This is a genomic window from Vibrio profundum, assembly GCF_050337555.1.
GTDB lineage: Bacteria > Pseudomonadota > Gammaproteobacteria > Enterobacterales > Vibrionaceae > Vibrio > Vibrio profundum.
This window is the reverse complement of sequence record NZ_JAKJTA010000004.1, coordinates 173,015-397,775: the sequence shown is the minus strand read 5'-3', so window position 1 is coordinate 397,775 and position 224,761 is coordinate 173,015. Positions and strand designations below refer to the sequence as shown.

195 protein-coding genes and 6 pseudogenes are annotated in these 224,761 nt (G+C 43.8%); 107 read left to right on the top strand and 94 right to left on the bottom strand.

Translation table 11 applies throughout. From position 1 onward, the window contains the following. The 7 genes from L4C34_RS04385 to L4C34_RS04355 form a co-directional block, all read left to right on the top strand. Nucleotides 1-242 (top strand): integrase core domain-containing protein (locus L4C34_RS04385; protein ID WP_428788126.1); only part of this gene is annotated, 242 nt, incomplete at its 5' end. A gap of 254 nt (nt 243-496) precedes the next feature. Next, nucleotides 497-1,276, top strand: a complete 780-nt coding sequence (locus tag L4C34_RS04380) for a sulfite exporter TauE/SafE family protein (RefSeq protein ID WP_428788125.1) — start codon at nt 497-499, stop codon at nt 1,274-1,276. Between the two features lie 204 nt (nt 1,277-1,480). Next, on the top strand, nt 1,481-2,833 hold the full coding sequence (gene xylA / locus L4C34_RS04375) for a xylose isomerase (protein ID WP_428788124.1): 1,353 nt from the start codon (nt 1,481-1,483) through the stop codon (nt 2,831-2,833). Nucleotides 2,834-3,124: 291 nt separating this feature from the next. Beyond that, on the top strand, nt 3,125-4,531 hold the full coding sequence (locus tag L4C34_RS04370) for a sugar porter family MFS transporter (RefSeq protein WP_428788123.1): 1,407 nt from the start codon (nt 3,125-3,127) through the stop codon (nt 4,529-4,531). Nucleotides 4,532-5,202: 671 nt separating this feature from the next. Continuing rightward, entirely contained in the window at nt 5,203-6,303 is a 1,101-nt protein-coding gene (locus tag L4C34_RS04365; protein ID WP_428788122.1) for a glycosyltransferase, read from the top strand. Beyond that, nucleotides 6,300-7,487 carry a glycosyltransferase family 2 protein gene (locus L4C34_RS04360; RefSeq protein WP_428788121.1) on the top strand — a complete coding sequence of 396 codons (1,188 nt, stop codon included), beginning with the start codon at nt 6,300-6,302 and terminating at the stop codon, nt 7,485-7,487. Before L4C34_RS04365 ends, L4C34_RS04360 begins: the two co-directional genes overlap by 4 nt. 7 nt (nt 7,488-7,494) lie before the next feature. Further along, nucleotides 7,495-8,139 (top strand): sugar transferase, encoded by a 645-nt coding sequence (locus L4C34_RS04355; RefSeq protein ID WP_428788120.1) that lies wholly within the window; start codon nt 7,495-7,497, stop codon nt 8,137-8,139. A 558-nt stretch (nt 8,140-8,697) separates the two neighbouring features. Here the strand turns inward: L4C34_RS04355 and L4C34_RS04350 are convergent. The 4 genes and pseudogenes from L4C34_RS04350 to L4C34_RS04335 form a co-directional block, all read right to left on the bottom strand. Further along, on the bottom strand, nt 8,698-9,438 hold the full coding sequence (locus L4C34_RS04350) for a type 2 periplasmic-binding domain-containing protein (RefSeq protein ID WP_428788119.1): 741 nt from the start codon (nt 9,436-9,438) through the stop codon (nt 8,698-8,700). Nucleotides 9,439-9,521: 83 nt separating this feature from the next. Then, the gene (locus L4C34_RS04345) at nt 9,522-9,830 is read right to left on the bottom strand and encodes a hypothetical protein (RefSeq protein ID WP_428788118.1); all 309 of its coding nucleotides are present in this window, start codon (nt 9,828-9,830) and stop codon (nt 9,522-9,524) included. 435 nt (nt 9,831-10,265) lie between these two features. Further along, complete coding sequence (locus L4C34_RS04340) at nt 10,266-11,024, bottom strand: helix-turn-helix domain-containing protein (RefSeq protein WP_428788117.1); 759 nt, start codon at nt 11,022-11,024, stop codon at nt 10,266-10,268. A gap of 564 nt (nt 11,025-11,588) precedes the next feature. After that, nucleotides 11,589-12,236: pseudogene (locus L4C34_RS04335) on the bottom strand (glutathione S-transferase family protein). A 209-nt stretch (nt 12,237-12,445) separates the two neighbouring features. On the opposite strand from L4C34_RS04335, the gene L4C34_RS04330 reads away from it, so the two are divergent. From L4C34_RS04330 to L4C34_RS04300, 7 genes are all read left to right on the top strand, one after another. Continuing rightward, complete coding sequence (locus L4C34_RS04330; protein WP_428788116.1) at nt 12,446-12,835, top strand: hypothetical protein; 390 nt, start codon at nt 12,446-12,448, stop codon at nt 12,833-12,835. Between the two features lie 324 nt (nt 12,836-13,159). Then, nucleotides 13,160-13,366: a thiamine pyrophosphate-binding protein gene (locus L4C34_RS04325; RefSeq protein WP_428788115.1), complete on the top strand. Its 207-nt coding sequence runs from the start codon at nt 13,160-13,162 to the stop codon at nt 13,364-13,366. Nucleotides 13,367-13,375: 9 nt separating this feature from the next. Continuing rightward, nucleotides 13,376-14,041: an acetolactate synthase large subunit family protein gene (locus L4C34_RS04320; protein ID WP_428788114.1), complete on the top strand. Its 666-nt coding sequence runs from the start codon at nt 13,376-13,378 to the stop codon at nt 14,039-14,041. Beyond that, the gene (locus L4C34_RS04315) at nt 13,956-14,639 is read left to right on the top strand and encodes a thiamine pyrophosphate-dependent enzyme (protein WP_428788139.1); all 684 of its coding nucleotides are present in this window, start codon (nt 13,956-13,958) and stop codon (nt 14,637-14,639) included. The genes L4C34_RS04320 and L4C34_RS04315 overlap by 86 nt, the downstream gene beginning before the upstream one ends. Nucleotides 14,640-14,709: 70 nt before the next feature. Beyond that, a complete protein-coding gene (locus L4C34_RS04310) occupies nt 14,710-16,047 on the top strand; it encodes an NAD-dependent succinate-semialdehyde dehydrogenase (protein ID WP_428788113.1) in 1,338 nt (445 codons plus the stop codon). 519 nt (nt 16,048-16,566) lie between these two features. Then, the gene (locus L4C34_RS04305) at nt 16,567-17,478 is read left to right on the top strand and encodes a CgnE/CgnB domain-containing protein (RefSeq protein WP_428788112.1); all 912 of its coding nucleotides are present in this window, start codon (nt 16,567-16,569) and stop codon (nt 17,476-17,478) included. Between the two features lie 15 nt (nt 17,479-17,493). After that, complete coding sequence (locus L4C34_RS04300; RefSeq protein ID WP_428788111.1) at nt 17,494-18,303, top strand: class I SAM-dependent methyltransferase; 810 nt, start codon at nt 17,494-17,496, stop codon at nt 18,301-18,303. 222 nt (nt 18,304-18,525) lie between these two features. Here the strand turns inward: L4C34_RS04300 and L4C34_RS04295 are convergent, their stop codons facing one another. Next, complete coding sequence (locus tag L4C34_RS04295) at nt 18,526-18,675, bottom strand: hypothetical protein (protein ID WP_428788110.1); 150 nt, start codon at nt 18,673-18,675, stop codon at nt 18,526-18,528. Nucleotides 18,676-19,398: 723 nt separating this feature from the next. Here L4C34_RS04295 and L4C34_RS04290 point away from each other — a divergent pair. The 3 genes from L4C34_RS04290 to L4C34_RS04280 all read left to right on the top strand — a co-directional run bounded on the left by L4C34_RS04290 (nt 19,399) and on the right by L4C34_RS04280 (nt 22,323). Further along, entirely contained in the window at nt 19,399-20,169 is a 771-nt protein-coding gene (locus L4C34_RS04290; protein WP_428788109.1) for a class I SAM-dependent methyltransferase, read from the top strand. 65 nt (nt 20,170-20,234) lie between these two features. After that, a complete protein-coding gene (locus L4C34_RS04285) occupies nt 20,235-21,482 on the top strand; it encodes an ATP-grasp domain-containing protein (RefSeq protein WP_428788108.1) in 1,248 nt (415 codons plus the stop codon). Then, nucleotides 21,475-22,323 (top strand): hypothetical protein, encoded by an 849-nt coding sequence (locus L4C34_RS04280; protein ID WP_428788107.1) that lies wholly within the window; start codon nt 21,475-21,477, stop codon nt 22,321-22,323. Before L4C34_RS04285 ends, L4C34_RS04280 begins: the two co-directional genes overlap by 8 nt. Nucleotides 22,324-22,569: 246 nt before the next feature. On the opposite strand, the gene L4C34_RS04275 is transcribed toward L4C34_RS04280, so the two are convergent. Further along, nucleotides 22,570-23,484, bottom strand: coding sequence for an omptin family outer membrane protease (locus L4C34_RS04275; protein ID WP_428788106.1), 915 nt, complete (start codon nt 23,482-23,484; stop codon nt 22,570-22,572). A gap of 532 nt (nt 23,485-24,016) precedes the next feature. Here L4C34_RS04275 and L4C34_RS04270 point away from each other — a divergent pair. After that, nucleotides 24,017-24,382 (top strand): annotated as a pseudogene (locus L4C34_RS04270) (IS3 family transposase); the annotation flags it as partial. Nucleotides 24,383-24,538: 156 nt separating this feature from the next. Beyond that, a complete protein-coding gene (locus L4C34_RS04265) occupies nt 24,539-25,384 on the top strand; it encodes a substrate-binding periplasmic protein (RefSeq protein WP_428788105.1) in 846 nt (281 codons plus the stop codon). 58 nt (nt 25,385-25,442) lie between these two features. Here the strand turns inward: L4C34_RS04265 and L4C34_RS04260 are convergent. Further along, nucleotides 25,443-26,273: pseudogene (locus L4C34_RS04260) on the bottom strand (IS5 family transposase). A 176-nt stretch (nt 26,274-26,449) separates the two neighbouring features. Then, nucleotides 26,450-26,860, bottom strand: a complete 411-nt coding sequence (locus L4C34_RS04255; RefSeq protein WP_428788104.1) for a hypothetical protein — start codon at nt 26,858-26,860, stop codon at nt 26,450-26,452. Between the two features lie 920 nt (nt 26,861-27,780). Here L4C34_RS04255 and L4C34_RS04250 point away from each other — a divergent pair. Next, nucleotides 27,781-29,751 carry an SEL1-like repeat protein gene (locus tag L4C34_RS04250; protein WP_428788103.1) on the top strand — a complete coding sequence of 657 codons (1,971 nt, stop codon included), beginning with the start codon at nt 27,781-27,783 and terminating at the stop codon, nt 29,749-29,751. 144 nt (nt 29,752-29,895) lie between these two features. Here the strand turns inward: L4C34_RS04250 and L4C34_RS04245 are convergent, their stop codons facing one another. Next, the gene (locus L4C34_RS04245) at nt 29,896-30,459 is read right to left on the bottom strand and encodes a helix-turn-helix domain-containing protein (protein ID WP_428788102.1); all 564 of its coding nucleotides are present in this window, start codon (nt 30,457-30,459) and stop codon (nt 29,896-29,898) included. Nucleotides 30,460-30,623: 164 nt separating this feature from the next. Here L4C34_RS04245 and L4C34_RS04240 point away from each other — a divergent pair, with 164 nt between their 5' ends. Continuing rightward, on the top strand, nt 30,624-31,238 hold the full coding sequence (locus tag L4C34_RS04240; protein ID WP_428788101.1) for a LysE family translocator: 615 nt from the start codon (nt 30,624-30,626) through the stop codon (nt 31,236-31,238). Nucleotides 31,239-31,490: 252 nt separating this feature from the next. On the opposite strand, the gene L4C34_RS04235 is transcribed toward L4C34_RS04240, so the two are convergent. From L4C34_RS04235 to L4C34_RS04200, 8 genes are all read right to left on the bottom strand, one after another. Next, the gene (locus L4C34_RS04235) at nt 31,491-32,918 is read right to left on the bottom strand and encodes a GumC family protein (RefSeq protein ID WP_428788100.1); all 1,428 of its coding nucleotides are present in this window, start codon (nt 32,916-32,918) and stop codon (nt 31,491-31,493) included. Beyond that, nucleotides 32,915-34,024 (bottom strand): glycosyltransferase family protein, encoded by a 1,110-nt coding sequence (locus L4C34_RS04230; protein ID WP_428788099.1) that lies wholly within the window; start codon nt 34,022-34,024, stop codon nt 32,915-32,917. Before L4C34_RS04230 ends, L4C34_RS04235 begins: the two co-directional genes overlap by 4 nt. Beyond that, on the bottom strand, nt 34,017-34,766 hold the full coding sequence (locus L4C34_RS04225; RefSeq protein WP_428788098.1) for an acyltransferase: 750 nt from the start codon (nt 34,764-34,766) through the stop codon (nt 34,017-34,019). Before L4C34_RS04225 ends, L4C34_RS04230 begins: the two co-directional genes overlap by 8 nt. Nucleotides 34,767-34,839: 73 nt before the next feature. Beyond that, nucleotides 34,840-36,237 (bottom strand): O-antigen ligase family protein, encoded by a 1,398-nt coding sequence (locus L4C34_RS04220; RefSeq protein WP_428788097.1) that lies wholly within the window; start codon nt 36,235-36,237, stop codon nt 34,840-34,842. A gap of 4 nt (nt 36,238-36,241) precedes the next feature. Next, nucleotides 36,242-37,663, bottom strand: coding sequence for a lipopolysaccharide biosynthesis protein (locus tag L4C34_RS04215; RefSeq protein ID WP_428788096.1), 1,422 nt, complete (start codon nt 37,661-37,663; stop codon nt 36,242-36,244). Nucleotides 37,664-37,672: 9 nt separating this feature from the next. Beyond that, nucleotides 37,673-38,875, bottom strand: coding sequence for a glycosyltransferase family 4 protein (locus L4C34_RS04210; RefSeq protein ID WP_428788095.1), 1,203 nt, complete (start codon nt 38,873-38,875; stop codon nt 37,673-37,675). An 85-nt stretch (nt 38,876-38,960) separates the two neighbouring features. Further along, nucleotides 38,961-40,166, bottom strand: coding sequence for a glycosyltransferase (locus L4C34_RS04205; RefSeq protein ID WP_428788094.1), 1,206 nt, complete (start codon nt 40,164-40,166; stop codon nt 38,961-38,963). Between the two features lie 217 nt (nt 40,167-40,383). Continuing rightward, nucleotides 40,384-42,000, bottom strand: a complete 1,617-nt coding sequence (locus L4C34_RS04200; protein WP_428788093.1) for a phosphoethanolamine transferase — start codon at nt 41,998-42,000, stop codon at nt 40,384-40,386. Between the two features lie 211 nt (nt 42,001-42,211). On the opposite strand from L4C34_RS04200, the gene L4C34_RS04195 reads away from it, so the two are divergent. Further along, nucleotides 42,212-43,060: a substrate-binding periplasmic protein gene (locus tag L4C34_RS04195; protein WP_428788092.1), complete on the top strand. Its 849-nt coding sequence runs from the start codon at nt 42,212-42,214 to the stop codon at nt 43,058-43,060. Nucleotides 43,061-43,157: 97 nt separating this feature from the next. Here the strand turns inward: L4C34_RS04195 and L4C34_RS04190 are convergent, their stop codons facing one another. The 7 genes from L4C34_RS04190 to L4C34_RS04160 form a co-directional block, all read right to left on the bottom strand. Next, nucleotides 43,158-44,279 carry a glycosyltransferase family 4 protein gene (locus L4C34_RS04190; protein WP_428788091.1) on the bottom strand — a complete coding sequence of 374 codons (1,122 nt, stop codon included), beginning with the start codon at nt 44,277-44,279 and terminating at the stop codon, nt 43,158-43,160. After that, nucleotides 44,260-45,738 carry a sigma-54-dependent transcriptional regulator gene (locus L4C34_RS04185; RefSeq protein WP_428788090.1) on the bottom strand — a complete coding sequence of 493 codons (1,479 nt, stop codon included), beginning with the start codon at nt 45,736-45,738 and terminating at the stop codon, nt 44,260-44,262. The genes L4C34_RS04190 and L4C34_RS04185 overlap by 20 nt, the downstream gene beginning before the upstream one ends. A 109-nt stretch (nt 45,739-45,847) precedes the next feature. Further along, nucleotides 45,848-48,163, bottom strand: coding sequence for a response regulator (locus L4C34_RS04180; RefSeq protein WP_428788089.1), 2,316 nt, complete (start codon nt 48,161-48,163; stop codon nt 45,848-45,850). A 41-nt stretch (nt 48,164-48,204) separates the two neighbouring features. Then, the gene (locus L4C34_RS04175; protein WP_428788088.1) at nt 48,205-48,894 is read right to left on the bottom strand and encodes a CpsD/CapB family tyrosine-protein kinase; all 690 of its coding nucleotides are present in this window, start codon (nt 48,892-48,894) and stop codon (nt 48,205-48,207) included. Beyond that, nucleotides 48,894-50,972 carry an SLBB domain-containing protein gene (locus L4C34_RS04170; RefSeq protein ID WP_428788138.1) on the bottom strand — a complete coding sequence of 693 codons (2,079 nt, stop codon included), beginning with the start codon at nt 50,970-50,972 and terminating at the stop codon, nt 48,894-48,896. Before L4C34_RS04170 ends, L4C34_RS04175 begins: the two co-directional genes overlap by 1 nt. Before the next feature lies 1 nt (nt 50,973). Further along, the gene (locus L4C34_RS04165) at nt 50,974-51,813 is read right to left on the bottom strand and encodes an OmpA family protein (protein ID WP_428788087.1); all 840 of its coding nucleotides are present in this window, start codon (nt 51,811-51,813) and stop codon (nt 50,974-50,976) included. A 27-nt stretch (nt 51,814-51,840) separates the two neighbouring features. Next, the gene (locus L4C34_RS04160) at nt 51,841-52,161 is read right to left on the bottom strand and encodes an STAS domain-containing protein (protein WP_428788086.1); all 321 of its coding nucleotides are present in this window, start codon (nt 52,159-52,161) and stop codon (nt 51,841-51,843) included. Between the two features lie 472 nt (nt 52,162-52,633). Here L4C34_RS04160 and L4C34_RS04155 point away from each other — a divergent pair, with 472 nt between their 5' ends. Continuing rightward, on the top strand, nt 52,634-53,125 hold the full coding sequence (locus L4C34_RS04155) for a hypothetical protein (protein ID WP_428788085.1): 492 nt from the start codon (nt 52,634-52,636) through the stop codon (nt 53,123-53,125). A 157-nt stretch (nt 53,126-53,282) separates the two neighbouring features. On the opposite strand, the gene L4C34_RS04150 is transcribed toward L4C34_RS04155, so the two are convergent. After that, the gene (locus L4C34_RS04150; protein ID WP_428788084.1) at nt 53,283-53,822 is read right to left on the bottom strand and encodes a hypothetical protein; all 540 of its coding nucleotides are present in this window, start codon (nt 53,820-53,822) and stop codon (nt 53,283-53,285) included. A gap of 3 nt (nt 53,823-53,825) precedes the next feature. Then, on the bottom strand, nt 53,826-55,949 hold the full coding sequence (locus L4C34_RS04145; protein WP_428788083.1) for an LruC domain-containing protein: 2,124 nt from the start codon (nt 55,947-55,949) through the stop codon (nt 53,826-53,828). 609 nt (nt 55,950-56,558) lie between these two features. Between L4C34_RS04145 and L4C34_RS04140 the strand changes: the two genes are divergently transcribed. Further along, nucleotides 56,559-58,277, top strand: coding sequence for an NAD-dependent malic enzyme (locus L4C34_RS04140; protein ID WP_428788082.1), 1,719 nt, complete (start codon nt 56,559-56,561; stop codon nt 58,275-58,277). A gap of 91 nt (nt 58,278-58,368) precedes the next feature. On the opposite strand, the gene L4C34_RS04135 is transcribed toward L4C34_RS04140, so the two are convergent. The 4 genes from L4C34_RS04135 to L4C34_RS04120 all read right to left on the bottom strand — a co-directional run bounded on the left by L4C34_RS04135 (nt 58,369) and on the right by L4C34_RS04120 (nt 60,749). After that, complete coding sequence (locus tag L4C34_RS04135) at nt 58,369-58,938, bottom strand: cytochrome b/b6 domain-containing protein (protein ID WP_428788081.1); 570 nt, start codon at nt 58,936-58,938, stop codon at nt 58,369-58,371. Between the two features lie 114 nt (nt 58,939-59,052). After that, a complete protein-coding gene (locus tag L4C34_RS04130) occupies nt 59,053-59,970 on the bottom strand; it encodes a LysR family transcriptional regulator (protein ID WP_428788080.1) in 918 nt (305 codons plus the stop codon). An 84-nt stretch (nt 59,971-60,054) separates the two neighbouring features. Beyond that, nucleotides 60,055-60,312 (bottom strand): hypothetical protein, encoded by a 258-nt coding sequence (locus tag L4C34_RS04125; protein ID WP_428788079.1) that lies wholly within the window; start codon nt 60,310-60,312, stop codon nt 60,055-60,057. Between the two features lie 20 nt (nt 60,313-60,332). Beyond that, nucleotides 60,333-60,749, bottom strand: a complete 417-nt coding sequence (locus L4C34_RS04120; protein WP_428788078.1) for a 2-oxoglutarate and iron-dependent oxygenase domain-containing protein — start codon at nt 60,747-60,749, stop codon at nt 60,333-60,335. A gap of 160 nt (nt 60,750-60,909) precedes the next feature. Here L4C34_RS04120 and L4C34_RS04115 point away from each other — a divergent pair, with 160 nt between their 5' ends. From L4C34_RS04115 to tdh, 3 genes are all read left to right on the top strand, one after another. Beyond that, nucleotides 60,910-61,116: a cold-shock protein gene (locus L4C34_RS04115; protein WP_428788077.1), complete on the top strand. Its 207-nt coding sequence runs from the start codon at nt 60,910-60,912 to the stop codon at nt 61,114-61,116. Nucleotides 61,117-61,954: 838 nt separating this feature from the next. Next, nucleotides 61,955-63,151 carry a glycine C-acetyltransferase gene (locus L4C34_RS04110; protein ID WP_428788076.1) on the top strand — a complete coding sequence of 399 codons (1,197 nt, stop codon included), beginning with the start codon at nt 61,955-61,957 and terminating at the stop codon, nt 63,149-63,151. After that, a complete protein-coding gene (gene tdh, locus L4C34_RS04105; protein ID WP_428788075.1) occupies nt 63,151-64,182 on the top strand; it encodes an L-threonine 3-dehydrogenase in 1,032 nt (343 codons plus the stop codon). Before L4C34_RS04110 ends, tdh begins: the two co-directional genes overlap by 1 nt. A gap of 129 nt (nt 64,183-64,311) precedes the next feature. On the opposite strand, the gene L4C34_RS04100 is transcribed toward tdh, so the two are convergent. From L4C34_RS04100 to L4C34_RS04090, 3 genes are all read right to left on the bottom strand, one after another. Next, complete coding sequence (locus L4C34_RS04100; RefSeq protein ID WP_428788074.1) at nt 64,312-65,100, bottom strand: DUF2189 domain-containing protein; 789 nt, start codon at nt 65,098-65,100, stop codon at nt 64,312-64,314. A gap of 202 nt (nt 65,101-65,302) precedes the next feature. After that, entirely contained in the window at nt 65,303-67,744 is a 2,442-nt protein-coding gene (locus tag L4C34_RS04095; RefSeq protein WP_428788073.1) for a PKD domain-containing protein, read from the bottom strand. A 357-nt stretch (nt 67,745-68,101) separates the two neighbouring features. Then, nucleotides 68,102-69,274, bottom strand: coding sequence for a hypothetical protein (locus L4C34_RS04090; protein ID WP_428788072.1), 1,173 nt, complete (start codon nt 69,272-69,274; stop codon nt 68,102-68,104). Between the two features lie 688 nt (nt 69,275-69,962). Here L4C34_RS04090 and L4C34_RS04085 point away from each other — a divergent pair. The 4 genes from L4C34_RS04085 (at nt 69,963) to rarD (ending at nt 73,162) form a co-directional block, all read left to right on the top strand. Next, nucleotides 69,963-70,697 (top strand): hypothetical protein, encoded by a 735-nt coding sequence (locus L4C34_RS04085; protein WP_428788071.1) that lies wholly within the window; start codon nt 69,963-69,965, stop codon nt 70,695-70,697. A 90-nt stretch (nt 70,698-70,787) separates the two neighbouring features. After that, nucleotides 70,788-71,267 carry a GNAT family N-acetyltransferase gene (locus L4C34_RS04080; RefSeq protein ID WP_428788070.1) on the top strand — a complete coding sequence of 160 codons (480 nt, stop codon included), beginning with the start codon at nt 70,788-70,790 and terminating at the stop codon, nt 71,265-71,267. 106 nt (nt 71,268-71,373) lie between these two features. Beyond that, on the top strand, nt 71,374-71,916 hold the full coding sequence (locus L4C34_RS04075) for a GNAT family N-acetyltransferase (RefSeq protein ID WP_428788069.1): 543 nt from the start codon (nt 71,374-71,376) through the stop codon (nt 71,914-71,916). A gap of 346 nt (nt 71,917-72,262) precedes the next feature. Next, a complete protein-coding gene (rarD, locus tag L4C34_RS04070; protein ID WP_428788068.1) occupies nt 72,263-73,162 on the top strand; it encodes an EamA family transporter RarD in 900 nt (299 codons plus the stop codon). A gap of 73 nt (nt 73,163-73,235) precedes the next feature. On the opposite strand, the gene L4C34_RS04065 is transcribed toward rarD, so the two are convergent. Next, on the bottom strand, nt 73,236-74,162 hold the full coding sequence (locus L4C34_RS04065) for a LysR family transcriptional regulator (RefSeq protein WP_428788067.1): 927 nt from the start codon (nt 74,160-74,162) through the stop codon (nt 73,236-73,238). Between the two features lie 93 nt (nt 74,163-74,255). Between L4C34_RS04065 and yjjG the strand changes: the two genes are divergently transcribed. After that, entirely contained in the window at nt 74,256-74,927 is a 672-nt protein-coding gene (gene yjjG, locus L4C34_RS04060) for a pyrimidine 5'-nucleotidase (protein ID WP_428788066.1), read from the top strand. Here yjjG and L4C34_RS04055 read toward each other — a convergent pair. Genes L4C34_RS04055 through L4C34_RS04045 form a run of 3 tightly spaced genes read right to left on the bottom strand, consistent with a single transcriptional unit; the run spans nt 74,924 to nt 76,626 of the window. Then, the gene (locus tag L4C34_RS04055) at nt 74,924-75,694 is read right to left on the bottom strand and encodes a methyltransferase domain-containing protein (protein WP_428788065.1); all 771 of its coding nucleotides are present in this window, start codon (nt 75,692-75,694) and stop codon (nt 74,924-74,926) included. The two genes, yjjG and L4C34_RS04055, sit on opposite strands and share 4 nt — an antisense overlap. Nucleotides 75,695-75,749: 55 nt before the next feature. Further along, a complete protein-coding gene (locus L4C34_RS04050; protein WP_428788064.1) occupies nt 75,750-76,397 on the bottom strand; it encodes an ankyrin repeat domain-containing protein in 648 nt (215 codons plus the stop codon). Next, nucleotides 76,390-76,626 (bottom strand): hypothetical protein, encoded by a 237-nt coding sequence (locus L4C34_RS04045; protein ID WP_428788063.1) that lies wholly within the window; start codon nt 76,624-76,626, stop codon nt 76,390-76,392. The genes L4C34_RS04050 and L4C34_RS04045 overlap by 8 nt, the downstream gene beginning before the upstream one ends. A gap of 879 nt (nt 76,627-77,505) precedes the next feature. On the opposite strand from L4C34_RS04045, the gene L4C34_RS04040 reads away from it, so the two are divergent. From L4C34_RS04040 to L4C34_RS04030, 3 genes are all read left to right on the top strand, one after another. Continuing rightward, nucleotides 77,506-78,096: a DUF1294 domain-containing protein gene (locus tag L4C34_RS04040; protein ID WP_428788062.1), complete on the top strand. Its 591-nt coding sequence runs from the start codon at nt 77,506-77,508 to the stop codon at nt 78,094-78,096. 249 nt (nt 78,097-78,345) lie between these two features. Next, complete coding sequence (locus L4C34_RS04035; RefSeq protein WP_428788061.1) at nt 78,346-78,831, top strand: DUF1097 domain-containing protein; 486 nt, start codon at nt 78,346-78,348, stop codon at nt 78,829-78,831. Nucleotides 78,832-79,075: 244 nt separating this feature from the next. After that, nucleotides 79,076-79,291, top strand: coding sequence for a DUF1289 domain-containing protein (locus L4C34_RS04030; RefSeq protein WP_428788060.1), 216 nt, complete (start codon nt 79,076-79,078; stop codon nt 79,289-79,291). Nucleotides 79,292-79,296: 5 nt separating this feature from the next. On the opposite strand, the gene L4C34_RS04025 is transcribed toward L4C34_RS04030, so the two are convergent. After that, nucleotides 79,297-80,778, bottom strand: coding sequence for a peptide MFS transporter (locus L4C34_RS04025; protein WP_428788059.1), 1,482 nt, complete (start codon nt 80,776-80,778; stop codon nt 79,297-79,299). 206 nt (nt 80,779-80,984) lie between these two features. Continuing rightward, nucleotides 80,985-82,361: an L-serine ammonia-lyase gene (locus L4C34_RS04020; protein ID WP_428788058.1), complete on the bottom strand. Its 1,377-nt coding sequence runs from the start codon at nt 82,359-82,361 to the stop codon at nt 80,985-80,987. 428 nt (nt 82,362-82,789) lie between these two features. On the opposite strand from L4C34_RS04020, the gene L4C34_RS04015 reads away from it, so the two are divergent. Continuing rightward, nucleotides 82,790-83,722 (top strand): exopolyphosphatase, encoded by a 933-nt coding sequence (locus L4C34_RS04015; protein ID WP_428788057.1) that lies wholly within the window; start codon nt 82,790-82,792, stop codon nt 83,720-83,722. A 315-nt stretch (nt 83,723-84,037) separates the two neighbouring features. On the opposite strand, the gene L4C34_RS04010 is transcribed toward L4C34_RS04015, so the two are convergent. Together L4C34_RS04010 and L4C34_RS04005 are read right to left on the bottom strand one after the other, a co-directional pair. Beyond that, nucleotides 84,038-85,051, bottom strand: a complete 1,014-nt coding sequence (locus L4C34_RS04010; RefSeq protein WP_428788056.1) for a GGDEF domain-containing protein — start codon at nt 85,049-85,051, stop codon at nt 84,038-84,040. Nucleotides 85,052-85,216: 165 nt separating this feature from the next. Beyond that, nucleotides 85,217-86,134, bottom strand: a complete 918-nt coding sequence (locus L4C34_RS04005) for a chemotaxis protein (protein WP_428788055.1) — start codon at nt 86,132-86,134, stop codon at nt 85,217-85,219. Between the two features lie 178 nt (nt 86,135-86,312). Here L4C34_RS04005 and ppiC point away from each other — a divergent pair, with 178 nt between their 5' ends. From ppiC to L4C34_RS03980, 5 genes are all read left to right on the top strand, one after another. Then, nucleotides 86,313-86,591, top strand: coding sequence for a peptidylprolyl isomerase PpiC (gene ppiC / locus L4C34_RS04000; protein WP_428788054.1), 279 nt, complete (start codon nt 86,313-86,315; stop codon nt 86,589-86,591). Nucleotides 86,592-86,905: 314 nt separating this feature from the next. After that, nucleotides 86,906-88,684, top strand: a complete 1,779-nt coding sequence (locus tag L4C34_RS03995) for an extracellular solute-binding protein (protein WP_428788137.1) — start codon at nt 86,906-86,908, stop codon at nt 88,682-88,684. Between the two features lie 7 nt (nt 88,685-88,691). Continuing rightward, the gene (locus tag L4C34_RS03990; protein WP_428788053.1) at nt 88,692-89,777 is read left to right on the top strand and encodes a microcin C ABC transporter permease YejB; all 1,086 of its coding nucleotides are present in this window, start codon (nt 88,692-88,694) and stop codon (nt 89,775-89,777) included. A gap of 2 nt (nt 89,778-89,779) precedes the next feature. Then, complete coding sequence (locus L4C34_RS03985; protein WP_428788052.1) at nt 89,780-90,817, top strand: ABC transporter permease; 1,038 nt, start codon at nt 89,780-89,782, stop codon at nt 90,815-90,817. A 19-nt stretch (nt 90,818-90,836) separates the two neighbouring features. Continuing rightward, nucleotides 90,837-92,474, top strand: a complete 1,638-nt coding sequence (locus tag L4C34_RS03980) for an ABC transporter ATP-binding protein (protein WP_428788051.1) — start codon at nt 90,837-90,839, stop codon at nt 92,472-92,474. Nucleotides 92,475-92,543: 69 nt separating this feature from the next. Here the strand turns inward: L4C34_RS03980 and L4C34_RS03975 are convergent, their stop codons facing one another. Beyond that, the gene (locus L4C34_RS03975) at nt 92,544-92,936 is read right to left on the bottom strand and encodes a PPC domain-containing DNA-binding protein (RefSeq protein WP_428788136.1); all 393 of its coding nucleotides are present in this window, start codon (nt 92,934-92,936) and stop codon (nt 92,544-92,546) included. 238 nt (nt 92,937-93,174) lie between these two features. Between L4C34_RS03975 and L4C34_RS03970 the strand changes: the two genes are divergently transcribed. Then, nucleotides 93,175-94,818, top strand: a complete 1,644-nt coding sequence (locus L4C34_RS03970) for a response regulator (protein ID WP_428788050.1) — start codon at nt 93,175-93,177, stop codon at nt 94,816-94,818. A gap of 65 nt (nt 94,819-94,883) precedes the next feature. On the opposite strand, the gene cueR is transcribed toward L4C34_RS03970, so the two are convergent. Next, complete coding sequence (gene cueR, locus L4C34_RS03965; protein WP_428788049.1) at nt 94,884-95,270, bottom strand: Cu(I)-responsive transcriptional regulator; 387 nt, start codon at nt 95,268-95,270, stop codon at nt 94,884-94,886. A gap of 234 nt (nt 95,271-95,504) precedes the next feature. Here cueR and L4C34_RS03960 point away from each other — a divergent pair, with 234 nt between their 5' ends. Next, nucleotides 95,505-96,389 carry a DUF2167 domain-containing protein gene (locus L4C34_RS03960; RefSeq protein ID WP_428788048.1) on the top strand — a complete coding sequence of 295 codons (885 nt, stop codon included), beginning with the start codon at nt 95,505-95,507 and terminating at the stop codon, nt 96,387-96,389. A 90-nt stretch (nt 96,390-96,479) separates the two neighbouring features. Here L4C34_RS03960 and L4C34_RS03955 read toward each other — a convergent pair whose 3' ends face one another. Together L4C34_RS03955 and L4C34_RS03950 are read right to left on the bottom strand one after the other, a co-directional pair. Further along, entirely contained in the window at nt 96,480-98,030 is a 1,551-nt protein-coding gene (locus L4C34_RS03955) for a DHA2 family efflux MFS transporter permease subunit (RefSeq protein ID WP_428788047.1), read from the bottom strand. Between the two features lie 3 nt (nt 98,031-98,033). After that, nucleotides 98,034-99,128, bottom strand: coding sequence for an HlyD family secretion protein (locus tag L4C34_RS03950; RefSeq protein ID WP_428788046.1), 1,095 nt, complete (start codon nt 99,126-99,128; stop codon nt 98,034-98,036). 125 nt (nt 99,129-99,253) lie between these two features. On the opposite strand from L4C34_RS03950, the gene L4C34_RS03945 reads away from it, so the two are divergent. Then, nucleotides 99,254-100,153 (top strand): LysR family transcriptional regulator, encoded by a 900-nt coding sequence (locus L4C34_RS03945; protein ID WP_428788135.1) that lies wholly within the window; start codon nt 99,254-99,256, stop codon nt 100,151-100,153. 79 nt (nt 100,154-100,232) lie between these two features. Here L4C34_RS03945 and gad read toward each other — a convergent pair whose 3' ends face one another. Then, on the bottom strand, nt 100,233-101,627 hold the full coding sequence (gene gad, locus L4C34_RS03940) for a glutamate decarboxylase (RefSeq protein WP_428788045.1): 1,395 nt from the start codon (nt 101,625-101,627) through the stop codon (nt 100,233-100,235). Nucleotides 101,628-102,037: 410 nt separating this feature from the next. On the opposite strand from gad, the gene L4C34_RS03935 reads away from it, so the two are divergent. Then, complete coding sequence (locus L4C34_RS03935) at nt 102,038-103,579, top strand: DUF3369 domain-containing protein (protein WP_428788044.1); 1,542 nt, start codon at nt 102,038-102,040, stop codon at nt 103,577-103,579. Nucleotides 103,580-103,834: 255 nt separating this feature from the next. On the opposite strand, the gene L4C34_RS03930 is transcribed toward L4C34_RS03935, so the two are convergent. Together L4C34_RS03930 and L4C34_RS03925 are read right to left on the bottom strand one after the other, a co-directional pair. Continuing rightward, complete coding sequence (locus L4C34_RS03930) at nt 103,835-105,724, bottom strand: sensor histidine kinase (protein ID WP_428788134.1); 1,890 nt, start codon at nt 105,722-105,724, stop codon at nt 103,835-103,837. 409 nt (nt 105,725-106,133) lie between these two features. After that, nucleotides 106,134-107,339, bottom strand: coding sequence for an aromatic amino acid transport family protein (locus tag L4C34_RS03925; protein WP_428788043.1), 1,206 nt, complete (start codon nt 107,337-107,339; stop codon nt 106,134-106,136). Nucleotides 107,340-107,942: 603 nt separating this feature from the next. On the opposite strand from L4C34_RS03925, the gene L4C34_RS03920 reads away from it, so the two are divergent. The 6 genes from L4C34_RS03920 to phaC all read left to right on the top strand — a co-directional run bounded on the left by L4C34_RS03920 (nt 107,943) and on the right by phaC (nt 115,051). Then, nucleotides 107,943-108,527, top strand: coding sequence for an acyl carrier protein phosphodiesterase (locus tag L4C34_RS03920; RefSeq protein WP_428788042.1), 585 nt, complete (start codon nt 107,943-107,945; stop codon nt 108,525-108,527). 37 nt (nt 108,528-108,564) lie between these two features. Continuing rightward, nucleotides 108,565-109,830 carry a DEAD/DEAH box helicase gene (locus L4C34_RS03915; RefSeq protein WP_428788041.1) on the top strand — a complete coding sequence of 422 codons (1,266 nt, stop codon included), beginning with the start codon at nt 108,565-108,567 and terminating at the stop codon, nt 109,828-109,830. A 1,024-nt stretch (nt 109,831-110,854) separates the two neighbouring features. Continuing rightward, on the top strand, nt 110,855-111,595 hold the full coding sequence (locus L4C34_RS03910) for an SDR family oxidoreductase (protein WP_428788040.1): 741 nt from the start codon (nt 110,855-110,857) through the stop codon (nt 111,593-111,595). 13 nt (nt 111,596-111,608) lie between these two features. Beyond that, nucleotides 111,609-112,817: an acetyl-CoA C-acetyltransferase gene (locus tag L4C34_RS03905; protein ID WP_428788133.1), complete on the top strand. Its 1,209-nt coding sequence runs from the start codon at nt 111,609-111,611 to the stop codon at nt 112,815-112,817. Nucleotides 112,818-112,861: 44 nt separating this feature from the next. Beyond that, nucleotides 112,862-113,209: a phasin family protein gene (locus tag L4C34_RS03900; protein WP_428788039.1), complete on the top strand. Its 348-nt coding sequence runs from the start codon at nt 112,862-112,864 to the stop codon at nt 113,207-113,209. A gap of 69 nt (nt 113,210-113,278) precedes the next feature. Further along, nucleotides 113,279-115,051, top strand: coding sequence for a class I poly(R)-hydroxyalkanoic acid synthase (phaC, locus tag L4C34_RS03895; RefSeq protein ID WP_428788038.1), 1,773 nt, complete (start codon nt 113,279-113,281; stop codon nt 115,049-115,051). A 76-nt stretch (nt 115,052-115,127) separates the two neighbouring features. On the opposite strand, the gene L4C34_RS03890 is transcribed toward phaC, so the two are convergent. Next, the gene (locus L4C34_RS03890; RefSeq protein ID WP_428788037.1) at nt 115,128-116,024 is read right to left on the bottom strand and encodes an endonuclease/exonuclease/phosphatase family protein; all 897 of its coding nucleotides are present in this window, start codon (nt 116,022-116,024) and stop codon (nt 115,128-115,130) included. A gap of 166 nt (nt 116,025-116,190) precedes the next feature. On the opposite strand from L4C34_RS03890, the gene L4C34_RS03885 reads away from it, so the two are divergent. The 3 genes from L4C34_RS03885 to L4C34_RS03875 all read left to right on the top strand — a co-directional run bounded on the left by L4C34_RS03885 (nt 116,191) and on the right by L4C34_RS03875 (nt 119,586). Further along, nucleotides 116,191-117,492, top strand: a complete 1,302-nt coding sequence (locus L4C34_RS03885; RefSeq protein ID WP_428788036.1) for a beta-ketoacyl-[acyl-carrier-protein] synthase family protein — start codon at nt 116,191-116,193, stop codon at nt 117,490-117,492. Between the two features lie 225 nt (nt 117,493-117,717). Then, entirely contained in the window at nt 117,718-118,905 is a 1,188-nt protein-coding gene (locus tag L4C34_RS03880) for an amino acid aminotransferase (RefSeq protein ID WP_428788035.1), read from the top strand. Nucleotides 118,906-118,923: 18 nt separating this feature from the next. Further along, nucleotides 118,924-119,586 (top strand): ATP-dependent zinc protease family protein, encoded by a 663-nt coding sequence (locus L4C34_RS03875; protein WP_428788034.1) that lies wholly within the window; start codon nt 118,924-118,926, stop codon nt 119,584-119,586. A gap of 164 nt (nt 119,587-119,750) precedes the next feature. On the opposite strand, the gene L4C34_RS03870 is transcribed toward L4C34_RS03875, so the two are convergent. Then, on the bottom strand, nt 119,751-120,227 hold the full coding sequence (locus L4C34_RS03870; RefSeq protein WP_428788033.1) for a CreA family protein: 477 nt from the start codon (nt 120,225-120,227) through the stop codon (nt 119,751-119,753). 345 nt (nt 120,228-120,572) lie between these two features. Here L4C34_RS03870 and L4C34_RS03865 point away from each other — a divergent pair, with 345 nt between their 5' ends. From L4C34_RS03865 to L4C34_RS03850, 4 genes are all read left to right on the top strand, one after another. Then, on the top strand, nt 120,573-121,412 hold the full coding sequence (locus L4C34_RS03865; protein ID WP_428788032.1) for an isopenicillin N synthase family dioxygenase: 840 nt from the start codon (nt 120,573-120,575) through the stop codon (nt 121,410-121,412). Between the two features lie 173 nt (nt 121,413-121,585). Beyond that, nucleotides 121,586-122,227 carry a DNA-J related domain-containing protein gene (locus L4C34_RS03860; RefSeq protein WP_428788031.1) on the top strand — a complete coding sequence of 214 codons (642 nt, stop codon included), beginning with the start codon at nt 121,586-121,588 and terminating at the stop codon, nt 122,225-122,227. A gap of 47 nt (nt 122,228-122,274) precedes the next feature. Further along, the gene (locus L4C34_RS03855) at nt 122,275-123,054 is read left to right on the top strand and encodes a GNAT family N-acetyltransferase (protein WP_428788030.1); all 780 of its coding nucleotides are present in this window, start codon (nt 122,275-122,277) and stop codon (nt 123,052-123,054) included. Nucleotides 123,055-123,151: 97 nt separating this feature from the next. Next, nucleotides 123,152-123,700, top strand: coding sequence for a sugar O-acetyltransferase (locus L4C34_RS03850; protein ID WP_428788029.1), 549 nt, complete (start codon nt 123,152-123,154; stop codon nt 123,698-123,700). A gap of 132 nt (nt 123,701-123,832) precedes the next feature. On the opposite strand, the gene fruA is transcribed toward L4C34_RS03850, so the two are convergent. The 3 genes from fruA to fruB are packed head-to-tail and all read right to left on the bottom strand — an operon-like array spanning nt 123,833 to nt 127,680. Continuing rightward, nucleotides 123,833-125,569 carry a PTS fructose transporter subunit IIBC gene (fruA, locus tag L4C34_RS03845; RefSeq protein WP_428788028.1) on the bottom strand — a complete coding sequence of 579 codons (1,737 nt, stop codon included), beginning with the start codon at nt 125,567-125,569 and terminating at the stop codon, nt 123,833-123,835. Between the two features lie 4 nt (nt 125,570-125,573). Continuing rightward, the gene (gene pfkB, locus L4C34_RS03840) at nt 125,574-126,539 is read right to left on the bottom strand and encodes a 1-phosphofructokinase (RefSeq protein ID WP_428788027.1); all 966 of its coding nucleotides are present in this window, start codon (nt 126,537-126,539) and stop codon (nt 125,574-125,576) included. Between the two features lie 10 nt (nt 126,540-126,549). After that, nucleotides 126,550-127,680 (bottom strand): fused PTS fructose transporter subunit IIA/HPr protein, encoded by a 1,131-nt coding sequence (fruB, locus tag L4C34_RS03835; RefSeq protein ID WP_428788026.1) that lies wholly within the window; start codon nt 127,678-127,680, stop codon nt 126,550-126,552. 308 nt (nt 127,681-127,988) lie between these two features. Here fruB and cra point away from each other — a divergent pair, with 308 nt between their 5' ends. From cra to L4C34_RS03815, 4 genes and pseudogenes are all read left to right on the top strand, one after another. Then, nucleotides 127,989-128,981 carry a catabolite repressor/activator gene (cra, locus tag L4C34_RS03830; RefSeq protein WP_428788025.1) on the top strand — a complete coding sequence of 331 codons (993 nt, stop codon included), beginning with the start codon at nt 127,989-127,991 and terminating at the stop codon, nt 128,979-128,981. Between the two features lie 292 nt (nt 128,982-129,273). After that, entirely contained in the window at nt 129,274-129,690 is a 417-nt protein-coding gene (locus L4C34_RS03825; RefSeq protein ID WP_428788024.1) for a hypothetical protein, read from the top strand. Between the two features lie 484 nt (nt 129,691-130,174). Further along, a complete protein-coding gene (locus L4C34_RS03820; RefSeq protein WP_428788023.1) occupies nt 130,175-130,576 on the top strand; it encodes a hypothetical protein in 402 nt (133 codons plus the stop codon). Nucleotides 130,577-130,750: 174 nt separating this feature from the next. Further along, nucleotides 130,751-130,837, top strand: a pseudogene (locus L4C34_RS03815) (IS1 family transposase); the annotation flags it as partial. Nucleotides 130,838-131,020: 183 nt separating this feature from the next. Here L4C34_RS03815 and L4C34_RS03810 read toward each other — a convergent pair. From L4C34_RS03810 to L4C34_RS03795, 4 genes and pseudogenes are all read right to left on the bottom strand, one after another. Beyond that, on the bottom strand, nt 131,021-131,764 hold the full coding sequence (locus L4C34_RS03810; protein WP_428788022.1) for a substrate-binding periplasmic protein: 744 nt from the start codon (nt 131,762-131,764) through the stop codon (nt 131,021-131,023). An 88-nt stretch (nt 131,765-131,852) separates the two neighbouring features. After that, nucleotides 131,853-132,042 (bottom strand): annotated as a pseudogene (locus L4C34_RS03805) (IS3-like element ISVpa4 family transposase); the annotation flags it as partial. Nucleotides 132,043-132,379: 337 nt separating this feature from the next. Next, nucleotides 132,380-132,754, bottom strand: coding sequence for a hypothetical protein (locus L4C34_RS03800; RefSeq protein ID WP_428788021.1), 375 nt, complete (start codon nt 132,752-132,754; stop codon nt 132,380-132,382). 215 nt (nt 132,755-132,969) lie between these two features. After that, complete coding sequence (locus tag L4C34_RS03795; protein ID WP_428788020.1) at nt 132,970-135,282, bottom strand: methyl-accepting chemotaxis protein; 2,313 nt, start codon at nt 135,280-135,282, stop codon at nt 132,970-132,972. 562 nt (nt 135,283-135,844) lie between these two features. On the opposite strand from L4C34_RS03795, the gene recQ reads away from it, so the two are divergent. Next, the gene (gene recQ / locus L4C34_RS03790; protein WP_428788019.1) at nt 135,845-137,995 is read left to right on the top strand and encodes a DNA helicase RecQ; all 2,151 of its coding nucleotides are present in this window, start codon (nt 135,845-135,847) and stop codon (nt 137,993-137,995) included. A gap of 526 nt (nt 137,996-138,521) precedes the next feature. After that, the gene (locus tag L4C34_RS03785) at nt 138,522-138,854 is read left to right on the top strand and encodes a PBPRA1643 family SWIM/SEC-C metal-binding motif protein (protein ID WP_428788018.1); all 333 of its coding nucleotides are present in this window, start codon (nt 138,522-138,524) and stop codon (nt 138,852-138,854) included. Between the two features lie 268 nt (nt 138,855-139,122). Here the strand turns inward: L4C34_RS03785 and L4C34_RS03780 are convergent, their stop codons facing one another. Both L4C34_RS03780 and tesA read right to left on the bottom strand, forming a co-directional pair. Further along, nucleotides 139,123-140,778: a P-loop domain-containing protein gene (locus L4C34_RS03780; RefSeq protein ID WP_428788017.1), complete on the bottom strand. Its 1,656-nt coding sequence runs from the start codon at nt 140,776-140,778 to the stop codon at nt 139,123-139,125. 152 nt (nt 140,779-140,930) lie between these two features. Beyond that, nucleotides 140,931-141,533, bottom strand: a complete 603-nt coding sequence (gene tesA, locus L4C34_RS03775) for a multifunctional acyl-CoA thioesterase I/protease I/lysophospholipase L1 (RefSeq protein ID WP_428788016.1) — start codon at nt 141,531-141,533, stop codon at nt 140,931-140,933. Between tesA and L4C34_RS03770 the strand changes: the two genes are divergently transcribed. From L4C34_RS03770 to L4C34_RS03755, 4 genes are all read left to right on the top strand, one after another. Continuing rightward, the gene (locus tag L4C34_RS03770; RefSeq protein ID WP_428788015.1) at nt 141,532-142,206 is read left to right on the top strand and encodes an ABC transporter ATP-binding protein; all 675 of its coding nucleotides are present in this window, start codon (nt 141,532-141,534) and stop codon (nt 142,204-142,206) included. The genes tesA and L4C34_RS03770 overlap by 2 nt on opposite strands. After that, nucleotides 142,203-144,641, top strand: a complete 2,439-nt coding sequence (locus tag L4C34_RS03765; protein ID WP_428788014.1) for an ABC transporter permease — start codon at nt 142,203-142,205, stop codon at nt 144,639-144,641. Before L4C34_RS03770 ends, L4C34_RS03765 begins: the two co-directional genes overlap by 4 nt. Before the next feature lie 184 nt (nt 144,642-144,825). Beyond that, nucleotides 144,826-145,215 carry a response regulator gene (locus tag L4C34_RS03760; protein WP_428788013.1) on the top strand — a complete coding sequence of 130 codons (390 nt, stop codon included), beginning with the start codon at nt 144,826-144,828 and terminating at the stop codon, nt 145,213-145,215. 736 nt (nt 145,216-145,951) lie between these two features. Then, nucleotides 145,952-147,382 (top strand): FAD-dependent oxidoreductase, encoded by a 1,431-nt coding sequence (locus tag L4C34_RS03755; RefSeq protein ID WP_428788012.1) that lies wholly within the window; start codon nt 145,952-145,954, stop codon nt 147,380-147,382. A gap of 108 nt (nt 147,383-147,490) precedes the next feature. Here L4C34_RS03755 and L4C34_RS03750 read toward each other — a convergent pair whose 3' ends face one another. Beyond that, on the bottom strand, nt 147,491-148,387 hold the full coding sequence (locus L4C34_RS03750) for a LysR family transcriptional regulator ArgP (protein ID WP_428788011.1): 897 nt from the start codon (nt 148,385-148,387) through the stop codon (nt 147,491-147,493). A 130-nt stretch (nt 148,388-148,517) separates the two neighbouring features. Between L4C34_RS03750 and L4C34_RS03745 the strand changes: the two genes are divergently transcribed. Next, nucleotides 148,518-149,147 (top strand): LysE/ArgO family amino acid transporter, encoded by a 630-nt coding sequence (locus tag L4C34_RS03745; RefSeq protein ID WP_428788010.1) that lies wholly within the window; start codon nt 148,518-148,520, stop codon nt 149,145-149,147. Between the two features lie 8 nt (nt 149,148-149,155). Here the strand turns inward: L4C34_RS03745 and L4C34_RS03740 are convergent, their stop codons facing one another. Together L4C34_RS03740 and L4C34_RS03735 are read right to left on the bottom strand one after the other, a co-directional pair. After that, nucleotides 149,156-149,890, bottom strand: coding sequence for a 5-oxoprolinase subunit PxpA (locus tag L4C34_RS03740; protein WP_428788009.1), 735 nt, complete (start codon nt 149,888-149,890; stop codon nt 149,156-149,158). A 40-nt stretch (nt 149,891-149,930) separates the two neighbouring features. Beyond that, complete coding sequence (locus L4C34_RS03735; RefSeq protein ID WP_428788008.1) at nt 149,931-150,575, bottom strand: hypothetical protein; 645 nt, start codon at nt 150,573-150,575, stop codon at nt 149,931-149,933. Between the two features lie 382 nt (nt 150,576-150,957). Between L4C34_RS03735 and L4C34_RS03730 the strand changes: the two genes are divergently transcribed. From L4C34_RS03730 to L4C34_RS03720, 3 genes are read left to right on the top strand one after another with little or no spacing between them, the layout of a single operon-like run. Next, the gene (locus L4C34_RS03730; RefSeq protein ID WP_428788007.1) at nt 150,958-151,161 is read left to right on the top strand and encodes a hypothetical protein; all 204 of its coding nucleotides are present in this window, start codon (nt 150,958-150,960) and stop codon (nt 151,159-151,161) included. Nucleotides 151,162-151,211: 50 nt separating this feature from the next. Then, a complete protein-coding gene (locus L4C34_RS03725; protein WP_428788006.1) occupies nt 151,212-151,751 on the top strand; it encodes a cytochrome b in 540 nt (179 codons plus the stop codon). Then, a complete protein-coding gene (locus tag L4C34_RS03720) occupies nt 151,748-152,317 on the top strand; it encodes a YceI family protein (protein WP_428788005.1) in 570 nt (189 codons plus the stop codon). The genes L4C34_RS03725 and L4C34_RS03720 overlap by 4 nt, the downstream gene beginning before the upstream one ends. A 115-nt stretch (nt 152,318-152,432) precedes the next feature. Here L4C34_RS03720 and L4C34_RS03715 read toward each other — a convergent pair whose 3' ends face one another. Further along, entirely contained in the window at nt 152,433-154,061 is a 1,629-nt protein-coding gene (locus tag L4C34_RS03715; RefSeq protein ID WP_428788004.1) for a DUF2813 domain-containing protein, read from the bottom strand. Nucleotides 154,062-154,327: 266 nt separating this feature from the next. Here L4C34_RS03715 and L4C34_RS03710 point away from each other — a divergent pair, with 266 nt between their 5' ends. The 3 genes from L4C34_RS03710 (at nt 154,328) to L4C34_RS03700 (ending at nt 158,076) form a co-directional block, all read left to right on the top strand. After that, nucleotides 154,328-156,106 carry a bifunctional metallophosphatase/5'-nucleotidase gene (locus L4C34_RS03710; protein ID WP_428788003.1) on the top strand — a complete coding sequence of 593 codons (1,779 nt, stop codon included), beginning with the start codon at nt 154,328-154,330 and terminating at the stop codon, nt 156,104-156,106. Between the two features lie 554 nt (nt 156,107-156,660). Continuing rightward, nucleotides 156,661-157,626 (top strand): TerC/Alx family metal homeostasis membrane protein, encoded by a 966-nt coding sequence (locus tag L4C34_RS03705; RefSeq protein WP_428788002.1) that lies wholly within the window; start codon nt 156,661-156,663, stop codon nt 157,624-157,626. A gap of 261 nt (nt 157,627-157,887) precedes the next feature. Continuing rightward, nucleotides 157,888-158,076 (top strand): DUF1127 domain-containing protein, encoded by a 189-nt coding sequence (locus tag L4C34_RS03700; protein ID WP_428788001.1) that lies wholly within the window; start codon nt 157,888-157,890, stop codon nt 158,074-158,076. Nucleotides 158,077-158,171: 95 nt separating this feature from the next. Here the strand turns inward: L4C34_RS03700 and L4C34_RS03695 are convergent, their stop codons facing one another. After that, the gene (locus tag L4C34_RS03695) at nt 158,172-162,209 is read right to left on the bottom strand and encodes a hypothetical protein (protein WP_428788000.1); all 4,038 of its coding nucleotides are present in this window, start codon (nt 162,207-162,209) and stop codon (nt 158,172-158,174) included. 59 nt (nt 162,210-162,268) lie between these two features. Then, nucleotides 162,269-162,835 carry a 2-oxoacid:acceptor oxidoreductase family protein gene (locus L4C34_RS03690; protein WP_428787999.1) on the bottom strand — a complete coding sequence of 189 codons (567 nt, stop codon included), beginning with the start codon at nt 162,833-162,835 and terminating at the stop codon, nt 162,269-162,271. Between the two features lie 316 nt (nt 162,836-163,151). Between L4C34_RS03690 and L4C34_RS03685 the strand changes: the two genes are divergently transcribed. After that, nucleotides 163,152-163,631, top strand: coding sequence for an aminoacyl-tRNA deacylase (locus L4C34_RS03685; RefSeq protein ID WP_428787998.1), 480 nt, complete (start codon nt 163,152-163,154; stop codon nt 163,629-163,631). 116 nt (nt 163,632-163,747) lie between these two features. On the opposite strand, the gene L4C34_RS03680 is transcribed toward L4C34_RS03685, so the two are convergent. After that, nucleotides 163,748-164,305, bottom strand: coding sequence for a PhnA domain-containing protein (locus L4C34_RS03680; protein WP_428787997.1), 558 nt, complete (start codon nt 164,303-164,305; stop codon nt 163,748-163,750). A gap of 206 nt (nt 164,306-164,511) precedes the next feature. Between L4C34_RS03680 and L4C34_RS03675 the strand changes: the two genes are divergently transcribed. The 3 genes from L4C34_RS03675 (at nt 164,512) to L4C34_RS03665 (ending at nt 167,967) form a co-directional block, all read left to right on the top strand. Then, complete coding sequence (locus L4C34_RS03675) at nt 164,512-164,745, top strand: DUF3389 domain-containing protein (protein ID WP_428787996.1); 234 nt, start codon at nt 164,512-164,514, stop codon at nt 164,743-164,745. A 207-nt stretch (nt 164,746-164,952) separates the two neighbouring features. After that, nucleotides 164,953-166,662: an SgrR family transcriptional regulator gene (locus L4C34_RS03670; protein ID WP_428787995.1), complete on the top strand. Its 1,710-nt coding sequence runs from the start codon at nt 164,953-164,955 to the stop codon at nt 166,660-166,662. A gap of 417 nt (nt 166,663-167,079) precedes the next feature. Next, a complete protein-coding gene (locus tag L4C34_RS03665; protein ID WP_428787994.1) occupies nt 167,080-167,967 on the top strand; it encodes a LysR substrate-binding domain-containing protein in 888 nt (295 codons plus the stop codon). Nucleotides 167,968-168,052: 85 nt separating this feature from the next. Here L4C34_RS03665 and L4C34_RS03660 read toward each other — a convergent pair whose 3' ends face one another. Then, nucleotides 168,053-170,755, bottom strand: a complete 2,703-nt coding sequence (locus L4C34_RS03660) for a bifunctional acetate--CoA ligase family protein/GNAT family N-acetyltransferase (RefSeq protein ID WP_428787993.1) — start codon at nt 170,753-170,755, stop codon at nt 168,053-168,055. A 215-nt stretch (nt 170,756-170,970) separates the two neighbouring features. On the opposite strand from L4C34_RS03660, the gene L4C34_RS03655 reads away from it, so the two are divergent. Together L4C34_RS03655 and L4C34_RS03650 are read left to right on the top strand one after the other, a co-directional pair. Further along, complete coding sequence (locus L4C34_RS03655; protein WP_428787992.1) at nt 170,971-171,522, top strand: SPOR domain-containing protein; 552 nt, start codon at nt 170,971-170,973, stop codon at nt 171,520-171,522. A gap of 165 nt (nt 171,523-171,687) precedes the next feature. After that, nucleotides 171,688-172,692, top strand: coding sequence for a D-alanine--D-alanine ligase (locus L4C34_RS03650; protein ID WP_428787991.1), 1,005 nt, complete (start codon nt 171,688-171,690; stop codon nt 172,690-172,692). Here L4C34_RS03650 and L4C34_RS03645 read toward each other — a convergent pair. Next, on the bottom strand, nt 172,676-173,632 hold the full coding sequence (locus L4C34_RS03645; RefSeq protein ID WP_428787990.1) for a tyrosine-type recombinase/integrase: 957 nt from the start codon (nt 173,630-173,632) through the stop codon (nt 172,676-172,678). The genes L4C34_RS03650 and L4C34_RS03645 overlap by 17 nt on opposite strands. A gap of 112 nt (nt 173,633-173,744) precedes the next feature. Here L4C34_RS03645 and L4C34_RS03640 point away from each other — a divergent pair, with 112 nt between their 5' ends. The 4 genes and pseudogenes from L4C34_RS03640 (at nt 173,745) to nrdG (ending at nt 177,152) form a co-directional block, all read left to right on the top strand. Next, nucleotides 173,745-174,125: a DUF3319 domain-containing protein gene (locus L4C34_RS03640; RefSeq protein WP_428787989.1), complete on the top strand. Its 381-nt coding sequence runs from the start codon at nt 173,745-173,747 to the stop codon at nt 174,123-174,125. 3 nt (nt 174,126-174,128) lie between these two features. Further along, complete coding sequence (yciH, locus tag L4C34_RS03635) at nt 174,129-174,440, top strand: stress response translation initiation inhibitor YciH (protein ID WP_428787988.1); 312 nt, start codon at nt 174,129-174,131, stop codon at nt 174,438-174,440. Between the two features lie 412 nt (nt 174,441-174,852). Beyond that, nucleotides 174,853-176,691 (top strand): annotated as a pseudogene (gene nrdD / locus L4C34_RS03630) (anaerobic ribonucleoside-triphosphate reductase); the annotation flags it as partial. Then, nucleotides 176,688-177,152 (top strand): anaerobic ribonucleoside-triphosphate reductase-activating protein, encoded by a 465-nt coding sequence (gene nrdG / locus L4C34_RS03625; RefSeq protein ID WP_428787987.1) that lies wholly within the window; start codon nt 176,688-176,690, stop codon nt 177,150-177,152. The pseudogene nrdD and the gene nrdG, both read left to right, overlap by 4 nt. A gap of 177 nt (nt 177,153-177,329) precedes the next feature. Here nrdG and L4C34_RS03620 read toward each other — a convergent pair whose 3' ends face one another. Then, nucleotides 177,330-177,698: a DUF3693 domain-containing protein gene (locus L4C34_RS03620; RefSeq protein WP_428787986.1), complete on the bottom strand. Its 369-nt coding sequence runs from the start codon at nt 177,696-177,698 to the stop codon at nt 177,330-177,332. Between the two features lie 122 nt (nt 177,699-177,820). On the opposite strand from L4C34_RS03620, the gene L4C34_RS03615 reads away from it, so the two are divergent. The 11 genes from L4C34_RS03615 to L4C34_RS03565 all read left to right on the top strand — a co-directional run bounded on the left by L4C34_RS03615 (nt 177,821) and on the right by L4C34_RS03565 (nt 188,990). Beyond that, nucleotides 177,821-179,815 carry a replication endonuclease gene (locus L4C34_RS03615; RefSeq protein ID WP_428787985.1) on the top strand — a complete coding sequence of 665 codons (1,995 nt, stop codon included), beginning with the start codon at nt 177,821-177,823 and terminating at the stop codon, nt 179,813-179,815. A gap of 78 nt (nt 179,816-179,893) precedes the next feature. After that, on the top strand, nt 179,894-180,208 hold the full coding sequence (locus tag L4C34_RS03610) for a chemotaxis protein (RefSeq protein ID WP_428787984.1): 315 nt from the start codon (nt 179,894-179,896) through the stop codon (nt 180,206-180,208). Nucleotides 180,209-180,483: 275 nt separating this feature from the next. After that, entirely contained in the window at nt 180,484-180,708 is a 225-nt protein-coding gene (locus L4C34_RS03605; protein ID WP_428787983.1) for a major coat protein, read from the top strand. 70 nt (nt 180,709-180,778) lie between these two features. Then, a complete protein-coding gene (locus tag L4C34_RS03600; RefSeq protein ID WP_428787982.1) occupies nt 180,779-182,203 on the top strand; it encodes a hypothetical protein in 1,425 nt (474 codons plus the stop codon). A 20-nt stretch (nt 182,204-182,223) separates the two neighbouring features. Then, nucleotides 182,224-182,592, top strand: a complete 369-nt coding sequence (locus tag L4C34_RS03595) for a DUF5455 family protein (protein ID WP_428787981.1) — start codon at nt 182,224-182,226, stop codon at nt 182,590-182,592. A gap of 2 nt (nt 182,593-182,594) precedes the next feature. Beyond that, the gene (locus L4C34_RS03590) at nt 182,595-183,665 is read left to right on the top strand and encodes a zonular occludens toxin domain-containing protein (protein ID WP_428787980.1); all 1,071 of its coding nucleotides are present in this window, start codon (nt 182,595-182,597) and stop codon (nt 183,663-183,665) included. Between the two features lie 58 nt (nt 183,666-183,723). Continuing rightward, nucleotides 183,724-184,938 carry a secretin N-terminal domain-containing protein gene (locus L4C34_RS03585; protein ID WP_428787979.1) on the top strand — a complete coding sequence of 405 codons (1,215 nt, stop codon included), beginning with the start codon at nt 183,724-183,726 and terminating at the stop codon, nt 184,936-184,938. Between the two features lie 58 nt (nt 184,939-184,996). Further along, nucleotides 184,997-185,914 carry a DUF2971 domain-containing protein gene (locus L4C34_RS03580; protein ID WP_428787978.1) on the top strand — a complete coding sequence of 306 codons (918 nt, stop codon included), beginning with the start codon at nt 184,997-184,999 and terminating at the stop codon, nt 185,912-185,914. 160 nt (nt 185,915-186,074) lie between these two features. Continuing rightward, the gene (locus L4C34_RS03575; RefSeq protein ID WP_428787977.1) at nt 186,075-186,341 is read left to right on the top strand and encodes a hypothetical protein; all 267 of its coding nucleotides are present in this window, start codon (nt 186,075-186,077) and stop codon (nt 186,339-186,341) included. 42 nt (nt 186,342-186,383) lie between these two features. Next, a complete protein-coding gene (locus L4C34_RS03570) occupies nt 186,384-187,574 on the top strand; it encodes a hypothetical protein (RefSeq protein ID WP_428787976.1) in 1,191 nt (396 codons plus the stop codon). A gap of 993 nt (nt 187,575-188,567) precedes the next feature. After that, nucleotides 188,568-188,990 carry a DUF3653 domain-containing protein gene (locus L4C34_RS03565; protein WP_428787975.1) on the top strand — a complete coding sequence of 141 codons (423 nt, stop codon included), beginning with the start codon at nt 188,568-188,570 and terminating at the stop codon, nt 188,988-188,990. An 81-nt stretch (nt 188,991-189,071) separates the two neighbouring features. Here the strand turns inward: L4C34_RS03565 and L4C34_RS03560 are convergent, their stop codons facing one another. From L4C34_RS03560 to L4C34_RS03525, 8 genes are all read right to left on the bottom strand, one after another. Next, the gene (locus L4C34_RS03560) at nt 189,072-189,713 is read right to left on the bottom strand and encodes a hypothetical protein (protein ID WP_428787974.1); all 642 of its coding nucleotides are present in this window, start codon (nt 189,711-189,713) and stop codon (nt 189,072-189,074) included. Nucleotides 189,714-189,871: 158 nt separating this feature from the next. After that, nucleotides 189,872-190,015 (bottom strand): hypothetical protein, encoded by a 144-nt coding sequence (locus tag L4C34_RS03555; RefSeq protein ID WP_428787973.1) that lies wholly within the window; start codon nt 190,013-190,015, stop codon nt 189,872-189,874. Then, on the bottom strand, nt 190,012-190,146 hold the full coding sequence (locus tag L4C34_RS03550; RefSeq protein WP_428787972.1) for a hypothetical protein: 135 nt from the start codon (nt 190,144-190,146) through the stop codon (nt 190,012-190,014). Before L4C34_RS03550 ends, L4C34_RS03555 begins: the two co-directional genes overlap by 4 nt. Further along, on the bottom strand, nt 190,136-190,351 hold the full coding sequence (locus tag L4C34_RS03545) for a hypothetical protein (protein WP_428787971.1): 216 nt from the start codon (nt 190,349-190,351) through the stop codon (nt 190,136-190,138). Before L4C34_RS03545 ends, L4C34_RS03550 begins: the two co-directional genes overlap by 11 nt. Beyond that, nucleotides 190,344-190,721, bottom strand: a complete 378-nt coding sequence (locus L4C34_RS03540) for a hypothetical protein (RefSeq protein WP_428787970.1) — start codon at nt 190,719-190,721, stop codon at nt 190,344-190,346. Before L4C34_RS03540 ends, L4C34_RS03545 begins: the two co-directional genes overlap by 8 nt. A gap of 109 nt (nt 190,722-190,830) precedes the next feature. Next, nucleotides 190,831-191,226, bottom strand: coding sequence for a hypothetical protein (locus L4C34_RS03535; protein WP_428787969.1), 396 nt, complete (start codon nt 191,224-191,226; stop codon nt 190,831-190,833). A 244-nt stretch (nt 191,227-191,470) separates the two neighbouring features. Further along, nucleotides 191,471-192,019 carry a DUF2850 domain-containing protein gene (locus tag L4C34_RS03530; RefSeq protein ID WP_428787968.1) on the bottom strand — a complete coding sequence of 183 codons (549 nt, stop codon included), beginning with the start codon at nt 192,017-192,019 and terminating at the stop codon, nt 191,471-191,473. Nucleotides 192,020-192,116: 97 nt separating this feature from the next. After that, a complete protein-coding gene (locus L4C34_RS03525; RefSeq protein ID WP_428787967.1) occupies nt 192,117-193,232 on the bottom strand; it encodes a tyrosine-type recombinase/integrase in 1,116 nt (371 codons plus the stop codon). Between the two features lie 269 nt (nt 193,233-193,501). On the opposite strand from L4C34_RS03525, the gene L4C34_RS03520 reads away from it, so the two are divergent. After that, nucleotides 193,502-194,227 carry an SDR family NAD(P)-dependent oxidoreductase gene (locus tag L4C34_RS03520; RefSeq protein WP_428787966.1) on the top strand — a complete coding sequence of 242 codons (726 nt, stop codon included), beginning with the start codon at nt 193,502-193,504 and terminating at the stop codon, nt 194,225-194,227. 102 nt (nt 194,228-194,329) lie between these two features. On the opposite strand, the gene lepB is transcribed toward L4C34_RS03520, so the two are convergent. Then, the gene (lepB, locus tag L4C34_RS03515; RefSeq protein WP_428788132.1) at nt 194,330-195,202 is read right to left on the bottom strand and encodes a signal peptidase I; all 873 of its coding nucleotides are present in this window, start codon (nt 195,200-195,202) and stop codon (nt 194,330-194,332) included. 514 nt (nt 195,203-195,716) lie between these two features. On the opposite strand from lepB, the gene L4C34_RS03510 reads away from it, so the two are divergent. From L4C34_RS03510 to L4C34_RS03500, 3 genes are all read left to right on the top strand, one after another. Beyond that, nucleotides 195,717-195,929 carry a hypothetical protein gene (locus tag L4C34_RS03510; protein WP_428787965.1) on the top strand — a complete coding sequence of 71 codons (213 nt, stop codon included), beginning with the start codon at nt 195,717-195,719 and terminating at the stop codon, nt 195,927-195,929. A gap of 373 nt (nt 195,930-196,302) precedes the next feature. Continuing rightward, nucleotides 196,303-198,171 carry a 2-oxoacid:acceptor oxidoreductase subunit alpha gene (locus L4C34_RS03505; protein ID WP_428787964.1) on the top strand — a complete coding sequence of 623 codons (1,869 nt, stop codon included), beginning with the start codon at nt 196,303-196,305 and terminating at the stop codon, nt 198,169-198,171. Beyond that, nucleotides 198,152-199,132, top strand: coding sequence for a 2-oxoacid:ferredoxin oxidoreductase subunit beta (locus L4C34_RS03500; protein ID WP_428787963.1), 981 nt, complete (start codon nt 198,152-198,154; stop codon nt 199,130-199,132). Before L4C34_RS03505 ends, L4C34_RS03500 begins: the two co-directional genes overlap by 20 nt. 178 nt (nt 199,133-199,310) lie before the next feature. Here L4C34_RS03500 and L4C34_RS03495 read toward each other — a convergent pair whose 3' ends face one another. Both L4C34_RS03495 and L4C34_RS03490 read right to left on the bottom strand, forming a co-directional pair. Next, complete coding sequence (locus tag L4C34_RS03495) at nt 199,311-199,847, bottom strand: cytochrome b (protein WP_428787962.1); 537 nt, start codon at nt 199,845-199,847, stop codon at nt 199,311-199,313. A gap of 92 nt (nt 199,848-199,939) precedes the next feature. Continuing rightward, nucleotides 199,940-201,631, bottom strand: a complete 1,692-nt coding sequence (locus tag L4C34_RS03490; protein ID WP_428787961.1) for a methyl-accepting chemotaxis protein — start codon at nt 201,629-201,631, stop codon at nt 199,940-199,942. A gap of 527 nt (nt 201,632-202,158) precedes the next feature. Here L4C34_RS03490 and L4C34_RS03485 point away from each other — a divergent pair. The 4 genes from L4C34_RS03485 to L4C34_RS03470 all read left to right on the top strand — a co-directional run bounded on the left by L4C34_RS03485 (nt 202,159) and on the right by L4C34_RS03470 (nt 207,214). Then, nucleotides 202,159-203,397 (top strand): PqiA/YebS family transporter subunit, encoded by a 1,239-nt coding sequence (locus L4C34_RS03485; RefSeq protein WP_428787960.1) that lies wholly within the window; start codon nt 202,159-202,161, stop codon nt 203,395-203,397. 38 nt (nt 203,398-203,435) lie between these two features. Beyond that, nucleotides 203,436-205,070, top strand: a complete 1,635-nt coding sequence (gene pqiB / locus L4C34_RS03480) for an intermembrane transport protein PqiB (protein ID WP_428787959.1) — start codon at nt 203,436-203,438, stop codon at nt 205,068-205,070. Between the two features lie 23 nt (nt 205,071-205,093). Beyond that, a complete protein-coding gene (locus tag L4C34_RS03475; RefSeq protein WP_428787958.1) occupies nt 205,094-205,702 on the top strand; it encodes a PqiC family protein in 609 nt (202 codons plus the stop codon). A gap of 216 nt (nt 205,703-205,918) precedes the next feature. Further along, complete coding sequence (locus tag L4C34_RS03470; protein ID WP_428788131.1) at nt 205,919-207,214, top strand: methyl-accepting chemotaxis protein; 1,296 nt, start codon at nt 205,919-205,921, stop codon at nt 207,212-207,214. 241 nt (nt 207,215-207,455) lie between these two features. On the opposite strand, the gene L4C34_RS03465 is transcribed toward L4C34_RS03470, so the two are convergent. From L4C34_RS03465 to L4C34_RS03425, 9 genes are all read right to left on the bottom strand, one after another. Continuing rightward, nucleotides 207,456-207,599: a YoaH family protein gene (locus L4C34_RS03465; RefSeq protein ID WP_428787957.1), complete on the bottom strand. Its 144-nt coding sequence runs from the start codon at nt 207,597-207,599 to the stop codon at nt 207,456-207,458. Between the two features lie 347 nt (nt 207,600-207,946). After that, a complete protein-coding gene (locus L4C34_RS03460) occupies nt 207,947-209,146 on the bottom strand; it encodes a conjugal transfer protein TraF (RefSeq protein WP_428787956.1) in 1,200 nt (399 codons plus the stop codon). 58 nt (nt 209,147-209,204) lie between these two features. Further along, nucleotides 209,205-210,086: a DUF2861 family protein gene (locus L4C34_RS03455; protein WP_428787955.1), complete on the bottom strand. Its 882-nt coding sequence runs from the start codon at nt 210,084-210,086 to the stop codon at nt 209,205-209,207. Beyond that, the gene (gene vxrB / locus L4C34_RS03450) at nt 210,086-210,745 is read right to left on the bottom strand and encodes a response regulator transcription factor VxrB (protein ID WP_428787954.1); all 660 of its coding nucleotides are present in this window, start codon (nt 210,743-210,745) and stop codon (nt 210,086-210,088) included. Before vxrB ends, L4C34_RS03455 begins: the two co-directional genes overlap by 1 nt. Continuing rightward, nucleotides 210,720-212,171 carry a sensor histidine kinase VxrA gene (gene vxrA / locus L4C34_RS03445; RefSeq protein WP_428787953.1) on the bottom strand — a complete coding sequence of 484 codons (1,452 nt, stop codon included), beginning with the start codon at nt 212,169-212,171 and terminating at the stop codon, nt 210,720-210,722. Before vxrA ends, vxrB begins: the two co-directional genes overlap by 26 nt. Before the next feature lie 161 nt (nt 212,172-212,332). Beyond that, nucleotides 212,333-213,709 (bottom strand): Re/Si-specific NAD(P)(+) transhydrogenase subunit beta, encoded by a 1,377-nt coding sequence (gene pntB / locus L4C34_RS03440; protein ID WP_428787952.1) that lies wholly within the window; start codon nt 213,707-213,709, stop codon nt 212,333-212,335. A gap of 15 nt (nt 213,710-213,724) precedes the next feature. Continuing rightward, nucleotides 213,725-215,281: a Re/Si-specific NAD(P)(+) transhydrogenase subunit alpha gene (locus L4C34_RS03435; protein WP_428787951.1), complete on the bottom strand. Its 1,557-nt coding sequence runs from the start codon at nt 215,279-215,281 to the stop codon at nt 213,725-213,727. A gap of 401 nt (nt 215,282-215,682) precedes the next feature. Continuing rightward, nucleotides 215,683-215,970, bottom strand: coding sequence for an HlyU family transcriptional regulator (locus L4C34_RS03430; protein WP_428787950.1), 288 nt, complete (start codon nt 215,968-215,970; stop codon nt 215,683-215,685). Between the two features lie 14 nt (nt 215,971-215,984). Continuing rightward, nucleotides 215,985-216,350, bottom strand: a complete 366-nt coding sequence (locus L4C34_RS03425; protein WP_428787949.1) for a late competence development ComFB family protein — start codon at nt 216,348-216,350, stop codon at nt 215,985-215,987. A gap of 274 nt (nt 216,351-216,624) precedes the next feature. On the opposite strand from L4C34_RS03425, the gene L4C34_RS03420 reads away from it, so the two are divergent. Beyond that, nucleotides 216,625-217,890, top strand: coding sequence for a GGDEF domain-containing protein (locus L4C34_RS03420; protein WP_428787948.1), 1,266 nt, complete (start codon nt 216,625-216,627; stop codon nt 217,888-217,890). Nucleotides 217,891-218,082: 192 nt separating this feature from the next. Here L4C34_RS03420 and L4C34_RS03415 read toward each other — a convergent pair whose 3' ends face one another. Continuing rightward, nucleotides 218,083-219,066, bottom strand: coding sequence for a GGDEF domain-containing response regulator (locus tag L4C34_RS03415; protein WP_428787947.1), 984 nt, complete (start codon nt 219,064-219,066; stop codon nt 218,083-218,085). 134 nt (nt 219,067-219,200) lie between these two features. Here L4C34_RS03415 and L4C34_RS03410 point away from each other — a divergent pair, with 134 nt between their 5' ends. After that, nucleotides 219,201-219,641, top strand: coding sequence for a DUF3069 domain-containing protein (locus tag L4C34_RS03410; RefSeq protein WP_428787946.1), 441 nt, complete (start codon nt 219,201-219,203; stop codon nt 219,639-219,641). Nucleotides 219,642-219,721: 80 nt separating this feature from the next. Here L4C34_RS03410 and modC read toward each other — a convergent pair whose 3' ends face one another. The 4 genes from modC to L4C34_RS03390 are packed head-to-tail and all read right to left on the bottom strand — an operon-like array spanning nt 219,722 to nt 223,804. Continuing rightward, complete coding sequence (modC, locus tag L4C34_RS03405; RefSeq protein WP_428787945.1) at nt 219,722-220,813, bottom strand: molybdenum ABC transporter ATP-binding protein ModC; 1,092 nt, start codon at nt 220,811-220,813, stop codon at nt 219,722-219,724. Beyond that, nucleotides 220,810-221,508 (bottom strand): molybdate ABC transporter permease subunit, encoded by a 699-nt coding sequence (modB, locus tag L4C34_RS03400; protein ID WP_428787944.1) that lies wholly within the window; start codon nt 221,506-221,508, stop codon nt 220,810-220,812. The genes modC and modB overlap by 4 nt, the downstream gene beginning before the upstream one ends. Before the next feature lie 32 nt (nt 221,509-221,540). Further along, nucleotides 221,541-222,329: a molybdate ABC transporter substrate-binding protein gene (modA, locus tag L4C34_RS03395; RefSeq protein WP_428787943.1), complete on the bottom strand. Its 789-nt coding sequence runs from the start codon at nt 222,327-222,329 to the stop codon at nt 221,541-221,543. Between the two features lie 8 nt (nt 222,330-222,337). Further along, entirely contained in the window at nt 222,338-223,804 is a 1,467-nt protein-coding gene (locus L4C34_RS03390) for a cobyric acid synthase (protein WP_428787942.1), read from the bottom strand. A 230-nt stretch (nt 223,805-224,034) separates the two neighbouring features. Here L4C34_RS03390 and L4C34_RS03385 point away from each other — a divergent pair, with 230 nt between their 5' ends. After that, the gene (locus L4C34_RS03385) at nt 224,035-224,565 is read left to right on the top strand and encodes a hypothetical protein (protein ID WP_428787941.1); all 531 of its coding nucleotides are present in this window, start codon (nt 224,035-224,037) and stop codon (nt 224,563-224,565) included. The last annotated feature ends 196 nt before the right edge of the window (nt 224,566-224,761 follow it).

Sequence of the window (224,761 nt, the reverse complement as noted above, 5' to 3'; positions counted from 1 at the left end):
CACAAACAAACGGTATCTGTGAACGCTTCCACAAGACCATATTGAATGAGTTCTACCAAGTGACGTTCAGAAAGAAGCTGTACGGTTCGATGGAAGAGTTACAGAAAGATCTGGACGAATGGATGGACTACTACAACAATCATCGTACCCATCAAGGGAAAATGTGCTGTGGCAGAACGCCAGCTGCAACCTTAGAAGATGGGAAATCAATCTGGGCTGAAAAAAATCTAGACCAGATATAACCTGACAGGCACCAAGTCAAAAGTGGGTAACTGTCAGATCAAGTCTGAGTTAGTACAATTGATGCCCCCTAGTTGTCTCTAAAATTCTAGATTTCATCTCACTCTAAAATTTTAACTCTCTTTTCATTCGGTTTCATGATGGGCGAATACTGTTCATCACTATGCATCTCTGAGTTTACTCGGGTATAACGTTTGAAAATTTTACTCTATTTGAGAAGTTTCCCTATGAAACTCCCTCAAAGAGGAGACAATGTATGCTTTTTCTTGATTTAGGCCTTATGGCTCTTGTTGCGGGCCTTTTAGTTGGCTTGATTGGCGGCAGTGCTAGCCTAGTGTTAATTCCAGTTTTGTTGGTGTTTTTTTCCCACATGATGGGAAACAGTGAAGTGGCTTTGCATTACGCGACCACGACTTCTCTGGCCATTTCGTTAGTCAGCAAAGTCTTTTCTCTTTGGCTGCAGCACAAACAAGGACTCCTAAACTGGACGTTGTACAAACAAATTGTGCCCATTTTAAGCCCGGGGCTGCTTGTTGGCGCCGCTTTTTCACACTGGATACCGGAACGATATGTTACTGTCATGCTTGCATCGATGATGGCGCAAGTTGGGTATAGCATGCTGCCCGAGCGAACTCAGCTCTTAGATAACCACAAATCCCTATCTAAACGAATGAGCGCCAAAATTGGAGTGGTGTCTGGCTTGCTGGGTGTCAGCGGTAATGAATTGACGGTTTCTTCATTGGTGAATAGAGGCGTAGATGTGAATTCGGCATGTATGATGGGATCTTTGGTGAGCAGCTCTGTCTCTTTCATATTGGTTGTGGTTGGAATGCTGAGGACCCCTGCTGTTTCTATTCCGAACTCCCAGTACCAGATAGGTTACCTTTACTTACCCGCCATCGTGATTATGGCTCCTATCGCAGTGCTCAGTTCTAAGCTGGCTGCAAAATGGGTGATAAAATTGAGGAAGGAGCAACTCCAGTTTTTATTTTCGGTAGTAATGTTTCTTTGTGCGATTCGTACCTATATATTCTAAGCTATAGCTTCTAACGGATCCGCACTTAAAAAGAAGTTACGTACGTCACCAACGGGTTCAGCCTCACCCATCTTATAAGATCTGAAAACTTTCCAACGTTTGCACACTACTTAGAGCAAATAAAAGAGAGCCGTCGCACATTAAACACAGTGGCGTTCTTGATTGGCAATTATCGTAATTGTTGGAAAATTTGGTTGCGCTAGCATGTCTGCATCCCAACATAAATCGGTGAAAGTCATGACGGAATATTTTAAAGATATTGAGAAAGTTCAGTTTGAAGGCAAAGAGTCACACAATCCATTAGCGTTTAAAGCGTATGATCCAGAGAAAGTGATTTTGGGTAAAACCATGGCCGAGCACCTGCGTTTTTCTGCTTGTTATTGGCACAACTTCTGCGGTTTGGGGACTGACCCATTTGGCAGCGCGACGTATGAAAGGGAGTGGCTAAAAGGTAGCTCTCCAATGGAGATCGCCACTAACAAAGCGGATGCGGCGTTTGAATTTTTCAGCAAACTGAATATACCGTACTACTGTTTTCATGACATCGATGTTGCTCCTGAAGGCGGGCACCTACGTGAGTACATCGAAAACTTCGGATATATGGTCGATTATCTAGAGAAGAAACAGGATGAAACGGGCCTTAAGTTACTTTGGGGTACGGCCAATGCGTTTTCAAACCCTCGTTACATGTCAGGTGCAGCCAGCAACCCGAATCCAGAAATTTTTGCTTATGCCGCGACACAAATTTTCAATGCAATGAGCGCGACTCATCGTCTTGGCGGAGAGAACTATGTGTTGTGGGGTGGGCGTGAAGGCTATGAAACGTTGTTAAACACTGATCTTCGTCAAGAGCGTGAACAGCTTGGTCGAATGATGCAGTTAGTGGTGGAGCACAAGCATAAGATTGGATTCAAAGGGACAATTCTAATTGAGCCAAAACCTCAAGAACCAACCAAGCATCAATACGATTATGATGTGGCGACGGTTTATGGTTTCTTGAAGCAGTATGGTCTTGAGAATGAAATCAAAGTCAATATTGAAGCGAACCATGCGACGCTGGCGGGTCACAGCTTCCAGCATGAAGTCGCGACTGCGATCTCGTTGGGTATTTTTGGCTCTATCGATGCAAACCGCGGCGACGCGCAGCTGGGCTGGGATACCGATCAGTTCCCAAATAGTGTCGAAGAAAACACTTTAGTGATGTACGAAGTTCTAAAAGCGGGCGGATTTAACACTGGCGGTTTGAACTTTGATGCTAAGTTGCGTCGTCAGTCAACAACAGAAGCTGATATGCTGATCGGTCACATCGGTGGCATGGATACGATGGCGTTGGCGTTAGAAAGAGCGGCTAAAATGATCGGTAACGATTATTTGGCAAACAATGTTGCTGATCGCTACAGTGCGTGGAATGGTGAGTTGGGATCTAATATTCTCAATAAAAACTTTTCGCTAGAAGATATTGCCAGCTATGCACTGCAACATGATCTCAACCCTAAAGAAGTCACTGGCAGTCAAGAAGCATTGGAAAACTTTGTCAATCAAATGATTTTCTCGTAACGCTATTTATACGCAGTAAGAATTAAAAAGGGCGACACTAATATGTCGCCCTTTTTGCGTTTTTGTCGTCAATTATCAGATAGTTCATGGCAGAAAGGATGGACAATCTGCGTGAGAGGTGAAGTGTAAGGGGCATGGCTGACAGTTATCGATCGTGTTCACATTGCGATCATTCTAGGGGCGCTGAAAATCACAGATGACAGTTTTAGCAATATCAATGACGGTTTACGTAATACAGCTCTGACTGGCAATTTTCCACAATGGGTTTAAATCATAAACAGGGAACATTGAATGAAAAAGTCGACAAATTTACTTCTTATTACCGCGGTGGCTGCGCTTGGGGGGCTGTTGTTTGGTTATGATACTGCAGTGGTTGCGGGCGCTGCTGAATCATTACAGGTCTATTTTCATTTAACGCCAGCTGAATTAGGTTTTGGTGCGTCTTCGGCCTTGATTGGCTGCGTGATAGGCGCCGTTTTTGCAGGCTGGCTGAGCACCAAGTATGGACGAAAAGGTGCTCTGCTGTTGGCCGCTGTGGCGTTTTTTGTTTCAGCGATTGGTACGGCACTCCCATTTTCGTTCGAATCTTTTGTGTTCTTCCGTATTGTGGGTGGCATTGGGGTGGGGATTGCTTCCATGGTGTCACCGATGTTTATCGCAGAAATTGCACCTCCGAAAAAGCGCGGTGCGTTAGTATCGTGCAACCAATTTGCGATTGTGTTTGGCATGTTGCTTATTTATTTCGTGAACTATGGCATCGCCTTGCTTGGAGACGATGCTTGGCTCAATGCGATTGGCTGGCGCTGGATGTTTGCTAGTGGTGTCGTACCGGCTAGCGTATTTTTCATTTTGTTAATGTTCATTCCTGATACCCCACGCTGGTTGGCAATGAAGGGCCGTAAAGACGAAGCGAAAGATTTGCTATGTCAAATCAACGAAGGCGCTGACATTGAACCGCAGTGGCAAGAAATCGAACAATCGTTGGTGTCGAATACCAAAAAAGTCAGCATTATGAAATCGGGTTTTTCTGGTGTGCTGTTTGTTGGTATCGCGCTTAGCATATTGCAGCAGGTGACAGGCATAAACGTGTTTATGTATTACGCACCTGTGATATTTAAGAGCCTATCCTCATCGGGTACCGATCTGGCGATGCTACAAACCATTATGGTTGGCGCAGTGAACTTAGTGTTTACCGTTATTGCCATTGTTACCGTGGATAAATTTGGTCGCAAACCGTTGATGATGATTGGGGCGGGCATTATGGCTGTCTCGATGTTTGCCATTGGCACCGCTGCTTACATGCATGCCGTGGGCGGTTATCTCATCGTTTTTGTTCTTGGCTATATTGCCGCTTTTGCTTTATCGCTTGGGCCAGTGACTTGGGTGTTGCTGTCGGAAATCTTCCCGAATAATATCCGCTCGAAAGCGTTATCAATTGCTGTATTTGCCCAATGGGTTGCGAACTACCTTGTGTCGCAAACCTTTCCAATGATGAACGCGAAATCATCCTACTTGCATCAAGCGTATCATGGCGGTTTTCCATTCTGGTTGTATGGCGCATTTGGCATTGTCACTATCATTTTTGTCGCCAAATGGGTGCCAGAGACACGCGGAAAATCGTTAGAAGAATTGGAGCAAATCTGGCAGCGTAAAGGAGGCAAGGCGTCTGAATCAGCTCCTTCTGTACAAGTGAGTTAGTTTTATAATATTTGATTCTGAATTATTCTCTAAGCCGGCGTTCGTGAGCGCCGGCTTTCTATAAACTGAATCAAAAATGGCATTTAATAATGATTCGCATGTTATTTGTCCCGCACCAGTTTCGAGTTTAATGCCAAGTTAAGCCGTTTTGGGGTGGCATTGCGCGAGACGTTAGATCAAGACTTTTGGGCTCAAGCACTTTGTTTAAAACAGCAACTAAGGTTGATGGAACAGGGCGCACGGATAGCCAATATACTTCCTTTTATACGCGAGTGGTAGAGTCATTACCGCAAGTAAAAGCGTGGGCAAAGTGTATCCCGAATATTTCATGGCTCAATGACGATTTACTATAAAGGGTGAACGCTATAATACTGAGATCATGGACTCATCTATTAATCTATCCCCTCCAGACTTTAAGATTCAACGGTGTTGACTGTCTGCCTGTCCTACGCCTTTCTATGAATGACGCAGTTATTATCTGAATTCAGGCATTATTGGTCGAATCTACTCGTTATTTTCAATCTGTTATTCAGATAGACTCTCAAAATCGTAAATCTCTGTGTATACGCTACTACCCATGTTAACTAATTGTATTTTATATGGTTATTTTTTGGCACATAACCTGCTCTATCAAGGAAAGATTTCAAAATGTAATGCGATTGAGGTTTTTCATGAAGGACAAGACTAAGCAGGGAATGACGGTGATACATGTTGTACAGCATCTTGCTCCGGGGGGGGTAGAAAGTTTGGCGCTCGACTTACTGAAGTTTTCCCCTCCAAAAGTGAACTCGATGATCATCAGCCTAGAAGGCAGTAAACAAGAGTCCATTTGTCGTTGGCCAAAACTCGAACGCTACAGCGATAACATCATGTTCTTGGAGAAGGGCTCCGGTGTGCGTTTCAGTATCGTATCTTTGTTGGCGAAAATATTTTCTATCGTAAAACCAGACGTGGTGCATACCCATCATATAGGCCCCCTACTATATGCTGGGTGTGCGGCTCGTTTGTCTGGTGTCGCTTGCCGTATTCATACAGAACATGATGCTTGGCACTTAAGCAATACAAAGCACCGTCGATTACAAAAATGGGCATTAAAGGCAATAAAGCCAGTCTTGGTTGCGGATGCTCACCATGTTTACCAAGCACTCAAGACGTATTTTTCATACCCACATATGCTCACTATAAAAAATGGGGTAGATTGCGAAATCTTTCGTCCCGGCAATAAAGTCCTCGCTCGTGATAAGTTTAATTTACCTGAGCATGCCACTATTGTCGGTTGCGCAGGCCGATTGGAAGAGGTGAAAGGTCAAGATGTATTGCTGAAGGCGCTGACACTGCTGCCGAATTCTACGCTACTTGTTTTAGCGGGTGAGGGCAGCCAACACCAAACACTGCGAATACTGGCGCAGCAACTGGGTATCGAATCGCAGGTTCGCTTTCTCGGACTAGTCGAAGACATGCCCAGTTTTTACCAAGCTCTAGATACTTTTTGCATGCCTTCTCGGATGGAAGGTTTTCCCTTATCGCCTTTGGAGGCCCAAGCTTGCAACACCAATGCGGTGGTAACGGATGTGGGCGCTGCGCCGGAGACATTGTGCCCTAAATCGGGTGAATTGGTGAAGTCTGGGCATGTGGTTCAGTTGGCGATGGCTTTATCAAAAGCGCTGAACAACAATCAAGTCGCTTGCCCGCGTGATTTTGTGAGTAGCCAATATGATATTCGCCATATGAGCGATGCGTATCATGCGATTGCGGTGGAGGCATTATCATGAATGAGTTGATCTTGGTTTCATTGTGTATCGGCAGCGGTTTGTTAGTTATCTATCATCACTTTGGATATCCACTGTTTTTGGTTTGGTATTCTCGCCACAACCCCAAACAGGACGTGAAGCGAGTGCATCGGGGTTATCGTCAACGCCGTGAAGATAGGGCGCGCCCAAGCATCACAGTTTTGATTCCAGCACACAATGAAGAACGCTGGATAGCCGATAAAATTCGCAACTTGGCCATGCTCGACTATCCAAGAGATAGGCTGAAGATCATCATCGCCTGCGATGGTTGTACAGACAGTACCGTAGAGGTAGCAGAGTCGACCATTCAAGAAGCGGCATGCAGCGACATACATTTTGAAATCAGAGTTTTTTCATGCAACCGAGGCAAAATTGCGGTATTGAATGAACAAATGCTCACCATCGACACGGACATTACAGCCCTGAGCGATGTGTCGGCGCTTATTTCTATCGACGCTTTGTTAATTGCCGAGCAGCATTTTTTGAACCCAAAAGTCGGTGTGGTGAACAGTAGCTATCGCATACTCAGCACCATGAACGAAGGCGAAGCCAAATATTGGCAGTATCAAAGCAAAATAAAGCAATGTGAAGCTGCACTGGGTTCAACATTAGGTGCCCATGGAGCCTTATATCTGCTGAGAACCCACTTATTTTCCCCTCTAGATCCAAGCACAATTAATGATGATTTTGTTGTGCCAATGGAGATCATCCAGAAAGGGTATGTGGTCCAGCACGAACAGCGCATGATCGCACTGGAAATGGAATCGACTCGCTTGCAAAACGACCTAGCTAGAAGATTGCGAATCTCAGCGGGGAATATGCAGCAAGCCATTCGCTTAGCGGAACTATTTTTACCTAGATATCGAGGCGTGGCGTTTGCATTTGCGTCTGGAAAAGGGCTTAGGTTAATCACGCCATATCTGATGCTGACTTGTTTAGCGTGCTCAATAGCGTTAATGGATTTGCCTATATTCATGGCCGCGCTGGTGCTGCAATGCATTGTTTATGGAACAGCCGTTGTAACGAGTCTGTTCCCCTCTATTTTTGATTTTAATATCTGCCGCTTATTAACCTATTTGGTTGCCGGACATTGCGTCAACTTCATTGGTGGCATCCGCTACCTTCTGGGTTATGAATCTGGACGTTGGACACGAGTAAATCGTTAAGGAACTGATGATGACTAAATATAAATCTACCCGAGTATCAATTGGTATAGCAAAGCGCTCGCTCGACCTCGTCGGATCTATTGTTGGCTTATTTGTTCTGCTCCCTGTGATTCCTTTTATCGCATTGGCAGTCAAATGTACATCTAAAGGCCCGGTCCTCTACCAACAGCTGCGAGTGGGGAAGTCGACGCCCCAGCAAATGACGCTTTTCAAAATCATTAAATTTCGCACTATGTACTCAGATGCCGAAGCGGTGACAGGTGCTGTGTGGGCAACTGAAGATGACCCTCGTATTACGACCGTTGGACGCTTTTTACGCAAAACGAGACTTGATGAAATTCCTCAGCTTATTAACGTCATTAGAGGAGAAATGTCTCTCATTGGCCCTAGGCCAGAGCGCCCCAGTTTTTATAGCAAATTGGAAAATGCTATCCCGTATTTTTCCGACCGTACGTACGGAGTGTTGCCTGGCATCACCGGTTTAGCTCAAGTCCATCAAGGTTATGACAGTTGTATCGACGATGTACGAAAAAAAGTGGGTTTTGACCACAGTTACGCTATGTCTCTTCATTCTCTGAGCAGTTGGTTTAAAACGGATGTGTCCATTATTTCCAAGACGCTTCTGGTGATGGTGGATGGTAGAGGAAGATAGACAAGCACTGACTCCCCTTGGCTGTGCATTGTCTGCCGTATGACGATGCTCAGTCTTTTTTCCATTTATCCTCAAGCTATTTCATGTACTCACGTCAATTCTTAGCGAATAGCTTGTAACGAAGAACTTGTAATGAGAACTCCTATGTAAAAGCAGGCATTGACGCTACCTTGCCCGGTATTTTCTGATGGGAATTAGGTTTGTAGAGCTGAAGTTGGAAAATGCAAAAGAACCACAACAAATTAAAGGCTAATGAAAGATAACCATACTAATATAAAGGGTAATGGGAAATAACAATAATGGATAATCTAGTGTTCGCCGACTTTCTTTTGCAGATTGCCATGATAACGATATTAGCTTTCTTATTGCTGACTCTTGTGGTCAGCGTCATCTTCTTTTGGTCTCCATGCGCGATACACGAAACAATCAAGCGCTATAAGATGATTGGCCAACATGCGAGTTACGTTTGTGTGGGCGTTACTTTACCCGGGTGCTGTCAGATTTGTAGCAGTGCTTGTTTTTGACTCTCGAACCCGTTTCAGGAACGTTGAACACGCCTCATGGTGAAGTGGGAATATTTGAATTCAACCGTCTAATAGTATCCTCAGGAACATTTTTGTTGCATATAATGTGACGCTTTTCGCCATCAGGAATATCGTTAAATGGCACGATTTTAAAATCACTATTCTTGAACTTGGATGAGGCAATCAAATAGTTTATTTCCTCCGGTGCGATGAAGAAGTAATCGTATCTCTGATGGTAAATTAAAGATAACATTTTAAGATTGTCGTATAACACTTTGCTTCGCATCGGCTGATACTGTTCGATAGCTTGGTCTATAAACGTTCCGTATGAATAGCCGTCTTTAACCAATAGGGCAAGCGATTTATTATTGAAAGCAGCCCGTAAAGGTAACCCCGCTTGCAATGATTCGTTTTGGGCTGATGTTATGGCTACTTGAGGCTTATCTTGATATATGGAATCTGTGTACCTTGCAAATTTTTCTCTGTCTGGATTTTTAAACCAACCAATTGAACATAGGCATCCGATGTTGTTCTCTATCAGTAAAAGCTCGCGCTTTACGGGTGTTTTCTGCCAATGGAATTCGACTCCAGCTTGTTGAAATGCATGTTTAGCCGGAGTGGCGGTCAACCCGTCTACTGAGGAGCTGGTGGTTATCGCATATGGGGTTCTTTCATGATAAAGCACGGTTATCTGGTCTTCACAATTAGTGCTTGCATAACTGAGTATCGGAAAACATAGAGAGAGCGTCGATAAAAGGACAGTGTAACTCTTCATCCTAGGCTCCGGTTTGTAAGGGTAGTCCTCCTATTTTTTAGGACAGCAACCCTACGCTTGTGAATGTATGCCTATCAGTATAGTTATTGTGAACTTAGTCTCAATTTTTCTAGGCAGGATAAATGGGCTTTCTCGTAGTCTAAGAAGGTTTGCACTATCAGTTGTTCACCTAATTCAGCATTCACCATAAACTGTTGCAATTGGGTTGATATAACCACGGCAATGAGTAGGCAGTTGTGCTGTTGCTCCCATTCAGTGATCTCATTGATGGGCTCCCATGCATCCAATGCCGCTCCAAGCATCTCCCGACAATCGTTAAGCAATACCCAAGGTTTGCCGTCACCATCAGGCGATGTGAGAATATGGTGTTTCATGTCCTCAAACCAAGCCATACTCATCTCGGTGTTAATGCCCCCGGTCACTTTTGAGTACAGAATCCTTTCCTTAAAGTGCATAGACCACAGGCCGTGAATATTGCGCGAAACCATTGTTGGGACTCGTGTGTTTTAACAGTGCTTTTAGTATAGCAATGAATTTGGGCTTGTAGGCCAGCAACGTGAAGACCTGAATTCAACTCCGAACGTCGACATCTTGATTGTTAAAAGCTGCCGCCACGATATCGGTCATGACACCTGTCGGTAGACAATAAAGTCTGATCGAATGAGCCTAGTTTTGAGCGATTAACAGGCGCAAGGGCATTAAAGTTTGATCGTTTTTCTCGTAGAGCTATACGAATAAGCTTAAACGACGACAATAAAGTATGATCAGATTGAGCTTATTTTTGGACAGCTTTAAGTTAAAGCTGCCAACTCTGTGCTCCACATCATTTACTTAGCCGCATTATGCATTTTTGGCTGCATGAGCTCTGGATGAAATGCACCTTTGGCACCCATGTCTACAATCGTATATTCAGATGTATTGATTGTCGTTTGGTCTCTATCCAGAGTAATTTTGAGATGCTCAAGCATTAGTTCTTCAAGTTTTGTGTTGTACTGCTTGAACTCCTCTTCCGTAAGCCTAAATTTAGCCGTAATAAAATAGGCATCGTCAGACGTAATGTTTTGTACTTGCTCTTTTAAACTATCGATAATTTGGTTTTTAAAATACATTGGAAACTGATTCGAATCTGAAAAGCAAATATGCTTAGAGACCAATAATTTAAACTCACATCCCCTTACTATCTCAATAAGGCCTATTGATTCTAGCTTTCTTAAATAGAGGTATAATGATGCTTCATCCAATTGAAATTTTTTCATCAGAAATTGTGGTCTTACGTCACCGCAAATCTCTGAAAATACGGTATAGAGCTCTGGCTCGTCACAAAATGCCTTGTCTTGGTTAGCTGTAAATGTAGGTATTTGACTCGCTAACTTTTCTGCTTCAACCACGATTTGAGACAGAGATACTTGTGCCAATTCAGCCAACTGAACTAGGCGTTTTGTAGAAAGAGGCTGACTCATGTTTAGCAAACGCTTCACACTCACTTCCGAAATACTCATTTGCTCGGCAACGTCTTTATAAGATAGCCCCACACCTTTCAATCGTTTTTTAATCAAAGAACAAATGATCGTATCTAGTTTCTTCATATTCCCTCAGTATCAATATGATGCCTGTAAAGTATCACATTAAGACCACTTTGATGCATAGGTTGAAGTTAAGGTATCAATATAGGACTCTGGATACAAACATAAGGAGGATAAAATGAACAATTACCACAATTACATACCAGAGTTACTCAAACGAACATATCAAGATAGTAATGAGTGCAAAGTAGGTAAACCAGTCTTCAGCTTCATGAAGCTGTTAGTTGTAGTTTTGGCACTAGTCCTTCTGTCTACACTAGTCTTGGCTAGGTAGTGCAAACTACTCCACAAAGGAACAAGCTCTAAGAATCAACAATCTCCGTTGTCAGGTGAAAATGTCTTGCGAGAATTAGGGTGGCATATAAGTTTCTGCACGACCAATACAAGACACTTTTCGTGAGAAAAGCGTAGTTAATCGCATTAATTTCACTTGGGAATAGCACAAGGTTCATCAGCGATTTTTTGTCTGGGCCTGTGAAGGCTTGGGGCAGATGTGTTTTATCCTAACCCCTTAAGTTTCCAAGCTCTTACTAAGCATAAGGTTGAGCTCTTTTTGACCTTCACTTGTTATGCGTATGATTTCAATGGTGCTAGATCTATACCTTCAATTTCACAAACTGCTTTGATAGTTGGGTTGGAGCAAAGGCGCTTTAGGTATCTAGCTAAAAACTCATACTTAAGTGGTGAGCGTTCTATTGGTAACGACCATTCCGCGAGCATAAACAAGAAGTAGTCACATGCTGTTAGCGTATCACCAAGTAAGTATTCATTGTTCTCTAGTTGGTCGTTGATAATTGATAATGCGTCTGCAATTCTCTCATCTTGCGCTGCGACAACATTTGGAATAGTCGCCTCATCATTGGTGTGTCTATGAGGGTAATAACGAACCATAAGCTCAGCTTGCAGTGTATTATTTAAAAATGCTAACCATTGATAAAATAAAGGTCGAGCAGGATTCCCTAATGATGGCATTAACTCCGACTCCGGATGCATTTCACAGATATGTATGCAGATAGCCGGACTTTAAAAAATTGGCTGGTCATTAACAACTAAGGTCGGAATACGCCCTGCGGGATTCAGCCTAAGGTAATCCGCCGATTTTTGAGAGTTTGACTTTTTATCGACGAACAACAATTCGTAATCTGCTTTTAAGTGATGGAGCAAAAAGTGGGGAGCTAAGCTAGCATTGTTTGGATAATAGTAAAGCTTGAACAAAATTAAACACCTTTAAAATCAATTGTAAACGAGGGCTGACTATTTTGCCCCCAACTTTTTCTGTCACTTTACTAGTATGAGGAAAAGTTAGTCAAATGAAGTACAGCGAGTGAGCCAAATAAATTGCTTCTGACGAACTTTGGGGCAAAAAATGGCCTTTATGCGTGTCCATGTTTTGGTTATGTTGATCTTGGTTACTTGAGGTACTTATGAATTTATATGAAATAGAAAGATACTCTTCGGCCCATCCGGATTGGGAGGGGTCATTCTCTGAAAGGTTATATGAATATTGCGAATGGAATGTCACTGAATTTTGGAAGCTTCATAAATCGTTGGTAGAACTAGCCATTTGGCTTAGAGGTGAGGATAAAATTGATAAACAGTTGGTTGGACGCATCCTTGGCATTCAAAAATCAGTATGGACTATGGTGGCAGCTCACTTCAATGAAAATGACGTTGTGCGGTTAAAAGGAGTAACTGACGAGCAGCTTCATGAGTTTGTTGAACGTTTTGATTTGGCTATTACTGGGATATCCTCTGGTAAGGTTTTACCAGAAAGCCGCTTCGATTTAATTAATCCGTTAATAAAGGGCAAATAACAAGTGTTTTATGGCGGTATCTATGCCCTCACACAGGGCGTGACGCCAATTAGTTGGACATGTGAAGCTTGCATCCTTCACGATAGGATTGGTCTGAGAACGCAAGCGACATTTCACTTCAACAGACGCCATCATTCAATCAATTTAAAAGAGAATGGTCACAAACTAACTAAACCATTTGGCGTCACGGCCCTAAAGTTCGGATTACCTCAAGTTGGCCAAACTTGGCAGAGCTTATTGCTATCAGATCGGCGTGCCAAATAGGAAAGGGGCAATTCCTGCTTACATTTACTCAAAATAACTCCCAAAATCGATCAAACTTATATGCACGGTCAACTGACCGGAAGCCCTGGTATTTGCTTAGCAACCTTAGGTCCTGGAGCGACCAACCTACTGACAGGTGTCGCACAAGCCAACATGGACAACGCCCCTCTCATCGCCATTATAGGCCAAGCTGATACCGCTCGCTTACACAAAGAGTCCCATCAAAATATGGACTCTGTGTCGATGTTTAAATCAGTCACCAAGTGATCCACTACGGTGAGAGACGCAAGTGTGATCCCTGAAGTCGTGGCTAAAGCGTTTAAGATTGCCACGTCGGGCATCCCCGGTGCCGTTTTGATTGAATTGCCTGAAGATATCGCCAAACATGACACAGATGCCCAGCCACTCAAGCCTGCGGATTCTGAGCTGGAAATCTCGGCCTCAGAACATCATATCCAGCAGGCATTAGAATTGCTGGAGAAAAGTGAAAAAACTATCCTACTCGTCGGACATGGTGCCGTCGTCAGCGAAAGTGATCAGGTCCTCAACGCGTTTACGGAAAAATCTTCTATCTATAGTACCTATACCTTTATGGGTAAAGGCGCAATCTCTAACCTATATCCTCGCTCTCTGCATTGTGTAGGTATGGGGATGAAAGACCTCGTGATTGAAGCCTTTGAAGAAGCGGACCTCGTGATCTGTGTGGGATATGATTTGGTCGAGTACCCACCCGCGCGTTGGAACACAGGAACAGAAAATAAAATTATCCATATCAGCCCAGAGAACGGCGGAAGTCGATATGAAATATATGCCAAACTTAGAAATAGTCGGGCATATCCCAACAATCTTGCAGCAAATGAACAACCAGTTAGCCACGCAACACAGCAAGCCATCGCCTTACTTCGAACATATTCAACAAATCATCAAGCAAGATCTCGATAGCGACAAATGTGATGATCATTTTCCAATGAAGCCGAAGCGTATCCTGCAAGATCTGTGCTCCACCTTGGAAGACACCGATATCCTCGTCAGTGATGTTGGCGCTCACAAAATGTGGATTGCACGGCAATATGGCGCACGCTTACCGAAAACTTGCTTTATCAGTAATGGCTTTTGCTCAATGGGCGGCAGTATGCCGGGTGCACTCGAAGCCAAACGCCTACACCCTGAAAAAAATGTCGTCGCAGTATGTGGTGATGGCGGCTTTATGATAAGTATTCAAACTCTCACGACAGGCGTAAATCTGCAAATCCCATTTGTCACTCTTGTTTGGGAGGATCACAACTACGGATTGATAAAATGGAAGCAAGAGATGAACTTTAATGAGTACTCTCCGCATGTTGGCCTGCAAAACCCAGATTTAGCCAATGTTGCCGAATCCTTTGGTTGCCACAGCATACGACTAGAATCGACGGACCAACTCATCCCATCATTACGAGAAGCATTCTCGGTAACGACGAAACCAACCGTGATCGTCATTCCAGTCGATTACAGTGAAAACATGAAGTTATTCCATCACTTAAACGATACAGTGAAATAGCCTAGATAAAGACAGTAAACCAATACGCTCATACAGGGGCGTATTGCTCTAAAAGAAAAAGGTACGAATTATGAAAACATTGGATGTCATCAACCCCTCGACTGGCACGTTATTGAACAGCTACCCAATCATGTCTAAAGACAAGGTAATGTCTATCGTGTCTGAAGTAGGAGAAACACAGAAACAATGGCGTGATAGTGACGGTGAAACACGATGTAAGTTGATGCTAAATGTCGCTGCTCTACTGAGGAAAAACAACCAAAAATACGCGGAAATTATCACTCAAGAAATGGGGAAACCTATCGCTCAAGCGCTACGAGAGATAGAAAAATGTGCCTTTTTGTGTGAATACTATGCTGAAGCAGCCGAAGAACATTTAAAGCCAAGAGTGATTCAAGCCGCTCACAGCAAATCTTATGTGTCGTATCAGCCTCTCGGTATCATCTTCGCCGTCATGCCTTGGAACTTCCCGTTTTGGCAGGTAATGCGATTTGCCGTGCCTAATATTATGGGTGGTAATGCAGCCTTACTGAAACACGCACCGAACTCAACAGGTGCCGCGTTGGCGATGGAAGAGTTATTTCTTGAAGCTGGTTTCCCAGAGCACTTATTTAGAAGTCTAGTTGTGGATGTCGACGTTGTTCAGTCGGTGATTGAACATCCGCTGGTGTGTGGCGTGACACTCACAGGAAGTGGCAAAGCAGGTGCCATTGTTGGCGCTGAAGCTGCCACCGCATTAAAGAAAGTCGTACTAGAGCTAGGCGGAAGCGACCCTTATGTCATCTTGAAAGACGCTGATTTAGATCATGCTGCCTCTCAATGTATTGAGTCTCGTTTGGATAACGCTGGTCAGGTATGCATTTCAGCTAAACGCCTTATCGTTGTCGACGAAATCTACGATACCTTTGTTGAAAAAGTGAAAGCGAAAGTGCAAGAATACCAGTGTAACGATCCGATGAATCCGTCAACGAATATTGGACCGATGGCTCGTGAATACCTAATGCATGAGCTCGATAATCAAGTGCAACGCAGCATCAGCGCTGGCGCAACCTGTTTACTCGGTGGCAAACAGCTTTCAAGAGACGGTTACTTCTATGAGCCAACCTTGCTCGTAGATGTTAAAGAAGGCATCCCTGCGTATCATGAAGAGTTATTTGGTCCAGTCGTCTGCGTTCTCAAAGCAAAAGATGAAGACGATGCAATTCGGATCGCCAACGATTCTGTCTTTGGTTTAGCGGGCGCGGTCTTTACTCAAGATATAGAAAAAGGTGAACGTCTTGCGCGTGAAAAGATTCATGTCGGTGCCTGCGCTGTGAACACCAAAGTGGCCTCTGATCCTCGTCTGCCGGCATTAAAGAGTCAGGATTTGGCCGCGAACTGTCAGCTGAAGGCATTCATGAGTTTATGAACGTGAAAACTATAATGGTATATTAATTTGTACCATGTAACTCTATCAGTTACTTCAAATTAGGTAACAGAAAGTCACGCCTATCATTTCTCTTCTATATAGCCGGCAACACTCTAAACTCATTTAAGGAGGGCAGTGTTGTCGGTCACAATAACAATCAATTCAACCTATTATTCTAAGTTCTACGCAAAATTCACGGATATTCATAAAATCCATGCTTTACTTAACCTGGAATAATCAAAGCAAATGTAATTATATTTATAAGGTCCACTGCAAAATATTTCAAAATGTAACAGAATTATTTTGACATTGATCAAAAACAATTTCTCAATGACAATTTACATACTAAGCCTCCCAATGGTAATGTTTATGGAGATAATTAATCGTTATCTAACCACCTTACTATCAAACAAGGGCAATAAAATGAAAACACAAAAAACAAAAAAATTAAAAACAGTTGATGCAAAGACTAGAAAATCAACTAGAAACAGTTTTTGGTAATCTGAAAGAGTATTGATAATGACAAACTCCCTATCTGTTATTGAGTATTTCACCCTATTTCGTGATAGGGAAGTTACCATCGTAGTTGATGATGTAAGTTATATGAAAACATTGAAATCTTATCGATTCAATGTTGTTCATTATGATAATTATGATTTTAGTTCTTACGAAAATATTTACCTTCTCATTACATCATTTTCATATCTAGAAAAAATAAAGAATCTTTGGGGAAACACAAACAGCATCATCTGTATTCTTTCCATTGTGAAATTTCTACCTAGCATAAAAAACATTGAGTACACATTTAATCATCTACTTAGTGCTAATATCCCTGAAATCCTTAATATCAGAGGCGATGCGTATGAGTTTGTAGAAAACAACAGTAGACTTGATGTGAAAGATTCATTAAACGACTTTAATGTTTCGTTTTATAACGAAATTGATGTTGGTAACCATGACCTAAATATGCATCGTGGTTTTTTATATTCTGTCCCTGAATTTTTTGAGGCTTCATTTGTGAACATGAATGAGAAGTGTTCTGGGTACAATATAAATGGAATATTTTCATTTGATGGCATTATGACTGCAGCAGTAAACAGGGAAGTTAGAGAGAATCTTGACAAAAAAATAACGACAATATGCGAAAAAGTTAATAATTCAACCTCCAAAAAGCTAATTATAGATAACAATAGAATTACGTCACTTGTTCTAAACGGAAAAGAAAGCACTTTATTAGACATGTTCGAATTCGAACTTGGTAGAGAGATTTCTGAATTTGCATTTGGATGTAATAAAAATATCATAAATCCAGATTGGAGTATTAATTCCGTTTCTAATGAAGGCATATATGGAACGCATATTGGTTTAGGGTTAGGTGATATTGCACCTCACATAGATTTTATTTCAAAGGACTTAATGCCAATATATTAATAGAGGTACTTTACAGTGTTAGCTTTAGACCCTATAGTAAGATTCTATGATAGCGACCACCCTGATCCTGAAAACCCTATTTATAAAGAAAACCTTTCCTGTTTCACTGAGTACCCACTATTAGGCTATGACTTCCAACGGTTCATTGAATACGCTCAAAAACATAACGTTCAAAGAGTTTTAGAAGTATGTTGCGGTACTGGAAGGATTGCCATCCCTTTAGCAAAGTCGGGGTTGCATATTACTGGCATTGATAAATCAAGTGAAATGCTGATCCTACTTAAGAATAAGTGCTTAGAGAACAGCCTAAAAGACCAAATAGATATTGCTGAAGCGAATTCTCAAGAGTTTGATTTAGGGCTTACGCGGTTTGATATGTCGATAATTGCGTTCAATAGTTTTCTATGTATCGCAGATGAACAGGCCCAGATCGAGACTCTAGCTAATATCTACCATCATTTACGTCCAAAAGGGGTTCTACTAATAGACTTTCTCAACCCCTGCTATCTAAGTTTGAGTGGTACTAACGAATACAGAGCAGGACCGAATCGCCGCTGCATCTACACCGGTAAAGAATATGTTCGCTTTAGTCGTTCAACCCCCATAGATCACAACCAAAGACAAGTGATCTTCGGATATTATCAGGAAATTGCTTCTGAGAAAAAATATGAGTTTGAGTTTACTTGGAGACCTGTCACTGCCGATCAAATTATCTCGATGCTGGAAGAATCTGGATTCTCTAAAGTAAATTTATATGGTGATAGCTATAGGACCCAGAAGTTCAACGAAGAAAGCCAACATATTTTTGTTGAGGCATTTGTATAGCGACATGACCACGACTATTTTGGAAGGGCTAAAATCCAGACCCTGATACATTTAGTGGTACCCATGTAAGTAAGGCGTTGCCTAATACCTAGGTCACATAAATCTTCCCATGACCTTTTTAATTAGGCACCCTAAGTTTTATTCGAGCTCCTTTTCATGCTTAAGCCTCCCAACGGTACTTTCCGCTATGTAAGGTATTGTTGTACTGCTCCACAGCACCTTTCACTGAATGAGATACGACTTCCCAACCTCAACACAATCAGAAACAACCATATCAAGCTCATTGGACACATCGATAAGGTGAACATATTTCTCATCGCCAGACGCCATTTCTAACGTGGCGAATTGACTGTCTAGTAAAGACAGCGGCAATTCCTGCTTCCATTTACTAAAAATAATTCCCAAAATCGATCAAACTTTATTGTTTTTGATCAGTCTTTATTGGGTTTAGACAAACTTTAATGTAAGCCGACAGCACCTTCACCAGAGTGTCACTCATCAGGCCGTTGTGTTGTATTATGCCAGCATTAATTTTATCTCTCGGCTCAACCGGCTCACTCAGAAAGAAAACCAATAGAAAAACACACCTCCACAATGAACACACTCCTATCTTTACTGGCAACTGATGTATAAGTATAGGTGTTTAATCTTTAGGCATGGTTGAAGCGGAATCGCTGTGATTGTTTACCTAGCCGGCAAAGCTAATAACAGTACAATGTTTAAAGAAAATACCCATCTGAATTTTAATTTTTTAAAAGAAATCAGAGGCTTATTTATTTTGCCGATCAACTCAATACTTGCTGCATCGAACGGGATCCTAGTTACTTTTTTCGGTTGGGATTATTAGAGTGCACAAAACGGCGTCACAGCCCAATTTTAGAACACGCCCCATATTCCGTAGTCACCCATCAACCACCATACTTTCACACCTAGTCTTGTATGATCAATACGACATCTTTACTTATTGGCTGATTTCTAAGCGATTTTGTTTTGGTTCACAATATGACAGTGAAAACTAATATTTAACAATTTCGAAATGTACAACGCAGAAATTTACTTGATAATAACAATCCCATAACATAAATAGGTAATACAATGTCTCATCGTGTTGAGTTTTCTACCGAGCGTTCTCGATCTTACAAGCTAGCTTTATCCCAGTTTCCAAACTGTTGGGAAGAGGACAAAATATTAATGTCGGAGTATTTCTCGCCCGCGATAGGAGAGACAATTTTAGAATTAGGTGCTGGCAGTGGATTTTTCTCATTTGATATTGCCCAAGAAATTGGAGAAAAGGGACATTTATTTGTGGTTGACCCCTCGCCAGAACAAGTTAAGCCAATTTTAGAATCCGATGCAGAAAATATCACGGTTGTTCAAAAACCAGCAGAAGAGCTAAATTTCCCAAGCGACTTACAGCTTGATGGAATTTGGTCTAGGGGCGCTTTTCATCACGTGAAAGACAAGCATCAAGTGCTTAATAAAATAGGGGAATTTTCTAAACCGGGAGCGAGGCTTGTTATCTGTGATATTTTCTCTGGAACTAAGCTTGCTGATTATTTTGATGAGCACGTAGCAGTTACCTGCACAACGGGGCATGAAGTCAACTTTTTAAGTAAGTCATTTGCGAAAAGCTTGTGCAGAAACACGGGCTGGAGTGAACCAGAATTCGACGATATATCTCTACAATGGCAATTCGATACTGAGGCAGACATCGGCTTATTTCTTTCTCTGCTTCACTCCAATAAACCTGAGTTTAGCGCGGAGCATAGCCTTAACGACGCAAAGCGGTTACTGGGTGTTAAAAGAACCGCGTCTGGCTGGGCGCTCAATTGGCCAATGACAGTCATGACTGCTAGTAAATGCTAATTCTTTTTCTATAACCTCAGGGGGCAAATGCCCCTTTTGCTTTCGCTCTCTATAAGGACATGATCATGAGCCGCACGATATTACTTGTTAACCCCGCTCCTTCGAATGAATACCTCAGTACCGAACTACGTAAATTAGGTTGCCGATCTATCGCATTATTAAGCCGTAGTCTTAACCAAAATAAGTCACTACCGATTGGTAAATCTTGTTTCGACAGAGACATTCGTGCTATCGACATGACCCCCGATGAATGCTTGGCCTTAATCGATGAACCTATTGATTATGTGCTAAACGGCACTGAGGACTCGATTCCTCTGAGTGACTATTTAGCTAGCAAACTCACTCCTCAATATCAAAATAATGCAGATACTCAGCATAAACGTGGCACTAAGTATGGACAGCAAAATGCGTTAAAAGAGGCTGGCCTAAAAGCTATTGAGCAAATAAAAATTGCCTGTACGGATATCAATATAGCTTTTGCATCAAACCTAATTTATCCCTTATTCGCAAAACCGGTGTTAGGGGCAGGATCTGAAGGGGCGTTTAAAGCTGAATCTTCTGTAGAGTTGATAAGGAAATTGAAGAATGCCCCTAGTTCTGGCATCTACGGGCTAAACGATATGTATCTGCTACAAGAATACATCACGGGAGAAGAATACTGCATCGATTCGTTTTCTTGTAATGGAGAGGTGTATTTCAGCGGGGTATTTAAGTACAGGAGAGATCGCTCTACAGACGTACCCATTTACGAGTCTGTCGATATGGTAACTGATGCAATATTATGCAAGAAGATTAAAGCCTATATAAGGGACGTGTTGAACGCATGCGATGTTCGAAATGGCTTTGCGCATACAGAAATATTTCAATTAAACGATGGCAGTTTTCGTACCGTTGAAATAAATCCACGTGTTGCCGGTTTTTCAGGTTCAACCAACATCATGTCATCCATCATGGGGATTGCTAGTCAACCCGATCTGTTGGCCAATGAACTGAATGGCACGCTTGATAACTTACCATCAGATACATCACTTGAAGGTTTTGGGTCTATATTAGTTCTTTACCATGAATCAGAATGGATCAAAACTCACCCAAATCTCGTAAAGTACATCGAACTGCACCCAACCCTTCCACAATCTCTAGCAGAGATCAGTCTGATCAGTGCTAAAGCGATGGCGTTAATTAGTGATAAATCAATCGGAGTTCCCGCTAGCGAAATCACGGCCTTTAGTATATGTGACCGCCAAAAGCTGGTGGCAAGATTTCAATCAGAAGGAAAAGTAGCGAGCACTCTAGAAGAAGCGAGCTATGAATAAAGGGATACTTTATTGCCTACTTTATGGGTTGAGCCTTGGGGTGTCTGGTTCTTTAATTCATGAGCAAGGACACGATACTGCAATCGAACTATCACTTTTATATACGGCATTATTTACAACGTTGTTCTTTAATGTGGTCGATTATCGAAACTGCGTTAAAAACCATAAAGTGATCTACAGCCATTTTTGGCCATGGGCAGTGATGTCGTTAACCATAGTCACCGGATGGTTAGCAACCTATTATGCGTTCTTATTCTCCTCTCCACACTTTTTGCTATCGATGCTATTTCTGACTATGGCGCTACTTGGTTGTATCCAAGGGCAGGAATGGAGAAAGTGTATCTTTGTGAGTGGTGCAATCGTTGCTTGTACTGTATTCGAACCTTCAGTCAGTTGGCTTACTGCGAGTATTGCCATTTCATCAGGTGTGAGCGGCTACATTTACATGCTTTATTCAAAAAAATTGGCCAATTCTGCTGGGTTGAATACTCAAGGGTTGCTTTCCATCCGCTTCTATCTATTGATCATTGTATGTTTGCTGGTGTTTAAATTCCACCAGCCTAGTAGTTCGGTACTACTTTCGTTAAAAGATGTGGGTTTTCTCGCTTTAGTGTCCTTGCTGAATATGATTATTCCTCTCTACTTTAGCCAATCGGCAATTCAGCTTTTAGGAGCTAAAATCACCAGTAAATACCTGACTTTCACACCACTGATTGCGTTTGGTGTGGACTCTGTCTTAAATAGAGAATTTAATATAGGTATGTTCGCCTCATGCCTATTGGTTGCAGTGGTGCTTAATAGCAATTTTCAGGTCTCTAGATTACCAGTTGAGAGTAAATAATTTCATACCCGCACCGATCTAAATCGGTTCGGAACAGAATAAAGGGGTAACGCCTGAGAATGGGACTAGCATTTGGTATTCTTTACCCAAAAGTTATTAAGCTTAAATCTAAGTCGATACCTACTTCGATATTGATTAACGAATATCAGACCATAGTTTGGATTGAACAATCAGAAGATTATCGATGACGCGCGAGTCGAGAAAAGGTAATGTCGGCGGTCACTAACGCGTTCAAAAGCTACAAGTCTAAAACAGATATTTCAAACCAATTGATGCTGTTGCGTGGTCATTGTCTAACCCTGCGGCATTGGGTGAAAGGGTCGTGTTTCCTGTAGTGTTATCGACGGTAATAGTATCTGCTCTTGCCTCGGAATATTTGGTGTAAACATATTCGGCGTAGAGTTTCATCCGAGGAGTAAATTGGTAGCCATAGTTGAGGGAGAGTGATACGAAATTGGAGTCTTCATTACTGTTGTCGAAGAAGGTTAGGTCACGTAGATAGTGGTTGTCGACGTCTTTGGCATTGGCCCAAAGGCTCCATTTCAGCAGCACGGTAAAATCGGATCTTTGACCCAGTTGATACTCACTCACTAGCCCTAGATAAAAAACGTTGAATTGTTGTTTATAGTCGATGACAACGACATCCGCAAAAGTCCCAACATTGGCGCCGTTATTGTAGGAATAGGTTCCGCCAATGCCATCCCATTTAAATTCGTTGTATTGGTAGCCACTGAGGGCTCCGACTCTATAGGTGGATTGATAAAGTATCCAAAAGGTGCTGTTGATATCGAATTCATAGGCACCCCTTAATTTTGTGTCAGGATGAATTGAGATGTCAGTCGGGGTCGATTGGTTGGCGTCTTGCCAGTCTCTATCCTCCATATGGGCGTCCCCATCACTCGTGACCACTGACCAAAAGCTTGCTTTAAGCGTCCATGTATAATCGACATCCCAAATTGCGCCTAACTTGATAATCGGGACACCGTCGATTTCCCAGTCGAGTTGGCTAAGTTTTCTCCCCGTATTGTCATACACCAGTTCTGTAGATGATCCATTTAAAACGCCGAGAGAGCCTTCTAGTGTCAGGTTGTTTTTTTTGCTTGCGGCTATGGCTTCAGGCGTTAGAGAAAGGGGGATTATCAGCCAAGTGAACTGTTTCATAAACGTATTGAATGCTCCGTATGACAAAAAGTGAATTCGAATGAATAGTATTCAGTTTTAGCAAGTTATTGATAATTCGCCCAATAATTAGAAAGGTAGAGTACAGGTGGAACATCGTCAAATTTGGCAGGTAGGCTTTATTGGAGCTGATCAAGCTTTCTTACCGTAGTTGGCTTGTTTTCCAACAAATTCTGGTTTTGTGTCGGAAAGAAACTCAGTGTTTATTTAAATACACCACTAAAACAGCGCTCTTTTAACCTTAGCCTTGCTGCGATGATCTGAGTTTCTATTCTACCAATACTAAACACTGTGTTATGAATTTAGATAACGACAAATATGGGGTAACTTAGCTAGATAATTCCATTTAGCTAATACTTTAGGTAGGTTTTGGAGCGAACCTATCTAGAAACTGATGTAGCTGAGAAAGATTCAGATTAGAGAAAGTATCGAGAACGCGAAAAGGCAGTCTTATACTGACCGCCAGAAATTATATTAAAACGGATTTGTCGATTTAGCACACCCACTCTTGTCGTTGATGGCTATTTGGAGGCGGAGACTGAAGAATAATGCTCTCATTCATTCCGAGTAGAGCATCCAATATACCTTGAGCGATTGGCGAAATTTATTAAAAGAGCACAATATGAACATCAGTATGAGTCAAAAAGGTAATTGTCATAATAATGCTATGGCTGAAAACTTCTTCTCGGTACTAAAGAAAGATCGAGTGAAGCGAAAGATCTACAAAACCCGTCACGAAATTAGCTCCGCGATTTTTGATTATATTGAATGCTTCTATAATCCCATATTAAATCATGGTACTAATTGCGGCCTATCAAAAATGAGTGCAAAAGGCATTATTTTTAAAGACTTATGGTTGAATTCGGCTATAAAAATTTGAGGGCTTACCAGTGTGTTGCATTGCGATAGCTACCCTTGCATCTCGAAACGCTGGAATATTACCGAATAAAAATTGGGTAACAACACCAACAAGCCTCATCAAATGACTCAAAGCAGCTACACTATACGGTGCACAATAGACAATTGCGGGGGCTCTATGAGGCGGATATTATCTTCTATATATATGCTTGTAGTTCTTTTCACTGTGCTGATAACAACCCCAAATGCATTTGCGTCAACACCAATCGTGAAAATATGTGATGATGAGGGAGAGTGGCCGCCTTACGTTTTTTTTGATCGCAATGATATTAAAAATCCTAGTCCTACCATTGGTGGAATTACTGTAGAGATTTTTTATACCATATTCTCTGAAGCAAACATACCTATGAAAATTGTGCCATTACCTTGGAAGCGTTGTCTTAAAGAAACAGAAGACTTCCAGAAATACAAGAAGTATGAGGTTTTTAATAACGGTAATATTAATGAATGGCGAGAAAAAAACTTTTTGAGAACTCACGCGCTATATCAAACACGTGTTGGCTATTTCTATGATAGTCGGCGTTTCCCCAACGGCCTGGAAATAAAAACTCTCAAAGAATTAAGTCAATATACGATTTGTGGGGTCGCTGGGTTTAATTATGAACCATATTACCAGTCTGGACTAACGAGGGATATCGATATCGGGGCACACAACAGTTATCAAGCTTTTCGCAAGATGGTTTTAGGACGGTGCGAAGTCTTATTTTCCGCTATAGAGCCAATACTAGGAGCTGGGAATATTGGACGTCTAGTTATACCGAAGAGTGTTCGTTACGGAGCACTAAATACACCTAGGACTACATTTTACTCTTGGGTTTCCAAATCATCACCAAGAGCTGAGCAGATACGAGATGTTATCAATCAGGGCCTGGATAACTTACATAACAGCTGTCGCTACGAACGTTTTTTTCGCAATTACTTGCCCCAAGGTTCAGGGCTACCTTTAGCGAAGGGGTGCAAATAGAAATGGTGTTGTTGATTAAATTAGCCACAAGGTGAAAAGTTGTCTTTTAGCTTTTCTTTCATGCAGTTAGCTTTCTTTCAGGCATGCCGAGTTTTATGACTTTATTGATCGCTTTAACGTTGGCTAAGGCTTCCGCCCACTTGAGCGTTGTAACATCGAAGTGACAATGTTCCACTTGTGAGGCATTTATATCTTTCCATCACTGTTTCTGATAGTGAGTGGGCATGATAGCCAGAATTTTTTTCCCACTCTTTTAGTTCACCTAGTTTCAGTGCCTTTACCGCCTCATTTCTTGGGTGGTTTTCATCCCATAAAGCGGCGTTTGATCTGGGTGGAATCAACGGGGGTAATGTTCTTTTTCTTGAGCACCTCGTTGCCTCCCACATTGACCAAACTCACTTCAGCGCTAATGATTTCATGTGTCTCAATGTCTACGGCAAGGTGGAGTTTACGCCAGGTTCGACGCTTCTCCGTACCATGTTTATTTACTTTCCACTCGCTTTCACCAAACACTTTTAAGCCTGTTGAATCAATCGCAACATGCCGTACTGATCCTCGCGAAGGGGGATGGTATTTCACCTCGACTGTTTTAGCTCGCTTGCTAATCGTTGTGTAGTTTGGGCTGCGTAATGGCGCATTCATCAGGTCAAAGATGGAGTCAATAAAGCCTTGCAGCGCGCGCAACGGTAACTTAAATACCTTTGATCATCAACGCTGTTTCTATGGCAGTATCAGAAAAAAGAAAGCCTCGGCCACGTTTTCCGTTATGGATGGTACAAGTCCAAGCTTCCTTCGCGGAGTCGTCAATCCAAAAAGTAACAGAACCACGCTGTATTAAGGTGTTGTTATAGCTCGTCCAGTTTGAAATTTTGTTCTTTGCCTTACCCATTGAGTGACTTATTTGATCTGGTTTTATAGTCTGATCGCTGATTAGGAAAAGAGTTCAATTATTTACGCAACAACGCCATCAATAGGTCATTAATGAGTTTTTGAGCTAAACGGAAAAGGGGTAGCAACCTTATAGAAATCGCTTGTAAGGGGGGAGTATGGGGGAAATCACCTGTCTTATTGGCTTTGAGCTTCGGTTAACTTGTCTAAGCAGGCTTGGTAAGCTTCGTCAAAGTCGAAGAAGATAACATGGTAAGAGCTATTTTCATCCCCAAGGCCTATTTTTGCGGAATACTCTTGGAGCTTATTGGAATACACGACAGCCAAGAAACAACTACCATGCTCTCTCTGCCATGTCATGATAAAGTTATTCGCGTCCCATTGTTCTGGAGTGCATATATCCCATTCTCGACAATCTATTAATATGGCCCATGGAGCATCCTTATCTGCTCGTTCGGAAACCCTCCTTTTCATCTCCTCAAACCACGCTAATGCCGCTTCGGTGTTTGTCGACCCGCTAGTCCAACAATGGAGCAGGTTGCCTTTGAACTTCATTGTCCAGTTACCATGAGGAGTTCGATGTGCCATTTGTCAAACCTCTGTTCAAAGTGGGTATCTAAGTTAGTATAGTTCTCGTATTTATTGTTCACTGAGGGAGCCCTACGAATTTTGATCTACACCAATTGTTTTGGGCACAGAGTTAAGTAAGTACCGACACGTAAGGCCCGTATATAAGAAGCACTCCTGATCACTTTCATTAGGGCAAGATCGGTTTCCCTCGTTTATCCATGAAAGCATGGCTAAACAAGACTGGGGCAAACTTTCTTACTAAGCGAAGTTGTAGGTTTGAAGACGATTATCCTAGTGAAGAGTCATCTAGTGAACCTAGTTGAGAAACGAAATTGGGTTCAATTTCTCATATGGATTTATCTTCATTTAACTTGGTTTTTAGCCAATGGATCGCGCCTGCGTCATCATTGAAATATTGCATAGTCAACTTGTTCCCACTTGCTTCAATATGCTGTTTAGCAACCATTTTTTTGATGCTGTTATTTGTAATGATAGCATGCCACCGGCATCGCGAATCCATGAAATCAGGTATGCTGTTATTGAAATGTTCAACCACATCGGGCGAGCATAATCCCCAGTTCCTTAAGTCGCTAACTCCTTCTCATATCATGGCCGGGTCAAATAGGAGTGGGGCAAACGTCGCGTTAGCCCTCTAATTCATCTGGGTGCCTTACACTAAAGAACGACACGCTCTGGAGCGTGTAAATGGCCGATTCACCAATCAGATTACTTCCAACCTCAGAACGCTTACGACTTTAAAGCTTACATTTTCATTCACTACCCTAATTTACATTTGCTTACATTTAGGGCTTGTATAATAATCCGCTCACTATTTCCAATTATTGTTAAAACGGTTTGGGCTGTCAGAATTTTCAATTACCCCAGACAATTATAATCACCGAAAAAGTATTACTTTCAGCATTAGTGGCTAAATAAAAATGAATCAATCAGTTAAGAACATAGCTCTGGTACTATCGATGTCATCGTTAGGCGCTTGCTCTACTATACCCCAAACTTCACAAGAAATTTCTGCTCTTATGGCAAAAGCCCAAGCTGGCGACGCTAACAGTCAAGCAAAACTAGGGGATATATATTATTACGGCATGCAAGGCTTCGACACTAACACCCAAAAAGCTAAAGAATGGTATGAAAAATCAGCAGAGCAAGGTAATCCCAATGCCGAAAAAGGTTTAGGCAATATTTACTACTATGGTTACAACGTAAAACAAGACTACAGTCAATCGGCAAAATGGTTCAAAAAAGCAGCAAGCCAAGGAAATCCCAAAGCGCAAGTTTCCCTTGGATACCAATATTATAAAGGCAAGGGGGTAGAGAAAAACTTCAATATAGCTCATTCATGGTATTTAAAAGCTGCTGAGCAAGGTTCTAAATCTGGTGAATACGACGTCGGTGTTGATTATGAGTACGGTTACGGAGTGCAAGTAGATTACCGAAAAGCGATGTCTTGGTATAGCAAGTCAGCCGCACAAGGGTATGCTGATGCTCAAACCAACATTGGCTGGATGTATGAAAATGGTGAAGGTGTTACTTGCAGCTATTCGAAAGCATTTGACTGGTATAACAAGGCCGCTATGCAACACCAAGCTCTAGCACAAAACGACTTAGGGTTGTTGTATGAGAATGGACAAGGGACTAAACGAAACATTCCAGCGGCTTTAAACTTGTACCGTAAGTCTGCAAATCAAGGAAACCACTATGCAGAAGCTAATCTAGCCCGCTTATATCGCGATGGTATTGGCGTCCAACAGAACTACCACGAAGCACTAAAGTGGTATGAAAAAGCCGCCAATCAAGGTGACTCAGATGCCTTATTTCAGTTAGCCTTCTTGTACCAAGAAGGCAATGGTGTTCAGCAAAGTTATGAAAAAGCATTTGGTTATTTTCAGGCTTCTGCTTTGCTTGGAGATTCTGACGCTGAGGACAACTTAGGGTGGTATTATGAACATGGCTGGTTCGTTCCAAAAAATGAAAAACTAGCATTTGCCTGGTATAGCTTATCCGCACAACATGGTGATTTTTACGCTCAAAACAGCCTAGGTAATTTCTATCAAAGTGGTACTACCGTAAACAAAGATTATAAGAAAGCAGTATTTTGGTACAAAAAATCGGCAAAATATGATAATAAATTTGGCCTAAGGAGTTTAGCAACAATGTACCTAAATGGTACTGGAGTCCAAAGGAATTACGGTAAAGCAAACTCTCTCTTCCTTAAAGCTGAAAAACAAAACGATGACTATTCACAGAATCAACTTGGGCTGATTTATCAAAACGGTTGGGGCGTGAAAAAGGATTACCAAGAAGCTAGCCGATGGTACCTAGAGTCCGCAAAACAAAACAACGCGGAAGCACAATATAATATTGCTCGACTCTATTCTCTAGGGTTAGGTGTCCATAAAAATAATTTGACGGCAGTAAACTGGTACCTGAAATCAGCCAAGCAAGGGAATGCAGATGCGCAGTATGCTCTCGGGCAAATGTATGAACATGGAGTTGGAGTAAAGCAAGATTATGCAGAGGCCATAAAGTGGAATAAAAAAGCTTACTTACAAGGTGATACTCTAGCAACGAATGAAATAGGCTATATGCTGCTAAATGGTAAAGGCGTCACTAAACCCTATGCTGCAGTAGGTTTCTTCCAAAGGGCAGCTGTTAAAGGGGATAAATTAGCGGCATACAATTTAGCGACCATGTATGAATATAGTAAGGGAATAATGCGAAGCTATGTAAAAGCCTACGCATGGTTAGAAGTATCGTCTACAGAAGGGTATAAAGAAGCCATAAAAGAGCAGAAAAAAATCAAACCGTTACTTACTAACCAAGAGTTAGTTGAGGCGAAATCTTACGCAAGTTCACTCAACGCAGCAATTTCAAGAACACTTGAAGGTTAGCTTGGACTACTCAGGTAAACATAGACATCCATTCTAGTTAAAAGGATGTCTATGTATCACACACGAAACTCGGATAAGTTCAGGTATTGTAAATCCGCGGAAATGAGAGTCAGTAGTATCTCAACCCTAAATGGTTTAGGGGCATCAACGGTACTCTGAAATCAATATTGCACATGTTCCTTCTTGCAAGGCTTCAAATACGTGCGGCAAATCCCCAGGATACGAAATGTAATCGCCTTCATATAGCTCATAACTATCGGTTACCAATCCCAGCGTTGCTTTACCCTTGGTAATAATGATGTGTTCGACTACTCCAGTATTGTGTGGCTCGGAGTAATGAGGCTTACCAGGGTTAACTTCAATCCAGTACATATCGCGGCTAACATTTGGCGGACACGCTGCAAGCAACGTGGCTTGGTAACCCATATCTTTAGAAAACACCGACAGCCCTTCACCATAACGAATGATTTTCGTCTCTTGTCGGGGCGGTTCGAGCAATCGTGATACAGGGATATCGAGTACAGCACAAATAGCCCATAGGGTTTCAATACTTGGGTTGCCAGCCCCACTTTCAAGCTGAGATAAAGTGGATTTCGCTATTTTTGCACGTCTAGCTACTTCAGCAATACTCATTCCGGAACGTTTCCTTTCAGCATTCAGAGTTGCTGCTATCTGAGCGATAGGTGGTCCATTTTTAGTCATGGTCATACAGTAATCAATTAGTTGCCTTTCGTTCACTATAACAAACGAGTGTATTATTTGACAAACAATCGTCACGCGTTCATTATAAAATGCGTTTGATTGATAAATTGTCCGGCCTGGATTGCTTCAGCTTGTCTGAAATAAAACTTCGCGAACGGGAGACCTAAGAGATGGAATACATGTTGTCTGTAGCACTGTTTGCTATTTCGTCCTCAGTAACGCCTGGTCCTAATAATCTATTGGTTATGACCTCTGGCCTCAACTTTGGCGTGCGCAAAAGCTTACCTTTATTAATAGGGATTTGTGCCGGCTTTACTACCATGCTTTTTTTGGTAGGAGAAGGGTTCAGTGGATTATTTGAGCTGTTCCCTATGCTAAGTTTGGCCATGAAAACAGTAGGTACTGCCTATTTACTCTACTTAGCTTGGCTTATCGCAAGAAACGATGGTATTGGTAACATTAGTCGACAAACTAAACCTATGGGCGTTATAAAAGGTGCACTATTCCAATGGGTAAACGTTAAAGCTTGGGTGGTAGCTATCGGTGCAATCTCCGTTTTTACAACCGTTGGGGAAAATCACGCGTATCAGAACATAGTAATTGCTACTATCTTTTTTATCGTGTCGTTTCCCTGTGTAGGCGTGTGGCTAGTTTTGGGATCACATATGCGGGAACACCTAAAAAGCACTACCTATCTACGCTGGTTTAATATTTCTATGTCATTCTTACTTGTGTTGTCTGTTGCACCAGTATTTAAAGATATTTGGCAACAGTTTCAGTATTAAATTGACGTACGGCATTATGTTAGATTGTGATTATAAAGTGTATTCAATCGTTCAGTTCGACTTATTTACTAACGCTTCAGAAGTAGCGTTTTAGTGCTAATGTTCGCATAACTTCAAATTGGTCAAATCCGACCGCGACCTTTTTCGCCGCCGCGCAAAACCAAACAGGAATGGGGCATTTCCGCGTTCAATTATAAATCAGTAACGGCACATTATTGTCTGCTGGCAATCATGGAGCATTCGTACTTTTCCCTAGTGAGTCATTTTTGGGATGACGCTGATTACTTGTGCTTGAGTGAGTTGCTCAAGCTCATCTTGGCGGCGGATTGATGTATCAAATAATTCTAGGCAAGTGGCGAGCCCGGTACCCATCGCAATACCGGCGAATAGACCAGCGATGATGAATACGATGACAGGTAAATTAGAGGGCATGCTGGGGGTGTAAGGTAAGTCGATTATTTTTACGCGCTTACTTTGCTCAAAGACGCCGAGAGAACCCGTCAATTGGGCCATTTCGTATCGCTCAATCAATTCATCATACAACTTGCGTTTGATGCTGACGTTGCGTTGAAAGCGGTGTAGTTGTTTCGAATTGTCGCCAAAGTTGTCAGCTTGTTTAGCAAGTTCTGTGATCATCAGACGCAGGCTTTTAGTCTCTTCGGTTAAAGCTTCAAATTTACTGCGTACGAGCTGCAAGCTGTGTAATTGTGTAACAAGCAAAGGCTGCACATTATTCAGATCGGATAAAACGCTGCTGCTGGCGATGTCCCAAAGTTTGTCGGTGGTTAGGTTGGGCTGCTCAACGTTCAGCAGTGTCGTTCGTTCACTTTCCAATCGTCGTAATTCTCTTTGTTTGGCTTGCACCGCACTGTGGTTTTCGGTGTATTTCGCTTGTAGCAGAGTAAGCTGGCTTCGGATATCGATGATTTGGTCTTCTAATTTTCCGACAACTGGGTTCGTGCGCGACATCTGTTGATCTAAGCTGCCTAAACTACGTTCAACACCTGCAAGCTCCGCTTCTTTTTCCGCTAAGCTTTGTTTTAAGGCAGCTAGACGAGTTAAGGTTTGGTTTTGCATTTCAGGTGCGACATACGCATGTTGATTTTTATATTGAGCGAGTTCGTCTTCTGCGTCATCTAATTCTGTGCGTCGTTTATCGATATGGAAGGTTAAGAATTCGCTGGAATCTTTAATAGATGAGCGTTCTGGCGCCAGTAGCTGCTCGATAAAGTGGTCGCTAACGGATTGTAGTAATTCCTTCATACCATCTGGCGAATTCGCTCGCAGCTCAATTTTTAGAAAGTCTTTGCCCATTTGAGAAACGTTGATGCTTGCAGATATTTTCCGGATCACCCTCTCTACTTCAATGGGCGACATTTTTTCGTCGATGAGCTCTAACTCAAGCGCAACTGATTTTAAAACATGGCGGCTTTTCAAAAGGGTGCTCAAAGCATTAAGGCGATCCTTTAGCATGGTAGAGACAGCTATGTCTTCTAAAAATGGATTCATTTTGGCCGTTTCTTGAATCAGTAAACTGGTATGAGCGTAGTAGTTTGTGGGGACGAGTTTACCGATCATCAAACCTGCTATAGGTAGCAGTAGCGTTGGGATAACGATTAAATATCGTCTGCGCCAAGCACAACATAGCAAAATGAGTAGGCGAAATTTTAGCTCAGTCATAGCTGCTCCAATAGTGCATTCAGCTGGTGCCCGCGCGCCTGCCAGCTCTCATTTTGAATAAGGCTAAGAGGCAGAGCAGATGGGTGTCTCATCTCAGCGAGTGCGTGCGCCATTGTTTTTGCCGAATGAGTGACCGTTATGTAGTGTTGGTAAGGCTCTAAGGCTGGAAATGGAGTGGCAAGAATTGGTTTTCCAACCGCGAGATATTCGAGCAACTTTAGAGGATTACAGGCTTGAATTTGTTGATTGGATAGAAACGGAATTAGGCTCGCTTCCCAATGCTGGCTATATCTTGGCAATTCGTGGTGTGCTTTTGGGCCAAGGTAATGGATGTTGTTTAAGATGGGCAGAGGACATTGGCTGAATTCATTGGGGCCGATAAAGACAAAGTCCCAATCAGGGCGAAGAAGGCACAGTTGCTCAATAAGTGAATAGTCTAGCCAGCGTGACAAACTGCCATAAAAGCCGGCAATTGGTCGCCCTGAATTGGGTAAATCCAGCGCACGTTCTGCGGGTTGCGTAAATAGTTCTATATCAACTCCATGCGGCAATAAAGTGGTTTTGTGTGACGGAAACTTATCGGCGATACGCTGGCTGGCGGCGAGAATGAGATCAGATTTCTCGACTAACCGTTTTTCGTGGACAGCGATTGATGAGTGATCGACGCCAGCCAGAGAGGAGAAGTCGTCGCCGCAGTAATAAACGACCGCGCTTTCATTCAGGTGACCACATAGATCAGCAATGGTTGGCAGTGATCCCCACAGAATGGGAGAACGAAGTTGTTGTTTGGCCAATATAGGTTTGAGCTGACTGAGCATGAGCCGTTTTGCCAACGAGCGAGCCAAACGCGATTTAGGTGCGGGCAGCGTTCTTAAATTGACGATGGTAATATTTTTTGATGGTGTGTGCACTTGATAGCCGCGCTTCGCTTTACCCCATAACTTATTCAAAGCGCGGACCATATCATATCGATTGAGACTGGGTTGACGAAGGCCAATGGAGTTGACCCAGACGACTTTTCGTGACCCTGATAGCTCATTGACCAGATGCTGCGTGCTGGAAGGGAGGCCGCCAAAGTCTTCACCAAATACAATCAAATCACGCATGGGCAGCCTCTAGCTCAGGAGTTTTTTCATCCACTTTGATGTGTCGGATCACTTTGGCGGGGTTGCCAGCCGCGATAACATGAGCGGGTAAATCATGGGTAACGACGCTACCGGCCGCCACTATGGTGCCCTCACCAATCGTGACATTATGCTTTACGCACACGTTGGTACAGAGCCACACATCTTTCTCAAGAATAATGTTGCCAGTTTGATGTGCGTCATCACCATCACCACGTGCACGTCGCTCTGCGTCGAGTGGATGGCCTGAATAGCCGAATAGAAAGGCGCGCCCAGCGATTCTTGCGTTGTCGCCAATTACGATACGCTGACCGACCGCAATCGTGGTTTGCCAGCCGATATCGACATTATTGCCAACAAGCAGTTGTGGGTCTTGTGAGGCGGTTCTGCCACTAAACGTTGTTTGACCGGAGACTCTGCAATTGTCACCGAGGCAAATGGTTAGTGGGCCAGAGACATAAGGTATACCATCGTACAAATACAATCTTCGGCCACATTGCTTTACTCGTCCTTTGAAGGCTGGTGTATGGTAGAAAACTCTGAATATAGTTTGTGTAAGGGTGGACAGTATCTTGTGTCCTAAATAGATCGTGCGGTTGAGCAGTCGCGGGGTGCAAATATCTGCTCTCATTACGATTTTCAAAATGGAAAAGACACTACGAATTTGAGTATTGGGATGATGCTTCATCCAAGTTTTGAATTGATTAAGTTGCATAACTAACATAGAGCACCTTTTTTGTTTTTTGGGTCTATGGTGTTCAATTCAACGTTTGTGCCACTATTTTAATCCATAAATATCAGTTAGTTACTTTTCTTTGGTCGTTGGAGGTAACTTGATTCTTAATTTGAGAATGATTCTGCTCAAGTTTTGCGACGGCAACCGTGAGAGCGGCGAGGATATAAATGGGCCAATTAAACCCTTGGGTGAGGAAAGTTCCCGATACTATGATGCCAAGCAACCCTGCGTATACCGAGTTTGCACACGCTAGGAGTTGGTGACTGCGGAGATGCTCACTGTTATCAAGTGAACGCAAAGTTCGACGAGCGGTTCGAATGAGTGAGCCGATAAAACATATAAATACCACCAGGCCAAGGATCCCTGTTTCAGCCAGTACGCCAAACCACGTGCTGTGTACGGCGTGGTTAAGCCCATCCCAATGGGGGCTATAAAAATAATAGTTTGAATAAAAATTATCCAATCCAACTCCGGTTAAAGGATTATCGAGAGCCATCCCAACCGCCGCTTCCCAAGCATAGAGTCGCCCCATCGCCGAGGCATCGATCCCTTCTTCGGCAGCGCCTCCCGAAGCTCGATCTGAGATACCGGCTGCGACGAACAGAACACCCGTTGCGACAACACCAATTAAGATCAATAGCGCTTTTGAGCGAATGAGTTTTATGGCAAACACCCCTAGAACGGCGAGTGAGCCTAATAGTCCTCCTCGACTTTGCGTGGCAATGACAGCCGCCATGAGCAATATGATGATGATGAATGAAAGCATACGAACGCTAACTGAGCCACCTTTGGTCGTGGCAAGCCCGATGGCAAAGGCGAGTGGGAACATCAAGACTAATGACAAATCGTTAGGGTCGCCCAACATTGATCCGAGTTGCCGACCTATAGTGACGCGAGTCCCTTCAACTAGCCCAACGCCATTAATTGAATTCGATAAAGCGACGCAGGCAATCAGCAAACCCGCCAGAACAATTAGGAATGAAATAAGACCAAGATTCTTCTCACTATTGGTTAGCCAAGTGATGGCCAAGGTCATGACAATAATTTTCCAATATATCCCTTTGAAACTGGCTAACGCCACGCTAAAGTTAGAAGAAAATACGATCCCAACCACAACCAGTATCCAGAAAGCCGCAAGCCAAGATAAAGAATGATGCCAATAAATGTTGAGACTTTTACTGATTAAGGTATGCCACAACAAAGCAAATAGCGCCCCCATTGAGAGGAGGAGTGGGATTTTCAGTGAATAGAGCGCTGGGATCGCTTCATGTATACGGAAAAATGAAAACAAGACAAATAAAGTGACGAGCCAAAACGTTTGGCTTAGGACAAACAAGGTCGCGATTGGGATCAACGCGATTGCCAACGGAAGAGCGGGGTGGGGGAACACAGACCAAGCCAGCCCTAAAACGATGACCGACATGCTTGCGATGATGATGTTGGGACGTTGCGTCGTCATATCGTTATCGAACTAGTACGCGAGGAAGGAACGCAGGCATTGTCAGCACGGTGATTTTTCCGAGGTGCGCCAATGCGAATAAGGTAAATAGCGCCAATAGTATTAGGCCCATTAGCCCAATGATGTTGGACACCCAATAGCTCGCGACCAGATATATGACCGAAGTCACTATCATCACGATGAGTGGCACACACTGATATGGTAGAGGATAACAATGCTGGCTATACCTAGCGATAAGGAGTGTTCTCCCCAATTGAGCTATGATGAGCGACAACATTACGCCGACAATTTCCCATTGCATGCTGCAAAGAAATAGCAAGCCACCTAACAAAGAGCAAGCGACATTTATTTTGAATAAAATCTTGGTTCTTTTTTTATATAGGATGCCAATATTAATTAACTCAGACGTTTCTTTTAATAGGGCAATAATAACCGTGGCGATGACTAATTGAGCCGCGCCATGATAGCTCTGTGGCAGTGCCAATTGAATGAATATTTGACTACCTATCCCAACGACTACCGACAGTAAACATAGATATGCTATTCCGATTTGAGTTGTATTTGTGGTGTGGCGGGCCCCTTGTTGTTCGATAGACTGAAAGCGTTTTGGCATCCACCACATATGAAAAGGTTGAGCTAGGATGCACATGGCTAGAGCGAACTTAGCGGCAACGGCATAAAGTCCTAATTCTTCGACACTGCTTGTATAAGCAATAACCCAACGCTCAGCACCGCAAAGAGTGAAAGCGACGATAGCTGACATCATGAGTGGTGATGAATAGCGTAGATAACGCGTGAGTTCATTGCGTCTAGGTAATGCAAATTGAAATTGGTTAATGAAGTGCAGTAACGAAAATTGAATAAAGGTAGCGAATACCCCTATCGCGAAAATGAGTGTGACGTTTGGCTGCACGATGAGTGCCCAAACGATTAAGCAGGCCTGCATGATGGTACAAGTGACTGTGACAGAGAAGAAAACCATCACCTTATCCTGCATTCTGAGCCACGCCATACTGATTGCTAATGCGCTTTCAAAACAAACGACAATGGTCATTAAGATCAATTGATATTCAGAAAAAACGCTGATGTGTTGTTTAAAAGCCTGAATAAGTAAAATGAGTAGCAACGCGGCCAACGCAGAAATGATAAGGCAAGTAAAATAGAGAACCCCCGCTTGTCGCTTTTGCTCTGACGAGCAGTTGAGTATCCCAATGAAGCGATAAAGGTTTTCATGCATAGCCACTGCTACCAATAAACTAATAAAGGCTGTGGTAGTCGCAATGAGCTCAAGGCTTCCCAATTGAGCGGGGGACAAATAACGGGCCATTAAAGGCAGCATGAGCAACGATATCCCTTTCATCAAGAAAAGACTGAAGGCATAGAGGAGCATGCTTTTTAATGGAGACAACGTTTTTCTTTCACTCATGGGATGTCCTTACTCACAACACTGCTCATCATTGACGCAATGTGAATCGGTGTGAAACAGAGGCGGCGAGAGTCGTTGAGCGACTTGTTGATAACAGGTTTCTGCACGATAGTGCTTGGCCATGAGTAACGATTGTTTGCTGAGTTGCTCAGTCAAACGTTTGTCGTCGAGTAAGGATACGATAGCTTGGCTCAAAGAATGGACGTCGCTGGGTGTATATTTGAGGCAACTTTGGCAGTGCACTAATCTTTGAGACCAATAAGAGTCATCATCGGGTATAACAACACACATTCCAGCGGCCAAGGCTTCTAAAATCGAGAGACCAAATGGCTCGTTGTGGCTAGTGGAGACAAAAATATTACTTTGGCTACGAATTTCGTCTAAATTGTCAGGATCTTGATACCATTGTACATGCTTTAGATTCACTGGTGCATCGGAAATGGGTAGGTCGAGATCTTTTGGTCGGATAAAACATATGTTGGCCGCGACAGGTTGAACGGGGTTGAGTTGATGCAGCATGTCAATCAGCGTATCTAAACCCTTCCACTTGAGCAGTGATGCGGACCAAAACACGACGGGGAAAGTTTGTTGGCAGCGAGTTGGCCAGCGTGCGGCGCTGATACCGTTGTGAAAAGTAGAAAAGTGCGCTTGTGAAACGATAAGCGTGCTGGCGCTGCGCGTATCTGCAATTTTGAGTATGCGCTGATAATAGCAATCAAGCGCCACGAGCATACTGTTGGTCGCGGAATGAAGATAAAACACTTGAGTTGCTTTGGTTAGGCACCAACCGATAGATGAAGAGCGGCCAATAGGGCCGTGGATGAATTGGATGATGTCGAGAGTGAAGAACCGGCTCACGATATATAACGGCATATCGATACCTGGCCCTGATGCGCCTATCACTCTTTTGATTGATGGAAAACGAATGAGTATTAACAGCAGAAATGCCGAGAAAAAAAGCTGGTTAAGCCAATACCCCCAACCTTGATGACATTTGGCCATAGAGCGAATAAGAGGCAGCGGAATAATCTTAACTGAGAACCTATTGGTGAGCGCAGGTTCTCGCCAGATTTTAGGCGTAGCTGTCACAATGGTAAATTGGCATTGCCCAGCTGATACTGTGCCAAGCGCCTCCAATGTCGCGATTTTCGACCCACCTTTAAAGCTAATAGGGTCAAATACTAAACAATGATTTTTGTGGCGTTTGTCCATATTGCCTCCGGCTATGTCTGATCTTTCGGTTAGTGGTTTAATGTCGACCGCATTTCTCGATTGTGTATCTACGGGTTAGATCTGCTCAACTGGAACTGAAAGCTAACCGATTGGTGACATAAGTTCGTATTGGGCTGGTGGTCCTCCACCAAGAAGCCTTCACGGGTCGAGGATTTTGCAGCACTTGCCAATATATCTGCTCTATCCTTTGTGTGGTTTCCGTTACGGTATGGTGGGAAAGTGCAGTCTCTTTAGCACTGCATGCGATGAAGTCGGCCAAAGATTGGTGTTTGATTACGCGAAGCATAGCGTCGTATAGAGGTTTAATCCCTTTATTTTCATAAAGAATAGCGGTCTCATCATGGGTTAAAATTTCTTTTATCCCACCTTCGAAGGGAGCGACAATCGGAAGCTCTGCCAGTGCGGCTTCCATGAAAACGAGCCCAAAGGCTTCACTCCTCGCTGCGCTAACATAGGCGTCACAACCTTGTAGCCAGCCAAGTACGTTTACTTTTTCTCCGACAAAGTGGACTTGCTCTGTAATGTTGAGTCGATCGGCGGTTTGTTCGAGTGTTTGCCTAAGGTTCCCTTCACCAATCACGAGCAGGTGTACGTTGTTGCTTTGTCTTAAAATATTTTTGAGCGCTGTGAGAATGCGATCGATCCCTTTTCTGTGGATCAATGAGCCGACGGTGACGAATAAGAAGTCATCGTTGGCAATACCCAACTGAGCTTTGGAATCGATCGCCGTTTGTGCGGACAGTCTTTCTATATCGATACCATTGTGAATGACTGATAGCTGCTCGTTTGGATAACCATCTTTACGCAAATGCCCAGTAATGGCATCGCTCACTGCGATAATATGTGGTGAATTGTGGATACCCAGTGTGAGCCTATCCCTTGCTGGGTAATCTGAATGCAACTGCGTTACTAACGCAACGTTTTCTAGCTTGGCAGCATGGCACATCCATTGGCAGGGAGCTGCGCTGTTTACATGAATCAGATCGATGTGTTCGCTTTGGATGATATCGCGCGCTTGATTGACCAGCCGTTTCCAGGCGAATACATTGAAACGAGGCGCTTGCCAGCCTAAGAGCAGTGGGAAAGGAGTAACCTCACAGTGGACGCCGAGTTTAGCGATTTCGGTCTTGAGCGATTCGTTGTTTGTCCATACCTGTGGGGTGAAGGCTCGTCGGTCGATATGGGTGATGAGATCGATTAGGCAGCGTTCGCTTCCTCTAATCCAATCTCCGCCGTAGTGAACAAACAAAACTTTCTTGGCACTATTCATCGCTTATCCTCTGGGTATACATCATTGCAGTTGATAGGGATGTTGCAAGCTGCGCGCCAGAATTGACAATTGATATATTATTGATTTATAAGGTTTTAAAATTTTATGTGAGTGTGTTTGTCTTAATTCTCAAAATAGGAACGAATTTGACAGCAAGTATTCGGGGCAGAATTTACAAGGGTTAGAGAGAGTGACTCCTAGATTTTAATAACAATCATCACGTTTTTTTTCGGCATGGATGAAAAAGGTCGAGTTCCGCTAGATACAATTTGGTTGAGACTCGCATCAAGCCCAGTATCGAGTGGAAAAAATTGTCATGTGAATAGTGGTCACTATTCGCTTTCTGTCGCAAGCATTGAATATCGAGCTGATTGTGTTTTTCAAACTTCTCTGACAGCCAAACGATCATAGGGACAGACTTCTGCTCAATCGGTGCGAAGCGAAAAGGTAAACCATGTAAATAGACGCCATTTTCTCCCAATGATTCGCCGTGATCAGAGACATAAAATAGAGCCACATTATTACCAGAGGCGTTGGCATCTAATGTATCGATCACCTGACTTAAAATGTGGTCGGTATAAACGATGGTGTTGTCATAGGCATTAGTGATCTGTTCACTGGAGCACGCTTGTAAGTCACTCGTGCTGCAAACGGGTTTAAAGGTCTCAAACTCAGCAGGGTAGCGATGTGTATAGGAGGGACCATGGCTACCAATTAAGTGAAGCCCAATAACGGTATCTGTTTGGGCGTGCTGAATTTTGTCTGCCAGCCCTTTTAGCAAAATATCATCGTAACAACTACCGAGTTTGCACAGCTGAGGGGCTATTTTTTTCGTCATTGCAACGGTTGGGATACGGTCGCAGACACCTTTGCATCCCCCATCATTGTCTCTCCACGATACGTTTATTTTGGCGTGATCAAGTATGTCCATTAGGCCATCCTGGTGATAAGCCATAGCTTCACTGTAATTCTCTCTCGTCATGTTGGAAAACATACATGGGACAGATAAAGCTGTGTAGGTTCCGCAGGAGGTTACTTTCTTAAAGCTAATCACATTTCGTGTCGCCAATTGTGGATTGGTGAGCTTGGTGTAACCGTTGAGTGAATAGTTCATTGAGCGTGACGTTTCGCCCAATACCAGCACCAAAATGTTCGCTGGGCCAGAGTTGTTGTTGACCGCATCTAGGCCTTGAGGCGTATAGGGGATGTGGCTGTCGATTAGCTGATCTTTTTCATACCGATAAGTGGCAGTGAGAAAATCGGTTGGGTTTAGCAAGGATTTGAGTTCGCTGTGATTACGAATGAAGGAGACATAATCCTTATATTGAAATACGGCGATCAGTGCGACGATTAGGAGTGCAGAAATCACCTGTAGCCCTTTCACCGCTGTCAGACGTAATACGTTGGCATGAAACTTTGGTGTGAGGCAGTAGCAAAAGAGGATGGAAGGGACCACACCCACAACAATTAGCCAAGTTATCGAGGCAAACGAAAGGTAGCTGAACGCTTCTTCTGTATTGGTTTCCATTACGCTGGCGATCATGCCGTAATCGAACTCGTTGCCATAGTTGAACATGCTAAACGCGGCCATTGATGAGGAGAGTATTAGAACTAAGACGATAATCCGATAGATGTATGGCCAGATAAGCAGAGAAAAAAGCGCAAACATAGTGGAGAAAATGAAGAGAGGCAGAGTGATAAGAAAACTTACTTTTACATCCTCTTTTGTAACCAGTTCGTTCACATGCTGCCAGAGAGCTACGTTTTCAACTAGGGTGAAAAACAGCGCCAATAGGATTATATATGCAGTGCTTGATAGTCGCTTTCGCCACACAATATTGCCCTTAGATCTCAATAGTAATCTACAGTTGATAGTGCTGTAACAAGCATAGCTGTGTATTTTTGGCTGAGCCAATGCCTTTTATTTTGGTCTAGTCAGTAGTGTAATGATGGATTATTTCGTCACCTAGTTATCTTATTACACACTGGATCTTTTCTTAATCTATGTCGAAAATGTAGAGTATGTCGAGCCATGGGCCTTGAGCGTGAATAAAAAGATTGTATTCTTCTTTTCCTTTATCCTTATGTTTTCTAACAGTATTTATGGAGTCCAGAAAGTAGAGGTGTACACTTATGACACTTTACCTCCTCTGGCATTCAGAGATACAACGGGGACTCTTACTGGGATTTATATAGAAATAGTAAAAAAGGCTGTATCTAGAATGCCAGATTACGAAGTGGTATTTAAAGTTGTCCCTTGGGCTAGAGCGAAACAAAAGGTATCTGATGGCTCCGCGTTTGCAATACTCCCTCCTTACTTTCATGCTCACGACTGGTTAACAGCAGGCTCGGAAAAACGCCCTTATATATGGCCTTATTCACTACCATTGTTCACCCAATCAGATGTTGTTATGTGTAACTCAAAAATAAATCCCACTCCAGAATGGAAGTTTCCGGAGAGTTACGAAGGACTAACATTTGCAATGTGGCGTGGCGATGGCCGGGCTGGTGGCAAGTTTATGGATATGGTAAAAAATCAGAAAATAAGAGTCGTTGAAGTCAGCGATATATTAAGGACAGTATTATTTGTTTTAAAAGAAAGAGCAGACTGTACCGTGACATCAAGGATGCCATTCTTTTGGTATTTAAATCGGATAAAAAACTCACCGAAATACAATGTTATTTCAGGAAATGTACAACTAATCGAATCTAGCGTTATATCAAAAAATCAAGGCTACCTAGGGTACTCGGACATCGATTCAGATAAAAATTACCCTTTTAAGAAAGACTTTTCAATTAAATTTGATATAGAAGTTTATAAAATGAAGAAAAACAATGAGATTGATTCTATTGTGGAATCATTCATTGGTATTCAACCTTGGATGTTAGAATAATCGATTGCGGTTCAAATGAGTGGTTACGATTTTAACCAATTGATATTTTGATTACTTTTATTTTTCAAAGTGTTTACTTACTACTTTATGTGAATCGTCATTGTTTAGTGTGATACTCAATGACTCGTCGGCAAGAAGACGAACAGGCTTGTGAGTATAAGATCAACAGCTGAGGGATAATGGCTTTGGTGGAAAAGGACTTGGTTACTTTTTCTATCGCGCAATTACGCATTTGCTGCCGAGCATCCTCTGGCAGTTCCAGCCAGTGTTTAAGGTGCTCTGCCAGCTTTTCATGATTATCGGCTAAGTAGCCATTAACGCCATGTTGAATCAGTTGGTCTAAATCGCCCACATTGGTACTGATGACGGGGATTCCGCGAGCCATGGCTTCAAGGGCAGTCATCGGTAGTCCTTCATAACGTGAGCACAAAACTAACACGCTAATGTTTGGCCAGACAGCGTTCATATCAGTTTGGTGGCCGTGGAAGTGAACGAGTTGCCCGTCATCTTGGCCAGCCATCTTTTCTAAAGATTCACGTAACGCTCCCGCGCCATAACAATGAAATTCAGGTATACACGATTCTAGGCTTGGAAAAGTTTGGTTCGAAAACTGCTGAGCTAACCCCACAAACCTTTCCGGAGCCTTTTCATGTGACAAGCGGCCAACGAACGCTATCTGTTGTCCCCGCATTGGTTTGATGTGATCTGTGGAGATGAAATTATTGATGTGAATGGATGAAAATGGGATCTTTTGGCCGATTTTTTGGCTAACAACCAAGGTTTTATTGGAGAGAAATGCGCTGTAACGATCGAGTAAATCGTATAACCAGACTCGTCCAGTTGGGGCTTCCCCAGCGTGGTAGGTGGAGATTTGGGCAATCGAACCACGCATGAGTTTGCATGCCAATTTACTCAATAAGCTGGCTTTATAGCCGTGGGCGTGAATTAGCTTGGGCTGATGGCACTTAAGTGCGAATCGTAACTGTGACAGCTGTGTTTTTGCCGTAGAGAGCTCACACAGGTAACTGCAGGCTACGTTGTTTTGCACTAGCAGTGGCTTCAATGGTGAAGGTCCCCCGTATTTTTGAGTGAATACGACTCTTACGGGAGTCCCTTGCTGCCGCAGCCCTTGCGCCAATTCGCACACATGCGTTTCTATACCGCCGAAGTGTAGGCTATCTATCAGTAACCAGAGTTCATCACGCCGGATTGTGCTCATCTTCAGATTCCCACGCCAGTTTTTTCCGATATACGGTTGAAGGACTAAGCTCGAGTAACACTGCGGCATTGAGGACATTGCCGTTGCACAGATCGATGGCATTCTGAATAGCTTCGCGTTCGATTTGCCACATAGGTCTGATTAGAGTCGGCTGAGAGCTTGGAGTCCCACTAGGGGTGATTGGTTCGGGGTTGTCAATCGACAGAGTTTGCAATTCGGTGTTATGTGGCGTGGGTTGCAGTGTTTGAGGAACCTCGCGTGGTGGTGTTTTCACTACACTAGGTTTATTCTTTTTGGTAACTTGTTCGGGTAAATGCTCAAGAGTAAGTTTGGTCGCGTCATTGAGCACTACGATATTGCGCATGACGTTTTGCAACTGACGAACATTGCCTGGCCAAGCGTATTGTTTGAGAGCAGTTTCTGCTTCACGAAGTATGCCAGTAAACTTCTTGTTGTCTTGTTTGGCGTAGACTTTTAGGAAGTGTTTAGCTAATAAAGCAATATCGCTACCACGCTCTCGAAGAGGAGGCATATGTATAGGAATGACGTGCACACGATAATATAAATCTTCTCGAAATCTACCTTCTTCTACTTCTTTTAGTGGGTCGCGGTTGGTGGCGCATATAATTCGAAGATCTACTTTGACTTCCCTCGTGGCTCCTAACGGTGTGAACGTACCTGTTTGCAAGAATCTAAGCAGCTTTTTCTGCATATCCAATTCCATCTCACATAACTCGTCGAGGAATAAAGTTCCACCATGTGCAACTGATGCTGCGCCTTTACGGTCAGTTGTTGCTCCGGTGAATGCGCCTTTTATATGACCGAAAATCTCGCTTTCCATAAGGTCTTTGGGGATAGCGCCGCAATTAATCGCGATAAAAGGCTTGTCTTTTCTTTGACTCTCTTTATGAATGGCTTCTGCACAAACTTCTTTACCTGTACCGCTTTCACCGATGATAAATACACTTGCGGTGGTTGGCGCGACCGAATCAATGACTTTGTAAGTGGCTTGCATCGGCAAACTGCCGCCTAAGAACCCATGAAAGCGCTGCCTATCTAACTTGCTTTCTAGATCTTCGACTAGGTGTTCCAGCTGGGCTTGTTTTAAGTGCAATGAAATCGAGGTTTTTAGCCTATCTGCTGTGATTGGTTTTTCGAGGAAGTCTTTGGCGCCTTTTTGCAGCAAACTGACGGCGATATCGACGGATCCATGCGCAGTGGCGACGACAATGGCAGTGGGGATCTGTTGGTTGGCTATCCAGTCGAGAACGTCTTCGCCCGACATATCCGGGAGTTTTAGATCCAATATTACGACTTGGGGTACATTTCGTCCAATGAAGGCCATGGCTTCTCGGCCCGTCTCCACATGGAACATATCGTAGTCTTCATCTTTAACGTATTGTTTATAGAGCACCGCAAGTGAGGTGGAGTCTTCTACTAAGAGTACTTTTGGTCGCATGGAGTGTTGTCCTATCAATCGTATTTAATTTTGTATGCTGTTTTAGCTCTTCGACTTTATTGTTTTATGTTTCTATTTTTATCGTTCTTCACATCGTATTAAAACGTCGCTATTCGACATTATTGCTAGGCCTGGAGTAGCTTTCGAAGCCTTGTTCTTTGCGCTCTATCAGCGCTTGAAGGGAGGCGTTCACCAAACTCGTTAGCTGGTCACAGAAGCTTAATGCTTGCTGCCCTTGTTTATTCAAGCACAATTTCTCGATTTTTCTCGCCAATACTGAAAGCTTTCGGTTTCCTAAAGCTAGGGCTGAGCTGCCAAGTGTGTGGGTTTCAAACTCAAGCGTTTCTATGTTAGCTCCTTGTATGGCATGCTGAATGTTTTCGAGACGTCTTCGAGACTCGATTACATACTGTTCGATGATTTCAGGCATCACTTCAGCACAAGTATCTTCAACGGTTTGCCGTATGATACTTTCGTCGACGAGATCGCTGATCTCGCTAGGTTGAAGGTTGACAGGCTGATTGTCTTTGAGTGTATGTTTTTCCACGACCGGCTCCTTGTGCTGTTCAGCAATACATGGGTTCTGTCTAGATTGGTTTAAGAATAGATCAATTTTTTCAACAAGTTGAGGGAGTCTAACGGGTTTTGCTAGGTAACCACTCATTCCTGCATCTAAAAAATGCTCTTTGTCGCCCGTTAGGGCATGAGCGGTGAGTGCAATGATGGGGGTGGTCGCAGAAGGTTTATGTTTAAGCTGTCGAATATGTTGGCACGCTTGTATACCGTCCATTTTGGGCATGGAAATATCCATAAAAATTAGGTCATATTGATATTGGTTAAGTAAATTGAGTGTTTCGACACCGTTGTCAGCAATATCAATTTCAATTCCTAGATTGAGCAACATATTTTTGATGACTAACTGATTCGCTTTATTGTCTTCGGCAACTAAAATCCGTGCGTGAGAGCGATCTAAGTCTTTCCTAAAATTTGGAATCGGTGAGCGCCTTTCGTGACGATGAGCAATTTCGAGTTCAATATCGAGTGAAAATGTACTGCCTACACCTTCTTCACTGGTTGCATTTATCCCTCCGTTCATCAATTCACACAGACGTTTGCATATCGCTAATCCCAGCCCAGCCCCTTCTTGCGTGCGTGAATAAGATTGGTCCACCATGGTGAACTCTTCAAATATGTATTCCAATTCCGTAGGGAGAATACCGATCCCTGTATCGATGACATCGCAGCGTATCGTTATAGTGCTGTCTTTCTGACTCGTTATGCCGACTTTGATGGTCACGCTACCGCTTGCCGTAAACTTCATCGCGTTGCCTATCAGGTTGTGCAAAATTTGTCGGACGCGATTAGCATCGCCCACAACGTCAGTAGGCACAGAGCTGTCGATGAAGCAGTGCAATACAAGATCTTTTTGTTTAGCGCTTGGCGCAAAGGAGTCGGTGGTGCTTTCGATACATTGGTGAATATTGAATGGCTTGTGCTCAAGCAATAAGGTATTGGATTCCATTCGGGTAAAGTCTAGGATGTCATTGATGACCGATAATAAAAACGATCCCGAGTCTGTTGCCGTCTCAAGCAAATTTTTTTGCTGGCGTGATAGAGGCGTTTCTTCAAGTAGTGACAAGATGCCGAGTACTCCGTTCATCGGCGTACGTATTTCATGTGACATTGAAGCGAGAAAGCGTCCTTTTGACTCGCAGGCAAACTCCGCCTCTTCTCGGGCGTATTTGAGCGCTTTGTAGCTTCTAGCGAGTTGAGATGACATATGATCAAAGGCTCTTGCCAGGTCACCAAATTCATCTTTAGCGTGGCTGTTTATTTGAAATCCAGGTCCATTCTTGCTGAGTGTCTTGGTTGCACTGGTGAGCTTGGTTAGATTTCTTGTTAAGTATGTTCCTAGGATGAAAGAGAAAATGGCAACAAGCATAACTTCGATGCTGGCTAAGGTAATGATGGATTGCTGAGCTTTGCGTAAAGTTGCGCTAATTGAAGCAGTATCTAACCCCATGTCTATGTAACCGAAAGAAGGGTTACGGTCACTGATGTTGACTCGTTGGTCAAAAATACTGTCGTTGACCGCAGCTAAGTCATGATCCGCCTGCATTTTTCGGTGCAAAAGCGACTTTTCTCCGGCGTAGGCTAAGATTTCGCCATCCCGAACTATTTTTACGTATTGAACATCTTGTAACGTTATAAAATTGGAGACGAGGCGATCTAATGCTTGGCTGTCATCTTGTAATATCGCCTCTTTTGCAGAGTCAGCAAGCATGGTTGCCGTGGCGTCGACTCGCTGTAGAAGAAGTGTTTCATTAGAGCTAGAGAGAAAAGACATTGAACTGAAAATGAGCAAGATGAGTAAGACAATCTCAATCGCTGCGATACCGAGGATAGTTTTTATTCTAAAGGTCATAATATGGCTGCCTATTACTGATATGCCTTCCATTTAATGGATTAGGCGGATTGAGACAAAAAACGATTAGAAAGTAATTTATTTTCTAGATGGTCCATCAAGCGCTGTGGAAGGAAACGTGTGCGTTTGAGTTGCCTGACCAACTCTTGGCTGAGCGTTGGCTGATCTTGTAGATTTAAGATGGAGCCCAGAAGAGCAATATTGTTTGATTGAAGTAGTTGCAACGCTTGAGTAACTTGGGTATTGGTGGTAGCTCCCCCTTTGACGACCAACAATACTTTATCGCAAGCGTTCGCCACACTTTGCGCTGGAATATTGTTGCGGTTTCGGTTAAGTAACGGTGAGGTGTCGATGATGATACGGTCGAACTGTGTGGCCCACTTTTCAACGGCGCGAGACATTGTGACAGGGTCTTTATAGGCCAATTGTGTCGTTGGATCTTGTGGAACAGAGATACCGGTAAACAGCCGCTGTGATTGTTTATGTTCGACCAAACCAATATCGTGCTCGGCATCAATAGTTGGTAGCGAGTTTAACGTTGGCTTAAACAGGTTTAAATCTATTAAGAGAGTTTTGTGCCCTGCGAGTAGACACCGTTCCGCTAACGCGGTTGCAATGGAGGTTACCCCATCACCTGATTGACAGGAGGTGATGCAGAGTGAACGACAGTTGGCGAGTTCTGCCGCTAAGTAGATTTGCTCAATTTCGCAATGGGTTGCAGGGATCGTCATTATAGCGCTCCTATTAAAACGATGGTGGTGGTTAAGCGCAGGATATCTTCGAGCCCCACGCGCGCTTTTTCGAGAAAGCTCTGGCTTCTATCTGGAATAAACACCATATCTCCGGCACGCAGGGTGGGTAGCATGTGGATATTGGCGGTTTGGCTGAATTGGAGTAGGTTGAAGGTACGGGCCTGACCTTGGCAGCAAGACATATTAACAACAGAAATCTTCTCCAAATACGCGTTATCACTTGGCCCACCAGCTTGGGCAAGAATATCGAGAATGGTCATGGTGTCGTTGAAGTTATAGCGTCCTGGATTGTTGACCGCGCCTAAGATCCTGACGGTTTTTTCTTTCGGTTTTTCTAACCAGTTTTTGTCTTTTTCGGGGATAAAAATGGTATCGCCTGTGGTGACCTTCGGCAGTAGGCTCTCGTCACCGGTCTCGAAATAAAGCGATAGGTTGAGTTTGCTTATTTTGGCGTACGATTTATCTCGATGTGTAATGCGGATATTGTGAATATCGGCATCTTTTGTTGGCCCATCAGCTGCCGATAAGATATCTAAAAAGTGCATGTCTTTCGTGAATCGATATCGACCGGGGGCGTTGACTTGACCAAATACGTAAATTGATGCATCCGAGCTTTGACGCACCCACTGAGATTTATTGTCTGATGGATCTTGAGGCAAATCGTGTATACGAACAATGGCACCCGCCAGAATATTGGGCAGGTTAGACGCAGGCGCACCTAGGCGGATAAATTCGTCAAGATCGAACACTTGCATCTTACCGTTTCGATTAGAAACCTCGATTTTTGTGGTGTCTGCTCTTAGGGTAGGGCCGCCAACATGCGCGAGTAAGTCCATAAAATCCATTTCCTGAGACCATTCTATTCGCCCCGGACGTACTACTTCTCCGATCACGCTAACGGCTCGATCTGGGGAAACTTTCAGCCAAGACTTTTCATTCATGTCTGTTTTTTCAGGAACGAAAATCGCGTCACCCGAGTTAATCGCAGGGGGCTTGGCACTTTTAATGCCTTCTGTATAGGCGGTAAGGTCAAAGCGAATCACGGTGCCATTGGCTTTCAAGACACGTATTTGTCTTGATTCAGCAAATCGAGTAGGGCCACCCGCATTGGCGAGGATATCCATAAACGTCGCGCCTTTTTTACCTTCGTATGCACCGGGGTGGGCAACCTCTCCCATGATGTAAACAGTGTTGGCACCCGATTTGATTTCTTCTTCTTGTTTTGGAACAAAAATGGTGGTGCCAGGGGCGAGATCTGGCAATAGACTTTCATCACCCGTGTCTAGATATTTTTTCAGGTCGAATAAAATCGGAGCGTTGTTACTAATGACGCGAATTTGCTCAACCCCAGCATACCGAGTCACACCTCCAGCTCTCATGAGAATGTCGACTAAGTCGGTGCCTTTCTGGAAAGTGAATGAACCCGGAGCGTTGACCTCACCAAAAACTTTGATGGCCATTCTGCTGTCTGCGCTGTCACCTGAGTTGGCCATTTTTGCCGCGTCAAATTGTTGTTCAATATTGCTAACCAATGGTGAGGCGGCGACAAATAAGGTGTCGAGAGATTGCAGTTTTGGCAAGATGCTTTCATCACCTGAATCTAAAAATGCTTTGTAATTGAAAAGGATTTTTTTGCCAGCGCGTTTGAGCTGCATTTTATCAAGCTGTGCACCTGAACGTAATCCGCCAGCGGCGTGCAAAACCATTTGAATATCGGCTGTTTTGGCTAAGGTGTATTCTCCGGGAGAGTTGACGTAACCTTGGACAGAGATCAATACCTGTTGTTCGGCGATAAAGACCGACAGGCTCGATAAGTCGCGGAACACGGAGTTGAGAGACTGGCTCACGACGGTTTTTAGTTGCGACTCATTGTATCCTGCGACATATAAAGGGCCGATTTCCGGTAAGTGTACACGGCCTTTTTTATCGACCTGAAAACCTTTGTTGAGCGTTGGCTCACCGGGCAAGTTGACTTGAATTAAGTCACCGATTTGCACTTGTTCTTCACTTGCATGAGCGGTGTGGACGAATAACACAATCGTAACCATCAGTATCATATTAATCCATTTCATGGGGCGCTCCTTGAGTCCGAGTGGTACTGCGATCGAGCTCTGATAAGATTTCTATGCTGACTCTACGGTTAGTGAGTTGGGTCGCTTTCGATTTTCCTTCAAATAAAGGTAAACTTTCACCCACTGAGTGTGTCGCAATTCGGTTTGGCTGGACGCCAAATATCGATAAATAGCGTTTCACTTGTTTGGCTCGATTTAGAGCAAGCTCTTGATTATATTTCTCTTTACCAACGCTATCTGTATGCCCAGTAACCGACAAACGCAGAGTTTGGTTGTCTTTTAGTAGTTGAGCAGCACTGGCAAGGTGGCCCATATATTTAGGGTTTATCTCGGCTGAGTTGAAGGCAAACTGGTTATCGACGTTCAGCAAGTTGAAGAGCTGATTGACGGTCGCTAACTCATTATTGAAATGACGAGAATTGCTTGGCGGAATGCAGCGGGTTTGCGAGGTCACGTAATCGAGCTGCAGTTCAAGTTCAGCAAGACGTTTACGTTGGATAATGAGATCATTAGCAGCATCGAGGAGCAGTCCTGCTTCTAGTTCACGAGCGATTCTATTTTGTTTTTCTGTCGCTTGAACAACCGATGCGGGAAAGCACCACCGTGCTCCTTCTTGGATTAATACATCAAGGTGTAATTTGACCAGTTGCCAGTCAAATCTTAGGCCGTGTTCTGGCCCGAGCGGTTCGTCGGGCATCACAGGGCTGAATGAGTTCTCGATGTAGTTTTCAGCAAGGCCCCCTGTTCCTTGTTTTGGAGTGTTGCTACAGCCTGTTAATACGCTGATACCAATAATTAAGCCAAGATGTGAATAAAATGAGTTCATGCCAACGTCCTCTGTTAGTGCTCGCGCTTATTGCGTTCGTGAGTTGATGGGGATCGCTTGACCGATACGAAGTAAATTGATGATTTCGAGAGGTTGGCCTCGCACGTTTTCAATACGCATATCGCGCTCACGTTCAATGAGGCGTTTGTACATGTAGACAAGCGCGCCCACACCGGATGAATCAAGAAATTGGACGCCACTAAAATCTATTTCCACTTCTTGATAGTCATCTTGTGCGATAACGTCATCGATATGTTGCTGTGCATGACGGCTTCCGTCGGCATCTAAGTTGCCTCGGATAAGAAGGGTAATCACTGTGTCGGTGGCTTGAATTGTGTGCAGTTCCATAATGAACGTCCTTATATTTCTCTAATTGATAGGGTTTCTAAATTGAGCAATTGAGTCTCATGTTAGGTAAGGAAATGCTGGAAATGTGCCAGAAATTAAAACTAATAAAATCATATGTTTAATATGGACTTGAGTGTGTTTCTCAAATTTGAATGAAGTTATTCCTAAAATGAGAAATATTAACGTCAAATTGAGTGCGTTCGTAATATGTTGAAATTTATCGCTTTATTAATTGGTGGTGATCGTGGGAATAAAAAGTGTGGGCGGGGTGAAAAGAGTGGGTGTGGTGAATCTAACCCCTGTCAGAGCATTCAATGAAACACGACTATACTTAAATACCTACGGATGCTAAGTGATAAGTATATGATGAGTAAATACACTCCTTCTGGTGCGAGCGAGTCTGGTATGTCTTATTGTTAGGACAACATCATTATTAGCTTTTAAGTAGAATTTGATTATTGGAGTCTCGGTATTGCGTCACAGTGTACGCTGGGTAGAAAACTGGAGAGATATACTTAATCGCTATGCGACAGCGGTATTGATAGTTTTAGTGCTGATCGTGGCGGCCTATAGTGTATTTCATGAGGAGCTTCGGCTTGTCGTTGTGTTGAACGCATTAAGGTGGTTCTTTTTTTCTTGGTTACTGCTGGTTATTGTGTCCTTTTTTTTGGCGTTACTTTCTATTGTTATGGCTGTGGAGCTAAAAGACGATATTCTTATCGGGCGAAACCTTTGGCTTAAGAAGATAGAGGTTCCCCTTATTGACGTGGTCAAAGCGGAATACCGTTTGTATTGTGGAACAAAAGGGATCGCTGTCATAACAGGGCCAAAGACCCAGGTGTTTATCCCCCTTTATTCAAATAACTTAGACCAACTGAGTGAGCAGATTGATCGGGTAACGATATTATATCGGCCGACACCAAAATCATCGCAAAACGTAAATCAGTCAAAATCCACGCGTTAGTCGGTGTGTCTGAAATCGATTCTGTAACGTATTGAAGTTCATGCTCAGTTTTCAGTGGCCTTATGTTTGTAATGGCCTTGAATTTGTAATGCCGTTAAGTTGGCGTTGTCCCTCAAACGAGGTGAGCCAGTGTCTATTACGAGCTGTTTGTCGTGCGCTACTGCCAAACCCAGTTGTGGCTGTTGGAATCCACGTTGAACTTATGTTGAATCAGCGCCGTTCCATCATAAAATTGCACCTCGAGAAGTAACGTCGTTTGTGCTGAAGACAATGAATACTCTAGGCTACCAGTGCCTGATTCTATCGGCACGGAAGCAACGCGGCTGTTGAAATTAGGATAATAGCTCCCGTCTTGACTCAACACGAAGTCACTATAGAGGGAGAGATAAGCTTTACTCGTTGAGTAGGTGCTAATGTCTATGGTCAAGTAGTGTTGGCTTGCCGGGTTATAGCTAAACCCATCAGGCACATTAAGTTCATCAACTGACGTGGCGGTCGATTCCATACGAACCTGATATTCTGGCTCAGGTTCGCTTTTAACCAATACTTTAGGCTCTGTCGCTGTTTTGTTTGTTTGTTGCGTTGCTTCTGGGCTTGTTGATTTTTCTTGTTCTTGGTTATTATTTTCACTATCACCACCGCTGTTGCAGGCACATAGTAAACTGATGAAGATCAATGAAATATGACGATTTATCATGCCTTACTCCTCTGGTATGAAGATTTTATTTGTGTTCGCATTACTTTCCAAATGCCACTTTTGATTCCATTGGCCACCGGATTCTGCGTAGTCTGCAAATTGTGGATAGGCTTGGATCAAGTCGACCCTTTCACGGGGCCATTTCCACTCACTAGGCACTAACAATGCCCAAGGGTGGTTGTTAGAAGTTTTAAAGTATTTCCCCAGAGCGGGGTCGCTTTGATCAGCTCCTAAGCCGTACAGGCTGAGGCTGTCGAATTTTTCGGTGGGTGCATGATCGGCTAGGTGGATCTCTAGTGAACGGCCTGGATGAAGAGGTAGACCTTCGCCATGGTATTGTCCGGGTGTTGCGAAAACAAAAGGATCGTAAGGCATAGCGATGAGGCTGCTAGTGTTAACACTGTCATTGATCGCGATATCTAGTTGAAAAGAAAATTTGATAGTTTCCTGGCAATCTTGGAGTGAGCGGTAAAAAAAGCACATTTCGGATTTGAATACTGACATATCGTTGGAAATAATAAATACGGCGTTCGATGAATCAAGCTCCAATCCGTTTTCTGCGAGTAGGGCACCGTTGTGAGTTTGTGTCGTGAGTACTTGATCTATGTCATTGGGACTAAGCCCAGAGAGCTGGATAGCAAATGCATTACGATAGCCCGCGCCATACGCAGCGAGATACCCTTGAATGATAATGCGAGCGACGTTGCCATCTTGCACTGTTTCAGTGACGCGGTAACGCATTACGACATCGTTCATGTCATAGTCCGCTTTATAGGGCCAGTTATCTTCGTAGGCAATGGTGGCGTAAGTCGATTCGCTAGGGTAATGGCGGATAGCGACTCCATCTTTAGTGATTAAAACAGGGTGATCTTCGACTTCGCCCGTGGCTGCGCCCCCAAAGTAATCGAGCCCTTGTTGACCACTAAATCTAAAGCGGCTCCACGTTGAACCTGATGTCACATCAGGCGGGACATCTACCGTGAGTGAGTTGCGCCCAGCCGACAGTATTCGGTCGGAAAATACTTTTTCACCTTCGTCGGAAAAATCCCCGTCTTTATTCCAGTCAATCCAAGCGGATAGGTAACCGTCACGAGAGGCTGTGACAGAGATAACGGAATTTAATCCGGCCTCGACTGCTGTGACGAAGCCCACCCCATCTTCATCGGCATTGCCGGCTTTGTTGTCATCTAGGGGAGCGATGAGTCCATCGCCCTCCCCATCGGGGGCAACGTTCCCTAGCCAATATTCGCTATTGATACCATGTCTAGGTCCATTCTCGTCTAAAGTGGTGAGGTAAGTATCTGGTGCGTCTCCAAAATCGATGGTGGAGTCTTCATCAATAATAGGAGCGTTGGCACATCGCGCTCCATCGTTTTGATTCGAATAGGGGCCGTCGGCAAACTTAACGGCGGTCACTTCTCCTGCGGTTATCTTATCGTCGCCGGATAAGTCGATTCGAAATATATCACCATCGGAGTTACGAGAAATATAGTAATAACCGTTAACGTCGAAGTAACCTGCGCCAAATGTTCCGGTTTCTCCAACATCCCCAATGAGGGATTCTTGCCCAGTAGTGGTATCGAAGCGATATAAGTTACCCGTGCTATTGTCCACGCCATAAAGGTGTCCGCTTTGTGGATGAAATGCAAAATCTGTTAGGTTGACGTCTGCTCTGCTACTGATTTTTTCGACATACAAGATAGCTTGTGGATCATCATCTAGTGGGCTGAGGTCGACTTTAAATAGCCCTTTTCCGCGACGATACAGATAGTAGACATGACCATAAACATCACCCACGTAAAAGGTGTGATCGGTAGGTAATCCGGATGTGGTGAGAATCTCGGCTTTCAGATCATTACCCAAGCGGACCAAGCGCCGGTTGCTAGTATCGTAGCCATAGATATAGCGATCTTCGAAATCAAACCCGACGCCATTGATATTGGCGCTAATGCCAGTATCAGCTTGAATTAGCGCGGTGTCGCCAGTGACAAGATTAACGCCGTACACTTGAACTGGGTTGGCTTGAAACAAGTAAGCTTTACTCGGGCAGGTATCGAACGGCGCTGCGTACACACTTTGGATGATGAGTAATGTGATGCTGGTTATGATGAGGGTAACTCTTACCATTTTGATTCCCCTGCGAAACGATTTAGTTAAGGAGAAACAATCTTTGTGCCAACTTTAAGTTGTTGATTTATATCACTTTATTTTTCGATTGTTAAAGTCTGTCAAAATGAGAGTTAAATTGAAGGCAATCACACGATATTTACTGTAGGGAAAGTTTGAATGGGGATAGATGAGAAAAAACAGAGTATAGATAAGAAAAAACCGAGCAACATGCTCGGTCAGCGCCTAGGCAGGCAATAAATATAGGAAATGTATCAAATGTCACGATTTGATGGGGGTATAATACAGTGCTGACGTTATCGTTTTACCAAGATAGTGTGATAAATAAGTCAGCTTTTTCTTACAGTTTTATCATTAGATAATGGTATCTGGGGTTTTCTTTCATTCGTTATGAGTTTGAGTGTAATGGTAAGTTTGCTTGTGTTTTCTCCCATTTTTGATTGAACAAGAGACAAATAGGTTGCAATTAACTCTAAACGGTTGTTTGAAATACTAATTTTTCAAATTGAATGCTTTAGATCACAAAAATTTTTCTTATTACTCCGTAGACTACTCGAAAACTTAGGCTTAGCTCATATCAAGAGCGAATAATTATACGTCAACGGAGGCATGATGACTGTAGGTAAGTATTTAAGATGGAAAGATGAACAAGGAAGTGAATTTCGACCTGTCTCACTTTCTGGAACCGACTTGCTAAATGATCGTAATTTAAACAAAAGTACGGCATTTAGTTACGAAGAAAGGGAACTGTTTAATCTCAATGGTCTTCTGCCACCACGAGTACAAACATTTGAAGATCAGATCAAACGTGTTTACAGCGGATTTAAAAACGCATCGACGGATATTGAGAAGTACTTATTCTTACGTTCGTTACAAGACAGAAATGAGACGTTGTTTTATGCTTTGATTAACCGAAATATTGAAGAAATGACACCGATTATCTACACGCCTACGGTAGGAAAAGCGTGTCAGGAATTCAGCCACCGTTACCAAAAGGCACGTGGTCTATATGTCACGGAAGATAACGTCGACCACATGGGCGAAATGGCGCGTCAATTCTCTAGTCAAGACATCAAAATTATCGTAGTGACGGATAGCCAAGGCATCTTGGGCCTGGGTGACCAAGGCGTTGGTGGTATGGGTATTCCGATTGGTAAGCTGTCTCTTTATACTTTAGGTGCTGGAATTCATCCAACGCATTGCCTACCGATTGCTCTAGACATTGGTACTGACAATCAAGATCTGCTCGCAGACCCAATGTATCTTGGTGTACCGAAGAAACGTATTCGTGGTGAGGAATATAAGGCATTTATTGCCAAATTTGTCGAGCAAGTAAAACGCCATTTCCCGAAAGCCGTGTTGCAGTGGGAAGACTTCAGCAAATCGAATGCGTTTGATAATTTGTCAGAGTATGAAGACGAGTTACCATCGTTCAATGATGATATTCAAGGTACGGGCTCAGTGGTACTGGCAGGTATTATCAACGCGGCTAAGATCAAGCACGAAGTCTTGGGCGATCAGATGTATGCCGTTTATGGTGCGGGTGCTGGTGGCGTTGGTGTGGCAGACCAAATCTTTGCTGGTCTTTTAAAAGAAGGCCTATCACACGAAGAAGCGCGCGAAAGAATCTTTATTCTCGATTCTCGCGGTGTTGTATTTGACAATCGTGAAGGGCTAGATGAATATAAACAGCGCTACGCGAAGTCTTGGGAAATGACAAAAGATTGGCAGATGGAAAGCGACTCTGGCGCGAGTTTACAAGAGTTGTTGAACAACGTTCCAGTGACGGTGCTACTCGGTTGTAGTGGTGTTGGCGGCGCATTCCAACAGTCTCATGTTGAGAAAATGATGAGTCATACCTCTCGTCCAATTATATTCCCGCTCTCTAACCCAACTTCTAACTGTGAAGCTTTGCCTGAAGATATTTATCGTTGGACAGGTGGACGTGCAATCGTTGCAACCGGTAGCCCGTTCGAAGACTTGGAGTTTGAAGGGCAGGCATACCGTATTGGCCAAGGCAATAACGTGTTTGTTTTCCCAGGCGTTGGTCTTGCGGCTATTGTAGGTGGCGTGCAAAAAATCACCATGGATATGTTTACCACAGCTTCTTACGCTTTAGCGGAATGTGTGAGTGAAGAAGATTTGGCACTTGGCTGTGTCTTCCCGAAAATCAGCGAGCTTAAAGCTGTGACAATGGAAGTGGCGACAGAAATCCTATCGCGTTTGAGCGAAACTGATCCGAATAGCGATCTGCGTGACAAAGACATTCAGCACGAACTATCTACCCATATGTGGGAACCAGCTTACTTGCCATATCGCAGAGTGTAGTGCCCTACGAGCTTATACACGTTGTGAACATTAAAAAGGGCGCCGTGAAAGGCGCCCTTTTTGTCTCTTCATTGTTCGTATCCCCATTGTTTTAAGAGACACCAGATATATCGTCACTATTTTGCTTCGGCTTGTTTGTTTTCGAGTTCGCCTTACGTCGCCACAATGCGATACCGGAAAAATATGAATTGCCCGTCAATTTGGTCATTAATATGACTGCGCTGACATGAATAGTGACAGCAGTCATGGTTATGTTGGCCAATATTTCATGGAAATCGCCGATGGAATCTTTTGCTCCCCAAATGTTCTGTTCGGTGGCCCAGCCTGTCAAAGCCGTGGAAAGAAGTAATGTCCACATTGTCCATATCATGATAGCGCCAGCAGGGTTGTGCCCGACGTGGTCGTCGCGTTTGGTGACTAAAGTTTCTTTGATATGCGCTAATGCAGAAGGTATGGAAGGCTTAAAAGTAGTGAGTCGCGCTGGCGAAGAAGCGATTAGCCCCCAAAGTAGTCGAATTGCTATCGCACCCACGACGGCATAGCCGACCCATTGGTGCAAAGTGCTGCCTTTCTCAGTTAGAAAGTAATTGCAAAAAAATAGGGCAGCGACTGTCCAGTGCGTCAGCTTAACTAATATGTCCCATTTGTATGGTTGTGCCATCGTATTCTCCTCGTTGCCGTGGTGCCGGCGAAAGTGTTCTTGCCGTAAGTGCCCAAGTGTTTTGAGGTAACTTGGGAATACTTATCAGGCTAACAAGGAAAACTTAAGGCTTACTTAAGACTTTGCAATTAGTTTAAGATTAATGTAATCAATAAAAACTCTTAGTCGGGCGGGCATATACTTGGTCTGTGGATATTGCATCGCAACGGCTCCGTGGTAGTTACTTTGAATAGTCCAGTCGGGTAGAACGGGTATCACTTCACCTGATTTTAGGGCGCTAGAGACTACAAAATCGTGGAAAATACCGATGCCTAAGCCTTCTTTGACACCATTGAGGCGCATCTGTGAAAGGTTAACGGCATAACGACCAGAGACTTCTACGCTATGAAATTCGTCTTCTTTGAAGAAATCCCAAACATTATCTGAGCTGGTTTCTGCTAGGTATAGGCAGTCGTGGTCTTTCAAATCGGACGGTTGAGATGGGGTGCCACGTGTCTCTATATAGTTTGGGCTGGCACACAATACCAAGTTTGTTTTCCCAATTTCTTTTAGTACCAAGTTTTCGTCTGGTTGGTCGGTGAGCTTGAACGCAACATCGATTCCTTGTCGAAATAAATCCACATCTCCGTCCATGGCTCTTAGCTTAAGTTGGATATGAGGATATTGGTTTAAAAAGGGCAAGACAAGAGGTTGTAGTACCGAGTTTAAAAAGGCTTCGGGGGCGGCAACCGTCAGTGAGCCAGATGGCTCGGTATGCTCTTGAGTCGAGACTTCGACCGCTTGCTGCGCTGCGTTAAGCATGATTAATGCTTGGTCATAAACTTTGGTACCCGCTTGTGTAATGGTGAGTTTGCGCGTGGTGCGCTCAAACAATTTCACTGACAGCGCGTTCTCTAATCGAGTGATGAGTTTACTGAGCGCTGAAGGAGTAACATTGACTTGCTTTGCCGCCGCAGTAAAACTGCCTTCATTGACGACCAAAATGAAAGTGGCGAGATCAGGAAGTAAGGCGATCAGTTTACTGTTGTGCATCAGGGGGAACTTTTAAGAGTGACGAGCAGGTAACGGCATTATCTATTAATCAGGTTGGTCGGTCATCAAAATCCTACGCGAAATTCACTCTTTATCGCTATCAGCAATGAGGTAGCGGTAGTAGTCGCCGAAGTATCTTTGCACAACAGTGCGTAGTGTTCCGTCTTGCTGCATGCTTTTTAGACTGACTCTTAGTCTCTCTATGGTTTGTGCGTCTATTGTTTTACGTGAGACTTGTAAGGTCACAGGGCTGCTTCGCAGAGTGAATGGTAAGCTGAAATCACCTTTGGAGAGATTCATGCGTTTCATTTCGTAGTAGATGCCAAAATCGACACCTGCCAATGCACTAATCCTGCCCGCTCTTAGCAATTGGCGTCATGACCAGGAAATTGGTTGTCACCCGAAAGATAGAGACCTTTTTTATACTCGTTGCTTAACTTGTCAGGCTCAAAAGCCATAACAAAAGCGTCTAATTGATTAGGATTTTTTGCACTTCCCAAGCTAGAAACTTTTAGTTGGGATGCATTGGGTGGTACATAGCCTCTGAAGCAGTTATTTTGCTTAATTTCCAGCTTTTCACTAAGACTCAAATTGTGAAATTCTCTAGCAGCTTCGAAAATCCCCTCTAGAGATTTATCGGAGATGTTATGGTTGGTCAAATAGGCGAACCCATAGTCTCTATATGCATTTCTAATCTGACGTGACACTAGTTCAGCGCCTTCAGGTTCTTTCCCCCATAGAGGAGACAAATCTATTTTTGGAATAGTAGCGTCTATCATGATAGTAACTCTAATGCATTGATTAGTTTGAATTATCACTTTCCGCTATCGTTGTTTCAAGTGAAAGCTGGGTTAGACACCAAAATTAGTCAATTCCCTGTTTAGTCGTTATACTACTTATGCAAAACATTACAAAATTATTAAACTAAAAGAGATTGTTATGAGTAAAGGTATAGTTAAGTGGTTCAATGCGGATAAGGGTTTCGGATTTATTACACCAGAAGACGGCGGTAAAGATCTTTTTGTTCATCACTCAGAAATCCAAAGTGGTGGTGAATACGCAACATTGAATGACGGTCAAGCGGTTGAGTTTGAAGTTGGTCAAGGCCAGAAAGGACCTTGCGCTAATAAAGTTGTACCACTTTAAGTAGTCAGAAAATTATTAGTAATAAGCGGAGCTATTGTACCAGTTCCGCTTCATTTCAAAAAAATCATTATTCCAATGTTGAATCATTAGCACTCTTGGCATACAAATCTTTTATTCAATCAAGTGAATTTGTTGTCCCGTGTCAGAAATACACATAACAAAGCACTCAAACTGACCTCCAACACGTGGCACTTTTGCTTCGAAAAGTATATGCCACGATTTCCCGCAGCTTAGCGCAGCGTTACTTTTCCATACTTAAGCGGAGAAGAGCCCTTAAGCTAATCCGTTGTTTTCTAAATTAGCAAAGTCACTGACTCACTTTTGTCCAAAAATAAGCTCAATCTGATCACACTTTATTGTCGGCGTTTAAGCTTATTCGTATAGCTCTACGAGAAAAAATGATCAAACATTAGCTAAAAGGTGAGATGTACATCATCTGGGATAGCTGCGTTTTTGGTCAAGACCTATTGTCTACCGACAGCTGTAGCCACAATGAGGTTTTAGACGGGCAAGAGATGACACAACTTATACATCAATATAGTTGTTAAGTGATAAGTTTGCTGATATCCGCTAACGTGCAAACACAGAGTTAGCGATCAGGAAGATACTCGTTTAGTCATTTATCCAGTTTATTGTGAACTAGATCTTGGTTTTTGAACTTTATTTGTTCCTGTGGTTCATTAATGTTTTTCCACTTAAAGGACTAATGTGTTAGAAAGAGATGGATTACACTAGAGAGCGCAGGCCGAATGCCATCAGTTTCGAATTCGGCTGCGAAAATACTGTCGTACCTATAGAACCAGCCAGTACCCAAATAATAATTAGTAAGGAATTGAGTATGTCATCTTCATTCTACAATCAAATTCAGCAGCAAATCGAGGACGTAAAAGCAGAAGGCTTATACAAGTCTGAACGCGTGATCACTTCTCAGCAGCAAGCGTCAGTCTCCATTTCGACGGGTCAAGACGTTCTCAACTTCTGTGCGAATAACTACCTTGGTTTAGCCAACCACCCTGAGCTTATTGAAGCTGGCAAACAAGGTATGGATAAGAATGGTTTCGGTATGGCATCTGTGCGCTTTATTTGTGGTACACAAGATATCCATAAAGAGCTAGAGCAGAAGCTTTCTGAGTTTTTGGGTAAAGAAGATACGATTCTATATACCTCTTGCTTTGATGCGAACACAGGTTTGTTTGAAACCATTCTTGGTAAAGAAGATGCCATCATCTCTGACGCTTTGAACCACGCATCGATTATCGATGGCGTACGTTTGTGTAAAGCCATGCGTTTCCGCTACTCGAACAACAATATGGCTGAGCTTGAAGAGCGATTGATTGCCGCTAAAGAAGCGGGCGCTCGCAATACGCTTATTGTTACCGACGGCGTGTTCTCTATGGACGGTGTGGTAGCAAACTTACCAGCAATTTGTGATTTGGCTGATAAATATGGCGCGCTGGTGATGGTTGATGATTCACATGCAGTAGGCTTTATGGGTGAAACAGGCGCAGGTACTCATGAGTTCCATAACGTTGTTGATCGCATCGATATCATTACAGGCACACTAGGTAAAGCAATGGGTGGCGCGTCAGGCGGTTACACTTCTGGTAAAAAAGAAGTGATTGATTGGCTTCGTCAGCGTTCACGTCCTTACTTGTTCTCTAACTCTGTAGCTCCTGCGATTGTTAACGCTTCAATTCGTGTTATCGATTTATTAAAAGAAAGTGCGGGTCTACGTAGCCACTTGTGGGACAACTCTGCACATTTCCGTACTCGTATGACAGATGCTGGCTTTACGATGGCGGGCGCTGATCACGCAATCATCCCAATCATGTTGGGTGATGCGAAAGTAGCGGCTGAATTTGCCGAGCGCGCTCTAGAGAAAGGCATCTATGTCGTTGGGTTCTCGTTCCCTGTTGTGCCTAAAGGCCAAGCACGTATTCGTACGCAAATGTCTGCTGCGCACAGCCGTGAACAACTCGATCGCGCGATTGATGTGTTCATTGAAGTGGGTCGTGATATGGGAATCATCAAATAATGAAAATTAAAGCATTATCAAAATTAAAGCCTGAAGAAGGCATTTGGATGACCGAAGTGGAAAAGCCTGAGCTTGGCCACAACGATCTTCTAATCAAGATTAAGAAAACCGCTATTTGTGGAACTGATGTACACATCTACAACTGGGACGAGTGGTCACAAAATACTATCCCTGTGCCAATGGTTGTTGGCCACGAATACGTGGGTGAAGTGGTTGGTATCGGCCAAGAAGTCCGTGGCTTTGAACTGGGCGATCGCGTTTCTGGTGAAGGTCATATCACATGTGGTCACTGCCGTAACTGCCGTGGCGGGCGTACTCACCTTTGCCGCAACACAACCGGTGTCGGTGTAAACCGTACGGGTGCATTCTCTGAGTTCTTAGTGATTCCAGCGTTTAATGCCTTTAAGATCCCAGCTGAGATCTCTGATGATCTAGCCTCTATCTTTGACCCATTTGGTAACGCGGTTCATACAGCGCTTTCTTTTGATTTAGTCGGTGAAGATGTGTTGATCACCGGTGCTGGCCCAATCGGTATCATGGCCGCTGCTGTTGCGAAGCACGTTGGTGCTCGTCACGTTGTCATCACTGATGTTAACGAATACCGCTTAGATCTTGCTAAGAAGATGGGTGTGACTCGTGCAGTGAATGTGATGGAAGAGAAGCTTGAAGACGTAATGTCTGATCTCGGTATGACAGAAGGCTTTGATGTTGGCCTAGAGATGTCAGGTGTACCGTCAGCGTTCAACAGTATGTTAACGAATATGAACCACGGCGGCAAAGTCGCGCTGTTGGGTATTCCACCATCAGACATGGCAGTAGACTGGACCCAAGTGATTTTTAAAGGCTTGGTGATCAAAGGTATCTACGGTCGTGAAATGTTTGAAACTTGGTACAAGATGGCCTCATTGATTCAATCTGGCTTAGATCTAACACCAATCATTACACACCATTTCAAGGTCGATGATTTCCAAGCAGGCTTCGACGCCATGCGTAGCGGTCAATCGGGTAAAGTTATTCTTGATTGGGAATAAACACTACTAGCCATTAGTTAAAAAACGCCCCTTTGATAGGGGCGTTTTTTATATACATCTGGCGTGTGATAAATAACATGTTGAAAGATAGGAAACCTATATCGCTTTTTATCCCACTTAATAGTTGAGTTACGCTTCAATCATTTCAGGTTGTTCGCTATTAGCTTCAGGAGAAATGTAATCTTCTTTAAAGTTAATTAGGTAATAGGCGGCCACCATGAGTGATGAGAGAGGCCCAGTCCAGATAAGAGCAAGTCCTAGTGTGATTAGCGCGAGACAATTAAGCAGCGATATAGATAAGGTCAGTATTATTCCACTACCAATATTTCGGCGCATTAATCGCCATGATGTCTTTGTTGCTTGCCACGGGCTTAGGCCTTGATCAAGTACTAGCATAATGTTCATAAGCATCAATATCATGTAGAGCGCCCCGATAACGGTATATAGGACTGCAAAGATAACCAAGTTTGTATTGGAGATTATGTTGTAATCCAATTTGTTAACGACAGCTAGGACACCGATTGATCCCCCAATTAGAATAACAGGGATAAGGATTATCAGGTTTTGAATCACCGAAGTTAAAAAGACTTTCTTCCAATATCCTCTGATTCTGAACCCTTCAAATTGAGTAACACTTTCTCCCTTTAGTTTTTTTAGCGCGACTAGTCCAGCTCCTGTTTTTCCAATAGCTAGACAGGCAGGGTATAGGAATAAAGACATCAAGAATGATAGAGTCAAGACGACTCCTGGGTGAGTGGGTTTTAGCGGGAGTGAAGCTGTTCCGAATATAAGTTGCGTTACTGCCATCGCGAATATTGCAACAATCCAAGGGAAAATAATTGCCCTTTTGGTACCTTTAAGGTTTTGGCGTGCGAGTTTAAACGGCCTTATGTTCTTAGGAATATCGTTAGAGTTCATTTGATTTTTCTCTTGAAAATTGGTCTTAGCTGAAATTGCGCACAGCCTAATATGTTTCACCTAAGATTAAAAGCATTCATGAAACCAATTTCTTTCGGCGCTAACGCCACCACACAAATTTGAGAAATCCAGTTATAACCATGCAATAAAAAGGTGAACGTCGTTAAACGCTCACCTTTTTTTACTTTACGCTTCTTGGATGCTAGAAGCTGGCGGAAACCGTCTCATTGCCCGGTTCCGGGGTATAAGTGTATCCAGAGCGAACGACGTTGGTTACTGTGAAGGTGAACGTTCCGTTCTCAGCTGTGGTTGATTGCGATGTGAACTCTACTCTGCCACTTGGGTTTGTTTTTTTAGTGAAGCTCCCAGTTGCATCACCGCTCCATTCTCCGGTTACGTGTGCGTTTTTCATAGTTGTTCCATTTTCATCTACAACGACTATATTAACTTTCGCTTGGGTGCTGCCAGAGTCACCGCCACCGCCACCGCCACCGCCACTGTTTCCTCCACCTCCGTTGCCATTGCCGTTACCTCCCTTACCTTTGGAGCTATTCGCGACAATGGCGATGCTGAAGGTATCAAGGTGGAGCGTGTTGACGCTAGGATCGGCTGAGACGTTAATAGTTATGTTATCAGTGGCCGTGTCTCCATCATTGTCCGTTACGGTGAGGACGACGTTATAATTGCCTGCCTGCGTATATGTATGGCTAGGGTTGGCTTGGGTACTACTGCCATCGCCAAATTGCCAATCATAACTGGCAACGGTGCCATCTACATCCTCTGCGTTACTGAAAAACGACACGTCTAACGGTGCGGGACCATCATATGGAGAAGCTGTTGGAGCTACAGTCGGTGGGTTATTATTGACCGTCACTGTCACAGTATCGGTGTCCATTAATGTATCGCTGTCAGTCACAGTCAGCACCACATCGTAGCTACCGAGATCGGTAAAGTTATGCTGTGGGTTTGTAACTGTCGATGTTACTCCATTGTCTGCAAAGTCCCATAAATAGGTTAATAGGCTATCATCCCCATCAGGATCACTAGAGGTGTCTCCAGTAAACTGTACGCTAAGCGGCCTAAACCCACTAATAGGCGAAGCGGACGCTGCTGCTACAGGTGGTTGTAATCCGCCTGATTCAGGGAAGTTACCATTGATGGTGTATGCCCCTAAACTCCCGTAGTCTGTGTAGCCAGTTGGAGGATCGGCAAACGGGTCGCCAAAATTAGCGCCAGATATGGCTAGGTAGTAGATCCCAGCGGCAACTGGGTAGCTGGAAATTTCCGCAGCTAGAGTAGCTGGGTCGTTAAAGGTCTCGATTATCCCGCCTGATGCGTCATAAAGTTCAATTCGAATATCGAGGTTTGGATAGAGCGGAGCAGGGGTAACGTCAATATTTAGAGCGCCATTGCCCGTCGAGACTTGGAAAAAATCGGCATCAAGCTGCCGCTCAATAATGGCGGATAGTGGAGTTAATGTCACCGTGCCATTGTCGGTTGTGCCGAGTAATGTGGTAGCGTTTGTATAAACGTCACCATGATCATCACTACGAAGAAGGGCGCCATTGCTTTGCATGACTGCGATATCGTCATCGCCACCATTGCCTGGGGTATTGTTGGCATTTAAGTATTCACCTTTACTCCATTGAGTTACTGACTTACCGTAACCAACCCCCATGATTGGTGCCCAGCTTGTTGGAACAGAAAGGTTGCCGCCGTGACCATAGTAATAACTCGAGCCGCCTGAAACGCCATCGTGTTGCAAACCTAGGTTGTGGCCTGCTTCGTGAGTGGCTGCTTCTGCGATGTTTTTCGCGTTAGAGCCTAAATTGTCATAAAAGACAAAGGCAGGTTTATAGTAGTCTGATGCTTGACCATACTCGTTGATACTGTCAAAGATGCTTAGGTAAGCAAAGCCCCCACAGTTACAAGGCGGGGACGTAAAATCTGCAGTGATGACGACACGTGTACCATAGTGTTCGTCGTTATTGCCTCGCGTAATTGCATCTTGCCCAGGATCTTCAGTTGTGACATCAACATCGAATGGAGCAAAATCTTCTGCGACTTGTTGCCACACCGCTTGGATAACGGCTAGTTCATCGTCGTTAAAAATAGGTTCGCCAGTGATTTCATCTACGGGGAACAGCCCGTCTAAATCAAAAGGTTCGGTATCGATAGGTTCGCCATAACTTACATTCCAAGCCCTACCTGTGGTAAAGAACCCGGTGAAATCTAGATAGATGACTTTTGTCGAATCGGGCTTACTGTGTAGTGATAAAGTGCTTGTATGTGAAAGAGGTGCGCTGGTTGGTGCAGGCGGAGAACTTTCATTTTGTACGTTTGGGCGCTTTTCCACAAAGAATATGCGCCCCGATTTATCAAGCCATAAAGTATTGTCACTACGTAATAGGTCCGAAAATTCGGTTGGCGTTTTGCCATACCAAGCGGCGACTTCGGGAAGTTTATCTCCTAAGCCTTGGATGGCTGCTTGTCCTTGAGATTTTTCAGGCAAATTCAGTGCGGGGAATGGTCCTTTCTCCTTTTTAGCTGCATGTGTAGTAAACGACAAAAAAGTTATTAATATAAATATTAATAACTTGGTGGGGGTAAATAGATTAATTCCATTTAAATAGGCTAAATTCATGACGGTGCCTTAGCTTTTTACTTTTTAGAGGTTCATAGGTTGGTGTGCCGAGTCCTTAGGCACTTTACTAATTATAGCCCGTTTTCTGTGTTTATGTTTATTGAATTTCAATTTAATATAATTTGAAAAATATATTTAAAACAATCTGTTACATCGATTTCCGCTGTGGTATTAAGTGGTTGTTCAATAGTTTTAATGACTTGGCTATATTGTTTTTTGTAGGTATGTTTGGCATGCTTTTCTGGGGAGGTTAGTATTGCTGCAGTGTTAAGATTAAATGATAACAAGCAAGTGCTTGCTATCATTTATTTTTTCTACATATGTAAAATATCGAAATACATTTATAGATATATGGTCTTATGGCACGACGCAAATAGAATCTGAGCCAGAAAATTCGCTACCATCATATAGCGTACCGCTGAGAGTAGCTAAATCAGTATTATTAGGCTCCCAGTTATCGGCATCATCTTCAAAATGACAGACTAAATCCATAAACCCATCGTTGTTGGACTCTTCAACGCCACATAGCGGACCTTTTTTACCCCTAACTCGAACTTCAAGTCCGCCGAAGTTGAGGGTGTCTGGGTCTATATTCATGACATCGAATGATTCACTACCAAGAACCGCGACAGGAATTACGCCGTGAGAATTGACGTTAAAGCAATTAGGATCACTACCCGGTTTGATATCAATGTCCACTTGAAGGGTTTGGTTACAAGAAAGCGCTGCAAAATTAAGTGCGTTCTCCCACATTTTGTAGAAATCACCAGATACAGTTATATACCTATCGTGAGTAGGAAAGTGACTTATACCGACAATACAGTTTTCGGCACTAAAGCCGATCAGTGGGATTCCATCACTCCAGCTGGCAACGACCGTGGTTCCAACTTTGGCCGCTACACCACCATGATACAAACCAGTCATGGAATTAAGTCCATCTGTCAACGGGTGGGTGACGATGGAGCCTGCATCCAATGTATCGTTATTGTATTCTGAGCCCGGCCTAGTCGTTGTACTGACGGTAAACGGATCTATGGCTTCTAAATTACCCCACCCATTTCGGTTGTAGATAGTATTGTCACTTCTGTCTTGCCAGTAGAAGGTGCCAATGACTAGGTTACCGCCGCCAAGAACATACTGTGCAAGCACATCACCGGTTAATTGAGGCCTTGGGTCTCCCATCAAACCATTTTCCCACAGTAAAACAACATCATACTGTTGGAGCAGAGTTAAAGTGGGTATCCCATCAATAAGGGTAGAATGGGTATCAAAAGAGAAACCAATCATATTGGCTAAAAACGCGTTTCTCGTATATGTATTGTCAGAGTCCCTATTAGAAAGTAAAAGTACTGGTATGTCGCCTGGTGCCTGCTGAGTTGTATTGGCGACCACTGTTTCACTTAATGCAGGTGTATCAGTACCGCCAGCTTCATTTGCTAAAGCAGTCGAGATGCCACTCAATAGGAGTAAGCCACTCAGTCCCACTAGCGCAGAGCAGCGGGGTAGTATCCGTAATATTATATTTTCCATGATCATTTCCTTTTTAAAATCACAAAAAAGTGCCCGTACCCTGAGTTGGTTGTGTAGCTACTCAGAGCATGTTTTAGTTTATGAATGTAGTTTTTCGTTGCCTATGAACGGTATAAACAGCATGACTTCCGAACTCTAAAAGCATTAATGCCTGTTAAGGTCGTGAGTTATTTGGTTGCTAGGTTACGTACTGCTAATAGGTAAACCACTCAATACTAGTTGTAGTTATGATATGGAATCGTCTCATATATAAGACACGGTGAACTTAGCGTATATGGTGGCTAAGAACGTTACTCTTGGCATGGAAATTGTGGGCCATGAGACCTTAAAATATTTGCGATTCCATAGGGTTAAATTGGCTTCTTCTGTGAGGGGGAAAAAGGGTGTTAGGTAAACCCATAAAAATTATTTTTAGGCGATTTTATTCATTTCAAAGGAGAGATCTTCAGCAGTTTTTTTAAACGGGGAAATGCTTAGAGCGTATATTCACAGCAGAGGTGATTAACTGACAGTACAGCAGATACTTGCAGAAGGATGTGGCCGAGGCTGCCCATTCAAGACTCATAATAATTTGTGATTACATTTATCCAATTAATTAACTTGGCAAATATATTGCATTGTTAATTTGGTCAATAAACTGGCGCTGAACCGTGAAGTAGCGTCTGATCAAGGAAAAGGAAACCATGTAATGATGCTAGAAAAACGTTTATTTATCGCTGGGAAAGAAGTTGAATTATTGAGTAATCACGTGAGATTACAGCTTTGTACCGCTGGAACGGCCACTTTCGTTGTAAGAAGTGAGACTCAGCCAAATCAACTCGATAGAGTCCAATTGAATATCGGCTATCGAGATCAAAGTAAACCTTGGATGGAAGGGTATATTACCCACGTATCTCAGCAAAAAGAGGGGCTTACGCTGATTCGTGTCAAAGAGGCGTGCGCTGTACTTTCACAACAGCTCTCGATGAGCATTGAGCGGCCAACTTTGTCCGATGCTTTGAATAAACTCTCTCTTATCACCAATTTGCACTTTGAAGTGCCTAACCAAGACTATTCTCAGCGCTATATTTCTCATTTCTCCAGTCAAGGAACAGGGTTTGAATGTTTGTCAAAGCTTGAGAGACTATATGGAGTCTACGATTGTGTATGGTATCAGCAGGCGGATAACTCTATTTATTTTGGCGCTCATCCCGATAGCACTTTTTACAACAAGCCATTTGATATCCCGGAAGAATATATAACGAACCAGACATTGGAAATGATTAGGATCGTCCCATTTCCAGTGTTACGGCCAGGACGCATTGTCAATGGGCAGCGCATCAACAAACTTGAGCTCTGCGACGATATGATGGTCGCTTATTGGGAACGTAATACGTTTGAGCCAGCATGGCAGATGAACAACTGTCAACTTATAAACGTGTAATTGTTTGAAAAGAATGAAAATCTTGTCTTCTTGATTAAATTTTCGTATTTTGGATGTTTCAAAATGTGCGAGTAGCTTGTTGAGGTGACGATGGAACTTACAATATTGACTGCAGATAAAGCAGATCAACTAACGGCGATTTTTGTTGAATTGGAAGAGTATTATTTTGCTGAACAAGCTGCCAGCCCAGCGGAAATTCAGCAATATCTTCGCAGCTTTTTGTTTTCACCGGATTCAGGCGTGCGTGTAATCGTGGCTTACCTAGATGGCATTGTCATGGGTTTTGCTACTTATTCCATTATGTACCCAGCTCCGAAGCTCTCTGGGCAAATGTATATGAAAGACTTGTTTGTTTCACAGCGGGCGCGTGGGCACGGAGTTGGACGGCGTATCATGCAATTTCTTGCCGCTTACGCTCTAGAGAAAGGGTGTGCTCGATTAGACTGGACGGCGGAAACCACCAACCCAAAAGCTGGTGAGTTTTATCATTCCATCGGCGCAGATCTTGTGTCAGAGAAACAATACTATCGGTTTTCCGAAGAGAAACTTCGCCACTTTGCCCTCCAATAACCCAGTAAGTATTCGGTCTTAGTTTGACTACATCGCTATCCCATTCTCCCCTCTAACAAAGTCGCCCAATCATGTGCGCGGCATAGACGGCTATAAAGGAAAATACGTGTTCACATTAGATATTGAAGAAGATTTGTCTCTGGCGCTAGTGCAGCCTTCGTTTGCGAGTCAGTATTTTGCTATCGTTAGCGCAGAGCAAGATGCTTTGAGCCAATGGTTAGCTTGGCCACCGCATGCCGATGGCGAAGAATTTTTCTCTCAGTTTATTCAGCAAGCCTTGCACGATTACGCAGATGGCAAGTCGTTAACTTGCGCGATTGTTTACCGCGGCCAAATTGTGGGGAATGTCGGCTTCAATCATATTAATAAAGCACTTAAAAAAGCTGAAATAGGGTATTGGCTGAGTGCTCGTTATCAAGGCCTCGGAATTGTCAGTAAATCGGTGCGGGTGCTGATTGGTTTAGCCTTTGAAGAACTCAATCTGGAAAACGTACTAATATTTGCCGCGGAAGGCAACTGGCCGAGCCGCCGTGTCTGCGAGCGGTTAGGGTTTACACTTGAAGGCATTATAACGGGTGCGGAGAATATTAAGGGTCGGTTATTTGATCATGCTGCCTACACGTTAAATGTGAGTGATTGGCGAAAGTAAACTGACTGTATAGCGAAAATAAACTGACTGTATAGCAGTGAGCGTTATGGTACTCAATTCTGCATTTTTTCATCGTTTAATTTCAGGAGAGATCTGCACCCGCATTTAGCCAAAATTTATCCTCATTCCCCTCGTATTTGTGTTGACTTTTTGTCAGTTAAAATCGACTATAGCCGCTCATATACCCAAACCGCTTTCGCATTTTCTGCGCCTCTCAGGTTGTTTGGGTATAGGACTCTGTTTTTCCTATTCTGGCTCATATACCCAATCTTGCATGAGATACGTATATGCACACTAAATCATCGTTATCTTTTTGTTTTATTTATATTTTGTGGATGGAATGTCTATGACTTCAACTCGCTCCGGTAACCTTTTGGCGGCGTTTTCTTTCCTGTTATGGGGACTTACGCCACTTTATTATCAGCTACTACCTAATTCTTCGACGGATGACTTGTTAGCGATCCGAATCATTGTGTCGGTTCCGTTTACTGCTGTGCTGGTGTATGTATTGCGAAATCAGTGGCCGAAACTGGTCGAGATCTTCAGTGACCGGAAGTCTCTGATGTTTGCCACGCTCGCGAGTGTGGTGTATTGCGTTTCTTGGTATACCTTTACGTGGGCGATGACCAACAATCACGTGATGGATGCGAGCTTAGCCTTTTTTATCAGCCCGCTGATGATGGTCACGTTGGGGTTCTTTATTTTTAGGGAACGGATGTCGATTGGCAAATGGTGTGCTTTGTTGTTCGCCTTGATTGGTGTTATGTATCAAGTCGTTCAATATGGGCAGGTGCCAACGATCGCGCTAACTATGGCACTGGCTTTCACTATTTATGGCTGGTGTAAAAAGAATATTGCTTATAGCTGGGATGTGTCTTTATTTGTTGAAGCGCTAGTGCTTGCACCCGTTGCTTTGTTCTACCTGCTCTCTCACCCATCTGAGCTAGTGGCCGCAAACTTGACATCGAACTTTGCCACGCTAGCTCTGTACTTAGGGTCTGGACCTATCACTTTACTGCCACTTATCTTTTACTCGATGGCGGTGAGAAGAACAGATATGTCTAATATTGGTTTGATGCAATATATTGAGCCGTCGCTGCAGTTTTTTCTGGCGATCACTGTGTTCGGCGAAGCCTTTGACCGAGTTAAGATGGTTGGGTTTAGCTTTATTTGGTTGGGTTTGGTTTTTATTGCCTTCGAAACGCTTATGACCAAATACGTGCGACACAAGCGTTTAAGTCATTGAATGGGTAGGGCAGTTTGAATTGGAAGTAGGCGTTTGGAGGAGTGTAGGCTCCTGCGCCTATTTCCATGTATGGTTATTTTGTTTGGTCTGCGAGCGGAAGATCCCAATAGGGAACGTCGTTACCCAGTTTATCACTTAAGAATTGAATGAACGTGGTGACCTTGAGTGGTAAATATTCGCGCTTAGAAAAAACGGCGTAGACAGCATGCGTCGGAAATTGATACTCGGGGAGTATTACCTGTACATTTTGTTTCACAATATCCTTGCCGATGAGAAACGTCGGCAGTTGTGCTATCCCATCACCCGCTAAAACGGCTCGTCGTATTGCTTCACTATTGTTCACAACCAAGCGCCCAGTCGGGGTCATTTTATATTCTCCGCTGGCATGCCGAAATACCCAAGAGCGGCCGCCTCTAAAGTAGGCATAACGTAAGCAATTGTGCTGGCTTAGGTCACTCGGATGCTCAGGCGCTCCATGCTTGTCTAAATACTTATCAGACGCACACAATACACTACGGCAAGTTGTCAGGCGCTTGGCTACTAAATTTGACGAAGAGAGCTGGCCGATTCTAATGGCTAAGTCATAACCTTCATCGACAATATCGGTGATTTTATCGTCTAGGTTTAAGTCGATGTCCACTTCTTGATATGTCTGCATAAATTCAGAGAGATACGGCGCTATGTGCATCACACCAAATGACATGGGAGCACTAATGCGCAGCTTTCCCCTTGGTTCACCTTGCAGCTCCGAAATCGAGTCTATCCCTTGTTGCACAAGGTTTAGCGAGCGCACTGCGTAATCGTAGTAACGGCGACCTGCTTCTGTGGTACTTAGCTTGCGTGTCGTACGGTTGAAAAGCTTAACCCCCAACTCGCCTTCAAGTGTGGTGATTCTTTTACTTACCGCCGACTTGGTGATTGAAAGCCGCTGCGCAGCGAGAGAAAAACTGCCGCATTCGGCAACCGCGACAAAGGCTGGAATACTAGAAAATGTTTGCATGGTGAGTTTTAGTCAACAATGTGTTTCTTTTAATGTGTATTATCAACTAAAGGAAAACAATTTACACTATGTTTCAAATCTTAAGGAGAGATTATGAACTACGAGTGGGTATTGTTTGATGCAGACGAAACGCTTTTCCATTTTGATGCGTTTCAAGGTATGCAGTTGATGTTTGAACGAAAAGGCGTTGAGTTCCTTCAAGAAGATTACCAAGAATACCAACGGCTCAATAAACCGCTCTGGGATGATTATCAAAATGGCGATATCACGGCCGCACAAATAAAGCATATCCGTTTTCAGTCGTGGGCAGAGAAGTTGGGCACGACCACACAGGAGCTTAACAACGCATTCTTGCAAGCGATGGCAGACATTTGCTCAATGCTACCTGGCGCGAAAGAGCTGCTCGATTCTCTGGTTGGAAAAGTGAAGCTCGGGATCATTACTAATGGATTCACTGAACTGCAAGCGATTCGTTTGGAAAAAATGGGCCTTAGTGAATATTTCGAGCACGTGGTGATTTCTGAGCAAGTCGGTGTAGCCAAGCCTGATGTGAAAATCTTTGACTACGCAATGCAAAAAATGGGTACTGCGGACAAAAGCCGAGTTCTCATGGTTGGAGATAACCTGCTTTCAGATATTAAAGGCGGAATTGGCTTCGGTATTGATACTTGCTGGCTGAATAGCCAAGCGCAAGGCAATCCCACTGAGCTTCAGCCAACATTCACCGTAAACACTTTGTCTGAGTTGCAGCGTTTGCTGGGTTAACGATGGCACGCGAAGGTAATTGAATCATACTCCAATACCTTTGGACCGAAAGGGTTCATCTCGCTAAATAGCAGATGCCAGTCGTGTATAAATTCATTTCGCAGGCTCGGATCTAAATGATTGCAGTGGGGCAACCAGCTTTGGATATAGTGCAAGAACTGGGTGGAGCTGTTGAATTGCTTCTGATAGGTATTTTGTTCAACCTTGATTGACGAAAACCCAGCCTGATGTAGTTGTATCCGGTAGTCATCGGCTGTTAAAAATTGGTATGGATTGGTGAAGTCTGCAAAGTGTTTACACCATTTTGGGTGACTTTCTAGGCTCTCCGCTGGCAGCCAAATGCTTTCACAGCGTGGGTAGACTAATCCAATGAAGGTTCCATTGTTACTCAGAAGTGAGTGGATATTGTTCAACGCTTGCTCAATGGGGGAAACCCAGTGCAAGCAGTTGAAAGACGTGATTAGATCGAATTTAGTGACCGAACGGAAACTTATCGCGTCGCCATGCTGGAAACTGACATCTACATTTTCTTTCCAACGATCAGTGGCAAACTCTAGCATCGGAAGCGAAATATCAATTCCTGATACATGGCCTTGAAAGTGTTCATTGAGATACTGTGTGACAGTGCCGTCTCCACTACCGATATCTAATATCTTTTCAGGGTTATTTATATCTATTGAGTGAATAACTTTGACTGATAGCTCGTGTTGGATAATAGCATTGTTATGGTAGTGTTCGGCATCACGGAATAGATTGTTTTTGTTCATTGATGATTATTCTTTTTTGTATTTTTTTGGCATTTTGGAGGTTTGTTATTGTTTCTTACTTGAGTAAGAAATCAATTTCTTTGCTTGAATATGTTAATTCCATCCAATCATTAGGAGTCATGTCGATCGCATTTTTCTGCGCCATTTGATATTTCGTTGGGCTAGATGAGATGAGCTTCTTTGCCATTAGAACTTTATTACATCGAGTAATGCTATTTTCTTCATGATTCTTCATTACCCAATGCAGAGGCAGCGCATTGTAAATGTTATCGACTTGGGCGAGATGTTCTAATCTAGCAAAATGTTGAATGTTTCCTTTCTCTGCCGCGATATGTAGAGGAGTGAAGTTTTTATCATCAGTTAATGTAATCCCTCTGTCTGGATAAAATATATCGAGAGACAGGTTCTCATGGAATGCAGCAAAGTGAATGGGCAATTGTCCATGACCATTTTTCTGATTTTTAAGCTCCGGATATCGATGAGCAATATATGCTGACATGGGGTGGTTGATCATTAATGCATAATGAAGAATATTATTTCCAAATGGGCACAGGATTGGTTTTATCTTCTTTCTTTGGTCCAAGGCAAGCTGGAAGCCTTCGCAGAACTGCTCATCGAGTTCGGCTATAGGGTTGAAGAATAGCGTGTTTAGGGATGATAATGCTTTGTTATTACGAACTTTTTCAACGATATTGTCATTCACAAATAGCCACCTTGACCTTGCAGCCGGGGAAAAATTTAGTGATAAAATCACGACAGGCGTGAATACTTTTAAAAGTGGCAATAGCGCCCCTGCGTGTTACGAACACTATATCTTCATTGTTCAATTGACCAGAGAAAAAGACGGTGTGTCCGGTGATGTTCATGGTTATTTCAATGCCGTCTTTAGGCAAGTCTTCTGGCATTTTATATGGATTTATCTTGGTAGGCATTTAGATTAATTCTCGCCGAAGTTATTCCTATACTCTTGAGTGCGGATATTGCGGAGTCTGCGCTTCTGAAATGTTTTACATAATTTTTTGAATCAGATATGTGGACAGTGGAGTCCCCGTCGACAACAGCAGAAATGATGTAGCCCAACTCAGATTCAGAAATTGTCACCTCACTCACGTATCCGAGAGAAAACATAACTTGCAGCTTTCTAGTTGTAGCTAAAAGCATAATTATTTGTTGTTGCCGTAGTTCTGGTTCGCATAACGATAAATAAACGTTATTGATTGATAAGTTAATAAACTTATGTGATATGAATTTATGCAAATGATATCACTATATCAGTTTGCATTGCTACCTAAAGTTTTATCAACTATTAATATAATAAGATTGACAATTAATAACCAATTTCTTAATATTGGTTTCTCTTTTTTTAGAGGCTAAATTTGCTATGCGTTTTGGTTGAGAACTCATAGCGAGGCGTTTTTTTTAAGAGCGCCTCACATAGCCAACTAACATTTATTACCCAGAAATATCGGGTAACTCAGCTAAAAGATTGCCCGTCTCTTCAATGGGTATTTGAGCTAGCCCACTTCTCAGTGGGCTTTTTTTTGTCTTGTGCTTCTATTCTCGATGGCATTGAAAATTGCTATGCTCTTCAAGACTCGATGATGTTAGCAGGGAAGAGTCACCTCGATATACTTCAATACTCCATACAGTATAAAACCAGTTACCTATTGAATTGTTAGTATTTGTGACCTGAATCATGATGATTATAGGAATGTTTTCATAGACTTTGGTTATGTGTTCAGGTCAATGTATAAAATATAAATAACATTGAGGCTTAACGTGACTCGGCTTAAGAAAAAGGGGGGGTTAGCATGGCTATCTCCGGGGTGGTATCGGAGTGGAATGATCAACAAGGGTATGGTTTTATTTCTGTGAACGATGAACCTATCAGAATTGTATTCCATATTGGGGACTTGTCTGGACATAGTGTCAGGCCCAAAGTTCAGGAAAAAGTTACATTTACATTGGCGAAGGATGGACGCGGAAATCTGCGTGCTACGGATGTTCATCGACCAATTACATTTGGCTTCTCATTTGCTTTAGTCATCTGGTTTATCACGACGTTTGTAGCGAGTCTATATCTACTTAATTATCCCACGTTTATGATCAGTTATTTATTGTTGATTAGTGGTACAACGTATTCACTGTATGCGTTAGATAAGGTGGTCTCCAACCATAGTCAATGGCAAATACCTGAATCATTATTTCATCTCGCCTCAATATTGGGAGGGTGGCCGGGAGCTGTCTTCGCCCAATCGTTGTTGCGTCATAAGCCAATTTCTCCAAGCTTTAATGCCTGTTTTTGGCTAAGTGTACTCTTGAGCCTCACATTGTATACGTGGTCTCTAACCCCTAATGGGCGAGTCGATCTACAGGCATTACTTACGACTTTGATTGTGTAACTACCCTTAGAAAAAGTTTTGAACGCTTGCATTCGCTCTCCTTCCTCGAGTGTGAGCTTTTTTCTTTCCTCATCTTATTTTTGTGAACCTGATCTCATTGGAATTGTGAGAGTCTGCCCTTCTTCAGGTGGAATAGGTGACCTTTGGTGATAATATTGTCAGCTTTTTCTGCGTGACTAGCTGCGGTTGGTCATGTCTGTCGTTTGAATGCTGCGTATCTATAGAAAGGTAGCGTCTGTCGGAGTTTTCATGAGTACATTGTTTGCAATATCTTTAACCACGGGTTTACTGTCCGGCGTTTGGGGTTGGATTGCCGTTACGCTTGGGTTGTTGTCTTGGGCTGGATTTTTAGGTTGCACGAGTTATTTTGCTGCGCCCAATAATGGAATGAAAGGTTTGCTAGAGAGTCTACTTGCGAACTTATCTGGTGTGTTCTGGGCCTTGGTGATTATAAAAGGTTCAAGCTACGTAAACATGGATATTATAGGCTACGTGATTACTGCATTGGTGTCGTTCATGATGTGTATTCAAGCTAAAAAGTCGTGGCTGGCCTACATACCTGGTACTTTCATTGGTGCATGTGCGACATTCGCCGCAGGAGCGAACTGGCAGCTAGTTATCCCATCGTTATTGTTGGGAGGTGTCTTTGGTTATTTGATGCAAACCAGTGGGCTGTGGCTTAGCAATAGGGTAAACAAGCCGAAGACCCTTGAGCCAGAAAAGGGTTTAGCATAGAGAGTGTCACGCGGTAAAGCGTTGGCGTGGTTTTCATGCGACAGTATATGTTCTGGTTGCTGTGCAGCAGTATATGTTTGGTAGACATACAACAATAGAGAGCTTGGCGGAATATGACATTGTCGCTAAGCCCTTTTACACTTAAATGAGACTAAAGAGGTGGACTCCGATGTTGGTAGCCGCTTCTTGGTTTGTTAGTTGATTGGTTTATTAGTTGATTGGCTTGCTAGTTGAGGCAAATTACATGTCTGATGATGGTGAAAAGGAAGATGATTCAAATGTGGTGTCGCCATGTATTCGTCAGTGCTGCCTGAATGAGCACGATGTGTGCTTGGGCTGTTTTAGAACTTTAGACGAAATATTGAAGTGGTCAGAATCATCGAATGATAAAAGAAAAGATGTCCTTAAATCATGTGCACGCCGAAAAGGCGCGCACTCAGATTTAGGAACAAGTGGGTAGTGGGCTTAGGCTTTGGCCAAACGCTCTTTGTGCTCTTCTTGTTGAGTTTCTTCTGACGCTTGCAGCATCTTCTTGATAATTTTTGAAGCAACGATCGCCACAGCAACCATCACGACAGCCAATACAGTCAATAACTGGAAGTAGTCACCATAAACATTTTGCACGAACGTTTGGGTGACCTGTTGGCCTTTTTCTAGTGCGATGGATGTCGAGAATACCGCACCGACGATGCCACTTAATGCCATAGCGACATAAAACATACTCACCGAGAAGTTTTCGATTTGTTTTGGTGCCACCGACAAGATGAAAGCGACGACTAAACTACCGACCACGACTTCAGCGAATGCTTGGAAAAAGTGAATCGCTAAAAAGATTTCCGGTCTGATCTCAACGCTTGGACCAACATTACTGACTGCGAATGTTAAGATGCCAAAAGCGATCGCTGTGAGGGCAAACGCGATGGCGATTTTAGCCGCTGTTGAAAAGTGAACGTTGCGTTTTTCAAGAGCAGAGAAAATCAGCGTGATTGCCGGGCCTGCTACGATACACCAAAGCGGATTCATTGCCATTGAGGCTTCTGGCGCGATTGGGATGAAGCCGAATAGGTCGCCACGCATTGTGTTGATCGCCACCATAGTCATTGACGTCATCATTTGACCATAATAGACAAAAAAGCAGGTGGTGAGCAGAGTCATGATTAAGATGGTGCCCATTTTTAATGCAGCTGAACGACCAAATTTAAACATCAAGGAGACGAAGTATAGGATTGCCATCGCACCGATTGCGTAAACAATATTCTTGCCGATGCTCATATCTGAGAACATCACAAAAACTAAACCTATCATAGCGATGGAAATTGCTGAAAAGCTTAACCATTTTTTTAGCGATACCGGGGCATTGTCTTTGTCGCTGGCCACCAACATTAATGGTTTGCGCAGCATTAGCAAGGTAACGAATGCGAACCCCGCCATTACACCTGAAAGCAGGAAACTGCCGTGAAAGCCAATAACAAGAACTAACATTGGGAACAAGTATTGGCCCAGCAACGCGCCGACGTTGTTCACCGAGTAATTGACTGGGTAACCGTTTTCAAAGTGTTCATCACTAGCAAAGGTTCGTTTGTAAAGACTCGGGTAAGAGGGCGACATCATGCCGCGAGCGTAGCTGGCGAGTGCGATACCCATGAGACTTAATGGAACGCTTACACTGGATGCGCCAATGACTAAGAGTAAGTAGCCAATTAAGAAAGCGGAATAGGAGATAGCGAGCGATCGGTACGCGCCGAGGAATTTATCAGCGATGAAGCCACCAGCGATGGCAAATAAAGGGCCAATTGCGGAGAAAGCTCCGACAATCATCATAGTATCTGCTTCGTTGTAACTCAGGTCTTCTAGGAAAAAGCGGGTCAAGATGATCATGACACCGTAGAAGGATAAACCAAACATCATTTGGCAAAACATCATTGATTTATTAAGTTTATTCCACATATATATCTACCAATCCACCATTTCATGAGAATGTATGGCTGAGAATCCTACTATAATTGGAATTTAATATCATTGATAAGATCTATATGAAATGTAACATTTGATTGATATTTAGACTAATCAAAAGGCGCAGGTTGGGCCTTGGTAACGTGAAGTGTTTGATTTGTATGCGGTATATGTTGTGCTGAAGGTTGTAACAAAATTGCTTATTCACAGGGAGGGGATAAATGAATCGTCGCTAATCCACCGAGGGAGGTTTCTCGGTATTTCTTATTCATGTCTTTGCCTGTTTGATACATGGTTTCAATCACTTTATCTAACGAGATTAAACACTTACTATTGCGTTTTAATGCCATTCTAGAGGCGTTAATCGCTTTCATTGCGCCCATTGCGTTGCGTTCTATACACGGGACTTGGACTAATCCGCCAATCGGATCGCATGTCATTCCAAGTGAGTGCTCCATGGCTATCTCTGCCGCAATGCACATTTGTTCGTTATTGCCTCCTAACAAGGACGTAAGCCCAGCCGCAGCCATTGATGACGAGACACCGATCTCTCCTTGGCAACCGACTTCAGCGCCACTGATAGAAGCATTCGTTTTATACAAAATGCCGATTGCCCCCGATACCGCAAGAAAGTCTTTAAGCTGTTTGGTATCAAGTTCACGAACGAATTTGTGGTAATACATCAGTACGGCAGGAATAACGCCAGCAGCACCATTGGTCGGTGACGTAACCACTTGACCTCCGGCTGCATTCTCTTCGCTTACAGCAAATGCAAACAAGTTAATCCAATCTAAGATCTCCATGGGGTCACTGCTCGTAGTGGAGCTCGACTCAAGTTTTTTAAGCAGGTTAGGTGCGCGCCGGACGACGTTTAGTCCACCATCCAATACTCCTTCAGTCTCAAAGCCTCGATTCATGCACAGTGTCATGACTTTCCAAATTTGATCGGCTTTATCACTGATGTCTTGTGACGACGCAAAGGTCATTTCGTTCTGGAGTACCATGTTGCCAATACTTAAGCCATTTTTCTCGGTGATTTTCAGCAGTTCGTCTGCGGTTTTAAACGGGTAAGGTACTTGGATATCAGCAGTGGGCGTAGGGTGTGCGAGCTCACTTTCTGTTGAAATGAAGCCGCCCCCAGTGGAGTAATACGTTTCAAACGCTAATTGATGACCGGTTTGGTCATAGGCTGTCACTGTCATACCATTTTCATGGAGCGGTAAATTTGTTTTATGAAATAATAAGTCGCTCTGTTCGTGGAATTCGATAGACGACTGCGCTGCGAGTTGCATTGAGTTTGTGTCTCGAGCCTCTTCTAGTAGGCTTTTAGCACTGGTGACTTTAATGGTATCGGGCTTATTACCCAGTAATCCAAGTATCACCGCTTTATCTGTGTGGTGTCCTCTGCCAGTCAAAGACAGTGAGCCATATAAGTCTATTTGCACTCGTTTGACTTTCTTTAACTGATTATCTTGTTTTAGTTTCTCAGTAAACCGATAGCCAGCAATCATAGGCCCATTGGTATGAGAACTTGAAGGGCCAACCCCTATTTTGTAGATATCAAATATAGACAGCATGACTCCATCCTTAATGACGTAACAGTGGTTAACTGAAGGTAGCATCACTTGATAGCTATAGTTTAGTTCAATTCTTCGTCAGGTAAGTAAGCTGTGAGTGCTGTCGTCTTTTTGTACGCACACCATGATGTTAGAGGGAGGATACGCACGGTGAAATCTCAATGATTTCCATTTATTTCAGTGGATTATAAAAACACAGTAATCCTTTAAGTCATTAAACTAAAAGAGGTTTTTTTTATGCAATCACGTTGTTTAATCATTTTATATGCGTAACGTGGGATAAGATACCCGAAAAAACATCGTCTTAAGTTTGTTAAAAGATCGATGATGGCTAAAATTAATAGGAAAGTTGGTGCCAGTAATTCGGTGTGTCACGCAAGTTTAGGTTGGAATCAAGAAACGTTTGGTTCGCTGAGAAGGAACTTTATATGTCAGATAGTAGATATCGCTTAGTGACTCGTAGTGATTTTGATGGGTTAGTCTGCGCGGTTCTCCTAAAACAGATCGATTTGATTGACGAGATCAAGTTTGTTCACCCTAAAGATATGCAAGATGGGGTGATTGAGATTACAGGGAATGACATCGTTACCAACTTACCTTATGTTCCTGAAGCTTACCTAGTGTTCGATCATCACCTTTCTGAGAAGCTCCGCAATCCAGGTCAACACTCCAATCACATTATTGAGCCAGATACGCCATCGGCAGCTCGAGTGGTATGGAATCACTATGGTGGTCTATCTGCGTTTCCAGCAGACTGGGTAGACATGATGGAAGCGGTCGACAAAGGGGATTCAGCTCAATTTAATCGTGATGAAGTGCTCGACTCAACGGGTTGGAATCTTTTGAATTTCTTGATGGATGCTCGGACGGGGCTTGGGCGCTTTAAAGAATTTAAGATCTCCAATTACAGGCTTATGATGGATCTTATTGATTACTGTAAAAATCATAATATCGATGAAATTCTCGCACTGCCGGATGTGAAAGAGCGAATTGAGCTCTACCGTGAACACGAAAATTTGTTCAAACAACAACTTCAGCGCTGTGCAACCATTCATGAAAATCTAGTGGTCCTTGATCTCACGGATGAAGAGACAATTTATGCTGGGAATAGATTCATAATTTATGCTCTGTTTCCACAATGTAATATCTCTATTCACAAAATGTGGGGATTCCAAAAGCAGAATGTCGTCTATGCCACAGGGAAGTCGATTTTTGATCGGAGCTCGAAGACCAATGTCGGCAAGCTTATGCTGAAATATGGTGGTGGAGGGCACAAAGCCGCAGGCACTTGCCAAGTGAAGTTAGAAGACGCAAATAGAGTGTTGACTGAATTAGTGAGAAGGATAACGCTGGAAGGCTAATTAACTGGAAGGCCCATTAAACTGAAGATGATTCTCATTTAGTGTCCCTATTCAGGTTACTCCAACTAATTCGAGAAAGGGCTGGAGCAAGATAAGTGCTTATTGCCCGCCATTGGCTGGTTTCATTGGCGATGGAAGTATATTTACGGCTGGGCTACTGCTTAGGCGTATTGACTGTTTACTATAATTGATACTTACGTCAATTGATAATGGTGTTATTTTTGTTTATCCGTTTATCCGTTTATCCGTTTATCCGTTTATCCGTTTATCTTTTACTAGCTCCTCCAATTATTCGCTCAGCATCCTACCTATACGCTAAGAACGTACTTGATTCCTGCCTGACTGTTTGGCTCGGTAGAGGAGTCGGTCTGCTTTGTCGATAAGATCTTCCGCGCTTTCTCCTTCTTCGAACTCCGCGACTCCAAATGAAGCTGTGATACGGTTGACCTCATTTCCTGTTTTTTTGTCTTTGATAGAAAGGCTTTCGATAGATTTTCTAAGTGTTTCTGCCAATTGGATTGCCACGCTAATCGGTTTATTGGGAACAATCAAAGTGAATTCCTCACCACCAAATCGATACGACGCTATGCCATCTTTACTGGTCATAAGGAGGCGTTTAGATATGCTTTTGATAACACTATCACCAAACAAGTGACCATAGATATCGTTGAAATCTTTGAAATGATCGATGTCGAGTAGGATTAAGCAGATAGACTGTTTCGCTTGACAAAGAGTTTGCAGGTCTTCGTCGAATGCACGGCGATTATACAGTTCTGATAAGCTATCAAATAATACATCTTTCTGCATTTCAGATAGCTGTGATTTTAGTCTTGTGATTTCAGCTGTTGCATCTTTTAAGTATTGGTCAAGTGATCGCGTTGAATCCTGCATTTCTTTTGATTCGGATAAAATGACCTTGACGACTTCGGTGATTTCTTCGATGGTTTTACTATCTTCACTTGCGGTTTCTAAGTTCTCTAAGTTCTTATCAATGACTTTTGTAAATTGAGAAGTACCGTTTAGCGTATTACTCATTGAACTTGCTGCTTCATTGAGCAATAGCTCCAAGTTGGCTTTGAGCTCTAGATCATCGGCTTCTGCACGCTTGGAAATATAGTTTTTATAAAGTTTGGCGCTAGCCTCTGGTGGGCAAAGGCCATGCTCATCGATCACTGAGTCGAGTTCGATGTTCAGGCTCGGGATAGCCTTATCGACGTACGTATACCAAAGCGCGTAGTTAGCTGGCGTAACAGGCACGTGATTTTTCATCATTAACGGTACGGCTTTTTTTAAGTTCTCTGTCGCTTTTTTATAATCGTTATTCGCCATACATGTCACTCATACTCTGGTTACTCTAAGACTAGTGGAAGTTGACAAGGCTTTCATTGTTAATAACTGAAATTGTGGTTAGTGTAGGTCAGTTTATTATTTGATTGATTTACAAAGTTGTAAACGCAAGTGAATCGATACTACATCGGCAATCTCATTTTCTGACTACGCGGTTTGCTGGTTGTTCTCCAATTGTTCAGCTCCTTTCAACATTGCATTGATCAATTCCGTGGCGTTGAATTTCTCTAGCGCATCGTGGGCCCCAACTTGATGAGCTCTATCGACACTGATTTCACTTGAAAGTGACGTATGTAAAATACAATAGATATGGTTTAATTCACTTGAATTCTGTACTTCAAAAGCGAGTTCGTAGCCATCTAAGCCTGGCATCTCAATATCACTCACTAATAAATGAATCTGCTCTGAGCTCGAAGCAAGGTCCTGCATTAAAGCCAATGCGTCACTGCCATTATTACATACGCGATAAGGGATATTGATACCATCTAGGGCGTCGCCTAATTGTTTCCTTGCGATAGACGAGTCGTCGACAAGTAAGATGTTGAATGCTTTTAGTCGTTCTCTTTCGACATCAGTTAAAATCGGTATTTTTGCACTGTCTGATTGCGGATAGATCTTGGATAGTAATAGTTCGACATCCAACATCTGCACGATTTTATCATCATATCGTGTTAGTCCTGTAACAAAGGTATTGCAGCCTGCTGTCGCGGGTGCTGGTTCTATAGAACGCCAATCACACTCGATGATCTTATCTATTGTTCGTACCATAAATGCCACGATTGTGCGTAAGCAGTCGGTAACAATTAAGTAGCAGTTATCGTATTCTTCAGCTGGGATTGGGCGAAATCCAATCGCTGCGGCCATGTCGATCACGGGAACAGTCGAATTTCGTATGCTGGCGGTGCCAATCACATGTTGGTGTGAATAAGGGAGTTGAGTGGTTGGCAAGTAGGGGACAATCTCCCTCACCTTTAGTGTACCTATGGCGAACGATTGTTTTTGCATGTTCAAGGTAAAAAGTAGCATTCCCTGAGACAAATTAGCTTTACTGATTTTCTTGGTCATCGGCGCATTAAATATTACGATCCCTCTTATTAATATAACGCACTTTTCTTCAGCAGTAACCTATCTCAATGCGACGAAAAGGATCGATTTCTAGGTTATGAGAGCCTCAGCACGCACTTGCTGACGAAGGAGCAGAATTGCGTTAAAATATCGCGCGATTTACCTAGGGGAACTAACAATGGCACAAACTGCAGCGGCTTTACACATACTGGTGAAGCACAAAGAACAAGCTGAAGATATTATAAAACAGCTCAAGAAAGGCGCAAAGTTTCAAACTCTCGCTAAGAAATACTCGACCTGCCCATCAGGGAAAAAAGGCGGCGATTTAGGTGAGTTTCGCAAAGGGCAGATGGTACCGCAATTCGACAAAGTCTGTTTCTCGGGTGAAACATTAGTACCTCACTTGGTGAAAACCAAGTTCGGGTGGCATGTATTGAAGGTACTTTACCGAACATAAGGTTACCGATCATCATTCTGCTTTTTCAAGTAATACTGCCTTTCCAGTAACATTGCCTATGCAACTCACGGTTGCCTGGGCAGTCTTTTGTTTTGAATTAGTGTCCAATTTTATCGTAAATTTTTACTCGCGCCGTTTTACCTTCAGTTAGCAAAATTCACTTGAACCTAGTCGGGAAAAGTGAGCCTCCTCTTATTGCCATAAATTGATCTATACATCTTAGTGTTTGTTGCTTATACCAAAAGTTATTGAGAGCCTGAAATAGAAAGGAGTCTATAATGGGATCGCTCAAACAATGGGTTGTTGCTTTTGGTATGGCTAGCGTTAGCGCTGGCATTCATGCAGAAATTATCGAGACAACCCGTTTGGCTGGTTTTGGACAGCCTAAATACCCCGAAAACTTTCAACACTTTGAATATGTGAACGCGAAGGCTCCCAAATATGGTCAAGTGACTTTCGGCCAGATTGGTACTTACGATAACTTTAATCGTTACGCGTCAAGAGGGGTATCAGCAGCGGCAACTGGCGAGCTGTATGATGCGTTAATGTTCGGCCCAAGTGATGAAATAGATTCTCATTATCCTCTGATTGCAGAGAAAGTCCGCTATTCGGATGACTTTATGTGGATGGAAGTGGATCTTAACGCTAACGCAAAGTTTCACGATGGGAAGCCAATCACAGCGCATGATGTCGCGTTTACTTTTGATAAATTTATGACGGAGGGGGTGCCTCAGTTTCGCGTTTATTATAAGGACATCAAGTCAGTAAAAGCGCTTAATGAGCGTACTGTACGAGTGGAAATGGCGCACGCCAATCGAGAGAAGCTGTTTAGCTTTGTTCAATCCATTCCCATTTTGCCGCAGCACTTTTGGCAAGATAAAAACTTCTCACAGCCACTCGATACACCTCCAGTAGGGAGCTCTGCATACAAAATAATTGATTATAAACCGGGGCAGAGCGTCACTTATGCATTGGCCGACGATTATTGGGCAAAAGAGCTGCCAGTGAATATTGGGCGCAACAATTTTCAGCAAATTCGCTATGATTATTATCGAGATGAAACCGTGCTGCTTGAAGCGTTCAAGGCCGGCGAGTTCGATATCCGGCAAGAAAGTTCTGCTAAATTCTGGGCGAGTTCTTATACAGGTAGCAACTTTGATAGAGGCTACATCGTTAAAGAAGAGATCCCTCATCAGAAGCCTGTTGCCACGCAAGGTTTTGTGTTTAATACGCAGCGGCCTGTATTTCGTGATCCTAAAGTACGAGAAGCATTGAATTATGCGTTCGACTTTGAGTGGATGAACAAAAACATGTTCTATAACTCTTACCTCAGAACGCGCAGTTATTTTGAAAATTCAGCCTACGAGGCTAATGGCTTACCGTCTCAAGGAGAGCTGGATATTTTACTGCCCAATAAAAGCAACATCCCTGAAAGGGTGTTTACTCAGTCTTATCAGCCTCCCCAAACAGATGGTTCAGGGCGTATCCGAAGCCAAATGCGAACGGCATTTAAATTGCTCAAAGATGCAGGCTGGGTGTTAAAAGATGGCGTTATGATGAATGCCCAAAGCGAACCCTTTGAGTTCGAGTTACTTGTTTATAGCCCAACGACAGAGCGATATGCGATTCCCCTGCAAAAGAATTTAAAGCGGTTAGGGGTTCATATGAAGATCAGAACGATTGACACCACCCAGTACACCAAGCGCTTACGAGACCGCGATTTTGATATGGTGTCTTCGTCATATCCTGCGATGAATTATCCGAGTCCGGATTTGATGATTGTGTGGAATTCAGAATATATTGATTCTACCTACAACAAAGCTGGAGTCATGGATCCAGTGGTGGACGAACTGACGTTAGCCATTGCTAGAAATCAACAAGATCCGAATAAACTGAAAATGCTAGGGCGGGCATTAGATCGAGTGCTTCAATGGGGCTTCTATATGATTCCTCAGTGGTATATCAATAACTATCGCGTGGCAAGTTGGGATAAGTTTGAGCGACCTAAAGTCATGCCTATCTACGACCTAGGTTTGGATACTTGGTGGGTGTCAAAGCAAAAGGCGAGTAAGCTCCCTGAGCAACGTCAATAGAGGGTCTATGGCTGCGTATATAGTAAGGCGATTACTGCTGGTGGTGCCGACGCTTTGGGCCATTATCACCATTAACTTCTTTATTATTCAGGTTGCCCCCGGAGGGCCAGTTGAGCAAGCTATTGCACAGCTTGAGGGGCGAAATTCTGGGATTATGGAACGTTTCTCAGGCGGTGGCTCTGAGGTGGATATGCCTGCGGTGAAGGACAAGGCAACGGGTTACCGAGGGTCACGAGGCTTAGATCCCGAAGTCGTTGCTGAAATCAAAAAGCAGTTTGGATTTGATAAACCTATTCTTGAACGTTATTGGGATATGTTGAAGAATTACGCCACTTTTCATTTTGGAGAAAGTTTGTTTAAAGGTGGCAACGTGATTGATCTTATCGTCGATCGTTTGCCTGTTTCGATTTCTCTTGGTTTGTGGAGTACGCTAATCATTTATTTGATTTCTATTCCACTGGGAGTGTTGAAGGCTATTCACCATGGATCTCGGTTTGATATATGGTCCAGCGCCGTGGTGATTGTTGGCTATGCCATTCCTGGTTTCTTATTTGCTATCATACTGATTATTTTCTTTGCCAGCGGGAATTACTTCAACTGGTTCCCTTTACGTGGGCTGGTGTCGAGTAATTTTGACCAGCTCACTTGGTATCAACAGGTAGGCGATTATTTTTGGCACTTGGCGTTACCGACGTTGGCAATGGTGATTGGCGGTTTTGCTACTTTAAGCATGCTGACCAAAAATTCATTTCTTGACGAAATAAACAAACAATATGTAGTGACAGCAAGAGCTAAGGGTTTGGACGAGAACAGTATTTTATATAAGCACGTATTTCGCAATGCGATGCTTATTATCATTGCAGGTTTCCCTAGCGCATTCATTAGTATTTTTTTTACGGGTTCGATGCTGATTGAAGTGATGTTTTCTCTCGAAGGCATTGGTCTGTTGGGCTTTGAATCTACGATTCAAAGGGATTATCCGGTAGTCTTTAGCTCCTTGTATATCATGACTTTACTGGGTTTAGTGCTCAGTATTATTTCAGATCTCGCTTATACGTGGGTTGACCCGCGCATAGATTTTGAGGCGCGCTGACTATGTTATTGGCAAGCAAGAAGTCTAACCCTCTAAATGCTCAACGCTGGCAGCGATTTCGAGCGAACAAGCGAGGCTGGTGGTCTTTATGGTTATTTTCAATCCTGTTTATCGCAAGTTTATTCGCTGAGTTTATCGCCAATGATAAACCACTGTTGGTGGAATATAATCAGCAATGGTATTTTCCAATTTTTCATCATTATCCAGAAACTGAATTTGGCGGTGAGTTTGCGACAGAAGCGGACTATACCGACCCTTATGTGATGGACTTGATTGAAGAGCAAGGGTTTATCATCTGGCCATTAATTCGATTTAGTTACCATACGATAAACTTGAATATCATCGGTGCGGTTCCATCCCCTCCAGATTCAGTTAACTGGCTAGGTACTGATGATAAAGGGCGTGATGTGTTGGCTCGGATTATCTATGGCTTTCGAATATCGGTGTTGTTTGGTTTTGTCCTCACGCTTATTTCCAGTGTGATTGGGGTGGTCGTAGGCTCGACACAAGGCTACTACGGCGGTTGGTTCGATTTGCTTGGCCAGCGTTTTATCGAAGTCTGGTCTGGAATGCCGACCTTATTTCTGCTGATTATCTTATCCAGTTTTGTTGAGCCTAACTTTTGGTGGTTGCTCGGGATAATGGTGCTGTTTAGTTGGATGAGCTTGGTTGGCATTGTGCGAGCTGAATTTTTACGTTGTCGTAATTTCGACTATGTGCGCGCAGCTCAAGCGATGGGGGTTGGCGACCAACGCATAATTTTGCGCCACATGCTGCCCAATGCCATGGTGGCTTCTTTGACTATGATGCCGTTTATTCTTTCTGGATCTGTCACGACGTTAACGTCACTCGATTTTTTAGGTTTTGGATTACCGGCTGGCTCACCTTCTCTCGGGGAGTTACTCGCCCAAGGCAAAGCCAACCTGCAAGCGCCATGGCTTGGACTTTCCGCTTTTATTGTATTGTCACTGATGCTGACACTGTTGGTATTTATCGGCGAGGCAGTTCGCGATGCCTTCGATCCCCATCATAGTAAGTGAACTGGATAGGAAGGGTGTTTTGGAACGAAACGAACTAACTCAACAACGATTACCAGAAAATGAACTTAGCGAAAAAATATTGACGGTAGAGCGGCTTTCTGTTGGTTTTGGCTGCTCCGATGACATTAATCAGGTTGCTGATGAAGTGAGCTTTTCGCTCGGTAAAGGTGAAACATTAGCTCTAGTAGGTGAAAGCGGCTCGGGTAAATCAGTGACGGCAAACTCTATCCTAAAATTGCTGCCTAAGGTTTCGTCCCATTATTTAAACGGGCGTATTCTTTTTGCTGGTGAAGATATGCTGCGCTGCTCAGAAAGGCGACTGCGTGGGATACGGGGTGGGCGTATTGGAATGATTTTCCAAGAGCCAATGGTGTCACTGAACCCGCTGCATCGCATCGGCAGACAAATGGTAGAGACATTAGCCGTTCATCGAGGCATGCGACAAAAGGCGGCGGAAAAATACGCCGCGGGTTGGTTAGAAAAGGTGGGGATTAGGAATCCGGCACAAAAAATATCGGCGTACCCTCATGAGTTGTCGGGTGGTGAGCGGCAAAGAGTAATGATCGCCATGGCTTTGATCAATGACCCTGAGGTTTTGATAGCGGATGAACCAACCACGGCGTTAGATGTGTCGGTGCAAGCTCAAATCCTAGATTTGTTAAAGGATTTACAGCAAGATCTTGGTATGGCCATGTTATTTATAACGCATGATTTGAGCATAGTTAGAAAAATTGCTTCTCGAGTTGCTGTGATGAAAAATGGCCAGCTGGTCGAAACTGGCACATGTAAACAAGTTTTTGAAAGCCCTTCTCATCCGTATACACGCATGCTGATTAATTCAGATCCCAAAGGTTCACCAGTCGAAGTTGAAAGTGACTCAGAATCATTATTAGAGGTCGACGCGTTAAAAGTTTGGTTCCCGATTACTGGAGGCATTTTTAAGCGAACAGTTGAGCATGTGAAAGCGGTAACGGATATGTCTTTTACATTAAAGCGAGGTCATTCGATGGGGTTGGTAGGGGAAAGTGGCTCTGGTAAATCGACGACTGGAATGGCGATCTTAAAACTGATTCATTCTGAGGGGAAAATCCAGTATTGCGGCAATGAACTACAAGGCTTAAGCCGAAAAAGCATGCTACCTTATCGCAGTAAAATGCAGGTTGTTTTTCAAGATCCGTTTTCTGCTTTGAACCCACGGATGTCAGTGGCTCAAGTCATTGGCGAAGGCTTATTGGTTCATTTTGCGCTTGACGAGAAGGGTATTGATCAAAAAATCTGCTTGGTTATGAAAGAAGTAGGTCTGGATCCTGATACAAGGTACCGCTTTCCAAATGAATTTTCTGGTGGACAGAGACAAAGGATTGCGATCGCAAGGGCTTTAGTACTCAAACCAGAGTTTATTTTGCTTGATGAGCCCACTTCTTCGCTAGATCGCACCGTGCAATTGCAGGTGCTTGAACTATTGAAAGAGCTGCAACGTAAATATAGCCTTACCTATTTGTTTATTAGTCATGACTTAAATGTGGTCAAGTCTTTGTGCCATTACACGATTGTAATGAAACAAGGGAAGATAGTTGAACACGGTGAAACCAAGGCGCTATTTTCCGAACCTAAACAAGCTTATACAAAAGAGTTGGTCAGCTTGTCTAGCTTATAGTAGTTTCGAACGTTTATTAATGGTCGACGTGGAAACCTAGACCAATTCAGATTTTACTGGATATCCGTTTTAGCCTACGACCAGCTCGGAGTATCCGGTAGTAGTATCCATTTGTCGTTGAAAAGACAGACTTTCATAGCTGTGAATAATGAGCTCAGCCGTGGTGTCAATAATGGTCCCTTCCAATAAATGTCCGCCAAACACAGCGCCCGTTTCATCGGCCACAGATAAATGGATGTGTTGGTGATTGGGAGTCAGGGTCCCCATAACAGAGACAATTTCCACCGGTGCTTGAATACAGCGCGTTTTTGTTGCGCCGGCTAGCCTTACGTTGGTTTGAGAGAGGCACCCCACACAAGAGGCGATGCTACCGGCTTGTATGTTGTATGCTGTGACTAATTGCTGGATTTGTTGTTTTAAGTCTGCGCCTCGAGTAAGGCGGACAGCGATGGGAGTGATCATGAAGTTATTGTTCATCTTAAATGGTCAGTGCCGCAATAGTACGGTCTCTTTGTACACAATCCAAGCGATATATGTACTTGTTGGAAGAGATTGAATTTATGTGAAAAATATCACTTCTGACCGCGATTGAGGTGGGAAAGTGCGGTAAATAACACGACTTTATGTGTTTTTAGTTTCTAAAGTACGCTCGTTTTTGTACCATAGCGTCCCTTTGACGTCTTAACTCACCGATATTTCCATGCCAGGTTCTCTCTACAATGTCAGTCACGCTCACGTAGTGATCGCAGAAAATTCGCCCGTTGTGGCGGCAAATTTAAAAGTCCTCTTGAGAGAGTTAGGCTTTAGCGATCGGTTGGTTGTGGTGGTTAAAGATTATAAATTACTGCTGGCTGAATTTAGAAAGCGCCCCGTTGACTTATTTGTATGTGATTACCAATTTGGTAAAGGCATCAACGGTGGACATATCTTGGAAGATTTACGATTGCGCAAGCTCTTACCCAAGGCGTGCGCAGTGATGATGCTGACCAACGATATTGATGGCGATATTCTTCGCGTTTTCCATGATACTCAAGTGGATGACTATCTGACGAAACCATATTCATTGTATGGAATGAAGCGAAAAGTGCGACGTCTTTGTTATGCGAAGCTCTTGGTGTCGCAGCTGCATTCTATCGATGAGAGTCTAGGGTCTGAACACATATCCCAAATGTTCGCAAAATTTCACGAAGAGCACCCTAAGCTACGGGTGGAATCAGATAAGCTCGAAGGGCTGGTTTACTTGTCTATGGGCGATGAAAAGCGTGCCTTTACTCATTTCACTAACTGTGCGAAGCAATACAAGGCAACGTGGGCATGGTTAGGCGTCGCTGACTGTTTGATTAAACTTGGCTACTTTGAGCGCGCCGAGCAATATCTGCAAGCTTGGGCTGAGAAGACAGATGCGGCCAAAACTAGAATACTAGATAGGCTTGCCCACTTACACCTGCTGAGAGACAACTATCAAGGAGCTGTACAAGATTTGTCTCATGCTGAGCAACTGGCGCCCGGAAGCCAGCGTCGCTTGTTTGCTATGAGCTTAATTAATGAGGCTTTTGAACAGCCAGAGCGAGCCCTATCTGATTTCCATCAGTTTGCTAAGCATGCTGTGAGAGTGAGATTTGACCGCTTAAACCTTCATATTCAGATTATGCGACTGAAGTTAAAAGTGCTGACTCGCACAGATAGCGACAAATTGGCCAGTATCAGCCGTAATGCGGGCTTGTTGTCTCGAAAAATTTCCCAACAAAGCCAGCGCTTGCCGCTTGCCTTGGTGAGTGCCCATATTGCTCTGATTCAAGATGACCATAAAACAGCATCGTTATATCTTGATTCACTCATGCAAAATCACACTCAGCTGGCAAGCCATTATTTGTACTATTTACTGTATTTGCTGTCACTTGCCAATCTCCATGAAGGCTTTAAGCAAATTATGGCGTATCGTGATGAACTTGAGATTAGTTATGTGTCACCTATAGTGGAACAATCCGAGCGAGTACGACTCCGGTTTTTAAGTAATGTTGAGGTAGATAAGCGAGAGACGTTACATAAAACGTTGGCGGTGATTCAAAAAAGCAAAACTGACAACATGGATAAGGCGCACACTGAAGCGATTAAACTCGTCAATACTCGCCCGCACTGTGGTCCATCTGCGTTGGCACTGCTCGAGTTGTTTAATCATCAGTTGCCTGAACACTTGTCCCGATACGAAATCAAACGGTTGGTCATTCATTGCGAAGAGGCAGTGAGATTTTCGATAAGTTTGGACGAGGGTGATAAATACAGTGCTCGCTCCTATGTGAGAGGTGCGAAGAAGCATTTCAATAGTCTGCTGAAAACCGTGTGATGGCGAGATATATCCAGTACTTTGCGGCGACAGGATAACAAGTATACTGAATTATTTACTGGGGCTTATTTGGTCAAATCATCAATAATAGGGCAGTCACTATTCTCGTCACCTGGGCAGGCATCTACCCAACTACTTAGTTGCTCTCGAATCTCTCGCAGTTGCTGCAGTTTTAAATCGATTTCCGCAAGCTTTACTTGTGCCCGCTGTCTTACTTCACTACTTTGTCTCGTTGGGTTGCTAGCCAGTTGAACAAACTCGCGGCATTCGCCTAGTGAGAAACCCGCAGATTTGGCGCGTGATACAAGGTTCAATTGTTGGATATGATGGTCTGTGTACTCTCTGTAGCCAGCGTCAGAGCGATTTGGTGGGTCGATAATTCCCTTTTCCTCATAAAGACGAATGGATTTACTTGATAACCCTGTTACTTTGGAGACAGAACCTATATTCATTTTTCCCTCCTGATTATCTTCAGAGTTCGTGGGCATTTGTCGATACTTTGCTCACCGACCGCAGGCATCTATCTAGTCGATAATACGCAATCGATTTATTAAACAATATTGATTGCTCAATGGGTTGGCGTAAGTATAATCCACCGCTTCTCGCGGCCCTAGCCATATTTATTATATACACTAATCGGCAGGCCGAAAACGGATAGACCTTTCTCAGTTTGACTAGGACATATAATGTTTAGATATTTATTGGCCATTTGGTTCATTTTTTTACCTTTGGCTAGCTACGCTGCGCCAACCCCTCCTCCTTCTAACCCTCAAGAATATCAAAAGTGGGCGGAGAACATTCTGCATTCTCTGCACCCAAGAACCGGCAAGGTTGAATTAAAAGGGGCTCCAGTTACTCTGGATGTACCGAAAAATTTTATTTATTTAGATCCTAAGGATGCGGAAACCGTTTTGGTTGATGTATGGGGCAACCCGCCGGGATCTCCGACTTTAGGGATGCTGTTCCCAGCGGATATAACACCGTTTGATTCTGATAGCTGGGCTGTGACCATTCGTTATCAAGCTGATGGTCACGTGTCAGATAGTGATGCTAAAGATATCAACTACGATGACATGCTTAAGACAATGAAAGACGATGTGAGCCAAGAAAGTGAACAGCGTAAGAAACAAGGCTATAGCGCAATTGAATTAGTGGGTTGGGCCGAAGCTCCTCACTACGATGAGAAAAAACACAAATTATACTGGGCTAAGGACTTCCACTTTGGCGACGCTCAACAAGATACTTTGAACTACAACATCCGAGTTTTGGGGCGCAAAGGGGTGTTAGTACTCAATTTTATCGCCAGCATGGAACAAACAAAAGATGTTGAAGCACAGTTTAATACCGTATTGGATATGGCGAGCTTTAACTCTGGTTCCCGATACAGCGATTTTAACCCAAGTATGGATAAAGTGGCGGCTTATGGCCTAGGTGCTTTGATTGCTGGCAAAGTTGCGGCGAAAGCAGGGTTTTTCGCCGCAGCCTTGATTCTATTAAAGAAAGTGTGGGTTGTCCTTGCTGTTGTCGTTGGCGGTTTCTTCAGGCGCCTATTAGGCAAAAAGAAAAAGTAATATCTATGAAAAAGGCCTCTATCTGAGGCCTTTATTTTGAATCCCTTCTGCGACATCCGTTCTCGAATGCATCAGTTTTTTATATAAGCATTAGTTTTTCATGCAAAGAGTGACGGCGGCGGCTAGGACGAGTAATCCGGACATAATAACGAAAACATCGTTGTAAGCCATGATAGAGGCATTGAGATGCATGATGTTGAACAGATCTGCTTTGGCCTGCATCATCGCTGTTTCAGCAGAGCTACCCGCTTGCATAAAGAAAGCCTGTAGTTGATGTAATCTATCCCAACCAGAAGTGCTGGTTGAAGAGACTGTCGACTCAATCCGTTGTAAATGTAAGGTGGTTTTGTTCTGCAGCAACGTAGCGATAACCGCTATCCCAATTGCTCCGCCAAGGTTACGAGCGACGTTAGTTAGTGATGAAGCGTCACGGGCTTCATGTGGGCGAATATTACCCATCGCAAGCAATGAAATAGGCACAATGATAAATGGTTGTCCCATCGCACGTAATACCATAGCAACAATTAACTGTTGCCCTGCATAGTCTGCGGTCATGTGGGTATTTACATAACAACTGATGGCAAACAAAGTAAAGCCAAACGCCACTAAATAAGTAGATTTCACATACTTGGTGATCTTCGGAATCAGCGGGAAGATCAAAAGCTGCGGAAAGCCCATCCACATTAGCACTTCACCAATCTGCATTGAGTTATAATGTTGGATTTGGGTTAAATACATAGGGATCATGTAGATAGAACCATACATCGCCATACCCAAGATCAGATAGTTGATGCAAGAGGCGGTAAATTGCGGGTCTTTAAACAGTCGCAGATTGATTAAAGGATTTTTGTTCCGCAGCTCAAAAATGACGAAATAGATCATACTGACAGCAGAAATTACGCTGAGAGTAAGGATAAAGCTAGAGCTAAACCATTGATCGTCATTACCTTGCTCAAGAACGACTTCTAAACACCCAAGACCCACAGCCATAGTTATGATGCCGACCCAATCTGCCGACTTTAGAACATCAAAGTCAATTGGCTTTTTATCCAAGCCGTAGTTGATCATAAAGATAGACGCGATGGCTGGTGGAATATTGATATAGAAGATGTAGTGCCAAGAAAGAACTTGAGTCAACCAACCGCCAAGTGTTGGGCCAATTGATGGAGCAAAAGTAGCCGTTATACCAAACAGCGCCATACCTAACGCACGTTTTTTCAGCGGCAATAGTTGCGTGATCAGGGTGAATGCCAGCGGGATGAGCGCACCACCACTGAATCCTTGCATTGCACGGAAGACAATCATCGAGTTTAGGTTCCAAGATAGCGAACATAAAAACGATGAAATTGAAAAGATAGCTGTTGTCCATGCTAAGTAGCGGCGCTCACCTAGACCTTTTGCTAACCAACCACTGAGTGGGATGGCAATCATCTCGGCAACTAAGTAAGAAGTTGATATCCAAGAACTTTGATCAAGTGTCGCGGCTAACGCGCCTTGGATCTCACTCAATGATGAGTTAGTGATCTGGATATCTAAGATGGCAATAAAAGCACCGATCAAGCCGCCGAACAGCGCGATCCATTGGCGAAGAGTGACGGTGTCACTCGGCGCGGGTGTGGTAGTTGGGGCAACAGCGTCCATCAATTAGCCTCGAGTATTTACGGTAGCGACTACAGATAGACCTGGAATCAGATGGCCTTTTAACTTACCTGGTTGTGGAATCGTGATTTTAACCGGTACGCGTTGCACTATCTTAGTGAAGTTGCCGGTTGCATTGTCTGCTGGCAGCAAGGCAAACTCAGAACCTGTGCCGGGTGCGAAGCTATCGACGACACCTTGCAACGGTTGATCAGGATAAGCGTCTAATACGACTTCTACAGACTGGCCTGCATGCATGTGGTCGAGCTGGGTTTCTTTAAAGTTTGCAACAAGCCAGATATTGTTAGTCGGCACTAGGCTAAGAAGAGGTGTACCAGCTTGAACGAGCATGCCAACTTGTAGGCTTCGATTACCCACGACGCCTGCAACAGGAGCGTAGACCTGAGTATCATTGAGGTTAAGTTGAGCTTGAGTTACTTCGGCTTGCGCTTCTAAGACCGTTGCTTCTGCCTGACTGATTTGGCTGTCTAGAACCGCTAATTCGTCGACTTCAGCTCGGTAGCTCGCTTTGGCTTCATTGACAGCAGCCAACGTCACTTTCTCTTGAGAGATATCAGAATCTAATTCATTTTGCGATGCGTACTTGCGCGTGATCAGGCTGCGTACACGGCGCACTTCTTGAGTGGCAAGATTATATTGAGCTTGCGCGGAATGAATTTGGCTTTCAGCTTGCTTAATTTTGCTGTCTTGTAGATGCTTTTGGGCAACCAGATTATTAACGCTAGATCGGGTTTCAGCTAGGTTGGCTTTCGCCTTGTTTAGCGAGGCAACGTAGTCTTTGTCATCGATTTTAGCGAGAAGTTGACCTGCTTTAACATGCTCATTGTCTTTGACGTAAGACTTGACGATGTAGCCGGATACTTTTGGGCTGATCGTGGTGATGTTGCCATGTAAATACGCGTTGTCAGTAGATTGAAAGTACTGACCATAGCTAAACCAATAGATAGCAGCAGCAATACCTAGTATGGCAATAATCACGGTGGCGATGAGTGGAGCTTTGTTACGACTCGGTTTACTGTCGGATTGCGCTAAATCTTCACTGACTGGGTTCTGATTTGCTTGGGGAGTTGGGTTCGCCATAAGGTCTCTGCATCATTCGTTTCTGGAGTGCACAAATTGTAAATGAATTTGATTAGATGATAAGATAGGAAAAAAAGAAACACTGTTGCAAAAATATGGCTAATAAACAAAGAAAACTGTCCCACATGGATCTGAACGCGGTCGTCATATTCACCTATGTCGTTAATTTTGAAAGCTTTACGCATGCAGCAGAAGCTCTCGACATGACAAAATCAACGGTGAGTCGAAAGATCGATGAGTTAGAGCGCTATCTAGGAGTCAGGTTACTCACTCGCTCAACCCGCAGTCTAATACTTACCCCAGAAGGTCACCAGCTTTATCAGTCGGCTGTTCATATGATGGAGATCATGGAGCAGTCTGAACTGGAAATCTCTGCAAACCAAGATTTGATTCGTGGTCAGCTCAATGTGGTGATGCCTGTTGAGATTGGCCATTTATTTGCGGGGCGGTTTGTTAATGATTTCTTAAAACTGCACCCTCACGTTAATGTTGACTTGGAGCTGACCAATCGAGAAGTCGATATTATCGGTGAAGGTATTGACCTTTATTTTCAAGTTGGGGTGATGGACGATTCCACTCTGATTTCTAGACCGATCACTCAATCGAAGCGGGCATTGGTCGCGAGTCCAAGCTATTTGGAAGAAAATGGCCACATTGGTTGCCTTGACGACCTAGTACCTCCTCACAAAAAGATAAAAACGGTCACTAAGGCTGTGAAACCCATACCTTGGCAATTTTCTATGAATGGTTCTGTCGTGAAGACTGTGGATCTTCCTCATCAATTACAGGCCAATACGATTACTTCAGCGCTGCAAGGGTGCTTAGATGGCCTAGGCATTGCGATGCTCCCAGAGTTTATGTGCTTTGAAAATATAGATTCTGGGCACTTAATCCGCTTGCTGCCAGAGTATCAGATGCCGATTATTCCAGTGAGCTTAGTCTATACGAACCGTAAGTTGATCCCGAAACGTCTAAAAGCTTTGGTCGATTTTTTGTTAGCGAAAGCGCAAGGGTGGGGCATATAAAAACGCCGCCTGATACGGCTTGTTTTTCCGTATCGTGCGGCGATTTTCGTTAATTGACGGGCAGCAGCGCTAAACCTCGTTAACCATGGTTAAACCCAGCAGAGTCACCTTCCCCACTTCCATGAGCAATAGGGTGTCGCTCGAAGAAATCGACGCACCGTTTTAAGTCAGCAATCAATATGTCGCTTTGATCTCGGCTGAACCCATGTCGAACCAAAATTCGCATAATTACTAGGTCTTCGCGATCGGCTGGCATTGAATAAGCGGCGATTTGCCATCCTCGGGAACGTATACGATCCGATAAGTCGTAAAGATTGAACCCTGCATCGACGTCTGGCTTCATGCACCAGCTCAGTCCAGGGATACCGTTGTCTCCATCATAAATGATATCGAACATGCCCATGTTCTCGATTTCTTTAGCTAAGTATCGAGCGATGTCGTAGCAAGCAGAATGAATTTTACGGTAGCCTTCACGTCCTAGGCGTAAGAAGTTGTAATATTGCGCGACAACCTGTCCTCCTGGGCGAGAAAAATTGAGCGCGAAGGTTGGCATATTGCCGCCAAGGTAATTGACGTCAAAAATCAGATCTTTGTGTAGTGACGCTTTGTCTCGCCAAAGTACCCAGCCGACGCCGAGTGGGGCTAGCCCAAACTTATGACCAGATGCGTTGATTGACTTCACTCTCGGCAGACGAAAATCCCACTCTAAATCTGGTTGGCAGAAAGGCGCAATAAAACCACCGCTCGCGGCATCAATGTGCATAGGTATATCTAGACCAGTGCGTTGCTCCAGTTCATCTAAGGCTTGATGGACGGCCTTAACGGGTTCATATTGACAGGTAAAAGTCACACCTAGCGTCGGCACTACGCCAATCGTATTTTCATCGCACCGTTTAATGACTTCTTCTGGCGTCATAATGAGCCTGTCACCTTGCATTGGAATTTCTCTAAGCTCAATATCCCAATAACGAGCAAATTTATGCCAACACACTTGAACTGGACCACAGATTAAATTGGGCTTGTCAGTAGGCTTTCCTGCCCGACGCATTTTTTCACGCCATGCCCATTTTAAAGCCATCCCACCTAACATTGCCGCTTCGCTCGAGCCTGTTGTTGAACAGCCCATAGGGTTGTCTGCTTCGGGGGAATGCCACAAATCCGCTAACATGTGAACACAGCGAGATTCAATTTCAGCCGTCTGGGGATATTCATCTTTGTCCACCATGTTAACGTCGACAGCTTCGTCCATTAGCTTATGTACTTCGTCTTCAAGCCATGTCTGGCAAAAGGTGGCGAGGTTTTGTCGTGAGTTACCATCCATCATAAGTTCATCGTGGATGACTTGATAAGCATGGTTTGCTAGTTGCTCGCTTTCAGGAATTCGGTATTTGGGTAATACAACGGATAAGTCTTTAGATGAATAGACATCATCAAATAGGTTGTCTCGTACTGTTTCTTTGTCATGCAGTGCCATAAGTGGCTCTCCTTAGTAAAGATGGTCAACAGAATAGGGGGGCTCGATTAAACCTTTGAATTAACGAATCTTATACTATTCCTATCTCGGAGGGCGTCAAGTCAGCGATGTGAAATTTTACACTGTAAAATTTGATTTCATTGGTAGACAAACTTTCGAGTACTTAGAGAAAAGGGGGAATTGTGGAATTCACCCTCATATTTTTTTTCGGTGTGATATGCGGTGATATTTACGCGAGGGTGTACGCTACAATTTGAAGAACAATCGGTGGTTGTTAAATCTAACAGAAGTAAAAGGCGATGGAGGGCAACTTTTAACCTAAACGTGCCAGTTTTATTTATCTATGAGTCGTTTAGTGTGCTAAACCTTTTAGTAAGGATCTCATTCTACCAGACCGCCTAGGAGGCCTAATGGACTTATTTGCCGACCACAGAGAGGCAAACCAGAGCCGCAGTGCCAGTCAACCTCATGAGAAGTCAGAACAGCCGTGGAAAGTGCTGATTGTTGACGATGATGAGCAAGTCCATCAAGTTACTCGACTCGCACTGGGTGGATTTCAGTTCCAAGGGCGTAAGTTAAAGTTATTGTGTGCACTATCGGGGCAAGAAGCACGTAAGATTATTTGTGAACACGATGATATCGCGCTGGCTTTAGTTGATGTAGTTATGGAGACGGAGCATGCTGGGCTGGATTTAATTAAGTATATTCGAGAAGAGCTGAACGATCATCGGGTCCGTTTGGTTCTTCGTACCGGCCAAGCAGGACAAGCGCCTGAAGATATGGTCATTCAGAATTATGAAATTGATGACTACAAAGAAAAAACAGAACTGACGGTTCAAAAACTAAAAACTTTGCTTTATTCAATGCTTCGAGCATACAGAGATCTCTGTATGATTGAGGATCAGAAGCAAGGACTTAGTCAGGTTATCAAAGCCTCTGCTTACGTTCAGAATTCTGTTTCCTTACAAAATTATGCCAGCAGTGTATTGAGCCAAGTGAATGCGCTTGGAATCTCTGCATCTGCATTTTACGGAGTCGTTAAGCCACGGCCTGAAGGAGAAGAAAGCCGAGCCCTGACTCTCTCGGCGACCGGTGGTTATGTCAACTTTTATCCCAAATGCTCATATGAAATGTTGCCCGATTTGGTCTCAAAACGATGCCAAGAAGTATTGGCGAGCAAAGAAAATAATAATTACGGCGATGCGTATGTCTTGTTTATGAGTGACGAGTGGGGGCTGGACAATGTTTTGTATTTAAGTATCGAGAAACCAGTGACAGAGTTGCAAACTCAACTACTAGAAATATATATGCACAACATCGCACTAACCTTTGAAAACTTGAATCTCATAATTGATGCTAAGGAAACATCTCGAGAACTGGTCTATAACTTGGCAAATGCGGTTGAAGCTCGTAGCAAAGAGACTGGAGCGCATGTTGAGCGAGTATCTCTTTATAGCGAAAGACTCGCGGAGCTTTATGGTTTACCAGAAGCGGAAGTGAATTTAATTAAATCGGCCTCACCACTACATGATGTTGGGAAGGTAGCAATTCCCGACAGTATATTGCATAAACCTGGCAAGCTAACGGCGGAAGAGTGGACCTTTATGCAAAAGCACGTAGAGTTTGGGGTTGAAATCCTTAGTAAATCTAAGCGTAAACTCATTTTGGTTGGTAAAGAAATCGCGGGCTCACACCACGAGAAGTGGGATGGTACTGGTTATCCAGATAAACTCTCGGGCAAGGATATTCCAATATCAGGTCGGGTTACGGCACTTGCGGATGTGTTTGATGCCCTTGGTTCCATACGCTGCTATAAGGAGGCGTGGCCAGATGATGAGATTATGCAGGAAATCGTGGCACAAAAAGGCAAACATTTCGAACCTGAGTTAGTTGATTTGATAGTGGAACACTGGGATGAGTTTATTGCTATACGTGATTCAATGCCTGACTAGGGATAATCCACTATTTTAAGGTTGCGTATCGCAACCTTGCACCCAAAGTGAGCGTAACAGCGTCGATTTCGTTACGCTGTTTGCTTGCAATCCAAATTGCTCATAATCCAAACTTTCTAAAAGTATAACCTGTGCCTGCCTGCTTCGCTCCAATACCGTTAATGCTCCGATACTGTTAATGAAAGCATCCTTTCTGATTTCGTTGAATGAATTTAAAGGCTCGGCAAAATAATATAGAGAAGTTGTCTTGCAGGACTATTCTTCTGGAATGTTATTCATATCCAGTTCTTTCGGCAGAGTTATCGTAAAGTGAACGCCTTTCCCCGCTTCAGATTCAAACGCAAGTTGGCCACCTAACTTCTGGCTGACTAGGTTGAAGACTAAATTCAGGCCCAACCCCGATCCACCTTTACCTCTTTTACTGGTAAAAAAGGGTTCAAATATTTTTTGATGTAAAGAGGAGTTGATGCCCGCGCCATTGTCTCGGTATTCAAGAATAACGTTATTGTTTTCACAATGAAAATCTATGGCTATTTGGGCAGGTTCTGTTTGCTCTTCGAAAGCATGAATGACGCTGTTGAGAACGAGGTTAGTGATAATTTGTGTGACGACACCCGGTAAGCTATTCATTATTAGCGATTCCTCGCCAGTGATTTCAGGAGTCACGGGTACATGTCTTGTTTCTGGGTGTAAACTGGCGATCAGGGCCTCAAGAACATGCTTAAGGTTGAATTCGCTACGGGCTTCTGAGACTTGGTCTACAGCTGTTTGTTTGAAATCGCGCACCAACTTGGCTGCGCGGCTCAAGTTATGTTCTAGCATGGTGACGCCTTCATTGAGTGTCTCCATCATGTCTTCGAATTGAGCAGTAGTTAATGTTTTGGATTCGAAAGCATTATTGAGATCGTTGACGGCATCTTTTACTACAGAGGTTGCAGTAACCGAGATCCCAAGAGGTGTATTAACTTCATGGGCAACACCTGCTACGAGCCCACCGAGTGCCGCGAGTTTCTCAGATTCGATGAGTTGGTCTTGCGCTGATTGTAGTTGTCCTTTACTTTGCTTGAGATCCAGTGTCCGTACAGCCACGGTGCGTTCTAAGTTTTGGTTGAGCTCTTCTAGTTGGAGCTGAGTCAGCTTCAATTCGGTAATATCTATCGTTGTTCCACGAAATCCAATGAACTTATCGTCGATGTGTTGAGGCTTGCCTTGGAATAAGAAATAGTGACGAACACCATTAATTTCTAAGGTTTCTTCACACATGGAGAAATGGTTGCGTCTTGCGAGTGCTTGCATGAGAGAGTGTGCTTGAGCAAGGATTGGCACCGAGCGAATATGTGGGCTGTGTTCGGGATCGATTTGTAAAGCTCCAGCCATTGATTCGGAGCAATAGATGAAATGGTTTCGTTCATTGGTTTCCCATAACCAGTCAGAAGAGACCTCAGTAAAATCCGATAAGCGGCTTTTTTCGTATTTTATTCCGTCATATAGGTTGGTGACATTCTGAGTGATTTCATTGGTTTTATCAGCGAGCCAGTACAACTCGTCATACTTCTCAGTGATCAGCTTGGGATGGCTAAGCTTGAGAGGAGCTCCCGGTTTTGCAGGATTATAGCGTCCAAGAAATTTGGCGATGGCAGAGATGCGTTGATTTATACTGATATTAAAAATGACTAAAATGAGATAGCAGACGAGCGCCGTTTTTACCGTATTTAGCCCTAAAGTCACCATGAACTGTTGGACTAAATAGGCGTAAATTTCTTGAGTATTGGTTTCAATGTAAAGAGTGCCAATGCTCTCATTGCTTTCATTATCGGCATTGAAATAAATGAGCGGATAGGTATCAGCAACGTAATCAAGCTTGGCGCGTGTACCTGCTTTAAACTCGTAACTGCCCGAGTTAATTTGCAGATAGTCGACGGAAGGCAGATTAACCAGCCCATCTAGTCGCTCTTGCAGTAATACGAGGTCAAAGTTCCAGAGCGAAGACGCTAAAGAAGAAGCATGGATACTTTCTATTTCTTCATGACGTTGACCAACACTATTAAACTTCTGCTCGTAGTCCCAGTAGAGTTGTACCAGTGTTGTTAATAAAGTGATTGCGCCACTCAGTAAGATCATAATTAACACGATCCGACGGCCCATTTTTCCTTCGACCGTACTCTGGGTAGCCGTCGGATTAGGCACTGTGGCATTTTGTCCAAAGTGTTCACCGCTTTCTGACACGGGCTTATTGGCTTTTTCCGGTTCGTGAGCCTGACTCATAGTTTACCGATCACTTTAATCATTTGATTAGTATAGCTGTAAGTCGGGTAGTCGGGGGGAAGTCGTAGGCTAATAACCTGAGGAATAAAAGTTTTAGTGCGGAAAACCTATTCTAACCTCATTTGAGAGTGGAGGTATTGATAGTAATGTATGTAAAGGGCCCAGTCAGCGTCCTAAAATATTGGCTGATTGGCTGATTGGCTGATTGGCTGACTCACCATGCGCTATAGCTTGCCGTTTCTCATGGTGAGTCGAAGGGGCGCTACTCCGCCCCTTACAAAAGAGTCGTTTATCCTAATGAAGGAAGTTCTCCAAAGGCAATCAGTATCTGTACGCCCACAATCAACACACCAAACATCGCCGTAAAACTTAGCATCGCTTTACCACCACGCACTCGGTATTGTCCGACAGCTTGTTTCGATTGACGTACTTTATAGACCATTGCAGTCGGTAAGAAAATCGCCAAAATCGCCAATGCAATCGCCGCGTAACCAAGAGCCATCATGAAGCCTTTAGGGTAGAAAAGAGCGAAACATAGCGGTGGTAAAAATGTGATCACTGAAGCAACCGTTCGGTTGGAGCAGCCTTTTTTATCTTTTAGCGCATCCCCTAAGTATTCAAACAAACCAAGACTTACACCGAGGAAAGAGGTGAGGAGAGCGAGATCGGCAAAGATACTAACCGCTTGCCCAAGGCTCGAATGATGAACCGTTTTCGCAAGTGCAGCAATGAGAGATCCTAGACCTGAATTCGCTGCGAGCTCACTTTGATTGATAACGCCAAGAGTGACAACCTGCCAACAGATATAGACGATAAGCGGGATGGATGACCCAAAAATAATCGCTTTTTTTATCGAACGAGTGTCACCGTCCAAGTAATTCACAATCGCTGGAATACTGCCATGAAAGCCAAATGATGTAAAAATAACTGGAATAGCTGCGACGACTAAACCTTGCTGTAAAGGCATACTCAATAGATAAGGTTCAGATATGTTGGGAGCGAGAAATGTCAGTACGATTGCCATCGTCACCACTTTAATTAGGAACAGGATGCGATTGACCTTATCGACTGTGCTGGTGCCGATAGTCACGACGAGGGCAACGACTAAGGTGAATAAAATGGTTGCGGTAGAATGGCTGATGTCTAGATTCAACCATTGATGTAATCTATCCCCAAACTGCGCTCCGCCCCCGGCGATATACGCTGCGCACAGGGAGTAGAATAAAAATAACACGGAGAAACTTGCGATCCATTTCCCTTTATTACCTAGGATTTGAGTTGCGAGCGTGTGCAGCGTTGCCGAGCTGTCAGCGTATTGATGAAGTTCAAGCATTAATAATGCAGTAAAAGACATCAATGCCCACAAGGATACGATGATCGCAATAGAAGTCGAGAACCCCATTCCAGCCGAGGCAAGGGGTAGTGCGAGCATACCGGCACCAATTGTGGTACCTGCGATAATAAGGGTGCTGCCAAATACTTTTGATTTTTCCATGTGTATAATAACTTTTACATTTGTGGGTGGTAGACAGCTAGTAAAGGTGATCTAGGACACCAAATAGCGTATTAGTCGGAGATTTTGCAGAAAAACGCAGTAAAACACAAGAGGTTCGTACTATTTTTTAAACATGCATGTAAATTTAAGTTTACACTCCGTTTTGAGTTTGGATTTGTCAAGCTCCCGAGCTTGATGTTGCAATATTGTTAACAGCGTTCGGTGTGTTATACCAGTGAATACGAGTCAAATAGCGAATAATGAGAAATGAAGCATAATTATGAGCGAAAGCTGTTGTAGTCGGAGGTAAAAATACGATAAAACGTTAAATTCTGCGCTCTACTGTGTCATATACGATGGACGCAAGTCGTGCGTCACCCCCATGGAGGTAACAATGGGCGAACAAAAACAAAATGAGTTTCATCTAGAATTACTTGATGCAATGGAAATCGGCTTGGATCTGTCTCACTACGAATATCTTATAGAATCTTTTTCAGACGAAGAAGATTAAAAGGCTTTAAGAAGACGAAGACTAAAAGCTAGGGGGAATTGAGTCACAAGGTCTACACTTATCCCTATCTTTACTAACCCTCTGTTTAAAACGTGAACTACCTAGCCCATCTACATATCGCTGATTACTGTGGTTCAAGTTTGCTTGGCAATTTACTTGGCGACTTTATTAAAGGCGATCCGAGTAAACAGTTTGAAGATGAATCACTTATAGAAGGTATTAAATTACATCGATTTGTTGACTCTCATACCGACACCCATCCATACGTAAAGCAAGCTAAGCGTTTTTTCCCTCCAGAACTGACCCGTTTTTCATTGATCGCATTAGATGTTTACTGGGACTACTGCCTAGTCAATAAGTGGCCTGATTATCATAGCGAATCACTGCATGAATTTTGCCAGCGAGCGCAAGTAAAAACGTTGCCAAGCTCCCACGAGAACTTGCCGAGTCGATACCGACAAGTCGTAAGTAAAATGTGGGAAGAACAATGGATTGAAAGTTATCGTCATCTTGAACAGTTAGAGTCTGTTTTATCGCGGATCGCTTCCCGCCGAGAAAAATTGTCACCCTTAAAAGACTGTTATATGTGGCTTGAATCTCATGACAAAAAGCTTCAACAAGTCTTTGATGAATTTTATCCCGATATATTGCAAGCAGCGAAAGCGTCGCTAATTTGATACAATCTGGCACTGATTTTGTTGTTTAGAATGAACTATGTCTCAGTGTTTTAAAAAATTAGGGTTGGTGGACGACCTTACAGATTTACTTAGTGAGCTTGGCTACCGCTCTCCGACGGAGATCCAGAACCAAGCCATTCCCTATGTTTTAAATGGTAATGATGTATTAGCTGGTGCGCAAACGGGTACCGGAAAAACGGCCGCGTATGGTCTGCCGATGATTCAGATGCTGCACAGCCAGCCTAAGGCTTCTGAAATCTCTTCCGCAGCGAGAGGGCTAGTGTTGGTTCCAACGCGAGAGTTAGCGAAGCAAGTATTCGATAATCTAATTCAATACGCGCAATTTTCGTCGCTAAAAATTGTCGCGGTGTATGGTGGTACCAGTATCAGTCAACAAACGAGATTGCTAAAGCAAGGCGTTGATATCGTTGTTGCGACGCCGGGGCGGTTACTGGATCACGTTTTTTGTAAGCATGTCAGGCTTGATTATTTAGAAACACTCGTACTCGACGAAGCCGACCGGATGTTGGATATGGGGTTCAAGCCTGATATTCAACGGATTTTAAAGCGAACTCCCGACAAGAGGCAAACTTTGCTCTTTTCTGCAACGTTTTCGTCAGCAGTGAAAACATTGGCCCATTCTATCACAGTCGAACCTAAAGAGATTCAAGTGACGCCAGAGAATACTGTGGTGCAAACAATTGAAGAAGTGGTTTACCCTGTTGATAGGCATCGCAAAAGGGAGCTGATTTCGTATTTGATTGGCTCGGGAAATTGGCAGCAAGTTTTGATTTTTGTGAAAACTAAACAGGGAGCGGACCTGCTTGCGAAGGAGCTAAAGCTCGACGGAATTAAGTCTAGCTCGATTCATGGAGATAAAAGCCAAGGTGCTAGGCAAAAAGCACTGGATGATTTCAAAGATCGGAGTGTGAGGGCGCTAGTCGCCACCGATGTGGCAGCACGTGGCATCGATATTAATCAACTGGAGTATGTGGTTAATTTTGATATGCCATATCAGGCCGAAGATTACATTCATCGCATCGGTCGTTCTGGGCGAGCAGGACATGCAGGACATGCCGTTTCTTTAATGAGCAAGCATGAGGAGTACATTCTTGCTCAGGTAGAAAAGTTATTAAATCGTCGCTTGCCTCAAGTCTGGTTGCCTGGTTATGAGCCCGGCGAAGAGAGGGTTGATGAAGAGGCCCCAAGTAGCCGAAGAAAGAGTCGTTCTACTGAAAAGAAAATGATGAAAAAGCAATTCAACATCCATGCTGGCCGCGGGAAGAAAAAGCCTACTCGCTAATAACGTTAAAGTGCTGTTTCAGAAACCGAAGCAGCACTCAGTCACTCACTGAGATTTGAAGCCTCGTGACTTTACGTAGGCGTTGATATCAGAAGAGTGACTCTGAACCGGCTGAACTGCCACATACTCCTTTTCCTCTACTGTTCCTTCAAGCACCCACTAATCTTGTTCTTGTATGATAACTCTACTTAACGTTGGCAAGTAAAGATCCTAGAAGTTGAATTATATTATTAGAATACTTAATAATAACTGAGTCGTTTCAAAAAACATTCGATATACATTATCTATTGATAGAAATAACGACTAAATATAGATTAAGTGATAAAAACAATAATAATGTATTCCCCATGGGAAATATTATGTCTGTTTCAATGTTAAGAAAGTATATTATCTAATTTCTGGTTGATTAATCACCTTTTTGGTGATCTAACAACCACAACTCATGTTGGCCGTTCTAGCATCATATAAGTTCACTTTTCACTCTCTTGTAAATAAAACCCTACCCATTACCAGATCAACTGTCACTTTAATGAGCTGGTGCGCTTATAACCTCCTGATTTTGTTGGGTGTTCATGGTAAGGTTGATTTTAGCTGTGTTGCTAGTAACTTCACGGAAATAATACATTACCTTCACTTATAGAAATCTTTTGGAAATCTATTTTATATCTATGTAATTTTATTTCAGTGATATTTAACTGTTAAAAATCAACATGTTATATGATTACGGCTAAACCTTTTATTTTTTAAATTCATAAAAATCAAAGACTTATTGTAGTTAACATTACCATAACATTTCAGCGTTTATGAGATCTTGCTCAATTTTATCGAGGTTTTTTAAAATAACATTTGAAATGTAATAGGGATTGTTTAGTTTATACAACCAGAAAAGAGCTTGGAAATAAAAACCAAGAACAAAGAAATTTATTGTTAGTTGGTGTTCCTGGGAATAGAGAACACCATTCAACAAGGGTGAATAATAAAATTATCGCTTTTGTTTTTTCAGCTGTTATATGGAGTCTCTCAAATGAAAAAAGTCGCTTTGATTACTGGATCGAAAGGTGGAATTGGTTCTGCTATCTCTTCTCAACTCGTTAACGATGGCTTCCGCGTCATCGCAACTTACTCTACGGGCAAGCATGAGTCAGCGGCTGAATGGTTTGCTGAGAAAGGCTTCAAAGAAGACCAAGTACGTCTATTTGAATTGGACGTTACTAACGCAGAAGAATGTGCTGAGCGTCTATGTACTCTCGTTCAAGAAGAAGGAACGATTGACGTACTAGTAAACAACGCAGGTATTACTCGTGACGGTCAATTCAAAAAAATGACAGCACAAGCATGGCGCGATGTAATCGACACGAACCTAAACAGCCTATTCAACGTTACTCAGCCTCTATTTGGTGCAATGTGTGAAAAAGGCAACGGTCGTATCATCAACATTTCTTCAGTGAATGGTCAGAAAGGACAATTTGGTCAAACTAACTACTCAGCTGCAAAAGCGGGCATGATTGGTTTCTCTAAAGCTCTTGCTTTTGAAGGTGCTAAGAGCGGCGTAACAGTTAATGTTGTTGCTCCAGGTTACACAGGCACTCCAATGGTTGAGCAAATGAAACCAGAAGTACTTGAAGCAATTAAGAGCCAAATCCCAATGAAGCGTCTCGCTACACCGCAAGAGATCGCTGAGTCAGTTAGCTTCCTAGCAAGCGATGCTGGTGCTTATATCACAGGTTCTACGCTGTCCGTTAACGGCGGCTTACACATGCACTAATGAGAGAAAAATGATGGAAAAAGTATTTGTTGTAGCTGCAAAACGTACACCACTTGGTTCATTTGGTGGCAGCCTAAAAGGTATCTCTGCGGGTAAACTAGCTTCTGTTGCGATTAAAGGCGCACTGGAATCATCAAATGTTTCACCTGAGTGCATCGACGAAGTTATCGTTGGTAACGTTATCAGTGCTGGTCAAGGCATGGGTGTTGGTCGTCAAGCGTCTATCTTCGCAGGTATTCCTGAATCAGTACCGGCATACAGCCTGAACATGGTTTGTGGCAGTGGCATGAAGTCTGTTATGGACGCTGTATCTCACATCCGTAGCGGTGACGCACAAGTTGTTGTTGCAGCTGGCGTTGAAGTGATGTCTCAAATTCCGTTTACTGCCCCAGCGACGATTCGTGACGGTCATAGAATGGGTAACATGAACCTTGTTGATTTGCTTGTTGCAGACGGTCTAACAGACGTTTACAACGGCTACCACATGGGTGTAACAGCTGAAAACATTGCGAAAGAAGTGTCTCTAACTCGTGCAGAGCAAGATGCATTCGCACTGAGCAGCCAACAAAAAGCGGTTGCAGCAATTGAAGCAGGCAAGTTCAAAGATGAAATTGTTCCTGTTGAAGTTAAGCAGCGTCGTGAGACTGTTATTTTTGATACCGATGAGTATCCAAAAACTAACGCTACATTAGAAGGCCTAGCGAAACTACGCCCTGCATTTGACCGCGAAGGTACAGTAACAGCAGGCAACGCATCTGGCATCAATGATGGCGCAAGTGCACTGATTCTGGCTTCAGAGTCAGCAGTAAAAGAACACAACCTAACACCAGTTGCTGAAATTATCAGCCAAGCACAAACTGGTTTGGATCCAAAAGTAATGGGTCTAGGTCCTGTAGATTCAGTGACAAACGCACTGAAAAAAGCAGAATTGTCTATCGAAGATATGGATCTTTATGAGCTAAACGAAGCATTTGCGGCGCAAGCTCTAGGAGTAGTTCACAAATTGGCTGAAGAGCACAACGTGTCTACTTCTTCTATATTGGACAAGGCAAACGTGAATGGCGGCGCTATCGCTCTAGGTCACCCTCTGGGTGCATCTGGTAACCGTATTTTGGTTACGCTTATTCACGAATTAACTAAGCAAAACGGCAACTATGGCGTCGCTTCACTTTGTGTCGGCGGCGGTATGGGAACAGCTGTTGTTGTTAAAGCTATTAAATAATTTTTCTTAAGTATTTTATCGTCAATCCGTTAGGAGCATTTATTATGTACACTGATTTCTTCAAAACATTCACAGATCAAACTGAAAAAACTCTAGAACCATACTTCAAGTTCAACAAACTTGTAACTAAAAACGTTGAAGTACTAACTGAACTTCAACTAAACGCTATCCGTACATATAGCGAAATGGGTCTTACTCAAATGAAAGCAGCAAGCGAAATCAAAGACGTGACTTCTCTAACTGCATTCAGCGGTCAACAGCTTTCTGCTCTGACTAAACTGTCTCAACAAATGACAACTGATAGCAACAAGATCCAAAACATCGCTAAAGAGTTCAAAGACGATGTTGAACAACTAACTACGGAAAATCTTAAAACAGTGACTCCTGCATAACACTGCACACCACTGTATCTCCTGCCGCCTATCATAGGCGGCATTTTTTCCGAGTATAGGAGTACTAAAATGTTTCAACACTTCTTTTCGGACTACCTTGTTAAGCTACAAGAAACCAATCAGCAATGGTGGCAAGATCTTGAACACAACAAGGGAGCCGTTAACTCACCCCTGAATAAAGCAATGCATGAGCTCAACGTTGAAGACACTGCACAACTCTTAGAGAAAGCAGCGAACCAACCAGCAGCTATGCTACAAATGCAAACCCAATGGTGGGAGCAACAGCTGCAAATTTGGCAGAACATTGCAATTGCTGGCAATAGCAAGAGCTTTGTAGAGCCAGAGAAAGGTGACAAACGATTTTCCGATGAAGCCTGGAAAAACGATGCCTTTTACAGCTTTATTAAGCAGTCATACTTACTTTTCAGTAAATCATACCTTGAAACGATCAATGGTATTGACGGTCTGGACGAAAAAGCGAAAGAGCGTCTTTCGTTTTTTTCACGCCAGACAATCAATGCGATGTCGCCAAGCAACTTTATCGCAACTAACCCCGAGCTACTCAAGTTAACGCTAGAGAAAAACGGCGAAAACTTACTCGAAGGTTTAGATAAGCTAAAAGAAGACTTGGACTCAAGCGCTGATATTCTTAAAGTTCGTATGACCAACAACAACGCGTTCCGTATTGGTGAAAATGTTGCTAATACCGCGGGTGATGTTGTATTCCAAAATGAATTGTTTGAACTGATTCAGTATAAACCACTTACTGAGACAGTGAACGCAACTCCGTTGTTGATCGTGCCGCCATTTATCAACAAGTACTATATTCTTGATCTTCGTGAAAAGAATTCTATGGTACGTTGGTTGGTGGAGCAGGGTCATAGCGTATTCATGATGTCATGGCGTAACCCTGGCGAGCAGCAAGCGAAGACTGAATTCGGTGACTATGTTACTGAAGGTGTGGTGAAAGCGGTCAATGCGATTGAAAATATCACCGGTCAAGAGCAAGTAAATGCTGCTGGCTACTGTATTGGTGGTACGGTTCTCGCTTCAACGGTTGCTTACTACGCAGCTAAGCGCATGAAAAAGCGTATTAAATCAGCGACTTTCTTTACTACGCTACTTGATTTTGCTCAACCAGGTGAAGTTGGTGCTTACATCAATGACACCGTAGTCGACGCAATTGAAGCGCAAAACAACGCGAAAGGCTATATGGATGGCCGCTCACTAAGCGTAACCTTTAGTTTGCTACGTGAGAACAGCTTGTACTGGAACTACTACGTTGATAACTACTTGAAAGGTAACAGTCCTGTAGATTTCGATCTATTGTACTGGAACAGCGATAGCACAAATGTAGCAGCTTCAACGCACAACTTCCTTCTTCGTCAACTTTATCTTGAGAACAAGCTTGTTCAAGATAAAGGTGTCAAGATCGGTGGTGTGTGGATTGATCTGAATAAGATCAAAGTGCCAAGCTACTTTGTATCGACGAAAGAAGATCACATTGCACTATGGCAAGGCACATATCGTGGCGCATTAAAAACTGGCGGCAACAAGACTTTTGTTCTTGGTGAGTCGGGACATATTGCAGGTATCGTTAACCACCCAGCTAAAGGTAAATACGGCTACTGGTTGAATGATAACCTAGACGATTCTGCTGATGAATGGCTCAGCAATGCAGACCACAAAGAAGGATCTTGGTGGACGCATTGGAATGAGTGGCTTGGTGGTTTCAACCCGAAAGCTAAGGTTGAACCATATTCACAAGGTAATGAGCAGCACCCAGTGCTTTGTTCAGCTCCTGGTGAATACGTCAAACAAGTTCTGCCTATTCAAAAATAAGCGAATACACCGTTGATAAAGCCCAATCATCATTGATTGGGCTTTTTTCGTTTTATCTGTTGAAGTGTTAGTGGAGCTATTGGATGTTAGCTGTCAATGGGCAGTGATCGCTGAGTTGATAGCGCAACACATCGGGTTTAAGGAATAGCTGTTGGGAAGCTTCACTGGCTTGTATATCTGGGCTAGCAATAATGTGGTCGATCATTGAGTAATAATGATAAGTTTTGTTTGGGTGCCTTTTAGAGCGAACCAAACAGCGCGACTTGGTATGTAGAGTCAGTCTCTGCGGTTGTGGGGAAATGTTCTTGCTGATTATTTTCCAAAGCCAATCTTTTTTGTGCACTAGCTGATGGTTGAAATCACCTAAGATGATGTAACGATCATGACTACGTTGACGCTTCGCAATCCAGTGGTTCAAATGCTTCGCTTCTTTCTTCAAAACTTTACAACTATGGTTGCTGTGATATTTGCCAGTACAACCCGCTTTTAGGTGCACGGAAAGCAGGTGTATAGGGCGATGGCCTTTCTCATTGAGCAGTAAATAACTTGCTAATCGAAGCTTGCTGCGTTTGTTCCTATCTAATTTGATATCCGGCTTGTCTGTAACCTTAATTCCTTCTCGAATAGCGAAGCCAGTGAACTGGTTGATATCACTAAATTGATGCTTTTTGTTGTCGGGTTTGGCCCGATCAGATAAGAAGATTCGATAGTTTGAGCCGACGATAGATTTAATGGCCTTCAAATCATTAACTTCTTGAAAGGCTAATATATCTGGCTTATTGGCGGCAAAATATCTTGCGAGTATTTGAACATCACTCGCTCTTCGCTCTGATGCGGGAAATTGTGCTACGCCATGGCTGCTGAGCCACTCCAAATTCCATGTCATGATTTTAAGGGTTTTGGCGGAAAGTGGTGTCGAGAGTAAACTGAGTTGCAGGACAATGAGTAAACTCAGTATGATTTTTTTAGGCATTGATAGATAGTCTTAATAGTGACGGAGTTAGGTAAAGAGAGCGTGAGGTCTGTCTCTTTTTATATTCTTTATTGATGGCAATGTTAGTAACTACAAGAATAATAATCAAACAAAACTTTCTAGTTTCAAAGTGTTATATTATGTTACCTTGACGGTTTTGTTGTTAATGGATAATAAAGTAATGAATCGAGTTGTGATTACAGGTTATGGCTGCATTTCGCCCCTTGCGAACTCAGCAGATGAAACGTTTACGGCGTTGTTAGCTGGGAAAACTGGGGAAAGGCCAATCGAACGATTCGACTATTCTCAAAAGGGCTGTAAAACAAGTTTTGCGTCACAAATTCCAGATGATGTAGATTTCTTAAGCCTTTACCCATTTTCGGAAATGGAAAAAAGTGAGGTGGTTAAGCTGTTTAAGAAGCTTGATCGTCACCAACGTTACGCATTTGTCGCGGCAGGTGAAGCCGTGAAGATGGCGAATATTCACGCGATGGACGACGCCGATCTTGAACAAGTTGGGGTCAACTTTGCTACCGGCGTTGGCGGAATTGAGAGCCTTGAGGCCTCAGCAATCGCTGCTGACAATGGTAAAAGACAGAAGCCTTATTCAAATTTGCAGTTCTTGCCTAATATTGCCGCAGGTTATATTGCTAATCACTGGGGCTTTCAAGGGCCAAACAATTCTCATTGCACGGCATGTGCGGCGAGCGCACACTCCATCATAGATGCGTTCAACTCAGTGGCGATCGGTGAATCAAGCATTATGCTTGCAGGCGGCGCAGAAGCATCGGTGACACCTGTTGGTATCGGTAGCTTTAATGCCCAAACTGCGTTATCGACCAAAAACGATTTGGTTGGCGAGGCATCTCGGCCATTTAGCGACGATCGCGCAGGCTTTGTGATGGGAGAAGGCTCCGCATGTATGGTGCTAGAAAGCCTAGACTCAGCGTTGAAACGCGGCGCTACTATCTATGCTGAGGTCGTGGGCTATGGACGTACGGGCGATGGCAAAACTCAAGGCTCGATAACAGCCCCTCACCCAGAAGGTGACGGCGCTAAACGCGCGATGCAAAAAGCGATTGCGATGTCGGGTCGCGAATTGACCGATGTCGGTTACATCAATGCTCATGCAACCGGTACTATTGCAGATAGCATCGAAATTAATGCGGTGAGAAATTTATTCGGTGCTCATGCCAGTAATATTTCAGTATCTTCCACCAAGTCATCGACTGGCCATTTGCTAGGGGCGGCGGGTGCGCTTGAAGGGTTAATTACGGTCTTGAGTTTGAACCACGGCACCTTACCTTACACGCGCAATTTAGAAGCTGACAAACTCGATGATAAGTGTCTTGGCGTTTCTCATGTAATCGGTGAACCAGAGAAGAAGCAAGTGACGCTGGCGCTATCAAACTCTTTTGGTTTTGGTGGCACTAACGCAAGCTTAGCATTCGCGCCGTTTACTAAATAACGCTACGCAGCCAACATTTATTGCGTGGATCCAGCTTTCTTCTTGTGACGCTTTAATCTTTCTATAAAGTCGTTACAGGATGAAGGTTGGTCTAGGCCAAATAAATTCAACTCAAAAAGATAAACATTCTGTAGCAGTCAATAAATCGGAAAATTTATCTTCGCCTTTAAACACACTAGTGTTAATTTGTTGGTCACTCGTTGTTTTAAAAGGGCCTTCTGTTCCATGTTCTCCAAATTATCTGCTCCGACCCTCGATCCTATTTTGTCTTTGTCCGTCGCTTTTCGCAATGATGCTCGTGCGCAAAAAGTCGATCTAGGAATTGGCGTGTATCGCAACAGCGCTGGCGAAACGCCGATTATGGAAGCGGTCCAAATCGCTCAGCAGCGCTTGGTTGAAACGCAAACCACTAAAGCTTATGTCGGCTTAGCAGGTTGTGAAGAATTTAATCAATGTATGACAGGCTTGTTACTTGGCAGTTCAAGTGCAACACAAAGAAGTTCAGCGATTCAAACGCCGGGCGCAAGCGGTGCATTAAGAATGTTGGCTGATCTATTGCGAGTGGCTGAACCGGACACAACGGTATGGATTTCTAACCCAAGCTATGTCAACCATCGCCCTGTGATGGAAGCTGCTGGACTCAAAGTGAGAGAATACAGCTATTTCGATCCTACAACTAAGCAAGTTGATACGAACAAAATGCTCGCAGAACTCGCTCTAGCTGGACCAAAAGATGTCGTGCTACTGCATGGCTGCTGTCATAACCCGACAGGCGCTGATATCGATTTTGCGGCTTGGCAAGAGCTAACGACTTTGGCTCAGAAGCAAGGCTTTATTCCGTTTGTCGATGTGGCTTATCAAGGTTTTGGTGATGGTTTAGATCAAGACGTCGCAGGACTTCGACACATGGCCAATAATGTTGAGGAAATGCTGATCACAGCATCATGCTCTAAAAACTTTGGCCTATATCGCGAGCGCACAGGCGCCGCGATTGTTGTCGGGCGCAATAGCCAAGAGGCCGCAAACGCGAAAGGAAAGCTGCTGAACCTTGCACGCTCAACGTATACTATGCCACCTGATCACGGTGCGGCACTGGTGAAAACTGTATTGACCGACTCTGGGCTAACGCAAACGTGGCGCAATGAACTCACTGAAATGCAGCAACGTTTAGTGCAACTACGCAGTGGCTTGTGTGAGCAATTACGCTTAAGTCATGGTAACAGTGAGTTCGATTTTATCGAGAAGCATAAGGGTATGTTCTCCGTTATCGGCTTTACTGCGCAGCAAATGTCTTACCTAAGAGAGCAGTACGGCGTTTATGGTGTTGGAGACGGCCGAATTAATATCGCGGGTTTATCTGAGCAACATTTACCGCTTGTTGCTAAAGCAATCGCGGATACTGCCAACCATTAAATTTTAAAAGGATTGGGTATGAAAAACACATGGAAAGTGGTCTTGGTTACCTCTCTAGCCAGCGGGCTGTTTGCTTGTTCCACGGTAAATCAGTCCGCCAGTTCAGATACACTCACAACCAAAACGGATACAGCAGCGAAGCCAGCTGAAGCAAGCAATGTGACTGCGGTTAGCAAATCCGCTGAGGTCACTCAGCCAACTAAAGCAACCAAACCTGTCGTAAAAAAACAGAGCAGTGACAAGTTGACTCATACTCCTGATGGGAAAGTGATATTAGGCTCACAGGAGTGGGTCTATATTCCGGGTTTAGAGGGGGCGTATGAAGCGCGCGTGGATTCTGGAGCGACGACGTCATCCATCAGCGCCGTGAACATTGTACCATTTGAACGTGATGGCCACGATTGGGTAAAGTTTAATGTTGAGCATGATGCGGCAACCAGTAAAGAAATTGCTTTACCTGTTGAACGTTGGGTGAAGGTACGTCAGGCGAATTCTGATCAAGAAGAAAAGCGGCCTGTGGTCGTTTCTTGGGTGGAAGTTGGCAAGATAAAAGACAAGACCGAATTTACCCTTACTGACCGTACCCATTTACAATTTCCGATCCTTTTAGGGCGCAGTTTCCTCAAAGATGTTGCTATCGTGGACGTGAGCCGAAAACACGTACAAGGCAAAAAGCCTTAGCCTCCATTTCAATACCGAAAGTTGCTAGGCACATATCCAGAGTTTCTAACCAAATAACGAGCTTTAATTCATGAAAGAGGCACTTAACATTGGTGCTTCTTTCATTTGTGCCTTTATCCCTAATGCTTCTATTTTCGAAACAGCCTAAGCTCTAAAGGTTGCTATCAATCATCTTTGTTTTCTACAGGGGTCACATACGCTTTGGTATCCCACAGTGGCACAGTAGATAAGCTGTGCTTGAAGCTACCTGATGTTTCCTTCGTTGAGTAAGATAAGTACATTAACGTTTGTGACGATGGGTCATAAATTCGACGGATTTTCATACTCTTAAAGAAGATGCTTTTCGATTGTTTGAAGATCACTTCTCCAGATTTAGATTTATCAATTTTGGCGATCATCTTCGGCGTAATATCACCGGTCTGGCGGCATGAGATAGAGCTGTCGCTTGGATCAGAGAAGCTGAGATTGGCTTCAATGGAAGCCACGTGGCAGGTCACACCTGTGACGACAGGATCTTGAAAGTGATTGAGTTTGATATCTTTCATGGTGAATAAGCCAAGACTGACATCTCCAACTTCGTTGTTATCACAACCAAAAAGTGCCAGTGAGCATAGAGCGACAAGCGCGAGTTTCTTCTTCATTGGTTAACCGATGCGTATTTCGTTGAATATTGGTAACAAATTATACACTAAAAAACACGCTAGCCGATAAATGAGCAAAGGTTATCCTCTGAAAACATTGATATATCACCTAGCTTCTAACTCTTTAAAGCACTTGAATTGGCTCGTACGAGGTTCGTGCTATTAGAATATTTGGAGCAGGAACATGGCTCAGGTAGGTAGAGTTCTAAACGACAAAATGTGTTGAAAATACCGTATAGTGCACAATACTGAATTTAGTCGTTCATACTATTACATAAAGATTTGATTTAAGTTGATACGACTTTTAGAATCCACGCTGCACTTAATAACCATAAAAGTAATGTTATGAAACTGGAAACTGTCGACTACCTAGCAGATGATGCTGCTGAGCAATTTGTAAAATCTCTCCATGAAACTGGATTTGGTGTTTTGAAAAACCACCCAATCCCGCATGAGCTGGTTGAGTCAATTTATACAAACTGGCACAAGTTTTTTTGCTCTGAGCGCAAAAAAGAGTTCCAGTTTAATGTTGATACTCAAGATGGTTATTTCCCACCAGATGTTTCTGAAGTAGCAAAAGATCATACTGTTAAGGACATCAAAGAGTATTTCCACATCTATCCTTGGGGCCAAATGCCGCAAGAGCTAAGAGAAGAAATCTTAGACTATTATAGCCGCGCCAATAAGTTTGCCGAAGAGCTATTAGGCTGGGTAGAAGCACACGCACCAAAGGAAGTACAAGACAAGTTTTCAATGGCTTTGTCTCAAATGATTGCAGACAGTGAGCAAACTTTGCTTCGCGTTCTACATTACCCACCAATGACGGGTGAAGAAGAACCGGGTGCTATCCGCGCTGCAGCACACGAAGACATCAACCTGTTGACGGTTCTTCCTGCTTCAAACGAACCAGGGCTGCAAGTAAAGGGCACACAAGACGAATGGATTGATGTTCCATGTGACTTCGGTAACCTGATCATCAATATTGGTGACATGTTACAAGAAGCATCGGGTGGTTACTTCCCAAGCACAACACACCGAGTGATTAACCCAACGGGTGCACGTCAGGAGAAATCTCGCATTTCACTGCCACTGTTCTTACATCCGAAACCGGAAGTCGTGTTGTCTGAGCGCTATACTGCTGATGAATATCTAAAAGAGCGTTTACGTGAGCTTGGGGTGCTGTAAGCCGCTCCTTTAAAGTTTATCGTTTTTTTAGACCTATTGCTTTTTTAACGCCGGTGTTTACATCGGCGTTTTTGTTAGTGAGATCATATCGCGGTGACGACAAATCATGATCCACTCGACAAACGTCTCGGCATCGCTTTGAATAGTGCTTATTCACTATGGAATGTGATGTTATGTCTGGACAGCAAGAACTGCGCACAACCTTTCAGGCCGAAATGGAAAATCCACTTCTCTGGCCTATCCTCGATGTTCTCCACAAGAAACCGCTGGGTTGGAAAGTCCATACATTAGCTGCCCACCTTAACACTGTAGGCTTTATGCCAACGCTCGATATCTCTCCGGAAAAAGATTTATTCAAACGTAATTTTTTGATCATGAATGCTTTGTTTCAATTGCAAGAAACCTTATATCCAGATCAATGGTTGCAAGTGGAAGCGATGGATATTGAGTTGCGTCGCATTGAATGCAACTTTATCGGGAATATCGATCATCATGACCCGTTACGTCAATATTATACACAGTGGCAAAATTACGAAGCTCAAGATGGTGAAGTGCGGCGACTACTGGATGAATTTTGGTCAACATATCGCCAGCATATCGGCGGCGTGAGCAATGGAGATATGTCTCGAACGCAAGCCTTGCGTCTATTTGATCTTCCCCACGATGCTAGCCCAGCTTTGATTAGGAAAACATGGCGAAAGCTAGCCTTAAAGTGGCACCCAGATCGCTCCAGCGGCAACAGCGATCAGTTTAGGGTACTCTGTGAGGCGTGGCACGCCTTACGTGACTCGCACCAGAATAGTTGGGAAAGTTGAGTCAATTCATCATGCTAAATCATGATCCATATCTAAAGGACTAACCATTGAATAAATTAGATGCTGTAGCTGTTAAAAATGCATACGACTCATACTTTTGTTTCAACAATGAACGTACCTTATCGACTGCTGTTCCTAGTCAACTACAGATTGTAGATGAAGACAGTTTTACCGCTTATATTGATCCAACTCGTCGTTATGACAACCAAATAAATATTCGTGCTACTCAGAGAAAACCTCCCTTGATAGGCGAGTTGCTAGAGTATTACTCTGATGATATGCCGCCGGAAATCCGAATTGATTCTGATACGGTTCCATCTTTTTGTCACACACTCCCAAAATACGAATATGAAGTGTCGTACACACAAGAATTCATGTTCATGACTCAAGCAGATTACATGCATCGGCAGTTAGATGGTCAGGTGGTGGTCGAAGTTTGGGGGGAAGATAGAGCCGACGATTTTCTTAATCTATTGAAAACCTCAGGAATGGATTGTGATGAGCAAGTTTGGCAAGCGAAGCGAAAATACTACTGCACGCAAACATTTCGTTGCTACGTTGCATTCATCGACAATGCTCCATGTGCATGGGCGACAACTTTTCTCGATGGAAGTATTGCGACATTGGCGAATGCATATACTCAGGAGCAATATCGAAACCAAGGCTGCCAAACGGCATTATTACAGGCCCGTATTGTCGATGCTTTTGAATCTGGTATTCAATATTTATTGACGGATGTCCTCATTAATACTCCAAGTAGCCGTAATTGCAAATCCGCTGGTTTTTCAACGATTAATCTTTGTGATGTTTGGGAAAAGCAACGTTAACTCGTCACGTTGGGCGTATTTTATTTCGCTCTAAGGTATATTGAGTGCGATTGAATTTCCTCTACAAGATAACCTAATGACAAACAGGTGTTACCCCATGACAGAGTACGAAAAAATGGCGATCGGTGAAGTTTTTGACGGCACTAGTCTCGAGATTGCTAACGCGAGAGAACACGCTTACGAGCTGTTGTACCAGATCCGTCATGCTAGGAAATTCGGTGAGACGCAAGTCTTGTTCAAAGAGCTGTTTGCTGAGTTAGGAGAGGGATCTATAGTTAATGTGCCATTTAACTGTGAGTTCGGTAAACGAATCAAAATAGGTGACAACACCTTTTTGAACATCGGAATCGATATGTTGGATGGCGCCGAGATTACAATAGGTAATAATGTGATGATCGGCCCTAACGCCCAGTTTTATACGGCATCCCATTCTCTCGATTACAGACAACGTCGAAAATGGGAAACACGCTGCTTGCCAATTACGGTAGAAGATGATGTGTGGATTGGTGGCAATGTAGTTATCAATCAAGGAGTGACGATTGGCGCTCGTTCGGTCGTCGCTGCCAACTCAGTGGTTAATCATGATGTACCCGAAGATTGCTTAGTCGGGGGAACTCCAGCCAAAGTGCTGAAACGACTCGATTGACGTTGGCGTCATATTTATCTTCGATTTGATAAAAGGGCGAGCCACTGAGTGACTCGCCCTTTTTGGGGAGGCTGATACCTGGACTAGGCGGCGAGAAGGGGAAGAGTGCTATTAGCCATTAGAGTCGCGATATCAATTGGTGGCAAGCTCGGCTTTAACTTGTGATTCCGCCCGGCCCTTGAACAATGCGTAACTGATACCTGTGATGGCGGTGCCTACTGCGATCGCGACTAGGTATAGAAATACTGGAGAGATAGCGTTTGGTATCAATAGTACGAACAATCCGCCATGTGGAGCCATCAACTTAGCACCAAACAGCATAGATAATGCGCCAGTCACAGCGCCGCCCAGCATAGTACAAGGAATCACTCTCATGGGATCTTTGGCGGCAAATGGGATGGCACCTTCCGATATGAAGCAGAAACCAAGAACGAACGCTGCTTTTCCAGCTTCCCTTTCGCTTTGGTCGAATTTGTTTTTAGCGATCAAAGTAGCAAGCCCCATTGCAAGAGGCGGAACCATCCCTGACGCCATGATAGCGGCCATCGGTGTATAGGTATGCGACGCAAGTAGTCCGACTCCAAATGTGTAGGCGGCTTTGTTGATTGGGCCACCTAAATCAAAGCACATCATGGCACCTAATATGACGCCTAGAAGAACCGCATTTGCCGAACCCATATTATTTAAGAATGTGGTCATTGCGGTCATCAAGTGAGCGACAGGGCCGCCCACTACGTAGATCATGATTAATCCAGTGAATAATGTCGCGACAAAAGGAATAATTAGGATCGGTTTTAGCGACTCCATTGATTGTGGTAGCTGTACTTTGTCGGCGATGAATTTGGCAGCATATCCTGAGATAAAGCCTGCTACGATCCCGCCTAAGAAACCTGCGCCTGTCGAACTTGCAAGCAAGCCGCCAATCAAGCCGGGTGCAAGCCCTGGTCTATCGGCAATCGAGAAGGCAATGTAGCCCGCCAGTACAGGAATCATTAGTTTGAACGCCGAGCCTCCACCAATGGTCATGAGGGCTTCGGCGAGTGTGCCTTTTTGCTCAAATGCTTTAATACCGAACACAAAAGATAAAGCGATGATTAACCCGCCCGCAACCACGACTGGAAGCATATGCGAGACACCTGTCATGAGGTGTGAGTAGACTCCTTTCTTCTCATTATTTGATGTCTGAACTTGGGAGCCTGAGTGATGATATTCTGTGGCCTGACTAAGCGCGCGCTCAATTTCCTGTTGGGTTTGTTTTAGCGCGGGTCCCGTTTTGGTTCGATAGAGCTTTTTACCGTTGAATCGTTCAAGAGGGACTTCGATATCTGCTGCGACAATCACAATATCAGCGTTAGCAATGTCTTCTGATGTTAACTGATTTTTAGCGCCAACTGACCCACGAGTTTCGACTTTGATCGTGTGTCCTTGCCTAATTGCTTCATCTTCTAAAGACTCTGCGGCCATAAAGGTGTGAGCAACGCCAGTTGGGCAAGCCGTTATCGCGACAATGTTTTTGGTGTTTTTGGTGGGTGATGGAGTCGTAAGCTGAGATGCTTGTTGTAAAACCGAAGCTTGCTCCACCGCGTGTTGTAAAAATTTGGTCGGATTGGAGAGGCACTCTGAAATTGAGGCTTGATACACCTTTTTTCCGACAAACCGAGCATCGTCTAATTCTTTATTGGTCGCGATAATAACGGTATCGCATTGCTCTATTTGTTGTTTAGTTAAGTGAGTTTGCTCAGATAAATTGGATTGGCATTCAACGTAAGCCTCCCAGCCCAATTTTTGCGCGGCTTTTTCTAAAACACCGGCAGCAAGAACGCTGGTGGCAATGCCGCTCGGGCACGAGGTAATGATAGCTACATTCATAAAATCAACCTTTATCCTTTTCAATCTCGACGGGCGTTGCTAGAGATATTACCCGTATCTTTTGTTGCAACTGGTGCACGGCTTCGAGGTCGTGAATACCCACGCCTACTTGCTCGACAGCCAGCGCGGAAAGGGCAGTGGCAAGTGACAAGGTGCGTGGCTTACTCATCTCTTGCATTTGTCCCCAACACAATCCAGCGACAAGCGTATCGCCAGCCCCAACCGTGCTCACCACTTGCATAGACGGAGGTGAGGCGTGTAGCCATTGGCCATTGTTATGCCAGAGAACACCTTTTTCACCCAGCGAAACGACGACGTTCTCAATGTGATTGGATGCCTGAAGGGCGGCGACTGTGATCTCATCTATCGATGCCAAAGGCTTGTTGACAAGAAAACTGAGCTCTTCATCGTTGGGTTTAATTAACCAAGGTTGGGCAGCTATTCCAGCCGACAGAGCCTCACGGCTGCTATCGAAAATGACTTTCTTACCCATATCATTGAGTTTTCTAATCCATGAAGCGCAAAGCTCTGCTGAGATACCCTTGGGTAAACTGCCGGCTAATACAAAAAAGTCGTGGCTTTGGGCAAGCTCAAATAGGGTCGTTTCAAAATGGCCGATGTCTTGAGAAGTGACGTTCACACCCGGAAAGTTAATGTCGCTCACAGCTCCAGATTTTTCGACCAGCTTGACGTTTATTCGTGTCGCGCCTTCAACTCGAATAAACTGGTCATGGACGCCAAGCTGATCAAAGAGTTGGCAAAACATTTCTTGGTTATCTTGTCCTAAGAAGCCCGTTACGGTGACATCTGCACCCAGGTCTCGCAATACTCTGGCGACATTGACACCTTTACCGGCTGCATGCAGTGAAGAGCGCTTAGCGAGGCTGACAGAGCCGAGGTTTAAAACGTCTAGGCTTCCGGTTAAATCGAGAGCGGGGTTTAATGTAATGGTGACAACTTTATTTGACATGTTATATCTCTTACTTTTCGCCTAAACCTGCTTCAATCGCAGAGCCAATGGATTGCAATGCTTGAGAGGCATCGGGACCTTGCGCAGTAAACTTAAGTTGGTGACCATGTTTCACGCCGAGTCCAATCACTTTCATTAGACTCTTTGCGTTAACGGTTTTGCTTTTTACATCCAAATTTTCGACTCGTATCTCTGACTCAAATTTTTTGGCGGCGGCGACCAACATAGCGCCGGGTCTAGCATGCAACCCATGAGTGTTATTGATGGTGTACTTGGCAGTTAGCCCAGAGCTAGAAGGCGCTTGCTCATCACTTGAACTAAATAAGGCGACTAGCTCGTCTTTAGTTAGGGCAAAGAGGGTGTCTTGGGCTTCTTCAATCACTCGCTTTTCTAAAACGTTCAGTATTGAATGGTGCGCAGTATTTGCACTGGCAATGGCCATCAGTCCTTTTACTTTTTGGCCTTCTATACTGAATTCATGTGTCGCCGTCACAAATGATAGGCCAGTTTGGTGTGTACCCTCATTCGAGGCGACAAGCCAGAGTCCTTTTCCCAAATGTGTGGGTGACTTAGCGATGATATCGGCGACAAAACGCTTGTCGACGACTTGCTGGTTAGAAAGCAAGCCAGCGGCGACGGCGCTAAGTTGCAACATGTCGCTGGCCGGAAAATCTAATTGAATTAGGCCGGAATGAAACTCACAGCCCAGTTGAATACTGCCGTTTAACAGTGAAAGGATTTCGTCTGCACTAGTGGCGGATTTTAGTGCTTGCTCGACACCATCTTGCGACAAAACTTTGGTGAGCTGCTTGAGAATATCCAAATGTTCATCGGATTTAGCGGCGATACCTATAGCGAGATAAACCGTATTGCCTTGGCCCCAATCGACACCGCTAGGGTAGTGGTGGACCACCAGTCCGGTTTGTTTGACTAAGTGCCTAGTATCCGTAGTGCCATGAGGTATCGCGATTCCATTGCCCAGAAATGTTGTGTTCTGATGCTCCCTCGCGAGCATGCCATCAACATATTGTGCCTCGACAAAATCACGCTCGGCGAGATCAGCGGCAATGGCACGGATTGCCGCCATTTCGTTCTCGCTTTGTTTGCTTAAAAATACATCTTTATCGCTTAGTTGCAGCATAAAAAGCCTCATCGTTGGCACACTGGTTAGGTTAAATGCGGTACCGGTTATTGTTTTTCGGTCATTACAACCCGTTATCTCGAACCATAAAAATATTGGCTGAATCGATTCAGTATTCAGGTGAGCGGAAACTGAAAATCAGCAGCTGTAGGCTCATATCTGTTAAATACATTGAATCAAGATAACAAAAATTAAACGTGCTGAATCCTTTCAGTTGTGAGGCTGAACCGATTCAGTTTACAATGCAATCGTTTCTTAAGATCCTTGTGAAATATTTTTGATCTTCTCCACAGATTACGGGACGTAATATGACACTAGATGAAATAGCCAAGTTGGCGGGGGTTTCGAAAACCACGGCTAGCTATGTGGTGAATGGTAAGGCCCAGAAATACAGGATTAGCGCCAATACACAGAAAAAAGTGATGGACGTTGTGGACGCACATAATTATCGCCCAAACTTGGCTGCCAGCTCATTGCGTGGAGGGACTAGCCGTTCATTTGGCTTAGTTGTCCCAGATTTAGAAAACTTAAGTTATGCCCGATTATCAAAATACCTTGAGCAAAAATCACGCGCGCAAGGTTTTCAAATTTTAATCGGATGTACTGACGATGATGGAGAAACAGAGAAAAAGCTGGTCGAGACTTTGATGCATCGCAGTATTGATGCGCTGTTTGTCGCTAGCTCTCTCTCCAACGCGACGGAGTTCTATCTAAACATTCAATCGTCAGGCACACCAGTCATTGCCATTGATAGGCCGTTAGACGATGAATACTTTTCTTGTGTGATCAGTGAAGATTTCGAGGGAGCGTATCAATTAACAGAATCGTTATGTGGCGACGAAGTCTCGACGATTGGCTTGATTGGCGCTTTACCCGAATTGAACATCTCTAAAGAAAGACACAATGGTTTTTGCTCGGCAGCAAAAAAGGCGGGGATCGAAACGCAAATTGGCTATGGCGAACATTTTCACGATCAGGAAGGTAAAGCAGTATTTCAACGCTGGGTCGATAAAGAGGCCATACCGGATGCCATCGTTACGACCTCCTACACTTTGCTAGAAGGAGTGTTGGATATCTTGGTTAAAGAACCAGAATTAGCCGAGCGCATAAAAGTCGCTACCTTTGGTGACAATCGCTTGTTGGATTTCTTACCTTTTAAAGTTAACTCACTACCCCAGCAGTTTGATTTGATTTCGTCAAAAGCAGTATTAATGGCGATCAGCGCCGCTCGTAACAAACCTCAACGTATACCAGAGATTGAGTTGGTCCCAAGGAAAATCAAAATCAGGCAATCATCATAGGTACTACAGGTGTCGGCTGACAATATCGGTTGATCGATTCCAATGAAGTTTGTCGAGTTACGATAAAGTTTGATCAGTGTTTGGATGAAAAGACATTTATGCCCCTTTCCTATCCTGCTGGTGCGTACGACGAAAAGACGCCAAGCCAAGTTTCCCCCACTTGAAGTAATCCCCCTGTGGCAGGCTAGTTGTCACAGTGAGTCTACAATCTTGGGTGTAGATCGGGTTGTAATGATAAGCTATAGATTGGCTATACTAAATTTTGGAGCATGATACAACTTGGTGACGAACGATGACTCAAAGAAATATCCACGGTGAATGGGAGATCAAGTTTCAAGAGCGTATTTTAATCACAACTGTCTCTGGGGCAACTAACGAAGAAGCCGCTCATGTGTGGTTCAATGAGGTCAAACAATGCATCCTAGAATCAAAACATAAGAAGACGACTCCTTGGTGTTTTATATCAGATCTAAGAAACTGGGAAATGTCTCCAAGTGAGGTATGGGAGCCTACAAATGCAGTCTTCTCTTGGGCTTTTGATAACCAGTGTATTTTTTGGGGGTTTATTTTTTCAAAACAAATTCAGAAGTTTGCTTTAGAAAGAGGCGCATTGAGCTCTGATAAATTTCAATTTTTCTTCGGTTATGACGAAGCTTACCAAGCCTGCTTAGACAAGCTCGCTGAGGCTAAAAACCAGAAAGGCAAATAACCCACCTACCTTTAAGATTTCGAACTGTTATTGCCCCTAACTTGTTTACGATAGGGGCTCGCCTGATTATTTGTTCTAGCAATGTTCGGTACATAAACTTATTCGAACTTGGCTGCCTCTATTTAGCCGCCAAACTGGCGACGGTAACCAGAGCAAATCGGTATTTGATTAATTCTTAGAACCATCCAACTATATAGAGTCACGGATCACCAATTAGCTATACTGAAGGTCAGAATTTTTTAATGTCCGGAAGCTACGTGATGGAACAAGGAATTATTCATAGCGAATGGACAGTGGGCTTCGAAAATCATCCTTTTCTCTGTTATTTTTCCGACAAGACTTATCCTGTCTCAAGTCAGATCACTGCATAAGTGTCTCTAAGTAGAGACATACGAACACTACCATTTCTAGGCCGTATCGGGTATCTTCACCCATCCGAGCTATACTTGAAAAAGTCTTTTATCTGTTTAGTGGATGATTGAAAGTGGTTAAACGTAATCGGCATGGCCTGTACACGATAGAAAATCTCAATCAAATCATCATTACGTCCATGCATGGGTCATGGAATACCGAGACATGTACAGATTTTGGGGAAGACATTCTCTCTCACGCTGATGAAATTGGTAAAGGTGATTGGGGTTTAGCAGTAGAAATGCATGATTGGGAGTTAGGTACGCCGGAAGCGTTCGAGGTATGGAATAAATACTCGGTTAAAATGCAGTCAATCGGTATGGTTGCTCTAGCACTGGTGACCGATGACAACAAAATTAAGGAAGCGCTTGCCTCTAAGTACAATGTTAACGATTCGCCTACCCGATTAACTATTCGATTCTTTGCAGATATCGCCACAGCAATGCAGTGGGCCGAATCCCAAACTATAACGTAGGTTTCTCTTGCGGAACACTATGTCGACGATAATGAGCTCTGATCACTTTCGGGCCATGATTCGCTAATCAGACCAGTACGCTTCTCCCCCGAAATTATTTAGGATTGAGGTACTACTGACTCTCGTTTCAGCTGGTTTACAGTACCTGAATTTATCCGAATCTGGTTACCTTAGCGGACCAATCTCACTTTGCGCATTCGACTAAAAAGATTAGTGAGAAAAACCATAGGCTTCTTTAAGTCAGAAACCATGCACGACTAGGTGATTGGTACTTTCATAGAACAAGAGTATTACTAGTGATTCAACTAATTGGAGTCACGACCACCTAACTCTACTGTAACCTTTGGTTTTTTGTTGTATATGCAGAGTGTTGTGGCCGCTCTTAAGCACTTGCTCTGTGTCTCGCAGTCCCGCGGCATGACCTATGGCAAGTAGTTATTGCCGCTAAAGAGATAGTTTTTTAAAATACTCGTCAATAATTTGGTCATATTCACCAGAGCTTTTCATCTCTTTTACGATCTCATTAAAATTGGAGATATCTTCTTCAGTTACACTACCTTTTTTGGAAAAAGCGATATAGCTAGGCGTGGACTCAATTGGTGGTGTTTCAAAAAATAATTGCTCTGTAGAGTTCAATTTTGCAGAGGTGTAACGAGCCCCAAACTCATTATTAACCCAGAAATCCACTCTATTTGACTGTAACATTTGTAAGCACTGCTCGGGGGTCTTAACACGAGTAACACTTTTAAATCGTTTTTTTTCTACCATATCATCTAGCGAAGAACCGTAACTTACGTTGTTGATTAAACATAATCGTAATTGGCCAAAATTATCTTCATTCCAAGTTGCACTAGAAACCTTAGTTCTAATTGCCACGATATTCTGTTCAAAAAGCACCTGGTTGATATAGACAGCAAATGTCTCTCTCTCTGGGGTTTTAAAAGCTGTGAAAATTCCGTCAGCTTTACCAATGCGAACATATTCTATTGCTCGCCCCCAGGGTAAAACATCTATCTTGATTGGTTTGCCAAGTTTGTTAAACACGCGCTCCACTAACTCGACAGCAACGCCACTAACCTCTTTGCCTTCTTTAGTTATGTAGGGAGGGTATTCAAGGGTAACCAACTTAATTTGTGCGCTTACACAATAAGAAAGCGAACATAGGAAAAGGGCCAATATAGTTTTCATCGTTCCTCCATGTCTCTATCAATGAATCATTACGACAGTTTCTTGTAACTTTATTGATAGAAGTATAGAGCATGCAGTAGGTTATACGCGATGAATCCTTCTTAGCCAATTCATTACGGATGCGTCGGCTGCCCATAAAGAGGTATTGAAGATGGATTTCATCAATCATGCGCCGCAACTCCCACTCTTCCTTATATTTGATAGTAGGCAGTAGAGCGTGAAAGGTTAAGAAATTGACGCTTATCGCTTATCGCCGCAGCAAGGGCCACCTTAGCTTTGAATTTCAGTGAGTGCTTTCTACGTTTTCTAGTCATAATCTGCTCCAGTCTTCTGCTCATTATTACTATAGATTAACTGAATCCTGAGCAGTCCAAACCACTGAGTACCGTGTCCTAAAATTAGGGCCATTTCTGTCTACAGACAACCGGTAGCATTAATACGATTCGGTTATACATGCGCAGTAAACAAAGTAGAAGAGTCGGCCAATACTCACCTTAGTGCTCTGCGCCGACTAATAAAGGTGGAGCATTGTAAGAACTGATAAAGTGGTACTTTCTGTTCTAGGTAGTTACTCAAGAATCGAAAGTACCACTAAGAAATGAAGACACTAACCTATTACCATAGGGACTGGATAATTTCAGAGCCATGTAAAATGGTCAAATTACACTTTTCAATCCAAGCCATCATTTCACCAAATTCAGGCCACTCTCGTTTGCCTATGCGCCAGTGCTCTGCCACGCCAGCTTCACTGTCGTATATTTCAACCATTAAGAAAATTTTCCTGCCAGTTGGCACTAAATCTGGCACAAGAGGGTCTTTGAACTCTGGGCTACAGGCGACGTTATAAGATATCATTTCAAACTCGCCGCTCTGGTGATGGGTGCGTTCCATGAATTTCGCATGTTCCGCAAACAAGCGCTCGCCTTCTTCGACATCTTCAGCGTTGGCGATCACCTGCATTGCAAGCATCACGTTCCCTTTTTGAGGCATATTGGCTCCTTGATATAAACAGTGACTGAACAAGCTATTGAAGCAAACATAACTGACATAGATCACGGTAAGTTGAACACAACATGAATAATGAAATGCTGAGCTCAATACATTGAGTGTCTTTTCATTTACCCATACAAACGTTATTAGTGATCAGGATATTTCAGGCTGAGCGATTTGGCCATGTGCCAAACAATCTTCATCTCGTTGGCCTACTAATACTTAAATCGATTGATTTCTACGGTTAATGTATCAGCTTGTTCAGATAAATTTTTGATCATTTTATCGGCGTCATCTACTTGAGTTTGTACAGAAGATGTGGAATCGGCAATAGAAATAATACTGCTATTGATTTCCTCAGTGACCGATTTTTGTTCGTCTGTTGCGGAAGCGACTTGAGTATTCATATCACTGATTTCGCTTAACATCGCCATGATTTCAGAAAGCATATCGGTGTTTTTTGTACATGTTTCTACGCCTTTCTGAACTGTAGTATTCGCACTCTCAATCCCACTTGAAACGTTATTCGTTTCTGTTTGTAACGCTTCAATTTTTTTGCGAATTTCTTCAGTAGAAGATTGAGTCCTACCAGCCAGCGATCGCACTTCATCGGCAACCACGGCAAACCCTCGACCTTGCTCTCCCGCTCTCGCAGCCTCGATCGCTGCATTTAAAGCAAGTAAATTGGTTTGCTCTGCGATACCTTGAATGACATCCAGAACTTCAGCGATTGAGTGACTTTCTTTATGTAGCCTTTTTATTGCCTCAACGGAGGTCTCCATTTCCTGATCTAATTGGCTGATCTCTTTGCCTAATACTTGTCCGATACGGACGCCTTCCGTTCCAGATTGATTGGCTCGGGACACATGCTCAAAGGCTTTGTTAGCAAATTGAGATACTTCAGTGATAGAAGCCCCCATCTCATTAATTGCAGCGGCCACGGAAGTGGTTCTATTGTTTTGATCTTGCATAGAGATTCGTGTTTCCTCCATGCTGTTTGACATGTTTTTTGTATCATTGCGCAGGGTGTTAGAAGCGGATGAAAATTGTTTGAAGACGTTTTGTAGCTGTGAAAACAAAGTGTTTAGAGATGCAGATAGCTCTGTCATTTCATCTTGACCTACTTCCTCTAATCGTTGTGTTAAGTTGTTGCCTCGACTGATTTCTTTCACTTTTTCAGATGCAGCTGAGATAGGTCTAGATATATTACTGCCGACTAGGTAAGAGAGTGCGATAGAAAGAATAATGACGATAAGGATCACAACCACCACACTAGTCAGCACAGTGCGAATTAGAACTTGGGTATCGGCCATCGCTTCTTCGACATCTACTTCAGTTAGAATTGCCCAAGGTAGCCCAGCCGCATTAATTGGAGCAAAAGCTGAGAAAACATCAACATTTCTATAGTCTTGCGTGATTAATACACCTTTCTCACCCTTCAGCGCTTTTTGAGAAGTGATTGTATCGACAGGCTGTCGACCAATTGCCGAACTTTTGTCCTCAATTTGTTGAACCATGCTGGCACTTATGTTGGTAGCTTTAAGCGCGGCAAAATAATCTTCAGGTGCTTCAATTAAAAATCGAGATTGGCTGCGCAAAAGGCCATCTGGTCCAACCAGGTAAGATTCGCCACTATCGCCAAGTCCTATATCTTTCCAGTTTTCATTAAAAGTCATAATGGTATTTATTTCATCGACTGGCATCTGGAAGATGAGTATGCCAACTTTACTACCCTGATTAAAAATAGGTGTCGCTATGAAAGAAGCTGCGGCCTCGTAGGAAGGATAGTAGGGGGCAAAATCTTCTAGGTGGTACTGACCTTCACCTTTATTTACTGCCGCTAGAAATGCTTTCGATATTCCGCTTCCCTGATAAGGGCCTTTTCGCAAATTAGTCGCGAAATCCAATTCTTTGAAAACCGAATACACAACGTTTCCGTTTAAGTCGATCAAGAAAATGTCGTAATAGCCGAATGCTTCCAGAAAGTGTTTTATTGAAGCATGATAGCGTTTATGGGTATTGTCATAAGGAGTACCCAAAGTATCAGACATCAGCAAATGCTTGTCGCCTAGCGGGTTGGGGTTCAACGCAATATAGCGAGCTTGTAAAGCCTGTGCTTTGTCAGATAGTTGCTGATATTTTTGCATTGCGTCAGACGTTTGTCCGTTATTTGCCGTCTTATAGGTATTACCAAATTGCTTGGTGTAATAACTGGCAAGCTTTGATTTATCGCTGTCAGAAGCGGAATGGGTTGGGTATGAATCGAAGGTTTTCTGGAAAGCGACCATGGCTTCTTGAGTTGCCACATCTTTTGCGAGAGTTTCCAGCTGTAAACGGATTTGATTGAAATACCGCTCAATTTCACTTGATTTTATATCTCTCACTGAGATGAGTTGGTTTTTAGTTCGCTCATATAGCGCCGACTCCGACAATGTCGAGACTTTCCAGCCAATAAATGCTCCAGCAACAACCAGACCAATCAAGCAAAGCAATGTTGTAGATACTATGATTTTGGATGCAATTTTCATAATATTGTCTCTGAGTTTGCTTCTCTGCCTAAGCAGGTTTCAGAGCCAATCGACGCAGTAGATCTTTACTTTATTTTATTTTGATGTGAGGATGACATTACATATGCAATTTCTCTCCTCTTAATCATATAACAATAGTAGATATGCTTAATTATTCCTATAGCCGTCACTATGTACTGGGAATTCACTGAGCTATATTTACGTAGATCTAGGTATGGATGAGGTAAAATATTGTACAAACCTGTTGTTTCAATTGGCGATTTTACTAGTGCCTAAGTGAATTAAAAACGACGTGGTTAGGCGAATGAATGATGCGATCTAGTATCTGTCTGCTTGGCGGCAGGCATATTGAATGTCGTCCTTCTAATTCTTTGAGTTAGAAGGTAAAGTCATCGAGGTTATTGCGTCTATTCTTAACTTTTGGTAACGGTGTGATAAGTCTGTTTGAGCTGCCTAGCGGCGAGTTGCATCGTGAAACTAATAAAAACTAGAATAGGCAAGCTATAGCCGTCAATTTTCGATATCATCGAGCCCACTTATTGATTCACGATCTGACTATATCATGCGCCCAACGCCACTTAGTGTTCTCAAGACCGTTTTCGGTTATGACAATTTCCGTCATCAGCAGCAGGAAATTATCGACAGTCTCGTCGCTGGTGAAGACGTTCTGACTCTTATGCCGACTGGTGGTGGCAAGTCTCTTTGTTATCAGATCCCGGCGATTGTTCGCTCTGGAGTGGGGGTTGTTGTCTCGCCACTGATTGCCTTGATGAAAGACCAAGTCGATGCGTTGCAACAAGTCGGCGTGTCTGCGGCGTATTTGAACTCGACCCAAGATAGGTACGAGCAGATGCAGATTGAAGAAATGGTGGCGCTTGGTGAAGTGCAGCTGTTATATGTTGCTCCTGAACGCTTGATGATGGAACGTACGCTCAATTTGCTGTCGCAGTCCAAAGTTTCTCTGTTCGCTATCGATGAAGCGCACTGTGTCAGCCAGTGGGGTCATGATTTTAGACCTGAATACCAGCAGTTGTCTGTCTTGCAACGACGATTCGCAGATGTACCTAGAATTGCACTTACGGCCACGGCAGACCAACGAACTAAGCAAGAAATAATTGCTCAGCTTGGTCTAGGTGAGGCGCGTGTGTTCGTGCATAGCTTCGATAGACCGAATATACGCTATCACGTTAATGAACCGTCCAATGCGAAAAATGATCTTTGGAGTTTTATCTCTGAGCACCATCCGGAGGATGCGGGCGTTGTTTATTGCTTGTCTCGTAAAAAGGTTGAAGAAACTGCGAAGTGGCTCAGTGATCAAGGGCGTGTCGCGCTTCCATATCATGCGGGTATGCCAACTGATAAGAGAGATGAACATCAACACCGTTTTCTACGTGAAGAAGGGGTCATTATTGTCGCGACCGTGGCGTTTGGTATGGGCATTGACAAACCAGATGTCCGTTTTGTGGCACATTTGAGCTTGCCAAAAAGTATTGAATCCTATTATCAAGAGACGGGACGTGCCGGGCGAGATGGTGCTTCTGCCAACGCTTGGATGGCCTATGGAATGCAGGATATGGTGTTGCAGCGCCAAATGGTCGAAAACTCCGATGGCGGTGAGCAATACAAACAAGTACAAGTTCAGAAATTGAATGCGTTGTTGGGCTATTGCGAACTTGTCACTTGCCGAAGACAGTCGGTTCTGGCTTATTTCGGTGAGCAACAGGAACCCTGTGGTAACTGTGACAATTGCCTTTCCCCACCCAAAACGTGGGACGGAACTGAAGCCGCTCGCAAAGCGTTATCTACCGTTTACCGTTGTGATCAACGTTTTGGAGTTACTTACCTTATCAATGTTTTGCTGGGTAAATCGGATGAGCGCATTATCCGTTTTGGCCACGACAAAGTGTCGACCTTTGGTATCGGCACTGAACTGAATGCTAACCAATGGAAAGGTGTGTTTCGTCAGCTGATTGCGATGAACTATTTGACCGTTGAAGGCGAATTTAACAGTTTAAAACTCACCTCAAGCTGCCGCCCGATTTTAAAAGGTGAGCAAGCAATACAACTTAGAGAACTGCGCAAGTCGACGAGCAAAAGTAAAACTAAAGTGAAAGCTAACAAAATAGACCTCAGTGAGCTCTCTACATCCGATCTATCTTTGCTGGAGTCGCTAAAGCAATTGCGTAGCTCTTTAGCCAAAGAACAAAATGTCCCCGCGTATGTAATTTGTCATGACGCTAGCCTCAGACAGATAACCACGGTTAGGCCATCAAGTTTAAAGCAGTTGGCGGAAATCTCAGGCTTTGGTGAGAAAAAGGTGAACCAGTATGGACAACAGATCATTGAGATAGTGGCGAGCTACCCGCGCGAAGCAAAAGCATTATCATCAACAGAGACGGCCACCTTAGAGCTGTTCAACACGCACGGTTCCGTAAAAGCCGTTGCAAATGAGCGTGGCTTGGCACCCACTACTATTCTGCGCCACCTCAGTTCTGCTATCGAAATAGGTGCGTGCCAACTCGAGCAAGTTATCGCAATACCAGCAGAAGAGGTTGAACGTATAGCCCGAGCCGTGAAAGAGTTGAATGCTTTAGAAGAAAGAAAGCTAAAGCCTTTGTATGAAAGGCTGGAAGAGAGATTTGATTACGTAACGTTAAGCTGTGTGTGTGCTTATTTAACGTATCAAGGTAAGTTATCTGAGGTTGAGCTTTAGAGTGTATGGCGTATGCTCGTTGGTGTTCAGAATGGTAGATAATTTTCAACCATTGGAGCCTACGCCTTCAAGTTGAACTGGGATAATGAAAACGTACGGAAGAGTATATTAGTCATATTTTTGTCGTTGAGCCCCAGAGAGTGCCTTTAAGTATGCTTGATAGGCTTCATCGTAATCGAAATGCCGCGTAATGAGGCTAAGGTTGTCTTTTTTGAAGCCTTGCTCAATCTAATATTGGTGTAACTTTGTTGGCAGGACGCAAGCGAATAAAACACATTTATGATTGAGCATCCATTCGACGTTGCCGTTATATTTCTCCCATGCATCAAGTGCACTTGTGTACCAATCACTGACATCGACTAAAGCTACCCAGCTCGCGTATCACCATATTGCGATGAGTACTGTCACTACAGCTCTACCGCAAGTTCACTACAGCATGGATAGCCAAGTAACGCTTTATCATTTCACAATGACGCGTATAATCCACGCTCACTTTAAACTATACCTACAACCCAAGAGTCCCTGCATGTCAAAAATGTTTTTTAAAGGCCGAATCGAAACAAGGCAGAACCACGTAAAGTCTGGCTATAATGTAAATCGTGATGTGAAAGCTGGGACCGCTGAAGCGCCAATTTCAGTGACCGTGTCTTCGGATAACCGCAAGAAAGAGATTGAGCGCGTAGTAGAAGAGAACAACATCATTGCGAATATTGTCGTAGATACGACTCAAGAAGAGAACATCGTTGAGCTAGATACACTGCTTAACAAACCCACAACGACCATATCTGAGAAAACACCTAACAGAAATGACCCTTGTAGCTGTGGCAGTGGCAAGAAATATAAAAAATGTTGCGGATAAGTATAAATACCAACGCCCAGCAGTAAAGCCTCATTGAGCACTTGGTAATCTGAAGTCTTGCGAATGTTAGGATAAAGCTGGGTAGGCACAGCATTGTGATCATTGATCTAAATGGTGTTGTGTTACAGAGTTAGCTTGTCGGACCGCAGGATTTTTCTGGGGATATCATTATCCACTCCCAACATTATTTTAGGCGCTCTCTTTGAGGCCCTATCGCTAGATCTTAATTTCTAACGTAGGGCCCTTAGTTCAAATCGAATTAATCAAATTAATCCGCGCGGCGAAAACGCGATTTACGCATTCGGTTTAGCGCTGCCATCACATCAAGAGTTCTTGGCTTAGCGGCATCGACGTGTTTTGGTAGCGTGTCGAACCAATCCCCAGATAACACTTTCTCAACGTCTGCGACAGGGTTGCTTGACCAACCCGGTTGCTGGGCGAGCTGGAACCATGTCCAACCGATGGCGTTGGTTTCTGAATAAGATTCTAGTTGCGCGAGCGCAGAAAGATCAGTGGACTCTTTACCAAAGCGCAGTGTATGGCGCTCTCGAGCGGTGATCCTGAACTTACCTTCTGCCAGAAGTGCTTGTAGCGACGAGCAATCAAATTCACGCTGCGGTAGCGCTTTCAGCACAGTTTCATTTTCGCTGGAGCGCTGACTTGGGTGAGTAGCAACCACTTGCTGTGCGTTTTCTGTTACATCTAATGCTTGGTAGTTGTGCATTTGAATGACAGTGTCCGCAACATCAAGGTAATCGCCTGAACCGCCCATAACGATCATGGTCGAAACACCTAGGGTTTCGCTGAGTTCAACGACGCGATCGACCAAAGGAGTGATTGGCTCTTGCTCTTTGCCAACCAGCGCCTGCATGCGCTCGTCGCGAATCATAAAGTTGGTTGCTGAGGTATCTTCATCAATCAATAGGGTAGAAGCGCCGGCTTCTAGAGATTCTTGTAGCCATGCTGCTTGCGACGTTGAACCAGAAGCGTCTTGTGTGGAGAAGTTGTCCGTTTCATTGCCTGATGGCAGGTGATTGATGTAGTTAGATAGGTTTAAATTGTGCACACAGCGGCCATCTTCGGCACGAATTTTCATCGCTTGCTCATCACACACCACATACTCACGGCCATCACCGATAATGTGATTGTAGATGGCACGTTCTATGGCGTGCAATAGTGTCGATTTACCGTGGAAACCACCACCGACGATTAAGGTGATGCCTTTTTTAATGCCCAATCCGCGGATAGCGCCTTTGTGTGGCACGGTCAGCTCAACGGCTAGGTTTTCCGGTGCGGCAAATTCAATCGCTTCTTTCATTGGTTTATCGCTAGCGCCTGAAAGCCGTGGTAAAACACTTCCATCAGCAACAAACGCGACTAAATCGTGTTGTGCGAGTTGGCTGCGTAAACTTTGCTGATCTTCAAATAGTTCACAGTGCTGAATCATGGCGTCTTTATCGAGTTCTCGTTCGATGGTTGCACGGCGAATAAATTTCGGTAGGTGGAAGGTCAACAGGTTAAGGGCGCGTTTAGCAAGAATTTGTCGTCCATCAGCGGGCATATCGACGGTAAAACGCAGTTCGATTCCTTCTTCTGTGAACAGCACAGAAGTAGCATCGAGCACGACTTGGCCAGTCGTCATGATATTGATAGCGTTTTCTTGCTTGGCAAAATGTTCGAAGCTACGAGCGATAAAATCGCGAGCGGCGATTTGGTAATCTTCTGATTGCTCACGTAGCCAGTCTAGGTCAGTTAATGGCCAAGGGCGCAACGCACGAACGCGTGAATCGGGTGCATAGGGATCAGCTTGCATTTGGTCGATAAACAAAGTGAAATCGCCAAAATCGAAGCGACCTTTAATTCGCTGGTAGGCTCGGTAGTTTTGCTTTTCGAGCTTTTTGAGGTTGGCAGTTAACTGATCCATTATGTATTTTTCACTTTTATCGACAATTGAGGCAGGGATTATAGAAATCGACTGAGTGAGAGTAAAGGGAACAGGCACATTAGTTGCGTATTAATCATCTGCAGTTTGAATGGTTTCCCTTTCATCTTCTCTTGCCAAAGTAAAAAACTGCATTATTCCAAATAGTTGACGATATTTTTAGTGACAAAGGTAGCTATCCAAGGCTGCGCGGCTTGTTTGGGGTGCAGGCCATCGGGTTTCATCCATTCTGGCCTCACGATCACTCCTTCGAGAAAAAATGGAATTAATGGCACTTGTTGCTGCTTGGCGAGCTGAGGGTAAAGGTCGGAAAAGCTTTGTGTATAACGCTTTCCGTAATTGGGTAGAATCTGAATTTGCATCAGCAGCGGTTTGGCGCCGGAGAGGCGAATTTGTTCAATGATCTCGGTTAGATTCTTCTCCACTATGTTCACGGGAAAGCCACGTAGGCCATCATTCGCCCCAAGCTCAATGAGCACCCAGTTCGGGTTGTGCTGTTGCAATAAACTGGGTAAGCGCGCGAGCCCGTTCCCTGAGGTGTCCCCTGAAATGCTGGCATTGATGACCTCAACCGCTTTTCCTCGCTGTTTTAACGTATTTGGTAACAAACTTGGCCAAGCTTTCTCTATCGGCATTTGATATCCCGCACTTAAACTGTCTCCTAGAATGAGTAGAGTAGTAGCACTGGCTTGAGCAGAAAAAAGTAAGATCAGGACAAGGGAGAGTCTTCGTATCATGAGAACATCCATTATTAAGGCGATGTCATTAACAAAAATAGTGTCGACTAATCAGGAACAATTAACAATCTTGACTGATGTAAATTTAGACATCAGCGATGGAGAAAGTGTGGCTATCGTTGGTGCATCAGGTGCGGGTAAGTCCACTTTAATGACACTTTTGGCGGGGTTAGACACACCGAGTTCGGGAGAAATCACGTTACTTGGTCAGCCAGTGAGCGAGTTGGATGAAGAAAAACGCGCTGCGATCAGAGCTCAATCGATTGGTTTTGTGTTTCAGAGCTTTATGTTGATCCCCAGTTTAACTGCTCTTGAAAACGTAACTTTGCCTTGTTTGCTAAAAGGAGATAAGGAAGACCGGCAGCGAGCTGAACTTTTATTAGCCTCAGTTGGCCTCTCTCATCGAATGGATCATTTACCCAGCCAACTTTCGGGCGGCGAACAACAAAGAGTCGCTCTGGCGCGCGCGTTCATGATTCAGCCCAAAGTACTTTTTGCCGATGAGCCGACAGGGAACTTGGATCAGCAGACGGCCGCGACAGTCATTGATATCTTGTTTGAGCTCAACCATCATCACAACACCACTTTGGTCATGGTGACTCACGACGTGTCACTGGCTGAACGATGTGATCGCGTGCTGCACATGACGGCTGGTCGAATGGAGGATTCATGATGTCGAGCCGAACAGGGTTTCAGACCATGCTTGCTTGGAGTTGGAAAGAAATCGTGCATGGGCAGCTGTGGCCAGTGACGGTGTCACTGACTCTGATTGTCGCCTCAATATTTGCGTTAACTGCGATGGCAGAGAGACTGGAGCAGGTCGTTGTCAAAAAAGGCAAAGAAGCCCTGTCTGCCGATAGTGTCTTTATTTCGGCTAATCCACCGCCTAAAGCGCTGATGAAACCTTTAATTCAAAACAACCTTGAACGTGCGGTGTTAACTCGCTTTAACACTATGGCGTTTAGTTCAACGGACATGCAGTTGGTGACGGTCAAAGCGGTAGACTCTGCTTACCCCTTGTTAGGACAACTTAAATTGGATCAGGGTGAACGCCAATTGCATCACGTGTCTGCTGGTGAATTATGGCTCGAACCACGAGTGATGGAGAGGCTGAACGTCGCAGCGGGCGATACCTTGTCTATCGGTGATGCGGATTTTACGGTGTCCGGTCAAATTACCGATGAACCCGGGCTGAGTTTTAATCCATTCCAGCAAATGCCAACCGTGATTATTCACCAATCAGACATTACCAAAACGGGTGCTATCCAAACTGGCAGCCGAGTTCGCTATAGTGTCTTCTTTGCAGGAGATAATGCACTGATTGATAAGCTGAAACAAACGATTCCGATTCAGGCGAGCGACCGTTGGCGTGATACTAGCACTCAGAGCAGAACCAACGAAATATTTCAACGAACTGAGCAATATCTATCGTTAACGGTTGCGATTGTCGTGATCATGGCCGCAACTACCCTAGTGTTGACTTGTCAGCACTATGTCGCTTCTCGCAACAAAACGGTTGCGATGCTAAAAAGTCTTGGTGCGAGCAAACGTTGGATAGCGACTTGGCTGAGTATTCAAATTTTGATCCTGTTTATTGGGGCGCTGGTAGCGGGTATTTTTATTGGTATCGTGATCGAATATCTTCTTAGGATCCCAATCAAAGAGATTTTACCTGACGCACTACCAAGCTATGGATGGAAACCTGCAATCTGGGCAAGTGTAAGTAGTTTCTTGATTGCGTTGCCGTCTCTGGGTATTCCACTGCTGAGGTTACTCAATGTAAGTGCAGCCGAAGCGATACAACCACAGGCAACAAAACGTATAACGCCTGCTTCGCTATTGTTGATTGCCTGTCCACTGGTTGCACTGATTGCGGTGTATCATTCCAATCTTCTTGTCTGGGTAGTATTGGCGGGGATCGTCGGGCTGTTTTTTGTTCTTGGTGCAGTGAGTATGTTGCTGAGCGTTTTTCTGGCCAAGTTACCGCTTAGTGTCTCGTTTCGCTTGGCGTTTAATCGTATGAATCGCTCTCGGTTGGTTACATGTATTCAGTTTGCCGCGCTCGCTTTATCGCTGATGATGCTGGGTGTTATTTGGTTGGTGAGGACCGATTTGTTGGCAGACTGGAATCGAGTGTTACCCAAAAATGCGCCCAATGCGTTTGCTTTTAATATTTCTCCATATGAACTCAAACCTTACTTAGAGACTTTAGATGGTGCGGGTCTTGAACGCTCTCCTGCTTACCCAATCATACGTGGACGTTTGGTGGCCATTAATGGCGTGGATGCGAAGAACCTAACCTACGACAAAGACAGCACCGATGCATTGCGCAGAGAACTGAATTTTACGTGGGCGACGCATAATCCTAGTTACAACAAGCTTCTTGTGGGAAAGTGGACTGAAAAGGACGGTGTGTCGGTGGAGTCTGAGGTGGCCAACAGCCTCGGTATTCAAATCGGCGATCAACTTACGTTCTCTATCAACAGTCAAGACTTTAACGCTAAAGTAAACAGTATTCGCCAAGTCGAATGGCGAGATATGAAACCCAACTTTTATTTTATCTTTACGCCCGATGTATTGGAGAATGTGCCTATGTCTTGGTTGGTGAGTTTTCGCATTGGCGCACAGGACGACCCGTTTATTAACCGTTTGTCTAGGCAGCACCCAACGGTGAGCCTGATGGATATTCGAGTCATGGGAGAAAAGATTCGGCAATTACTCAGTCAAATAGTACTGGCGATAACGGGGTTGGCAAGTTTAGGCGTGATTGCGGGGATCTTATTGATTTACACCTTGCTCAAACTTAGCCTTTCAACACGTCACGAAGAGATTCGCTTATATCGAACCTTAGGGGCTAGTCGAAAGCGAGTCCAACGAACATTGTGGGCGGAATTCGGTATCTTAGGGCTTATTTCTGGGCTAGTCGCAACATTGGCCACTGAGTTGGTTGTCTATGGAGTCATGCGTATTGGTTTTGAAATAACCCCTTCACTTCACTACGCTTTTTGGTTGTCTTTACCACTGATGACGATATCCGTATTGTTTTTAGTGATTTATGGTCAGTTAAATAGGCTGCTGGTGCCACACAGTAAGCAATATGGCAGCTGATTTTCGGCGAATTATCGATTGCCTGATATATCGAGGCTTCGTATCAGGGCTTACAATCAAATACTTACAATCAAGAGCTTACTAGCCAGTTGCGTCACAACTTTGAACAGTACACTTGCATAGTCTATATTATTATCAAATAAGCAATCACGCTCATAAGTGATGCACGTTGGCGAGGTAGGGTATGAAAAAGAAAGTATTAGTGATAGATGACTCAGAGTTATGTTTAGCGGTGATAGACGCGCTCATCCGAGAAAGTCATTTGTCTGACTTGGTAGCAATAACTTGTTGCCAAGATCCCATAGCAGCCAAAGATATGTTGGCGAAAAAGCCGTTTGATCTTGTGATCACCGACTTAGTCATGCCGAACATTGACGGCTATGAAATGATAACCAAAGCCAGAGAAGTCGGGGCAATGCCCATCATCGCAGTGTCATCGGGCTATGGGATAGGTGACGAGACATCAGTACTAGATGAGGCGAAAATATTGGGAGCGGACGAAACTTTAATCAAGAACCGCTTGCAGCAGGATCTTATTCATACTATTGATAAATACATTAGGGTCGCAGCCTAAGCGGCGAATGAGCGGCAGTTCGGTGGCGGGGCGAATACTCCCGCTACCCGATTCTTCTTCTTCAACAATAATTCTTTGCTAAGCAACTTTTTCCAATATAGCTAAATTTATGTAACGTAGCGAACAGCGATAGCAATTGGCAAACTCTTGTCTTGCTAGCCACTTCACTGCCTTCTTCACATTCACGAGTGCTGCAGTTAAGTAAAAAGTCTCCCTCTACTTTCTGTGACCCTTTTCGTTACTTTGCTTGGCAAGCTGCACGATAAAATTAAGTTTGGCTGAATCATTGTGTCTCTTAGCCCATAATTGTGTCTCTGAACCCATACACATGGGTAGATTAATGGCCTTACATCGAGTGGTTTACCATGCACGCATAGTGTGGCAGCAGGGTAAAGTGCCAAGATACTCAACAAGTTTATGCGCAACAGTCTAAATGGAATTGGGATAACTTTATCCAGTTATCCACAAAATCGGTGGATAAAGTTTTGGATAACTTGGCCTGTAGATAACTTGGTGTTTCGATAACCCTAGTATTTATGCCGTCTTGGCATTGTTTGGCACTACTGCCATATCGAGATAGATTTACACAAATTATCAGTCAAGTTTTTTTTAAACTTTTTGTTCCATTCGTGAGTGTAAAACGGGTGTTAATCCATGAAAAAAATGTGATTTAAATCATTATGTAGACGGTTTACAATGGGGACGTGTTTAGCGCTTAAGATCGTAATAATTGCTGATGAAAGTTACGGATTCAAAACCGACCTATGCCATTGTCGGAGCTGGTGTTGCTGGAGCCACAGCGGCGCTGCATTTAGCAGAACTTGGTGCAAAGGTATTACTTATTGAAAAAGGACCAAGTCTTGTCAATGGTCCGCCTATCTGCCATTTGCATGCTGGTGGTAATTTATATCGAGAGATTTCCCAAGAGCAGTGTATCGAGTTGCTTGAACAGTCGATCGAGACAGTTCGCTTATTTCCCCATACGTTAAATAAAAGACCGACTGTTATTGCGGTTCCCCATAGTGATCCGGGTCTACCCGAAGATTTAGTGGAACGTTTGCAAGTGATCTCGAATTGCTATCGGCATTTGGTGGAGCAAGATGAACGCAATCGTGTATTAGGCGATCCTGATTGTTACTACAAACTCTATTCTAAGCAGCAGTTGGCCCAACTTTCTATCTGTCAGCAACCGGACAACCCGAGCAGTGTTGACGATTGGGTAATTCCATTTGCTCAGCACAGTGATCTAGACCAGCTTAAATACCCCGTAGCCGTCGTTCAAGAATATGGCTGGAGTGTATTTCGACTTGCTGCGAGTGTTTCTTTAGCGCTAGATGCATTACCCAATTGTCAGGTTTATACACAAACGGCATTACGCAGTGTTGAAGAGTGTGGAAGTGGTTGGGCGCTACAATGCGAGAGTGACCAAGGGAAGCACAATCGGTTTTACGCTGACTTTCTTATTAATGCTTGTGGATATGAGACTGGCAAGCTTGACGATTGGGCGAACAAACCTCGTCAACGTTTGGTTGAATTTAAAGCCGCCTATGTCACGCATTGGCCAGATTGTGATCAGCAATGGCCTGAAGTGGTCTTCCATGGCCCTCGCGGCACTGAAAATGGTATGGCTCAGCTGACTCCGTATCCAAATGGAGTGTTTCAGTTACACGGTATGACAGAAGGGATCACCTTGTTTCCTGATGGATTAGTGGCCTCTAACGAAGTGTCATCACAGCCTGAATTACCTTTGAGGCTGGCGAATAAAATAGAAAAGGGCTGGCAGAACGATCAGATCATCGAGCGTTCAGCTCAAGCCGTGCGTCACCTTAGCCAATATATGCCGAGTTACTCTACTGCGGTCGGGGTAAGCAAGCCGTTGTTTGGTGCTCAGCAAATTCCTGGTGACAATGTCACTTTAAGATCAGCAGATGTCACTTTTGCCGAACAAAACTATGCACGTATAGAAGTGGTGAAAGGCTCTTCGGCATTGCAAGCGGCCAAACATATCGCCAGTCGATGGTTAACTTCTGATCGAGTCACTCCCACTGAGATTGAGTCAATACATCCAGTTACCCTGTCACTAAAGGCGAGTGATGTTGAAAAGAAAGCGCGAGCACTTGCCGTCGAGCGTGGCTATCCCGCCGAGCTCGCGTTAGCTATCGATTAATACATACGTCCAAGACGTTGACGTCTCTCATGTGTAAGACAATATTAAACTTTAAACCAGAATATTAGTGAATTAAAAGCAGATATAGTGAATTAAAACAATAAGTTGTCACTGCGTTAAATGTTCTTGGGTATAGGCTAAAACTTGGCGAGACAGGTGTTTGAGCGTTTCATTTTCGAATTGCCAATGGTGCCAGTACATCTTTTGTGAGACACACAATTCTGGAGTTAAGTTAACGAGTTGGCCGAGTTGTAATTCTCTTTCTATTTGGAGTCTGGGGATTAAGCTATAGGCAATGTCGTGTAGCGCGAGTTTTACAAATGCTTCCGAGCTACGCACAGCATGGGTGACAATGTCACTTATTGGTAGTTTGAAATTCTGCAAAAGAAACTGAGCGTGCATGTCATCGTCTTGGTCAAAGACGACCGCTGGTGCAGTCAATAATGTTTGTTGGCTGATACCGTCTGAAAAATACTGCTGACAAAAAGCAGGGCTAGCCACACATAAGTAATCCATTGTCCCTATATAAGTGGCACTACAGCCTGAGATACTTTTTGGGCGCTTACTGATGGCGGCTATAACTTCTCCCGCGCGAAGCTTGTCGAGTGTTTTACTTTCATCGGCGACAATGAGATTTAGCTCAGCTTGATTGGCTTGTAAAACATTTTTTAGGCTAGGTATTAGCCACGTTGCTAATGAATCTGCATTGGTTGCAATGGCAACAGCCGTGACGCCTTTTTCGTTTTCGCCGTTTATTTCAGGCCAAAAGTCTTGCTCTAGTAGACGCACTTGTCGGTATAAGCCAAGAAGCTTTTCGCCTGCTGGTGTGGCTCTAGGAGGCTGGGTTCGAATTAATACTGGCGCAGATAGATACGCTTCCAACTGTTTGACTCGCTGCGACACTGCAGACTGAGAAAGGCACAGTGTTTGCGCTGCTTTTTCAAAACCTTTTTGTTTTGTCACTTCGTCTAACGCTTCTATCCAACGGTACTCTAGCCCTTTCATCAGTGGTTACTCTCTGTATTTGTGCCAATATCAGTTTTTCTTATATATACCAAATATTATTAATTATATTAACTTTAAGCAATCACTTAGTATGCCCATATAGTTAATTGATTTAGTAGGAAAGCTCAGAATGAATGTTTGGGTTGTATTACAAGGGCTCAGTGTTGGGCTTAGTATGATTGTACCGATTGGTGCGCAAAATGCGTATGTGCTTCGGCAAGGTAGCACGAGAAGCCATCATTTGTTGGTCGCGAGTCTGTGTAGCGTGCTGGATATGCTGTTTATTTTCTTAGGTGTGTTCTGGGGAGGCTCTGCGCTTTCTACCAACGAAACTTTGCTCACCGTCGTGAGCATTGCAGGCATCGTCTTTTTGCTTGTTTACGGTACTCAATCGGCATATAGCGTATGGACTCATCAAATAGATAGTGTGAGTGATGTAGCCCCAGCTAAGAGAAGAAAACGTGCGGTGATAGCGGGTACGTTGGCTGTTAGCTTGCTCAACCCGCATGTGTACTTAGATACGATTGTGGTGTTGGGCTCAATTGGCAGTCACTTCGACAAGGCTAATCGCGTTAGTTTTGCCATTGGCGCTATGCTAGCGTCGCTCGTGTGGTTCTACGGACTCGCCGTGTTCTCTGCTAAGTTTTCACCTATTCTTTCTAGGCCACCAGTTCAGAGAGCCATCAATTTTGTTGTTGCTGTGGTGATGTTTTCTGTGGCAGCAATGCTAATAAAGGGTTTGTATATTCGCATTATATAACTTTCCGGCTATAGGGCTCGTTTGATTTTTTCCACCAATTCGATTGAGTGAGGATTGTCACCATGCACACAGATTGTGTCAGCTTCAATCGGTACGATAAAACCGTCAAGGGTGGTGATCTTCCCGTATTGGGTAATCTGTTTAACTTGTCCTAAAATGTCTTCTTCGTGATGAAGCACTGCGCCGGCTTGGCTGCGCGGCGCAAGGGTACCATTGCCTAAATAGGCGCGGTCTGCGAACGCTTCAAACAGTAGCGGAACTTCATAGCGATCGGCAATATCGAGAAAGGCTTGGTTTTCTATGCTCGCCATGATCATCAGAGGGATGCCAAAACATGATGTCGCATCTGCAACGGCAGTAAATATTTGGTGATCTTTCATCATGTCGTTGTAGAGTGCGCCGTGGGGTTTTATATAATTCAGTTCGGTATTCTTACTTTCACACAATGCTTTGAGTGCCCCGACTTGATAAATCAAAATTTCACTCAATTCTGTTGGGTCTAAAGCGAGACTGCGTCTGCCAAACCCTTGTAAATCCGGATAACTTGGGTGTGCGCCAATAACCACTTGATGTTTTACTGCTAAGTCAATGGTTTTACTCATTATATGAGGGTCGGAAGCGTGAAAGCCGCAGGCGATATTCGCCATGTCGATGTGGGGCATTACGGCTTCATCGTCACCCATTGTCCATTGGCCAAAGCTTTCTCCCATGTCGCAGTTCAAGGTAATGGCAGATGTCTTCATGGGGGCGGTATCCTTCGTCGTTATTCAGCTGAACGGTATTTTATCGAAACTCGCTAAGTTGTACTACCGCATACAACTGAATATATTTACGGACAAGTTGTTGGTTTTTAGAATGTTTGATTGGGTGAGTATATTTAACGAAGTACGGTAATAAGCTGCTGTGGTCATGCAACACTTGTGACATCAGAGAGTCACTTTTATACAAACTGATCCCTTGAGCACTGTATTCGTCTATTTCTTCAGGCAGTTGTCCTGTCCACCAATGGAGCAGTTCTCTACTTTGTTTACTGCGGCTAATCCAATGGTCGGTTAGTAACAGCAACAAATCATTGGGCTGGATGGAAAATCCGTATTCTTGCTGCCAAACGCTCACTTGCCTAAGTAATTTCTCTCTACAGACTTTGCCTGCGCTCATCATATGTGAAGTAATGATCCAGACATTTCCAGCTTCAGATGTGACGCGAAAGCTGTGAGGTGGTTCTTTAGAAAGCGCAAGTTCTAACGGTGCAAACTCACTACGGTGGCCAAACACTTCTAAGGTTTGAAATAGCCTGCGAGAAAACGCCACGCCCAGATGATTGCCATTAATGCCCTGATTATGAATCGTAGGATAGTGTTTTTCACACAGGGCCATACAATCTGCTTGGAAGTCATTAATACTTTGAATTAGTACATCGAGTAACATCGACTGACGCTCCTTGTAGTCGACCGATTGTCTTGTGACCTTTAAAAGGTAACACAAAATCCAAAAGTGACCGCTGAGAAGGTAAAACTTCTTGAGCACACACTTAATTTCGGGTTGGGAGTTAGAATACCGGAATAAGTGTTTTTTTATCTCCGAGTGGAATTTTTGAGAAATGCTTCATTGTTGTGATGCTGTTTCTCTCTCTTATTTGGTAAATGTATATAATCATATAAGTTTATGGATGAAGCAAAGGGATGTTCGATGTGGGCTATTGCTTTTTGTCGTCTAGGTGTAGTGGCTATTTTGCTATCGACTTCTTTCCTAGCGAGTCGCTCTGCTAGAGAAAGGTCGGGTCAATTATATTCTTACCCCAGAATTTGTGGTGGCGTCGGTACGCTCTCAGTTATCAGATGCTTATATACGCTATGGTTATTTGTCCGCCGAACGCATGATTATGCTGGCGGTATCAAAGAAAAGCCCCCTTTATCTGCGATTTGATGAAGTTGACAAGGCAGTGGTAGAAATGTCCGCCGATGGTACGTTAGAGAAACTACGAAAACGCTATTTTAGCGTGTTGAATTTATAATCAGTTCAAGCATTTAGCATAGGTAGTGAGTTAAAAAGGGTAGCAGTGAAGTGAACAATTTGGTGAGAAATTACAATTTTACAGCTCGGCTTATGCATTGGGTATCGGCATTTGTCATCCTCGCGATGTTTGTAGTAGGGCTCTGGATGGTTGATTTAGACTACTACAGTCAGTGGTATAACCTTGCTCCGCATTGGCACAGATCGGTTGGAATATTGTTAGCTGGACTAATGCTCGCTCGCTATGGTTGGATGTTAGTGACAATGTCACCTAAGCATGAAGGCAAACCCATTGAGATTTTATTGGCTAGGATAGTACACAAGCTAATGTATTTATTGACGTTGGTTATTGTGGTGTCTGGATATTTGCTCTCGACGGCTGATGGCCGTGGAATTGATGTGTTTGATTGGTTCACGGTTCCAGGAGCGGGTGAACTCTTCGCTTATCAGTCGGATCTCGCTGGACAAATTCATTGGTATAGCGCATTGATATTAATTGTGTTTGCATCACTACACGCTCTTGCTGCGTTTAAACATCACTTCATTGATAAAGACAATACATTACGGAAAATGGTAGGGAGAACTAAATGAAAAAAACGATTTTGTGCCTAGGACTCGCCGCAGGGATGGGCTGGAGTCTGTACGCTAATGCCGCGGATTATGTCATTGATACCAAGGGTGCACATGCCTCGGTAAATTTCAAAATAAGCCATCTTGGCTACAGTTTTATCGTTGGCAGGTTTGATGATTTCAGTGGGAAATTTAGCTTCGACCCAAGCAATGTAGCGGCGTCTAGTGTCAATATCTCGATTGACACTGAAAGTGTGGATACCAATCACGCTGAGCGTGACAAGCATATTCGTAGTGGTGATTTCTTGGAAGTCTCCAAATACCCGAAAGCGTCGTTTACAAGTACCAAAGTGGTTGATAAAGGCAATGGCCTATTCGATATTCAAGGAGATTTAACTCTACATGGTAAAACCAAACCGATTACGATCGTCGCGACCGAAATCGGTTCCGGTAAAGACCCTTGGGGTGGTGAGCGAGCAGGGTTTTCAGGATTGACTCGCATTGAATTGGCTGACTTTGGTATTCCTGTCATGGGGCCAGCTAGCTACGCCGATATGCAGATCTATGTCGAAGGCATTAAGCAGTGAGCGATAAGGCCAATCATCAAGGATTAGCCATCAGGGCATACCTGTAGCCGCTAGGCCGTGATTTTTGGAAGGACGAGGTACTGTTATTAGGAAGTACCGGGAGTGGACGAACGGGTTAAGTATTTCCGTTTGCCATAGTCACCACCCTTTTTAGGATCCAACGGATCAGTACGGGGATGATTTCAGGGCCTTTACCTTCACAATAGGTAACAATCGCAAGAGCCAAATCTGGTTTAGCGTGTTTTTTTAACACACGAGTGACCACTTTTTTCGCTGGAATAGGGTGGTCATGAGGAATCTTTATCATGTGTTTAAAGAAATCTTCAAAACCGTGAGCATAGAGAAAGTGCTCAATGTCTTTATCGGGTAGCTCGGTAAGACGATGATGCTCGGTTTCGTGTTCAAGTTGATTTCTCACTGCGGTTGCATATTTTTTCCCTGCCGCATCGCCATCCGTCACCACGTGCCAGTCTATACCAAAGGCTTTAGCGACTTTAACTAAAGACTTGAGCCCTGATTGCGCAAATTCGATGATTTGCACTCCTTCTGCAGCAAGGTTATACCCACATTGGTTGGCCAGCTCGTTGAACAGCCATACCTCAGTTTCACCTTCCACTAAGAGCCAGCAACGTGCGAACAGTGCTCCTGAGCGGTGGAACCGGATGTGGAACCCAATACGCCGTAGTTCGTCTCCAGTTAATGATTTGGAGGGGATAGAGCGAGTGACGGTTTTCTCCGAATGTCGAATTAATCGGCGAATGGAGTTTAATGGTACTTGCGCGAGCAGTTCAGAGCTATTGGTTGTCAGCACTTTTTGCATCGGCAATAAGCGAAGTAAGCTCCAAGCTCTTGCTAAATGGGTTGGGTGCAAGCGCCCTTCGGGATCTTCAAGGATAAGCAAAGGTCTGGCGCAACGCCTGAGCTCATTCGGGCCTTTAGCTTGCAAGTACGCGTTGAGTAAACCCATTAGAAGTAGCCGAGTTTGTTTATTCTGCGTTTTTTCCACAAACTCAGACACGCTTTTTTCGTTATAGTTACTGGAGTGGAAAAGACCGTCTCTTTGTTGTCTCGGGTTTTTACGATACTGGCTTTTAAATGAAAAGTAATGCTCAATTAAGCTGTTCATCGCACTTAAGCTACTGCGCATTTCACCTTTGTTTACATGCCCGGGGATAGCCATCAGCCTACGGCAAGTATTATTGATACGCTTTTCAACACGGGTGTTGGTGCCGTTCGTGTTCTCATCATGTTCAAACAGGCGAGAGTCTCGAAGACGGATCACTGGGTGAAGTGTCATTAATTCGTGAGCCAGTTTCTCAGGGTGATGGATATGTAGGGGTGAGCCTTGTGGGTTTAAAAAGCTGTAATGCGTTGTAGCGTTGTAGCCATCTAGGGTGGCACTGATCCGGTAGTAAATACGAAATGTACCATCAGCGTCTTCAACCCAAATTGGTTTTATTCTTCGGTATCGCCCAGCACTGCGTTCTTTCTTATCTGATGCGACCAAGCTTAATACGATTTGTAAATGTTGAGTTTGTGGGTGTGACGCTGAATAGTCGACATGGAAGTCGGCCATTTCGAACTGATGCAGCAATCCGTTGGCGGGGAGTGCGACAGATAAGGCGTCTAGCAGCGAAGATTTACCCCAAGTATTTTCGCCAATGAGTGTGGTTAATTCTCCGAATGAAAGTGATAGGCGTTTGATTCCTCGAAAGCCCGAGATTTCAATTCGTTCTAGCTTCATAGACTGGCCCTCTCGTTATATTTCTCGCGATTATGATGTTTGGCCTCCTTCCCTAAGAATGTCTTTGATTATAAGGATAAGTATAACTCAGGTTCAGGGCTGTGATATGAGATCAAAAAGTGCCATTTTCAGTGAAAGAGGGGCAGCGCAGTCAGGAGGGGGGGTTATTTAACGCGACATTTTAGATTATCTATGTCACGATTCTGCCATCAACCTGATGCTAGAGTCGATGTTCAAAAAGAATATGGGGCAAATAGAGAAGATACATGGCAGAAAAAAAACATCACGCATTAACGCTAACCGTAGCGCATATTAACGATACCCACTCTTACTTCCAACCGACCTCTTTACAACTTTCCCTCCGAGAAAAGTCCATCCAAGCTGAGCCTTCTTTGCATGATAAACAGTGCTCGCTCATTTCTACTAATGTCAGCCCTTATGTTAGTGCTGGCGGTTTTGCGCGAATATCAACTAGAGCCCAGGAACTTAAAGCGCAGGCAGAAAAGCAAGGTGAGGGCTTTTTATTTCTGCATGCTGGTGATTGTTTCCAAGGATCTTTGTTCTTTTCCTTATTTAAGGGAGAAGCGAATGCAGACCTGCTGAATGCGTTGGAAATCGATGCGATGGTATTGGGTAATCATGAATTAGATATGGGTAATGACCCCGTTGCCCAGTTTGTAAAGACAATCCAATTCCCCTTGTTGGCCGGTAATTGGGATCTCTCCAATGAAGATGAAAATAAGCCGTTGCGTTTATCGACTGCCGCCAATGTTAAGTCTTACGACCCACAAACGGGATGTGCTCACTGGATAACTAAGTCGTTTGGCAGCGAAGAGGTCGCTATCTTCGGTTTGTCCATCGATAAAATGAGCAGCATTGCGAACCCAGATCCAGATACACCATTTATTGATGCTATTTACACGGCACGTACCACTATCGCAGCTATTCAACAAAGCGGAATTAATAAAATCATTTTGCTTAGTCATTTAGGCTACGAGGCTGATCTTGCGTTGGCGGATAAAGTCGAAGGGCTGAGTCTGATTGTTGGTGGCCATAGCCATAGGCTGCAAGGCGACTTTAGTGATATCGGTCTTGGCAAAGATGACGAATATGGCGTGAAAATCCATAATACCTATGTTGTGCAAGCAGGCTGTCATGCGATGCATTTGGGACACTGCGCTATAGAGTTTGATAAAAATGGCCAAGTTACTCGCTTTTCAGGGCAGAACGAATTGTTGATTGGTAGGCGATTATTCATTGATGCGAGTCGCCGAGAAGTAATCGGTGAAAATGATCGTCCTTGGGTGCGCGAGCAACTAGAAAGCACGCAGAATGTACGCGTATGTCGTAAAGATCCCAAAGTTCAGGGGATTTTAGAGAACAAGTATTTGCCTAAAGTGTCTGAACTTCAAAATCAAAAGGTTGCTTATACAGCTCGGCCGTTAAGGCATGTTCGGGTTCCTGATGAGCAAGGGCCAAGCGAACTCGCGCCGCTAGTTGCTCAATCTTTTCACTATGCGCTGAACAAAGCAGGCCATCAGGTGGACTTTGCTATTCACAATGCAGGTGGAGTGCGCAGCTCTCTCGATGCTGGTGAAGTCTCAGTGGCAGACATAGCAGGCAAATTGCTGCCATTTGCCGTACCTATCGGTTGTTATCGTGTCACAGGACGAGTGATACAACTGATGCTTGAAGGGGCTATTAATAATGCGACCAACAACAGTGTCGAAGGGACGGGTACAGGCTCTTACCCTTATGTATACAACTTACGCTACCGTTATATCGCGACAGCACCGCTTGGCGAGCGGGTCTCCGAGCTTTCTATTTATCAAGAAGGATTGGGATGGCAGCCCATTGAAATAGAAAAAGTTTACTCGGGATCTTCATCTGCCTACACGATGAAAGGCAAAGAAGGCTACCATGCAGTTTTACAATCACATGGTGAAAATATGATTTCTCATTTCTCTATGTCTGATTGCCTACTTGAGATGCTTACCGATCATCCTGAGTCTTTATCTCCTCCTAAAATTCGTGAATATGCATAGATTGGTATGAAGTATGCAGCGATACCTCCACCAAGTAGCAGTTGTTGCGCAGCTAATTGCATTAGAAAATAAGCGAATGAACAACTAAGCAGGAGGAAGTTATGTGGAGTAATGATTGGGTCGATTTAGCATTAATATGTGTGTGGATAGGAGTGTGGTCTGTGTTGGTGTATTTAGTTCCTATTAGCGGGATCTAGTTCCTAATTAGTGAGATTGAGTTCTTATTAGTAGGATACAGTCCATACATATCTGTCTCTAACATAGAGTCTTTGTCTGTACTCGTCACCATACGATGAATTTTTTTGCATAATATAGACTTATAGTAGTTCTGAAATTATAATCGCCCCCGTTTTGGGAGTATCGCCGCCCGCTTAGACCATGTTGAGTATGAAATAGTTCAGAAAATCATCGTTCCGAGTGTCGATAAGACCAACGCATTCAAATTTGATATCACTCAGCGCTGGTCGCGATGAGCGATATTCGTTTATGTTGTTTGCGGAAGGCCTTGCCACTGATGGCAGCAATTTTCATCCTTCCGCACTAGGAGGATTTTAATGACCCCAGAAGTGTATTTAGGTTTCTTTTTACTTACCTTGTCTATGATTTGTCTCGATCTATGGCAAACCCGTGGCGGTGAAGTCACGATAAAAAAAGCGGTAACGTGGAGCCTAGTGTGGTTCATGCTTGCGCTTTTGTATGCTGTTTTTCTTCATTTCTTCTGGGATCAAATTGCTCCGGCCAGTAGCTATACTGCGAATAAAGCGAGCACTGCATTTCTTACAGGTTATCTTCTAGAAAAATCACTGAGTGTTGATAACCTATTTGTTTTCGCCATTATCTTCCAGCAATATTCTGTGCCGAATAAAGCGAGGCCAAGAGCACTTTTATTTGGTGTGATGGGCGCTTTAGTGCTTCGCGCGATTTTGATTTCAGTTGGCGCAAACTTATTAGAGCAGTTCCATTGGCTATTTTATGGCTTTGCCGCTTTCCTTATTTGGACGGGTATCAAGCTGTTTAAGGAAGAAGAAGAGGAAGACGATCTTAATCCACTGCCAGAGCGCTTATTAAGAAAATACGCGAATACGACAGACGACTACCACGGTGCGGCACTCTCGATTAAAAAAGGCGGCCGCCGCTTTATCACTCCACTCGCTATCGTGATTGCCGTAATCTCCGTAATGGATGTGATGTTTGCACTTGATTCGATTCCAGCGATCTTCGCAGTCACAGATCAGCCATTCCTAGTCCTATCAGCAAACGTATTTGCTTTGTTAGGTCTGCGTTCATTGTATTTCGTTCTACAGGGTATGATTGATAAGTTTGTGTATCTAAGACCGGCTCTTGCTGTGATCATGCTGTTTATCGGTATCAAGATGGCTATCGCAGACACTCAATGGGCGATTCCAACGTCAGTATCTTTGCTAGTACTGCTCTGTACTATGACGGTCGCCGTTATTCTCTCTATTGTGAAAGCAAAATCTAATGGCTTGAATAATAATGAAATTTCTGATATAGAATAAGATAAAAATTCAGCAGGTGGTCTCGCTTTAGCACAGCGACCATCTGCTGAATGTCCCTTTAAGACTTCCCTTCACTCACTACCAACCGCACTTTCTTACCACGATAGCGAATGGCTAAAACGACTCACGTCTATTTAATGTTAGCGATTTGTTTCATTAGAAAAACTAATCAGTATTGTTAAAATATGTCATTGTATCTGATCGCTGAAATTTCTTACTATGCGCGTGAAAAATGAATCAACAAATACCTGAGAGGCAGTGATGGCACATACAATCAATATTGAAGATGTCGCTCCACGTGAAGTGGGCACAAAAGGCTACTCGGTTAATATCAAAGGATTGGTTAAACATTTTCTGGATGTTCTTTTTGTAAGCAAGCGTTCAAGCCGCGATTACAATGTTAGTGATTTGTCAGCGCACATGCTAAAAGACATCGGGATAGACCGATAGATTGCTCTTGTTTGCCTTAGGCAAGGCGACAGAGAGAAAAAGCCAGCAGTTTAAATGTACTGCTGGCTTTTTTGTTTAATCATTTAGATAACTTTTCACGACACTATTGAAGGCTTGGTAATCAAAGTGGCTGCAGTAGCATAACTGGCTACATTAAATGCTATTAATAGTTTACTGTCTAAAGTATTTCCTCCTGTTTTTTTAACAATTATGAGCATTAGTTGATTAATAATAGCGTAACCCATACATGTCAGTAATCGCGTGACTGCGTCTTTATCCTTCGCTTGAGAAAAATAAGGTATAGCAACTGCCAATAATGCTATATATACGGCGGCCGTCATATAACAAACTATATCCATAGCCGGGCCCGTGCTCTTTTTCGATAGGATAGCGTACGCCCTGAATAGTGTTAAAAGACCGTCTATTGCAATCATCGTGGCAAAGAAACCTGGGAGTGGAAACTTTGCAGTCGAGAACACAGCTACTCGATACGCGTACATTCCGATAGAGCTCAAGCACACACCCCCGATTAAATTTTCTAGGTAGCCGATTTTAAAGGGAGTCGTGCCACCTTTATGCAGGATCACGCGAAGAACAAGTTCTACACTCATAAAAAAGTAGCAAAAGCATCTCATTACTGTTTCAGCGACACCTGAACTATCAGATTGAGTAGAAAGAGTGGAAAGAGTCTCTGGTGATACGTAACCATCATGAATAGACCTTAATGATTTCCCATGCTCTATCGAATAAATGGTATGAGCACCAAATGCAATCACAAAACAAAGTACATCTTCCATGGTAAAATCAATGCCAAACAGCTTGAGCAACCATCCTATCAATGGTACCTCTGTTTGCAGTGAAGAAGAGAGTGTGGCCACAGTGTCTGCTGCTGCAGAAACGACATCGTCCGCAATATCATCCAAGGTATTCAAGGGATCATTCAACAGTAGCTCCCCAGTTGACAATAACTGTCCCAAGGAATTCATGCTAAACCCTTTCTCTACAATAGACATCATAGCGTTAATCACATCGTTACTATCGCCTAAATTATTATCGATTTCGGAAAGCTCAGCGTTACCTCCTCGGGATTGAATGTCATCTTCGCTCCCACCGTCAGCCGTTTTCTTGTCTAAATCCGAGTGAAACTTATTATATGCATAGTTGTGCACCGAGCTGTTACCCTTCACGGAAGAGGACTGAGGGGATGTTCCTTGACTGATTTGATTAGCGATAGTGTTCACATCATCGTTACTTGGCATTTGCGAGCCACTGACGAATGCTTTGAGAGACTTGGCACCTGCTTGACACTGGCCGGGTAAAGCATTTATCTGCTGGTTGAGATAATGTTTGGTACTGCGCGTTAATGCTAAAATATCAACAAAATTGAATATTAGCTTAATGAATAAGATTATCGCGCTAATAACGTCACCAACAAACTTGGCTATTTGAGCCATCACTGCGTAAACCGCTTTTGCGATATGTTCAACAGTATCCATGACGAACTGAATACTTTGTTCGATGCCATTCTCGATGTAGTGGAAAGCTGCTGATACGACGTCTCCAAACTCCATCGTTACCTTGGTAATCGTTCTAGCCACACCGTTAATCATGGCTTTTACCCCATGAGCAATACTATGTACGATGTGGCTAAAAGTGTGACCAATACTGTGGAATATATTCCCCAGCGCCATCGCTTGTAAACTTGCAGAGTTTGCTTGGGCTACGTCCCCCGTCTGAAGATCTATGGTCCAGCTGCCTTGAACAAATGCAGTCAAGCTATTGTTAGCAGAAGCATTGTTATTGTTAGCAGAAAAATTACTATTGTTACCAGCGATGTAGCTAATTTGATTCAGTGGATTCACTCTAAAAGCACTGCTAGTTGCCGTTAAAGTGGACGTTGTCGGCGGGGTGTCGCTACGTGTTGACATCTGCTGCCCTGCGCCACGCAATACTTCAGCGACTCCATTGGCTTGCTCATCTGCAACGCTGCTATCAATCAACTTAGCGTCACGCAATGCTTGCGTTGTGGTATGACTTTCATCGGCCATCCGTTTGTTGGCATCAATATCAGCATTGAGAGAAAACCATTCATAATCAGCCCCTTGAGTACTGAGTAGTATGCGTTCTCCAGAAAGAGAATTGTCATCGGCATAAACACGAGCATAGAGTGTCGGCGCTGTCATATCTGTTGCTCTTGACGACACGACAACACGACCTAGATTATTTGTGGCGATCACGACGGAATGCTCGCGGCTAATACTGTGCGCATAGCCATGGTGATTATCGATGAGGCGACATGGGCGTGAACTTCGAATCTCTACGTTAATACCGGAAGATACCGGATAACCGTTGCTGTCTAATACACTAAGCTCACTATGGTAGAATGTATCGGTGACTTGCGTTTGGCCGGCGTTCACATTGGCATCGATTTCAGCCTGACTCATCGGTACTACGAGCTGTTCTTCATGTGTTGTGAGGGTGTACTTATCTTGGGTGATTAACGTGGTTGCTTGCTCGTTATTGCTTTGATTGAAGATTACTGCGCTATATTCACCATTTGATACAGGTGGAATGACAACACCGATTAAGCCTTTATTGTCGGGGTACCAATGGTGTTGAAAGTACATGCCATGCTGGTTTAGCTCACAATCAAAAAAGCCGTCATTCTCCATATAAGTGGATGGAGTAAATGGGCTCGTAATAGAATTTACTTCCTCTCGCTCACAAAACTCTCGTAGGCGATAAGTATCTTCATTTTGACAGTGCGCAACAAGAGAATGCAGCCCATCGTTATTCACCTGTCGTTGGATACTTTTTACTTCACCTTCAAGAGCGGTACCGTGGACTAGACTAATACCTGCGACAGAACAATTCTGTTTACTATCCGGTTGTTTACCTAGCTTATCGTAATATTGTGCGTTACTGCCTGAAGTTTTGTCTGTGGTATAGCGAATCGCATTATAGCTACTGTTGCCTTCCATCATAACTAAGCTAGGGAGGCCGTTGTCATCCTGGCAGGAATAGATCACATCGTGACTATTGGGGTCAGATTCAGAAACCCAATATAAAGATGCAAGATAAAACTCAATGCCTATTGAGGGAACCCAAGTAAATGTATAAGTATCAGATTCATAGTTAGCTTCGGTTAACTTGACACTCTTCATGCTAAATTGGTCGTAGGAAATTGTACTGTTCGGGAAAAACTGCTCCAGAGAGTAAGGGTTCGAGACTTTGATACAAGCATTGCCTACAGCTACGTCTCTAAGATCACCAAAGGTCATTACGTACATTTGGCCTTTGTCGTTATGCAAGACTACGTAAGGGTAATCGCCGACGAGTACATGACTAAACCAAACCGCACCTAGGTTTAAGTTTAAAGACTGCCATTTCGAGTCATTAATATCCGTTTCTTCTCCTGGCTTGACTAACGTTCTCATAGTGCGATATTGAATCGTCACACTATTGTCTTTACCGACCAGTAAGTTGAACATGGCTTCAACGGTGTAACCTGCGTCGTCAACTAGGCCATTGCTAGGGTGGCTGTAGGAAAAAATACGATAATCTTCTACATTGTTTCCCGCAGGAATTTGGGTAATGGTATCGGACGTAAATCCGTGTCCTGACTGCAGGTTGCGGTACCTATGTGTCACCTCGCCGGTTTGTTCAAGCGAAATCAATTCCATCTGAATTGGGTTGGGCGTGCTAACGTCTTCACCTTGTATTGTTTCGATGTACGGCATGGGGTGAGCCCCATACACGACAGAATGATGTCCTTCGAAATTCGAAATTTCCCCACCTGTTTTGACTAACAGCTGGTCATCCATAAGTTCACCTGAAAGCGTGATGCTAGCGGGTTTCGACATCAGCTCTTGTTCTTCTTTGGTAAGCCGCAAGGCCGGATCTTTTACTTCATAAATCTTGTTTTCATTGGCCCATGCTGAAGGTGCTAGTCCAGTGTTGACTACAGCCGCAAGCGCGGTCAGTTTACCCGCGGCACCCAGAAATTGGCGACGAGAAACAATATAGTCAAAGCTCTTTAGCTGTTTATCGAGTAACTTTTCATTTTTGATGACTTTTTTGAGGCGCGCAGAGAGCCTGTGCCTTAACTGGAACACACTAGATGACGTAGACATAATTTCCTTATTCGTATTACGTTAGAGAGGTAACAGTTCAAACTGAGATTCGAAGCAGATTAATAGTGGTTAAAGGTTAATTTATCCCGTACTAAGATAGGTTTACTGTCAGTGACGGGATGGATTTCAAACTTGAGATCCTCATATTTTTGACCGCCACCTTCGCTGGAATCCCCAGCGACAACTCTATCGCCACAACGTATCCAATGGGTATGGTTTTCTCCCATAATAGTGAGATCTTTACCGCCATGAGGAATAAGAGAAAAGTAGAAATTATCCCCGTCGACGTAGACACGTGACATCACACTCCCACAGAGGGCAAGTGTTTTGATTTTGTGACCATTCACATCTTTGGTCACGTAGCTCGTATCGAGGCAGACCATCGCTATCCATTTAGGGTCTGAAGATTTCTGATAGAATGCGACACTTCCACTGTCGAGTATTTTCACAACAAACTTTTGATGCGCTGATTGAGTATTGAGGGGTTTTAAATAGATGGTTTCATCACGATTGAGATTATTTGGGTCGTGGTCTAGATAAAGGTTTTGAATCGCAATTCGAACGACGTCTTCGTCGTGAATGACCAGTGAATCGGAAAGGACATGGGTATTAATCATTTTTGCCATTTGTTACATTTTTTAACATTAGGCTGAGACGTTATATGCTGATGATACTTTTGTACATATTAATATTGCAAAAATTCATACACTTGAGATATCAGTCTCTTTTTACTTTAAATAGTTTGGGTCCAATCCAATGCCCTAGATTAATGCTTTTGGTGACTCAGCACGGAGAAATCACTGCAGGCTGATAGATTTACTATCTTCTGGAATCAAAACTATACTGTATAGGCAAGTTGGCAGGTAGTTTGGCTTTCATCAGCAATCAGCATAGATGGAAGATAAGCTAGTGCGTTTATTAAGCGCCGACTAGGAGGATCCTATGACCATAGCTGCAAGAGTTGATCGATATTTTCACCAAAACAATATCGATTATCAAATTATTTCTCATCGTCACAGTACTGACTCTTTCAGTAGTGCATCGACGTCGAGAGTTCCTGTAAATCAATTAGCCAAAGCGGTGATACTGCAAGATCATCAAGGAAAAAGGTTGATGGCTGTGTTACCGGCTGACAAAAAAATCAGTATGCGCGTGCTTAACGATACCTATAACGCCAAATATCAGCTGATGCGAGAAGATGAAATCTACAAAACATTTGGTGATTGTGAACATGGAGCGGTACCGCCATTAGGGAGCGCTTACAATATGATGATGGCTTGTGACGAGTTGCTCGATGACTTAAATCAGGTCTATTTGGAAGCGGGGGATCATGAAACGTTACTGCGTATAGAAAGGTCAGCCTTTCAGTCAATAATGGCTCAGGCCCGACACCTGAGATTCGGCAAGGAAATGTTTCACTAGTTAGCAGCTAGTGAAAAGTTAGCAACGAATCAGGACCTAACAACCAAGCACATTACGAAAAAATAAAGGCACATTTTTGTGCCTTTATTTTTTGAATCTGTAGTGCTGTGCTAGCGCTATTTCTTACGACAGTACTCGGCAATCACAAACATAGCTTGGCCATTCGCTTTGCCTTGAATATGTTTTGGATCGTTGGCAGAAAGGCTAATACCGCGAATGACGGTACCTTGTTTAATGACTTGAGAGCTGCCTTTAATTGGAAGATCCTTAATAACAGTGACGTCGTCACCTTTTTTGAGCTCAGTGCCGTTGCAGTCAAGTGGCTTGTCGTCATCAGACATCCCGACCATGGCCCAATTTAACTGCTCTGTTTCCATATACATCATGTCGAGAAGATCTTGAGCCCAGCTTTCTGAGGAAAGTCGGGTCAGTTGTCGCCATGCCGTCACTTGCACTGGTGGTGTTTGGCTCCACATGCTGTCGTTTAGGCAGCGCCAGTGATTGATGTCTGTTGGTTGCTCAATTTCAGCCAAACACTTTTCACAGATCATAATGCTGTGGTCAACGGTCGCGTGACTATGAGGTGGGACGACAAAAGATGATAGTGACGTTTCAGCAGCGCACATTTCACACTTAGATTGGCAACGTTCAAGCAGTGTAGCTTCAATAGACATAATTGATTCTCAAGAGGTAACAGTTAAAACGCGCTCATTATGCACGTTATACCAACAAATGAAAGTCCCGATTATCAATATGGATAAATGTGAAGCTAGCAAAGACACACATTGCCCTATAGACAGCAACATGAGAAGCTGACGCGAAAACTAGTGTATCGCTTATTGCTGAGATCTAGGACTTGAGTACACGGAGATATAGGTAGATGGTTATTGAATTTAGTGGTGGGAAACTCATCGTGACGCCCTTCGAATTGGTGATAAGACTGCAGGGAGAAAACTGTGTCTCTTTGCATGCTGGCAGCGATTCCATTGAGTTGATAGGACAAGGGGCTAATGTGGTGGTGGCAAACTCTGGTGATACTCGTTGGTCTGTCAAGCTCGATAATGAAGCCCAATTGTTTACGATTGCTGGTGAGTTGGGCTGCGACATACGCTAAAGAATGATGCGGCAAGGCTTTATACAATAAGTTTTAATGTAATAGCACCCTATGTAGCAAGGTTTTATACGATCAAGGTTTTCTACGATCAGGTTTATGCAGTTAGCTTTTCCCAGTAATAGTTGACGAACCGCTCGACATGAACATAGGAGATATTCTATAAATAAGGAAATATATTAGTTTGTTAGTAAGTGATATTTCCCCTTTATGGCCAGTTCTAGATTAAAAGTCCAATTCGAGAGACTGTTTGAGCACTTTCGCGGTGAAGACAGTGATGTTCGACTTGACGAAATTACCGATACGCTTTGTTGTACGCGCCGCAACGTACGTATCGTGTTGAATAAGATGGTAGAGGAAGGGTGGATTGAATGGCACCCTTCACCTGGGCGTGGCAAGCTGTCTAAACTCAATTTTGTTCGCAGTCGACAAGATGTCAGCGAGAACTTAGCCAAAAAGTACCTTGACCAAGGAAAAGTGAACGAAGCCTTATCGGTGCTAGATAATGATGGCGCTAAACTCGCTCAAGTGTTGCAACAATATCTTGGTGTGCAGCATCAGTCTGGGCAGCAAGTGATTCGTCTCCCTTACTATCGTCCTTTGTCTATGTTGAACCCATTGAAGCCGATGCGCCGCTCAGAGCTTCATATTGCTCGTCAGGTATTTAGTGGGCTCACTCGTTTAGATGAAAATGAGAACCTTCAAGCTGACCTCGCGCATACTTGGGAGCCAATCAGTTCAACACATTGGCGTTTCTATATACGCCCGGGTGTACGCTTTCACAATGGCGAACCGTTAACGACAGATATCATCATCGACAGTCTTTCAAACTTATCGAGTCGAGCTTTGTTTGCCCATATTAAAAGAGTCAATTCCCCATCCAATTGGGTGATCGATATTTATTTACGAAAGCCCGACGTTAATTTAGCGCTTATGTTGACGGAATCTTGCGCTAAGATTTTGCTTCCCGCCCCTCGTCGTAGCGAACTATTTGACTTAAGCCCAGTGGGGACAGGACCGTATCAAATCGCCCAAAATGATACGAAACGCCTCGTATTACAGGCCAACGATACCTATTTTGGTTTGCGCCCTTTGCTCGACAGAGTTGAAGTGTGGGTCATTGATGAAGTCCATTCGTCGATTGTGTTTCCGAGTTTGTCACAGCCATTTATTCCTGAAAGCGCGATTGCGACGGTGACCGAGAATGTAGAGCTAGATCCAGGTTGCACGTATTTGCTGGTGAATCGCAAGACAGGCCTTGGGAATAGCGATGTATGGGCACGATATTTTGCAGGTAAACTTAACTCATTGGATCTCTATCGCTTGTTGCCACAATCGACAATCAATGAGCTTGGCATATTACCCGCTCACGGATTGAAGCCGGGCTGGTATCACCATGTTGAAACTGACATAAACCTCAGCCCCCCGGATATGCAGACGGTTACGATTGCCTATTTTTCTCAGCACCCGACTTTCCCTAAGCTTGCCAAATGTATTGAACAGATACTGCAATCTGATGGTCTTTCGGTCGAGCTCATTGAATACGATAACCAAGACCCCGATTCTAACAGTGTTGATATTTGGATAAAGCCGATGGGAATTACCAGTAATCGCGATGAAGCTCTGGCAGGGTGGCTGTTAGATTACAGTGATATCGCCAAGCTAAGCCGTGATGATGATTTCTCAGCATGGCAAATTCTCATTGAAGAGTGGAGAGCGGGGAATAGATCAGTATTTCCGGGTAAAGAATTGGGGAGAGCGCTTGTAGAAGCGCACCAAGTGATCCCGATGTTTCATTGTTGGCTGGGAGTGAGCAAAGATCATTGCGGAAGTTTGCAGAACGCTCAGTGTAACGCGTTAGGTTGGTTCGACTTTAGCCAAGTATGGGTGAAACCGGATATTGAACAGCCAGAATCCTAATTTGTACAGTCAAAGAAAGCTAGTTCATGGGTTTAACGTTGCATATTGTTAGTTGATGTTTATTGGTTGAAATATGATCAATGTCACTACATTCGAATGAAAAGTGTTCAATGTGCAATTTTCCCGATAGACTCCAGCCATTCAAAATACGAATGTATTTAATTTAACTTTTCTGAAATGGGGTCATTATGGGACTGGGACTTATTCTTACTTTTATCGTAGCGTCAGTGATTATGCTTAAAAAAGAGATGAAGAATACTCAGTCTTGACGTTTTCATTTTGATGTCCGTATGAGAGATACATATTACCCATTAAGCCAGCAGATGCTGGCTTTTTTACGTCTGTAGCATATCGGTGTTAAAAGCATTGATGTAGAGTAAATAAAACAGCGTGTTATATGTTAATCAGGAGCAAATCTTGCAAAGTCCAATCACCTTAGAAGCCCTACATATCCTTGATGCGATAGATCGGCGAGGGAGCTTCGCGGCTGCTGCCGCGGAATTGGGAAGGGCTCCTTCATCTTTGAGTTACCAAATTCAAAAACTAGAGCAAGATCTAGATGTAATGATTTTTGATAGAGCGGGGCACAAAGCCACGTTTACCGATGCGGGGCGACTGATTCTAACTCAAGGGCGGCAGATTTTACTTGCGACGGAAAAATTGGTGAACGACGCAAGCTTGCTTGCGAATGGGTGGGAGCTGGATTTGACGATTGCTTTTGATGGGATTATTCCGGTAAAGCACTTTTTCCCCTTGGTCGAAGCGTTAGGGGACCTTAGTAAGACCCGTGTGAAGCTCCAAGAAGAAATCTTAGCCGGTTGCAGTGAATCACTGCTGCAAGGCCGTGCTGATCTATTAGTGTGCCCGAAAATGGAAACTTACCCACCTGAGATCAAAGCGGTGGCAATTGGTCGTTTGGAGATGATATGGGTTGCGGCAGCTGATCATTACGTGCATAAACGTAAAGGGGCGTTCGATGAGGAGGCGAGAGAAAAGTATCGCATCGTTGCAATAGCCGATACAGCCCGTGAACAGCCTGCTATTAGTGTCAATATTTTGCAGAAACAGCCTAGATTAACGGTGACTAACTTTCACGCGAAAGTTGAAGCTTTGACCAGTGGGCTAGGAATTGGCACATTACCTAAATCTGTTGCTGAACCTTTGATAGCTTCGGGCGCTTTACAGAAGATTACGGGAGGACAAGAAGCCTCACTAGATATTATGCTAGCTTGGCGTCGCAATGCGATTGGTGAGGCAAAGGCATGGTGCATCCAATACCTGAAAAAGCACTGGCCATTGCAGTGATCTCTCAGGACTGATATTAGGTGTTCCAAGTTACAACCCAAAATTACAACGTAGTGGAGTGAGGGTACGAATCACTGGAGACTTTTTAAACTGGTGGCTCGATATTAAGAACCATATTAGCCGTGCCTTCAGAAAAATCGACGTCTAGTTCAAACCCAAGCTTCTTTGCTAGCGACAACATGCCTTGATTACTTGGCATCGTCTCCCCAACTAAACGAATGATTCCCTTCATTTGGCAATATTGGATAAGCTTAATCATTAATATTTTACCCAATCCTTGATTATTGAGATCAGAGCGAATCAAGATAGCAAATTCTGCCGATTCAAAATTCACATCGACCACGACTCGGCTTACCCCTAATATCGCTGGCCTCTTTTCGCACTTACTAACGGCGATAAACGCCATTTCTCTGTCGTAATCTATATGGGTGAGCTTTGCGATAGCTTCGTGGTTAAAATGGTGGATATGAGCGAAGAAACGCTTATATAGATCATCTTCAGAAACACGGCCAATGAACTCAGTGTGCATGGGCTCATCTTCAGGTCGTATCGGGCGCAGCATCACCGAGTTGTGGTCACGTAATGTAACTTGCTGTTCGAGTTCGGCGGGGTATGGGCGAATCGATAGCCTTCGATGAGATTCCCCATGATATGGCTGTAGGGTTATATGGGCATCGAGAACCGTGAAGTGTGCACCTCGCGCTAACAGAGGGTGGATATCAAGCTCTTTTATTTGCGGAAGCTCAATGATCATCTGTGAGATTCGAACCAGTACTTTAGATAGCGCGATAATATCGATAGGAGTAGAAGGGTTTTTAGACTTTATTCGACGGTTTTTAATTGCGCGAATGATTTGATATCGGGAGAGCGCCATATTTAAAGGAGGCAGTGCTGCTTCTGCATCTTGAGTTTCATCCCACTCGGTGCCGCCTTGTCCTAATAAAATGGTGGGACCAAATGTGGCATCGTTCTTTACTTTAATACGGATTTCGTCTGCGCCGGAAGTCAGCGCCATACTTTGTACCAGCAAACCGTCAATTTTGGCATTGGGGTGAGTATGCTTTATTCGGTTCAGTATCATGTTGCAAGCTTGGCGAACATCAATATTGTTCATTAGGTTCAGCATAACACCATGCACTGTTGACTTATGGGTGATATCTGGGGAACGCAGCTTAACCGCGACAGGGTAACCAAGGGTATCGGCAATACTGACCGCTTGTTCTGCGTCATGAGCAAGCCAAGTCTCCTTGACTTGAAACCCGCAGTTCGATAGAAAATCACACAGCTGGTGGATATCAAGATCGCGCTGAGTTTGATCTCCGACTTGTTCTTTCAGCCAGCGCCGCGCTGCGTCAAACCCTTCACTACTGATTTTCTCTGCGGTTGAAGGTGTTTCCAATAGCTGTTTTTGATTTCTACTGTAATCCACAAGGTGGATGAAGGCCGTGATGGCGCTTTCTGGTGTTCTATAAGTAGGCAGGCCCGCTCGATTAAAGATTTGTCTTGAGTCTTTAGCGCTTGATTCCCCACACCAGTTGGTCAGGATATTAAATCTTGCTCTACGTGGGTGCGAGTGAATGGTATCGACAATCATCTTCGCAGTATCTTCAGAACTTGAGAACGCCGACGGTGCATGTATGATCAGTATCGTATCGGAAATATCGCTTTCTAGCACCGCTTCTAATACCTTCTTATACCTTTCTGGGGTGGCATCGCCCGCCAAGTCAATAGGGCTGGTGCCTTTAAAGGTGTTGGGAAAAATATTGATCAGTTGATTCGACAGGGCTTGGTCGATGTTGGCTAACCGACCTCCCAGTTTATCTAAAGCGTCTAAGGCAATGATACTCGGTCCGTGAGCATTGGTAATGATAGTGATTCGCTCGCGCCCAGCGGTGATCGAATGATTCAACGTCTTGGCGGCAGCAAACATTTCATGGGTGGTATTTACTCTCAACATGCCCGCGCGCCGGATAGCAGAGTCAAATATGACATCAAGTGCCTCACTGTTACCGGAACTAGCTCTCGTACTTTGGGCTAAAGGACTTATACCAGCTTTTAGGACCAATACTCTTCGGTAACGGGAAGCGGCGCGAGCAGAAGAGAGAAATTGTCGGGCATCGTCAATCGAATCGACGTATAGCATGATGGCTTCAGTTTTAGGATCTGTTGCGAACCAGTCCAACATATCAGAAAAACTCATGTCGCTCGTTTCTCCAAGAGATACGAACGCCGAAAACCCAACCTGATTCTCTTGGGCCCAATCTAAGATAGTGGTGCATACAGAAGCCGATTGGGAGATGAAAGCGATATTGCCTTGTTTAGCATTAACTGGCGAGAAAGACGCGTTTAACCCAATCCAAGGCAGTATAAGGCCGAGACTACTGGGGCCTAAAACTCGCATCCCAGCACGCTGGGCAACCTTGAGGCATTGCTGAGATAAAGAGACTTCAGTCGCTCTCTCGGCATCTGTTTTCTCAATATCCATGTAAGCCGACAGTACGACGACGTTTTTGGTATTGCGCTCTGTGAGCTGTTTGAACAAAGCTAGGTTAGCATGAGCCGGAGTACAAAGAACGGCTATATCAGGCTCTAGAGGCAGCTCAGATATACTTGGATAGGTGAGGATGCCACATACTGATTGATACTTCGGGCTAACGGGCATTACAACACCGTCAAAGCCGCCCCTTAATAAATTAGAGACCAGCACATTACCCGGTTTACAAGGTTTGGTTGAGGCACCAATAACCGCGACAGACTTAGGATTAAAAAAATGGCTTAGCTGGTTCATTGTTATCTCGTTTAATTGGTGTTCTCAGGGGCTGAATCTATTAAATATCATGTGTGACTAAGATTCGTTGTCATCGGTCAATTTGAAGAATTTGGCATAGGACTTTGTGTCTTCAGTCACACTGTATTAATATAATATTAGTAAGGTAGCTTGATTATAGGCCATGCTAAAGGCATGATTTACCGTAGTTTACACTTAGGGCGATTGAAAATTTCATGAAGAAAATAGCAATTTTAGGAACATCGGTATTGTTATCTGCGTGTTCAACGGGTACTTATACCATGGATGTGAGCTCCGAGAGCTATCGCGAGCAGTTCCCTGTCACTAAAGTGGAGCAACCTATAGTTTCACAAGATGGTAGCATGAACGGTGTGACGGAAAATAACGTTGCCATGAATGGTTCAAATACAATGGCGAAGCAATCAGCAAACACGAATGCTGTCGCTATTACGGCTCCTACGGCCAAACAAATCGCGCAAAATCCGCGTTATGGGTTTACCATTCAAGTCGTTGCGATGGGCAGCCAAGTGAAAGTTGACCAGTTTGCTCGTCAGCTACCAGCACAAGGGCAACCAATTTGGGAAAATTATAAAGTGGTGAATGGCACCAAGTGGTATACCATTTTGTATGGTGATTTCGCAACAAAACATGACGCAAAGAAAGCGGTAGCCTCATTGCCAGCTAAGTTTAGAGCACTGAAACCTTTTATAAAAAGCATTGATGCGATTAAGAATTCACAGTATCCGACACTAAATAAACTCAACTAATTTGCTACATACTACGAGGGGGCGATATATCCGCCCCCTTTTTTTGTATGTTTCCCCACCGTTCGGCACTGTTCTCGGTCAGTTGTCTGTGAAATCCATGGATATTGGCTTCGATTGCATTATCATGGTGGCGACGATTTGGATTGACTAGGGGTAGATTTCCTCATGAACAATAAAACGATTCTTTTGCTGTGTGGCGGTGGCTCTGCGGAGCACGAAGTTTCATTGGTATCTGCCAACTACGTACACGCACAGTTAACGGCAACACCACATTTTTCAGTGCTTCGAGTGGAGATTCGAGCGGACGGTTGGTATGACTCAGACAATCAACTGGTAAAGTTCGATATCTATAATGCGAGTATCGAGACTGATAAAGAATCAATCAAAGTAGATTTCGTTGTTCCTTGTATCCATGGCTATCCTGGCGAAACTGGCGATATTCAATCAATGCTGGAACTTGCGGGCCTGCCGTATCTTGGCTGTGGCCCTGAAGCTAGCTCAAATAGCTTTAATAAAATCACGTCTAAGCTTTGGTATGACACGCTCAAAGTTCCCAATACCCCATACTTGTTTCTCACTGAGAATAACACCAGTGCACAGGCCCAAGCAGAGCAAGCGTTCGATTCTTGGCAGCAATTGTTTGTCAAAGCCGCGCGTCAGGGTTCTTCGGTTGGCTGTTATAAAGTGACAAATAAAGAAGGCATAAAACAGGCTATCAACTCGGCGTTTGGTTACTCTGAACAAGTCTTGGTAGAAAAAGCGGTGCAACCAAGAGAGTTAGAAGTGGCGGCCTATCAATATCAAGGCCAGCTCCACATCACTCCACCGGGAGAAATTATTGCTCCTGATGGCGGATTTTATAGCTACGATGAAAAATACAGCTCGGGCAGCCACTCAGTGACAAAAGTTGAAGCGCAAGATCTGACGGATGCTCAGTTGTCGCTTATTCATCAATATTCCGAAACTATCTTTACCCAGATGGGCTTGCGTCATTTGGCTCGTATTGATTTCTTCCTAACCGAAGAAGGGGACATCTATTTGAATGAGGTGAATACCTTCCCAGGCATGACCCCAATTTCAATGTTCCCAAAAATGCTAGAGCATAACGGCCACAAGTTTAGCGACTTTTTGGCATCTTGCGTCGACCAGACATTTAATCCCACGGTTTAATCGTTTTAAACACGATTTTCTCTGCATCTGCCTGTACGCGATTCCCTATGTATTGATAGGGCATCGCTGGGCTCATCCAGCGCCCGAATAACTGAATTTCAGGTGCTTTCATCCCTTGCTTAACCAATTCTTTGACCGCGCCAACTCGAACTGACTGACCAGAAAGCGTTGTGCTAATGCCCAGCTTCTCTCCAACTCGTCTCACGACGCGATAGATAGACGAATCGTCTAATGGTCTATTGGCGATGTTACCGTGCCTATCAATGGCGCGGAATAGAATACCTTGGCCCTCTGGAATGAATTGACGCCACTTTTCTAACGCATTGTGTGCGTGGCTACTCAGTGAGTAGTGTGAGTCTCCGAGGTAGATGAGAGTTGTTGCCGTTTGATAGCAAAGCTGGTCGAAGTCTAACGTCTTAAGCTCGGAGCGCTTCATCGCGCATTCAAACATCACGTAACAAATCGCTAAATCTCGTATTTCTTGAAGCGATGGGTCATTTAAAACAATTTGTTCGTATTGGGTGATGTGTTCAAGCGTTAAAGGGGTGGCTTGCTTAGCATCCCCGTTTTTATTGAGGCGTAGCTCTGCCAATGTTTGTCGAACTAGGCTATTTGTAGTGGGATCTTTTTGGCTCAATATCCGATGCATTAGGCCGATAGTGACAGCGTTTCGCCTAACGGTGGCAAACTTTCGCTCAGAAGCAAGTTTCTGTAAATACATACGCACAGCATCCGTCGTTGATGGCAATGCGGTTATGTGATGTGTGACACAAAACTCCAAATACAGATTCCAGTCTTTTGTCATGGCCAGAAGCGAGTTTCGAGAATATTGGTGAGATGTCAGAGTATCTAATTGTTCTAATGAGATAAGGCTAGAGAGCTCTGTAAGCTTGATTTTGATTAGCTTAGCATCACTAATAATATGGATGTTTTTTCTCATATTGATGCACTATAACTAATTGCTGCGATATAACAAATATACTTGATAACACGGCATATGCAATTATTATTAATAGAGATGTTGATTTGTGTAACGTTATAAAAGGCTAACTATGAGTGCAACTTTGTACCGAGGCTTCAATCTCAGATCGGCTGGTGGCAGCAACAGCGTATGGCAGGTGCAGATAAAAGATACCACGCTGAACGGAAGCTTGAATGCGATTAAGAAAAGTGTTGATTGGTATATCGACACGGCATCCATTATTAATCCGAAAGAATTTGAAGGTGTTAACAAGCGAACGGAAGAACCGGGTAGCACCGTTCAGGAGGACTTTAATGGTTTCATGTTGAAAAATGATACGGGTGAGCCTAATGCTTGGTATTGTTTCTTTAATGGGCGTCTTATCAAGGGGAGTAGGCTTGCACTTGAAAAGCATATCAAGGCATACTTAGAGGCTAAGCTAAAAGCCCAAGAACAACAGAAGAAGCACTAAGAAATGAGCCTTGTATATTCAACAGAAGTCGGAAGAATCCAGCCTGAAAAAGAGAAGCCACAACGAGAAAAAGGCGATGGTATTGTACGTATTCAACGTCAAACGAAAGGTCGCAAGGGCAAGGGTGTCTGCATTATCTCTGGCCTAGACCTAGACGACGCACCGCTAAAGCTTCTTGCCGCAGAACTGAAAAAAGTGTGTGGGTGTGGCGGAGCGGTCAAAGATGGCAGCATAGAAATCCAAGGCGACGCCAGAGATAAACTGAAATCCAGTTTAGAGAAAAAAGGTTATACAGTGAAACTCGCCGGCGGTTAACAAAAGCCCCATCAACAGATGGGGTGTTATTACAACCCATAGCGCACTATAACTAAATGAACATTTGTTAAAATCAAAAATTGCACCGTCACTCTTAAATCCTCTAACGCTAATTACTCAATAGTAATTGATTTTAGTCATAGCAGAAAAACGTTAATACATGTTCAATGGGTGCCATATGTAGTGTTATTTTCGTTCGTTATGCCTATATCTAGATGGCTGAGCTGTTGATACCTTATTTACGTAAGGACCTCGATAACATGAAGCTTTAATCTGATAAAGGAACTTATCGATCACTTGGCGTAAGAGTCCCATCATGTTCAAACCGAAATCCATATTGTCATTCAATGAAGGCAGTACCCAGTATCACGTTGGATCAGCAGCAATCACTGCTTGCACACCAAAAGAATTTAGTAAGCTAGCAGAAGAAATATTAGGTCTGGTGAGCCAAACGGATATGGACCTTAAAACTGAAAACGCAAATAAAGATGGCCATGTAATCCCTACACAGAGAGATCTGCTTGCGGGCGTTGTTTCAAAGTTCTATGGCAAAAAATATATGCTGACAGATGATATTATTCGTGCCCATGATAGTGGGCAGATTCACTTCCATGACCTCGATTACTCTCCATTTTTTCCGATGTTTAACTGCATGATTGTTGATCTAGAAGAAATGTTGTCTCACGGATTTAGAATGGGAAATGCCGAAATAGAGACGCCGAAATCCATTCAGACAGCCACAGCTGTCACAGCACAAATCGTTGCCCAAATTGCTAGTCATACCTACGGTGGAACAACCCTAAATCGTCTTGACGAAGTGCTTGCTCCTTATGTAAAAGCGAGTTACCACAAACACTTAGAGACTGCGGACGAATGGCGAATTCAAAATGGAAAAAGCTATGCTCAAGCACTCACTGAAAAAGAAGTATTCGACGCATTTCAATCTATGGAATACGAAATTAATACGTTATTTTCAAGTAATGGCCAGACACCATTTGTTTCCATAGGGCTAGGGCTTGGAATAAGCTGGGAATCGAGGTTGATCCAAAAAGCGATTTTCGACAATCGTATTTTGGGCTTGGGCAAAAACAGAAAAACGGCTGTTTTTCCAAAGTTAATTTATAGCCTCAAAGCCGGGGTTAATCTAAACCATAACGATCCTAACTACGATATCAAACAGTTAGCCCTACGGTGCGCGGCTAAACGTATGTATCCTGATATTCTTAACTATGACAAAGTCGTAGAAGCCACTGGATCGTTTAAGGCCCCTATGGGTTGCCGTAGTTTTCTAGACCAATACCTAGATTCGGGAGGTAATGAATGTCATGAGGGGCGAAATAACCTAGGCGTTGTGAGTTTAAACTTGCCGCGCGTGGCGATAGAAGCCAAAAGCTGTGAATCTCGATTCTACCAAATTTTAGATAAGCGATTAGCTGTAGCTAAAAAGGCTTTAGAAAGCCGGATCCAACGTTTCAACGGAGTAAAAGCGCGTGTGGCGCCAATCCTATATACCGAAGGCGCGTTAGGTGTGCGATTGAACCCAGACGACGAGGTTATCTGCTTATTTAAAGATGGTAGGGCATCAATTTCATTAGGTTATATCGGCATTCACGAGACAGTGAACGCCCTGTATAGGGAAAGTTCTCATATTTATGACAGCGCAGAATTGCAGGAAAAAGCTGTTGCACTGCTTTCATATATAAAGTCTACCGTTCAGCGTTGGAAGAAGGAAACTGGTTGGGGTTTTAGCTTGTATAGTACGCCGTCAGAAAGCTTGTGTAAGCGCTTCTGCCAGCTTGATAAAGAAGAATTTGGTTTAATTTCTGGTGTCACCGATAAAGGATACTATACGAATAGTTTCCACCTTGACGTGGAAAGAAAAGTAACCCCCTACCAAAAAATTGACTTCGAAGCACCTTATCCAGAATTATCCAGCGGTGGATTTATTTGCTACGGTGAATTCCCCAACATGCAACACAATTTAGAGGCCTTGGAGAATATCTGGGACTACAGTTATAGTCGAGTTCCTTACTATGGAACTAACATGCCTATTGATCAGTGCTATAAGTGTGGATTTGAAGGGGAGTTTGATTGTTTAAGTAAAGGATTTGTCTGTCCTGCGTGCGGTAATAGCGATGCGAAAACGGTCTCTGTGACTCGCAGAGTTTGTGGTTATTTAGGAGCGCCTGACTCACGCCCATTTAATACGGGAAAGCAAGAAGAAGTAAAACGAAGAGTCAAACACTTATGAATTATAACAAATACTATTCCGTTGATGTCGTGAATGGGGAAGGGACGCGCTGTACTTTATATGTTTCTGGGTGTGAGCATCAATGCCGAGGCTGCTACAATCAGTCAACATGGTCGATGAACTCTGGACAGAAATACACTCAGGAACTGGAAGAGCAAATCATCTCAGATTTACGTGATGAAAAAGTAAAACGACGAGGTTTGTCTTTAACCGGAGGCGATCCTCTTCATCCAACCAACTGTAAGCAAGTGCTTAAACTGGTTCAACGAGTCAGGGAAGAGTGTCCCGATAAAGACATTTGGCTTTGGACTGGCTACCAACTTAGCAAGTTGACTCCAGGGCAAAAAGAGATTGTTCAATCTGTAGATGTGTTAATTGATGGCAAATTTGAACAAAAATATGCCGATAAAACCTTATTATGGCGCGGAAGCAGTAATCAGATCATTCATCGTTTTAGTTAATGACGGTGGAGAATATTGCTTAGAATTACATTGATAGTCATACGGTGTGTTCGTTAGAACGTAACCTTATGATTATCAATGCTAATTATGTATTTTATGTTAAATAAGTTATGTTCAATGCTTTGTTCCAGAAGAGACGCGGGGAAGTTGATGAACAGAAGTTAATACATTTCAAATTTAACATAACATACATAATGCGTACTGGCGTAAAGGTTCCAAATCGGTGGTCAGCAGCAACGTTAAAGCCGCGCCAGACATAGTAACTGCTTGAAATCCACGACTATTAAAAGATTTGGCGATCTTGGCCCATGCCTTTTGCGCTTTGTGGTCTTTGCTTTTGTCCGCGGCCAGATAAACCAAAACTTCTTCTTCTGTAATTCCAATCTGTTCCGCTAGAAAAAGAGCTTCATTTTCAGTTAGATGGCGCTCGCCATTTCTGATTTTACTGATCTTCTGCGTACTTATACCCAAGTCATGTGCGATTTGCTTGTCTTGTATATAGTTTTTCGCCTGTTTATAGGCATCTAAAATTTTTGATTGGTACATATCTGGCTCCCTGTTTTCCTAAATTGTATACCGTTATTCCCGATTTTGGTCTATTTACAACCCCGATTTTTGTAGACTACCATGATACGTAAATCGGGATTTCAATTTAGTGGAATTGGTTTATGTATCGGACAGTTGAAAAATCACAGGCAGAAAAGACGTATCTTATTCCGGCTCGCACGTATGGCGATGTGGATGTGTTTACGTCTGACAGTTACGACTATCAATTGGATCTGACTAAGCCCAAAGTTGACCACACGCGCCCCACTCCATTTTCGCGCTGGATGTTCGACCAACACAATCACATTGTCACCACCGATGCTGAGCCGAGTATTTCGACGTTACGTATTCCGGCTTCGTTCAAACGCAATGGCCGATTCTGCAAAGACATGATCCGAACGTTTAAAGATGTGTGCCAACAGCAAGACGACATTGAAGCGCTGCGCCAAATGACTGACGCCAATCACCGCCTCAATCAATTTAATTACAGCGCGGCCATGGACGATGACGACATTCGTACACTGGCGACAGACAAGTCTAAACAGTTTATGCGCGAGTTGGCTAAGTTCGGTGTCGACGAAGAGCAAGAGCGCTTTCAAGTTGCGGTGGAATTGTTGGCCATGTTGGGCCTGAGTTTTCGTGAGTCACAAATCAAACAAGCCGAAGATAACGGCGAACTGTTTGCACTGGTTAACCGTGCGTTGGATGAAAAATGGCTGTGTCGTCAGCTTCGCCGCAAGTGTGCTTATACGGTTGAGCAAGTGGCTCGCGATCTGGCGTTGGTGCAACGCTCGAAGCAAGTGTACTGCTCTGACTTTTCGGTGGAACGTCATCGAGAGCGCCGCAAGTCGAATCAAATCGTATTAGAACAAACCGTGGCCTATGAAGATGGCAACGAGCATAACTGGTTCACATTGAAAGAGCTGTCTGATAAATCGGTTTCCAATCCAGAGATACGCCGTGGCGAAATGTTCGTTCGTATCCGTGGCTTTGAAGACATTGCGAGAGAGTCTGATCATGCTGCGATTTTCCTAACCGCCACGGCCCCTTCCCGCTTCCACCCTGTGTCGGGCAGAAAGGTGAATCAAAAATGGCTAGTTGCTGGCCGACCGGATGCTAAAACTGCCCATCAACACATCATGGGTGTGTGGCAAGCATTGGGAAAATTGTTGGCGAAACACAAAATCCATACCTACGGGATGCGCATCGTCGAACCCCACCAAGACGGCACGCCGCATCATCACTATTTGCTGTTTTTAGAGCCGAAACACCGTGATTTTGTGGTGTCCGAATTTCGCCGTTTATCGCTCAAAGATTCACCGAATGAGAAAGGTGCGCAGAAGCATCGCTTCACTTGTGAACATATTGACTTCAAAAAAGGCTCTGCGGTTGGTTATGTCGCCAAATATCTGAGCAAAAACATCGATGGCCAGCATATTGAGCAAGATAAAGGCTCAAATCTACAAGGAACGGACGCCGCCGAACGTGTTGTGACGTGGTCACGCGTGAATCAAATACGACAGTTCCAGTTCATTGGTGGCCCGTCCGTCAGTGTTTGGCGCGAGCTGCGCCGACTACGTGAAGAATTTAACGAGGAAGACGCCATGTTTTCAGATCTCAACAATGCTGAGCATTACATATTAGAAAAGGTTCGCCGCGCGGCGGACGATGGAGATTGGAAAGCCTTCTGCTATGCCATGGGCGGTGTGATTGTGAATGGCGAAAAGACACCGGTGAAATTGCATTACATGGTGCCAAGAGCCATCGAGAAAATATGCCAATCGGATGATGCCGTTACCCAATACGGCGATACGGCCCAAGCGAGAGTTAATGGTTTGATGTTTAAGAACGTCTACATCATGACGCGTTTTCGTAAATGGAAAGTGACCGACAAGAAAGTGTTTGAGCGTTCCCGTGAAGGTGTCATGTCGAATCTCGTCGATTGGTTCGACGTCATGGAGCGCAATCGCGAATACGAATACATGTTGGAAGACAGATTCCAGCAGTACGAAGAACGCACGCAGTATTGCGAACATCTTGAGGCCGTGTATCTGACTGAGGGTTTAGAAGGACTCGCGTTAGAGTTGGTGGGCGCAGCCCCGCCGACTCTAATGTGAGTTCTTCCTTGGACTTGTGTCAATAACTCCCTCTTTTAATTCAACACAACAACTAACGAACGACAAAAGGAAATGGTTATGAAAATTGAAGGTTTGATCTTTGATGATGCGGACATCACGCAGGAAACCAAAACTAACCGCAGTACGGGTGAAGCCTTGCTGTCAGGCAAGTTTAAATTCCTGACCACCAATCCTACTGAGGCGATTGACGTCAAAGTCAGTGCGGATCTGTGGGCCAACGGTGAAGCCGGAAAAATGCTCAAGAGTTTGGTCGGTAAGCGTCACCAATTTGAGATCCAATATCGCGAAATGAGCTTTGGCAATGATGACGGAAAACACGTGTCATTGAATGGGTTTTATCTCCACGCCCTACCCCAAGTTCAAGCGAAATAACGGACTGAGAGACGACGATGAAAGATGCCCAATTTACTGAGTTTATGGCCGCGTTTGATAACTTTCAATTGATGGTGTTCATTGGTTTGCTGTTCGTGATTTTGGGCATTGGGATGATATTCGGGGGGCAAAGATAAATGCTGTCTATTGATTTTATGGTTGGGTCATTTTCGACAGTGTTTATCCTTGGCTACGCGATTGGTAAGCAGCTGCTTATTTGGAAACGTGCGGTCGAGGTTTCAACGTCAAACTAACTCGTGTAAGGAATACACATTATGAACATGATCAAAAAGCATTACGGAAAAATTTTAGCAGTAAGTTCTCTTCTTGTTGGTTCGGTCGCTCATGCAGCACTGAGTACGGAAGCGCAAGCAGCGGTTGATTCGGTATCCACAGCAGCAACGGATTTCTTGGGATCGGCATGGAGCATCGCGATTATTGTGGTGGTCGGGTTTGCAGGTATCAAGCTATTCAAAAAAGCGGTCAGCAAAGCCACTTAATTACGCCTTTTAGTCATACGTCTGGGGCGGTTCTCCGCCCTTTTTTCTAGCAAGTAACAAAGGAAATGTTATGCGCTATTACTCAGGTTCATTTTTATTATTAGCTATTTTATTACTTTCTTTTCCACAACGGTCGTATGCGAATGAAACGCCATCCGTTCTCTATAAGTTAACGTCTAGCCTTTGGTGGTCAAATCCACAATGTGGTTCAGTAGGAATGACCGTTGCCCCTGATTTTTTTATCGGGTGTGGTTGGCTTACACATGGTGGTGAACACGATAACGGTACGATTATAAGTACCTATCTATCAAATGGCGGAATATACGGAGTGACGGCGGTAACTCAGGGTATGCTTTTTTATATCTCCGTTGTGAATGCTTGTCCATCGTCTGAATCATATAACCCTGATACTAAAGCTTGTGAGCCATTACCCGAATTTTGTGACCGTGATGAAACTGTCGCTACGATGGCTGCTGACCAAGAACAATGCGCCCTTAGTGAAGGCATTTTTTCTGCTCAGTGTGTCAATGAAACTGAAACGTATACGCCTAAATGTGTTCAACCTAACGCGTGTGTCATTGGCGCGGCAGGCTGGCCTGACTGTATGGCCGATTACGATCCCACAACCCCACCACCCATTCCTGAACTCAACTTCAATCCAGCAACGGCGAGTACGGCTCCCAAAGCGGATTCGTACGATAAGCAAGACGCGGATAGCGTAACAGAAACGGCTTCAACGGATTCGGCTGTACTTGAAGCGGTTCAAAATCTTAATCGCGATGCGAATACGGCGTTAACTTCTCTCGATACCAACCTCACTCAAGGCGTTGCAGATATTAATACGGTGCTCAATCAGCTTAACGCGACCAATAACGCTGTGGGTCAGTCAGTGGTTGACCAACTGAATCAGGATTATCAGATTTTTCAGGCTGAAAAGGATCTCCAGTTGCAGACCACGGGAGCGGTTGCGAATGCAGGTTCTCGGACTGTGGCGGCAACCAATCTTGCGACGGATGCCATTAATGACAATACCAATGAGATCGGTCAGAAATTGGATGCGATTAGAGAAGCGGTTGATAGTGAAGCTTGTGTTCCCAGTACGGAAAACAACTTTTGTGAGAATCCTCATGGTCTCGATTCGGGGACGATCACCGACATCATGACCCAAGTGAGTGACGTGGTCGACGGTGAACTGGATAACGTCGAGACGATTGCGGTCGATGGCGCAACAGCCATTGCCACCACTCCACTGACGGGCGCGGTAGAAGCTAACATCACCGCGCTGAACGATGCGGTGTTGGCGGTGCTTCCTCAAGTTGGGAATTGTTCGCCGTTGGTGTTCGAGTTCTCAGGTAAAACGATGTCGATTGATTGCAGTGTCTCGGCGCAAATCAAAACGGTGTTGTCCTATCTGTTCTATTTGTACACGGGACTAATGCTGATGAGCATTTTGTTTGATGAAGTCACACCCAAAAGTCGCAAAGCGACCGCGTAATGTATTAAGGAGAAAAGGCGATGCCCGTTGTTCTATTACCCATTATTAGCAGTGTCGCGGGAGCGCTTCGAATTCCGGCCATTGCAATGTTCTTCGGTAGTCTCGCTGCTCAAGTGATGGCGTTTTTTGCTCGTAAGCTAACGCGAGGCTTTGCCATTAACTTAACCATCGTTGTGATGATCATTGGTCTGGCGGCTGGGTTATCGGCGGCCATTTATGCCTTGTTCGGGGCGCTGTCGTTTGTGGTGCCTCCAGCATTGAATCAGGCGGTTGATTTCTTTCTACCGTCTAATTCTATTCCGTGTTTTTCTGCGGTCATGTCGGCACGTTTACTTCGTTGGGTATGGGAATGGCAATACTACGCGATCACTAAGGTTGCGGGGGTATAGAGATGGCGGTCTATTTTGTGACAGGAAAACTCGGTGCTGGCAAGTCGCTCACCTCAGTGGGTCGTATTAAAGATGCACTCATTCGCGGCGTTCCCGTGGCCACCAATCTCGATCTCAATTTGTGCGCGATGCTAGGACGTAATACCAAGAAAACGCAATGCTATCGGGTTCCAGATAAACCGACCTTACAAGACTTAGACGCGTTAGGTAACGGAAACCAAAGCTATGATGAATCAAAAAATGGCTTACTGGTTCTGGATGAATGTGGCACCTGGTTCAACTCACGAACATGGAATGACAAGTCTCGCCAAGATGTGATCAACTGGTTTCTTCATGCACGTAAAAAAGGCTGGGATATCATTTTTATCGTCCAAGATATTTCGATTGTCGATAAACAGGCCCGCTTAGCTTTAGCCGAACACACGGTATTTTGTCGCCGTCTCGATCGGATGCAAATTCCGATAGTGTCCTCGGCGATTAGGATCATTACGCTCGGTTTGATCCACTTGAAATTACCCAAGCTGCATATTGGCATCGTGAAATATGGCGATAACGCGCAAGCCTTAACCGTAGATAAGTGGCACTTGTGGGGAACTGAACTCTATGCCACTTACGACACCAAACAAATCTTTTCGAGTCACTATGAAGACGGCGTGTATATGAAGTTGCCGACTTGGTACTCTCACGGACGTTACCGCGTCCCTTATACAGCGAGAAACATCATGCGGATCACCAAAATCGTGGCGCGGAAATATTCCCGTTTGACCATGTTCACGTTAGGTTCCCTGCTCTCTTTAGGCGTGTCTCTTCTCTACACCTCAGAGACGAACACAGTCACCAATGTTATTACGCCAATGGTCGAGAACCCAAGTTATCAAGCGTTCGATTTTTCCGGCTATCGCATTACAAGTTACATGCAAACGCCGGATGGTCAGCTGAGCTTTGAGATCGACAAAGACGGTCAGCGTAAGAACAGCATGGAACTAGCGGCTATGGGTTATCAGTTTACGGCTAAGTCACGTTGTCACATCACGGTCAATCGCGGAGGGCCATCTCATGAACTGTATTGCTAACGGCTATCAACCTAAGCTCGATTGTCAGAGTCAAATGCTTTCCAATTTGGCTTTGATAATGAGCAGACAAGCACAGCGCGTCAGTGGGGTTGCCCTTTTATTCCTCCTTATTCCCCTCGCCGCTTTCGCCGATGAACCGACTAAGTTTGAAACGGCCAATACGCCTATAGCGGAATTTGTATCATGGTTCGCCACTCAATCCGGTCAAACGATTGTACTTGGTCAAGGTGTCACGGGAACAGTCAGTTTTACTGCACCGGATTTAAAATCAAGTGAGTACCCAGCCTTCTTCAATTCGGTGCTGCGTTCGCATGGTTATCAGTTAGTAAAGAAAGGTAATGTCTATATTGTTCAACTCACCGCAGAGGCGGTTACTCAACTTGCTCCCGTGTATGTGAAGCTCTATCGCCTCGAACATGTGCGGAATACTAAGGTTGTCGATCTCATTTCGTCCATGTTGGCTGCGACACAAAACCAAGTTATCAAAGAGCAACCAGTACAGAATTATAATGTTGAAGTCTTGCCGACCACGAACGCGCTCATCATCACTGGAACTGAACAGCAACTCGCGAAAATAGACGAACTAATGAAAGGCATCGACAAACCACAACGCCAAGTGTTCATTGAGGCGATTATCACTGAATCGAGCGTTGATAAATCGCATGAAGTTGGTGTTAATCTCGATGCTGCGTTTAAGCATGCGGGGTTCGTTACCAATACCACCATTGCCAGCCTAACCAGTGATAATGTTTTGATGTATGAACGTGGTGATTTTACGGCATTGGTGAAAGCCATCGAGAGCAATGAGAATGCAGAGTTATTGTCTAGGCCACAAATGCTGATCATGGATAGGGAAAGCGGATACATCACGGTCGGCCAGAATGTCCCTTTCATTACCTCCACAGAAGTAACGGATGGTGGAAATAAAATTAACACCATTGAGCGGCAAGATGTAGGCGTATCATTGAACGTGAAACCGCATGTTATGGGGGATTATGTCGTGCTGGAAATTGAGCAAGAATCTCAATCCGTCACCAATTCCACTCAAGCTTCAGATATTATTACTAACAAAAGAACGCTCAAGACAGTCGCCAAAGTGAAAAGCCGCGAAACGATTGTGCTGGGCGGCCTGATCTCAACAGATGAAAAAAACAGTTCAAGCGGTATACCTGTACTGCGAGATATTCCACTGATTGGCTGGTTGTTTGGTTCTGAGTCGTTAGAACGTCAGCAAAAAGAGTTGAGAGTAGTTATTAAAACTACCATTCTATAACGGTTAATTACCATGTAATATTGGGCCGCAACACAGTATACGTACTAGGAGATATATTTTGGGAACAACCACCCTTCAAAAATCAGTGGGGATACTAGCGGATTCAAACAGCTTGGGGCAAGATAATATTTATCATTATTGCGGGGTTGATTCGTTTTTTCATATCGTTAACAGCCAAAGCATGTTTCTTAGCTCTACGCGTTATATGAATGACAAAGCAGACTTTCGATGGGTTAGGCACCTACTTACTGAGAAAATGTTATCTCAACACTCAATTTCGACAGATCCAAAAAGGCTCACTCACCTCAATAGCTTGCTAGAGGATGACATTAGGTTATCAGGCGGTGAAGCATTTATCGCTTGTTTCTCTTTGCAAGGAGATCTTCTTAGTCAATGGAGCCGCTATGCTGACAATAACAAAGGTGTATCAATAGGATTTAATGTTAATGTACTACACAACGTGCTGAAAGGGTTTAACACATACAATCGAGAAGCTGTAGTGTCGGGGCGAGGCATTCCTCTTAGTGCAGTATCCCGCTTTCAAATGAAGCCAGTTATCTATGGGATCGAAGAACAGTATAGGAACTTAAGTCTTGATAGGCCTTACCATAGTACCAATGGCCCAGTTACGGCGTTATGTGATACTGCGGATCATTTAGTTTGGCAATCAACATATCTTAAATCACCTACTTTTAGCGAAGAGTCGGAGGTGAGGATTGCATACATGCCTGAAATTAATGTGACCGATCGTATAGAAATTAAAGGTGGGAATGACAAGTTAAAGTATAGGACTAGCAATGGAAAGCTAATACCATTCTTTTTGCTTAAACTCGGTTCTCAAGCGATTTCCTCTGTTACTTTAGGGGCAGAATGTAAGTTAACTGAACTTGAGGTACACCGCTTTTTAGTCTCAGTAGGTATAAACTTGGATAGGTCAAAAATAACTCGGACAGATTCAACCTATACCAATGCTTAGGTTTGATTAACACTCGCGGTCATTAGTCGCGAGTTTGCTCCTTCTGGCGATTGAATTTCATACGATAAACACTTCTTTTTCAGAACAGTTTACGAGTACAATCTAGCATATATTTTTCAGGCCTGATGGCTTCATTTTTATTTATATAGGAGTATATCAAATGGATGATACATTAAATCAAATCATCGGATATCTAAACGAGAATGGAATCCGAGCCACCTATGGAGCAGTGGCTGACGTTCTTGGCGTAAATGCACAGTCGGTTGGAATGCTATTAGGTGAAAGAAGACCCGAAGTATCATGGGTAGTTAACCGTAAAACAGGTATGCCAACTGGCTACCTGATTGAAGAATGCGCATATAACTTATTATCTCGACAAGAGATAATTAAAGATGCGTATACTCTTAAATACAATGTCGGGCTTTAATATTTTAAATTGCCACCTTTACTTTTTAACTTACACATTATAATGGCTAAAATGCGGGAAAATTTATTTTTTAAACTTAAGAACCTAGTTAAAGGCGAAATCTCTTTATTTAGTCAAGTACACCTTGAAGATATTAAAGAAACGAAGTTATTGGTAAGGGATATTGTATATTATAAGGTGTTGCCGATTGTTTCTGATACTTTAGGAGGCACTACAGGTTTAAATGTAGAAAATCTTTCTAAAGAAGTAACGTCTACGCTATTTGAAATTAAAGAGGATCCTGACTTAATTAGTCACTCCTCACCTATAATTGAACATGTCGTAAGTCAGTGTGTTGGTAAGTCATGGCTTGATTATTCGGTAAGTATAACATCTACTCTAAACAACCATCTTGATATACTGTCTGATAACCTTAAAGTTGATCGTAATGAATATTTAGCGATAAAAAAAAGAGTAACTTCAATGTTAAACATTGCTCGAAGTGAGTCAGTTAATGTTGAGTTTAATATATCTAGGGCTATCGGGAGTGTAACTAAATTTAAGTTTGGTGCAGCAGAAATATCGAGCATTATTGCTTTTTTGTCTGCAATGTTTATCTTTAGTGGGTATATATATGAGAAGATTTTCTTCTTGAGCTTTAATGTAGATGTGGAAGACTTTTACACTATCCAAGACTATCTTTCTAGTAGTTTAGGCGCCATATCCTCCTCGTTTCTTTATACAGTAGTCCCTCTAGTTTCGGTTTGTTTTATTTATCTAATGGATTCAAATAGTCCAAGCTTCCATACATTAGAGCGGTTTCTATCAAGAAAGTCTAGACCTGTATATTACTTTATATTTCTTCTTTTTATTTCATATCTGATACTAATAGCTACAATCGACAGATATTACGAGTTACAGATGTATATTGGATGGGTTGCTATATTATTCTTATTTCTTAAGTATCTATTTTCAAAATATTTAGGAGAAGTGAGATCGGTCATTTTTCTAACTTTATTTGCATTCATACTTTATGTTTCAAGTGTTTTTTTGGTGGCTAAGCAAAACGTAGATAGTGCTATAAACTCTAAAGATGAAAAGTATTCTATAATTTTAAAAAGTGGATACAAAGCTTACAAAGCGTATAGGTATTTATCCTCTAATTCAAACTTTATATTTATGCTGTCAAATAAGGACAATGCTATCGTTATCCTTCCAAAGGATAGTATTATGTCACTAAAATCGGTCTATTAATCTCGTCAAAGATACATGTTTTATCCCCTAACTATTGTGCCCGCATGTAAGTAGCGGGCAATTGGTTAATTTGAATTGCGTTTAATCTTTTCTATTGATCTGGCTATTCGAAGTAATTTTCTTGATGTTTCAAGGTCAGAAGGCGCTTCAATCTGTGTAAGCGCGTGGCCGCACAATATCTGCTGAGGCCCAATCAATTCACCTGTTGGAATCTCAAGTTTATTCTTTCTCATCCTAAATTTCTGCCAGTCTTCCTTGTGGCTTAAGTCTCTAGCAGTGTAGAGCCTCATAAGCCGCTTACATTCCTTGGGTATCTCTCGACCTAAGTCCCACTGATATACCGTTCTCACTGACTTAAAGCAGAGATCTGCCGTTTCTTGCTTAGTTAAGCCGCACTCGAACTTGCGGAAGATGTAATTTTTAGTCATGTCTCTATGGTGCATTGATACTGCCCTTTTAGGGTTAATGGGCTTCGTATCAAAAGCAAACTCTAGTTAATATAAAGTAAAAGCTCTAATTCATTGGAGGCAGAGCACTTAATGTCTCATTTCAATTGAGATATTGATCACACAAATGAAAAGTGTTGAAAATGAGGATTTTGCTTTGAAATGTGCTCGGTGAGCTTTGATAAGAGAAGTAATGACAATTTCAAAGCTAATGCCGTTATAAGTCATCATTTTCACAACTTTGCTTATTGATTGAAAAATAAACCTTTTTTAACATAAGTAAACATAATGCGCACTTAGGTCTATTTTGTTAACATCTGCTGATAAATGAATAACTTACAAAAACTCACCGTTAGAATTCAATCACTTAGTTGCATATTCTATCTGTCCAATCCTTTCACATTTTATCACGTTAGAACGGCTGCCTTTCTCTCACTTACGCGCATGGTGCGCGTGTTGGTGACTTATCGACTAAAGCGATTAAACCCGCAGGCAGTTATCGAAAAAATCGTTGAATGTCGTGTTAAATTTGTGAGGTCTATCACCCATGTTTCTCGAATCTTTTTTCAACCTCTTCTGGCGTGAGTTCGATTCTGTGTCCCACGGTGCCCAATATTTTCATGTTCGCGCGTCGACCGTTCGCCGTTGGCTGTCTGGCGAATCCCCAATTAACCCGATGGCGGAAAAGTTACTGCTGATCAAAGCGCTTGGCTATTTGCCCAATGATATTCGTTGGGAAGGTTTTCGCATTAATGAGGAGCGCGGCGTGATCATCACCCCGTCGGGCCGTGAGTTCAGTCCCAAAGAATTGGAGAGTTTTAGTTATTGCAAGGATGAGTATTTAGAATTGGTTAAGCGCCACGGTCACGCCGAACACGCACCGATTTATCCGGCCAAACCGAATCATTTGCCGTTTCGTGGTGGTCGTCGAATGAAAGCTGCACCGTGGATACCGACTAAGTTCAAATAGTTCGTAAAATATTGCTGTCTAATTTAGCTTAATAAAGCCGCTAACTAGCGGGCTTTATTTTATATGTAATGGAACGTAAAACTAGATTTGCTCACTACTTTCTTGCTTCATTAATGGGGTCATCAACTCTTCAAGTGCAAGTTCGATATTTATACGGGCGTTATGTAAGTTGTCCATTAGTTGACGGCATTGCTCTTTGTCTCCAGTAATTCTTCGATTAGTCAAGTTCTTTATATGCGAGATAATTGCACCCCGTTGATCGATATATATCTTTAATTCCGTTTGCAATTCATCTTTAAAGTATAAGCTGATATACATTATTGCTTTGTTATCTACATAAACCACATTCTCATAGTTTTTGTTTAGAGCGTGTCCAAGATTAGCAGCAAAGGTTGCAACATCTTCATATACAGCTTGATATGCGAGCTCAATTTTTTCTCTGGTTATACGAGCTAATTCTCGCGTTTCCAAGTAATTATGGGAGAGTTTCTCTTCTATTGCTTTAATCGAGTTGGTTTGCTTCTCTAGGCGTTCCAAGGCGTTTTTCATGCCTTCGTTTTCAGCCCTGTCGGTTGCTTTCTTTTTGAGATATGGAGCTACGTAATTACCAACAAGTACTCCTATAAAAGGAAGAACTACAAATGATACGTAGTTCCATACTGACAAGATGTCGCGGGTGCGAATAGTGTTTTCAATGGATTCAATTATGTCTTGCTGTGACATTATATACCCCTAAAATTTGGTACAATATCACAATCAAGAAGTGACAGCGTTACTTTTTCTTCTTCGCTTTAACTATCTTCCCGCCTTTCGCATAGCGGTAGCCTTTCTTCAATTTGCCCTTCCCTTTGGTGGCTGTTTTTTTGCTTACTGGCATGGTGTTACCCCTTTAATCGTTTAATAAGAATGGCGCTGACGATGGTGACAAAACCAATCGTAAGCATGGTTCGTTCGGATACGTCGATTTTGACCTGTACTGGGTCGGGCGTTGAGACGCTGACGCCGAATTGCGTTGGGATGTTCATTCCTTCTCCTTGGCACTTTTGGTTTCAAGGATGGTGAGGCGTCGGTCTTGTTTCCACAATAGGATAATGATGACAGACAGCGCGGGCGGAAATCCCATCGCGGTGATTTGTTCTAAGGCTTCAATGATCATTCTTTTTCGGTTTCCATGCGTCTGGCAAGGCTTCCCACAGCGCGACCAATGACACAATCACGCCCCCTACTGCGCCGCCGTATTCGACACCTTGCTGGCTGACATCGACGGTGAATAAATCGGTGTGGCCGGAGCTGGCCGCGAGTATCCCGCCAACGAGTGCGAGACCTTTGTATGTGGAGGGTTGTTGTAAGTATTTAAGCATGGCGAATGTTGTCCTTAGTGATTTCAACGTTGATGAGTGGGCGGTACTTGGGTTTCAATGGGCCGCGACCGCCGCCGAACAGTTCAATCAGTAATGGGCGGTATTGTTCTACTTTCCATAACACGCGGTAGGCGTCGTCGGTGAGCTTATATTTGTCGGTCAGGTAAAAGTCACGAATCATGAGCGGCGCGAGTTCGACAGGTTCCCAGCCGTTAAACTTGGCAAACAAGTCGCTGAGCACTTGGCCTGCTGGCTGCGTGGCTTCGGCGGCAAACTCATCGGCGGCGCGATAGGCTTTGTTCAACACGGCGAAGGCCACTAAAGCGGCTCCGCCAATGATGAGCATGTTAAGCTGCTGCAATGGCCGCATGGATGACCTCATCACTGTAGGGTTGCTGGCCGTTTTCGTGCTGGATGATGACTTTAATCAGCTCGGGATCATGGTCGGCGGTGAGTGTCTCGTTCTGTGTTTTTTAACTTCAGCTGAGTTTGCTTAGGCAAGCTTGATGGGCTTCATCATAGTTAAAGAAAAACTGTAGAACCTTTTGGTTATTCAACCCCTTAGACATAGCGAAGTGCTGAATTTTCTTTGAAAACACAATCGCAAGTAACAAACAATTATGTTCGGAAGCCCAGTCTACGAACATGTTAGCGCCTTCCCAAGTATCTAATGTAGCAGTGTCCCAATTTCTCAGGTCATGCAGAATCACCCAAGGGCAACTGAAGCCTTCTTGGGAGCTTTGTATACTTGACTTCAGCTCTTCAAACCAAGCTTTTCTGGCTTCATCATTTGTTGCTCCAACAACCTTGGAGTATAAAATTCTGTCCTCAAATCTAATATTCCATTCACCATGAATATTTCGCTGTACCATCATCCGTTACCAAGTCGAGAGACATTCTCAGCTCAGTATAGTTTACAGTTAGTGAGGTATTGAAAGTGCCACTTCTAACTGGCAGGAAAGGTGACATTTTAAACTTGCATTAACAGGGGCTAATCTGTCAACATCTGATGATAAATGAATAACTTAGCAAAACTCACCGTTAGAGTTACATGGTGGCCTGAGCTGGCCTCGAGCATCCCACCAATCAGGGCAAGACCTTTGTAAATGGTTGTATTTGTTACTGGGAGTTTGAGGGAGCTTTCTTAGCTGGGGCCAAAGGCTGATTTTTAAGATCGACGGCATCTTTCGCGTTTCTATGTTTGAAGTAATAACTCAATTCTTCTTGCCTCATAAAAGCACCACCCGTTGAATCGATCATCTTCTCATACCCTTTTTTTACCCATTGTTCTTTCGGGAGGCGTGGCTCAATCTTTTTAAGGCGTGGGATGCCCTCGTCTTGGATAACTTCATACACGGTTCTGCCATAGCCTGTCTTTACAGTCACTTTATTACCATCAAGCTGAAACTGTGTAGTGACGAGGTGATTGTTTTTGTAGACACCTGTGCTGCGGATAGTGAGTAGTTCAGTTTGTTCTGCTGGCCCCCCTATTTCTATCCAGGTCCCGTAGATATCTTCGCGGTTTAAAGGAGGGTTGAGGATGCTGTATGCTATGTAGGTTAGTTCTAAGGCTAACAAAGCCAAAGCGACCATGACAAATGTTTTAAATGCCTTTTGGTTTATTTTTCCTGTTTTACGCGAATATATTTGGTCAAAAGGTAATTTCATCAGCTTAGTATCGCTTTTACATGGTATCACTTCAAAGTTAGCACAAGATATTGATGAATGAGAACTTTACGGCCAAATATCAAAGCTAAATGAGGCTTTAATTGCGCTTTGAATATGATGTTCGGCTGCGTGCCATTGCTCCCTCTCGTGCCAATATCGCCCGACCATAGCGAAAGACCATGGTGCTACTTGCCCATCCACCCGACTGCTGAACTTGCAGTACATCAAATCCTTTGCGCAGTAGATCTTGTGTTGCGCCGACCCTCGCGCTGTGTGCTGTGAAGGGTTTTATAGGCCTGTCTCGTGATTCAAGCACTTCCCATGCTGAATGAAATACCCCTTCTACCGTTTTTGTGCTAATAGGTTGGTGAGCATACAACCCCGTATTTGCGTCGAAGCGTATTTTGAAACGTGTATTGTGTTTGGATATTCCGACAAATAAATAGCCAGCATTTTCAGAATCGATTTCGGCCAATTGAATATACCGGTGAATGAGCTCAACCACTTGAGGGCTGAGGAATTTTGTGTCCGGCTCGCCAGAGTGGTTGGTTTTACTGATCGGCACGAGCAGCACGGCGCTGCCATCATCCATAAATTCTATGTCTTGCAGTTGTATGTTCGCCAGTTCTGCGGCACGCAACATGGATTCATACGCTACAGCTAGCAAAACCAAATTCCTACAAAGACGTAACGATTGACTGCCTTGCCAAAGATCAATGATATGGTCGAGGTGCTGTTCGTTAAAAGGTGAAGCCTGTTTAATGATTTCGCCCTTTTGAACTTTAGTACGGCGAATGGCTTTTAGGCGATCATCAACATAGGTGTCGTGACAGGGATCTGGGCAACCAGCTATTCGATGAACTCGAGATATTGCCCAGCGGTATATCGATAGCGTATTGCGATGCAGGCTCGGTTCTCTATCCACAAAAAACTCTTCAACAATTATTGCCTCAGCGGGCAGTGAAGCATATCGCCGTTCATGACACCAAGCGACGAACTGTCCCCACGCACTTTCTAACCGTTTTAACGTACTGGGTGAATACCGAGCTTCTCTTTTTTTGAACTCATCAAATAAATGCCGGAACGCAGCTTGAAAGGTTTTGTCTTCAGAGACATTTATTCCGATTTGTTTTGCTTTAACAATGGCAATTTCGATATCGACTGGCCGAAGTGACGTTATATTGCCTGTAATTGAGAGTGGATGCTGTGCCATCACTTAACCTATTGATATAAAACGACAGTTATAGTTTAGACTATTCTTATCTTATGTCAATTTCTGAGAATTACACTTCTCAGAAATTGACAATCACTTAAAACCCCGCCATAAGTGACGTTGTGACTTTTAAAATGTGAGCTTCTTGTACGTGTTTTGGTGTGAGAAGATGATTAAGTTTTATGTTTCACTTTTTAAAGGAAATGAAAGCGTGTAATGTGCTTACCCGTCCGGATAATCAACAAACTAAAAAGTATGGACTTTAAAACATGAAAAAAGTGGTCGTGACCGGAAGTGCCAGCGGTATAGGTTTTTACACCGCTAGTAAACTCAACGAAAGTGGATACGATGTTACAGGGATAGACTTGGTAAAGAGCCTTGCTTTGGATAAGTCGATAACTCAAGTCGAATGCGACTTACTTGATTCCGAACGTACAGAGTCGGTATTCCGCAGTATTGGGGATTTTGATATTGCTGTTAACTGTGCGGGTGTGCCTGGGCAAAGAAAGGCTCTAACTGAGTTCTCGAAGCAGGAGTTTGAGCAAAGTTTCTCAGCGGTGTTCTTCCCTACTTTTAATGCCATGCAGCAGGAGCTGCGGCTGTTGGAGAAACATAAGATTCCTAGCGGTGACAAGAAGAAAATCATCAACATCACCAGTTATACTGCTCACGTCGGTGGGAAAAATATGGCCGCTTACAGTTCAGCTAAGGCTGCCTTGATTAACTTAACCAAAGTAGCGGCCGTTGAGCATTCTGAAACGGTGCAAGTGAATTCAATCTCTCCAGCTACGATAGACACACCGATGATCAGGAAGAAATACCTTTCTGCTTGGCCGGACTATAGTGAGGCTTATTTATCGGGAGACTGCGGAAAGGTTGAAGACGTCTTTGCGGCGATCGATATGATGATTCACAATAACTTTATGACGGGCTACGATCTTGTCTTGGACGGCGGCTATTCAGCAGATTTTAGTTTGAACCTAAAGCCAGTTTGAACCTAGCCATAGGTTCAAATATTTGAAATAACATTAAGTTACTCTGTCACTTTAAGTCGGCGAAATCTAATAAGGACTTAACCGACTTAAAGTACATGTTTTCTAACCAATATTACCTATTCTAGATAAGCGAACTTTGCTTGGTATCCAATGTGGTAACCAAGAACCGCGACCATGTTGGAAAGAAAAGCTCATCCAGACAAAGTTCGCTTTGCCGATCAAATTACTTTCCGGAACGAAGCCCCAATAACGGCTATCGTCACTGTTGTCTCGATTATCCCCCATCGCGAAATAATGCCCTTTTGGTACTACCCACTCACCAATCTGCGAATGACTTTGTTGATAGTAACTCAGGTACTGTTCGGGCATTAATGGATCGCGCAGAATCTTATGCTTTACGGCACCTAGCTTTTCTTGATATTCATCTAGCTGCGTGCCGAGCTCCATAAATTTTGTTGGGCCGATGTACCGCTTGGATATTTCGTGAACTGGCGTACACTTGCTGTTTTCGTCGCAAGCAGGTTTGATATAAAGGGTTTTATTGCGATAGATAATCGTATCACCCGGCAAGCCGACAATACGTTTAATCAAATCAATCTTCGGATTCTTCGGTGACACAAAGACCACAACGTCGCCGCGCTTCGGTTCCTCTGTATGGAAAAATGTGTGGTGAAAGATTGGGTCGCGTAACCCGTATGCAAATTTTTCTACAGTAATGAAATCCCCAGGTAACAATGTAGGTTGCATGGAACCGCTCGGAATTTGAAAAGGTTCAATAATAAATGAACGTAAAACAAAGACGGCTAATAAAACAGGAAAAACAGAACGGGCTTGTGCTATCCAGTTGTTTGGTTCTCGCTTCTCTTCTTGGCTCACTTTGATTCTTCGTTTTTGCCAAAAATATTTGTCAGCAACAAATATTACTCCAGTAACCAGAGTGGCAATCGTAAGAACTAATGAAAAAAGATCAGCCAAATTGGCAAATGAAAACATGGTGATTCCTTCGGCGGTGTACAACAAAATGTCTTTATAGACAGATCACGGAGTTTATATGACTCGTCTTTATGTAATAAGTTCACAAACTCTTACAAATTAAACTAAATTAATGACCAAACTTACTCGCCTCCTCATTGCTATAAAATGAAAAGAATGTCGGAGAGTAAACAATATCTTTCATGAATACCTTTTGGATTGATTTGGATTGAGTTGAATTCAAGAATAGACCTGATCTCAGAAAAATGGCCTAAGCCATACTTACCATTTTTGCGAGAACGGATGATGTGGTGATTAAAATAGGAGATTTATGATGAGGTATTTAAGTAATTTCGGTCAAATAATGTTAAATTTCAGTACAAGATATTTAGTTATAGTGCGTTAAGATTAATATGGTACTCACCAATTAGGCGTGAATACTAAAAGTAAGCTATATTTTTTTGTATAACATCAACATGATAATTCAAACGTCAGGCTACTAAGTAAGGGGAAGTGTATGAGCGCCACGCATCTAGACTATACAAATCTAAAAGAAAAGTTGGAGCACCTCGTCGAAGAATTCGACCAGTTTCGAGATTGCAGCAAATGTTCCGATGATATGTTGGAATCATTTCGTTTAGATATCTACAGAGTCGATCACGACATTACTAGCTATTTCTTAGACCAACAGAAGCACCTGAAACTCGTAGAAAGCTCTCAAGAAGGATAACCCCCCGCTCTCATGACCTTGATTTTAGAAAGGCGATCGGCACATCTCGATTGTCTTTCTATAGGGGATCTGTATGTGTCGAACTTTCATGCACCCTGTTCTTTTCCTGTTAACCAAATACATAAAGGTAATGAATATTCTCTGAGGCTATTGATCACACCTACCTTTTCCATTCTCGGCAAAATCCTGACACTCCTCGTACAATTCAGTCTATTTCGTATGCTGACATATCGGATTTCTTTGGGTTAGTATTCCATTTGATTTTGCATACGAGAAAACGGCTTTTTCTATGACATTTTGTTCAAACATTCATCATTTTCGACCCGAACTACATAACTAAAATAACAGTATCAATTTTAAGGTAAACTTTTCCATGAACCCAAGCAAACCCCAGTCTTCCAAGCAGCTTGACTCTGAAGTGATCCGCTTTGCCGGCGATTCTGGCGACGGTATTCAGTTCACTGGCGACCGCTTTTCTAGTAGCGTCAGCTTATTCGGTAATTCACTAGCCACGCTACCCGACTACCCTGCAGAAATTCGAGCGCCCGCTGGCACCGTTTCCGGCGTGTCATCTTTCCAACTTCAATTCGCCGACCACGACGTATTTACCGCTGGTGATCAATGTGGTGTTCTGATTGCTATGAATGCCGCCGCATTAAAGAAGAATCTCGCTGATCTCATACCCGGTGGTACATTACTTATAGACAAATCGGGCTTTAGGGACTCTCTGATTAAGCTTGCTGGATTTGAATCCAACCCATTAGAAGATGGGTCGCTACGTAATTACCGAGTCATTGCCGAAGACTTTACTCAGTTAACTTTGGGTTCTCTGGCAGGTAAAGGGCTAGCAGGAAAAGTGGCACGCCGATGTAAAAACTGCTTTATGCTGGGCATTAGTTTTTGGATGTTTAACCAAACCTTAGACGAAGCAGAGCAATGGATTGAAAAGCGTTTTGCACGCTCTCCTGAACTCGTCGATGCCAACATCAGTGCGCTACGAGCGGGTTTCAATTACGCCGATACCACAGAAATTTTCAGTATTAGCTGGCGCGTACAAAAGGCAGAGATAAGACCTGGCCGATACCGCTCTGTCTCAGGAAACGAGGCTTTATCTCTTGGCTTTGTTACCGCCGCTCACGCAGCCGACCGAAAATTATTTTTGGGCTCTTACCCAATCACCCCTGCGTCAGATATTCTCCACCAGTTGGCGAAATACCAAAAATTTGGTGTCACCACATTCCAAGCAGAGGATGAAATTGCAGCCGCGGGTGCAGCATTAGGTGCTTCTTATGCGGGTGCGCTTGGCCTCACCACAACGTCAGGCCCAGGTTTATGTTTGAAATCCGAGACAATCAACTTAGCCGTGATGTCTGAGCTACCGTTAGTCGTTGTCAATGTTCAGCGTGGCGGCCCATCAACCGGATTGCCGACTAAAACTGAGCAATCGGATCTTCTTTTTGCCTTATATGGGCGTAACGGTGACTCTCCGCTACCTGTGCTTGCCGCATCTTCGCCAGCAGATTGTTACCATATGGCATTGGAAGCAAGTCGCCTCGCTACGCAGTTTATGACTCCTGTTATTTTGCTAACCGATGGCTATATTGCGAACGGTACTGAACCTTGGCAGGTGCCGAGTGAAGATGACATTCCTCAATGGCAGCAACACGAAGTCAACATGGCGGGCTCTTACTACCCATATCTACGTCATCATGACACCTTTGCGCGTGACTGGGTAACACCAGGAACACCAGATAAAGAACATCGCATCGGCGGCTTAGAAAAACAGAGCATCACTGGCGATATATGTTATGAGCCTGAAAACCATCAGAGAATGACATCTGAGCGTGCAAATAAGATTGCTAATATTGCTCGTTTTATTCCTGAACAAAAACTGTCAGGTTCTGAATCCGATGATCTCTTAGTACTGTCTTGGGGCGGCACCTTAGGCTCAGTGAAAACCGCTATTGATAAGCTCAGAGGTGATGGCCATACGATTGCACACGCACATATCCAATACATCAACCCGATGCCTGCCAATATGGCGGATCTGATTGGCAAGTTTAAACGTATCCTCATCGTTGAGCTGAACAACGGTCAGCTTCATCAATATATCCAGTCACAGTTTGCCGTTTCAGCAGAGCGCTTGGTAAAAGTCGAAGGCACACCGTTCAAAGTAGAAGAAATAACCACCGCTATTAAAGCAAACCTAAAAGAGAATTCTAATGAGCCAACCAGTTTATAATCGTAAAGACTTCGTCTCTGACCAAGAAGTAAAATGGTGCCAAGGGTGTGGTGATTTCAACGTATTGAAAACGATGCAATCGGTGTTAGCCAAAGAAGGTAAGCCAAAACACAACACTGTGTTTATCTCAGGTATTGGTTGCTCTTCCCGCTTCCCATATTATATGGATACTTATGGATTCCATACTATTCACGGCCGCGCTCCTACTGTCGCGACGGGTGTTAAGGCGGTGAACCCAGAACTAGACGTCTGGGTAGTCACGGGAGATGGAGATGCGCTCAGTATTGGTGGCAATCACTTTATCCATGCGATTCGTCGTAACCAAGACATCAAGATTTTGTTATTCAACAACGAGATTTATGGCTTAACGAAAGGGCAATACTCGCCAACCAGTGCACAAGGTTGCGTGACTAAATCAACACCGACAGGCAGTATTGATTATCCGCTTCGCCCACTTTCAATTGCGGCGGCTGCCAATGCGAGCTTCATTGCCCGTACATCGGATAACGATCCTAAGCACATGACGAAAGTATTTGAAGCGGCTGCGAAACACAAAGGCACGGCGGTCATTGAAATTTTGCAGAACTGCGTAATTTTCAACGATAAAGTTCATGAACCGTACAACGGCCCTAAGCAGCGTAAAGACAACTTACTTTACCTCGAGCACGGCGAACCAATGCAATTTGGCAAGGAGCGCGCTTTAAAACTTGCAGGGCTAACACCTGAACTAACAGACAGCAGCGACGACGCTGTATTGGTGCATAACGCAGAAACCAGCAACACGTCACTGGCTTACATGCTTGCAGAACTGAGTTACCCGCAATATCCGGTACCCGTTGGTGTCTTCCATCAGTCAATTCGCCCTTGCTATCATGAGTTACTACAAGATGGGCAATCGGAAGAAAAAGCAACCAAAGACGACATTGTTGGGCTATTGAATCAAGAGAGCTATGTGCTTTAAGGTCACGCCTTCAAAGTAGCTTAGCTGAAAATCTGGAAGCATTTCTTCCTAGCCTAAAAAGCCACCGTAAGGTGGCTTTTTAATTGACAGTATCTACTTTTTCTAAAAGCTCTACTTTGCTAGTCTCTCTATTTGCTTAATCGCTGGGTGCTTGTAGTACCTTTACTCACGATACTGACTAAGGGAGCATCCGTTTTAGAGTGTCATCTTTCACAAAGTAATGGTGAAACAGTGCGGCACCAGCATGCAGAGCGATGAGGAAATATCCAGCATCAGCGAGAGTTTCATGCACTTCCTTAATCGATTTAGATAACGCTCGATCAGCTGAGGAAGACACTGGCATTTGAATACCGAGAAAATCCCACTGTTTCCCACCAATGTACATGAGCGCTAAGCCCAATAAAGGTAAAGACAAGAAGCACAGGTACATTACTTTATGAGTCATTGACGAGACCTTTCGCTGCCACAACGGCGGCTCGGGGGTGATTGGTGGCTCGGTGTTACGCTTATATAGATATACCCTAAGCAACATCACAACGAAGGCGAGTAACCCCGCGTTAAAATGTATCAATTTTATGTAATCGTGCCAGACATTGCTTTTCGGGACAAAGCCTTTCAGTTCAATCGCCGCGTAAGCAATGGCGATTAACGTCAGGCTCAGCCAGTGAAGCCATACTTGCTCTTTGGGGTAGCGTTGTTTCGGATCAGAATCCACAATTTTAATACCATAAACCAAAATTAATTCAATATTATACACACGGAGCGTCGGCGTATATTGCTCAGCGTCAATCCAGCATAATCATTGTGTCAGACTTTAAACCCAGCGAACACTTCTTTCAAATTCTGAGCTTCCCCTGCAATATTTTGGCTTTCTTCCGAGGTGGATTTTGCGCCAGACTCCGTTTCTTCAGCTACCTGCGTAATGTTCGATATACTTTGATTGATTTCGACTACTACATGCACTTGCTCTTCAGAGGCAGTCGCGATTTGCGTGTTCAAATCAGAGACTTCTTTCGCAGACACATAAGCGGCATCCAGCGAAGACGTGACAGCATCACTTTTCTCCATTACTTCAGCCGCTTTATTTTGCCCTTTAGCCATCGAGGCAACGGCATTATCAGCTTCGTTTTTTAGCCTCGAGAGTAAACCTTCAATATCGCCTGTTGAATCTTGCGTCCGTTTCGCTAAAGTCCGAACTTCATCCGCCACTACAGCAAACCCTCGGCCACTTTCCCCAGCACGTGCTGCTTCAATCGCAGCATTTAACGCAAGCAAGTTGGTTTGCTCCGAAATACTCTGAATGGATTCCAATACAGAACTGATGTTATTGGTTTCTACCAGAAGTGCTTCAATCACACCAGATGTTTGCTGAATTTCAGTCACGAGCTCAGAAATATCATCGTGGTTTTGTGCCGATAGGCTCTTAGCTGTATTAAGCTGCTCACGAATATTTTGAGTCGCAGTAGAGGCAGCCGACGTGTTCGAAGAAACTTCTTTCGAGGTCGCGGCCATTTCTTCAATTGCCGTGGCAACCATCTCTGTTTCCGCCCGTTGCTGCACCACCTTCTCTGTTGTATCTCTCATGGTATCTAAAGCCGAACCAGAAGCCTCAAATAACCGCATGGTGCTAGAACGCGCTTTCGTCGTCATCGTATGTAACCGAGAGACAAATTCATTAAAGTGCTTGGCCATATGGCCCATTTCATCTGTTGCCGTATCTTTGAGCCTTACGGTTAAGTCTCCTTCCCCTTGAGCAAGTTCTTGCAAGCGGCTGTTCATATCTTCAATTGGGCGAACTATTGAGCGGCAAATTATGTACGCGATAAGGAGCGAGGCAATCAAAGTCCCTACGAGTACAAAGCTAATTAGACGAATCGCTTCAAACTCATGCTGTTCTGCGGCCAATGCCGATTCTTCCGTAAAGGTGCTAATTCTATCAAGCAAAGCTACGAGTTGTTCTTCGATAGCATCTTCTTGCTTTTCGATATCATGTGCCTGCTTCAGCACTTTATTGATGGGCTCATTTTTTAAGCGCTGTATAACCTGTTTCATACCAGCGGAAGCTTGTTGATACTGGCTATTAATTGCGCTTAATTCGTTAGTCACTGCGTTAAACGCTTTCTTCGCTTTTTCACTGTGAGCAACTTCCATCGCTTTGGATGAAAAGCTTTTAGCATCGGTGAGTTCTAAAGAGGTTTTATCGATAAGTTTAGATAGCTTAGCTTCCAGCTCATTCAGCTCTTTGGCTTCTTCTGGAAATGCATCACGTAACGCGTATTTCAGCAATACCCTCTCGAACATTACCGACTGCTCTAACTGGTGCTCGATAATATAAGTGACTTTTTTGGTTAACGGGATGTCTTCTTCTGCAATATCCATCAGCTCATAGCCGATTTTGACCATTTGCGATAACGCCATCGTACTGATTAACAAAAGCAGCACAAATTGAAACGCTCCCATGCAGTATATTCGATACTTGATGCTCAGTTTGTTGATCACGAGCAATCCTCCGCATTATGTATTTGTATTAGGTTTAAGCCTTTCACCTAGCCGAGGATTTTGATGTATTTAAAATAAGACCATCATCAACTAATCTCTTATTGACTTTAGTATAGACAAAATTTCCTTGAACGAGTGGTCGGACACCACGATGAAATAGGCTCACCAACAAGACAGGGCGCTAACGCTTCTGATAGAATCGATTTCGCTACGTTGAGCGGTAATCGGGAAGCATACCCTAATGCCAACTGAACCCGTCTGTTTGTAACTGGTAAGTGGTAACGAACCGTTTTAAACGAACCGCTATGCGCACTAAGCTAACGCACACTAGGGTAATGCGTATGAGTTATAGCTGCTCTTTCGTAAGTCAGCGGCTACAAGCTGGTCAGTTATGAGCGAATCAGTTATGAACGAGTCAGTTATGAACAAATCGGTTATGACATATCGCTTATGAACAAACCAGTTATGAGCATTCAGCTTTAAACCATCAGTAACAAGCGAACTAAGGATTTGAAACACAGTGGGTCATGGACGAACTCTTTAAAGAAAATGCAACGGCATGTGAAGTGTGCGACTGGATTAACTCAGTCCCTCCAATGCATTCAAATCAGCGTTTGAGCTGCCTGAGGTGCGAGCACACCCTACTCACAGTGCAAGACGCTACCGCAACCAAATTAGTCGCGACTTGTCTCGCAACGCTCATCATGTTTGCCCTATCGCTCTATTTTTCCTTCATGGGATTTTCATCCAATGGGGCCAGCCAGAACATTAGTTTGCTCGACAGTGTTAATGTACTACTCGTGCAACACTTTACTGTTCTAGGTGCTATTGTCGCCCTCACCTTGTTGGTTCTCCCTGCTCTGTATCTGTTATCAATCTTATATGTGGCAGCTTCACTGCTGAGAAACCATAAACCTCGTTTACTACTACGTTGGCTATTGCTCACCTCGGGAGCGATAAAGCCTTGGCTCATGGGCGATGTCTTTTTGCTTGCCAGTTTAGTCGCGGTGGTGAAATTACATAGCCTCGCCGACATTCATCTCGGGCTGTCTTTCTGGGCCTACTGCGTCTTTACTCTGATGATCCTTAAAGTCATCTGCTATGCTGACAAAAGGTGGCTGTGGAATCAGTGCTTAGGCCCTAGCCCAAAAATAGATACCATTAATGGCAGCAGCGCAGTATCAGGCACCGCGCAAAGCCAGCAATTAGCTGGCTGCAAGTTTTGCGGTGCGTTAAATCCATCCGACCAACAACATTGCCAGAGGTGTCAGCACGTAATAAGACCAGTTAAACGAAATCTCTCCAACACCTTAGCATTACTCATCGCGGCAACGGTCTTATATATACCTGCCAACCTCTACCCAATAATGAATACCACCTTCTTCGGCTCAACCGAACATTCAACGATTATCGGTGGCGTATTGTTACTGTGGGGACTGAAATCCTACCCTGTTGCGGCTCTCATTTTTATCGCCAGTGTGTTGGTCCCTATCTGCAAAATACTGGCATTATTCTGGCTGTGTTGGCAGCGTTTCCGTCAGAATTCACTCACGGGCCACCAAAAGCAACGTGTCCACCACATCACCGAAATTGTCGGCCGCTGGTCGATGATCGACATATTTGTTGTCGCCATACTCTCTGCATTGGTTCAGCTCGGAGCACTTATGAATATCGTGCCCGGCTCCGCCGCTGCCTGCTTTTGCGCCGTTGTCATTCTAACTATGTTGGCTGCTATGAGCTTAGACAGCCGTACGTTGTGGGAATGATTTGCGATAAATGTGCGATTGAATAAAGGAAATATACATTGACTGAACAGCCTTCAAATTTAGAGTCTACCCGCCGCGCTCGCTTCAACACGATTTGGCTTGTCCCTCTTATCGCGGCCTTAGTCGCGGGTTGGATGGTCTATGACAGCTGGTCACAGCGCGGTCCTGAGATCACCATTGTGGCCAAAGATGCCGACGGTTTAGAAGCTGGAAAAACCAAAGTCAAAGCAAGGAATGTAGACATTGGTGAAGTCACCAACATCAAGCTGAGCGACGATTTTACGCATGCCCTTATCACCTTACAAATGAACAAAGGCACCGAGAAGCTGTTAAAATCCAACACTAAATTTTGGGTCGTAAAACCCAGAATAGGCAAAGAAGGGATCAGCGGTTTGGGGACATTGTTGTCGGGCTCCTATATCAATATGGAACCAGGTAACCAAGGCAAAAGAGCGAGAGAGTACACCATGCTCAGCAAGCCCCCTCTATCAACCATCAATGATAAGGGTATACGCGTTCGCTTGTATTCGACACAAACCACCAAACTTGAAGTGGGTACGCCAATCAATTTCCGTGGCTACGAAGTCGGCTACGTCGAGGATGCTGGGTTCGATCTTAAGCGAGACGCTATTACCTATCAGCTATTTATTCACGCACCCTACAACAAGCTTATCAATAGCCATGTCAAATTTTGGATGACTTCTGGGCTTTCTGTGCAAGGCACAGCCAAAGGGATCGAAGTGAAAATGGGCTCACTGCAAACCTTGATCACAGGCGGTATCAGTTTTGGTGAAATTGGCGACATTAAAACCGCTATGCCAGTAAAAGACCTGACTGAATTCAAGCTTTTCTCTTCTAAACAAGAAGCCGAAGATAATCGATACAACAAGTTCATTAACTATGTGATGCTGTTTTACGGAAGTGTGTCCGGGTTAGAATCTGGCAGCCCTGTAGAGTACAACGGCGTGCGCATTGGCACCGTCACGCAGGTTCCTTTCGCAGGAGCCACCATCGACAAATTAAGATCGGTCGATAACCCGCCAGTGCCGATTTTAGTGCGCATTGAACCACAGCGCTTAGAAACCAGCTTGAAAGATTCAGTTAAAGATCTCGATGAATGGAGAAGTATTTTCGCAGATTCGTTCAAACGCGGCATGAGAGCCACATTAAACACGAGTAACTTGTTAACGGGTGGGAAAATCGTATCCGTTAAATTCGTTAAGGACGCGGCTCCGCAAAAAATCACCCATTACGGTAAATACTTGCTGTTCCCAACCACCACAGCCAGCCTTGCAACGATGCAGGAAAAGGTAGAAGTCATATTGAATAAACTGGCTGCTCTGCCACTAGATAAAACGGTTAACTCGCTCAACAGTACGCTAGCGGAGCTCGACAAAGTCGCTAAAAGCACAAGTGATTTACTTAACCAGCAGCAAACGAAGCAGCTACCGGCCAAGCTATCTGGCACCCTAGATTCTTTGCATGGCACTCTTAGCGATTATAAATCGGAAGGTGTGGTGGGCAAGAAGCTTCAACAAAGCCTAACTTCACTGCAACGGACGCTCGATGAATTACAACCACTGATACAAGAGATCAGACAAAAACCAAACGCTCTGATCTTTGGTAAGCCAAAACGTGACGATATAGAGCCCAAAGCGCCGCAGCGCAAATAAATCACATGAGGAAATTAGACGAAATGGGAAAAATAGCCACCTTTTCAACAATCGTTGCCATTGGCCTGCTGCTGAGTGCCTGCTCTAGCAACACAGCACCAACGACGCATGAATATTTGCTGCCTAATCAATTAACGGTTTCAGCTTATCAAGTGCAGCCCGAGAGGGCTGGCTATTCTATTCAACTAAAAGCAATTAAGGTGGCCGACTACTTAAGCCGTCTCAACATCGTCATGGTCTCGGACTCTGGACAGGTCTATCCGGCAGCCAATCATCTTTGGGCCGCCCCGCTTACGTCGCAATTAGAGAACTTAACGATTAACCGGCTTACAGAGCGGCTGCCCACGATTAGTTGGCTACCGTCTTATCAACCGTTTTCCGCTCAAGCATCACTAGAAATCGATGTGGCTGATATGTACGCGAACCTAAAAGGTGACGTTGTCATTTCTGGACGCTGGTTTTTAGTCGCAAATACCGACGACCACCTTATAGACTCTGGCACATTCAAACGCCATGCCCAGTTGCAGCAAGACGGCTACCCAGCTCTGACCGACCAATTATCCAAAACTTGGCTCAATCAAGTCATCGACCCAATCGCAAGAAAACTTACATCGTTGAAATCAGTGAAATAACCTTCCCTTTCGCCCCCCTTCTAACAAAGGGGAAAGTAAGATAACCCTTTGAGTTATCTTACTTTTTCCTTACCCACCCTTACCCGCCTCATTACCACGTAACATTCACTTTGGACATCAGTCCATAAATTCTTCTACCTTTAGCCAGCGTGAATGAGATCCTCGTCTTATAATGTAGATATTCTGTTCACTTTCATGGATTGACATGGGCATATGATGTTTTTTAACTCTAAGAAAGAAGACGCTGAGAAAGACAGTTACACTGACTCAGTTTACCAAGCGATAAAAAAACATGTTGCGTGGATCGAATTTACCCCCGATGGAGAATTCAAGGACGCCAGTCAGATATTTTTAGATGTCGTGGGCTACTCAAAGCAGGAAATGCACGGTAAACATCACCGGATTTTCTGCGATATGAACTATGCCTCCAGTGCTGAATATACCCAGTTTTGGCGCGACCTAGGACGCGGTGATACCAAACAAGGCACTTTCAAACGTGTTACCAAGTCTGGCCAAACGCTGACTCTAGAAGCCACGTATTTTCCTATTAAGGATAAGTCCGGCAAAGTGTTGAGCGTCGCGAAAATTGCCTCTGATGTCACGGCAATGAAAGACAAGGACAGCAATAAACAAGCGGTTTTAGATGCATTAAATCAATCTATGGCCGTCATTGAGTTTGAACCAAATGGCAACGTTCTAAAAGCCAACAGTAATTTTTTAGGTGCGCTGGGCTATAAAGAAAGTGACATGCAAGGTGCCCATCATAAGATGTTTTGCTTCGATGACTTTTATAAAGAACAACCTAACTTTTGGAAACAATTAGCCAGCGGTGAATATAAGTCTGGCCAATTCTTACGCCGATCCGCTCACGGTGATAGAGTGTGGATTGAGGCCACCTATAACCCCATTCGTGACCAATCAGGCAAAGTGTATAAGGTAATTAAGTTTGCTTCGGATATCACGGCACAAGTTGAGAAAAACGAAGCCATGTCTCGCGCCTCTGAGGTGGCATACAGTACTTCAGTCGAAACGGCGCAAATTGCTCAGGAAGGCTCAAAAGGTCTAAGTGAAAGTGTGGACATCGTCGCCATGATTTCCGAGAAACTGTCGACAACCAGTGAAGCGATGTTGCTGCTCAACGACCGTTCGCAAAGCATCGAAGAAATCGTAGCAACAATCAAAAGTATTGCTGATCAAACCAACCTACTTGCGCTCAACGCCGCTATCGAAGCCGCACGTGCCGGTGAACAAGGACGGGGATTCGCGGTGGTTGCCGATGAAGTGCGCCAACTTGCTTCAAGAACAACGGAAGCAACATCAGAAATTGCCGATGTAGTGAATGAGACCAGAAATTCCACCCAAGAAATGACCCAAATGATGGAAGAAGTTTCAAGCATCGCAGAAAATGGTCGAAACAAGGTAACGGAAGTATCGGCTGTAATGAATGAAATATCCAAAGGGGCCGAAGATGTATCGGCCACAGTACGCGAGCTGTCAGACAACCAGCACTAGACAGCAGCTAACTTGGGGTTCTTAACTTATGATGCTGTAACTTATGACTCTTCAAACGGATGAAGATGAGTTGACTGGTTGCTGAATGTTACTTGATTTCTAATGGTAAGCTAAGTTTCTAATGATACCTAAGCTTCTAACGATAGCTAAGTCTCTGAGGGTGACTAAGCCCTTGAGATTTTAGACCTCTGAACTTTTAAAGCCCATATCTGTTTAGATACGGTATCCGAGCACAGGTGCTTTATTGCTGCGCTTTGTCTTCACGTATTTTCTGAGCCACTATTTTAATCGCTTCAGCAGTGCTGATTCCCTCAGACATGAGTTGCTGAATTCTCTCAACAGCAGCCTGCTGTTCTTGGTGTGATAGGCTTAAATCGTCAAACATCGAGGTCTCCAAGTAGCACTTTTGTCTACCAATTTAGTCTACAAATAGCACTTCGGTCTACAAACAACAATCCGGCCTGACAATCTCAGTCCGGTCTGCACATAAAATCTGTTCGCACTATACAGAATACCGCCGAAAAAGAACAAGAATAGTTTGACTCAATCAGCAACTAATGTTGCTCAAAACTAATGTTGCTCAAAACTAAAGTTGCTCACCATTAAAGTTAACCACAAATAAAGTTAACCACAAATAAAGTTAACCACAAATAAAGTTAACCACAAATAAATTCAATCACAAATCGATGGAGGGTATCCCTACTTGCGCCGAAACCATCAGTATGTTGGTAATCAGTACGTTCCTAAGAAATTTACGTAACCGCCCATCGCATTCTCGTTGGTGTAACTAGCACCTATGTCTATCTCTATAATATTGAGGAAGTCGATACCAAAACCTGCCGTATAAGTATCCTCAGAGCCGCTATAGGCGAGGTTCTTTTTGTAACCCGCACGGAGCTTGAGTTGTCGTAAAAGGTCAATTTCTCCACCAACGCGAAGCATCTGGGTATTATCAGCAAAATCGGTGAAACGCTCTTCTTCGTTGAGGTCATAATCAACGCTGACTGAAACAAAATCTCCTACTAGCCCAGCACCAATAGTGTAAAGCGGTCGCATCTCATAGGAATAACCAATGTTTATTGTGCGACTTTCTGAGGGGTCAATGCTACTGGTCAGCGTTTGGCTGTAGGATATGGTCTCGATATCCCGCTTAACTAAATTCATTGCGGAAAAACCTAAACGAAACGGCCCCCTAAACCACAACACCCCCGCATCCATGTTAAACATAGAATCGCCATTGCTGTTTTCAGCGAAATCTTTGATATCGTAGCTACTGATGTTCGCGGAATACACATAAGTATAAATACGCTGAATTTTGGGTGACACACCAAAAGATAAGTGCTGCCCCATAAAAGTTTGGTATTTGGCCAATGACACTCCCACTTCCGTAACAGCTACTGATACTGCATTGACTGTACTTAACTCAGCGTTAACCGCAATATCCGTGTTAGAATTACCCGTATTAGCACCTGAATATATATCAGGTTCCGCAAACGTTTCGGCATACACTTTGCCAAACACATTCAATGCCAGAAATTGGTTAGGGATTGCGAACGCGACGACACCACCCAATTCCAGTTTGGCGGTATCTCCTGTTAAATCATTCAAGGTTGTTTGAAGAGTGGCAACGTTTGAATAATCCCCACCACTCGCCTCAGCAATTAAGTCCGATATGGTATCAAGATCGTCAACCATGTTATCTTCGTCGTTGTAGACTAAGCCAAAGCTAGGAATGATCATGCCAGCATCGTCGTTACGGCGATAAATTGCAGTAATGGCGGGATTATAGAATGGTGCGGTAAGAAAATTGGCAGAGACGACCCCCGTCCCCCCCATGGAATCCCCCCGAGCTTCAATAGCATAGTTCGCCGCTTGCACAGAGCAAGCGAGAAACGCGGCGGGTATTAAGCTGAATCTAATTAATTTTTCCATAACGATATAAACTTGCTTCCTTTAAGGTTTATATCGTTAAATTTAAGATTAACTTGAGTTATTCCTCCACCGAAACATCATACGTTTTACTAATTGTTTGCGTTTGTTCAACAATTATTGGTCCTTGCCAACGTTGATGCGTCATTGAAACCGACAATACATAGCGCCCAGTCGGCAATTTCTGATCTTCCAAAGAGGTTGGATAATCAGAGTCATAGCTGTCATTCAAAATGCGCTTATACTTACCGTTTTTGTAGCTCAGCAGAGACACATCCAGCTTGGGCAGCGGGCAAAAACGATTCGGCAATGAGTTTTTCTCGATCACCCAGTGGTTTTTCGATAGCCAACGAACAGATTGGCTCGCTGCGGGGCGGCCTAACACTAACCAAGAACTCCACGAGCTTTGATCCGCTGCTGTAAGATCAACGCGATATAATCCTTGAGGTGGCCAGTTGTTTAAGTTGTAGCGCTGGGTATAAATATAGTTTTCTACTTTTCCGTCGCCCACTTTAACTTTAGAGGAAGAGTCATCAACGGACATCGTTTTACTTACCCAACGTTTCATTGACACTCTGTCTAGTGGCTTAGTAGACGTAACCACGACGGTCGCTCTATACGAATCACGCCCCGGGCTTTGTACATCCACTCGCTCAACGACGACCGACTTTATCCACTGTGGGAATGGGCGTGTGACCAGCCCCTTACCACAATCAAGCTCCAATGATTGTTCAAACAAAGAGTTTAGATGAGGAGCAAGCGCCTTACTCTCGTCTAATTGCCAAAGTTCAACCATGGAATTAAACATTGCTGGAAGATCATCATCCAGCAAATGCTGATGAGCTTGTGTTAAAGGAGTATTTTCTTCAAACCACTCGCCACTATTGGCCCAAACTGGGGCCGTTAAAAGAGCGGTTAGGAAGAAAACAACCAAGTTACGCATTAAGCTTTCATCTTGTAACCAACACCACGCAACGTCTCAATTTCCAAACCAGGCAGTTTCTGTCTTAGTTGCAGTACGTGAGTGTCAACGGTACGAGTCGTTGGGAAGTGATTGTAGCCCCATACGTGATCAAGCAATTCATCTCGAGTAAATACGCGGCCTAAGTTGCTTGCTAAAAATAGCAACAAATCGAACTCAGTGCGTGTCAGGGTGACTGAATCTCCGTGGAAAAAGACCTCACGGGTTGTTTTATCGATCACTAAATTGTCTGTTGTGACTTTAGCATCATCGGCAATATCGCTTTCTGGTAAGCGAAGTTGCGCTCGTACCCGTGCGAATAACTCAGCTTCCGCAAATGGCTTGGTAAGATAATCATTCGCGCCTGCATCAAGACCAGCCACTTTATCTTTAACGGTCACCAAAGCCGTAAGTAAGATAACAGGTACATCTTTCATTTTTTTCCAATCTGCAAGATGCTGAACTGAATCACCATCCGGTAATTGGCGGTCTAGAATCACTAGATCGGCTTTATCCCAATATTGCTGAACATCGGCAATCGTTTCTGAGTGGTAACATTCATACCCCGCCTGTTCCAAGCTGACTAATAAGCCGTCGGCCAAATTTTTATCATCTTCAACGAGAAGCAGTGTCTGTTTCACAAGGTATCTCCAATATAAAGGTTGTCGGCGGCCCAATAAGAGTCATTCTGCCTCCCATTCGGCTTACCATAGATTCTACGATAGTTAGCCCTAGACCTAAGCCAGCTTTGCTCACAAAAGGCTTACGCAATTGATGCCAGTCTTTTTGGGTAAGTTGACCTTGATCGGTCACCTTAATCACTATCATGTTGTTGCTCGCTGTCACTACTAAACGTACAGGAGAAATCCCATACTTCAATGCATTACTAATCAAATTATCAATACAGGTTCCGAGCCAGTATACATTTAATTTAGCAGCAACATCTTTGTCGATTATAAATTGGACATCCTGTTCTAGTTCTTCGACTTTAAACTCTAACCACTCCGCCACAGATGGTACCCATTCTGTAGCTAGGGGTTTGTTATCTGACTGTAAATAATCCTTGCTAGCCTCCGCTAATTGCCTTAATCGACGTGAATCTTCGCATAAACGGCGAAATTCATCGTAAACACTTTCAGGTAGGTTCTCAAATTCTCGTCGAAACCCTTCTACTGTAAGGGACAAACTGGCAATAGGTGTGCGCAGTTCATGAGTGAGAATTTGCAAAATCAACATGCGACTTTGCATATCCTGCCGTTTCATATTCCAACGATACAGAGCCCAACCGAGTACGAGCAAAATGTTGACTACGGCCAGCACCACCATGCTGACACGCAATAAATCGGAGTGATCTTTAACACTCCAACATATGTTGCCTCGGCGAACAAAGCACGAATTCGCATTATTGGACAAAGTATAGCTTAAGCCTGATTTATCGACATTTTGCAGCCAAACACTCTCAGGATAAACGTAATAACTGTCACTTTGCCGTAACCACAGCGCGTTTTTTTCCAGAAACATGCTCGCACCGGAAATCAGAGCGTTTATCGCACTCGGCGTCATTCGCTGTAAATGCCCGAGCAAAGAATCTGTTGGAGCTAACGGCCTCTCTTTAATGTGCATATACTGCACCAGCTGTTTCTCTAAGCGAGGATGCAGCAAGGAATAACGATAAGCATATGTCCCTCCGCCTGGGTGCACTAGACCACTACGGGCAAACCAACGCATACTGAGCTTGACTCCATTACACACAGCGCGTGTAAAAACTAAAGGCTCGGTAATTAATGGGCTAAGAGGAAGCTTTCCGCGGCAGTTTTTAGAAAGCTGATAGAGCTTTTGAATGTCGCGAATGGGGTATGACGATGTTTGCGGAAGCATTGAGTTAGGTTCGAGCAGTTGTGTCGGATAATCCGATTGAATGGCTCGAATATCATAAGACACAGTCGCGGTTTGCGGATTGAACAAATCAACAAAATTATCAATCCGTTCCGGTAGCGTTTCCGCACTGGCCGGTAGGGATAATATCGCAAAAAGTACTATAAGAAGATAGTGCGCTGTCTTAATCAATGCTGAAATCTGTAAAGGGAGCTATAAGGTAACAATATAACTCATTATCCCACAACCTCAGCGAATAAATGTAAGGTTATGGTAAATAATAGGAAATCTAGAGTAAAAAAAGGGGGGCACTCCCCCCTTTTTCATTTTAAGACTTTATTAAAAATCTTTTGTTACAATGCTTTAGCTATTGCATCGACACTATCTTTCGCATCTCCAAACAACATTTGTGTATTTTGTTTAAAGAACAGCGGGTTTTGAACGCCGGCATAACCTGTGTTCATTGAACGCTTAAAGACCACAACATTTTGCGCACGCCACACTTCCAAAACCGGCATCCCCGCTATTGGGCTGCCTGGATCTTCCAACGCGGCTGGATTCACCGTATCGTTAGCACCAATGACTAACACAGTATCAGTTTCAGAGAAATCATCGTTGATCTCGTCCATTTCCAGAACCACGTCATAGGGTACCTTCGCCTCAGCAAGTAGCACGTTCATATGGCCCGGCAGACGCCCAGCAACAGGGTGGATACCAAAACGAACTTCAACACCTTTGCTGCGCAACTTCTCTGTGATTTCATGGACTGGGTATTGAGCCTGAGCCACTGCCATACCGTAACCCGGAGTAATCACTACAGATTTTGATGATTTCAGCATTTCTGCCACTTCATCAATCGTTGTTTCATGATACTCACCTTCCTCACCTGAATCGCTAGAACTGACTTCTTGACCAAAACCACCCGCAATCACGCTAATGAACGAGCGATTCATCGCTGTACACATAATGTAGGATAAGATTGCACCGGAAGAACCAACCAATGCACCCGTTACGATGAGCAAATCGTTCGCCAGCATAAATCCTGCTGCTGCCGCTGCCCAACCAGAGTATGAGTTCAGCATCGAAACGACGACTGGCATATCTGCGCCACCAATAGACGCCACCAGATGATAGCCAAAGACCAACGCAATCAACGTCATGCAAAGTAATGCAAACGTGCTACCACCGCTATTGACAAAATGAACGAGCAAAAGAAACGAAATAACGACCGCAGCCAAGTTCATCTTATGTCGGTGTGGCAAGTTAAGTGCAGAAGAAGAAATCAAACCACGTAGTTTAGCAAACGCGACAATGGAACCCGTCAGTGTTACCGCACCAATGAAGACACCTAAGAATATCTCAACCAAATGGATGACATGCTCTGCATGAGTCATTAGCGCTGGCATATGCAGGTAACTGTTGTAGCCAACTAGGACAGCCGCTGCACCGACAAAACTATGCAGGATAGCAACCAATTCAGGCATCTCGGTCATTTCAACTTTCTTGGCATAGTAAATGCCAATAGTTGCGCCAATGAGCATCGCCAAAATGATCCATGTGATACCGTGCGTGGTCGGGCTTAATACAGTCGCGATCAAGGCAATCGCCATACCAGTAATGCCATAGAAGTTACCTTGGCGTGCTGATTCTTGCTTGGACAAGCCGGCCAAGCTAAAGATAAAAAACAACGCAGCAATAATGTAAGCTGCTTGTACTAATTGAGTAGACATGTAAATTCCCTTAACTTAGTCTTTGCGAAACATTTCCAGCATGCGCTTGGTTACGGTAAAACCACCGAATATGTTGATACTTGCGATGAGCACCGCGATGAAGGCCAAGAAGCTCACCACCCCATTTCCCTGCCCAATTTGTAATAAAGCTCCAACAATAATGATTCCAGAAATCGCATTGGTGACCGACATCAATGGCGTATGTAGCGCATGTGTCACGTTCCAAACCACGTAATACCCCACCACACAAGCTAAAACGAACACAGTAAAGTGTGCCAGGAAAGCCGCAGGCGCAACGGAAGCAATCCAAGCAAAAGCGGCAACGCCACCAGCAATCAATGCCACCTTTTTCTTTTTAGACATCGGTTCCTTTGCTTTTTTAAGCGCAGGGTTAATGTCAGTATCATTCGCTGCTGCAGGTTGTACCGATACTTGGATAGGCGGTGCAGGCCAAGTCACTTCCCCCTCTCTGACAACCGTAACACCACGTAATACAACGTCATCGAAATTAATATCGATGTTGCCGTCTTTCTCTTTCGCCAACAGCTTCAACAAATTAACGATATTGGTTGCGTATAGCTGTGACGATTGAGTTGGTAGACGAGCAACCATATCGGTATAACCAATCACCTTCACACCGTTGTCGGTGACGATCACTTTGTCCGCTTGGGTATATTCGCAGTTGCCCCCATTCGCGGCAGCCAAGTCAACAATTACACTGCCAGCTTTCATGTTATCAACCATCTCCCGAGTGATAAGAGTTGGAGCTGGCTTTCCTGGGATCAGTGCCGTCGTTATGATGATATCCACATCTTTAGCTTGCTCAGCGTATAGCTCTAGCGCTTTTTTGTTGAAATCATCCGACATTTCTTTCGCATAACCGTCTCCAGGACCGCCATTGTCGAGAAAATCCACTTCTAAAAATTCAGCGCCCATCGACTGGACTTGTTCTTTAACTTCTGGCCTAACATCAAAAGCACGAACGATAGCGCCTAAACTACCCGCAGCACCAATCGCGGCAAGCCCCGCAACACCAGCACCAGCAACAAAAACTTTAGCGGGTGGTACTTTGCCTGCCGCTGTAATTTGTCCTGTAAAGAAACGACCGAATTCATGCGCCGATTCTACAACGGCACGGTAACCGGCAATGTTCGCCATCGACGATAGCGCATCCAATGCCTGCGCTCGGGATATACGAGGTACAGCATCCATCGCGAACACGTTAATCTTTCTACTCGACAGTTTCTCCATCAGCTCTGGGTTTTGCGCCGGCCAAACAAAGCTGACTAAACTTGCCCCTTCTTTGATAAGACTGACTTCGTCCGTAACGTCCTCGCCACCCAGCAATGGCGCATTGACTTTAAGGATAATATCCGCTCGCCACACACTTTCAGTGTCGGAGACCACAGCACCAACTTGGGTATACGCAGAATCGTCAAAACTTGCTAAAAGCCCTGCGCCTGATTCTACAATTACATCAAATCCTAGCTTCCTTAGCTGCTCAACCGACTTCGGCGTTGCAGCAACCCTTGTCTCACCTGCTACTAATTCTTTTGGTACACCAATTTGCATAGCTCTTCCTTAACCCTCGCTATATGTGAGTATCTGTTTTATCTAACGTTTTTGATAAGTTCAAGTATTTTGTAGTAAAAAAACACATATAACGTAAGACATAACTTTTAAGTATTTTTGATAACATCAAAAATACACCACGACAACGCTAACTGGTCGGAGGTGTGATGAGGCACAAAAAGCTAATTGAAAAGGTTCACTTTAAATAGCGATTATGCAATCGCTAAGGCGCTATTACCGGTTCAGTCGAAGTAGAGAAGAAGGTGTGTGGTAGAGACGGACAGAGAAGCTATCTAGAGAGTAAACGAAGACACACACCTGACTCGGCAAGGTGTGTGTCTTCGTTTACTCATTGTGCGTTATCGCTGGCATCCTAACAGGGGAATATGGCTAAAACATCACTAGGCGAACATGTCTTCACCCATTTGGTCGATAAACATTTGCGCTTTCTTAAGCATCAACTCATTCGCATCAGTTTCAATGGATAACACATCGGAACGAATAAATTGATGAATCCTCACTTGCCCATCGATTTCTTTGGTAATTCGACCCGCTATCCGGTATTGGCCACTATCGGCCAAAGGCTCTGGGTAAATCAAATAGCCTTTGTAATCGGATGGCTCGACCGTTTTTTCGGATTTGTTGCGCTCGGAATGATTCGTTCCAAACAAACGAGAGAATAGCCCCACGGACTGCTCCTTGATTAATTCTTAGGGTTTAACAATGGCTGTTCGAACCATTCTAATGCAGAATCATCATCAAAACGAGGGTGACTAAATATAATAGGTAAATCTTGCTCTCGATTGCGCCGCTGATCGTCTAAAACCATCGACAAACACGCTGCAACCGCATCTCCGACTGCTGCTTTCAATATCACCAGCTTAGTTTCCGGCAATGCTGACAGGAAATCAATATCATGCCTGATGTAAACTGGTCTCAGTTGACACAAAGCAAGACAAGCAAGATCAGCAAGTTGCTCGTGATCAAGTGAACCTGAATATTCATTTTTCGCTAACTCATGCCCAACCAATGTTTCCATATAGTTATGTACATCTACACTTATTTGCATCTACGTGCTCCTTATAGGATATACCGTCCCTTTTTCTATTATATACCTAAATAGATTCGAGAGATTGGCTATGGTCAAAATGTGAGCTTAAGCATGCACTAAAGCACTTATTTTAGAAGCTAGAATCGAAAAGCTCATCGGAAAATTTAGACCTTACCAACACAATACAAATATTCAATAGAGTTTGATTCGATTGGCTTGGCATATCACCAAATATGGTTATGCTTAAAAATGAGAGCAGGTTATCTATGATACGTTGGAATTCTTTTCATTCATGCTAAATCGTATTCCCCTTACACATTGGTTCTATCTACTGTTTCCCCCACTTATATTGGTGGCTTTTCTGCTCGGCTTTAGCTCTCTGACTCCGTTGCTCGCTCCAAGCTATCCATTTATAGAAAAATTACCCTACGCCTTACTGATTTGCATTATTGCACTCGCTCATACTCTGAAAAAGAGTCAGGTAGCAATGATTGCGATTAGCATGTTGCTTGCTTACTGGTGGATTCAAGAGCGTCTACAATCACCTCTCGCACAGGGAACGACATTTGCCGAGTTATCTCTATTGGCCCTATTAGTACCCTGCTGCATATTTCTAACCTATTGCTTTAAAGAAGCAGACCTTGTCAATAAGTCCTTTGGTGTTTACATCCTCACCCTCGCTTTCATCGCCTTTTGGCTTTATTTACTCATTGAACATATCTCTGCGCTCCCGACTATCGACAGTACAACCTCCCTACTGGAAAATTACCCGAATATTTCTCGACTCCCCATCGCGCTTGTCTGCTATCTAGCGGCCCTTTCCACTATCGCGATCGGACTCGCGCTCTTTTATCAACGCGCAATTGATTTTGCTTCATATACTGCAATGGCCTTGTTATCAGGTACCTTGGTATGGTTTCAGTATTCTCACATATCAAGCGTGTTTTTTTCAGCGTTCGCCGTTATTCAACTGTTCTACCTAGTATCATCCAGTCAGAGGCTTGCCTTCGACGATCCTCTCACAGGTATCCCCGCAAGAAACGCAATGGAGAGTGATTTACTTAAGCTTGGGCGACGCTATTCGATCGCAATGCTAGATATTGACCATTTTAAGCTCGTAAACGACAGGTATGGCCATATCGTTGGGGACGACGTACTAAAACTAATTGCAAAAAAACTCGTCACGTTAAGTGGGGGAGCTAGAGTGTACCGTTACGGTGGAGAAGAGTTTGCGATAATATTTCGAGGACAGCGTGCCAAACATGCCCACGATTACCTTGAGTTTCTGCGAGCAGCAATCGAGCAATATGAAATGCAAACCATCCCCTCAGCCAAGGACGATTCCCCTGCCGTTACAAAAGAATCTCGCTCAACGCAAAACACTAGAGGGTCATTAACCGACAAGGAACCATTAACCAAAGAAGCGTTGAAGGTCACCATCAGTATCGGGCTATCAGACAACGATCAACTGAATTCACCAAACGAAGTCTTAGCAGCAGCAGACAAAGCTCTATATGATGCGAAGGCGCAAGGCCGAAATCGAGTCGTGAGCGGCTAAATAAGCTACGTCTTAGTTAACAGCTTACAGATTAATTAATAGCCTATGGGTTAGTTCAAGGGATTTGCAGGGGTGATTTACGGTCTGTGTAAAGAGTAAATATAACAAAAGCCCGAATGACAAAAGTGGGTATAGAAAACCACCGAATACCTATGATAATCAGTGGTTATTAGATTGATAACATTGCCGTCGCTATTGAGGCTGCTGCTCAACTTGGGGAGTAAAGGTAGTCAGTACGAAACTATTTCTTCCGTCACTTTTCGCTTGATACAACGCCTTATCAACTTCGCGGAACAGCTCTTCAACCGTCTCATTCCCTGTTGGGGTGAAGCTCAGCACACCTTGTGACACCGTCACATAACCTACATCGTTATTGAATTCATGAGGATAATATAAATCACGTAAACCCGTTTTGACTCGTTCCGCCTGCTCTAAAGCCTTCTCTTTCGCGGTATGACCGAGCAAGATCGCGAACTCTTCACCTCCATACCGGCCCACATACTCTCCACTACGAGCAAACAGATCCTTGCACATTGATGCTAACTCAATCAAACACTTATCGCCTTCGATATGCCCATAATTGTCATTGAAACGTTTGAAGTTATCAACGTCGAGTAAAATCAAAGTCAACGGTAATTTATGTCGTCCGTGCCAATTGATATGATCACGCAGAGTGTTGTCGATAAAACGACGGTTATAAACTTTGGTTAAACCATCTTCATTCACTTGCTCTTGTAACGCGACGTTAAGTTCAGATAACTTCGCACTGGTTCGCTTTAGCTCACGGCGCATAAAGGCAATTCGCTGCATGGCAATCAATTTGGAGTTCAGTACCAATTTGTCAACTGGCTTGGTTAAGTAGTCATCCCCACCCGCTTCAATTGCTTGAGCTATCATGGAAGGTTCTTCATGACCACTTAAGAAGATAATTGGAATCCAGTCTGGGAATCGGCGACGAATTTCTTGCGATACTTCAAAACCATCCATGTCTGGCATAGTGACATCTAGCAACACTAACTCGGGTTCAAACTCTGGATAAATATCAAAAACTTCTAGCCCACTGGCCGCAGTTTCTACAATATGGCCAAGTTGCTTGAGGCGAATAGCTAATTGCATCCGATCTAATTGGACATCATCAACAAGTAAAATTCGCATCGACGAACCAGTCACAATCATAATTTCCTAACTCCCTTTAATTATTACTAAACGTATAGCATATACCGAGAGTAAACGCATTGGATATTGCATGTTTGTTATTGACTTTTCGCAATAAGTTTCTAGCATGTCGTTTTTTATTGTGAGATATCGTTATGTCTGAAGCTACGCCGAATGAAACACCAGAAGTCAACTTAGAAACCCTCTCTACGGAGCTGCGTAACCTAATTGAATTTGAACAAGTTCCTGAGCAAATGCATTTAATGGTTGTTTCTATCCATGAAGCATCTAAAGAAGCGGTGCTAGAAGAATGGAACACTTTGCCTAAAAGCGCTCAAAATGTATTGGATAACTTTGAACAGTTCCACGCATTAGTGTCCGTTAGCCAAGCATTTGCTGGAATCAACGTAATGGAAGAATTTCCAACGTTAGAGCTTCCACGTGATATGACAGAAGAGCAAACTGAAAACTATCGTGCTGAATTGCTCGATCAAGTCCTACACAATTGTGTGAAAGATATGATTAAACAGGTCAAAAAAGCGCGCCGTGACGCTATTTTGAAGCGAGAGTTTCAACAAGCCTTCTCTGGCAAATAAATACACTTGCTGAATCTCGTAGCCAGCGTAGGCAAGCCCTATTCTGGCTATCAATATAGGACTCAGCGTAAACAGTATACTTACAAGTCCGTTATTTGGTTCTGAGCCACTGTGACACTCTTCACTAACGCATATACTTTTAACCCGGCCTTAAGTTCCAACTCTTCACATGCCCACTTGGTAATCGAAGCGAGCAAGCTCCCCCCTTCCCCAATAGACAAGGTTACGAGAACCGTCTCTTCAGTATTTTCTTGCAACTGAACAATCTCCACCAATATCGAATTTCGAACTGAGGTGTTTTCTGGCTTAGAAATCGCTAAAGTCACGTCTTTTGCATGGATTTGAATGCGAGCTATACTGCCAATCGATGTATTCGGTACACGAACCCAAAGGCGACACTTAGGCGCTAATTCAAGTTCGCTTAATTCATAATTTGGGTGAAGGCTCAACACTTCCGCATCAAACAAGCTGCTCCTATAATCTTCACCTAACCAAGGCCTCATCTTTTCAGACGCCCATACGACTTCCGTCGGGCCAGAACTCACCACTCGCCCCTGATCAACAATGACTAAGTGACGAGCAAGCGCAACCACTTCATCTAAACTATGAGTGACATACACGATGGGAATGTCCACATCCGTCGCCAAACTTTGTAAAAAAGGGATGATCTCTTTTTTCCTAGGTAAGTCTAGCGAAGCAAGAGGCTCGTCCATTAACAAAATATCAGGCTGTGAGAGCAAAGCTCGCCCTATCGATACTCGTTGCTTTTCTCCGCCAGAAAGGTCGGCAGGATACCGCAACAGCAAAGTCTCTAGAGACAGCATGGAAACCACTTTGTCAAAATACGCTGAGTCGGCCTTTTTTACGCCATACATCAAGTTCCCTTTTACTTTATAGTGCGGGAATAGTCTTGCGCTCTGAAAGACGTAACCAACACGCCGCTTGTGGGCAGCGGTATTGATGCCTTGACTGGAATCAAATAGTGTTTGGGTCGGAGTTGTTATATTGCCTGATTGGGGTGTTATCAGCCCCGCGATAGCATGGATAAGTGTGCTTTTTCCTGCACCGGAACGACCAAATATGACGGTCACCCCTGTCGAAGGAATAACAACATCAAGATCGAATATAGTTTCGCCAAGCTGGTGTTTAAATTGAATCGTGAAAGGGTTCAAGGTGTTCGCACTCCAAGTCGACGCCTAGCCCGTTTTGCCAACCAGTCTGAGACAAGCAATGAAAGCAAAGCAATTGACACTGAGATCAAGCACAGGCTCGCCGCTTGCATTTCTTCCCCTGGTGTTTGGATATAGTTATACATTGCCAGTGGGATAGTTTGAGTGACACCGGGAATATTCGATACAAACGTCATGGTCGCCCCAAATTCGCCAAGACTGCGCGCGAACGAAAGCATGGAACCGGTGAGTATACCCGGCAGAATAAGCGGTAAGGTGATGGTATAAAACACCTTCATTTTACCAGCGCCTAAGGTAGCGGCTGCTTGCTCTAAATCCTGATCCACACTTTCGACCGCTAGCCGTATCGAGCGGACCATCAACGGCAACGCGACCACACTAGACGCAAGCACGGCCCCTTTCCAATTAAAACTGAACACCAATCCCATATGTTGGTAAAGCCAGCCCCCGAGCGGACTAGCCCGCCCAAAAGTCAGTAGCAAAAGGTAACCTACAACCACTGGGGGCAGCACTAAAGGCAAGTGAACCACACTGTCTAAGAAGCGCTTACCAATAAATTGATGCCGAGCGAGGAGCCAACCTAATAGAACCCCAGCAGGTAGGAGCCAAAGAACGGTGTAAATTGCGACCTTGAGGCTAAGCTCAATCGCTTGATATTCATAAGTTGAAAGCATCATATGCCAAAACCATCATTCATTGCGCTCTGCCGTTATGCTGCATTTCCAGCTAAAGGAGTGAAACCATAATGTTGCAAGGTCGCGGCTGCTTTCTTACTAAACATAAAACGAGCAAATTGAACGGCACTTTTTGCTTGGCTAAGCTGTGCTAACGGATAGACAATCGGTTTATGCAGTGAATCAGGAAATGTAGCCGCGATACGAACTTTTTGAGATTGTAACGCATCGGTTTTATACACCACTCCTAGTGGGGTCTCACCTAATTCTACCAGCGCCAACGCAGCTCTAACGTTATTGGATGGAGCTAGGTGAACTTTTAAGTTGTGCCAAACTCCCAATGTACGCATTGATTGCTCAGCGTAGATCCCCGCAGGCACTGAATTTGGCTCACCGATAGCAATTCTTTGCCCATTTAGAGCTTCCAACCATGAAGCAGCGTCGCCAATGTCTAGATTTTTATCACGACTATTTATATCAGTACTCTTTTTGTCGGTACTAAAGGGCGTAATCACGACCAGTTGATTAGCCGCGAGTGGCTGTTCAGCCGACTTCGAAACTAGGCCGCGCTGCACCAAATAATTCATCCATCTTTGATCCGCTGAGATAAAAATATCGGCAGGTGCTCCATTTTCTATTTGTCGAGCGAGAGATGATGAGCTGGCATAAACTGGAGTGATGTGAACTTGGTGATCCGATTCATATACTTTAATCAGCGCGTTAATTACATCGGTCATAGAGGAGGCTGCATAAACGGTCACGCCAGTGTTTGCCTGAGCAAAACTTGAAACCATCACAAGCAGGAGACTAATATATTTCTTCATTCTGTCTTTTAAGATCCTAAGTTAGGCCACCATGGCCAAATAGATGTAAAGTTAAGGTGTTTTTCCATCGCATCAGCAATCAGGTTTATGCTGCGCTCTTGGATGTCGTGATAAGACTCAGATTTCATTTCAACGCCTACCACCCACTCACTCAATAAAGCCAATCCTTGCGGGGTATCTAGAATCCCGTGTAAATAAGTGCCAAGGACTTGCCCGCATTCGCTAAGCGCACCTTCCTGCTCTCCGTTGACTAACGTGATGGGCTGTGTTTCTGTCACTCTGGTTTCACCTACGTGAATTTCATAACCCGATATGGCAGCACTTTGGTCATTGAGCGTTAATTGGCCCTGCTGATTAACCAGTTTTTTCTGCTGACCAAACCGAGTGCTCGCCTTCAGCAACCCTAGGCCTTGGCAAACTGGCAAGTTACCCTCGAGACAATCTGGGTCAAGTAGCTCTTCGCCCAACATTTGATAACCACCGCAAATCCCAAGCACTTTACCGCCATGCCTAAGATGCCGATAGATATCTTTATCCCACTGTTGTTCGCGCAAATAGTCCAAATCGTCTACCACTGATTTGCTTCCGGGCAAGATAATCAAATCAGCGCCTTGCAAACGTTTACCTTCTCCCACAAAGGTCAATTCTATATCTGGATTCAAGCGTAGCATATCAAAGTCGGTATGATTACTAATGCGGGGGAGAACTGGTACGGCGACTTTCAGCTTGACTTCAGCATTCAGCGGCTGAGCGGTACTGATAGCGTCTTCCGCCGCTAGCTCCAAGCCTCTAAGATATGGAAGCACACCCAGTACAGGTTTACCTGTTTTCTGCTCCAGCCAATCGACTCCTGATATCAAAAGACTGATATCCCCACGGAATTTATTGATCACAAAGCCTTTTACACGCGCTTGCTCACTCTCTGACAGAAGCATTAATGTTCCATACAAATGTGCAAATACCCCACCTTTGTCTATGTCCGCAACAATGACCACTGGGACATCTGCAGGTTCAGCAAACCCCATGTTGGCAATATCGTTTTCGCGAAGGTTTATTTCAGCTGGGCTACCTGCCCCCTCAACAATTACCACTTGGTACTGACGTTTCAACTTTTGAAACGAAGACATCACCACAGGCAAAGCTCGCTGCTTATAACTAGAGAAACCAATCGCTCGTATGTTACCTTCGACTTTTCCTTGAAAAATCACCTGAGCCCCAGTATCTGATGAAGGCTTGATAAGGACTGGATTCATATCCACTGAAGGTTGAATATTACTGGCCTGGGCTTGCAACGCTTGCGCGCGGCCAATTTCTCCACCGTCCACCGTAACTGCGCTGTTGAGCGCCATGTTTTGTGGCTTAAATGGACAGACCGATACGCCTTGCCTCGCCAACACTCTACACAGCCCAGTCACTAGCGCCGTCTTACCGGCGTCAGATGTCGTGCCTTGTATCATCAAAACAGAGTTATTCATTCGTATGTTACTCTCATTATTAACCTTTTATTGGTTCTAGGTGGTTGGCTTTTGAAGTGAACCTCTATACGCTAGATCATAAAAGGATTTGGATATTTACCGTGAGTCGAGGGGCGCTTCAAATGCAGTGTGAGCATTCGAAATGAAGCGTAATCGAAGGTATAGTCGGTGCATTTTTTGCTAGTTTCCCTGTCTCGTCAACATATTGACTCACCTCAAATGGAGTTGCAATGCTAAATAAAGCGAAAGTTATTACGGGCGTAGCGATCGGCTCTGCCTGCTTTATGCCTTTAACGGCCAACGCAAACAACTTTAGTTACAACTATTTTGAAGTGGCGACTTCAGTCAGCCCAGATTCCACTGGCGTTGAGTTCAGCAACCAAATTACCGATAACGCGCACGTAGTCGCTCGCTACACGACACTCTTTGATGACGATTACAATTTGGCTGGCGGGATCGGCTTTAATGGTCCGTTGAGCCAATTTGCCGATATCTTTGGCCAATTTCTCGTCCACCAAATTAAGTACACTCAACAAGCGGGCGGGCAAAACGAAGTTCAAGCGGAGATGAATGTGGGTGTTAGAATGTGGCTTGCTGACCAACTTGAAGCTTCTGCACGTGTAGGCCGTAACGACGATCGCTCCGTCTTTTACGCAGGCGTACGTTTTCACTCCACCGAGCAACTTTCTTTGGGGCTGGAGACTCGTAACAACGGGCTATACGGGCCACAAATCACTATGTCAGTACGTTTCCAGTTCTAATGCTATTTCAACTGTCCTGCACAAAGAAAACGAAGCTCCATGTTAAGGATCGCCAGCGTTCATCTATCGGCCACTCGAAGCAGACAATCACTTCATTACCCTCCACTCACCATACTGGCGCCCTAATTTGGTTCACCTTACTGACACCACCCGTCTAACCGATTGATTTATAAAGCCATAAAACATGGCGTAATTG

Excerpts from the sequence above, each read along its gene's own strand:
- L4C34_RS04380 (WP_428788125.1), top strand. The coding sequence starts at position 497 with ATGCTTTTTCTTGATTTAGGCCTTATGGCTCTTGTTGCGGGCCTTTTA.
- xylA (WP_428788124.1), top strand. The coding sequence starts at position 1,481 with ATGTCTGCATCCCAACATAAATCGGTGAAAGTCATGACGGAATATTTT.
- L4C34_RS04370 (WP_428788123.1), top strand. The coding sequence starts at position 3,125 with ATGAAAAAGTCGACAAATTTACTTCTTATTACCGCGGTGGCTGCGCTT.
- L4C34_RS04365 (WP_428788122.1), top strand. The coding sequence starts at position 5,203 with ATGAAGGACAAGACTAAGCAGGGAATGACGGTGATACATGTTGTACAG.
- L4C34_RS04360 (WP_428788121.1), top strand. The coding sequence starts at position 6,300 with ATGAATGAGTTGATCTTGGTTTCATTGTGTATCGGCAGCGGTTTGTTA.
- L4C34_RS04355 (WP_428788120.1), top strand. The coding sequence starts at position 7,495 with ATGATGACTAAATATAAATCTACCCGAGTATCAATTGGTATAGCAAAG.
- L4C34_RS04350 (WP_428788119.1), bottom strand. The coding sequence starts at position 9,438 with ATGAAGAGTTACACTGTCCTTTTATCGACGCTCTCTCTATGTTTTCCG.
- L4C34_RS04345 (WP_428788118.1), bottom strand. The coding sequence starts at position 9,830 with ATGGCTTGGTTTGAGGACATGAAACACCATATTCTCACATCGCCTGAT.
- L4C34_RS04340 (WP_428788117.1), bottom strand. The coding sequence starts at position 11,024 with ATGAAGAAACTAGATACGATCATTTGTTCTTTGATTAAAAAACGATTG.
- L4C34_RS04330 (WP_428788116.1), top strand. The coding sequence starts at position 12,446 with ATGAATTTATATGAAATAGAAAGATACTCTTCGGCCCATCCGGATTGG.
- L4C34_RS04325 (WP_428788115.1), top strand. The coding sequence starts at position 13,160 with ATGCACGGTCAACTGACCGGAAGCCCTGGTATTTGCTTAGCAACCTTA.
- L4C34_RS04315 (WP_428788139.1), top strand. The coding sequence starts at position 13,956 with ATGAACAACCAGTTAGCCACGCAACACAGCAAGCCATCGCCTTACTTC.
- L4C34_RS04310 (WP_428788113.1), top strand. The coding sequence starts at position 14,710 with ATGAAAACATTGGATGTCATCAACCCCTCGACTGGCACGTTATTGAAC.
- L4C34_RS04305 (WP_428788112.1), top strand. The coding sequence starts at position 16,567 with ATGACAAACTCCCTATCTGTTATTGAGTATTTCACCCTATTTCGTGAT.
- L4C34_RS04290 (WP_428788109.1), top strand. The coding sequence starts at position 19,399 with ATGTCTCATCGTGTTGAGTTTTCTACCGAGCGTTCTCGATCTTACAAG.
- L4C34_RS04285 (WP_428788108.1), top strand. The coding sequence starts at position 20,235 with ATGAGCCGCACGATATTACTTGTTAACCCCGCTCCTTCGAATGAATAC.
- L4C34_RS04280 (WP_428788107.1), top strand. The coding sequence starts at position 21,475 with ATGAATAAAGGGATACTTTATTGCCTACTTTATGGGTTGAGCCTTGGG.
- L4C34_RS04275 (WP_428788106.1), bottom strand. The coding sequence starts at position 23,484 with ATGAAACAGTTCACTTGGCTGATAATCCCCCTTTCTCTAACGCCTGAA.
- L4C34_RS04265 (WP_428788105.1), top strand. The coding sequence starts at position 24,539 with ATGAGGCGGATATTATCTTCTATATATATGCTTGTAGTTCTTTTCACT.
- L4C34_RS04255 (WP_428788104.1), bottom strand. The coding sequence starts at position 26,860 with ATGGCACATCGAACTCCTCATGGTAACTGGACAATGAAGTTCAAAGGC.
- L4C34_RS04250 (WP_428788103.1), top strand. The coding sequence starts at position 27,781 with ATGAATCAATCAGTTAAGAACATAGCTCTGGTACTATCGATGTCATCG.
- L4C34_RS04245 (WP_428788102.1), bottom strand. The coding sequence starts at position 30,459 with ATGACCATGACTAAAAATGGACCACCTATCGCTCAGATAGCAGCAACT.
- L4C34_RS04240 (WP_428788101.1), top strand. The coding sequence starts at position 30,624 with ATGGAATACATGTTGTCTGTAGCACTGTTTGCTATTTCGTCCTCAGTA.
- L4C34_RS04235 (WP_428788100.1), bottom strand. The coding sequence starts at position 32,918 with ATGACTGAGCTAAAATTTCGCCTACTCATTTTGCTATGTTGTGCTTGG.
- L4C34_RS04230 (WP_428788099.1), bottom strand. The coding sequence starts at position 34,024 with ATGCGTGATTTGATTGTATTTGGTGAAGACTTTGGCGGCCTCCCTTCC.
- L4C34_RS04225 (WP_428788098.1), bottom strand. The coding sequence starts at position 34,766 with ATGTTAGTTATGCAACTTAATCAATTCAAAACTTGGATGAAGCATCAT.
- L4C34_RS04220 (WP_428788097.1), bottom strand. The coding sequence starts at position 36,237 with ATGACGACGCAACGTCCCAACATCATCATCGCAAGCATGTCGGTCATC.
- L4C34_RS04215 (WP_428788096.1), bottom strand. The coding sequence starts at position 37,663 with ATGAGTGAAAGAAAAACGTTGTCTCCATTAAAAAGCATGCTCCTCTAT.
- L4C34_RS04210 (WP_428788095.1), bottom strand. The coding sequence starts at position 38,875 with ATGGACAAACGCCACAAAAATCATTGTTTAGTATTTGACCCTATTAGC.
- L4C34_RS04205 (WP_428788094.1), bottom strand. The coding sequence starts at position 40,166 with ATGAATAGTGCCAAGAAAGTTTTGTTTGTTCACTACGGCGGAGATTGG.
- L4C34_RS04190 (WP_428788091.1), bottom strand. The coding sequence starts at position 44,279 with ATGAGCACAATCCGGCGTGATGAACTCTGGTTACTGATAGATAGCCTA.
- L4C34_RS04185 (WP_428788090.1), bottom strand. The coding sequence starts at position 45,738 with ATGCGACCAAAAGTACTCTTAGTAGAAGACTCCACCTCACTTGCGGTG.
- L4C34_RS04180 (WP_428788089.1), bottom strand. The coding sequence starts at position 48,163 with ATGACCTTTAGAATAAAAACTATCCTCGGTATCGCAGCGATTGAGATT.
- L4C34_RS04175 (WP_428788088.1), bottom strand. The coding sequence starts at position 48,894 with ATGACGATCCCTGCAACCCATTGCGAAATTGAGCAAATCTACTTAGCG.
- L4C34_RS04170 (WP_428788138.1), bottom strand. The coding sequence starts at position 50,972 with ATGATACTGATGGTTACGATTGTGTTATTCGTCCACACCGCTCATGCA.
- L4C34_RS04165 (WP_428788087.1), bottom strand. The coding sequence starts at position 51,813 with ATGAACTCATTTTATTCACATCTTGGCTTAATTATTGGTATCAGCGTA.
- L4C34_RS04160 (WP_428788086.1), bottom strand. The coding sequence starts at position 52,161 with ATGGAACTGCACACAATTCAAGCCACCGACACAGTGATTACCCTTCTT.
- L4C34_RS04150 (WP_428788084.1), bottom strand. The coding sequence starts at position 53,822 with ATGATAAATCGTCATATTTCATTGATCTTCATCAGTTTACTATGTGCC.
- L4C34_RS04145 (WP_428788083.1), bottom strand. The coding sequence starts at position 55,949 with ATGGTAAGAGTTACCCTCATCATAACCAGCATCACATTACTCATCATC.
- L4C34_RS04140 (WP_428788082.1), top strand. The coding sequence starts at position 56,559 with ATGATGACTGTAGGTAAGTATTTAAGATGGAAAGATGAACAAGGAAGT.
- L4C34_RS04135 (WP_428788081.1), bottom strand. The coding sequence starts at position 58,938 with ATGGCACAACCATACAAATGGGACATATTAGTTAAGCTGACGCACTGG.
- L4C34_RS04130 (WP_428788080.1), bottom strand. The coding sequence starts at position 59,970 with ATGCACAACAGTAAACTGATCGCCTTACTTCCTGATCTCGCCACTTTC.
- L4C34_RS04120 (WP_428788078.1), bottom strand. The coding sequence starts at position 60,749 with ATGATAGACGCTACTATTCCAAAAATAGATTTGTCTCCTCTATGGGGG.
- L4C34_RS04115 (WP_428788077.1), top strand. The coding sequence starts at position 60,910 with ATGAGTAAAGGTATAGTTAAGTGGTTCAATGCGGATAAGGGTTTCGGA.
- L4C34_RS04110 (WP_428788076.1), top strand. The coding sequence starts at position 61,955 with ATGTCATCTTCATTCTACAATCAAATTCAGCAGCAAATCGAGGACGTA.
- tdh (WP_428788075.1), top strand. The coding sequence starts at position 63,151 with ATGAAAATTAAAGCATTATCAAAATTAAAGCCTGAAGAAGGCATTTGG.
- L4C34_RS04100 (WP_428788074.1), bottom strand. The coding sequence starts at position 65,100 with ATGAACTCTAACGATATTCCTAAGAACATAAGGCCGTTTAAACTCGCA.
- L4C34_RS04095 (WP_428788073.1), bottom strand. The coding sequence starts at position 67,744 with ATGAATTTAGCCTATTTAAATGGAATTAATCTATTTACCCCCACCAAG.
- L4C34_RS04090 (WP_428788072.1), bottom strand. The coding sequence starts at position 69,274 with ATGGAAAATATAATATTACGGATACTACCCCGCTGCTCTGCGCTAGTG.
- L4C34_RS04085 (WP_428788071.1), top strand. The coding sequence starts at position 69,963 with ATGATGCTAGAAAAACGTTTATTTATCGCTGGGAAAGAAGTTGAATTA.
- L4C34_RS04080 (WP_428788070.1), top strand. The coding sequence starts at position 70,788 with ATGGAACTTACAATATTGACTGCAGATAAAGCAGATCAACTAACGGCG.
- rarD (WP_428788068.1), top strand. The coding sequence starts at position 72,263 with ATGACTTCAACTCGCTCCGGTAACCTTTTGGCGGCGTTTTCTTTCCTG.
- L4C34_RS04065 (WP_428788067.1), bottom strand. The coding sequence starts at position 74,162 with ATGCAAACATTTTCTAGTATTCCAGCCTTTGTCGCGGTTGCCGAATGC.
- yjjG (WP_428788066.1), top strand. The coding sequence starts at position 74,256 with ATGAACTACGAGTGGGTATTGTTTGATGCAGACGAAACGCTTTTCCAT.
- L4C34_RS04055 (WP_428788065.1), bottom strand. The coding sequence starts at position 75,694 with ATGAACAAAAACAATCTATTCCGTGATGCCGAACACTACCATAACAAT.
- L4C34_RS04045 (WP_428788063.1), bottom strand. The coding sequence starts at position 76,626 with ATGCCTACCAAGATAAATCCATATAAAATGCCAGAAGACTTGCCTAAA.
- L4C34_RS04040 (WP_428788062.1), top strand. The coding sequence starts at position 77,506 with ATGGCTATCTCCGGGGTGGTATCGGAGTGGAATGATCAACAAGGGTAT.
- L4C34_RS04035 (WP_428788061.1), top strand. The coding sequence starts at position 78,346 with ATGAGTACATTGTTTGCAATATCTTTAACCACGGGTTTACTGTCCGGC.
- L4C34_RS04030 (WP_428788060.1), top strand. The coding sequence starts at position 79,076 with ATGTCTGATGATGGTGAAAAGGAAGATGATTCAAATGTGGTGTCGCCA.
- L4C34_RS04025 (WP_428788059.1), bottom strand. The coding sequence starts at position 80,778 with ATGTGGAATAAACTTAATAAATCAATGATGTTTTGCCAAATGATGTTT.
- L4C34_RS04020 (WP_428788058.1), bottom strand. The coding sequence starts at position 82,361 with ATGCTGTCTATATTTGATATCTACAAAATAGGGGTTGGCCCTTCAAGT.
- L4C34_RS04015 (WP_428788057.1), top strand. The coding sequence starts at position 82,790 with ATGTCAGATAGTAGATATCGCTTAGTGACTCGTAGTGATTTTGATGGG.
- L4C34_RS04010 (WP_428788056.1), bottom strand. The coding sequence starts at position 85,051 with ATGGCGAATAACGATTATAAAAAAGCGACAGAGAACTTAAAAAAAGCC.
- L4C34_RS04005 (WP_428788055.1), bottom strand. The coding sequence starts at position 86,134 with ATGACCAAGAAAATCAGTAAAGCTAATTTGTCTCAGGGAATGCTACTT.
- ppiC (WP_428788054.1), top strand. The coding sequence starts at position 86,313 with ATGGCACAAACTGCAGCGGCTTTACACATACTGGTGAAGCACAAAGAA.
- L4C34_RS03995 (WP_428788137.1), top strand. The coding sequence starts at position 86,906 with ATGGCTAGCGTTAGCGCTGGCATTCATGCAGAAATTATCGAGACAACC.
- L4C34_RS03990 (WP_428788053.1), top strand. The coding sequence starts at position 88,692 with ATGGCTGCGTATATAGTAAGGCGATTACTGCTGGTGGTGCCGACGCTT.
- L4C34_RS03985 (WP_428788052.1), top strand. The coding sequence starts at position 89,780 with ATGTTATTGGCAAGCAAGAAGTCTAACCCTCTAAATGCTCAACGCTGG.
- L4C34_RS03975 (WP_428788136.1), bottom strand. The coding sequence starts at position 92,936 with ATGATCACTCCCATCGCTGTCCGCCTTACTCGAGGCGCAGACTTAAAA.
- L4C34_RS03970 (WP_428788050.1), top strand. The coding sequence starts at position 93,175 with ATGCCAGGTTCTCTCTACAATGTCAGTCACGCTCACGTAGTGATCGCA.
- cueR (WP_428788049.1), bottom strand. The coding sequence starts at position 95,270 with ATGAATATAGGTTCTGTCTCCAAAGTAACAGGGTTATCAAGTAAATCC.
- L4C34_RS03960 (WP_428788048.1), top strand. The coding sequence starts at position 95,505 with ATGTTTAGATATTTATTGGCCATTTGGTTCATTTTTTTACCTTTGGCT.
- L4C34_RS03955 (WP_428788047.1), bottom strand. The coding sequence starts at position 98,030 with ATGGACGCTGTTGCCCCAACTACCACACCCGCGCCGAGTGACACCGTC.
- L4C34_RS03950 (WP_428788046.1), bottom strand. The coding sequence starts at position 99,128 with ATGGCGAACCCAACTCCCCAAGCAAATCAGAACCCAGTCAGTGAAGAT.
- L4C34_RS03945 (WP_428788135.1), top strand. The coding sequence starts at position 99,254 with ATGGATCTGAACGCGGTCGTCATATTCACCTATGTCGTTAATTTTGAA.
- gad (WP_428788045.1), bottom strand. The coding sequence starts at position 101,627 with ATGGCACTGCATGACAAAGAAACAGTACGAGACAACCTATTTGATGAT.
- L4C34_RS03935 (WP_428788044.1), top strand. The coding sequence starts at position 102,038 with ATGGACTTATTTGCCGACCACAGAGAGGCAAACCAGAGCCGCAGTGCC.
- L4C34_RS03930 (WP_428788134.1), bottom strand. The coding sequence starts at position 105,724 with ATGGGCCGTCGGATCGTGTTAATTATGATCTTACTGAGTGGCGCAATC.
- L4C34_RS03925 (WP_428788043.1), bottom strand. The coding sequence starts at position 107,339 with ATGGAAAAATCAAAAGTATTTGGCAGCACCCTTATTATCGCAGGTACC.
- L4C34_RS03915 (WP_428788041.1), top strand. The coding sequence starts at position 108,565 with ATGTCTCAGTGTTTTAAAAAATTAGGGTTGGTGGACGACCTTACAGAT.
- L4C34_RS03910 (WP_428788040.1), top strand. The coding sequence starts at position 110,855 with ATGAAAAAAGTCGCTTTGATTACTGGATCGAAAGGTGGAATTGGTTCT.
- L4C34_RS03905 (WP_428788133.1), top strand. The coding sequence starts at position 111,609 with ATGGAAAAAGTATTTGTTGTAGCTGCAAAACGTACACCACTTGGTTCA.
- L4C34_RS03900 (WP_428788039.1), top strand. The coding sequence starts at position 112,862 with ATGTACACTGATTTCTTCAAAACATTCACAGATCAAACTGAAAAAACT.
- phaC (WP_428788038.1), top strand. The coding sequence starts at position 113,279 with ATGTTTCAACACTTCTTTTCGGACTACCTTGTTAAGCTACAAGAAACC.
- L4C34_RS03890 (WP_428788037.1), bottom strand. The coding sequence starts at position 116,024 with ATGCCTAAAAAAATCATACTGAGTTTACTCATTGTCCTGCAACTCAGT.
- L4C34_RS03885 (WP_428788036.1), top strand. The coding sequence starts at position 116,191 with ATGGATAATAAAGTAATGAATCGAGTTGTGATTACAGGTTATGGCTGC.
- L4C34_RS03880 (WP_428788035.1), top strand. The coding sequence starts at position 117,718 with ATGTTCTCCAAATTATCTGCTCCGACCCTCGATCCTATTTTGTCTTTG.
- L4C34_RS03875 (WP_428788034.1), top strand. The coding sequence starts at position 118,924 with ATGAAAAACACATGGAAAGTGGTCTTGGTTACCTCTCTAGCCAGCGGG.
- L4C34_RS03870 (WP_428788033.1), bottom strand. The coding sequence starts at position 120,227 with ATGAAGAAGAAACTCGCGCTTGTCGCTCTATGCTCACTGGCACTTTTT.
- L4C34_RS03865 (WP_428788032.1), top strand. The coding sequence starts at position 120,573 with ATGAAACTGGAAACTGTCGACTACCTAGCAGATGATGCTGCTGAGCAA.
- L4C34_RS03860 (WP_428788031.1), top strand. The coding sequence starts at position 121,586 with ATGTCTGGACAGCAAGAACTGCGCACAACCTTTCAGGCCGAAATGGAA.
- L4C34_RS03850 (WP_428788029.1), top strand. The coding sequence starts at position 123,152 with ATGACAGAGTACGAAAAAATGGCGATCGGTGAAGTTTTTGACGGCACT.
- fruA (WP_428788028.1), bottom strand. The coding sequence starts at position 125,569 with ATGAATGTAGCTATCATTACCTCGTGCCCGAGCGGCATTGCCACCAGC.
- pfkB (WP_428788027.1), bottom strand. The coding sequence starts at position 126,539 with ATGTCAAATAAAGTTGTCACCATTACATTAAACCCCGCTCTCGATTTA.
- fruB (WP_428788026.1), bottom strand. The coding sequence starts at position 127,680 with ATGCTGCAACTAAGCGATAAAGATGTATTTTTAAGCAAACAAAGCGAG.
- cra (WP_428788025.1), top strand. The coding sequence starts at position 127,989 with ATGACACTAGATGAAATAGCCAAGTTGGCGGGGGTTTCGAAAACCACG.
- L4C34_RS03825 (WP_428788024.1), top strand. The coding sequence starts at position 129,274 with ATGACTCAAAGAAATATCCACGGTGAATGGGAGATCAAGTTTCAAGAG.
- L4C34_RS03810 (WP_428788022.1), bottom strand. The coding sequence starts at position 131,764 with ATGAAAACTATATTGGCCCTTTTCCTATGTTCGCTTTCTTATTGTGTA.
- L4C34_RS03800 (WP_428788021.1), bottom strand. The coding sequence starts at position 132,754 with ATGCCTCAAAAAGGGAACGTGATGCTTGCAATGCAGGTGATCGCCAAC.
- L4C34_RS03795 (WP_428788020.1), bottom strand. The coding sequence starts at position 135,282 with ATGAAAATTGCATCCAAAATCATAGTATCTACAACATTGCTTTGCTTG.
- recQ (WP_428788019.1), top strand. The coding sequence starts at position 135,845 with ATGCGCCCAACGCCACTTAGTGTTCTCAAGACCGTTTTCGGTTATGAC.
- L4C34_RS03785 (WP_428788018.1), top strand. The coding sequence starts at position 138,522 with ATGTCAAAAATGTTTTTTAAAGGCCGAATCGAAACAAGGCAGAACCAC.
- L4C34_RS03780 (WP_428788017.1), bottom strand. The coding sequence starts at position 140,778 with ATGGATCAGTTAACTGCCAACCTCAAAAAGCTCGAAAAGCAAAACTAC.
- L4C34_RS03770 (WP_428788015.1), top strand. The coding sequence starts at position 141,532 with ATGAGAACATCCATTATTAAGGCGATGTCATTAACAAAAATAGTGTCG.
- tesA (WP_428788016.1), bottom strand. The coding sequence starts at position 141,533 with ATGATACGAAGACTCTCCCTTGTCCTGATCTTACTTTTTTCTGCTCAA.
- L4C34_RS03765 (WP_428788014.1), top strand. The coding sequence starts at position 142,203 with ATGATGTCGAGCCGAACAGGGTTTCAGACCATGCTTGCTTGGAGTTGG.
- L4C34_RS03760 (WP_428788013.1), top strand. The coding sequence starts at position 144,826 with ATGAAAAAGAAAGTATTAGTGATAGATGACTCAGAGTTATGTTTAGCG.
- L4C34_RS03755 (WP_428788012.1), top strand. The coding sequence starts at position 145,952 with ATGAAAGTTACGGATTCAAAACCGACCTATGCCATTGTCGGAGCTGGT.
- L4C34_RS03750 (WP_428788011.1), bottom strand. The coding sequence starts at position 148,387 with ATGAAAGGGCTAGAGTACCGTTGGATAGAAGCGTTAGACGAAGTGACA.
- L4C34_RS03745 (WP_428788010.1), top strand. The coding sequence starts at position 148,518 with ATGAATGTTTGGGTTGTATTACAAGGGCTCAGTGTTGGGCTTAGTATG.
- L4C34_RS03740 (WP_428788009.1), bottom strand. The coding sequence starts at position 149,890 with ATGAAGACATCTGCCATTACCTTGAACTGCGACATGGGAGAAAGCTTT.
- L4C34_RS03735 (WP_428788008.1), bottom strand. The coding sequence starts at position 150,575 with ATGTTACTCGATGTACTAATTCAAAGTATTAATGACTTCCAAGCAGAT.
- L4C34_RS03720 (WP_428788005.1), top strand. The coding sequence starts at position 151,748 with ATGAAAAAAACGATTTTGTGCCTAGGACTCGCCGCAGGGATGGGCTGG.
- L4C34_RS03715 (WP_428788004.1), bottom strand. The coding sequence starts at position 154,061 with ATGAAGCTAGAACGAATTGAAATCTCGGGCTTTCGAGGAATCAAACGC.
- L4C34_RS03710 (WP_428788003.1), top strand. The coding sequence starts at position 154,328 with ATGGCAGAAAAAAAACATCACGCATTAACGCTAACCGTAGCGCATATT.
- L4C34_RS03705 (WP_428788002.1), top strand. The coding sequence starts at position 156,661 with ATGACCCCAGAAGTGTATTTAGGTTTCTTTTTACTTACCTTGTCTATG.
- L4C34_RS03700 (WP_428788001.1), top strand. The coding sequence starts at position 157,888 with ATGGCACATACAATCAATATTGAAGATGTCGCTCCACGTGAAGTGGGC.
- L4C34_RS03695 (WP_428788000.1), bottom strand. The coding sequence starts at position 162,209 with ATGTCTACGTCATCTAGTGTGTTCCAGTTAAGGCACAGGCTCTCTGCG.
- L4C34_RS03690 (WP_428787999.1), bottom strand. The coding sequence starts at position 162,835 with ATGGCAAAAATGATTAATACCCATGTCCTTTCCGATTCACTGGTCATT.
- L4C34_RS03685 (WP_428787998.1), top strand. The coding sequence starts at position 163,152 with ATGACCATAGCTGCAAGAGTTGATCGATATTTTCACCAAAACAATATC.
- L4C34_RS03680 (WP_428787997.1), bottom strand. The coding sequence starts at position 164,305 with ATGTCTATTGAAGCTACACTGCTTGAACGTTGCCAATCTAAGTGTGAA.
- L4C34_RS03675 (WP_428787996.1), top strand. The coding sequence starts at position 164,512 with ATGGTTATTGAATTTAGTGGTGGGAAACTCATCGTGACGCCCTTCGAA.
- L4C34_RS03670 (WP_428787995.1), top strand. The coding sequence starts at position 164,953 with ATGGCCAGTTCTAGATTAAAAGTCCAATTCGAGAGACTGTTTGAGCAC.
- L4C34_RS03660 (WP_428787993.1), bottom strand. The coding sequence starts at position 170,755 with ATGAACCAGCTAAGCCATTTTTTTAATCCTAAGTCTGTCGCGGTTATT.
- L4C34_RS03655 (WP_428787992.1), top strand. The coding sequence starts at position 170,971 with ATGAAGAAAATAGCAATTTTAGGAACATCGGTATTGTTATCTGCGTGT.
- L4C34_RS03650 (WP_428787991.1), top strand. The coding sequence starts at position 171,688 with ATGAACAATAAAACGATTCTTTTGCTGTGTGGCGGTGGCTCTGCGGAG.
- L4C34_RS03645 (WP_428787990.1), bottom strand. The coding sequence starts at position 173,632 with ATGAGAAAAAACATCCATATTATTAGTGATGCTAAGCTAATCAAAATC.
- L4C34_RS03640 (WP_428787989.1), top strand. The coding sequence starts at position 173,745 with ATGAGTGCAACTTTGTACCGAGGCTTCAATCTCAGATCGGCTGGTGGC.
- yciH (WP_428787988.1), top strand. The coding sequence starts at position 174,129 with ATGAGCCTTGTATATTCAACAGAAGTCGGAAGAATCCAGCCTGAAAAA.
- nrdG (WP_428787987.1), top strand. The coding sequence starts at position 176,688 with ATGAATTATAACAAATACTATTCCGTTGATGTCGTGAATGGGGAAGGG.
- L4C34_RS03620 (WP_428787986.1), bottom strand. The coding sequence starts at position 177,698 with ATGTACCAATCAAAAATTTTAGATGCCTATAAACAGGCGAAAAACTAT.
- L4C34_RS03615 (WP_428787985.1), top strand. The coding sequence starts at position 177,821 with ATGTATCGGACAGTTGAAAAATCACAGGCAGAAAAGACGTATCTTATT.
- L4C34_RS03610 (WP_428787984.1), top strand. The coding sequence starts at position 179,894 with ATGAAAATTGAAGGTTTGATCTTTGATGATGCGGACATCACGCAGGAA.
- L4C34_RS03605 (WP_428787983.1), top strand. The coding sequence starts at position 180,484 with ATGAACATGATCAAAAAGCATTACGGAAAAATTTTAGCAGTAAGTTCT.
- L4C34_RS03600 (WP_428787982.1), top strand. The coding sequence starts at position 180,779 with ATGCGCTATTACTCAGGTTCATTTTTATTATTAGCTATTTTATTACTT.
- L4C34_RS03595 (WP_428787981.1), top strand. The coding sequence starts at position 182,224 with ATGCCCGTTGTTCTATTACCCATTATTAGCAGTGTCGCGGGAGCGCTT.
- L4C34_RS03590 (WP_428787980.1), top strand. The coding sequence starts at position 182,595 with ATGGCGGTCTATTTTGTGACAGGAAAACTCGGTGCTGGCAAGTCGCTC.
- L4C34_RS03585 (WP_428787979.1), top strand. The coding sequence starts at position 183,724 with ATGAGCAGACAAGCACAGCGCGTCAGTGGGGTTGCCCTTTTATTCCTC.
- L4C34_RS03575 (WP_428787977.1), top strand. The coding sequence starts at position 186,075 with ATGGATGATACATTAAATCAAATCATCGGATATCTAAACGAGAATGGA.
- L4C34_RS03570 (WP_428787976.1), top strand. The coding sequence starts at position 186,384 with ATGGCTAAAATGCGGGAAAATTTATTTTTTAAACTTAAGAACCTAGTT.
- L4C34_RS03565 (WP_428787975.1), top strand. The coding sequence starts at position 188,568 with ATGTTTCTCGAATCTTTTTTCAACCTCTTCTGGCGTGAGTTCGATTCT.
- L4C34_RS03560 (WP_428787974.1), bottom strand. The coding sequence starts at position 189,713 with ATGTCACAGCAAGACATAATTGAATCCATTGAAAACACTATTCGCACC.
- L4C34_RS03555 (WP_428787973.1), bottom strand. The coding sequence starts at position 190,015 with ATGAACATCCCAACGCAATTCGGCGTCAGCGTCTCAACGCCCGACCCA.
- L4C34_RS03550 (WP_428787972.1), bottom strand. The coding sequence starts at position 190,146 with ATGATCATTGAAGCCTTAGAACAAATCACCGCGATGGGATTTCCGCCC.
- L4C34_RS03545 (WP_428787971.1), bottom strand. The coding sequence starts at position 190,351 with ATGCTTAAATACTTACAACAACCCTCCACATACAAAGGTCTCGCACTC.
- L4C34_RS03540 (WP_428787970.1), bottom strand. The coding sequence starts at position 190,721 with ATGCGGCCATTGCAGCAGCTTAACATGCTCATCATTGGCGGAGCCGCT.
- L4C34_RS03535 (WP_428787969.1), bottom strand. The coding sequence starts at position 191,226 with ATGATGGTACAGCGAAATATTCATGGTGAATGGAATATTAGATTTGAG.
- L4C34_RS03530 (WP_428787968.1), bottom strand. The coding sequence starts at position 192,019 with ATGAAATTACCTTTTGACCAAATATATTCGCGTAAAACAGGAAAAATA.
- L4C34_RS03525 (WP_428787967.1), bottom strand. The coding sequence starts at position 193,232 with ATGGCACAGCATCCACTCTCAATTACAGGCAATATAACGTCACTTCGG.
- L4C34_RS03520 (WP_428787966.1), top strand. The coding sequence starts at position 193,502 with ATGAAAAAAGTGGTCGTGACCGGAAGTGCCAGCGGTATAGGTTTTTAC.
- L4C34_RS03510 (WP_428787965.1), top strand. The coding sequence starts at position 195,717 with ATGAGCGCCACGCATCTAGACTATACAAATCTAAAAGAAAAGTTGGAG.
- L4C34_RS03505 (WP_428787964.1), top strand. The coding sequence starts at position 196,303 with ATGAACCCAAGCAAACCCCAGTCTTCCAAGCAGCTTGACTCTGAAGTG.
- L4C34_RS03500 (WP_428787963.1), top strand. The coding sequence starts at position 198,152 with ATGAGCCAACCAGTTTATAATCGTAAAGACTTCGTCTCTGACCAAGAA.
- L4C34_RS03485 (WP_428787960.1), top strand. The coding sequence starts at position 202,159 with ATGGACGAACTCTTTAAAGAAAATGCAACGGCATGTGAAGTGTGCGAC.
- L4C34_RS03475 (WP_428787958.1), top strand. The coding sequence starts at position 205,094 with ATGGGAAAAATAGCCACCTTTTCAACAATCGTTGCCATTGGCCTGCTG.
- L4C34_RS03470 (WP_428788131.1), top strand. The coding sequence starts at position 205,919 with ATGTTTTTTAACTCTAAGAAAGAAGACGCTGAGAAAGACAGTTACACT.
- L4C34_RS03465 (WP_428787957.1), bottom strand. The coding sequence starts at position 207,599 with ATGTTTGACGATTTAAGCCTATCACACCAAGAACAGCAGGCTGCTGTT.
- L4C34_RS03460 (WP_428787956.1), bottom strand. The coding sequence starts at position 209,146 with ATGGAAAAATTAATTAGATTCAGCTTAATACCCGCCGCGTTTCTCGCT.
- L4C34_RS03455 (WP_428787955.1), bottom strand. The coding sequence starts at position 210,086 with ATGCGTAACTTGGTTGTTTTCTTCCTAACCGCTCTTTTAACGGCCCCA.
- pntB (WP_428787952.1), bottom strand. The coding sequence starts at position 213,709 with ATGTCTACTCAATTAGTACAAGCAGCTTACATTATTGCTGCGTTGTTT.
- L4C34_RS03435 (WP_428787951.1), bottom strand. The coding sequence starts at position 215,281 with ATGCAAATTGGTGTACCAAAAGAATTAGTAGCAGGTGAGACAAGGGTT.
- L4C34_RS03425 (WP_428787949.1), bottom strand. The coding sequence starts at position 216,350 with ATGCAAATAAGTGTAGATGTACATAACTATATGGAAACATTGGTTGGG.
- L4C34_RS03420 (WP_428787948.1), top strand. The coding sequence starts at position 216,625 with ATGCTAAATCGTATTCCCCTTACACATTGGTTCTATCTACTGTTTCCC.
- L4C34_RS03415 (WP_428787947.1), bottom strand. The coding sequence starts at position 219,066 with ATGATTGTGACTGGTTCGTCGATGCGAATTTTACTTGTTGATGATGTC.
- L4C34_RS03410 (WP_428787946.1), top strand. The coding sequence starts at position 219,201 with ATGTCTGAAGCTACGCCGAATGAAACACCAGAAGTCAACTTAGAAACC.
- modB (WP_428787944.1), bottom strand. The coding sequence starts at position 221,508 with ATGATGCTTTCAACTTATGAATATCAAGCGATTGAGCTTAGCCTCAAG.
- modA (WP_428787943.1), bottom strand. The coding sequence starts at position 222,329 with ATGAAGAAATATATTAGTCTCCTGCTTGTGATGGTTTCAAGTTTTGCT.
- L4C34_RS03390 (WP_428787942.1), bottom strand. The coding sequence starts at position 223,804 with ATGAATAACTCTGTTTTGATGATACAAGGCACGACATCTGACGCCGGT.
- L4C34_RS03385 (WP_428787941.1), top strand. The coding sequence starts at position 224,035 with ATGCTAAATAAAGCGAAAGTTATTACGGGCGTAGCGATCGGCTCTGCC.